Genomic DNA, 225,245 nt, shown 5'->3' on the forward strand with positions numbered 1-225,245 from the left:
ACGCCGATGTCGGTCTACCACCCGACGTACCTGGTGCTGACCGCCGGCGTCTGCAACGCGTTCCTCTCCGGTGACCTGTTCAACCTCTACGTCGGCTTCGAGATCCTGCTGGTCGCCAGCTACGTGCTGCTGACCCTGGGCAGCACCGAGACCCGGATCCGGGCGGGTACCACGTACGTGGTGGTGAGCCTGCTCTCCTCGCTGATCTTCCTGATCGCGATCGGCCTGGTCTACGCCTCGACCGGCACGCTGAACCTCGCCCAGCTCGTGGACCGGCTCGACGCACTGCCGGACAACCTGCGTCTGCTGCTGCAGGGCATGCTGCTGCTCGCCTTCGGCATCAAGGCGGCGGTCTTCCCGCTGTCGGCCTGGCTGCCGGACAGCTACCCGACCGCGCCGGCCCCGGTCACCGCCGTCTTCGCCGGCCTGCTGACCAAGGTCGGCGTGTACGCGATCATCCGGACCGAGACGCTGCTCTTCCCCGGTGGGCGCACCGCCACCCTGCTGCTGGTCGTGGCCGGGTTGACCATGATCGTCGGCATCCTCGGCGCGGTCGCCCAGTCCGACATCAAACGACTGTTGTCGTTCACCCTGATCAGCCACATCGGGTACATGCTGTTCGGGGTGGGGCTCACCACCCAGCTCGGGCTCTCCGCCGCGATCTTCTACGTGGTGCACCACATCACCATCCAGACCACCCTGTTCCTCGCCGCCGGTCTGGTGGAACGCCGGGGCGGCAGCACCGCCCTGGACCGGCTGGGCGGCCTGGCCCGGCTCTCCCCGCTGCTCGGCGTGCTGTTCTTCATCCCCGCGCTCAACCTGGCCGGCATCCCACCGTTCTCCGGGTTCCTGGGCAAGCTCGGCCTGGTGCAGGCCGGGGTGGACGACGGCGGGCCGCTGGCCTGGACGCTGGTCGCCGGTGGTCTGCTGACCAGCCTGCTCACCCTCTACGCCACCGCGCGGGTGTGGAACCTGGCCTTCTGGCGGGCGCCGCACCCGGACATGCCCGGCCCGCAGGACACGCACACCACCCGCTCGGCCGGCGCCCTCGAGCCGTACGAGGAGCCGGACAAGGGGTACTCGGGGGCGATGCTGCCCCGGCTGATGGTCGCGCCGACCATCGCGCTGGTGGTGCTCGGGCTGGCGCTGACCGTGGTGGCCGGTCCGCTCTTCGAGATCAGCACCGACGCCGCCGACGACCTGATGCGGCGGGCACCGTACGTGGAAGCCGTCTACCCGGGTGGTACGCCGTGAGCGCCGAGTCGACCGTGACGCAGGAGACGATCGAGCAGCCGAACCCGCCGCTGACCCCGCGCGACCGGCGGCGCAACAAGGTCACCGCGGTGATCGGCCTGATCGTCGTCTGGGTGCTGCTCTGGGGCACCCTGAGCTGGGCCAACATCCTCAGCGGCCTGGTCGTGGCGCTGATCGTGCTGGCGGTCTTCCCGCTGCCGCCGGTGAAGTTCTCCGGCCGGGTCCGGCTGCTGCCGTCGCTGCGGTTCGTGCTGCGGTTCTTCTACGACCTGGTGGTGGCCAGCGCGGAGATCGCCTGGTTGGCGCTGCGCTTCGGGCACACCCCGCGCAGCGCGATCATCGCCGTGCCGCTGCGGGTCACCTCGGACCTCAACCTCACCCTGACCGCCGAGGCGCTGTCGCTGGTCCCCGGCAGCCTCATCCTGGAGGTGGACCGGAGCACCGGCACCCTCTACGTGCACGTGATCAACGTGCGGAGCCGGGAGGAGGTGGAGCGGTTCCGCCGCAGCGTGCTGGAGCTGGAGGCGCGGATCGTGAACGCCATCGGCTCACCGGAGGAGCGCCGCCGGCTGGCCGAGCCCGCCCCGCACACCCCGTCCACCGCCGCCGACGTGGAAGGAGCCGCGAGATGACCGTGGTCGCCGTGATCGTCACCGCCCTGCTCGCCGTGGCCGGCGGGCTCACCATGGTCCGGCTGATGCGCGGGCCGTCCACCCTCGACCGCGCGGTCGCCACCGACGTGCTGCTGGCGGTCATGGTCGCCGGCATCGCCACCGAGGCCGCGTACAGCCGGGACACGACCGCCCTGCCGGTGCTGGTGGTCCTCGCCATCCTCGGGTTCATCGGCTCGGTCAGCGTGGCCCGGTTCGCCGCGCGGAAGAGCAACAGCCGATGAGCGTGGACACCGTGCTGGACATCGTCGCCGCCGGCTGCCTCATCGCCGGCGCGCTGCTCTGCCTCGCCGCCGGGGTCGCCCTCGTGCGCTTCCCCGACCTGCTCTCGCGGATGCACGCCTCGGCCAAGCCGCAGGTCCTCGGCCTGCTGCTGGTGCTGGTCGGTTGCGGCCTGCGGCTGCGGACCGGGGTGGACATCACCACGCTGGTCCTGGTCGGGCTCTTCCAGCTCGCCACCGCCCCGGTGGCGGCGCACATGGTCGGCCGGGCCGCGTACCCGGACGAGCAGATCCGCACCGACCTGCTGCTCACCGACGAACTCGCCGCCCACATCGACCGGATCACCCAGGACCGTCAGCGCGGCGCCGCGCCGAGCTGACCCGCCCACCGGTCCCTGCACCCACCCACCCACCCGGACCGTCGCCCGCCGGCTGCGCGCGGCGACGGTTCGTTCTGCCCCGAATTGCCCGGTGAGGAATTACCTACTTATCCTGTAGGGATTGCGCAGAATTGGGGCTGCGGGTTAGATTCGATTCCCAGCCGCCGATGCGCCAGGCGAGGAGGATCATGAGCATCGACCAGGTCGAGACCGGTGCGTTCGCCCGGGAGTGGGCGCAGTGGCACCGCCGGCACGAGACCGCCCTCGCCGACCCGCACGGGTTCCTCGCCGTCACCGGGCTCTACTGGCTGTCCGCGACGCCCCGGCGCTTCCCGGACGCCCCCGGGCAGTGGCGGACCGGCCCGCAGGGGGTGGTGGTGACCCTCGCGGAGGGGGAGGTGCTGCTCGTCGACGGGGTGCCGGTCGAGCGGGCGCACACCTTCGGCGTGCTGGCCGAGCGCACCGAGGTCACCGCCGCCTTCGGTGACGCCGTGGTCGAGGTGGCCCGGCGGGGCGGGCGGGACATCCTGCGCCCCCGCCATCCCGACAACCCGCTGCGGGTCGACTACCGGGGCACCCCGGCGTTCGAGCCGGATCCGCGCTGGGTGCGCACGGGCCGGTACGTCGCCTTCCCCGAGCCCCGCCCGACCACCGTGGGCGCCGCCGTGGCGGGGCTCAGCCACGTCTACGACGCCCCCGGCCGGATCGAGTTCACCGTGGACGGCACGCCGCTGACGCTGACCGCCTTCAACGGCCGGACGCCGGGCAGCCTCACCGTGTTGTTCACCGACGCCACCTCCGGCGTCACCACGTACGCCGCGAACCGGTCCCTCCAGGTCGACCCTCCGGACCCCGACGGCGGGGTGGTGCTGGACTTCAACCGGGCGGTGAACCTGCCCTGCGCGTACACCGACCACGCCACCTGTCCGCTGCCCCCGGCGGAGAACCGGCTCCCGGTCGCCGTGACGGCCGGCGAACGGATCCCGTACGAGCGCGGCTGAGCGCCGACTCTTCCCTCACCCGCCGCGCCGGCGGGGTCACCGCCACCGGGAGGACCGTGATGACCTTGTCCCTCGACCCGCACTCCGCCACACCCGTCGACGCCGACGCCGACTCGCTGCGCACCCTGCTGCGGCACCAGGCCAGCACCGTCACGGTGGTGACCGCCCCCGGCACGCCCCCGGTCGGCTTCACCGCCACCTCGTTCACGTCGGTGTCGCTCGATCCGCCGCTGGTGTCGTTCTGCCTCGACCTCGGCTCGTCGAGCTGGCCGACCGTGGCCGGCTCCCGGCACGTGGCGGTGCACCTGCTCTCCCACCGCCAGCAGGCTCTCGCCAGCCGCTTCGCCACCAGCGGCGTCGACCGCTTCGCCGGGACCCGCTGGCAGCCGGGGCCGCAGGACGTGCCCATCCTCGACGACACCCTGGCCTGGCTGCTCTGCCGGGTGGTGGAGCGGGTCGTCGCCGGGGACCACGCGATCGTGCTGGCCGAGCCGGAGCTGGTTCGGCACGCCGGCTCCGGCTCGCCCCTGCTGTATCATCGGGGTCGGTACGCCGGGCTCGGCCCGACGGCCGCACCCCGGCCTGCCCGGCCGTAGCCTGACCGTTCGGCGACCCCGACCGCCCGGCTCGCCCATGTTCCACCACCGGCTCCGCGCCGGTGTGCTGTGCCCCGAAACGCCGCTCGCCCGCTGTCCCGGCCCGGCTGTGCCCTGCCGTCCGGCGCACCTCACGCGCCCACCCCGCACATCCGCACCGCCCCGCACCTCGGCTCCGCCCGGCACGTTTCGCTCCACCCTGGCACGTCCACTCCGGCACCACCACCTTGGTCCGTCCGCGTCACCCCGGCACGTCTGCTCCCGTCCCGTACGTCCGCCCGGAACGCGCCGTAGCCCGGCACCGTCGCCCGGCGCGGGCCGCACCGCCCCGCACCGGTGTGGTTCCCGCCTGCGCTCCGGACCCGTACGTCGTCACCGGTGGGGCTCAGCGTCGAGCAGCCCACCGTCGCCTCCTCCGGCCCGCCGTACACCGCCCGGTACCCGGTGCGGTCCCTGGCGGCCATCACCCCTGCCCGACAGGAGCATCCACGCATGCCCGCTGATCGCCCGCGTCGACTCGCCGTCGCCGCGCTCGTACCCCTGCTCGTCCTCACCGCCGCCTGCTCGACCGGCTCGGCCGCCCCCACCGACGCCGGCCAGCCCCGCAGCGGCGGCTCGCTCACCTGGGCGGTGGAGACCGAGCCGATCACCCTCAATCCGCACCAGTACGCGCAGGCCAAGGCGCGCCTGCTGGTGTGGAACAGCTTCGAGTCGCTGCTCACCTACGACCGTGAGGGAAGGGTCGTGCCCTGGCTGGCCACCGGCTACCAGGTCTCGCCCGACGGGCTGACGTACACCATCGGGCTGCGCGACGGGATCCGGTTCACCGACGGGGAGACCTTCGACGCCGCCACCGTCAAGGCCAATCTGGACAAGCTCCGCGAGCCGGAGTACAACCCGGCCGTCTCCGCCGTGCAACTGCGTAACCTCAAGACCGTCGAGGTGGTCGACCCGCGCACGGTCCGGCTCGTGCTCAGCACCCCGGACGTGCTGATCCTCGACTTCCTCGCCTCCCCGCAGGGCGCCCAGGTGTCGCCGAAGTCGCTGCGGGAGGCCAAGAACCTCAAGGCCGGCGGGGTGGACGTGGCCGGCACCGGGCCGTTCGTGCTGGAGGCCTACGTCCCCGGGCAGGAGCTGCGGTACCGGCGCAACCCCGACTACGCCACGCCGCCGCCGCACGCCACGCACACCGGGCCGGCCCACCTGGAGTCCATCACGTACCGGTTCCTGAAGGAGTCCGCGGTCCGCGTCGGCGCGCTCACCTCCGGGCAGGTGCAGCTCATCGAGGGGGTGCCCGCCACCGACCAGCCCCTGATCACCGGGAACCCCGCGCTGCGGCTGACCCGCGAGGTCAACTCCGGCTCGTCGTACGGCTACTACCTCAACACCTCCCGGCCGCCCTTCGACGACATCCGGGTCCGCCAGGCGTTCCAGGAGGCGGTCGACGTCGAGGCCGTGCTCAAGGCGGTCTACCAGGGCACCGCCACCCGGGCGTGGAGCGTCGTCAACCCCTCCAGCAGGCTGTACGACAAGCGCCTGGAGGGCGGCTACAGCGGGGACGTCGCGCGGGCCAACCGGCTGCTCGACGAGGCCGGCTGGACCGCGCGGGACGCCGAGGGCTTCCGGACCAAGGCCGGCAAGCGGCTCACCGTCCGGCTGCTCCAGGCCGCGCCGTACCTGCGGGACCGCCGCGACGTGCTGGCCCAGGCGGTGCAGGCGGCGGTGAAGCAGAGCGCCGGCATCGACCTCGACGTCGCCCAGGTCGACCTGGGCAGTTGGAACCAGGCGTTCGCCGACAACGAGTACGAGGTCTTCGACAACTCCCGCGCCGACACCGACGCCGGGCTGTCGCTGAACCTGCTGCTGCACACCGAGGGCACGGTGAACCGGACCAAAATCAACGACGCGCGCCTCGACGACCTCCTCGAAGCCGGCCAGGCCGCCGGCGACCCGGCCCGGCGGGCCACGATCTACGCCGACATCCAGCAGCGGACCGTACGGGAGCTGGCCCTGGTCCTGCCGCTGTACGCCCCGGCCGACCAGATCGCCGCCAGCGTCGCCGTCGGGGGTGTGACGTTCGAACCCACGGCCGGCGTGCCGGCCAGCGCGTACGACCTGTGGCTCGGGAAGTGACGTGAGCGGCGCGACCCTGCGCCCGGTGCTCCGCCGGGTGGCGGCCGGCCTGCTGGTGCTCTGGATCGCCGCCACGGCGGCGTACCTGGCCCTGCTGGCCGCCCCCGGCGACATCGTGGACAGCATCGTCGGCGAGGGCCCGGACACCCCGGAGATCCGCGCCGAGATCATGCGGGAGTGGGGGCTGGACCGGCCCGCCCTGGTGCAGTACCTCGACTACCTGTGGCGGCTCGCCGGCGGCGACCTCGGCCGGTCGTACCTGTTGCAGCGGCCGGTCGCCGAGGTCATCGGCGAGCAGGTCGGCCCCACCTTCACGCTGGCCGCTGCCGCCGCCGCGCTGGGGGTGCTGCTCGCCCTGCTCGCCGCGCTGACCACCGCCGGACCGCGCCGCCCCTGGCTGCGCCGGGGCGTCTCCACGGTGGAGCTGGTGCTGGTCTCCACCCCGGCGTTCCTGATCGGCATCGTGCTGCTCAGCGTGCTGTCGTTCCGGTTCGGACTGTTCCCGGTCTCCAGCGACCAGGGACTGGCCGCCCTGGTGCTGCCGGCGGTCACCCTGGCCCTGCCGATCGCCGGCCTGCTCGCCCAGGTGCTGCGCGACAGCCTGGACCGGGCCCTGGAGGAGCCGTTCGTGCTCACCGCCCGGGCCCGGGGGGTGGCCGAACGGGTGGTCCTGCTGCGGCACGTGCTCCGGCACGCCCTGCTGCCGGTGGTCACCCTGGCCGGCTGGCAGTTCAGCCTGCTCATCGGCTCGACCATCATCGTCGAGCAGGTCTTCGGCCGGCCCGGCCTCGGCCAGGTCGTGCTGAACGCGGTGACCGCCGGGGACATGCCGGTGGTGCTGGCCGTGGTGACCCTCTCCGCTGCCGTCTACGTGGCCGTCAACACCCTCGCCGACCTGGCGTACCTGCTCGTCGACCCGCGCCTGAGAAGGAGCTGACGATGACCGTCACCCTGCCCGAGTCGCCCGGCCTGCTCGCCCCGGCGCTGACCACCACCACACCGGCGCGGCCGACCCGTCGGCGCGGCGTCCGGCCCGGTCTCGTCGTCGCCGGGGCGTACCTGGCCCTGGTGCTGCTCGCGGCGGCCTGGCCGGGGCTGCTCGCGCCGGGCGACCCGCTCGCCGCCGACCCGCTGCGGGTGCTCGCCCCACCCGACGCGACACACTGGTTCGGCACCGACCACCTCGGCCGGGACGTGTGGACCCGGGTGGTGCACGGCGCCCGCCACTCGCTGGCCATCGGCGCCGTCGCGACCGGCATCGCGGTCACCGCCGGGGTGCTGGTCGGGCTGCTCGCCGGCCTGGCCCACCGGCTCGCCGACGAGGCGCTCAGCCGCAGCTTCGACGCGCTGTCGGCGTTCCCGATGCTGTTGCTGGCCCTGCTGTTCATCGCGATCGTCGGCCCCGGCACGGCCAGCCTGACCATCGCCATCGGCATCGCCCTGCTGCCGCACCTGGCCCGGGTGGTCCGCGCCCAGACCCTGGTGGTGCGCCGGGCCGGGTACGTCGAGCAGGCCGTCGCCTTCGGCCTGTCCCGGCCCCGCCTGGTGCTGCGGCACGTGCTGCCCAACGTCGTCGGCCCGATCCCGGTGCTCGCCGTGATCGGGCTGGGCGACGCGATCCTCGCCGCCTCCGGGCTCAGCTTCCTCGGCATGGGCCCGCAACCGCCGTCCCCCGAGTGGGGCGCGATGCTCTCCGAGGGGCGCAACTACCTGCGGGTGGCCTGGTGGGGCACCATCCTGCCGGGCGTCGCGGTCACCCTGACGGTGATCTCGCTGACCGTCCTCGGTCGCCGGTTGCAGCGCCGCTTCGACGGACGGGAGGGCTGATGGCCGGCCCGTTGGTCGACGTGGCGGACCTGCGCGTCGACTTCGTCGCCCCGGGTGGGCGGACGGTGGCGGCGGTGCGCGGGGTCGACCTCACCGTCGAGGCCGGGGAGTGCGTGGCGATCGTGGGGGAGTCCGGGTCGGGCAAGAGCGTCACCGCCCGGACCCTGGTCGGGCTCGCCGGCCCGACCGCCACGGTCCGCGCCGCCCGCCTCGAACTGGCCGGCGCCGACGTGCGCGGGCACCGGCCCCGGGACTGGCGGCGGGTCCGTGGCCGGGTCGCCGGCCTGGTCCTCCAGGACGCCCTGGTCTCGCTGGACCCGCTGCGCACGGTCGGCGCGGAGATCGACGAGGTGCTGCGCACCCACGACATCGTCAGCCGGCGGGAGCGGCCCGCCCGGGTCACCCGGCTGCTCACCGAGGTGCACGTGCCGGAGCCGGAACTCCGGGCCCGGCAGTACCCGCACCAGCTCTCCGGCGGGCTGCGCCAGCGGGCGCTGATCGCCTCGGCCATCGCCGGCGAGCCGCCGCTGCTGATCGCCGACGAGCCGACCACCGCGCTCGACGTGACCGTGCAGGCGCAGGTGCTGCGGCTGCTCGCCGAACGCCGGGCGGCCGGCGCGGCGCTGCTGCTGATCAGCCACGACCTGGCGGTGGTCGCCCGACTCGCCGACCGGGTGCTGGTGATGCGCGCCGGGGAGGTGGTCGAGCAGGGCCCGCCCCGGCAGTTGCTCAACGCGCCCCGGCACCCGTACACCCGGCAGTTGCTCGACGCGGTGCCGTCGGCCACCTCCCGGGGGCGCCGGCTCGCCACCCCGGCCCGGCTCAGCGTGGAGTGCACGGTGCCGGCGCTGCGCCGGGTCGCCCTGCCGACCCGGACCGCCGCTGCCGGCGACCCGGTGATCGAGGCGGAGGGCCTGGTCAAACGGTACGGCTCCCGGGAGGTGGTGCGGGGCGTGTCGCTCACCGTCGGCCGGGGGGAGACCGTCGGGCTGGTGGGCGAGTCCGGCTCCGGCAAGACCACCGTCGCGCAACTGCTCTTCGGTCTCCTGCCCGCCGACGCCGGCACGGTCCGGTTCGCCGGGCAGCCCTGGTCCGGCGTACCGGAGCGCCGCCGCCGGCCGCTGCGGCGCCGGCTGCAACTGATCTCCCAGGACCCGCTCGGCTCCTTCGACCCGCGGTACCGGGTGGAACGCATCGTCGCCGAGAACCTGGACCGGCCGGCGGGCCGGGCGCAGCGCCGCGACCGGGTGGCGGAACTGCTGGACCGGGTCGGCCTCGGCCCGGACGTGCTGGACCGCCACCCCCGCCAGCTCTCCGGGGGGCAGCGGCAGCGGGTGGCGATCGCCCGCGCCATCGCCTGCCGACCGTCCCTGATCATCTGCGACGAGCCGGTCTCCGCCCTCGACGTCTCGGTCCAGGCCCAGGTCCTCGACCTGCTCGCCGACATCCAGGCCGCCGACGGCACCGCCCTGCTGTTCATCTCCCACGACCTCGGCGTGGTCCACCACCTCAGCGACCGGGTGCTGGTCATGCACGACGGCGCGGTGGTGGAGCAGGGCCCGGTCGGTGACGTCTTCACCCATCCCTGCCACGACTACACCAGGAGCCTGCTCGCCGCGCTGCCCACGCTCGCCGTCGTCGGCTGACCGCCAGGAGGAGAACCATGTCCCGACCGCACCCGCTGCTCGCCGTGGCCCTCGACGGCCTCGGCTGGCACCCCGCCGCGTGGCGGCTCTCGACCGCCCCCGCCGACGCCCCGTTCACCCCCGGCTACTGGGTCGGGCTGGTCACCGAGGCCGAACGGGGCACCCTGGACCTGGTCACCGTCGAGGACTCCCTCGCGCCGCAGTCGACCCGCCCCGACGGCCCGGACGGGCGTACCGACCAGGTCCGGGGGCGGCTCGACGCGGTACTGGTCGCCGCCCGGGTCGCCCCGCTGACCCGGCACATCGGGCTGGTCCCGGTCGCCGGGACCACACACAGCGAACCGTTCCACGTCTCCACCGCGATCGCCACCCTCGACCACGTCAGCCAGGGGCGGGCCGGCTGGCAGCCCCGGGTCTCCTTCCGGCGCAGCGAGGCCCGGCTCTTCGGCCGGCGGGAGGTGCCCGAGCTGCGGCCCGACCAACTCGACACCCCGGCCGGTGCCGCCCTCCTCGCCGACCTGTTCGCCGAGGCGGCCGACGTGGTCGAGGTGGTCCGGCGGCTCTGGGACAGCTGGCAGGACGACGCGGTGATCCGGGACGTCGCCACCGGCCGGTTCATCGACCGGGACCGGCTGCACTACGTCGACTTCGCCGGTCGCTGGTTCGACGTCAAGGGACCGTCCATCGTGCCCCGGCCCCCGCAGGGGCAGCCGGTCGTCGCCGCGCTGGCGCACGACACGGTGCCGTACGCCTTCGCCGCCGGCAGCGCCGACCTGGTCTTCGTCACCCCCGCCGACGCCGGGCACGCCGCCGTCGTCGTCGCCGAGGTCCGCGCCGCCGAGCGGGCCGCCGGCCGGACCGGCCCGCCGCTGCGGATCCTCGCCGACCTGGTCGTCGTCCTCGGTGACACCCCGTCGGCCGCCCGGCACCGCCGGGACCGGCTCGACACCCTCGACGGCGCCCCGCTCACCAGCGACGCGGCGGTCGTCACCGGCACCCCCGGACAGCTCGCCGACCTGATCGCCGAGTGGCACCGGGCCGGGGTGGACGGCGTCCGGCTGCGCCCCGCCGTCCTGCCCGACGACCTGACCACCATCACCCGGGCGGTGGTGCCGGCGCTGCGGGACCGGGGGCTGTACCACGACCGCTACCCCGGCGGCACCCTGCGCGACCTGCTCGGCCTGCCCCGACCGGTCAACCGGTACGTCCCGGTGTCCGCCTGACGTGGAGGAGACGACCGTGCCCAAGCAGATCATCCTCGCCGCCCACTTCCCCGGCGTGAACAACCAGACCGTCTGGAGCGACCCGGCCGCCGGCAGCCAGATCGACTTCGCCTCCTTCACGCACCTGGCGCGGACCGCCGAGCGGGGGACGTTCGACTTCTTCTTCCTCGCCGAGGGGCTGCGGCTGCGCGAGCAGCGCGGCCGGATCCACGACCTGGACGTGGTGGGCCGGCCGGACACCCTCACCGTGCTGGCCGCCCTGGCGTCGGTCACCACCCACCTGGGGCTGGCCGGCACCCTCAACGCCACCTTCCGGGAGCCGTACGAGCTGGCCCGGCAGCTGGCCACCCTGGACCACCTCAGCGGCGGCCGGTCGGCGTGGAACGTGGTCACCTCCTCCGACGCGTTCACCGGGGAGAACTTCCGCCGGGGCGGGTACCTCGACCACGCGCTGCGGTACGAGCGGGCCGGCGAGTTCGTCCGGACCGCCCGCGAGCTGTGGGACTCCTGGGCGTCGGACGCGGTGTCCGGCGACCGTGCCACCGGGCGGTACCTGGCCGAGGCGGATCCGGGCGGGTTCACCCACGCCGGCGAGCAGTTCGACATCAGCGGGCACTTCACCGTGCCGCGCAGCCCGCAGGGCCACCCGGTGGTCATCCAGGCCGGCGACTCGCCGGACGGGCGGGACTTCGCCGCCGCCCACGCCGACCTGATCTTCTCCCGGCACGGCACGCTGGAGGCCGGGCAGGCGTTCCACGCCGACGTCCGGGCCCGGGTGGTCCGCAACGGACGCGCGCCCGACGCGGTGAAGATCCTGCCCGGGGCCACCGTCGTGCTCGGCGACACCGACGCCGAGGCGCAGGAACGCGCCCACCACATCCGCCGCCAGCAGGTCAGCCCGCAGACCGCGATCCTGCTGCTGGAGCAGCTCTGGAACCGGGACCTGTCCGGGTACGACCCGGAGGGGCCGCTGCCGGCGCAGGATCCGGACGTCTCCGCCGACACCATCAGCCAGGGACGGACCCGGTTCTCCCGCGACCCGGTCGCCACCGCCCGGCAGTGGCGGGCCCTGGCGCAGGAGAAGGGCCTGGGCATCCGTGACCTGGTCATCGAGGTCACCGGGCGGCAGTCGTTCATCGGCACCCCCGCCAGCGTCGCCGAGCAGATGAACCACGCCGTCCAGTCCGACGCCGCCGACGGCTTCATCCTGGTGCCGCACCTGACTCCCGGCGGGCTGGACGAGTTCGTCGACCGGGTGGTCCCGCTGTTGCGCGAGCGCGGCGTGTTCCGCACCGGGTACACCGGGACCACCCTGCGCGAGCACCTCGGCCTGGCGGTGCCCGCGCCGGCCGGGAGGGGGCCGGTGCCGGCGTGAGGTTCCTGCTGATCACCCTGATCACCCACCTGCCGGATCCGGTGACCGGTCACCGGCCGACCACCACCGACCGGTTCCGCGAGGTGGTCGACAACGCGGTGCTCGCCGAGGAGCTCGGCTACGACGGGTACGGCGTGGGCGAGCGGCACGAGTACCCCTTCGTCTCCTCCTCGCCGCCGGTGGTGCTCAGCCACATCGCCGCGCGGACCCGGACCATCCGCCTCTTCACCGCGGTCACCACGCTCAGCCTGCTCGACCCGGTCCGCGCCTACGAGGACTACGCCACGCTGGACCACCTCTCCGGCGGCCGGCTCGAACTGATCATCGGCAAGGGCAACGGGGCAGCCCAGGCCGAACTCTTCCACGTCACCGCCGCCGACCAGTGGGACCGCAACCGGGAGGGCTACGAGCTGTTCCGCCGGCTCTGGCGGGAGGAGAAGGTCACCTGGTCCGGCCGGTTCCGCCCGCCGCTGCACGAGGCCCGGGTGTGGCCCCGCCCGTTGCAGCGGCCGGTCCGGGTCTGGCACGGCAGCGCCACCAGCCGGGAGTCCGTGGAACTGGCCGCCCGCTGGGGCGACCCGCTCTTCTCCGCCAACGTGACCAACCCGATCGAGCCGTACGCCGAGCTGGTCCGCCACTACCGGGACCGCTGGGCGCACCACGGGCACGACCCCGCCGACGCCCTGGTCGGCGCCGGCACCGCCGGCTTCCACACCGCGCCCACCTCGCAGGAGGCGGTCGAGCGTTACCGGCCGATCTTCGACGCCCGGCTCGCCGCGTTCCGCCGGGCCGGGGTGGACCCGGTCTTCGCGACCCTGGAGGACGCCGTCGAGCGCAGCTCGATGCTGGTCGGCAGCCCTCAGCAGATCGTCGAGAAGGTACTGCGCCAGCACGAGCGGCTCGGCCACGAGGTGATCCACCTCAACGCCGACCGGGACGGGCTGACCGACGACCAGCACCGGCGCAGCCTGGAGCTGTTCCAGGCCGAGGTCGCCCCGGTGCTGCGCCGCGAGATCCCCAGCCGCCCGCTGCACCGCGCCGGGACGCCGCTGTCCGCCCCTGCCTGACCCGAACGGGAGGAAACCCATGTCACCGACGCCGCTGTCCGTGCTCGACCTGTCGCCGGTCCCCACCGGGGGCGGGGTCGCCGACGCCCTGCGCCACACCATCGACCTGGCCCGCCGGGCCGAACAGGTCGGGTACCACCGGTACTGGCTCGCCGAGCACCATCTCGCCCGGGGGGTGGCCAGCTCCGCCCCGGCCGTGCTGATCGGCCAGGTGGCGGCGGCCACCGGCCACATCCGGGTCGGGTCGGCGGCGGTGCAGCTCGGCCACCGTACGGCGCTGTCCGTGGTGGAGGAGTTCGGCACCCTCGCCGCCCTCTACCCGGGCCGCGTCGACCTGGGACTGGGCCGCTCCGGCCAACGCCGGGACCTGACCGCGCCGGAACCGCCCGCCGAGTCACCGGCCCCGGCGCCGTACCGGGTGGTCGACGGGCTGCTGATCCCGCCGCCGTTCTCCTTCGCCAAGCTGCTCGCCTCGCCCCGGTTCGCGTTGCACAACGCGCTGCTGCACCCGCCCGGCGCCGAGTCACCCGACTTCCCCCGGCAGGTCGCCGACATCCTGGCCCTGCTGCGCGGCGACTACACCGACGCCACCGGCCTGGACGCGCACGCCGTGCCGGGGGAGGGCGCGGAGCTGACCGTCTGGCTGCTCGGCAGCAGCGGCGGGGAGAGCGCCCACCTGGCCGGCGCGCTGGGCCTGCCGTTCGCGGCCAACTACCACGTCGCGCCCGCCGCCGTGCTGGACGCGGTGCGGGCGTACCGGGCGGCGTTCCGCCCCTCGGCGTGGCTGGCCGAGCCGTACGTGGTGGTCTCCGCCGACGTCGTGGTGGCCCCGGACGACGACGCCGCCCGCCGGCTGGCCGCCCCGTACGGACTCTGGGTGCGCAGCATCCGCAGCGGCGACGGGGCGATCCCGTACCCCACCCCGGAGGAGGCCGCCGCGCAGCCCTGGACCGAGGAGGACCGGCTCATGGTGGCCGACCGGGTGGACACCCAGTTCTTCGGCGCCCCGGAGGTGGTGGCCGAGCGGCTGCGGACCCTGCGCGACGCCACCGGGGCCGACGAGCTGCTGATCACCACCATCACCCACGACCACCGGGACCGGGTCGCCTCGTACGAGCTGCTCGCCAAGGAGTGGGCGCAGGGCGGCTGACCCGGGACGCGCCGCCGCCACCCCGCGCCCCGGGTCGGGCCCGGCCCCGCGTCAGGCGCGCAGCAGGGTCACCAGTCCGGCGGCCACCAGCACCCCGGCCCAGAGCCGGTCCACGTTGAACCAGGCCCGGCGCAGCACCCCCACCCCGAGCACCTCGTAGACCAGCACGGCGACGAGCAGCGCGGTACCGAACATGGCGACGGTGTGCACCCCGGCCGCCGCCAGGCCGGGCAGCGCCCCCACCGCGGCGTCGCCGACCGGTCCGCCCGCCGACTGACCTGCCGGGTGCCCGGCGTGCCCGCCGGTGCCGCCCACCGGGTCGGTGAGCAGCACCGGCAGCAGCATCAGCCCGGCGCCGTGCGCCGAGGACATCAGGAACGACCAGCCGGCGAGCTGCGCCGCCGACAGCCGCATCCCGGCCCAGCGGAAGTGGCGTGTGGCGAGCAGCCGCCACAGGCCGAACCCGACCAGCAGCAGCCCGCCGACGACCGTCACCACCGTGCTCGTGGTGACCGACCGGGTGGCGCTGACCAGCGCGGCGACCACCGCGACGGAGGCCAGGTGGCCCAGGGCGACCGGGGGCAGCGAGCCCAGCAGCGCCGCCCGGCTGCGCTCCTGCAACCCCCGGGCCACCGCGAAGAGCCACCCCATCGCGGGGTTGAGGCCGTGGAACGCGCCGAGGGCGACCAGCGTCGCCCACGCCGCCCCGGTCACGGGAAGCAGTACGAGTCGGAGGAGGCGTCCCCGCCCTGCAACCGGGTCTGGTGCACGCGCAGCCCCCGGAACTCCTCCCCGCGCGGGAAGAACCGCAGGTCCGCAACGAGCCCGCCGTCGTCGGTGGGGACGTCGAACTTGGCCAGCCAGGCCCCCACCCCGTCCGGGTAGAACTGGTCGTCCCAGGAGCCGTAGAGGGAGTTCGAGACGTACACCCGCCGGCCGTCCCGGCTCACCTCGACCATCTGCGGGCCACCGGCCAGCGGCTCGTCCGGCGCGGCCGGGTGGGCGGTGCGCGCGACGATGCCGCCCAGGCGCACCGACCCGGTGAGCACCGGGTGGAACGGGTCGCTGACGTCGTACTGGCGCAGCTCGCCGGTGCCCCAGCAGGAGACGTAGAGGAACCGGTCGTCCACCGACAGGTCGATGTCGGTGACCAGCGGCGGTACCGCCCCGAAGGGCGTGAGCAGGTCCGGCAGGTCGGCCGGGTCGGCCGGCTCGGCGGGGATGTCGATGACCCGGGTGACCGCCCAGCCGTCCCCGCCGGCCTCCCGGTGCCACAGCCAGACCGAGGCGGACAGGTCCTCGACGTTGACCACCACCCCGACGAAGCCGTACGTCCGGGTCGGGTCGTGCGCGGGGCGCAGTTCCAGCGGCATCTGGTACTGGTCGCCGAGGTCGACCCGCTGCACGTGCCGCCGGGTCGCCAGGTCCCAGAAGTGGATCGCGTGGCCGTACCGCCGGCCGAGCAGCAGGTCGCCGACGATGCCGTCCTCGATCATCGACGGGGTGCCCCACTCGCTGGTGACCAGCACGTCGTGGTTGAGGTGCCACCAGAAGTCGTACGCCAGGTGCTGTGGCCCCCGGTCGGCCTCCCACCGGCCGCGCACGTCGAAGGTGGTGTGGTCGAGCACCGCGATGCCGCCGGGGCCGTCCCGCCCGTCGGCGCCGCCGAGCGCGGAGAGGTAGATCCCGTCCGGTCCGCAGTGGACGGTGTGCGGCCGGGAGTAGCCGGCCCGGCCGGCCAGCTCCGCCGCCTCGATCACCTTGGTCAGCCGGGGCCGGCGCGGGTCGGGCTGGGTGTCGAGGACGTGCACCCGGGACGAGCGCAGGCCGGGCACGATCAGGTAGCGCCGCTCCACGTGCGGGTGCGGGGCGGTCGGGCAGAGCGCGCTGCTGCACGCGTTCCAGCCGAAGTGGTGCAGCTCGTCGCCGGTGTGCGGCAGGTCGGTCCAGCCGACCACCCGGCCGTAGTCGGGGGAGTCGGGGTCGGTGTCGAGCACCACGATCGCGTCGGGCCGCCGCGCCGAGCGGTCGAACGCCGCCACGTACGCCAGTTTCTCCGGCGGCGCGGTCGCGGCCTGGCCGGGGGAGGGGTAGAAGGTGGGGTCGGGGGTCCAGCGGGTCATCGAAGCCTCCGTTCGGTCAGGGGGTGGGGACGCCGAGGCGGTCGAGCAGGCGGCGGCGCAGCGCGCCGAAGGCCGGGTCGTCCGGGGTACGGGTGGGTCCGAGCGGCACGGGCAGTTCCTCGGCGATCACCCCGCCGTCGAGGACCAGCGCCCGGTCGGCGAGCAGCAGCGCCTCCTCCACGTCGTGGGTGACCAGCAGGGCGGCGAAGCCGTGCTCGGCGCGCAGCCGACGCAGCAGGCCCTGCATCCGCAGCCGGGTGAGCGCGTCGAGCGCGCCGAACGGCTCGTCGAGCAGCAGCAGGTCGGGGGCGCGGACCAGGGCGCGGGCCACGGCGACCCGCTGCGCCTGGCCGCCGGAGAGTTCGGCGGGCCAGGCCCGCTGCCGGTCGGCGAGCCCGACCTCGGCCAGCGCCCGGTCCACCCGCCCGGCCACGTCCGGCCCGGTGAGGCCGAGGGCCACGTTGTGCGCCACCCGCTTCCACGGCAGCAGCCGGTGTTCCTGGAACACCACGGCGGCGGTGCCGTGCACCGTGGTCTCGCCGGTCGCCTCGCGGTCGAGGCCGGCGAGGATCCGCAGCAGGGTGCTCTTGCCGGAGCCGCTGCCGCCGAGCAGCGCGACCACCTCGCCGCCGGCGATGTCCAGGTCCACCCCGGCCAGCACGGTGGTCGGCCCGAACGCCCGGCGTACCGCCCGCGCGGTGAGCACCGGCGGGGCCGGGGTCAGCTCGCGCGCAGTCCGCGTCGCCACGTCAGTGTCCTCCTCTCCGCCACCCGCAGGGCGAGGTCGGACAGCAGCCCCAGCAGGGCGTAGACGACCAGGCCGAGCACCACGACGTCGGTCTGGCTGAACTCGCGGGCCTCCATCATCAGGAACCCGATGCCGGTCTGGGCGTTGACCTGCTCGCCGACCACCAGGCTCAGCCAGGCCGCCCCGATGGCCAGCCGCAGCCCGAGGAAGAGCGCCGGCAGCGCGCCGGGGAGCACCACGTGCCGCAGCCGGGCGAGCAGCCCCAGCCCGCAGGTCCGGGCCGCCTCGACCAGCCGTTCGTCGATGTCCCGGATGCCGGCGTAGGTGTTGAAGTAGATCGGGAAGAAGGCGCCGAGCGCGACCAGGCTGATCTTGAGCGACTCGCCGATCCCGACCCAGATGATGAGCAGCGGGACGAGGCCCAGGTGGGGCAGCATCCGGGCCATCTGCACCGGCGGGTCGACCAGGTCGTCACCGAGGCGCAGCAGCCCGGCCACGGCGCCCAGCAGGAGGGCGAGACCGCCGCCGATCAGCAGGCCGAGGCCGGCCCGGGTGAACGAGTCGAGCAGGTGGGTGGCGAGGGTGCCGTCGCGGGACAGCCGCCAGCCGGTCGCCAGCACCGCGCTCGGCGCGGGCAGCTTCTCCGGCGACAGCAGCCCGGACCGGGCGGCGGCCTCCCAGACGGCGACCAGCAGGACCGGGCTGGCGGCGCGCCGCCACCGCCCACCCGGCCGGTACCGCCGGCCGGGGCGGACCGGCGCGGGCCGGGCGGCCCGCTCCGGCGCCTCGGCCAGGACCGTGCCGCTCACCGCAGGACCTCGCTGTACCGCTCGTCGATGCGGGAGCGGATGTCGACCGGACCGGGTACGAGGTCCAGGGCGACGAAGCCGTCGGCGATGGCCTGGAGTTCGTCGCCGATGGCCGGGGTGACCGGGGCGAGCGGCTGGGCGCTGCGCGCGAGGGCCCGGTGCGCGGTCTCCTCGGGGATCTTCAGCTCGGGGGCGAGGATCCGGGTCCGCTCGTCGGGGTTGGCGATGCCCCAGTCGGTGACCTCGCGGAACGTCCGCAGGAACGCGCCCAGCTCGGCCGACCTGCTCGCCAGCACCTCGGGGGAGGCGAGCAGGTACTGACGGTTGCTGGCCAGGCCGGTGGCGTCGGCGAGGATCCGCACGTCGGGCCGCTCGGTGAGGGCGAAGTACGGGTCCCAGATGATCCAGGCGTCGACCTGCCCGTTGTCGAAGGCGGGTCGCCCCTCGGCCGGCTTGAGGTACCGGACCTCGAGGTCGGCGAGGGTCATCCGGTTCGCCTCGAGGAGCTTGACCAGCAGCCAGTGCACGTTGGAGCCCTTGTTGAGGGCGACGGTCCGGCCCTTCAGGTCGGCGAAGGTGCGGTACGGGCTGTCCGCCTTGACCAGCACCGCCTCGCCCTGCGGGACCGGCGCGGAGGTGCCGACCACGGAGAAGGGGATCTTGCCGGCGGCGGCGAAGACCGGGGGGGCCTCGCCGACCTCGCCGAGGTCGATCGAGCCGGCCTTGAGCGCCTCGGTCAGCGCCGGCCCGCTCTCGAACAGCGACCACTGCGCGTCCGGGGCCGCGCCCCGCGCCTTGACCAGGCTCAGCCCGCCGAAGCGCTGGTAGCCGATGCGCAGCGGGCCGGGGTCGCCGTCGCTGGCCCCGGCGTCGTCGCCGCAGCCGGCCGCCCCGCCGACCGCGACCAGCGTCACGGCGGTGAGCAGGGCCGTGCCGAGGCGGCGCCGGGAGATCGGGTGGGACCAGGGCGGGGTACGCATACGGACTCCTCAACGGTCTGTCGGTATCGATGTCGGTGTCGGCGCCGGATCGACGGGCGTCGGGGCGGATCAGTAGCCTACTAATCCGGTAGGTTTTATCGATAGTCTGTTCGGGTGGTCGTCCCGGCCATCAGGAACGCCCGCCCGTCGACCGCACCCCGACCCCACCCGCTCATCCGGAGGAGCCCCCGATGTCGCTCACCTTCCACTGGTTCCTGCCCACCTCCGGCGACAGCCGGGGCGTCGTCGGTGGTGGACACGGCGTACCGGTCGGCGCCGCCGGCGCGGTCCGGCCGGCGAGCGTCGCCTACCTCGGGCAGATCGCCCGCTCCGCCGAGCAGCTCGGCTTCGTCGGCGTGCTCACCCCGACCGGCGCCTGGTGCGAGGACGCCTGGCTGACCACGGCGATGCTGACCGAGGTCACCGAACGGCTGAAGTTCCTGGTCGCCTTCCGCCCCGGGCTGCTCTCCCCGACCCTGGCCGCCCAGATGGCCGCCACGTACCAGCGCCTCTCCGGCGGTCGGCTGCTGCTCAACGTGGTCACCGGCGGCGAGTCGGCCGAGCAGCGCGGGTACGGCGACTTCCTCGACAAGGACGCCCGGTACGCCCGTACCGACGAGTTCCTGCACGTGGTGCGCTCGCTGTGGCGCGGTGGGACGGTCGACCACGACGGGCCCCACCTGCGGGTCGAGGGGGCCCGGCTGAGCCGCACGCCCGACCCGGTCCCGCCGGTCTACTTCGGCGGGTCGTCGGCCGCCGCCGGCCCGGTTGCGGCCCGGCACAGCGACGTCTACCTGACCTGGGGGGAGCCGCCCGCCCAGGTGGCCGGCAAGCTCGACTGGATCCGGTCCCTGGCCGCCGAGGCCGGTCGCCGGCTGCGCTTCGGCATCCGGCTGCACGTCATCGCGCGGGACACCGCCGACGAGGCCTGGGCGCAGGCCCGCCGGCTGCTCGACGGCATCGACGAGGCCGACGTCCGGGCCGTCCAGGCCGGACTGCGGCGCAGCGAGTCCGAGGGGCAGCGCCGGATGCTCGACCTGCACCACGGCTCCCGGGACGACCTGGTGGTCGCGCCCAACCTGTGGGCCGGCGTCGGCCTGGTCCGGGGTGGCGCGGGCACCGCCCTGGTGGGCAGCCACGCCGAGATCGCCGATCGGATCGCCGAGTACCACGCGCTCGGCATCGAGGAGTTCGTCCTCTCCGGCTACCCGCACCTGGAGGAGGCGTACTGGTTCGGCGAGGGCGTCCTGCCCATCCTGCGGGCCCGAGGCCTCTGGCACCCACCCACCGACACCCCCACCCCCACCCCCGCCCCCACCATCCCCTTCGCCCCCACCCCCACCCCCACCCCCACCCCCACCTCCTAACCCCCGCCTCCCCGCCCCAGCCCGGTTGCGTGATCATGGGGTTAGCGTCGGTCCGAGCTCCGGCATCTCACGCAAACTCCATGATCAAGCCAGGAGAGGGTGGGGGGCGGGGAGGGGAGGGGGAGCGGGGGGAGGGGGGAGCGGGGGGAGGGGGGTTATGCGGGTTGTTGGAATGTGCGGGGGAGGTGGGTGAGGGCGGCGCGGGCGTACCGGTGGTCTCCCTCGTCGAGGCCGAAGGCCAGGTCCTCGACGAGCGCGCACCGGGCGTGGAAGGCGGCCCGGGACAACGCTCCGTCGTCGAGCAGGCCGGTGAGCGCGTCGCGGATGCGGGCCGCCGGCCCCGGACCGAGGTCCCGGTAGAGGCGGCCGAGGTCGCGGGCCGGGTCGGTGCCTGCCGCGTCCGACCAGTCGAGCACCCCGGTCAGCCGGGTCCGCGTCGGCTCGGCCAGCAGGTGCTCGGCGCCCAGGTCGGCGTGGCAGAACAGCCGGATCGTCGGCTCCGGTGGGGGCGTGGTGGCCAGGAACTCCTCCACCAGGGCGCGCTGCCCGGCGTCGAGCACCGGCGCGATCCGGGCCACCGCCTCGGCGGCCTCGGCCAGGTACCCGGACAGGGGATGGTCGTCCGGCTCGACCAGGTCCGCCGGGAGCGCGTACACGGCGGCGAGGAAACCGGCCACCTGCTCGACCAGCCGGTCGGGGTCGGGGCACGGCTCGGCCAGCAGGGACGTGCCGGGCAGCCGGCGGAGCACCAGCAGCCCCTGCTCGGGCGCGGCGGCGACGACCGTCGGCACCGGGATCGGGGAGACCCGGGCCACCGCCTCGAGGACCCGGACCTCCCGCTCCACCGCCGCCGGTCCGTCGTCGTCCTCCACCGGCCGGCGTCGCCGCACCACGAACACGCCGTCGAGGTCGTACGCGTCGTGGTCGGTGCCCGCCCCGAGCGGGGTGAGCGAACCGATCTCGTACCCGCCGAGCAGGCGTCGGACGGCCCCGATCAGCCCGTCCACGGGGCACCCCCCGGGTCGGCGGCGCCGGTGTGCCGGGACGGGTGGACGCTTCGCTGCGAGATCACCGGACGGACGGTAGCACCGGTGTCGCCGGTCAGCCCGAACGGCCCGGGAACCGTCCGCCCGTGGCCGACGACCAATGGGCGGTGCCAGCGGTACGCGAAAGGTGGGACCAGTGACCCGACCAGAACCGGCGGACGAGATCACCGGGTACGCGTTCGCCGCGGGCCGGGGCGACAGCGCCGCCGCGGCGGCGTTCGTCCGCGCCACCCAGCACGACGTACGGCGTTTCCTCGTGCACCTGTCCGGGGCACGCGAGGTCGACGACCTGGTCCAGGAGACGTACCTGCGGGCCTGGCGCAGCCTGCCCGGCTTCGCCGGCCGCTCCTCCGCGCGGACCTGGCTGTTCGCCATCGCCCGGCGGGTGGCCGTCGACCACGTCCGGGCGGCCGTGGCCCGTCCCCGGACCACCGGCGTCGCCGACTGGTACCGGTTCGCCGACGCGGCCGGCGCGCCGGCCGCGTCCGCCCCGGACGGCGAGGTCACCCTCTGGGGCCTGGTCGACGATCTGGTCCCGGAGCGCCGGGAGGCCTTCGTCGCCACCCAGGTCCTCGGCCTGTCCTACGCCGAGGCGGCACGGGTGTGCGGTTGCCCGATCGGCACGATCCGCTCCCGGGTCGCCCGCGCCCGGGAGGACCTCGTCGCCGCGCTGGCCGCCCCGGCCGCCGGCCCCGCACCGCAGCGTCAGCGCGGCGTCGGCTGACCGGGGCGCGACGTCGGCCGCCGGGGCCGGTTCGCCAGGTCCCCGGCGACCCGTCGGTCGAACCCGCCCGGCGCGGCAGCGGCCCGACGCCCCACCGGTCAGCCCACGGCGGGGCGGCGGTGGTCAGCGCCGGCCGGGGCGCGGTAGCGGTCGGGCGCGGGCGCCCCGACCGGCCGGAGCAGCGCCTCAGGCGGCGCGGCGGTCGGTGCGGGCCTGCGCGGAGTGGGGTGGGAGCAGCCGCAGCGGGGCCGGCGGCGGTGGGGCGTCGTCGGCCTGCAACCGCCACCGGGACCGCGACGGCCGCCGTTGCTCGGGCGGCGACCCGCCGGAGCGCAGTCCCGGCCGGGACAGCAGCACGGTGATCAGGTAGCCGCCCACCAGGAAGCCGTGGCTGGCCAGCCGGGGCATCGCCACCTGCGCGGTGAGCAGGTCGTTCACCGACAGCAGCAGCAGGGTCGCCACGAACGCGCTGAGCATGGGCAGCAGCCCGGCCGGGGGAGTCCGGCGCAGCGCGACGAAGACGAAGCCCGCGCCGACCGCGACGTTCCACGCCGCCGCCTCGTGCCACAGGTGCTGGCCGTTGAGGTGCACGTGGTCGGTCCCGCCCCGCCCGACCTGGACCAGGCCGAGGACCAGTTGCACCGCCCCGAGCAGGCCGAGCGCGGCGCGCAGCCCCGCCACGGCGCCGGTCCGCCACCGGGGCCACCCCCCGTCCGGCAGCAGCCGGCCCCACCGCGCCGCCGGGCGCCACCCGGACCGGGCCGGCGGCGGCGCGGCGGCGAGGATCGCGTCGGTCAGGTCGGGCACCGTCGGCGCCAGCCGGGTCCGGGACCGCCGGGTGACCCCGGCCGCCAGGTCCAGCCAGGTCCGGCAGCCCGCGCAGGTGTCCAGGTGCCCCTGCGCGGCGGCCCGCTCGGTGGGCGTCTCCTCACCGTCCAACTGTGCCGACAGGATCTCCCGCCACTGCTCGCACCCCATGTTCCGATAGTCGCTCATCAGGGCTCCCCGGTTCCCGCCGGGCGGCCCGGACGCGCCGGTGGATCGTCGTGACCGTGGCCACCGGCGGTGTGCCCCGGGACGGCGGACCGGCGATGGTCGCCCGCCCACCCGGGGGTCGGTGACCGCTGGTGACCCGCCGACTACGGGCCGAACGCGGTCAGGAACCGGTCCCGGAAGGCGTCCATCCGCCACACCGGGGCCTGCGGACCGGGCCGCAGCCCCTCCGTCCAGCCCCAGCCCGCGATCCGGTCGAGCACCGCCCGGTCCCGGGTGACCAGGGTGACCGGCACGTCCCGGCTGGCGTTCGGGCCGGTGATCACGGGGGCGGGCTGGTGGTCGCCGAGGACGACCAGCACCAGGTCGTCGTCACCGTGCCGCTGCACGTACGAGACCAGGGTGCGCAGCGAGTACTCGATCGAGCGCCGGTAGTCGGCGCGCATCCCGGTGGTGGTGCGGGTGACGTCCTCGGCGCCGCCCTCGGTGGCCCGGTGGTAGACCGAGCCGTCACCCACCTCGGCCCAGTCCACCGGCCGGGGTCGGGGGGTCCACGGGGAGTGACTGGAGACCAGGGCGATCTCCGCCATCAGCGGTCCCCGGTCGGCCCGGGACCGCTCCAGCCGCTCGAACGCCGACAGCGTGTACTGGTCCGGCACCGGGGCGTAGCTGAACGTCGGGCCCCGGTACCCGAGGGTCCGCGAGTCGTGGAACCGGTCGTAGCCGTAGAACCGCCCCTCCGGCCAGGCCCGGGTCACCGCCGGCATCACGCCGACCGTGGTCCACCCGGCCCGCTGGAACGCCCGGTTGAGGGTCATCCGGTCGCTGGCCAGCAGGCTGCGGTGCCGCTGCTCGTTGTCGATCCACAGCCCGGACAACGTCGTGGCGTGCGCCAGCCAGCTCCCGCCGCCGGTGGTCGAGGAGGTGAGGAACCCGCTGCGCGCGCCGTACCCGGCGGCGGCCAACCGGCGGTCACCGTCGGCCAGCACCGCGCCGACGCCCCCGGCCAGCTCGGGGTCCTGCACCGCGTCGCGGCCGTAGCTCTCGACGAACGCCAGGATCACGTCCTTGCCCCGCAGGGCGGTCAGCAGCTCCTCGCCCGGCGTGTCGGCGAACGGGTCGTCGGTCACCTCCGCGCCGAAGGTCTCCCGGTCCCGCAGCCCGGCGCGTACCTGGGCGGCGTGCGCGCCGACCAGCCGGGTGGTGCTCCGGTCGGCGACCGGTACGGCCGGCACGATCCGTACCCCGAACGCCGCGACGACCACCCAGACCACGGCGAGGGCCGCGACGGTCCGGACCGCCGGCCCCCGGTGCCGGACCGCGAGCCGGGTCAGCCGCAGCGCGGCGAGCGTGCAGGCCACGAGGAGCACGAGCCCGAGCAGCACCGCCGCGACGACGGCGGCGGTCGCGCCGCCCCGGCCCACGGAGTCGGCGAGGAAGGCCACCGCGTCGTCGAGCAGGGTCCAGTCCAGGACCGGGTCGAACGGCCGGGCGAGGGTGGCGAAGAACCCCATGTCCATGACCTTCAGGACGCCGAGCAGGCCGAGGGTGAGCCCGACCAGCCCGGCCAGCACCCGCCGGGCGACCGGCCGGGCCCCGAGCGCGAGCAGCACGGCGGCGGCGACGATCGGCTCCACCGGCAGCCGCAGGAACGCCCAGGGCGAGGAGCCGCCCGGGTGGTTCGGCGCGAGCAGCACGCCCAGCAGCAGCAGGCCGGCCAGTCCGGTGGTGACCCGGCCGGCCAGGGTCCGCCACCGGCCCCGCCCGGCCCCGGCACGGTCCGGGCCACGGCTGCCGCCCGCCGGCCGGGACGGCTCGGGGGCGGTCGGGCTGCGCAGGGGACGGATCAGGAACGACACACCGGGTCCTCTCGTGGGCGCCGGGATCCACCGGCGGATGTCGGGCGGGCCGGGGCGGTCCCGGATGGACCGTCCACCCGGGACGGTACGGACGGGGCGGCGGCGGTGCCGGCCGCCCGGGTCAGGTGGGACGCGACACCGGGACCGCGCCGGCCGCCGGCCGGGCCGACCGGACGGCCACGGCGGCCGGCCCGGCAATCACCGGGCGGGCTGCCCGGGGGACCACGGCGCGGGCGGGCTGGACGACCACGGTGCGGGTCGGGCCGGCGGTCACCGGGCGGGCTGCCCGGGTGACCACCGTGCCGGCCGGGCCGGCCGGGGCCGCCGCCGGTCCGCCGGCCGGGCGGCGGCGCCACAGCCAGTGCACGTCCCGGCCGAACGACTCGACCAGCACCGCCAGCGCCAGCGCCACCGCGCCGACGGTCACCGGGGCCGGCAGCACGTCGGCCGTCGCCACCGCCAGCACCACGCCCTGCACCGCCGCGACCACCTTGCGCCACGTCCGGGGTGGCAGCGACCCGCGCAGCCACGGCAGCGGCCAGGCCGCCGCGACGAAGGCGTACCGCATCAGGCCGATGGCCAGCACCCAGCCGCCCGCCGACGGTGCGACGTGGACGCTGAGCACCAGGATGAGGAACGCGTCGACCTCCATGTCGAACCGGGCGCCGAGCGCGCTGGCCGTGCCGGTCCGCCGGGCGACCTGACCGTCCACCGCGTCCAGCGCGAGCGCGACGGCGGTCAGCGGCACCAGGACCGCGAGCGGTGCCACCGCGACGACCGGGTCCAGCACCAGCGCGGTCACGCCGCCGACCAGGACGGCCCGGCCCAGCGTCACCCGGTCGGCAGGGCCGAGACGCCGGCTGCCCTGACGGCGCAGCCCGTGACTGAGCGTCAGGCAGGTGACCACCGCGTACCCGACCCCGGCGGACCACCCCACCGGGCCGAGGCCGACGGTCGCGGCGAGCCCCGCCAGCAGGACGAGCTGGGCGATCAGTCCGAGTACCGGACCTGTTCGAACCGTTGGCACCGTTCCTCCGTGGCTATGATCGAAAGTTCGCTGACAGGGAACACGGGAGATTCGACCGAATGGTTCGCTGTGGATGCGGATCGGCGCCGCGGATGAGGAGAGGCCGATGACGCGCGAGGCGTACGCCTGCTGGCTGCGGTCGCCCGGGGTGGGCGAGATCCGCCCGGTGTCGGTGCCCGCCCCGGGCCCGGACGAGGTCCTGGTCCGGACCCGGTACACCGGGGTCAGCCGGGGCACCGAGACGCTGGTCTTCACCGGCCGCGTCCCACCCGACCAGTACGCCGCGATGCGCGCCCCGTTCCAGGAGGGCGACTTCCCCGCCCCGGTCAAGTACGGCTACCTCAACGTCGGGGTGGTCGAGCAGGGTCGGGCCGACCTGGTCGGGCGGACGGTCTTCTGCCTCTACCCGCACCAGAGCGCGTACGTCGTCCCCGCCGACGCGGTGGTGCCGGTGCCCGACGGGGTGCCCGCCTCCCGGGCGGTGCTGGCCGGCACGGTGGAGACCGCCGTCAACGCGCTCTGGGACGCCCCGCCGCTGGTCGGCGACCGGGTCACCGTGGTCGGCGCCGGGATGGTCGGCGCTTGCGTCGCGGCGCTGCTGGCCCGCTTCCCCGGCGTCCGGGTCCAACTGGTCGACACCGACCCCGGCCGGGCCGCGACCGCCGCCGCGCTCGGTGTCGACTTCGCCCACCCGGCGGACGCGGCCACCGGCCGGGACCTGGTGGTGCACGCCAGCGCCAGCGCCGAGGGCCTGCAACGCGGCCTGGACCTGCTCGCCCGGGAGGGCACCCTGCTCGAACTGAGCTGGTACGGCGACCGCCCGGTGACCCTGGCCCTCGGCGGGGCGTTCCACTCCGGCCGGTTGACCGTACGCAGCAGCCAGGTCGGCGCGGTCGCCCCGGCCCGGCGGGGCAGCCGGAGCTACCGCGACCGGTTGGCGCTGGCCCTGGACCTGCTCGCCGACCCGGTGTTCGACGCCCTGCTCACCGGCCGGTCGCCCTTCGCCGACCTGCCCGACGTGCTCGCCCGGTTGTCCTCCGGGCGGCTGCCCGCCCTCTGCCACCTGATCAGCTACGACGGGGAGTGACCTGTGTTCAGCGTGACCGTCCGGGACCACATCATGATCGCGCACAGTTTCCGGGGTGAGGTGTTCGGTCCCGCCCAACGGCTGCACGGCGCGACGTTCGTCGTCGACGCCACCTTCCGCCGGCCCGACCTGGACGCCGACGGCATCGTGGTCGACATCGGCCGGGCCACCGACGAACTGCGCGCCGTCCTCGGCGGCCTCACCTACCGCAACCTCGACGAGGAGCCCGACTTCGCCGGGGTGAACACCACCACCGAGGTGCTGGCCCGCACCATCGCCGACCGGCTCGCCGACCGGGTCCACGCCGGCGCGTTCGGCGACGGGGCGCGGGCGCTGACCGGCATCACGGTCACCCTGCACGAGTCGCACGTCGCCTGGGCCAGCTACGAACGGCCGTTGTAGCGCGTGCGACCCCACGGACCGGCCGGTCCCGCGCCGGCCGGCGACACCGCCCCGACCGCGCCCGCCGGCCCCGACCCGACCGTGGTGACCGCGACCGGCCGGGCGGTGCACGTGGTGCTGCCCAACGACATCGACGACCCGGCCACCCCCAGCGGCGGCAACCACTACGACCGGCGGGTCTGCGCCGGGCTCGCCGACGCCGGCTGGCGGGTGCACGAGCACCCCGTCCGGGGGACCTGGCCCGCGCCCGACGCCCCGGCCCGCGCCGCCGTCGACCGGGTCCTCACGGCGGTACCCGACGGGGCGGTGGTCCTGGCCGACGGCCTGGTCGCCTCGGCGGTGCCGGAGGTGCTGACGCGGCACGCCGACCGGGTCCGGCTGGTCGTGCTGGTGCACCTGCCGCTGGAGCACGAGGCCGAGGCGCGGGCGCTGGCCGCCGCAGCCGCCGTCGTCACCACCAGCGGGTGGACCCGCCGCCGGCTGCTCGACCGGTACGGGCTGCCCGCCGACCGGGTCGTGGTGGCCCACCCCGGGGTGGACGCCGCCCCGGTGACCGCTGGCGACGGGGCCGGCCCGGCGCTGCTCTGCGTCGCCGCCGTCAACCCGTACAAGGGACAGGACGTGCTGGTGGACGCCCTGGCGACGGTCACCGGCCGCCGGTGGCACTGCACCCTGGTCGGGTCGGTGACCGTGGACCCGGACTTCGCCGGCCGGGTCGCCGCCCGGATCCGGGCGCACCACCTCACCGACCGGGTCCACCTGGCCGGCTCCCGGACCGGGGCCGGGCTCGCCGCCGCGTACGCCGCCGCCGACCTGCTGGTGCTGGCCTCCCGCACGGAGACGTACGGGATGGTCGTCACCGAGGCCCTCGCCCGGGGCCTGCCGGTGCTGGCCACCGCCACCGGCGGGGTGCCCGAGGCACTGGGTCGGGCACCCGACGGCAGCCGGCCGGGGCTGCTGGTGCCCCCCGACGATCCGGCGGCGCTGGCCGCCGCGCTGCGCCGCTGGCTCGACGACGGCGACCTGCGGCGTGCGCTGCGCCGCGCCGCCCGCGCCCGGCGCGCCACCCTCACCGGCTGGCCGGCCACCTCGGCCCGCGTCGCCCAGGTCCTGGAAGGAACGACCGCATGACCGAGGAACTCGCCTTCGCGGACTGGCTGCGGCTGCGGGAGGAGGCCGACGGGGCGGCCCGCGCCGTGGACCTGGTCGAGCAGGTCCACCGCCGGCTGCCCGGTGCCGGTGCCACCGTGATCCACGACCTGGGCGCCGGCACCGGGTCGATGGGGCGCTGGCTGGCCCCCCGGCTGCCCGGCCCGCAACGCTGGGTCCTGCACGAGCGTGACGACGACCTGCTGGCCTCGGCCGTCGCCGGGCTGACCGGCGTCCACGCCGCCGACGGCACGCCGGTGACCGTCGAGACCCGTCGGGGTGACCTCACCCGGCTCGCCCCCGCCGACCTGGACGGCGCCGCCCTGGTCACCGCCTCCGCCCTGCTGGACATGCTGACCGTCGACGAGGTGGAGCGGACGGTGGCGGCGCTGGTCGGGGCCGGCTGCCCGGCGCTGTTGATGATCTCGGTGGTCGGCCGGGTCCGGCTCACCCCGGCCGACCCGCTCGACGCCGACCTCACCGCCGCCTTCAACGACCACCAGCGGCGGACGGTCGCCGGCCGTACCCTGCTCGGCCCGGACGCGCCGGCCGCCTGCGTCGCGGCGTTCACCCGGCACGGGGTGACCGTGCGGACCCGCCCCAGCCCCTGGGTGCTCGGCGCGGACCGGGCGGCGCTGGCCCTGGCGTGGCTCGCCGGCTGGCTGGCCGCCGCCGTCGAGCAGCGGCCGGACCTGGCCGCCCCGGCCGCCGGGTACGCCCACCGCCGCCGCGCCGACGTCGCCGCCGGCCGGCTGACCGTGGTGGTCGACCACGTCGACCTGCTCGCCGGGTGCGGATGAGCGCCGGGTCCGGGGGTACCGGTCACCGATCGCGGTGAACCCTTCGGCCCCGGGACGCGTACCAGCAGGCAGACGTTCGTGATCTTCGGAGGGGGTTCCGGGTGGGAAGCGGTACCGGGGCCCGGTCCCGGTGGGCCTGGCTGCGCGCGGCCGCCGGGGTGGCGGTGCTCGGGCTGCTGCTGTGGCAGGTGGGCACCGGCCCGGTCCTGGCCGGGCTGCGCCTGATCGACGGCCCGGCCCTGGCGGCGGCGCTCGGCATCGGCGTGCTGACCACGGTCTGCTGCGCCTGGCGCTGGTGGCTGGTCGCCGGCGGGCTCGGCGTCGGGCTGCCGATGCCCGCGGCGGTGGCGCACACCTACCGGGCGGTCTTCCTCAACGCCACCCTGCCCGGCGGGGTGCTCGGCGACGTGCACCGCGCGGTCCGGCACGGCCGGGACGTCGGCGACGTCGGCCGGGGGATCCGGGCGGTGGTGTGGGAACGGGCCGCCGGGCAGGCGGTCCAGGTGCTGGTGGCGGTGGTGCTGCTGCTGGCGCTGCCCTCGCCGGTGCAGCGGTTCCTGCCGGTGGTGACCGTGGTGGCGGTGTCGGTCCTGCTGGGGCTCGCCCTGGTGGCCCGGCTGCTGCCCCGCCGGGGGTCGTCCCGCTGGGCGCGGGCGGTCCGGGCGACCGTGGCCGACGTGCGCGCCGGGCTGCTGGGCCGCCGGGTCTGGCTGGGGGTCCTGGCCGCCTCGGTGGTGGCGGTCGCCGGGCACCTGGCCACCTTCCTCGTCGCCGCCCGGACCGCCGGTGCCGACGCCCCGCTGACCCGGCTGCTCCCGCTGACCCTGTTGGCGCTGCTCGCCATGGGGCTGCCGCTGAACGTGGCCGGGTTCGGCCCGCGCGAGGGCGTGGCCGCGTGGGCGTTCGCCGCCGCCGGCCTGACCGCCGCCCAGGGCGTCGCCACCGCGATGGTGTACGGCGCGCTGGTCCTGGTGGCCAGCCTGCCCGGCGCGGCGGTGCTGCTCGCCCGGCGGATCGATCCGTCTGCCGACGGGCGGGGTGGCGCGGTGGGTGGTTGAGTGTCCGTACACCGGTACGAAGGTGTCGGCCTGGCCGGCAGCGTCCGACGGAGGAGCCACATGTACCAAGCACTGCCTGTCGCCACGATCCGTACCCAGGTCACCGTGCCGCTGCGGTTCCCCGACGGGTACGCCACCACCGCCCGGGTGTTCACCTTCGACGGGCTGGTGGACGGTCGGGAGCACCTCGCGCTGGGGCTGGGCGACTGGCCGGCGGCGGTCGAACGGCAGGCGGCCGGTGGTCCCGCCGCGCTGGTACGCCCGCACAGCGAGTGCCTGACCGGTGACGTGCTGGGCAGCGAGCGCTGCGACTGCGGGCCGCAGTTGCGCGAGGCGGTGGAACGGATCACCGACGCCGGTGGGCTGCTGCTCTACCTGCGCCAGGAGGGCCGGGGCATCGGCCTGTACGCCAAACTCGACGCGTACGCCCTGCAGGACGCCGGGCTGGACACGTACGAGGCCAACGTGGCGCTCGGGCGCGGCGAGGACGAACGGGACTACACCGTCGCCGCGCAGATGCTGACCGCTCTCGGGGTGTCCCGTATCGCCCTGCTCAGCAACAACCCGGACAAGGCGGAGCAGCTCAACCGGCTCGGCACCACGGTCGCCGAGATCGTGCCGACCGGGGTCTTCCTCTCCCCGGCCAACGCCGGGTACCTGGCCGCGAAGGCGGGTCGCGCCCGTACCGCCGACCTGCCCTTCGTCGGGTGAGCCCGGCGGCGTCCGGCGGCGCGCCGGGCCACCGTCGGGCAGGCACCGACGGTGGCGGCGGGAAGGGGCCGGTGGGGCCGGCCGAGGCAGATCGGGCCGGTGCGGTCCGGCAGCGACGCACAGGGGGAGCCGAGCCGGTGAGTGAGCGACCGTACGTACTGCTCAGTTGCGCCACCTCCATCGACGGGTACATCGACGACGCCACCGACGAGCGGCTGGTGCTGTCCAACGACGAGGACCTGGACCGGATCGACGCGGTACGGGCCGGCTGCGACGCGATCCTGGTCGGCGCGGGTACGGTGCGCCGGGACGACCCCCGGCTGCTGGTGCGGTCGGCCGGGCGGCGGCAGGCCCGCCTCGCGCGGGGGCGGCCGGCCTCACCGGTCAAGGTGACCGTCACCGGCAGCGCCGACCTGGACCCGACGGCGCGGTTCTTCACCACCGGCGAGGGCGACAAGCTCGTCTACTGCGCGTCGGGGTCGGTGGAGAAGGCCCGGGAACGCCTCGGCCACCTGGCCACCGTGGTGGACACCGGCGACCCGGTCGACCTGGAGCGCACGCTGGCCGACCTTGCCACCCGGGGGGTGCGCCGGCTGATGGTGGAGGGCGGCGGGACCGTGCACGCGCAGTTCCTCACCGCCGGCCTCGCCGACGAACTGCACCTGGTGGTCGCCCCGTTCTTCGTCGGGGACTGCCGCGCCCCCCGGTTCGTCCAGGAGGGCCGGTTCCCGTGGCACTCCGGCCGCCGGGCGCGGGTGGCGGAGGTCCGCCAGGTGGGGGACGTGGTGCTGGCCCGCTACGCCCTCTCCGAGCGGTTCGGTGAGCCCTGACCGTGGCCCGTGCGCGCTCGCGGCGGCGGGCCGGTGACCCCGCTGACCGGCCGTTGCGCCGCCGGTCGGACGGCATCTGTACGGACTGCTGCCCGCATCTGGCAAGGGTGTAGCCTGAGGCGCCCCGCTCGTCAGCCGACGGCGTTCGGCGGTCCGTCGCGGCCTCCCTCCGGGTGGCCATCCCGCAACCGATACGGAGGTCGCCGGCACAGTGGCCGTACGCGGTAGCGAGTACAGTCGCCGGTCCTGTGTCTACTGGCCGCTGGACCGCGGCGCGCGGGTCCCGGAGCTGGTCGGGGCCGAGTTCGCCTGCCTGAGCGGGCTCGTCGACGACGTACCGGTGCCGACGGCCTTCTGCGTGACCGCCCTCTCGCCGCACGACCTGTTGCCGGCCGAGACCGACGACCTGTGGTCGCTGCTCGACGCCGCGCACACCCGGATGCAGAAGATCACCGGGGAGGTCGAGCCGCGGCTGGTGGTCCGCCGTGGTGGGGGTGGCCCGCTGCCGCAGGTCAGCGACCCGCCCACCATTCTCGACGCGATCGGGCTGGACGGGCTCGCCGAGGCCGTCCACGAGGTGCTCACCTGGCCGGCGGCGACCCGGGTCACCGATCCCCGCCTGCCCCCGGAGGCGCTCGGCGGTCGGGGCCGCTCCGCCGTCCTGGTGCAGGCCCTGCTGCCGGCCGAGGTGAGCGCGCGGGTCGGCCTGCACCGGTCCGCATCGTCCACCGGCCGGTCCGGGCCGGACGCGCCGGTGCCGGGCCGACCCGACCCGGACGCCCTGATCGGGGTACGGGCCGCCTGGGGGTTGGGCGAAGGGCTCGGCGACGAGGAGACCCCCGCCGACACGTACCTGTTCACCGAGAACCTGCGGCTGATCCAGCAGCGGATCGCGCGCAAGGACCGGATGACGATCTTTTCCGACGGCGCGGTGCTCAAGGCCCAGGTCCCGGCGCGGCAGCGGCTGGTGACCTGCCTCGACGAGCAGCAGGCCCGCCGGGTCAGCGCCCTCTACCTGCACGTGCGCCAGCGGTTGCGCCACGACGTGCGGATGAGCGTGGTCAGCGTGGCCGGCGATCTGGTCGCGGTCTCCTGCACCCCCGCCGGCTGACCGGTCACCCGCACCGCGAGACCCGTCCGGCTCCGCACCGCCGACCATCGTGGCCGGACGCGGCGGCGGTTTGACATCAAGTGCGGTTGAGGTCGGAGGCTGGGTCGGCCGGGGGACGCCCCCGGCCGTGCCGACCCCGGCGGGTACGGGGGGTCGGGGCCGGCACGTCGACCGACCGGAGGAGCGGGCATGCCGCAGCTCGACGCCCAGGTGCTCTGGCTGACGCCGGGGCAGGTGGCGCAGCGCGCCGGGGTGGCCATCTCGGCGCTGCACTACTACGAACGGGTCGGCCTGATCCGCAGCCGCCGGACCAGCACCAACCGCCGCGAGTACCGCCGGGACACCCTGCGCGTCATCGCGTTCATCCGGACCGCGCAGCGGCTGGGCCTGTCGCTGCGTCGGGTGAAGGAGTCCCTCGACCAGTTCCCCGAGGGGGAGGTGCCCACCGCCCGGGACTGGGCCCGCATCTCCCGCCAGTGGCGCGACGAACTGACCGGCCGGATCGAGGAACTGACCGCGTTGCGGGACAACTTCTCCGACTGTATCGGCTGTGGCTGCCTGTCGCTGACCTCGTGCCCGTACTCCAATACGGACGACGTCCTCGGCCGGGAGGGGGCCGGTCCCCGGTGTTTCCCCGACACCACCCCGGCCGCCCGCCGGGCCCGCGCCGCCGACCATCCGGCCGAGCCGGTCGACGTCCTGCCGGCCGGCGCAGCCGCCTGCGTGCCGGTCGAGCCGGTCGCCTGTGTGCCGGTCGACCCCGTCGCGTGTGTACCGGCCGACCCCGCCGTCGGTGTGCCGGCCGGGTCGGTGTCGGGGCCCGGCGCGGGTCGGCGGTGAGCGGATCCGGTGGGGAGGTTTCGCCGCCGGGGACGCCGGGGCATTGAGGGCGGGTGACGCGCCGCCGACCCGCGCCCCGTGGGGCGTGGGTGGCGGGCCGGCGGGCCGGGACCGACGCCCACCGGGTACGACAATTTGATCTCTTTCGTTGACATTGCCCCACTTGCACACCAGAATCGCTGTCTTCACCGCCCGGCGACGGAGGGACCGAGTCCGTGACCAGATCCAGAGTGGCCGCCGCGGTCGTGGCGCTCTCCCTCGTCGGGCTCGCCGGCTGTAGCGCGGGGGAGAGCGTCGACGTCGACGGGGGCGGGTCCACCGCCGGCAGCGGCGGGATCCTCGTCGCCGCCATCGGCGGTGAGCCGGACCAGCTCGACCCGCACCGCACCTCCGCCTACCACAGCTTCCAGGTGCTGGAGAACGTCTACGACACGCTCGTCGAGCCGGACGCCGACCTGACGATGGGGCCGGCCCTGGCCACCTCGTGGACCACCAGCGACGACCAGCTCACCTGGACCTTCACCCTCCGCGAGGGGGTGAAGTTCTCCGACGGCTCGCCGTTGACCGCCGAGGACGTCGTCTACTCCTACGACCGGATCGTCGACGAGAAGCTCAACGCGGCCTACAAGTTCGAGACCGTCGAGTCGGTGGCCGCCCCCGACCCGGGCACGGTGGTGGTCACCCTCTCCGCGCCCACCCCGAACCTGCTGGCCAACCTCGGCGGCTTCAAGGGCGTGGCGATCGTCAAGAAGGCCAACGTGGACTCCGGTGAGATCACCACCAGGCCGATCGGCACCGGACCGTTCGCGGTGGCGAGCTACACCTCCGGCGACAGCATCAAGCTGGTCCGCAACGAGCACTACTGGGCCGGCACGCCCAAACTGGACGGGGTCACCTTCACCTTCGTCTCCGACCCCACGGTGGCCCTGCAGAACCTGCGCGGCGGCGAGGTCCAGTGGACCGACAACCTGCCGCCGCAGCAGGTGCCGCAGCTCACCGGGAGCGGGGACCTGACGGTCAGCTCCGCCGCCTCGACCGACTACTGGTACCTCGCGCTCAACCAGGCCCGTGCGCCCTACGGCAACCCGGCGGTGCGCCGGGCGGTCGCGTTCGCCCTGGACCGGGAGGCGATCACCAAGGCGGCCAAGTTCGGCCAGGCCACGGTGAACCAGACCGCCATCCCCAGCGGCAGCAACTGGCACTACGAGTACGCGCCGTACCGGCACGACGTGAACCAGGCCCGGCAACTGCTCGACCAGGCCGGCGTCAGCGACCTGACCCTGGACCTGATGGTGACCAGCGAGTACCCGGAGACGGTCACCGCCGCCCAGGTCATCGCGTCCCAGCTCGGCGAGGTCGGCATCGACGTCACGATCCGGACGCTGGACTTCGCGCAGTGGCTCGACGAGCAGGGCAAGGGCACCTTCGACGCGTTCATGCTGGGCTGGCTCGGCAACATCGACCCGGACGAGTTCTACTACGCCCAGCACCGCACCGGAGGGCCGTTCAACTTCCACAAGTACAGCAACCCGGCCGTGGACCGGCTGCTCGACCAGGGGCGTACCCAGACCGACGAGGCAGCCCGCAAGCAGACGTACGAGCAGGCGGCCAAGCAGATCGTCGACGACGCCAGCTACATCTACCTCTACAACCCGGACGTGGTGCAGGGCTGGTCGAAGCAGGTCACCGGGTACCAGGTCCGGACCGACCGGGCGATCCGGTTCCGCGACGTGGGCCTCGCCCGCTGAGGCCGGCGGGGAGGACAGGTGCTTCGGTTCGTCCTGCGGCGGCTGCTCCAGTCCGCCGTCGTCTTGCTCGGGGTGACGCTCGTCGTCTTCCTGCTGCTGCAACTGGTCCCCGGTGACCCGGTCCGGGTGGCCCTGGGCACCCGCTTCGACCAGGAGACGTACGACGCGCTGCGGGAGCGGTCCGGGCTGGACCGACCGCTGCTGGCGCAGTACCTCAGCTACGTGGGGCACGCGCTCACCGGTGACCTGGGGGTCAGCTTCCGCTCCGGCCAGCCGGTCACCACGATCGTGCTGGAACGGCTGCCCGCGACGCTCTCCCTGGCGGTGACCGCGGTGCTGCTGGCCCTGCTGGTCGCCGTCCCGCTCGGCATCGTCTCGGCCGTGCGCAGCGGCTCGCTGGTCGACCACGCCGCCCGGGTGTTCAGCCAGTTCGGGGTCTCGGTTCCGGACTTCTGGATGGGGATCATGGCGATCCTGCTCTTCGCCGGGGTGCTGGGCTGGCTGCCCCCGTCGGGGTACGTGGCGTTGACCGAGGACCCGGCCCGCTGGGCCTCGCACGTGATCCTGCCGGCCGCGGCGGTGGGGCTGGTCACCGCCTCGATCCTGACCCGGTTCATCCGTTCGTCGGTGCTGGAGGTGCTCGCCGAGGACTACGTCCGTACCGCCGAGGCCAAGGGGCTGCGCGGCCGGGTGGTGGTGCTGCGGCACGTGCTGCGCAACGCCCTGATCCCGGTGGTGACCGTGGTCGCGGTGCAGGTGGCGAGCCTGATCGGTGGGGTGATCGTGATCGAGGTGCTGTTCGCCTGGCCGGGGATCGGCCGGCTCACCTACGACGCCGTCCAGGCCCGGGACTACCCGGTGCTGCAGGGCGCGGTGCTCTTCGTGGCCAGCCTCTTCCTGCTGGTGAACCTGCTGGTGGACATCCTCTACGCCCGCCTCGACCCGAGGATCACGGTCCGATGAGCCGCCGCGAGCCGGGCGGGACGCCGGCCGAGGTGCGGACGGCACCCGACACCGGGGCGGAGCCGGTCGTGCCGGGCGGGGACGACGGCAGCCTGCGGCGGGCCCTGGCGGCGCTGTGGCGGGACCCGCCCGCGGTCGCCGGCACGGGGGTGCTGCTCCTGCTGGTGGTGGTCGGGGTGGCCGGGTCGTGGCTGGCCCCGGCCGGCATCAACGACGTCGACGTCGACCGGATGCTCCAGCCGCCGAGTTGGGAGCACCCCTTCGGCACCGACGAACTGGGCCGGGACGTGCTCAGCCGGGTGCTGGTCGCCGCCCGGGTCTCGTTGCAGGTGGGGCTGGTCAGCGTGGGCATCGCCCTGGCCGTCGGGGTGAGCGTCGGCCTGCTCGCCGGCTACTACCGGGGCTGGGCGGACAGCGTGCTGATGCGCGCCATGGACGTGCTCTTCGCGTTCCCGGTGCTGCTGCTGGCCGTGGCGATCGTGGCGGTGCTCGGCCCCGGGCTGCTCACCGCCATGGTGGCGATCGGTGTGGTCTACACCCCGATCTTCGCCCGGGTGACCCGGGCCGGCGTGCTCTCCGTCCGGGAACAGGTCTTCGTCCGGGCGGCGATCTCCATCGGCGCCTCGGACCTGCGGATCATGCGCCGGCACGTGCTGCCGAACATCGCCGCCCCGCTGATCGTGCAGACCTCGCTCTCCCTGGCGTTCGCCATCCTCTCCGAGGCGGCGCTGTCCTTCCTCGGCCTCGGCGTCCAGCCACCCGCCCCGGCCTGGGGGCGGATGCTCTACGACGGGCGGGGGTTCGTCACCGACGCCTGGTGGCTGGGGTTCTTCCCGGGCGCGGCGATCTTCCTCACCGTGCTCGCCTTCAACCTGGTCGGCGACGCCCTGCGGGACGTGCTGGACCCGCGTCAACTCACCGTCAGCGAAGCGCGAAGGAGCACGTCGTGACCCGGGAGGTGCTCGCCATCGAGGAGCTGACGGTGACCCTGGGCACCCGCCGGGGCGCGGCCCGCGCGGTCGCCGGGGTGGACTGGTCGGTGGCGGCGGGACAGACCTTCGCCCTGGTCGGCGAGTCCGGCAGCGGCAAGAGCATGAGTGTGCTGGCCGCGACCGGCCTGGCCCCCCGCACGGCCCGGGTCACCGGCCGGGTCCGGCTGCTCGGTGAGGAGTTGACCGCGGTGCCGCCGCAGCGGCGTCGGCGACTGCGCGGCCGGCACGTCGGTTTCGTCTTCCAGGACCCGATGACCTCGCTGAACCCGGTGCTGACCGTCGGCCGGCAGGTCGCCGAGGGCTGCGAGGAGCACCTGGGGATGACCCGCCGGCAGGCCCGGGACCGGGCGGTGGAACTGCTCGACCTGGTCGGCATCCCGTCACCGGCGCAGCGGGTCGACGCCTACCCGCACCAGTTCTCCGGCGGGATGCGGCAGCGGGCGGTGATCGCCATGGCGCTGGCCTGCGAGCCGGACCTGCTGATCGCCGACGAGCCGACCACCGCGCTGGACGTCACCACCCAGGCGCAGATCGTCGAACTCGTCGCCGACCTGCAACGCCGCCTCGGGACGGCGGTCGTCTGGATCACCCACGACCTCGGCGTGGTCGCCGGGGTCGCCGACACGGTGGCGGTGATGTACGGCGGGCGGATCGTCGAGCAGGGGCCGGTGGACGCGGTCTTCGCCGCGCCGGGGCACCCGTACACCCGGGCGTTGCTGGCGGCCCGCCCCCACCCGGCGCACGCCGGCGGCGACCTGCCCGCCATCGACGGCTCGCCGCCCAACCCGTTGGACCTCCCCGCCGGCTGCGCCTTCTGGCCGCGCTGCCCGGTGCGCGGTGACGCCCGCTGCGCCGACGAGCTGCCCCCGCTGACCGAGGTGGCCCCGGGGCACCGGGTGCGGACCTTCTACCCGGCCCGGGAGGCACGATGACCGGCGGCGATGCGATGACCGGCGGCGCCACCCGGCCGGGCGCGACGACGCAACCCCCGGCCGGGGCGGCGGCCACCGTCGCCGAACTCGACGACCTGCGGGTGTGGTTCCCGGCCCGGGGCGGCCCGCCGGTGCGTGCCGTCGACGGGGTCTCCCTGACCGTCCGGCGCGGGGAGACCCTCGGCCTGGTCGGCGAGTCCGGCAGCGGCAAGTCCACCACCGGGCTGGCCCTGCTGCGCCTGGTCGACCCGACCGGCGGCACGATCCGGGTGGCCGGCGAGGACGTCACCGGCTGGTCCCGCCGCCGGCTGCGGGCCCTGCGCCGGCGGGTGGCGATGGTCTTCCAGGACCCGCAGGCCTCCCTGGACCCCCGGCTGACGGTCGGGGCGAGCATCGCCGAGCCGCTGGTCGTGCACGGGTTGGTCGACTCCGCGCCGGCCCGTCGCCGCCGGGTCGCGGAGCTGCTCGACCTGGTCGGCCTGCGGGCCGAGACGGCCGGGCGGCACCCGCACGAGCTCTCCGGCGGGCAACGCCAGCGGGTCGGCATCGCCCGCGCCCTGGCCGGCGAGCCGGACCTGATCGTCCTCGACGAGCCGATCGCCTCACTGGACCTGAGCGTCCAGGCGCAGATCATGAACCTGCTGCGCCGGCTCCAGCGGGAACTGACCCTGACGTACCTGTTCATCGCGCACGACCTGGCCGCCGTCGAGCACATGAGCGACCGGGTCGCGGTGATGTACCTGGGCCGGATCGTGGAGACCGGCACCCCCGCCCAGCTCTACCGGGAGCCGGCGCACCCGTACACGGCCGCGTTGCTGTCGGCGATCCCGGTGGCCGATCCGGCCGTGGAGCGCCACCGGCGGCGGATCATCCTCGGCGGCGACGTGCCCAGCCCGGCCGATCCGCCCAGCGGCTGCCGGTTCCGCACCCGCTGCCCCCAGGCCCGACCGGACTGCGCCGGGCAGGACCCGGTGCCGGTCGAGGTCGGCCCCGGTCACCTCGCCGCCTGCCGGTACGTGGGCGAGGCAGTCCCGGCGATGCGCGCCGACCTGCCCGCCCCCCGCCCGGCCGAGCCGGGACCGCACCCCGCCGGTACCTGAGCCACCGGTCCGGCCCGCGCGGGGCGCCGGTGTCCCGGCACGGTCCGGGACGAGGCCGGTGTCCCGGCACCCGGCCGCCGGGGCGATGGGCCGGTGTCCCGGCACCCGGCCGCCGGGGCGAGTGGTCACGGCACCGGGCCGCCCGCGGCGAGGTCGTCCCGCACGCCGGGTGGGTCGGCTCCGGCGTCGGGGCGACCCGGCAGCAGCGCGACGGTGGCCAGGACCATCAGGTTCATGGCGGCCACGCACCAGAAGACGCGGTGCAGCCCGGCCAGCGGGTCCGGGGCGGTCTGCGCGAGCAGCGCGACGAGGGCGACCCCGAACGCCGCGCCCACCTGGTTGAGCATGTAGAGCACGGAGCTGCCCTGGGCGACCAGCGCGGCCGGCAGGGTGCGGTAGAGGGTGCCCATGGTCGGCGCGCTGAACAGGCCCATGCCCAGCCCGACGGCGAAGGAGGCCGCGACGGTCCACGGCTCGCCGGTGCCGGTGGCGACCCGGGTGAAGGCCAACCCGCTGGCCACCGCCAGCACCGCGCCACCGGCGGCCAGCGGCCGGGCGTCGACCCGGTCGGCGAGCCGGCCGGCCAGGGGCATGGCGACGGCGGCACCGAGGCCGGTCGGTGCCATCAGCAGCCCGGCGGCGAGCGCGCCGTGACCGCGTACCTCGCTGTGGTAGAGCGGCACCGCGAAGAGGGTGGCGAAGGTGGCCAGGCCGCCCAGCCCCATGACGGTGACGCTGGCGGTGAAGCCGCGGTTGGCGAACAGGCGCAGGTCGATCAGGGGTGGGGTGGGTCCTGCCCGGCGCGCGTGCCGGGCGTAGCCGAGCAGCAGGAGGGCGCCGAGGGCCAGCGGGAGCAGCGCCTGCCACGCGGTCCCGGAGACCTGCTCGGCGGCCTGGGAGAAAGCCAGGGCGATGCTGGCGAAGCCGGGCGCGAGCAGGGCCAGGCCGAGCACGTCGAGGCCGACGCGGGGCTGGTCGCCGGCGGTCGGGTCGGCCGGCAGCACCCGGCGGGCGAGCAGGAGGGCCAGCACGCCGACCGGGACGCTGAGCAGGAACATCCACCGCCAGGACAGGGTGGCGAGGACGGCGCCGCCGGTGACCGGGCCGAGCACCGGGCCGAGGGACAGGACCACGCCCATCAGCCCCATCACCCGGCCCGCCCGGTGCGGTCCGGCGGCACGGGCGAGCAGGATCAGCACCAGCGGATCCAGCAGGCCGGCGCCGACGCCCTGGATGACCCGGAAGGCGACGAGGCTGCCCACGTTCCAGGCCAGCCCGCTGGCCAGCGCGGCGGTGGTGAACAGCAGCAGGCCGACCAGCCAGAGCCGCTTCGCGCCGAACCGGTCGACGGCCCAGGTGGTGAACGGGATGGTGGCGGTCACCGCCAGCAGGAAACCGGTGGACGCCCAGCCGACGGTGCTCAGCGAGGTGTCGAAGGTGGCGGCCAGCGTGCCGGTCGCGACGGCGGCCATCGTGCTGTTGAGGATGCCGAGCAGGCCGCCGAGGAGCACCACGGCGATCAGTCGGCGGAGCGGCGGGTCGAGTCGAAGTGAACTCACGGGTTCAATCTAGGTGCCCTCATGGTCAGGTTCAACCACGATAGGCACGTTATCTGAACCGGCGGGTAAAGTGGGCGTGTGAACGGAGGTCGGGGGCGAATCGACAAGCGGCAGGCGATCCTGGCCGGGGCGTTCGACGTCTTCGCCCGCCGGGGCTACGCGCACGCCGGGGTGCAGGAGATCGCCGACGAGGCCGGGGTGGCCAAGCCCACCGTCTACAACCACCTGGTCGACAAACCGACGCTGTTCCGGCAGGCGATCGGTGCGGCCGCGCAGGCGGCGCTGGTGGAGCGGCTGGCGGCGCTGGAGCCGCTGCACGAGCGGGCCGGGGACCTGCGCGCGACGATGGAGACGGTCGCCCGGCGGCTGGTCCGGTCGCACTGCGACGCCCGCTCGTGCGCGCTGCGGCGGCTGCTCTACTCGGAGATCGCCACCTTCCCCGACGCCCTCGACATCGTGCGCGAGCACGGGCCGCACCGGCTCAACCAGGCGCTCGCCGACCGGTTCGCCCGGCTGATGCTCGCCGGCCGGCTGCGCCACGGCGACCCGGCCCAGGCCGCCGAGCAGTTCACCGCGCTGCTGGTCGGCCCGCTGGAGGCGCGTTCCGAGATGGGCACCCGGGAGGTGGGCGACGAGGAGTTGGACCAGGTCGCCCTCGGCGCGGTGCGGACCTTCCTGCTCGCGCACGGCGACCCCGGGCCGGGCTGAGCCGCTCCGGCGGCGGCTCGGCCCGGTGCTCCCGTCCGGCGTGCCGGGTGGGAGCGGGGGCGGTGACGGCGGGACCGTGCCGGCCGGTCACGACCGGTGCGGTGGTGCCCGGCCGGCGGGCCGGCGGGGGCACCGGGCAGGATGGGGCCATGCCCGGTGACCGCAGACCCAGCGTCGACCCGGCCCGCAGCCTGGCGCTGCTGTGGCGGACCCGGGAGCCGGTCAGCCGGGGTGGCGGCCCCGCCCTGAGCGTCGACCGGATCGTCCGGCAGGGCATCGAGATCGCCGACGCCGAGGGGATCGACGCGCTCACCATGCGGCGGGTGAGCGAGGCGCTCGGGGTGGCCACGATGTCCGTCTACACCTACGTCCCCGGCAAGACCGAACTGCTCACCGTCATGATCGACACGGTGTACGGGGAGACCGCCCGGCCGGCGGACCTGACCGGCTGGCGGGCCCGGCTGGAGCAGGTCGCCCGGGAGAACTGGGCGCTGTACCGCCGGCACCCGTGGCTGCTGCGGGCCGAGACGAGCCGTCCCGTGCTCGGCCCCAACCTGCTGGCCAAGTACGACTACGAACTCGGCGCGGTCGACGGCATCGGCCTGACCGACCTGGAGATGGACAGCGTCCTCACCCTCGTGCTCGGCCACGTCAAGAGCGCCGCCCGCGCCGCCCTGGACCAGGTCGACCTGGAACGGGACACCGGGCTGACCGAGGACCAGTGGTGGCGGGCGCACGCCCCCTGGCTGGAACTGTTCGCCACCGGGGGCAGCTTCCCGACGGCCGCCCGGGTCGGCACCGCCGCCGGACAGGCCCACGGCGCGGCCTACCACCCGGCGCACGCCTTCGAGTTCGGCCTCCAGCGGGTGCTCGACGGGATCGCGGTGGTGATCGCCGAACGGGCCGCCGGCACGCCCTGACAGCCCATGGACCGGCACCGCCACGCCGCTCCGCCTGCCGGGCCCGGTGGCGCTGGCGGGTGACCGGCGTCGCCGCTCAGGCGAGGAAGTGCGGGTTCCCGGCGGTCAGCCGCAGCGTGAACGCGCCCGCCGCCCGCTGCATGGTCACGTGGCTGCAGGACTGGTGGGTGATCCACAGACCAAGCCCACCGGGCGTGTCCCCGGCGGGCGGCACCAGCCCGGCGAACGGGTCGGCTGGCCCGCTGCCGCCGTCGCTGACCGTCACCACGATGCGGTCGACACCCAGCCAGAGCCGCAGGCACACCGGTGGCCGCCCGTGCCGCAGCGCGTTGGTCACCGCCTCGCTGACCGCCACCACCAGGTCCTCGACGGCGTTGACCGGGAGCCGACCGTCGTCGGCGGCGGAGACCGCCGCGCGGGCCTGCACCGGCGTCGGATCGAGCAGCTCGACCACCGGCGGGGTGAGCTGCAACGGGTCGACCGGTGCCAGCCGGGGCTCGGCGAGGTACTCCACCGGGTCGCGGTAGCCGGGACTCGGCACCCGCCGCCCGCCGCCGGTGACCAGCCGGGGATGGGTCCGGGCCACGTCCGCCAGCACCGCCGCCGGGGTGGCGCGCAGGTCGTACGCGCACACGCTCCACAACGGATACTCGTCGTACACGCGGTTCATCGCCGCCTCGTACCGGGCCCACCAGTCCCAGGTGGCGCCGAAGGCCATCGGGTGCAGCTCCCCGAGGACCCGGATCTGCCGGGCGCCGTCGGCCACGAGCGTGTCGAGGATCCGCCGGTAGGCGCGGATCGCGACGGTGGGCCGGGTGTCCGGGGCGACCGGGGCGAGGAAGCTCACCGGCGCGTTCCCGGGCAGGACGGCCCGGACCAGCGCGGCGGTGCGCTCGCCCAGGGCGACCATCGTCGGCTCGCCCGCGCTCACCCCGTCGAGCAGGAACGGCCGCACGACGGCGAGCAGCTCCTCGTCCGAGCCGTAGCAGACCGCCTCGTGGTAGCAACCCTGGTGCCCCGCCGCCGCACCCGTCCTCATCGGGCCCCCGCCACCCGGACCCGGGACAGCCCCAGCAGCTCGACCAGGTGCGCGGCGGCCGTCCCGGCGGTCCGCAGCTCCACGGTCAGCCCGTGCCGGCGGGCATGGTCGTCGAGGTGGAGCAGGCAGCGGTGGTCGATGTAGCGCAACCCGGCGGCCCGCAGCACCAACCGGCCGTCCGGCCCCGGCGGGTCGACCCGGGACAACGCCTGGCGGAACAGCTCGTGGTTGGACGGGTCCAGCTCGCCGGTGAGCGCGTAGGCCCGGCCCGGGTCGGCGGCGAACAACCGGAACAGCACCGGCGCGTTGGTCTCGGGGTGCAGGCAGGCCAGCTCGGCCACGGCCCGGTCACCGAGCTTCCGGCGGTCGTAGGCGCACAGGGCGGACATCGGCCGGGCCCGCATGTACCGGTCGACCAGGTGCTCGTACCGGGCGAAGGCGTCGAGCTGGGCGGGGGTCCGCACCAGCGGGGTCACGTCGGCGACCACCCGCAGCCCGGTGTACCCGGCGGCCAGCGCCGCCTCCGTCACCGACGCGTACGCGTCCACCTGGGCGGACGGGTCGACCCGGGCGCCGCCGCGGTACGTCTGCGCCAGCGCGACCACCTGCACCGCCCCGGGCGGCGCGTCCGCCGGCAGGCCGGCGAGCGGCCGGCGCGGGGCGGCCCGTCCCGTCGGGTCACCGGCGGTGACGTACCAGACCCGCTCCCCGGCGGCCAGGCCCTCGTCGACGAACTGCCGGGCCCGCGAGTCGAAGGCCGCCGGATCGTCGTACGACCAGCACACGTGCCCGTACGCCTGGTCTGCCCGTGCCTGGTCGATCACACCCGCCCTCCCACGCCGGACAGTGTAAGCCGGTTCCCGGCACCGGCGACGCTCGCGGGTGTCGCCGGTCACGGTCCGTGAACCCGTCCCGGCGGACGCCCCGGGTCGGCCGTCGTCCCACCGGCGCGTCCACTGTCGACGGCCGGCCGGTGGGCCGACGGTGGTGCGGGGCGGAACCGGGGCGGCGTGATGGGTACGGTGGACCGGCCGTCCCACCCGACGAGGCAGGTGCCGTGGAACCCGTCGTCCGTCCCTACGCCCCGACCGACCTGGCCGCGGTCTACGACATCTGCGTCCGGACCGCCGACGCCGGTGGTGACGCCCGCGGCCGGTACGCCTCCGACCTGCTCATGGGCGACGTGTACGCCGCCCCGTACGTGACGCTGGAGCCGGAGCACGCCCACATCCTCGACGACGGCACCGGCCGCGCCGTCGGGTACGTCGTCGGCACCGCGGACACCCCCACCTTCGTCCGTCGGTACCGGGCGGAGTGGATCCCCCGGCTGGCCGGGCGGTACCCGCCACCGGCTGACCCGCCGGTCACCCCGGACGACGTGCTGCTCGCCGTGCACCACCACCCGGAGGGCATGCTGGTGCCGGCGCTCGCCGCGTACCCGGCGCACCTGCACATCGACCTGCTGCCCGACTGGCAGGGCCGGGGCCTCGGCCGCCGGTTGATGGCCCGGTTCCTCGCCGGGCTGCGCGCCGCCGGGGTGCCCGCCGTGCACCTCGGGATGGCCGCCGGCAACACCGGTGCCCGCCGGTTCTACGAGCGGCTCGGCTTCACCGAGGCGCCCCTTTCCGCCGGCGACCCGCTACCCGCCAGCGACCCCCTGCCCGAGGGCGGCCCGCTGCTCGCCGGCGACCCGCTGCCCGGCCCGGACCGCTCGACGCTCTACCTGGTCCGCTCCACCGCGCCGCTCGCCCCGTAGCCGGGTGGGGCCGGTCAGCGGGCGGCGCGGACCAGCCGGAGCTGACCGATCTCGGCGGCGTTCTTCATCAGCTCCGCGGTCACCCAGGCCAGCGTGTGCGCGACGGTCAGGTCGGTGGGCTCGGGCCACGGGAACGGTGCGGGGGCGTCCAGGTCGGCGTCGGTCAGGCCGTCGAGCAGGGCCAGCCACTGCCCGCGCAGGTCGCGCAGCCACGCCACCGCCGGCGCCCCGTCACCGGGCCAGCCGACCTCGGTACGCCCGCGCGGCGGACGCCGCCGCAGGTGGTCCTGGGTGACGCCCCACCACCAGCCGATGTGCCAGGTCAGCCAGGCGACGGTGGGCACCGGCACCGGGTCCGGCTCGGTGTCCGCCCAGTCCGGCGCCCAGCCACCGTCCGGGGTCGGCCGCAGCGTCCAGCAGTGGGGGACCGGTTCCCAGCGGAAGTCCTCCGCCGTCAACCGGTCCAGGTGGTACTCGAACAGCGACCAGGTCAGGTCGAACTGCCAGCGCAGCAGGGCGAGTCGGGTGTCGGGCACCGGGCGACCATGCCACGCCCGCCGCGTACTGTCAGCCCGTTTTCGGCCGGCGGCCCCGGTGCCGCCACGGGCGGCGCGCCGACCGGATCGTGCCGGTCACCGGCCGCTCCGGGCGCTGGTCCGGCACGGCTGACCCTTGGCTAAGGTACGGGTCATGTGGCACCGGAACCTCTCGCCGCCCGCCCGGTAGCGGGCGGCCGACTCTGACGACACCGACCCGGCGGGGATGACCCCCTCCGGGCGATGGATGCCGCCCGCCGTCTCGCGGACCAGCTTCCTTCCGGCTTCCATCACGGAGTTGTCACATGGTTGTGCGTACCCGCGCGCCGCACCGGCGCGATCTTCTGCTCGTCTCGGCCGCCGCCCTCGCCTGGGGCGTCGGCGGCGCCGTCGCGGCGGCCCTGTTCCGCTCCGGCGGCCTCGGCCCGATGGCCGTGTCGTTCTGGCGGATGGTGATCGCCACCGCCCTGCTCACCGCCGTCCAGGCCGTCCGCCCGCTCGCCGGCCCGGCCACCGCGTCCCGGCGGTCGGCGGTGACCACGGGGATCGGGATGGCCGTCTACTACGGCGCGTACTACGTCGCGGTGGACCGGGCCGGCCTGGCCCTGAGCACCCTGATCACGCTCGGGGCCGGCCCGGTGTTCGTCGCCGTCGGCGCCGGTCTGCTGCTCGGTGAACGGCTCGACCGGCGCGGCGGGCTCGCCCTCGCCGTCGCGTTCGCCGGGCTCGGTCTGCTCGTCGGCGACCCGGTCGGCGCGGGCGCCGTCGACCCGGTCGGCGTCGCGGCGGCGCTGGTGTCCGCCCTGGGGTACAGCGCGGTCACCCTGTACGGCCGGACCAGCGGGGGCGGGGGTGGCGGCACCCTGCCGTCCTTCTGCGCCGGGTTGCTGGTGCTGGCACCGTTCGCCCTCGTCGAGGGGGTCCGGCCGCAGACCGGCGACCTCGTCCCGGTGCTCGGCTGGCTGCTCTTCCTCGGCGTGGTGCCGACCCTGCTGGCCTACCGGTGGTACTTCGCCGGGCTGCGGACCGTCCCGGCGGCCACCGCCGCCGTGATCGTGCTGCTCGAACCGGTGGTGGCGACGCTGCTCGGGGTGGCCCTGTTCGGCGAGGCGCTGAGCACCGGGGTGGCCGTCGGGGCGGCGTTGCTGCTGGCCGCGGTGGCCCTGCTGATCCGGCCCTGATCCCGGCCCCGGCCCTGATCCCGGTCCTGGCTCCGTCGCCGGCGCGGACCAGGCGCGGGGCCAGGGCCGGGGTCGGGTGGCGGGTCACCACCCGTGCCGCCGGGCGTCAGCCGATCGCGGTGGGGGAGGGCTCGGCGCTGCCGCCCTGCGGCGCGGTGCCGGCCATCAACCGGACAATCTCGGCCTGGTCGGCCGCCGACGGCAGGCCCCACTCCGGGCGGTAGCCGTACACCTCCCGCAGCGGGGTGGCCGAGGTCCGGCCGTCGAGCACCTCCACCGCGTCCGTGCCGATCAGGCCGGGGTGCTCCACCCCGCACGCCTCGGCGACCCTGACCAGGTCCCGGCGCAGGGTCCGCAGGTAGTTCGCCGCCCGGACCGCCTTCGACGCCGGGTCCAGCCCCCGGACCAGCCAGCGGTTCTGGGTGGCCACCCCGGTCGGGCAGGTGTCGGCGTGGCACTGCTGGGCCTGGATGCAGCCGATCGCCAGCATCGCCTCCCGGCCGACGGAGACCATGTCGCAGCCGAGCGCGAAGGCGACCACCGCGTTGTCCGGCAGGCCCAGCTTGCCGGAGCCGACGAAGACCACGTCCTCGTGCAGCCCCCGCTCGGCGAAGGTCCGGTACACCCGGGCGAAGCCCTGCTGGAACGGCAGCGACACCGAGTCGGAGAAGATCAACGGCGCGGCGCCGGTACCGCCCTCGCCACCGTCGACCGTCACGAAGTCCACGCCCCGGCCGGTGTCGCGCATCAGGTCGGCCAGCTCCGTCCAGAAGCCCAGGTCCCCGACGGCGGACTTGATCCCCACCGGCAGCCCGGTCTCGGCGGCGAGCAGTTCCACCCAGTCCAGCAGGCTGTCGCAGTCGGAGAACTCGGCGTGCCGCGACGGGCTGACACAGTCCCGCCCCACCGGGATGCCCCGGGTCTCGGCGATCTCCGCCGACACCTTCGAGCCCGGCAGCAGCCCACCGAGGCTGGGCTTGGCGCCCTGGCTCAGCTTCACCTCCAGCGCCCGGACCGGGGCGCCGGCCACCACCTCCTTGAGCCGGTCCAGGCTGAACCGCCCCCGCTCGTCGCGGCATCCGAAGTAGGCGGTACCGAGTTGGAAGACCAACTCCCCGCCCCGCCGGTGGTACGGCGACAGGCCGCCCTCGCCGGTGTTGTGCAGGCAGTCCGCCAGCGCCGCGCCCCGGTTGAGCGCCGCCACCGCCGGCCCGGAGAGCGAGCCGAAACTCATCCCGGCGATGTTCACCACCGAGGCGGGCCGGAACGCGCGGGCCCGGCCCCGCGCCGCACCGAGCACCTTGGCGCAGGGCAGCCGCACGTCCTGACCGGCCGACGGCGCGGACGGCGGCACCGTCCGGCCGAACGTCTTGTGCAGGATGACCGGGTACCCGGAGGTGTGCTCGACGTCGTTGTCGGTGCCGAAACCGAAGTAGTTGTTCTCCTGTTTGGCCGAGGCGTACACCCAGCGCCGCTGGTCCCGGGTGAACGGTCGTTCCTCGTCGTTGCCGGCGACGATGTACTGCCGCAGCTCCGGCCCGATCGACTCCAGTAGGTACCGGGCCCGGCCGATCACCGGATAGGTGCGCAGCAGGGCCCGGTCCCGTTGGAGCAGGTCACGGGCGGCGAGCCCGGCCAGAGCGGCGACGGCGACGGGGATGGCACGGTTGACCCACTTCATGCCGGCCATCCTCCCTGGGATTCCCGTGACCTGCACGGGTGGCGTCGCCGACCGCCCAGCTCACGGCCCCTGCCCCGGGCTGCGGCCCACCGGCTCGGGGCACCCGGACCGGGGGTTCCCCCCGCCGGTCCGCGGGGCGGCGGAACGGCCGGTGCCAGGACGTATCGACGGTGGTGCCGCTGAAATGTCGTACCCCCGGCGCACCATGGGCTCATGGTTGCCCCCGCCCTACCCCACGACGCCGGTCAGCCACGCGCCCTGCCGCTGCGGGAGGCCCGCACCCGGCTGACCCAACTCGTCGCCATGGCCGAGTTGACCGACACCGTCACCGTCGTCACCCGCGACCGGGACACCCGCCCGGTGGCCGCGATCGTCCCGGCCGGTGCCGCGCGCAGCCTGGCCCAGGCCCGCGCCGACGCCGAGCGGATCGCCACGGTCACCGCCGGCTGGGCCCGCCGCCTGGACGCCGCGCACCAGCAGAGCGCCCGCCGGCACGCCGCCGAGCTACGGGCGGTCACCGACGCCCTCGCCGCAGCCTGGGCCGAGCTGGACCGCCGATCCGCCCCGGGTGCCGACCCGGCGCTGGACCGGCTCCGCGCCGCCCACGCCGACCTGCTCCGGGACTGACCCGTCCGGCCTCCCGAGGACCCGGTCGATGGCGGGTGACCCACTGGTGTGACCCACCGTCGTGCCGGGGCGGCAGAGTCGTGCCGTGCCCTCGGGCGGCCCGTGCCGGTGCCGTCGGGCGGGCCGTGCCGGCCCGTGCCGTTGCCGTCGGGCGGGCCGCTGGTGCCGCTCGGGGCGCGGTGGGTGGTTCAGGCGGGGACCGGCCGGTGGGTGGTGTCCCGGCCGGCTCGCGCCGCGTCGCCGAGACTCACCGCCGCCGCCAGGACGGTCAGCAGACCCCCGGCGAGGAGGGCGGTCCGTGGCCCCCCAGCCGGCAGGGCCGCCCCGCCGAGCAGGGCGCCGGCCGCGATGCCCACGTTGAACGTCGCCGAGTTCGCGGCGAACCCCAGCTCGGTCCGGCCCGGCGTGACGTGCAGGATCCGGGCCTGGGTGGCCAGGAAGACCGGGACGGCGGTGGCGCCGAGCAGCGCCAACAGGCCGACCACCACCGGCCGCTCGGTGGCGAACCGCCAGAGCCCGAGCAGGGCCACCGCCTGCCCGGCGACGGTGCACACCAGCGTGCCCCGGGGGAACCGGTCGAGGAGGTGCCCGACCACGGCCACACCCACCAGGCCGGCCGCGCCGAAGACGAAGAGCAGCCCGCCGACCGTGCCGGCGGCGAAGCCCGCGACCTGGGTGAGAAACTCGGCCACGTAGGTGAAACCGGTGAACATGCCGGTCACCGAGACCGCCGTCACGAGCAGCACGGCGGCGAACCGGCCGGCGTGCGGGGCGGTGGCGCGGGTACCGTGGCTCTGCTCCGGCGCCGAGGTGGGCAGCAGCGTGGCGACCAGCACCAGCACGACGAGCGCCAGCACCGCCAACCCGAGGAACGGGGCCCGCCAGCCGGCCTGCTCGCCCAGCCAGGTGCCGGCCGGTACGCCGAGCACGGTGGCCAGCGACCCGCCGACCGACATCACCGCGACCACCCGGCCCCGGACCGCCGGCCGGAACAGGCCGACCGCGACGGGCGCGGTGACCGCCCAGAACAGGGCCTGGGCCAGCGCGGTGGCGACCCGGGCGGCGAGCAGCACCGGGTACGACGTGGTGGCGACCGACAGCGCGGTGGCCAGTACGAGCACCGCCAGCACCCCGGTGAGCAGGTACCGCCGGGGTACGTTCCGGGTGACGTGGGCCAGCGGCAGCGAGACCAGGGCGACGGTCAGCCCGTACCCGCCCACCAACAGGCCGACCGCCGGCACGGTGACCGCCAGGTCGGCGGCGATCAGGGGGAGCAGGCCGATCGGCAGGTTCTCGGTGGTGTTGAAGGCGAACGCGGACGCCGCCAACGCCACCAGCACCACCAGCCGCCGTCCGCCGTCACCGGACCACCACATGATCGATCCCTCCTCTGTGGGCCGAGCGGGCCGAGCCGGTCAGTGGCCGCCGCGGTGCGCGGCGAGGAACTCGGCGAGGACCCGGGTGTGGGTGGAGAAGGCCAGTTCGGTCGGCTCGGTGACCACCAGCCACTCGGTGGCCTCCTCCGTCGGCGCGGAGGGCGGCAGCTCGGCGGCGGGCCGCTCGGGCAACGTACCGAAGATCATGATGGTGCCGCCGGCCGGCGCGCCGTGCACCGCGAACAGGTGTGCCTGCTCGGCGGGGGCGACCAGCCCGGTCTCCTCCCGCAGCTCGCGGACCAGCGCCGCCGACCACTCCTCGCCGTACTCGATGAAGCCGCCGGGCAGGGCGAGCAGACCCCGGGCCGGCTCGATGTCCCGGCGCACCACCACCACGCCGAGCCCGGCGTCGGTGCGCACCGGCAGCACGGCCACCGCGACCGGCAACGGGTTGCGCCACACTGTCTCCCCGCAGCCCGCGCAGACCCGGGGCCAGCCGGCCTCCGTCGGGTAGCTGATGCCACAGTACGAACAGTGCGAGTGCAGTACGCCGGCCACGCCGCGCACCCTACCCGCTCGCTCCCCGTCACGGGCACCCGCGCACGCCCGTCCGGTCCCGCCCCTGCCCGCCCCGATCTCGGCGTTCGCCTGCTCCCGGCGGTGGCGGTTTTTCGACGCGACACGCCGGTGGCGGCGTCGGTTTCTGCCCGACGCTCGGGGGCCGCCCGAGACACGGCCGCCGTACAGGTGGTTCCGCAGGTGCTCCAGCGCGCCTGCCGCAGCGGCCAGCTGATCCGGGTGCTCCCCACCGTCTACCTCGACCCGACCCGCATGCCCCTGACCGGCCTCGACCCCGTCGCCGCGCACGCCGGGGCCGGCGGGACGCTCACCCGGTTGCCGCCGGAGACGGCGTGGCGGGGCGTGACGGCGTACGCCGGAGGTCGGGGCGCGTTGGGTGGACCGACCGCCCTCGCCGTGTGGGGCCTGCGCCGGCAACCGGCCGGCGAGCCGTTGCACCTGGACGTGCCGGCGGGGTCCGGCGTCCGTGGCCGCCCCGGCCTGCGGGTCCACCGGCGACGGGACCTCGTCCTGGGCGCGCCGGACGTGGTACGCCGGTCCGGTCTGCCGGTGGTGCGGATCGAGCGCGCCCTCGTGGACGCCTGGCCGCTGGTGCCGGCGTCGGACCGTCCGGGGCCGTTGATCCGGGCGGTCGGCGACCGGCGGACCACCCCGGGGCGGGTCGCGGCGGCGCTGGGCACGGCGCCTGCCCTGCCGCACCGGGCACAGGTGCGGACCCTGCCGGACCGGCTCGCCGACGGCTGCCACAGTCCGTTGGAGATCTGGGGGCACGAGCACGTCTTCCGTGGCCCGGACATGCCGGCGTTCCGGGTCAGGTCCGGGTCAGGCTCGGTGCCCGCAGCGTCTACCTCGACGTCTACGCCGAGCGGGAACAGGTCGACGTCGAGTTGGACGGTGCCACGACGCACGGCGACCCGCGCCAGCGGGAGGTCGACCTGCGTCGGGACGCCCTGCTGGCCACGCGGGGGATCCTGGTGGTCCGGTTCGCCCGTCGGCGGCTGGTGCACGAGGTGACCCAGGTACGCCGGGAGATCCTCGCCATCCTGGCCAGCCGGCGCGGGTGACCACGGGCCGAGGGCGGCCGGCTTCGGGCAGGGCGACGTGCCACAGCGGAGGGTTGGGCGGGGAACGGTTCGGGGGCGGGGCGCGTCACAGGGGCATGACAACTCTCTCAGGCGTACGCGCGGCGGCGGTGGTCCTGCCGCTGCTCCTGCTCACGGCGGCCTGCGCCCAGCAGAACGAGTCGACCGGCGACACCGGCTCGGGTGAGACCTCGTACCCGGCCGACGCCGTGGTGCTCCGCGTCGACCACACCGGTGGGTTCGTGACCCCGGCGATGCTGGCCGGCCGGCTGCCCACCGTCAGCGTCTACGGCGACGGCCGGGTGATCACCCAGGGGCCGGTGACCATGATCTATCCCGGCCCGGCCCTGCCCAACCTCCAGGTGGCGACCCTCAGCGCCGAGGAGGTGGCGAAACTGGTGGAGCGGGCCCGCGCGGCCGGCGTGGGCAGCGCCGGGGACCTCGGCCAACCGCCGGTGGCGGACGCCCCCTCGACCCGGTTCACCCTGCGGGGCGCCACCGGCACCGAGGAGACCGAGGTCTACGCCCTCGCCGAGGCGGCCGACGCGGGCACCGGGTTGACCGCCGACCAGCGGGCGGCCCGCGACAAGCTGCGCGGCTTCGCCGAGTCGCTGGGCGTCCCGACGGCGGTGACCGACCAGGCGGCGGCCCCGGCCACCAAGCCGTACACGCCGACGGCCGTCGCCGCCATCGTCGAGCCCTGGGTCGACCCGGGCGACGGCATGAAGCAGCCCGAGGTGGCCTGGCCCGGCCCCGCCCTGCCCGGCGCGGCCCTCGGCGCCGTCGAGAACCTGACCTGCGTGACGGTCACCGGGACGGCGGTGCAGCAGGTGCTGGACGTGGCCGCGAGCGCGTCCCAGGCCACCCCGTGGACCTCCGGCGGCAAGAGCTGGACGGTCCACCTGCGCCCGTTGCTGCCCGACGAGACCGACTGCGGCGACCTGGCCTCCGCCCGCTGATCCGGGCCGGACGGATTCCGCCGGTCCAGGCCGGACCACTCCGGAACGGCCCGTCGACACGTGTCGGGCCGTTCCGGAGCAGCGTCACGTCCATAGCTGATCGTCACCGGGGACACCTCAGCTCCTTGTCCCCGCGCGGGCCGGTCGAGCCGACGTCGCGGGCGGGGTACCGGTGGCCCGACGGCGGGTGACCCGGGCCGGGGGCGGGGGTGGCGGCAGGGCCGGTCGCAGGCCGGCGAGTTGGACGAAGATCTCGCGTTTCGCGGTGGCCAGGCCACGCCGGTCGACGACGTATCCGGTGAGCCAGATCCAGCCGTGGTAGGTCGGGTAGTCGGAGACCGACACGACGCGGAGGGTGAGGGCGCGGGCCCCGGCGAACTGCACCGAGGCCCGCCCGTCGACGGTCAGCAGGTCGCCCGGGGAGGGGCGGTGGGTCACCAGTGGCCCCGGTTCGGCGGGGTGGACTCCTCCGGCGGGCGGCACTCGCGGGCGTGCATGATCTGCCAGTCGCGCAGGGCCCGCCCCAGCCGGTCGTTCTCCTGGTGGAGCAGGCGTACCTCCTCGTGCAGGATGGTCAACTCGTCGGCCACCCTGGTCTGGAACCGGCGTACCTGATCGGCGTCGACCCCGCGCCGACGCGGGTCGAACTGCCAGGTCCGCACCTCGTGCGGGGTCAGGTGGTGCGGATGACCGGCCCCGTGGGGCTGGCCCGAGCGGTACACCTGGGTCACGACGATCCTTTCCGCAGCAGGGGGAAGCGCGCAGGTGGGAGTGGGGTGGAGGCGGGGCCGTCCGCCGCCGGCTGCGGGCGGCCCCGCCGGCTCCGTCGTCGCAGCCCATCCGGCGGTACGACCACGAAGCCAGCCCTGACGACCGGGACGGGCACACACCCGCCCCGACCAGCGGGGTACGAGTCGAACCCGTTGCCACGCGAGGACGACTCTCCGTCAACATAACTAGTGAAGTTGGGGAAGTCAAAGAACATTGTGGAGATGTTTGGGCTGTGGTCGAATCGGGTTGCCACGCGAGGAGTGACATGCCCGAATCAGCCGGATATCTCCGCATCGCCGACGACGTCATAGCTGACGTGAAGGCCGGCAGGCTAAAGCCCGGTGATCGCCTGCCGTCGGTTACCGAGACCCGTGAGGACTACCGGGTCAGCTACGGAACCGTGCAGTTGGCCTACGTCCGGCTCGAAGCGTTGCGGGTGATCCGGCGGCACCAGGGCAAGGGGGTGTTCGTGAACGACCCTCGGCTGTGGATGCGCGAGCCCTGACAGGGGCTTGGCGGGTAGCTCGACAGGTATGCCCGTCGGCCCTGCTCACCGGGCTCCTCACCGCGGTGTGGTCGGTCCACGGCCGGGCCGGCTGCGGCCAGGACCAATCTCCACGAGCCCCTTTCGAGCTGCCCCATCCGTGAGAGCACGTCCACGCCCGTCAGCACGCCGCTGCCGCCCCTACCCGGCACCGGACAGGGGATCTTTGGGTACGGCCTTCGGTGTGGACGCGCGAACCCTGACCTCCGATGTGGCACCGACGCGCCGGGAGTCGCCCAGCCGGTCAGGTGCCTCCGTCGATGCGCTGCGGGTTGTCGCGGGGTGGCAGGCTGATCGCCGTGAGTGTTCTCCTTGCACAACTGCCCGCGTTGATCGGTGTGATGGTCGGGACGCTCGGCACGATTCTCGCGACCTCGCTGGCCGACCGGAGTCGATGGCGTCGTAGTCAACGCGTCCGCTGGGACGAGCGGCGGCTGGAGGTCTGTGTCGAGTTCAGCCGGGTGGTCAAGGAGATCCACGCCGTGTCGCTGCGGATGATCGCGGCGGAGCGGCCGGCGTCCCGGGGGCACCGCATCGACCGGGAGGAGGGGCTGACCCGGCTCGCCGACGCGGACGTGCGGCACACCCTGGCCTGGGAGAGCCTGCTGTTGCTGGGCGACGCCGCCACGGTGTCGGCCGCGCGTACCTGGCGGGACGCGGTGTGGGAGATCGAACGGGTCGCCCGGGGACTGTCCGGCCCGCCCGTCGCCGTCGCCGACCTGGTGCGCCGGGCCGACCAGGGGCGGGACGCGTTCTACCAGGCGGCCCGGGGTGACCTCGGGGTGCGGGGTGGCTCGGTCACGCAGTCCGACTGGCTGGCGGACCGGCGCCACGGCTGGCTCGACGCGCCCGGGACGTCGTCGGTGCCGACGGAGGCCGTCGAGGGTGCGTCGGCGGGGGCGGCGGATCCGGCGATGCCGGGACGGTGACGGGGATCGGGCGCGATGATGGGGGGCAGTCGGCGTCCGGGAGGGGTGACATGCCCGAGGATCTGCGGTCGCGGTCGGCGGCCGAGGTGTTCCAGGAGCATCTGCGGCTGTCCACCGAGCACCGGTTCGCCGAGGACATCGAGCGTAACCTCTCCCCGGAGTGCGTGATCCTGGAGCGCCGGGGTGTGTTCCGGGGCCGGGCCGGGGCACAGGAGTTGGCCCGCTGGCTGGGGGAGGAACTGCCCGGCGGCCGGTTCACGTACACGAAGGTCCTGGTCGAGGGGCGGTTCGCGTTCCTGGAGTGGACGGCGGAGGCCGACGGGGCGCGGGTCCGTGACGGGGCCGACTCGTTCGTCATCGAGGACGGCTGGATCGTGGCGCAGACCATCCACTACACGGTGGAGTCGACCCCGGCGGGGTGAGCCGCCGTCTCAGAAGTGTCTCACAACTGTCTCAGAAGCCGTCTCACTGGTCGTCGAGGTGCCGGTAGACGGTGGCCCGGGAGACCCCGAGCGTGGCGGCGATGGTCTCCACCGAGTGCGAGCCGGCGGCGTACATCCGGCGGGCCGTGGCGATCTGCTCGGTGCTCATCGCCCGGGGTCGCCCACTGCGCCGCCGACCCGCCGCCGACACCGCCGGTGCCACCGCGGCTGCCGGTGCGGGTGTCGCTGCCGGCGGGGTCGGGTCCGGTGCGGTCCCGCCGGTGGGGGCGGCGAAGAGCCGGCGCGGGCCGTCGAGCATGTCGGCCCGCAGCACCTCGTCCGACACGTCGGCGAAGAAGAGGATCGGGTCGCTGCACATGGCGATCGTCTGCACCGCCCGGACCTGGTCGCGCCGGCTGGCGTTCGGGCCGGCGACGAGTTCGTTGGCGCGCATCGCGATCCGGATCAGCCGGTGGAAGGTGGGGCCGTGGCTGAACATGTTGATGTCGTGGAAGAGCATGCCGAGCGACCGGCGGTGCCGCAGGATGGTGTCGATCCACCCCTCGACCAGGGTCCACCGGGCCTGCTCCGGCGCGCGTCCCCCGGCGGTGTCCAACAGGGTCTCCAGGTCGACCAGCAGGGGCTCGACCAGGTCGAGCGCCAGGTGTTCCTTGGTCGGGAAGTGGTACAGGATCGCGGCCTTGGTCAGCCGTAGCCGTTCGGCGATCTGCCGCAGCGAGGTGCGCTGGTACCCCTGTTCGGCGAAGAGTTCCAGCGCCGCCCGCAGGATCCGGGTGCGGGTGTCGTCGGGTGGGGCGAGTTCCACCCCACCAGCGTAGTCCGGTCCCTGACCGAGGGCCGGGGGGTGCTTGAATCCCCTGACCGACGGTCAGTACAGTGACGGGGGTCTGGTCCGTGACGACGGGGAGTTCCGATGGGCGTGATCTCGGTCAGCGAGTTGGTGAAGACATTCGGTGGCACCCGGGCCCTGGACGGGCTCGACCTGCGGGTCGAGGCGGGGGAGGTGCACGGCTTCCTCGGCCCGAACGGCGCCGGCAAGTCGACCACCATCCGGATCCTGCTCGGCCTGCTGCGCCACGACTCCGGGACGGTACGCCTGTTCGACGCCGACCCGTGGCGGGACGCGGTGTCCCTGCACCGCCGGCTGGCGTACGTCCCCGGGGACGTGAACCTGTGGCCGAACCTCTCCGGCGGCGAGGCCATCGACCTGTTCGGCGCGCTGCGCGGCGGGCTGGACCGCAGCCGCCGCGACGCGTTGCTGCGCCGCTTCGAGCTGGATCCGACCAAGAAGTGCCGGGCGTACTCCAAGGGGAACCGGCAGAAGGTGGCGATCGTCGCGGCGTTCGCCGCCGACGTGGACCTGCTCGTGCTCGACGAGCCGACCTCCGGGCTCGACCCGCTGATGGAGTCGGTGTTCCAGGACGAGGTGCGCCGGTTCAGCCGGGCCGGCGGCACCGTGCTGCTCTCCAGCCACGTGCTGGCCGAGGTGGAGGCGCTCTGCGACCGGGTCAGCATCATCCGTGAGGGTCGCACCGTCGAGTCCGGCACCCTCACCGAGCTGCGGCACCTCACCCGGACCTCGGTGACCGTCGAGACAGAGCGCCCGCTGACCGGGCTGGACCGGCTGCCGGGGGTGAACCCGGTCGACGTCGGGGACCACCACGCCCACCTGGAGGTGGAGCCGCAGCACCTCGCCGCGCTCCTGGCCCACCTGCTCTCCTTCGGGGTGCGGGCGCTCACCAGCACCCCGCCCACCCTGGAGGAGCTGTTCCTGCGCCACTACGGCCCCGGGCCCGACCTGGCCGCGACCCCCACGCCGGTCGGCGTCGCGGCCCCCGCCGGGGCGGCCGGAACGACGACGCAGCGGCGGGGTGACCGGTGAGCGCCCTCACCGGCACCGGCAGCCTGACCCGGCTGGTGCTGCGCCGGGACCGGGTCACGCTCGGCCTCTGGCTGCTCGGCCTGCCGCTGCTGGCCGCCTCGCTGGCCGTCAGCATGGCCGACCTCTACTCCGGTGACCAGGAGCGGACCGGGTACGCCACCACCGCCACCAGCAGCCTGGTGGCCCGGGTCTTCAACGGGCCGGTCCACGGCACCAGCCTCGGCGCGGTGGTCGCCACCGAGTCGTTCCTCACCCTGGCCGTGCTCACCGCGCTGCTGAGCACCTTCGCCGTGGTCCGGCACACCCGGCAGAACGAGGAGACCGGCCGGGCCGAGCTGCTCGGCTCCTCCGTCCTGGGCCGGCACGCGCTGCTCACCGCCGCGCTGCTGGTCGTCGTCGGGGCGAACCTGCTCGCCGCCGTGGGGTTGGCGGTGGCGCTGGTCGCGGCGGGCCTGCCGGTCACCGGCTCGGTCGCCGCGGCGGCGGCCATCGGCGCGATCGGCGTCTCCTTCACCGCCGTCGCGGCGGTCACCGCCCAACTCGCCGGCACCTCCCGGGGCGCGAACGCGCTCGCCGCGGCGGCCCTCGGGGCGGCCTTCGCGCTGCGGGCGCTCGGGGACGTGCTCGGCGACGCGAACCCCGACGGGATCGGGTTCACCAGCGCCTGGCCGTCGTGGCTGTCCCCGATGGGGTGGAGCGGCCAACTGCGTGCCTTCGGCGACGAGCGGTGGTGGGTGCTGCTGCTGCCCGCCGGGCTGCTGGCGGTCGCGGTCACGGTCGCGTACCGGCTCACCGACCGGCGGGACCTCGGGGCCGGGCTGCTCGCCGAGCGCCGGGGCCCGGCCGTCGCGGCGACACGGATGCTCAGCCCGGTCGGCCTGGCCTGGCACCTGCACCGCGGCACCCTGCTCGGCTGGGTGGTCGGCATCGGGCTGGTCGGCTTCGCGATGGGCGTGGCGGTGGACGAGTTCGACGACCTGATCGCGGAGAACGCGGCGGCGGCCGAGATGATCAACCAGTTCGGCGGCGGCGACGTCCTGGTCGACGCGTACCTGTCGGCGATGCTGGCGATCTTCGCGTTGACCGTCGGCGCGTACGTGGTGCAGGCGCTGCTGCGGGCCCGCACCGAGGAGACCGACGGCATCCTGGAGGCGGTCCTGGCCACCTCGGTCAACCGGATCACCTGGCTGGGCGCCCACCTGCTCACCACCGTGCTCGGCGCGACCGGGCTGGTCCTGGTCGGCGGGCTCAGCACCGGGCTCGGCGAGGGCCTGGCCACCGGGGACCCGGTGGGCCGGACGCTCGCGCTGGCCGGCGCGGCCCTGGTGCGGCTGCCCGCCCTGCTGGTCCTGGCCGGGGTCGTGGTGCTGCTGATCGGGCTGCTGCCCCGCGCGGCGGTCCCGCTGTCCTGGGCGGCCCTGCTGCTGTTCCTGCTGCTGGGACAGCTCGGGACGGTGCTGGACCTGCCCCAGCAGGTGCTGGACCTGTCGCCGTTCACGCACGTGCCGGCGGTCCCGGCGACCGAGGTGACCGCACTGCCGCTGGTCGTGCTCACCACGGTCGCGGCGGTGCTGGTCACCGCCGGCCTGGCCGGCTACCGGCGGCGTGACCTCACCACCTGAGGGCGGCGGGGCCGACGCCGGTGCGGGGGGTCAGTGCGGGTGGACGGGCTGGTCCAGGATCGCGCTGAACCGTTCCTCGGCCAGGTCGAGCTGGTCGAAGATGTGCTGCTTCACCGGCGGCGACAACGGAGTGTCCGCCCGCGCGACGAGGTCCCGCAGCACCGGCACCAGCGGGCGGTACTTCGCCGCCCAGTAGGCGACCCGGGGCCCCACCGCGTGGATCACCCCCACCCCGTTGTCGGTGAAGTCGGAGACCTTGATGACCCGGGCCCACGGCTCGGCGTCCAGGCTGGTGGCGATGTGCTCGCGGTACTGGACGGCACGGTCGCGGTCCGGGTCGTAGAGCGGGTTGGTGACCGCGGCCACCAGCCGGGCGACCCGGGGGCCGAACCGGCGGGCCAGCACCGCGAGCGCCGCCGTCCGGGCCTCCGCCTCCGCCTGGGCCAGCGGGTCGGCGACGAGCGGCGACCCGCTGGCGACGCCGGCCCCCGCACCGGAACCGGCGTCGCCCACCACTGCCGCCCGGCCGCCCGCCCCCGGACCGGTCGCCGCTCCCCGGTCGGTGGCGGCCAGCTCCGCCGGGTGGTCCTCCACCGCGTCGTGCAGCAGGCCCGCGACGATCACGTCCACGTCGCGGACCTGGTAGTGGTGCATCATCCGGATGGCGACCCGCAGCAGGTGGTTGAGGTACGGCTCGCGGACCCGCCGGTCCTCCCGGTGCAGGTCGGCGGCGAGGTCCAGCGCCTCGGTGAGGCGGTGCCGGGCGGCCGGGTCGAACGCGGCGATCTCCAGCCGGAACCGGGCCAGCAGGCCGGGCTCGCCGTGGATCTCGGTGATCGCGTGCATCGGCATGGAGGCCAGGTACGGCGGGAAGTCCATCTGTCACTTATAGCGGATCTTCGTCCGACCCGGGTGACCCCGGTCGCCGACCCGACCCCCGCCCAGGGTCCGTCGCCGGCCGGTGGGTGGCGGTGGGGCCGCTCAGCGGGCGACCGGATAGTCGGAGACCGTCAGCGGCCCGGTGGAGAGCGAACCGTCGGCCCGGGGCACCCCGAGCCGGCGGCTGTCGTGCAGGAACGACACCAGGTCGACGTCCGGCCGGGCGGTCAGCGTGCAGACCACCTGGCCGAAGGCCAGCATCTCGTCGGTCCGGCCGGTGCCGGCCAACCCGTCGGCGACGTCGACCAGCGCCTCCCGTCCGGTGATCCGGACGCCGGTGATCCGGCTCGCGCCGGTCAGCGCGGTGGCCAGGCCGGCGTCCCGGTCCCCGGCGGTGGGCCCCTCGACCAGGTACCGGATCTGGGTGTCCGGGGTCGACGGGCTCGGCACCCGCCGGTCCACCCGGACCAGCCGCTCGTCGCGGACGAAGCAGAGCGTCTCGGTCAACTGGCCGGTGGGCTCGGCCGGCGGGGTGGTCACCATCGGGTGCGGCCCGCCGGGCGGCTCGATGACCCGGGGCCGGTCCTCGGCCGAGACCCCGCACCCGGCCAGCAGGGCCAGGGCGGCGGCGAGGACGGCCCAGCGGTGGCCGGCCCGGCGCGGCCGGCGACCGGGTCGAGGTGTCCCGGTGCCGGTCATGTGTCCCGCCGGGGCAGGTGGACGTAAAACCGCGCGCCGCCCCCGGGCCGGTCGGTCACGCCGGCCCGCCCGCCGTGCGCCGCCGCGTGCTGCGCCACCAGGGCGAGGCCCAGCCCGGTGCCGTCGCCCGCGCCCCGCACGTGCGCGGCCCGCCCCCGGACGAACCGGTCGAAGATCACCTCGCGGTCCTCGGGTCGGATGCCCGGACCCTCGTCCTCGACGGTCAGCAGGTACCCGTCCGGGTCGGTGCCGAGCCGGACCGCGCTCGGTCCGCCGCCGTGCCGCTGGGCGTTCTCGATCAGGTTGGACAGCAGCTGGGTGACCCGGCGGCGGTCGACCAGCCAGGTCCGCTCGGTGCCCTCCTCGACCGTGACCAGCTCCGGAGGCACCCCGTGGGTCCGGCACACCTGCCGGGCGAGGTCCGGCACGTCGACCGGGGACCGCTCGGCCGGCTGGTCGCTGCGGGCCAACTCGATCAGGTCGTTGACCAGCGCCTGGAACCGGGCGACCTCGGCGTTGACCAGGTCCACGGCGGTGGCGCTGCGCTCGTCGAGCCGGTCCCGGCGACGGGCCAGCACACTGGCCGCCGCCTCCAGGGTCTGCAGCGGCGACCGCAGCTCGTGGCTGACGTCGGCGGCGAACCGGCGGTCCCGCTGCATCCGGGCGGAGAGCTGGTCGACCATGCCGTTGAACGAGGTGGTGAGCCGGGCCAGGTCCGGTTCGGCGGCCGGGTCGAGCCGGGCGGTCAGGTTGCCGTCGGTGATCTCCTGCGCCGCGTCGGTGACCCGGCGCAGCGGGCGCAGCACGTACCCGGTGGCGTGCCGGCCCAGCGCGGCGGCGGCCACGGCGGTGCTCAGCGCCACCAGGGTCAGCACGATGGCCAGCACCCGCAGCGTGTTCTGCAGCTCGATCAGCGAGTCCACCTCGTAGAAGGTGGTACCGGGAGCGAGCGGCACCCCGATCACCAGGGCCGGCTGCCCACCGGCGCGGACCCGCTGCACCACCGGCTCACCGGCGTGGGCGAGCTGCTGCAACGCGGGCGGGATGGCGGAGGTGACACCCGCGTCGAGGTTGCGGGCGTACCACTCGCCGTCGCGGTGCAGCACCGCCCGCCGGTTCCCGCCGGTGTCCAGCGACCGCAGGATCTCCAGGATGTCCGGCCGGTCGGCGGCCAGCCCGGACTGCACCACGGTCGCGTCCAGGTACGCCGCCCGGACGGCGGTGCGTTCCCGCTCGGCCAGCAGCGAACTGCGGGCCACCTGGTAGCTGACCAGCGCGATGGAGGTGGACAGCGCCAGCGCGCCGGCGGTGAAGCCGGCCGTCACCCGGGTCCGCAGACCGGCGGTCACCCGGGGCCGCAGAGCGGCGCGGCACACCGCCGCCGCCCGGCGTACCGCCGCGATCCGGCTCATCGTTGCAGTTTGTAGCCGAGGCCGCGGACGGTGAGCAGGTGCCGCGGCTTCGCCGTGTCCGGCTCGATCTTCTGCCGCAGCCGGCCCACGTGCACGTCGACCAGCCGCTCGTCGCCGACCGTGTGGTCCCAGACCCGTTGCAGCAACTGCTGGCGGGACAGGATCCGGCCCGGGTGCTGGGCCAGCTCGCAGAGCAGCCGGAACTCCGTGCGGGTGACCGCGACCGGCGCACCGCGCAGCCGTACCTCGCCGGCGTCGGGGACGATCTCCAGGTCGCCGAAGACCAGCGTCGGCATGTCGGCGGCCGGCTCGGCCGCCCGGGCCCGGCGGCGCAGGGCCCGCAGCCGGGCCGACAGTTCCTTGATCGCGACCGGCTTGACCAGGTAGTCGTCCGCGCCGGCCTCCAGCGCGGCGACGATGTCGTGGGTGTCGTCGCGGGCGCTGACCACGACGATGGGCACCCCGTCGTGGCGGCGCAGCCGGCGGATGCACTCGAACCCGTCCACCCCGGGCAGCATCAGGTCGACCAGGACCGTCTCCGCCGGTCTGCTGCGCTGCTCGACCAACCCCTCCTCGGCCGTGGCGACGCCCCGCGCCTCGTACCCCTCGTCCTCCAGGGCGAGCACCAGCGACAGGCGGATCCGGTCATCGTCCTCGATCACCAGCACTCCGGTCATGCAGGCCATCATCCGGGGCGTCGCGGGCCGGGCCAAATCCACCCCCCGGGTTCCTCCGCCGGGGGTGTTGTCATGGAACCGTCATATTTCCGCGTGACCGCCGCCACATGCCTGCCGCAAGCTCGGCGGAGCCGACGGGCGGAGCCGAGCGTGGGAGGTGCGATGTCCGGCAGGTACGAGGCCGGCGGGCCTCCGGCGCAGCCGCCCGCGACCGAGCTGGTGGAGGTGGCGCTCACCGAGCCGCTGGACCGGGTCGCCGTGGCCGAACTCGGCGCGGTGCTGGACCGGGTGCTCGGGCTGCGTCCGGCGCGGCTGGTCATCGACCTGGCCGGGTGCGGACACGTCGACGCGGCCGGCATCGCCCTGCTGCTCGACGCGCACCGGCGGATGTGGTCGTTCGGCGGCCGGCTGGTCCTGCGGTCCCCCTCGCCACGGTTGCGCCGGCTGTTCCAGGTCGCCCGCGTCGACCAGGTCCTGTACGTCGTACCGGCGCAGCCGGTGCCGGGCGACGCGTGCGGCGTCGCGGACCCCGGCACCGTGGTCGGGTCGCGGGCGGAGAGTCACGGTTGACCGCGCGCGGCGGTTCGCGAGCCGAGCCCGGTGGGGACGGTTCCGGTTCGGGCCGTCCCCACGCGCCCATCGTCCACCCGGGCCGGTGGACGTCACGCCTCACGGGAGGTGCCACATGACTGTCGTTCCCGGTCTGCGTCCGGGTACCGTGCAGCTCATCTGCGACGGGTGCGGGGAGATCCGCACCGAGGTCACCAGCCAGTTGCGAGAACCGGACGTGGTCTGGCCGGTGATCGCCGAGTACGCCTGGAGCGGGTCGGCGTTCGCCACCGGGCCGCACCGGTGTCCGCGCTGCCCCACCGGCCCGATCGACGTGCCGGTCGTACCGCCCGCCGGGCCGGTCGAGTCGGCGGCCTGGCACGTGGCGATCGACTCGCTGCCGGACGCGGTGGTGGTCCGGCCCAGCGGCGACATCGACCTGGCCGTGGCCGAGCCGCTGCGGGCGGCGCTGGCCGAGGCGGTCGCGGTCGGCCGGCCGGTCGTGCTCGACCTGTCCCAGGTCGAGCTGATCGACTCGACCGGGCTCGGCATCCTCGTCCGGGCGCACAACGACGCCCGGCAGCGCGGCCTGACGCTCTGTCTGGTGGCGCCGTCCCGCTTCGTGCTGACCGTGCTGCACACCATGCGGCTGGCCGGCGTCTTCCTCACCTTCGACGAGCGGCACCAGGCGTTGACCTGCCTGGCCGCCGCACGCGCCGACTGACCCCATCCGGGCGCGGGATCGCACCGTCCCGCACCCGGTCCGGCGGCCCGCCGCCATCCGCCCCGGCCCCGGGCTCGCACCAGCCCACCCGGACCGCGGGTGGCGGCCGGGTCGCCGCCACCGGCGTACCGGGCCGACCCTAGGCGGTCGCCCCGGTACGCCGGTCGGCCGGTGCAAGGAAGGGCCCCTTGTTAACGCATACGGTAGAGAGAGGTACCCCTCTCACCGGGCGGGTGTTAAGAAGGGGCCCTTCCTTCGCGGCAGTCGGTCGGTCAGAGTTGGTCAGAGTTGATCAGAGGGGGAGGCGGTTGGCGCCGGCGAGCGCCTGCACGGTCAGCGGCACCAGGGGCGCCGGCAGCACCGGGCCGGTACGCAGGGTCGGGGTCCAGCCGGCGTCCGGGCTCAGGTCCGGGTCGTGCTGGGCGTTGTACGCGGCCACCAGGTCGACCCCGCGCGGGAGCCGGCCGGCCTCGTGCACCCAGTTGCCCCGGGTGGTGATGGCGGTGCCGCTCCAGTCGTAGAGCAGGTCGGCGGCGGTGATGCCGGAGCCGAGGGTGAAGTAGTTGTTCTGCGCGTACACCGCCGACTGGACGCCGACCCCGATGGCGTACTCGAAGCCCTCGCCGGAGAGCCGGTAGTAGTTGTTGTAGATGTCGACCTGGCCGAAGCGGACCCGGGGCAGCCGCTGGAGCACACCGTCGAAGACGTTGTGGTGCAGGGTCACGTTCAGCCGGCCGACGTCCGGGCCGACGGTGTTCGAGGAGCCGATCAGCATCAGCTTGTCCCGCCCGACGAACCGGTTGAACGAGGCGGTGACCAGGCTGGCGGTGTGGGTGACGTCCAGCGACCCGTCGTGCACCTGGTACGGGCGGCCGAAGTGGACCGGCTGGGCGCTGTCCGGGTTGTCGCCGTCGGTGAAGGTGTTGTGGTCGACCCAGACGTTCTCGCTGCGCCGCACCGAGACCTGGTCGTACTGGGAGTTCCAGTTGCCGGACTCGCCGTCGGTGGGGGACCAGGCCGGGAAGCAGTCCCGGGCGTCGTCGAAGGTGACGTTGCGGACGATCACGTTGTCCGCGCTGTCGATCATCAGGGTGAGACCGGTGAGGGTCGCCCCGCGCAGCCCGACGATGGTGGTGTTCGGGCCCACGTTGATCTGGGTGTGCCGGGTCTGGTTGGTCACCGACCGGACCCGGGCGGCCTCCACCGGGCCGCTGGGCGCCACCCGCCCCCACACCGCCGGGTCGTACGCGGCCAGGTACGCCTCCAGGGTGTACCCCGGGTCGGCGAGGTCGGCGCAGCTCAGCAGGGCGCCGTCGGCGCCCTCGAAGCCGTCGATGGTGCCGTCGACGTAGATCAGCTTCGGGGTGTCGTTGGTGCGGTTGGTGGCGTTGTCGCCGCCGAGGGCCTGGACCAGCTCGGCCCGGGTCCGGACCACGTGGACCTGGTCGTCGGCGGCGGTCGAGCCGCCGGTGGTGCCCGGCCCGGCCGCGGCCCAGCCGTCGTTGGCGGGCAGGGCCTGGCGGCCGATCAGCCGGGCGGTGAGGGGAAGCTTCCGTTCGGCCGGGGCGACCGCGCCCCGGGCGGGGTCGGCGGCCGGGGCGGGGGAGGCGACGGCGGGGACGGGGCCGATCAGAAGCAGGGTCGCGACCAGGGCCGCGCTGGTGATGGTTCGACGCATGGGCACTCTCCGAACATGTCGGTCAGATGTCGGGGCGGTGGTGCGGAGCCCCGATGACCCTCGACGGTAAGTAAGGCGGATTAAGAGAGTCAATGCATGCGATGTGCAGGTATTTTGCAGTAAAAGAGGACAGGAGTTATTTGCCCGACTGCTGACGGTGCAGAACGCGGGCATCGTGTCGCATTTGTCGGTGGGTCGGCACTCCCGTCGTTTGCCGCGCGTTCTCCGCGTCCGGTGGCTCAGCCGTCGCGGGCGGCCCCCCTCCGCGCGTCGAGGTCCACCACGTGCGGGGCGACCGCCCACGGCACCGCCAACTCGGACAGCAACCGTCCACCCCCGGCACAGGCCCGCAGCGCCGCGTTGACCCCCCGGATGGTGAGCACCCGGTCGGCCCCGTCACCGGTGCCGACCAGCAGCTCCGGGTCGATCCGGGTCGGCTCGGGGGCGCCGGCGACCACCTCCAGCACCGCCGTGAACGGCGCGGTCCGCGCCAGCGGGGCGATCAGCGGTACGCGCGGGTCGGCCCGGTGGTCGAGCAGGTTCTCCAGCAGGCCGCGCCGGCCCGCGACGGTACGCGGCTCGGCGTCGCCGGGCAGCAGCAGCCGGTCGGTCGGGTACTCCAGCACCGCCCGCCCGGCGGTGCCGGTGACGATCACCTCGCCCGGGACGAAGTCCTCCCCGGCCAGCGTCACCGCCACCACGATCGGCGGCCCGGCGGTCGGCACCACCCGCAGCGCGGCGGTGTCGTCCACCTCGATCGGGCGGACCCGGTACCGCTCCAGCTCGATGCGGGCCGGGGCGACCGGGGCCCCGGCGGCCACCTCGGCGACCGCCAGGGACTGCATCACCGCGTGCGCGAGCGGGTTGACCAGCGCGCCGTCGAGCACCGGCCGCCCGTCCAGGCTGCGCCGCCCGGCCCAGGGGGACCGGGCGTAGTAGCCGTCGGAGCGCTGCCAGGAGGCCACCGTCGCGATCCCGGTGACCGTGCCGAGCCGGCCGGCCGCCACCGCCTGGGCCAGCTCGGCCAGCGCGGCCGAGCCGAGCGCCTGGAACCCGACCTGGCAGGCCCGCCCGGTGGCGGCCAGCGCCCCGGCCAGCGTGTCGTGCTCGGCCATGGAGAGCACCGGCGGCTTCTCCATCAGCAGGTCCGCCCCGGCGGCCAGCACGTCCAGCGCGATCGGCAGGTGGGTGTGCGGCGGGGTGCAGAGCACCACCACGTCCGGCCGGGCCTGCGCCAGCATCGCCCGGTGGTCGGTGCCGACCAGCGCGTCGGCCGGTACCGGCGCCTCCGGCTCGTCCTCGACCGGGTGCAGGTCGACCAGGGCGACCAGACGGACCCGGCCGGTGGCGTGCAGGCCGGCGATGACCCGGCGGTGCCACCGCCCGTGCCCGTTCGCCCCGATCAGCGCGACCCGGGGCGCCACGACCCCGGACGGGCTGCCGGCGACGCCGGTCACGCCGCACCGGCCAGGGTCGCCGCGACGCCGTGCCGGCCCAGCGCGGTCAGCCACGCCGCGACGTCGGCGCGGAACTCGTCGTCGGCGGCCACCTCGGCGGGGAAGACCTCGTCGAGGGCGAGCACCGCGTCCACGGTGGCCGCCGGGTCGCCGCCGCCGCTGCCCAGCGCGGCCCGGATCCGCCCGGCCAGCGGGTCGTCCAGCGGCAGCGCGCTGCCGTCGTCGGCCTGCCCGGCGGCGAAGCGCAGCCACGCCGCCACCACCAGCGCCGCCCAGCGGGCGGAGCGGCCGGCGGCGCGCAGGTCGGCGACGGTGTGCAGGATCCGCTGCGGCAGCTTCTGCGAGCCGTCCATCGCCACCTGGAGGGTGCGGTGCCGGATCGCCGGGTTGGCGAAGCGGGACAGCACCTCGTCGCCGTACCCGGTGACCGCGACCCCCTCGGGCGGGGTGAAGCTGACCGCGACCTCCTCGGCGATCAGCCGCCGCAGCACCGTGCTCAGGTGCGGCATGGCCAGCGCGTCGGCGATGGTCTCGTACCCGGCCAGCGCGCCGAGGTACGCGGTGGCCGAGTGCACCCCGTTGAGGGTGCGCAGCTTCAGCCGTTCCCACGCCCCGGCGTCGGTGGTGAGCACCGCCCCGGCCCGTTCCCAGGCCGGCCGGCCGCCGGGGAAGTCGTCCTCGACCACCCACTGCCGGTACGGCTCGGCGTCCACCGCGGCCAGGTCGCTCACGCCGAGCGCCCGCCGCGCCACCGCCAGGGTGTCCGGGGTGCTGGCCGGCACGATCCGGTCCACCATCGTCCCCGGGAAGGTGACCTGGTCGGCGACCCAGTCCAGCAGCCCGTCGGGCACCCGGGCCTGGCGCAGCGCCTGGTGCACCAGGCCGCGCAGCCGGGTGCCGTTGGCCGGCAGGTTGTCGCAGCTCACCAGGGCGACCGGCCCGGCGCCGGCCGCCGCCCGCGCGGCCAGGCCGCGCAGCAGCAGCCCCGGCACCGTGGTCGGCGGCCGGTCGGTGGCCAGGTCGGCGGCGACCTCCGGGTCGGCCCGCAGCTTCCCGGTGACCGGGTCGAGCTGGTACGCCTTCTCGGTCACCGTCAGGGTGACCACCCGCACGGCCGGGTCGGCGAGCAGGTCGACCACGGCCTGCGGGTCGCTGGCGGCGTGCCGGACCCCGGCGAGGGCCCCCACCACGCGGGTGGTGCTGCCCTCCCCGGAGAGGGTGGTCACGCTGAACAGGCAGTCCTGCTCGGCGAGCGGCTCGATGACGGCGCGGCTGCGCGGCGCGACGCCGACGATGCCCCAGTCCCCGCCGGCCACCCCGATCGCCTCTTCGGTGTAGACCGCCTGGTGGGCCCGGTGGAACGCGCCGAGCCCCAGGTGGACGATGCCGACCGGGACGCTTCCGGGGCGCACCAGCGGCCGGCTCTCCGCCGGCACCTGACGCAGCGTGCCCAGGCCGAGCCGGGACACGCCGACGGTCACCGCCATACCGGCCCGTCCGGGAAGCGGTACTCGGCGATCGACTCTGGCTTCATCGTGGTGCTGTACCCGGGCTGGGTGGGCAGCAGGTACCGCCCGCCCCGGGTCCGGACCGGGTCGACGAAGTGCTCGTGCAGGTGGTCGACGTACTCGACCATCCGGCCGTCCAGGCTGGTGCCCACCCGCAGGTAGTCGAAGATCGCCAGGTGCTGCACGTACTCGCAGAGGCCGACGCCACCGGAGTGCGGGCAGATCGGCACCCCGAACTTGGCCGCCATCACGATCTCCGACAGCACCTCGTTGACCCCGCCGACCCGGCAGGCGTCGATCTGCATCACGCCGATCGCCTCGGCCTGGAGCAGCTGCTTGAAGATGACCCGGTTGGCGGCCACCTCGCCGGTGGCGACCCGGCACCGGCCGCCGGTCAGCTCGGTGACCGCGCGGGCGATGCGGGCGTGGCCGAGGATGTCGTCGGCGTGCGTCGGCTCCTCGATCCAGTACGGGTCGCTCTCGGCCAGCGCCGCCATGTTCGAGATCGCCTCGTCGACGTCCCACACCTGGTTGGCGTCCATCATCAGCAGCGCGTCCGGGCCGATCTCCTCCCGGATGATCCGGGCCCGGCGCACGTCGTCGTCGAGCGGGCCGCCGACCTTCATCTTCATCGCCCGCCACCCCTGGGCGTACGCCTCGCGGGTCAGCGCCCGGACCTTGTCGTCGGGGTACCCGAGCCAGCCCACCGAGGTGGTGTACGAGGGGAAGCCGTCACGCTCCAGCTCGGCCAGCCGGTCGGCCATCCCGTCGCGTCCCTTGTCCAGGATCGCGGCGGCCTCGTCCGGGGTGAGCGCGTCGGTGATGTGGTGGAAGTCGATGCTGGCCACCAGCTCCTCGGTGGGGGCCTCGGCGAGGAACCGCCACATCGGCTTGCCGGCCAGCTTCGCGCGCAGGTCCCACACGGCGTTGACGATCGCGCCGGTGGCCATGTGGATGACGCCCTTCTCCGGGCCCAGCCAGCGCAACTGCACGTCGGCGCTGAGCGAGCGCCAGAAGGCCACCGGCTCGGCGGCGATCTCCTCGACGGTCTTGCCCCGGACGTGGTGGGCGAGGGCCTCGACGGCGGCGCAGGTGATCTCGTTGCCCCGGCCGTTGGTGAAGGTGAACCCGGCCCCGGTCGGGCCGGCGTCGGTGGACAGCTCGACGTACGTCGCCGAGTAGTCCCCCTTGTTGATGGCGTCGGAACCGTCGCCGGCCGCCGCGGTGGGGAACCGCACGTCGTGGACGTCGACGGAGGTGATGGTGACGGTCACAGGTGGGACTCTCCGATCTTGAAAACCTTCCGGGGCAGCCGGTACGCCAGGTCGACGATGGTTTCGGCGGCCTCGTCCTCGGTGAGGCGGTGCTCGGCGACCAGGCGGGCCAGGAAGCCGGCGTCGATGCGGCGGGCCACGTCGTGGCGCACCGGGATGGAGCAGAACGCGCGGGTGTCGTCGACGAACCCGGCGGTGTTGTAGAAGCCGGCGGTCTCGGTGACCGACTCGCGGAACCGGCGCAGCACCTCGGGGGAGTCCAGGAACCACCAGGGCGCGCCGAGGTAGAGCGCGGCGTACCCACCGGCGAGGGGGGCCAGCTCCCGGGTGAAGGTGTACTCGTCGAGGGTGTAGACCACCACCCGCAGCCGGGGGTCGTTGCCGTACGCGTCCAGCAGCGGGGTGAGCGCGTGCAGGTACTCGGTGGCCTGCGGGATGTCCCCGCCGACGTCGCGGCCGTGGGTGGCGTACAGCCAGCGGTTGTGGTTGCGCACCGAACCGGGGTGCAGTTGCAGCACCAGGCCGTCGTCGAGCGACATCCGGGCGAACTCCACCAGCATGTGCGCCCGGAACGCCTCGGCGTCGGCCGCGTCGGCCTCGCCCCGGCGGCCCTTGTCGTACAGCGCCGCCGCCTCGGCCTCGCTCAGCGCCAGGGTCCGGGCGGTCGGGTGGCCGTGGTCCGACGAGGTGGCCCCGGCGGCGATGAACGCCTCCCGCCGCCGGCGCAGCGCCCGCAGGTACCCGGCGTAGGTGCCGGTGTCCTCCCCGGAGACCTCGGCGAGCTGGTCGACGTTGGCCGCCCAGTGGTCGAACTCCATGTCGACCACGTTGTCCGGGCGGAACGTGGTGATCACCTTCCCGCCCGGCCCGCCCCAGCCGTCGGCGGCGAGCTTGGCGTGCCGGCCCAGGTCGTCCAGGGGCGACTCGGTGGTGGCCAACACCTCGATGCGGAACCGGTCGAACAGCGCCCGGGGCCGGAACGCCGGCTCGGCCAGCCGGGCGGCGATCGCGTCGTAGACCTCGTCGGCGGTGGCCGGGGAGAGCGCGGTGGTCACCCCGAAGACGTCCCGGAAGGTCTCCTCCAGCCACAGCCGCGACGGGGTGCCCCGGAACAGGTGCCAGTGCGCGGCGAAGAGCCGCCAGATGGCCCGGCCGTCGGTCTCCACCGGGCTGCCGTCCACGCTCGGCACCCCGAGCCGGGACGGCGGGACGCCCTGGCTGAGCAGCATCCGGGTGACGTAGTGGTCGGGCACGATGAGCAGTTGCGCCGGGTCCGGGAACGGCCGGTCCTCGGCCAGGATGGCCGGGTCGACGTGGCCGTGCGGCGAGATGATCGGCTGCTCGGCCGCCAGCGCGTGCAGCCGGCGGGCCAGGGCCCGCACGCCGGGATCGGCGGGTAACAGCAGATCGGATCGGGGATCGGACACGGTGTGTGGCTCCTTGCGCATCAGGGGAGGGTGAGCAGGTCGGAGACCCGGACGGCCTGGCCGGTCTCGAAGGACCGGTTGGCGGCCAGGCCGGTGAGCAGGGCGAGCGCGCCGTCGCGGGCGGTCGCGGCGCGGCCGAGCGGATCGGTCGCCCCGCCGAAGAGCACCGCGGTCATCCGGGCGTCGGCGCCGCCGTGGCCCTCCCGGGTGTACCCGTCGACCGTGATCGGCCGGGGCGGCTCCCAGTACGGGCGCAGGGTCAGCGTCGCCGACCCGCCCTCGGCGGCGGCCTCGTTGCCGTGCAGGGCGGCGCCCTTGAGCGCGCCGGCCGCGGCGGGGCTGACGAACTCGCTCTCCACGACCTCCAGCTCCAGCCGCCCCCGGCTGCCGTTGACCATGACCCGGTAGCCCTCCCAGGGGGCGTAAGCGGTCAGGTGGTAGGTCATGGTCGCGCCGGTGGAGTACTTCGCCAGCACCGCCATGTCGTCCTCGATGGTGACGCCGGGGGCGAAGACGTTGCGGTCGCGGTGGTACCCGTCCTCGCCCTCGGCGTCGAGGTAGAGCTCGCGCAGCCGGGGATGGTCGGCCATCCGCAGCGCGAACGGGTCGTCGGCGGCGGCGGGGGAGCCGTGCACCCGGTCGTAGTCGCGGGCATACCCGTGCCGCTGGCCGGGCTCGCCGTAGAAGAAGAGCCGCCCGGCCGCGTACACCTCGACCGGGGTGGCGTCGAGCCACCAGTTGACCAGGTCGAAGTGGTGGCTGGCCTTGTGCACCATCAGCCCGCCGGAGTTGGCCTTCTCCCGGTGCCAGCGGCGGAAGTAGTCGGCGCCGTGGCGCACGTCGAGCAGCCACTCGAAGTGCACCGAGCCGACCTCGCCGACCGCGCCGTCGGCGATCAGCCGGCGGAGCTGCTCGTGCAAAGGGTTGTAGCGGTAGTTGAAGGCCACCGAAACCTTCCGGCCGGTCTCCGCCACCGCGTTCAGGATCCGCTGGCAGCGGGGCGCGTCGACGGTCATCGGCTTCTCGGTGACCACGTCGCAGCCGGCGCGCAGCGCGGCCACGATGTACTCGTCGTGGGTGACGTCGGTGGTGGTCACCAGGACCACGTCGACCCGCTCCTTGTCGAGCATGAGCGTGAAGTCGGCGGCGGGGTAGGTCGGCACCGGCGGGTGGCCCAGCTCGGTGAGCCACCGGTTGTGCGCCTCCATCCGGGCCTGGTTGACGTCGGCGAAGGCGACCAGCTCCGCGGTGGTGGAGTGGTCGCGGACCAGGGCGCGGACGAACATCTCCGCCCGTGCCCCGGTGCCGATCACCGCGTACCGGACCCGCCCCTGCTTGATCGATGACATCCCGACGGCCTCCCAGTGCTGCAAAGGTTTGCAGTGAAGTAACCATGCTCGATGACGCCGAGTCAACGATGTAACGGAATCCTGTGTCATTTGCCGGAGTTTGCCCGAGTAAGGGGGCATGGTGGGAGCGCCACCGAAACACATCTGTAACCATCCGCCGTTGACACTGGAGCAACCGTTTGCATTAATTGTCGGCACTTGAGTGACCGCAGCCACACCGGACGAAGGGGCCGCCGTGCCAGTCACCATCCGCGACGTCGCACGGGCCTCCGGTGTGCACATCTCCACCGTCTCGCGCACCTTCTCCGCGCCGCACCTGGTCAACCCGGAGACCCGGGTCCGGGTGCTGGCCTGCGCGGAGGACCTGGGCTACCGGCCCAACCGGGCCGCCCGAGCCCTGATCACCGGGCGGACCCACAACATCGGCCTGATCATCGCCGACATCGCCAACCCGTTCTTCCCGCCGCTGATCAAGGCGGCGGAGAGCCAGGCACGGCACCGCGACTACCACGTCTTCGTGGCCGAGACCAACGAGGACCCGTCGGCCGAGGAGGAGCTGGTCCACGCCCTCGCCAAGCAGGTCGACGGGGTGCTGCTGTGCAGCCCCCGGATGAGCAACAGCCTCATCGAGCAGCTCAGCCGCGAGGTGCCCCTGGTGGTGATAAACCGTCAGGTCGCCGGCCTGCCCTGCGTCATGATGGACGTCGGTCAGGGCGCCCGGTCGGCCGTGGAACACCTGACCGGCCTCGGGCACCGGCGGATCGGCCTGCTCGGCGGTCCCCGGGGCTCCTGGACCAACCGTGAGATCCGCCGCTCCGCCGGCGCGGCGGCGCGCGCCGGCGGAGCGGAACTCACCCTGTTCGGGCCCAACCCGCCCACCGTGGCCGGTGGCGGCGGCCAGGCCGAACAGGTCCGCCGCAGCGGCGTCACCGCCGTGCTCGCCTACAACGACCTGATGGCGATCGGCCTCATCGAGGGGCTGGACAGCCTCGGGGTCCGGGTCCCACAGGACGTCAGCGTCGTCGGCATCGACGACATCGCCCTGAGCCGGCTCACCCGGCCCAAGTTGACGACGGTGGCCACCCCCACGGGGGCCGCCGGCCGGTCGGCCGTCGACATGCTGCTGCAACAGGACACCGAGGCCCCACGCCGGGGCCTCGGTCGGAGCACGGCATCCGGCGACCGACGTACCACCGCACAGTTAATGCTCCAGACCGAACTGGTCATCCGCGACTCGACCGGCCCCGTACCACCCACCGGTCGCACCCGAGTCGGCGCCGCCAGCGAAGGCCCGGGCCCGCAACGCCCTGCGGACCCGGGCTGCCCGAGGGCGGCCACCGGCGAGGTAGTCGCCTCCTAACGCCAAGGAGTGAGCGCACATGCACCCCGCAACGCCCCCCACCGCCGGCGCGCCCGCCCGGCAGGCCCACCGTACCCCGGTCACCCGCCGGGGATTCCTCCGCCGCTTCCTCGCCACGGCCGTCACCGTGCCGCTGCTCCTCGGCGGTGCCGTGGCCTGCGGCAGCGACGACGAGGCCGGTTCCGACGGCAAGGTCGAGCTCTCCATCTTCTGGTGGGGCGGTGACGCCCGCGCCCAGCTCACCGAGCAGGCGCTGGAGCTGTACACCAAGAAGAACCCGAACGTCACGTTCAAGAAGACGTGGCAGGCCAACCAGGGCTACTTCGACAAGCTCGCCACCCTCACCGCCGGCGGCAGCCCGCCGGACATCTTCCAGATCGACGACAACTTCCTCACCGAGTACGCCGCCCGCAACACCACGCTCGACCTGAACGAGTACAAGGACAACGGCAAGCTCGACGTCTCCAAGTTCCCGGAGAGCCTCTGGCAGTACGGCGTGGTCGACGGCAAGCTCGCCGGCCTGGCCGCCGGGGAGAACACCCAGGGCCTCGTCTACAACAAGTCCCTGCTGACCAAGAACGGCCTCCCCGAGCCGACCACCGGCCAGAGCTGGGAGGAGCACATCGCCTGGGCCGAGGAGGTCAGCAAGAAGGCCAAGGTCCCCGGCACGATGGACGCCAGCGCCGTGGACAAGGCGTTCTGGGTGTGGCTGCGCCAGCAGGGCAAGGACCTGTACAAGGGCAACGACCTCGGCTTCACCGTCGAGGACGTGACCAAGTGGTTCGAGCTGTGGAAGGGTGCCCGGGACCGGGGCGCCACCCCGACCCCGGACGTGATCCACGAGGGCAACGCCACCGACATCACCAAGCAGCTCGTGGTCACCGGCAAGGCCGCCACCTCCTGGGTCTGGGTCAACCAGATGCCGGAGCTGAAGAAGAACACCAACGACGACCTGGGTGTGGTCGCCTACCCGGGTGACCCGAGCGCCCAGTGGGCCCGGGCCGCGATGTACTGGTCGGTCTTCCGCGGCAGCAAGCACAAGGACGTCGCCGTCGACGTGCTGAACTTCCTGGTCAACGACCAGGAGGTGGTCAAGCTGCTCGGCACCGACCGGGGTCTGCCCTCCAACCTCGACCTGCGTCGGGTGGTCAGCGACGACGTCACCGACCCGGCGATGAAGCTGTCCATCGAGGTGGAGACCAAGCTCGCCGAGACCTTCGGCCCGGCGCCGCAGGTGCCGATCAAGGGCCACAGCAAGGTCCGCGCCGAGCTGACCAAGGCCGCCGAGGAAGCCCAGTACGGCCGGCTCACCCCGGCCCAGGCGGCAGAGCAGTTCTACGCCGCCTGCAAGTCCGCGATCGCCTGAACCACCGAGGTTCGGAGAGGAGCCGGCTCGTGGCCCTGACCACGGCGCCCGGACCGACCCGACGTGGCAACGGTTCCGTCCGACCCCGCGCGAACCGCGGGGCCGGACGGAACCGGCACGGCGAAGGTCTGGCCGGATACGTTTTCCTGTCGCCCTGGCTGCTCGGCCTGATGGCCGTCACGGCGATTCCCATGCTGTTGTCGCTGTACCTCAGCTTCACCAACTACGACATCCTGACCCCGCTGTCCGAGGTCGAGTGGGTGGGGCTGGCCAACTACGAGCGGATGTTCACCAGCGACCCGTCGTACTGGCACGCGGTCCAGGTGACGCTGAAGTTCGCGCTGATCGCCGTACCGCTGAAGCTCGCCGCCGCGCTCGGCGTGGCCCTGCTGCTCAACCGGGCCTGGCGCGGTGTCGGCCTGTTCCGCAGCCTGTTCTACCTGCCCTCGCTGCTCGGTGGCAGCGTCGCCCTGGCCATCGTCTGGGTGAACATGTTCAACCGCGACGGTGCCTTCAACTCCTTCCTGGCGCTGTTCGGCATCGAGGGCAAGCCCTGGGTCAACGACCCGGACTGGGCCCTGCAGACCCTGATGGTGCTGGCCATCTGGCAGTTCGGCGCGCCGATGGTGATCTTCCTGGCCGGTCTCAAGCAGGTCCCCACCGAGCTGTACGAGGCCGCCTCGGTGGACGGGGCCAGCAAGTTCAGCCAGTTCTGGAACGTCACCCTGCCGATGCTCTCGCCGGTGATCTTCTTCAACCTGGTGCTGGAGACCATCAACGGCTTCCAGGGCTTCACCGCGGCCTTCGTGCTGAGCAACGGCACCGGCGGGCCGGTCGACTCCACCCTGATGTACACGCTGAACCTCTACATCTCCGGCTTCACCAACCTGGAGATGGGCTACGCCTCCGCGATGGCCTGGGTCTTCCTGCTCGCCATCGCGCTGATCACGGTGATCTTCTTCAGCACCGGACGGTTCTGGGTGCACTACTCGGACGGGGAGCGGTGATGGTGGCGGTGACCTCGACGGTGGCCCGCAGGGGCAACCGCAAGCCGGGCGGCGGGCGCCAGGCGGTGCGCCTGGCCATCCTGATCGCGATCGTCGCCGTGGTGCTGTACCCGTTGATCTGGATGATCGGCACCTCGTTCAAGTCGCAGGCGGAGATCGTCAACAACATCGGGCTGCTGCCGGAGGAGTTCACCCCCGGCAACTACACCGACGGATGGGCCAACTTCGACTTCAGCTTCGGGCGGTTCTTCCTCAACAGCGCGATGGTCAGCCTGCTGACCGTGGTCGGCAACGCGATCTCCTGCCTGCTGGCCGCGTACGCGTTCGCCCGGCTGAAGTTCCGGTTCCGGGGGATGTGGTTCGCCGTGATGATCGGCACCCTGCTGCTCCCCGGGCACGTGCTGATCATTCCGCAGTACATCCTGTTCCGCAGCCTGGGCCTGGTCGGCGGGGACTGGCCGTACCTGCCGCTGCTGATCCCCCAGTTCCTGGCCACCGAGGCGTTCTTCGTCTTCCTGATGGTGCAGTTCATGCGGGGCATCCCGCGCGAGCTGGACGAGGCCGCCAAGATCGACGGGGCCAGCTCGTTCGGCATCTTCCGGCACGTCATCCTGCCGCTGAGCCGACCGGCGCTGGTCACCACCGCGATCTTCTCGTTCATCTGGACCTGGAACGACTTCTTCCGGCAACTGGTGTTCCTCTCCGACCTGAAGGACTACACCGTGCCGGTGGCGCTGACCCTGTTCATCGACTCCACCAGCGCGAGCGCGGTCGGGCCGATGTTCGCCATGTCGGTGCTGTCGCTGCTGCCGGTGTTCCTGTTCTTCCTGGCCTTCCAGCGGATGCTCGTCGAGGGCATCAACACCAGCGGTCTGAAGGGGTGAGGTGATCCGGCGATGAGCGCCACGGGTGTGGAGGCCGTCCCGGCCGCCCGGGACTGGCGGGACGTCCTGCGCGACGCCACCGACCTGGCCCTGGTCGGGATCACGGTGGTGCTGGCCTCGGTGCCGGTGCTGACCGCCGGCGCGGCGGTCGGCACGGCCAGCGCCGCCGTGCACGACTGGGCGGAGACCGGGACCTGGCCGCCCGCCCGGCGCATCCTGGCCCGGTTCGGCCGGGCCCTGCTGCCCGGCGCGGCGGTGACCGTCCTCGCGGTGCTGGTCACCGGGCTGCTCGTGGCCGACCTGCTGGCGCTGGCCGCCGGCCGGGTGCCGGGCGGCACCCCGGCGCTGCTGGTCACCGTCGCGGTGGCGGTGGCCCTGGTCGGGTACGCCGGGCTGGTGGTGGTCGAGGTGGGCCGGGCCGGGGGCGCCGGCTGGCGGGCCGCGGCCCGGTCCGCCGCCGGCACCTGCCTGGCCCGCCCCGGCCTCTGGGCGGCGCTGAGCGGGGTGACCCTGCTGACCGGGTTCCTCGCCGTGCTGGTCCACCCGGTGGCGGTGACCCTCCTGGCGGGGTACGCGATCGCCGCCCTGCACGCGGTGACCCGCCGCGCGGCGGCCCCGAGGGCGGCGGCATGACCGACGAGCACCACCTGGTGGTGGACGGCACGCCGGTGGCCACGTACGTGGTCGACCCGGACCTGGACGCCAAGCACGGCCCCCGGCCGTACCTGCACCCGGTGCGGACCCTCGCCGGCACCCCGGTCACCGACGCCCTTCCCGCCGACCACGTCTGGCACCTCGGGGCCTCCCTGACCGTGCAGGACGTCTCCGGCACCAACCTGTGGGGTGGGCGCACCTACGTCCGGGACGCCGGCTACACCTGGCTCGACGACCACGGGCGGATCGCCCACACCGGGTGGACCGAGCGGGCCCCCGACCGGCTGGCGCACCGGCTCCAGTGGCGTGACCGGGCCGGCGGGGTGCTGCTCATTGAGGAACGGCGGCTCGCCGCCACCCGGGTCGACGGCCCGGCCGCCGCCTGGCGGCTGGACCTGGACTACACCCTCACCGCCCCGGCCGACGCCGACGTGCATCTGGGCAGCCCGGCCACCAACGGCCGCCCCGGCGGGGCCGGCTACGGCGGGTTCTTCTGGCGGGGCGCCCCGACCGCTGACGCGGTGACCTTCACCGCCGACGCCGAGGGGGAGGAGAAGGTCAACGGCAGCGACGCGCCGTGGCTGGCCTTCGGTGGCACCGGGCCGGGCGGCGCGGCGTACACCCTGGTCTTCACCGGCCTCGGGCCGGGGGACCGGTGGTTCGTCCGGACCGCGATGTACCCGGGGGTGTGCGTGGCGTTCGCCTTCGAGCAGCCGGCCGTGGTGGCCGCCGGGACCAGCCGGCCGGGCCGGCACCGGGTCACCGTGGTCGACGGGCTGGTCGGCCGCGACGAGGCGGCGGCGCTCGCCGCCGCCGCGGGACCGGTGACCCGGTGACCGGACCCGAGGTGGTCACTGTCGGCGAGACCATGGTGGTGCTCAGCCCCGATCCGGTCGGCCCGCTCGAGCGGGCCGACCGGGTGGCCCTCGGCGTCGGCGGCGCCGAGTCCAACGTGGCCATGGGGCTGGCCACCCTCGGGCACCGGGCGGCCTGGCTGAGCCGGGTCGGCGACGACCCGTTCGGCCGGTTGGTGGTCGGGCGGGTCGCCGCCGCCGGGGTCGACGTCGACCTGGTCGCCGTCGACCCCGGCGCGCCGACCGGCCTGTACGCCAAGGATCCCGGCCCGGCCGGCACGGCGGTGCACTACTACCGGGCCGGCTCGGCGGCGTCCCGGCTCGGCCCGGCGGTGCTCGACGACCCCCGGCTGGCCGGGGCGCGGCTGGTGCACCTGACCGGGATCACCCCGGCGCTGTCGGCGAGTTGCCGCGCCCTGGTCGAACGGGCGCTCACCGCCCGTGCGGTGCCCGGCGCGCTGGTCAGCTTCGACGTCAACCACCGGGCCCGGCTCTGGCCGGCCCGGCACGCCGCCGACCTGCTGCGCCGGCTCGCCGACGCCGCCGACCTGGTCCTCGTCGGGCTCGACGAGGCGCAGACATTGTGGCAGACCCCGGACGCCGAGGCGGTCCGGAAACTGCTGCCCGGCCCGCGCATGGTGGTCGTCAAGGACGGCGGGGTCGGCGCGACCGCGCTGCCCCGGACCGGCCCGGCCACCGTCGTGCCGGCATTGCGGGTACCGGTCCTCGAGCCGGTCGGCGCCGGGGACGCCTTCGCCGCCGGTTACCTCTCCGGGGTGCTGCGCGGGTGGGAGCCGCGGGCCGCGCTGCGCCTGGGGCACCTCTGCGCGGCCCGGACCCTCACCGTCGCCGGGGACACCGCCCCGCCGCCGGAGCGGGCGCTCTGCGACGACCTCGTGGCGCTGCCCGACGAGGGGTGGGCGGCGCTCGACCCGACGTGGCTCGACGGGCCGTACCGGGTGGGCGGTGCCGGGTCGGCCGGCGGTGCGCCGGGTTGACCGGGGTACGGGGCGATGGGGGAGGCGGGGTCAGTCCGGCGGCGCGGCACCGACGCTGTCGCGGCGCACCAGCTCGGCCGGGAGGACCTCCACCCGGGCCCGGTCGCCGGCCCGCTCCAGGGCCAGCGTCATCGCCCGGCTGCCCAGCTCGACCAGGGGCAGCCGGACGGTGGTCAGCGTCGGGGTGACGTCCCCGGCGATCGGCATGTCGTCGAAGCCGGCCACGGAGACCCGTCCGGGGACGGCGACGCGGCGCCGGCGCAGCTCGGCCAGCGCCCCCACCGCCATCGAGTCGTTCAGCGCCACGATGGCGGTCAGGTCCGGGGCGGCGTCGAGCAGCTCGGCGGTCGCCGCCGCCCCGCCGTCCCGGTCGAACCCGGCGTACCGGATCCGGTCGTCGTGCAGCGGGCAGCCGTGCTCGGCCAGCGCCCGCCGCAGGCCGCCGAGCCGGTCGGTGGTGGTGGTGAGCACGCGGGGGCCGGCGATCACCCCGATCCGCCGGTGCCCGAGCCGGACCAGCTCCTCGCCGAGCAGTTGCGCCCCGGTCTCGTTGGCCGGCATCACCGCGTCACCGGCGTGGTCGTGCCGGCCGATCACCGCCACCCGGCCGCCGGTCGCCTCGTACGCGGCCAGCTTCTCGTTGAGCCGCTGGGTGAAGCCGTCGTCGTGGTACCCGGAGCCGGCGAGGATCAGCGCGGCCACCTGCTGGGCGCGCAGCAGCTCGACGTACTCCAGCTCCCGCTCGGGGTCCCGGTAGCTGTTGCAGATGATCAGCAGCCGGCCGTGTTCGGTGGCGACCCGTTGCAGCCCCCGGGTGACCTCGGCGAAGTACGGGTCGGAGACGTCGTGCACGATCACCCCGACCACGCTGCGCTGCGGCCGGGCCAGCAACTGGGCGTGGGCGTTGGGCACGTACCGCAGGTCGGCGACGGCCCGCAGGACCCGCTCGCGCAGCTCCTCGGCGACGGGCTTGCTACTGCCGTTGATCACCCGCGACGCCGTGGCGGGGGAGACCCCCGCGCGGCGGGCGACGTCGGCGAGCGTCGCCATGCAGCACCCCCGAAACCGTTTCGCGGTCGCGCCGCCCGCGACCGGACGTCAGGCTACCGCAGAGCGGTGCGCCTGATCACGCCCCGCGATCCCGGCCCGGCCCGGGTGGGCCTTGCCGGGGGAGCGGGGCGGCATCTAGTCTCCAGGAAAGCGCTTACCTGTGCCGGTGGTCGTCACCACCGCAGGTGTCGGAGGGAAGGACAACCATGACCCGCAGGCCGATCGGCATCATCGTCAACGGCGTCACCGGCCGGATGGGCTACCGCCAGCATCTCGTTCGGTCGCTGCTGGCCATTCGCGAGCAGGGCGGTGTCGCCCTGCCGGACGGCACCCGGATCTGGCCGGAACTGGTCCTGGTCGGACGCAACGAGGACAAGTTGCGGGAGATCGCGCAGCGGCACGGCCTCACCGACTGGACCACGGACCTCAGCGCCGCGCTGGCCCGCGAGGACGTCGAGATCTACTTCGACGCCCAGGTCACCCAGCAGCGGGAGAAGGCGATCCGGCAGGCCATCGAGGCCGGCAAGCACATCTACACCGAGAAGCCGCTGGCCGAGGAGACCGAGGCCGCCCTGGACCTGGCCCGGGTCGCCGACGCCGCCGGGGTCCGCACCGGCGTGGTCCAGGACAAGCTCTTCCTGCCCGGCCTGCGCAAGCTCAAGCGACTCATCGACGGCGGCTTCTTCGGCCGGATCCTGTCGGTGCGCGGCGAGTTCGGCTACTGGGTCTTCGAGGGCGACTGGCAGCCCGCCCAGCGCCCGTCGTGGAACTACCGGTCCGAGGACGGCGGCGGCATCGTCGTCGACATGTTCCCGCACTGGCACTACGTGCTGGAGGAGCTGTTCGGCCCGGTCCAGGCGGTCAGCACGGTCATCGCCACGCACGTCCCCGAGCGGGTCGACGAGGCCGGCCGCGCCTACCCGGCCACCGCCGACGACGCCGCGTACGGCATCTTCGAGCTGGCCGGCGGCGTCATCGCCCAGCTCAACTCCTCCTGGTGCGTCCGGGTCAACCGCGACGAGCTGGTCGAGTTCCAGGTCGACGGCACCGAGGGCAGCGCCGTCGCCGGGCTGCGCAACTGCAAGATCCAGCACCGGGCGGTCACCCCGAAGCCGGTGTGGAACCCGGACCTGCCGGTCACCGAGAACTTCCGGGCCCAGTGGACCGACGTGCCGGACAACGAGGAGTTCGACAACGGCTTCAAGGTCCAGTGGGAGGCGTACCTGCGCCACGTGGTGGCGGGCGAGCCGTTCCGCTGGGACTTCCTCGCCGGCGCCCGGGGCGTGCAGCTCGCCGAGCTGGGCCTGCTCTCCGCCCGCGAGGGTCGCCGCGTGGAGATCCCGGAGCTGAGCCGATGAGCGCCGAGGTCCGCCTCCCCGACGGCAGCCGGCACCGGCTGCGCGGCGGCGCCGGCTTCCCCCGGCCCGCCGCCCCGGCCGCCTCCCGGATCGCGTACGCCGCCGCGCACGTCGTCGCCGACCCCACCGCCGAGAACGTCCCGGGCACCCCGGCCGCCGTCGACTGGGACCGCACCCTCGCCTTCCGCCACCACCTCTGGTCGTACGGGCTGGGCGTGGCCGAGGCGATGGACACCGCCCAGCGCGGCATGGGCCTGGACTACCCGGCCGTCCGGGAGCTGATCCGGCGCAGCGCCGCCGAGGCCCGTACCGTCGGCGGGAAGATCGTCGCCGGGGTCGCCACCGACCAGTTGCCCCCCGGCCCGGCCACCCTGGACGACATCGCGCGGGCGTACCACGAGCAGCTCGCCGACACCCTCGCCGCCGGGGCCCGGCCGGTGCTGATGTGCAGCCGGCACCTGGCCGCCACCGCCACCGGCCCCGACGACTACCTGCGGGTCTACGGCGACCTGCTGGCCACCACCGACCAGCCGGTGGTGCTGCACTGGCTCGGCGACATGTTCGACCCGGCGCTGGCCGGCTACTGGGGCGCGGCCGACCTGGACCTGGCCACCGCCACCGTGCTCCAGCTCATCAAGGACCACGCGGAGAAGGTCGACGGGATCAAGGTGTCCCTGCTCGACGCCGACCGCGAGGTGGCGTTGCGCCGTGCGCTGCCCGCCGGGGTACGCCTCTACACCGGCGACGACTTCAACTACCCGGAGCTGATCCGGGGCGACGAGCAGGGTCACTCGGACGCCCTGCTCGGGGTCTTCGCCGCGATCGCGCCGGCCGCCTCGGCGGCCCTGGCCGCCCTCGACCGGGGCGACCTGGCGACCTACGACGAGGTCTTCGCCCCCACCCTGCCGCTGGCCCGGCACCTGTTCGCCGCGCCGACCTGGTTCTACAAGACCGGGATCGTCTTCCTGGCCTGGCTGGCCGGCCACCAGGAGCACTTCGTCATGGTCGGCGGCCAGCAGTCCGGCCGCTCCCCGGCCCACCTGGCCCGGCTGCTGGTCCTCGCCGACGCCGCCGGCCTGCTCCCCGACGCCGACCTGGCGGCGGCCCGGGCGCGGGCGTACTTCACCGTGGCCGGGGTTGACCAGTGAGCGCGAGGAGTGCAGCGCAGCGGAGCCCCGCAGTCGCGAACGAAGGTGGCGCAGTGAGCGCGAGGAGTGCAGCGCAGCGGAGCCCCGCAGTCGCGAACGAAGGTGGCGCAGTGAGCGCGAGGAGTGCAGCGCAGCGGAGCCCCGCAGTCGCGAACGAAGGTGGCGCAGTGAGCGCGAGGAGTGCAGCGCAGCGGAGCCCCGCAGTCGCGAACGAAGGTGGCGCAGTGAGCGCGAGGAGTGCAGCGCAGCGGAGCCCCGCAGTCGCGAACGAAGGTGGCGCAGTGAGCGCGAGGAGTGCAGCGCAGCGGAGCCCCGCAGTCGCGAACGAAGGAAATCCAGTGAGCGGGTTGGAGCGGTTCTCGTTCAACCAGGCGACGGCGAAGCACTGGCCGCTGGAGGACGTGGTGGCCGGCTGCGTCGACGCCGGGGTGCCGGGCATCGGGCTGTGGCGCGAGCCGGTCCAGGAGTACGGCCTGGCGAAGGCGGCCACCCTGGTCCGGGACGCCGGGCTGGCGGTCACCTCGCTGTGCCGGGGCGGGTTCTTCACCGCCGACGGGTGGCGCGACGAGAACCGGCGGGCCATCGAGGAGGCCGCCACCCTGGGCACCTCCGTGCTGGTCCTGGTCTCCGGCGGGCTGCCCGAGGGGAGCCGGGACGTCGACGGGGCGCGGCGGATGGTCGCCGACGCCATCGCCGAGCTGGCCCCGGAGGCCGCCGCCGCCGGGGTGACCCTGGCCATCGAGCCGCTGCACCCGATGTTCTGCTCCGACCGGTGCGTCGTGGCGACCCTCGGGCAGGCCCTCGACATCGCCGAGCAGTTCGAGCCGGGCACGGTCGGGGTGGTGGTCGACGCGTACCACGTGTGGTGGGACGACACCGTCTACCAGCAGATCGCCCGCGCCGGCGCGCGGATCGCCGCGTACCAGGTCGCCGACTGGATCACCCCGCTGCCGGAGGGGGTGCTGCTGGGCCGGGGCCTGCCCGGCGACGGCTGCGTGGAGCTGCGCCGGCTGCGCGAGGCGGTCGACGCGGCCGGGTACACCGGGCCGGTGGAGGTCGAGGTCTTCAACGCCGAGGTCTGGGCCCGACCGGGCCGGGCCGTGCTCGACGCGTCCGTGGCGGGGTACCTGCGGCACGTCGTCTGAGACCCGCGCCGGGTCGGCCAGTGCTGTCCGACCCGGCGCGTCCCCCTCGCCCCGCCCCCGGCGGTGACACCCCACGGTGTCCTCCGTCGCACCCCCACCGCCCTGCCCGCGTCGGCCCGCACCGCTGAGCGCACCATGTGAGCCGGGAACAGGGGCGACGAGGGGGCGGGAGGTGCGTGGGCGTGGCGACGGTCCGGTGGAGGTGGTTCCGGGAGGCCGCCGGTCGGGTCCGGGTGGGCTGGCTCCAGGTGGTCGAGGGCACCCTCGCGGCGACCGTCGCCTGGGTGCTGGCCACCGCCCTGGTCGGCCACCCGCAGCCGTTCTTCGCCCCCGCCGCCGCGTTGATCGTCCTCGGGCAGGCCCGGGGGCAGCGCACCGCCCGCGCGGTGGAGGTGGTGCTCGGGGTGGCCGCCGGGGTGCTCGTCGCCGACGTGGTGGTGCAGGCCCTCGGCCCCCGGAGCACCTGGACCGTGTTCACGGTGATCCTGCTCACCATCGTCGGGGCGGTGGCGATCGGCGCGGGCGGCGTCTCCGTGGTGCAGGCCGCCGTCTCCGCCCTCTACCTGGTGGTGATCTCCCCGCCGACGGAGTCGCTGATCCCGTTCCGCTTCGTCGACGCGCTGATCGGCGGCGTGGTGGCCCTCGCCGCCAGCCAGCTCGGCTCCGCCCGGCATCCGCTCGCCCCGCTCGTCGCCGAGTTCCGGCTCACCTTCGAGGAGCTGGCCGGGGTGCTGCGGACGGTGGCCGAGGCGCTCGACGCCCGCGACGAGAGCGTCGCCCGGACCGCGCTGGAGCGGGCGCGCGGGATGGACGCCGCCGTGGAGCGGCTGCGGACCGGGGTGCTCGCCGCCGGGGAGGCGCTCACCCTGCACCTGCGGCGCCGCCGGCACCTCGGACGGCTCCGCGCGGTCGACCCCTCGATCGGGCAGATCGACTACGCCGTCCGTAACGTCCGGGTGCTGGCCCGCGCCGGGGTGACCCTGACCCGCCTGCCCACCCCGGTCCCGCCCGACCTCGCCGTCGCCGTCCGGCTGCTGGCCGACGCGGTGCACGCCGTGGGGGAGACGATCGCGGCCGACCTGGACGGCCGGGCGGAGGCCGCCGAGGAGTGCTGCGTCCGTGCCGAGACCGCCGCGCTGGCGGCGGTCCGGGTCGCCGGGCGACTCTTCACCGCCGGGCAGACGCTGCCCCTGGCGATGATCGTCGGGCAGGTCCGGGCCACCGCGATCGACCTGCTGCGCAGTGTGGCCGCCGACGACGACGCGACAGTCCTGGCCCGGGTCGACGAGGCGCTCGGCCTGCCGGCGGTGTGAGCACCGGCGACGCCCCGCCCGTCCGGGTCGGCCGTGACGGTGCCGGTGCGGACCCGGATCGCGGTGCGGGCCGGGGGTGCTGCCCACCGCTGTCGGTCCACGGTGTCCAATGATCGGTCGACGTCTCATCGTGTCGTCCAGGAGGTCACCCGTGAGCAGCACCGACGCTTCGACCGTCGGCACCGGTGCCGGCCCGTCCGGCGTACCCGCCCCGGTGCTGGCCGCCCGCAACGCCGTGGCCGTCGTCTTCGCCCTCAACGGTCTCGCGATCGCCACCTGGTTCTCCCGGGTGCCGGCGGTGCGGGAGGCGCTCTCGCTCAGCGCGGGGCGGCTCGGTCTGCTGCTGCTGGCCATGTCCGCCGGGTCGATGCTGGCGCTGTCCACCGCCGGGCTGGCCACCCAGCGCTTCGGCCCGGCCCGGACGGTCGGTGGCGCGGTGCTGCTGGTCGCCGGCGGGTTGGCCGGAGCCGGGGTGGCCGCCGGCGCGGCCGGCTCGCTGCCGGGCGTGGCCGTCGGGCTCTTCGCGCTCGGCTACGGGGCGGGCGTCTGCGAGGTGGCGATGAACGTCGAGGGGGCGGCCGTGGAGCGCCGGCTGCGCCGGACCGTGCTGCCCCGGTTCCACGCCGCCTGGAGCCTCGGCTCGGTGGCCGGCGCCGGGCTGGGCGCGGGAGCCGCCGCGATCGGCCTGCCGGTCGCCGGGCACCTGGCCGTCCTGGCGGTGGTGGTGCTGGTCGGCACCCTGCTGGCGGTCCGCGCGTTCCTGCCGGTGCCGGGCACCGGCCCGGCGGTGGCCGGTGCGGCGGAACAGCCGACGCCGCGTCGCGGCGGGCTGCTGGCCGCCTGGCGGGAGCCGCGTACCCTGCTCATCGGCCTGCTGGTGCTCGCGGCGGCGTTCACCGAGGGCAGCGCCAACGACTGGCTCGCGGTGGCGTTCGTCGACGGGTACGGGTTCAGTGAGGCGGCCGGCGCGGCGGTCTTCGCCGTCTTCGTGGTCGGCATGACACTCGGCCGGACCGCCGGCACGGTGGCGATCGACCGGTGGGGTCGGGTACCGGTGCTGCTGACCACCATCGTGCTGGCCGGCGTGGGGGCGCTGCTCGCCGTGCTGGCCGGCAGCGGGCCGGTGGCGATCGTCGGGGTGGCGCTCTGGGGGCTCGGCGCGTCGCTCGGCTTCCCGGTCGGGATGAGCGCCGCCGCCGACGAGGAGGACCACGCCGCCGCCCGGGTCAGCGTGGTGGCCGCCATCGGGTACACCGCGTTCCTGGCCGGCCCGCCGCTGCTGGGGCTGCTCGGCGACCGGGTGGGCACCCTGCGGTCGCTGCTGGTCGTGCCGCTGGTGCTGCTGCCCACCCTGGCCCTGCTGCCGGCCCTGCGCCCACCGGCCGGCTCGTCCGGCCCGAAGGTCCCGCCCCCGCCCGCACCGGCCCCGTGACCCGGTGGGCGCAACTGCCGGCCGCGTAGCACCTCAACTGGCTCATCCTGTGGGTGCCGCTGAACAAGGCGATGGCGTACCCCCTCGACGAGCCCGTCCATCCGCCGCACGAGCTGGACCGCTTCGCCGACGAGGGGGTGCGCGTCTTCCTCGCCGCGTACGGCCGGCCCCGCTGCGCCGGCATCGGCCCCGTGCCGGTGTCGGCGTCGGTGCCCAGGAGGCTCCCACCCGGCTCGCAGGGAGCTGACAGGTCAGCGTGCTGCACTCCAGGGGAGCCCCGAGGAGAGGAGTCGAGATGGCCTGGTGGAACCGACGGTCCCGGTCCGACGGGACGGTCCCGACCAAGCTCGACCGCGAGGCGACCCGGGAGGACCTGGCCGCGCTGGAGGAGTTCGTGACCAGCCGGCGGGGCGTGGAGTTCTACCTGGAGCCGGAGACCACGGCCACCGACACGACGGTGATGGCGATCGCCTTCGACGGTGAGTGGATCCGCCGCCGGACCGGATCTCCGCAGGTGGCGGCGAAGATCGCGCACCGGCACGCGGTGCCGCTGTACGAGGCGGCCCGCACCGGGTACCCGGAGCGGATGCGTTCCTGGAACCGGGCCCACCCGGAGCGCCGGCTGCGCTGAACCCGCACAACCGGGATGTGCCGCAGGGGCCGGGGCGGGGTGGGCGGCGGAATCCCGTTGACCCGGCCCGCGCCGGCGGCCAGGGTGGGTCGGTGCAGCAGACGGACCAGATCGTCGTCACCGGCGCCTCCGGCGCCCTCGGCCGCCTCGTCGTCGACCAGCTTCTCCGCCGCGTCCCGGCCGAGCGGTTGGTCGCGGTGACCCGTGTCCCGGCCACGCTCACCGAGCTCACCGGTCGGGGGTCACCGTGCGGCACGGCGACTACGACGACCCGGTCAGCCTCCGGTCGGCGTTCCGCGGGGCGTCCCGGCTGCTGCTGGTCTCCTCGCCGGAACTGGACCCGGCCCGCCGGAGCGCGCAGCACCGCGCGGCGGTCGACGCGGCCCGGCGCGTCGCCGTCGGCGCGGTCGCCTACACCAGCTTCCTCGGTGCCGACACCGACGCCACCGGCCTCACCGAGGCGCACCACGCCACCGAGCGGGCGATCGAGGCCAGCGGGCTGCCGTACACCCTGCTGCGCCACCCGTTCTACAGTGACGCCTTCCTCGACGCGGGCGGCCTGCGCGCGGCGGTCGCCGCCGGGGAGGTGACCAGCAGCACCGGCGGGGAGGGCCTGAACACGGCGCTGCGGCGGGACCTCGCCGAAGCCGCCGCCGTCGTGCTCACCGGGCCCGGACACCTCGGCCGGGGCTACGACCTCACCGGGCCACTGTGGACCTATCCGGACCTCGCCGCCGTCCTCACCGCCCTCACCGGCACCCCGGTCGGACACCGCGAGGTGCCCGCGCAGCCCGGCGCGATGGGCTGGCTGCACGGCCTGGCCCGGGCGGGCGCCCTGTGCCGGCAGACCGGCGACCTGGCGGGCCTGCTGGGCCGAGCGCCGGTCCCGCTGCGGCAGGCGGTCGCCGAGGCGCTGGCCCACCCCGGCCGGTGAAACCGGCGCTGACCGGTCAGCCGGCCAGCGCGCGGGCCAGGGCGTAGCCGGCCCAGGCCGCGCCGAGCCCGGCGACCACGCTGCCGACGACGTTGACCAGCGCGAGCGGTCGGGCGCCGGCCCGAGCCAGGCGTACCGTCTCGTAGCCGCAGGTGGACCAGGTGGTCAGGGCGCCGCAGAGACCGGTACCGAGCAGCGCGGCGACCGCCGGGCCGACGGGTACCCCGACCAGCGCGCCGAGCAGGAACGAGCCGGCGACGTTGACGGTCAGGGTGCCGAACGGGAACCGCCCCCGGTGCCGGGCCTGCACCGCCCGGTCGACCAGGTACCGCAGGGGCGCGCCGACCGCCGCGCCCACCGCGACCAGCAGCACGGTCACCGGGCGGCCCGCCGGTCCAGCAGCGCCGTCGTCACGGCCTCGCCCACCCACACCGCCGTCAGCGCGCCGGCCACGGTCGCCACCAGGTACGTCCCGGCGGTGGCGAGGGCGCCGGCCTGCACCGCCCGCTGCACCTCCACCACGTACGTGGAGAAGGTGGTGAACCCGCCCAGCACACCGACCCCGAGGAACGGACGGACCAGCGGGCCGGGACGGCCGCGGTCGACCAGCACCATCAGGACTCCGATCAGCAGGCAACCGAGCACGTTGACGCCGAAGGTGGCCCACGGGAACCCGGCCGGCGGATGGGGCGCCGCCGCCTGCGCCCCGGCCCGGGCCAACGCGCCCAGCATCCCACCGGCGGCGATCACGCCGAGCACCGCCACCGGCCGGGCGACGACCTCCGCCCGGTCGCCGGGCACCCGCAGGTCGACGTCCGGGTCGATCCGGCGGTCGGGGGATGGGGTCACGGCCTCTCCGTCCGGTCACGACCGACGCCGGCCGGGACAGCCGCGACCGGCTCCGGCCAGCATAGATCCGTCCGGACGGGCGCCCGCCGGGGGCGCTGTACCGGGCCGAGGCGGGATGAAGTCCTACCGCGCGGCCCGTCGGTCGGCGGTCGGGTACCGGTCGCCCCGGTCGTCCGCCGCACCGGCCGGGCCGGGCACCGCCGGCCGGGGACCGGGGTCGGGGGCCGGTGCGGCCGGGCGGGCCGCCAGCCCGCCGAGCACGGCACCGACGATCGCGCTGAGGGTGACGGTCCCGGTGGCCACCTCCGGCGTCCACCGCACCCCGTCGGCCAGCGCCAGGCCGACCAGGTGCCCGGACCAGACCAGCCCGGTGAAGGTCGCCCCGGCCAGCGGCAACCGCAGCGCGGCGGCCCGGCCACGGACCGCGTCGAGCCGGTGCAGCACCCCGTCGGCGACGGCCGCGCCGCCGACCGCGCCCACGGCGGCCACGGTCTGCGACGCCGGGAACTCGTACATGCCGAGGGTGAACAGGGCCACCCCGGCGACCACCGCCGTACCGGCCCCCGGGGCGGCCCGCCGCCGGTGCAGCAGCAGGAACGGCACCACCAGCAGGACGGTGGTGACCAGGTACGCGTCCACGCCGAGCAGCGCCGCCTGCTGCTCGGCCGGCGGCCCGACCGGGTGGGTCGGCGCGGTGCCGAGCAGCGCCGACGAGTGGCTGAGCAGGATCGTCGGGGTCATCGCGCCGAGCGTCGCCGCGCCGATCCCGGTGACCGTCCGCAGCCCGCCCTCCCCGGTGTGCCACCAGGACCGCAGCGGGCTGGTGACCAGCAGCAGCGCGCCACCGTCCAGCAGCAGGTGGCTCGGGCTGAACGAGGCGTCCAGGCCGACCTCCACCCCGAGGGTCTCGTGCCAGGTGAGGTCGGCCAGCGCCGCCGCCGCGAAGACGACCACGCCGAGCGCGCCGACCCGGTACCCGGCCGGCCACCCGTCGCGCCACCAGCGCGGGGCGTGTGCCCGGCGCCGGTACGCCAACCAGAACGTCCACGCCGCCGTCCCGGTGAATCCGGCGTAGAGCAGGCCGTGCCACGGGGTGAAGAAGCCCTCGATGGTCTCGATCACGTTGGTGTGCGCCCACCCGTCGGCGAGCGCGCCGCCGATCAGGCAGGTCGCCAGCAGGAGGGTGACCAGGTCCTCCCGCCGACTGGCCGGCGGCACGAGCCGGCCGACCGGCGGGAACGGACCGCCCCCGGCGGCTGGTACCGCTCCGACGTCACTGCGCGTCACCGCCGTCTCCCTTCCGCACGGGCCGGCGTCGACTGACGAAGCCGATTCCGTCGCTGGTCAGAGCATCGACAGCGGCGCTGGCGCCCCGCCCCGGCATGCTCTGCGTCATTGTGCCGTGCCACTGCGTCACGGCGGTGATGCCGCGCGGGGTCGCGGTGGTGATGCCGCGCGGGCGGGTACCGGCCGGCGGGGCGAGGGGGCGGGCGTACCGTACCCGGACGACGACCCGGCCGTGGACGGCCGCGACCGGGCCGCCGTGGCGTGGTGACGGTGGCCCCGGCGTGGCACGGCCCGGCAGGGGCGGGAGGGAGAGCCCGGTGCGTGTGGGTGGAACCGGCGGCCCGCCGCCGACGGACGGGCGCCCGGCGGGGCCCGGCGGCGGCTCCGGCACGCCGCCGGGGCGCACCGCCGCGCACGACATGTTCGACGCCGACGTCGCCTCGCGCGGGCTCGGCATCGAACTGGTGTCGGCCGGGGAGGGCGTCGCGGTGGCCCGGATGCGGGTGGCCGCGACGATGCTCAACGGTCACGCCATCGCCCACGGCGGTTTCGTGTTCCTGCTCGCCGACACCGCCTTCGCCCTGGCCTGCAACAGCCGGGGACCGGTCACCGTCGCCGCCGGTGCCGAGATCAGCTTCGTCCGGCCGGTACGCGCCGGTGACCTGCTGGTGGCCCGCGCCGCCGAGCGGACCCGGTACGGGCGCAGCGGCATCTACGACGTCACGGTCACCCGGGACGACGAGGTGGTCGCGGAGTTCCGGGGACGCAGCCGCGCCCTGCCCCGGCCCGGGGGTCCGTCGGCTGGTTGACCCCGCGCCGGTCGCGGGGCGTCCGCGTCGGCCGGCCCGGCGTACCCGAGGTTGTCGGTGCCGTCGGGCACGATGGCCGGATGAGCGAGATCCTGCTGTTCCACTCCGTCCTCGGGCTGCGGCCGGCCGTGACGGCCGCCGCGCAGCGGCTGCGGGCGGCCGGGCACCGGGTGCACACCCCGGACCTGTACGGCCAGCCGGCGGTCGACACCGTCGACGAGGGGTTCGCCCTGCTCGCCCGCGTCGGGCAGGACGTGGTGCTGGAGCGGGCCCGCGCCGCGCTGGGTGGGCTGACCACCGATCCGGTGCTCGCCGGCATGTCGATGGGCGCCGGCATCGCGGGTGCGCTGCTCGCCGACCGGCCCGGTACGCCCGCGCTGCTGCTCCTGCACGGCACCGGAGGCGCTCCGGAGGAGGTTCGTCCGGGTCTGCCGGTGCGGCTGCACATCGCCGACCCCGACGAGTACGACCCGCCGGCCGAGGTGACCGACTGGCACCGGTCGATGGTCGCGGCCGGTGCGGACGTGTCGGTGTGCCGCTACCCCGGGGTCGGGCACCTCTACACCGATCCGGGGACGCCTGAGTACGATCCGGCGAGCGCCGAGCTGACCTGGGAACGGTCCCTGGCCTTCCTGGCCGGGCTGCCCTCGCGCGTCGACGGGTAGCCCGCGACGCCGTCGCGCACCGGCGCGGGGCGTGTCCACCCACCCGGTGTGTCGTGTCGGGTCGTGCGGGGTCAGGCGGCCAGGGTTGGTCGGCCGGCTGGTCGGCCGGCCGCAGACGGGAGGCGGTCCACCCGGCGGGCGGTGCCGGGTGGCAGGGGCGCGTCGTCGCGCGCCGTGGCAGTCGGGTCGACGGGGTCGGCCCCGGTGAATCGCCCGACCCGCCGGCCGGCGGCTCCGATGGGGACGACGGCGGCCCAGGTCCGCGCGTCCGCCGGCCGCGTCCGGCCCGCCCCGGGCCTGCCGGCGCCCTGCCGGGCGACGATCTCCGCCCGTGACGTGCTGCCCATGCGGTCGTCGCCGGCCATGCGGCCCCTCGGCTGGCGCCCCCGCGCCGCCGCGCCGTCGGCCCGGTCGGCGGGGATCGCCACGCCCACGGGTCGGTCGACGGCGCCGACCGGCCGGTCGCCGACGATCGTCAGGACCGCTGGCCGGGCGACGGCGCTGGCCCTCCCGGTGGAGCTGGGCCTCACGGCAGGACCGGGCCTCACGGCCGCACCGGGCCTTACGGCCGCACCGGGGGTCACGGCGGCGCCGGGCCTAGCGGCGCTGACCGTCCGGTCGGCGGTGGCTCCGGTGTCGGCGGCTCCGGCGCTGGTGGCTCCGACGGCGGTGGCCCTGGTGCTGGCGGCTTCGACGGTGCCGCTGGTGGCGCTGGTGGCGGTGGCGCTGGTGGCGGTGGCCCCGGTGGCGGTGACCGCCGTGCCGGCCCGTGCGACGGGCGACGCCCCGCCCGCCGGGCCGGCGACCCGCGTCGTCGCACGGGTCGCGGAGCGGTCGGACTGCCGGGTCTGCGGCCGGGCCGGGGACGTCGTGGCGGCGGTGGGCGCGCGGTGTGCCGTCGGCGCACCGGCGTCCGGAGCCGGCCCGGCCGCCGCCATGACCGGCCGGATGCCGGCGGGCCGGGCGGTGCCGGCGGCGACCGGCTGGATGCCGGTGACCTCGAACGACCTGGCGGTGTCCAGCGACGTGGCAGCGTCGCGGGACTCGGTGGTGTCGCAGGGCCCGGCGGTGTCGCGGGACCCGGCAATGTCGACCGACCGGGTGGTGTCGACCGCTCGGGTGGTGGCGGTGACAGCGGGCCCGGTGGTGGTGGGCCCGGTGGTGGTGGGCCTGGTGACAGCGGGCCTGGTGACAGCGGGCCTGGTGACGGCGGTGTCGAGGGCGACCGGGGCGGCGGCCGGGACCGGCGGTGCCGGCCGGTCGCCGACGCCGGGACGGCCGGCCGCCCGCCACGCGGCGGCCCGCCGCGCGAACTCGGCCCGGACCGCCCGGGGCAGCCGGCCGGTCGCGACGCGGCGCAGGGTGGGCTCGACGACGGCGTACCCGGCGGCCTGCCGGACCAGCAGCCCCCGGGCGGCCAGCTCGTGCAGCACCGGAGCGCTGTGCCCCGGCGCCCACCCGAGCAGCCGGTCCACGGCGGTCGCCACGATGCCGGTGTCGAGGCTGGCGCTCGCCATCAGCACCGCACGCTGCACGCCGTCGAGCAGGTCGAGGCGGGCCTCCACGCTGCGGCGTACCGCCTCGGGCAGCGGCAGGTCGGTCGCCGCCGGGTCGTACCCGCCCTCGGTGACCAGTTCGACGTAGGCGGTGGCGTACCCCGGGTTGCCGCCGACCAGGGGCAGCAGCCGGTCGACGCGGGTGCCCGCCTGGCCGGCGCGCACCAGCAGCCGGCGCAGCAGCCGCCCGGTGTCGACCGCGCCGAGCGGACCCAGCGCGACCGTGTGCCGGCGGGCGGGGCCGGGCAGCACGTCGGCCCAGCGGGGCCGGTGGGTGACCACGACGGCCAGCGGCAGCCCCCGGTCGGTGGCCGCGCCGAAGACCTGCCGCAGGAAGGTGGCCACCCGCAGGTCGGCCCGGTCCAGGTCGTCGACCGCGACGACGACCGGTTGCCGGGCGGCCAGGCCGAGCAGCACCTGCCCCCAGGCGGTGGCGCCCTCGGCCGCGGCGGCGGATCCGTCCGGGGTGCGCAGCAGCCCGGTCAGCGCCCGTACCGCCGAGGGGAGCCGCCGCGCCGGCAGCAGGCCGGCGAGCGCGGTGGCCAGCCGGCTGCGGACCTCCGCCGGCTGGTCGGTCTCCCGGACCCCGGCGTACGCCCGGACCATCGCGGCCACCGGGGCGAGCGCGTCGCCCGGGTGGGGCGCGCACCGGGCGACGCACCACCGCACCGCCGTGCCGTCGACGCTGGGCAGCGTACGGGCGAGTTCGTGCAGCAGGCGGCTGCGGCCGGTGCCGACCGGTCCGGTCAGCGCGACCCAGCACGGGCTGCCCTCGCGCAGGGCCCGGCCGAGCTGGTCGCGGGCGTCGGCCAGTTCGCGGCGACGGCCCACCAACGGCGCGCGGTGCGGCTCCGGCGTCGTCGGAACGGGCTCCTCGGCGAGCCAGAGGTCGAGGGGCGCGGCCTTGCCGGCGACCGTCACCGGTGGCAGCCGCCGCTGCCCGATCAGCCCGGTGGTGGCCCGGTGGGTGGCCGCGCAGAGCACCACCGCGCCCGGCGGGGCGTACGCCTGGAGACGGGCGGCGGTGGTGATCACCGCGCCGCTGGCCATCCCGTGTGCACCGTCGTGGCTGCCCGGCACGTCCACCACCACCTCACCGGTGGCCACCCCCACCCGGATCCGCACGGCGGTCCCCGCCACCAGTGGCTTGCGGTCCACCGCCCGCTGGATCTCCAGCCCGGCCCGCACCGCCCGGTACGCGTCGAAGCCGTCGGAGCGGCGTGCCCCGAAGATGGCCATCACCGCGTCACCGACGTACTTCTCGACCACGCCGTCGAAACGCCGCAGGACCCGGGCCACGGTGGTGAAGTACGCCTGTTGCAGGGCGCGGACGTCCTCGGGGTCCAACCGGTCGACCAGCGCGGTGGATCCGACGATGTCGGCGAAGAGGACGGTGACGATCCGCCGCTCCTCCGGGATCGGCCAGCCCGGCGGCACCGGCGTGACCTCAGTGACGATTGTTGATGTTGACATCGCAACCACCTCTCCCCCGCGTGGTTTCACACGACTTCAGGAGATTCCCACTCCTGGACCGACAGGGGATCGGCAAAACGACGTATGTCGGCCCAGCGCAACCTTTGGTCGTAATGTCGACGCGAGGAGTACCACAAGGGCGATAAGGCCGTAGAGCGGTGAGCTGACCGTTGACTAGGCTGCCCTGCATGGCCAGCGATGTGGACACCGCACCGCTCGTCGGCCGGGCCGACCAGCTGGCGATGCTGCGCGCCGCGCTCCTCGACGACGTCGCCCAGGGGCACACCGCCGCCGTCTTCGTGACCGGTGAGAGCGGGGTCGGGAAGACCCGGCTGTTGCGGGAGACGGCGGCTCGACTGCGTGCCCGGGGGGCCGTGGTGTTGACCGGCGCGTGCCTGGACATCGGCGACGCCTCGCCGCTGCACCCGTTGTTGCAGGCGTTGCGGCGGCTGGATGGCGACATCGCCGCGTCGCGCGCCCGGACCACCTCCGCGGTGCGGGGGCTGTTGCAGATGTTCGCCGAGGAGAAGGCGGGCCCGGACGGCGCGGGCGCGCTGCTGGAGCGGGTCTCCCGGGGGTTGCACCTGATCGCCGAGGGGCGTCCGCTGGTGCTCGTCCTGGACGACCTCCAGTGGGTGGACCGCACCACCCGCCAGTTGCTGCTCTACCTGCTCGCCGGCCTCGGTGACCTGCAACTGTCCGTGCTGGCGGCGGTGCGGGCCGAGTCGTTGCAGGGGGCGCACCCGCTGCGGCGGGTGCTAACCGAGCTGCGGCGGCTGCGGTCGGTGCGGGTGCTGGACCTGGCGCCGCTGGATCGGGCCGGCACCGAGCAGCTCGCCGCCGCGGTGGTGGGCCGGCCGCTGGGTCCGGAGGCGGCGGATCTGGTGTGGCAGCGCAGCGGCGGCAACCCGTTCGTGGTCGAGGAGCTGGCCCGGGACCTGCGGGACGGCCGGGACGGGTTGTCCGACACGTTGCGGGAGATCTTCCTGGACCGGGTGGACGCGTTGCCGCAGCACGCGCACCAGGTGGTGCACGCGGTGGCGGCCGGTGTGGAGCCGGTGGAGCACTGGTTGCTGGCGAAGGTGGTGCGGCTGCCGGAGGGTGAGCTGATCGAGGCGGTCCGGGCGGCGGTGGCGCACCGGCTGCTGGTGAGCGCGGACGACGGGTACCGGTTGCGGCACCGGTTGGTGGCCGAGGTGCTGGCGCACGAGTTGCTGCCGGCGGAGCGGTCGGTGCTGCACCGGCGGTACGCGGAGGCGTTGACCGCGGCCCCGGCGGAGCTGCACCAGGCGCGGTTGGCGCACCACTGGCGGTTGGCCGGGGAGCCCGCGCGGGCGCTGCCGGCGGCGGTGGCCGCCGCGCAGGAGGCGCAGCGACTGCACGGGTACGCCGAGGCGCACCGGCACTGGTCGGTGGCGGTACAGTTGGCCGACGGGGCGGCCGGCCCCGGCGCGTTGGACGTGGACCGGGGCGCCCTGCTCGGGCACGCGGCCGAGGCGGCGCACCACTGCGGTGAGCACGCCCGCGCGCTGGCCCTGCTGGAGGAGTTGGCGACCGGCGCCGGTGGCCTGCTGTCCTGTTCGCTGCGGATCCGGCGGGCCCGGTACCTGGCCTCGGCGGGCCGGTCGGCACCGGCCGAGGAGGAGTACCGGCTGGTCCTGGAGGACCCGGCGTGCACGCCGGGGGAGCGGGCCACCGCCGCGGCGTACCTGGCGGAGCTGCTGGTCCAGATGGGCCGGTACGCCGACGCCGGGCAGCGGGCGCGGGAGGCGTTGCAGCTCTGCTCGGCGGTGGAGGGGTCCGTCTCGGAGGTGGTGCGGGCCAGCGCGGCGCTGGGGTTCAGCGAGGCGTACCTGGAGGATCCGGACGCCGGGTTGGCGGTGATGCGGGAGGCGTTGACCGTCGCGGAGCGCTCCGGCCGCCCGGACGACATCGCCTGCGCGTACCTGCACCTGGCGGAGCTGCTGACCGGGCCGTTGAACGTCATCGAGGAGGGGGTGGTGGTGGCCCGCCGGGGTGCCGAGCGGGTCGCCGACCTGGGGCTGGGGCGCACGTACGAGACCCGGCTGCTGGCCATCGCCACCAACGGGCTGTTCCGGGTGGGGCAGTGGGCCGAGGCGGAGAAGGTGGTCGCGGCGGCGTTGCGGCACCGGCCGTCCGGGGCCGACGCGGTGGAGTTGCTGCTGGCCCGGTGCCGGTTGTCGGTCGGGTACGGCGAGGAGGAGGCCGCCGACCGGGACCTGGACGCGGTGGCCACCGTGCTCGCCGGTGGTGGGGCCCGGCACGTGCTGCCGATGCTGACCCTGCGGGCCGGGCTGGCGATGTGGCAGGGCCGGCACGACGTGGCCCGGCAGGCGGTGCAGCGGGGCCTGACCGAGAGCCGCTCCGACGACGTGGCGATCCTCGCCGCGCTGGTCTGGCACGGGTTGCGGGCCGAGGCGGAGGCGTTGGCCAGCCGCACCGTCGAGGTGGACCGCACGGCGGTGCGCCGGTTGCGGGAGGCGATGGAGCGGGTGGCGACGCGCAGCGCCAGCGCGGCCCGGCAGGTCCGCAGTGTCGTCGACGGGTTCCTGGCCCTGTGCGCGGCGGAGTTGAGCCGGATCGACGGGCGCAGCGACCCGCAGTTGTGGGCCCGGTCGGCCCTCGAGTGGGACCGGGGCAACCACCCGTACCCGGCGGCGTACTCGCGGGTGCGGCAGGCCGAGGCGCTGCTGGCCCGGCGCAGCCGCACCGTGACCGCCGCGAAGCTGCTCCGGCAGGCGTACGAGGTGACGCAGGGGTTGGGCGCGGTGCCGATGACCGACGAGATCCGGGCGCTCGCCGGGCGGGCCCGGATCGACCTGCAGGACCGGACGGCGGAGCCGCCCGGTCGGCCGGGCACGGTGGCCGAGCCGACCAGTGACGAGTTGGCGATGCTGACCGCGCGGGAGCGCGAGGTGCTCGCCGCCGTGGCCGAGGGGCTGACCAACAAGGAGATCGGTCAGCGGCTGTTCATCAGCGAACGGACCATCGGCGTGCACGTGTCGCACATCTTCGACAAGCTCCAGGTCCGGACCCGGGTGCAGGCCAGCGCCATCTTCCTGCGCCAATCCTCCTGAGTGACCGGTCGGTCACCGGGCGGGGTCGTGGTGCGTCGCTGGTAATACGTCATTCTACTGATCCCGCCTGACGTGCCGCCTGCGACGCTGTCCCCCGTCGATGGCAACACGGGGTGCCTCGGGGACTGGACGTGGAGGAGAAATGACCGAACCGGTGTGGGGGCCCGTGCATCGGGACATCGTCGACCTGCTCGCCGACCACCCGGCCGACGTGCCCGCGGTCGTCGACCACCTCACCAAGCTCCAGGACATGCTCGTCCGGCTGCCTCCGCTGGAGGCGAGCAACCCGTTGGCCGACTTCAACCGGCTGTACCTGGTGATCACCGAGAGCGTGCTGGACGGGCTCTACGACGGCCGGTTCGCCGACCCGGTGTTCCTGTCCCGGCTGGACGTCGAGTTCGCCGCCCGGTACTTCGACGCGTTGCGGATGTGGACCGAGTCCAGCCCCGGCACGCCGAAGGCCTGGACCTGCCTGTTCGAGCGGATGCGGGGGCCGGACGCCCGGCCGTTGCCGTCGGCCGCCGCCGGGGTCAACGCGCACATCAACTTCGACCTGCCGTTCGCCCTGGTGACCACCTTCGACCACCTGGAGTCCGAGCCGGTCGACAGCAGCGAGCAGCACGCCGACTACCTGGAGATCAACGCGATCTTCGCCGACAAGATCCCGTCGTTGCGGCGCGGCTACCTGGAGCGGTGGCAGCTCATCATCGACACGCTCAACGGCGACATCGACGACTGGTACCAGGGCGAACTGGTGGAGTACACCCGGGACGTCGCCTGGCGCAACGCCCAGAAGATCTGGCGGTGCCGGCACGACCCGGAGGCCCGGGAGAGTGAGCGGGCGCGGCTGGACCGGACCGCCGCGGCGCTCGGTCGGCTGCTGCTCTCGCCCCTCGGGGCGCTGTTGCAGTAGGTCGGGACGGGGGGTCCCCGCGTTCCGTCCGCCGGACGGGGCGCGGGGACGTCGACGGCGTCCCGCCGAGGGGGGACCGGCGGGAGCGTGGGGGGACCGGATCGGCCACCGGGGGGTTCGGGTGGGCGGTCCAGGGGCTGGGGTGGGCCGGTCGACCAGGGGGGTGTCGACCGGCCCGCGCCGGTGTGCGCGGACCGGGCCGCCCCGGGCGGGCCCGCGCCGGTCCACACCGGCACCGGGTCACTGCGAGTGCTGGGTCACTGCGAGGGCTGGGGAAGTTCGCAGTCGACCTTCGGGTTGGCGCCGACGTAGTTCAGCGGACCCGCCACGATGGTCACCAGGATGGTGCCCGCCTCGGCACAGTTGGTCTCGTCGTCACCGCTGAAGTAGCCCCGCTGACCGGCGGCGACGGCACCGATGACGAGCCAGATCACGAGGATGATTCCCAAAAACGACGGGCCACGACGCATGGCTGCCTCCCGGATTTCGCTGGTGGTCGAGTGCGGCGGGATGTACCCAGTCGCGCCCGACGGCTAACGGCACCCGGTGCGGCGGATGGCCGTTTCCGGTCAGTGCGGGGGGACCGGCTCCTCCAGGGGGCGGTTCCAACTGCGCGACATGTCGTACCCGGCCACGCCGGTGAGCACCAGCGCCGCGAGCCCGGCGACCGCCAGCGGCGGGAGGACCAGCGCGGGTGGCACGGCGGCGGCCAGGGCGAGCAGCCCGCCGAGGCGGGACCAGGAGACCCGGCTGTACACCTCGTACTCGAAGGCGGACCGGCCGAACAGGAACAGCGCCGGGCCGCCGAGGATGAGCGCCACCCAACCGACGGGGGTGGTCCCGGTGGGTTGCTTGAGGAACAGGTCGAAACCGGCCGCGCTGGTCACGATGCCGGCGACCATGACCAGATGCGTGTACGGGGCCGTCTGGAGGTAGCGGCCCGGCGCGCGGGCGGCGGAGATGGCCACGGCGAGCAGTTCGCCGGAGCGGTGTACGTAGATCCGCCAGAGCAGCAGGGTGCTGCTGAACGCGATGGTGAAGGCGGCCAGGTTCCCCGCCTCCGAGCCACCCGCGCTGAAGATCGTCCCGATGACGAGGATCGCGTCCCCCAGCGCGATGATGACGAACTGCTGGTACCGCTCGGCCAGGTGGTCCGGGGTGACGGCGAGCACCGTGTGCGGGAGCCGGCCGCGTCGCGGCACCGGGTACGCCAGCCACAGGCCGAGGTAGTCGATGGTCAGGGCGACCAGCCACAGCGCCTCCCGGGCCGGCCCGGTGCAGATCCCGCCGGCCACCCAGAAGACCGAGGAGACCAGGAACCAGGCCGCGAAGTGCCTCGGCCGGCGCCGCAACCTGGGTTCGTGGCGCATGTTGACCGCGAGCACCACGCCCCGGCCCAGGTGCAGACCGGCGTACGCGACGGCGAAGACGATCCCCCGCTCCTCGAACGCCTGGGGGATGGCGGTGGTCATCAGCAGCGCGGCGAACATGACCACGACGAGCAGCAGTTTCATCGCCGGCCGTTCCGGGTCGTACACCTGGGTGGCCATCGTGGTGATCACCCAGGTCCACCAGACCGCCATCAGCAGGATCAGCGCCCGCAGCGCCTGGTGCCAGCTCACGTCGGAGAACAGTTCCCGCGAGATCAACGCGAGGGCGGCGACGTAGACCAGGTCGAAGAAGAGTTCGAGGAGGGTGACCCGCCGGCTGGAGTCGGCGTCACGAGCCAGCGAGCGCCGGCGCCCCGGTGCCGGTTCCGGGGCTGCGTCCTGCACACCTTGCTCCCGTGGTACCCGAGTCGGTGGGGGCCGTCCGACCCCTGCCCCGAGGGTATCGGCAGGACGTGTGCCTTATGTCTGATTCGTGGACATCGTCGGGTGAGGGGTGCGGCCCGGCGGCCGGTCCCCGGACCGGCCGCCGGGCCGACGCGCTCAGGACCGTTCGGCGGGCCCCACCGGCAGCACCTCGGCCGCCTCCACGGGCGCCCCGGCCAGCACCGCCGCCTGTTGCGACCAGGTGGCCAGGCCGGGCGCGGAGCGCACCCCGGCGCCACGCAGGGTCTCCCGCAGGGCCGCCTCGTCCAGGTCGGCGAGCTGCCGGTACGTGCGGATGCCGGCGGCCTGCAACGCCGCCGCCAGCTTCGGCCCGATGCCCTGGATCCGGCGGAAGTCGTCGGCCGCCGCCGGTTCACCGTCTGCGACGACGGCAGCGGCGCTCTCGTGCTGCATGGCAGCCGGGCTGCTCCCGTGCTGCGGCGCGACCGGCTCGGCGACCGGCTCGGCGACCGGCTCTGGCCCGGCGGTGTCCGGCTGCGCGGGTGCCGGCGCGGACACCTCGGCCGGCGTGGCCACGGTGGCCTCCGCCCCGGCGTCGCTGTCGCTGTCGGCCACCGGGGCGCTGGTCCCGCTCTTCCCCGGGGCGTTGTCGGTCCCCGCCGGGGTGCTGTCGGTTCCCGCCGGAGCGCGGTCGGTTCCCGCCGGGGTGCTGTCGGTCTCCGGGGTGCTGTCGGTCTCCGGGGCGCTGGCCCCGGTCACCGGCACCGTGCCGCTGGCCACCGGCGTGGTCGGGTCGGCGACCGGGATCACGTCAGGGGTCGGGTTCACGTCGGCGGCCGGGGTCACGGCGGCGGTCGCGGCGTCGGGCAGGTCGCTCTCCGGCGTGGCCGGGCCGGTCTCGGCCGTGGGCAGGTCGGCCACCGGCTGGGGCAGGTCGGCCACCGGCGTGGGCCGGTCCGTGCCGGGCGCGGTCGCCTCGACGGTGGCCGGGGGGATCTCGTCCTCCGGGGACCGCTGCGCGGGCACCGTGGGCGATGCCGGGGCCGTGACGTCGTCCTCGGGCTCCGGCGCGACGACGGACGCGGTCGGGGTCGGGGTGCTGGTCGGGGTGGAGTCGGCGTCGAGGCCGGAGGCGTCGACCGGGGCGGGGTCGGTGCCGGCCGGCGTGGTGGCGGCCACCGGGGTCGGGTCGTTGCTGTCGATGGTGGCCGTGCCGGCCGTGCTCTCGACGGCGGCGACCGGGGCCGGGTCGATCACGGCCGCGGGCGGGTCGGCGTCGATCGTGGCCCGCTGTCGGGGCGCGTCGACGACGGCGACGGGCTGGTCGACGGCGACGGTGGCGGCCGGCTCCTCGACGACCGGAGCGGGGGGCGGCGTGGCGACCGGCTCCTCGGTGGCCGGCGCGGGCGGCGGCGTGGTGGCGGCGACCGGTACCGGCCCGGCGACGGTGGCGGCCGGGTCACCGGCCACGGTGGAGCCACCGGCCGGCGTGCCCTGCCGGCCGCGCACTATCCAGCCGCCAACCGCACCGACCGCCAGCGCCAGGATCACTACCAGGAAGTGCCCAAAGGTCCACGACACGGGAGAACCGCCCTCTCACCTCGGTCGAAAAGTCGCGAAGAAAACTCGGGGCAGCTTCGCACACCGACGACGTGGGCGACCGCGCGGCTCACCGCCTTCCGTATCTGGAGAAATGCCATGTGTCGGAACGGTTTCCGGCTCGCGACCGACGGTGACCGCCGGGGCGGTGCGGCGCCGGTGGTGCCGGCGGCCGGGGTCAGTCGTCCTCGCCCCGGTAGGTGTAGAAGTCGTCGACGAACTTGCGCCGCAGTGCCGGTACCCGGCTCGTGACGCGGAAGTACCCCCGCGCGCCGAGCAGCGCCAGCCGGCCGAGGAAAGGCCGGTAGAGGCGGTCCCCGCCGTTGGTGCCGTTGCGGGACAACGAGTCGGCGACCCGGGCGAAGCCGTACGGGAGCATCGCCGCCTCGTAGTCGGCCACCGCCTGCAGCAGCGTCTTCTCCCCGGCGGCGGCCCGGACGAGCTGCCGGCACAGCAGCGCGGCGTCCCGCAGTGCGGTGTTCGCCCCCACGCCCCGCCCCGGGGTCATCGAGTGGATGGCGTCGCCGAGCAGGGTGACCGTACTGCTCTTCCACGGCGGCACCGGATCCGAGGTGGCGACCCGGATCGGCATCGCGGTGCCCGGGTCGGCCCGTGCCAGCAGCTCGCGCAGGTGCGGATGCCAGCCCCGGGTCAGGTCGAGGGCGAGGCTGATCAGCTCCCGGCCACGCAGCCGCATCACGTCCGCCGGGAAGGTCCGGGCGGTGCTCCACAGCACGATGTTGACGTAGTCGCGGGTGGTGTCGTGGCGCAGGCCGGGCCACCGGGCGAGCAGCGCCGCGTCGGCCTCGGACAGGCCGGGCCGCAGCCGGCCCTCCCGGTCCCACTTGAACTCCATCACGTGCAGCACGCCCATGATCCCGCCGGTGGCGAAGATCAGCGAGATGCCCCGGCGGACCCGTTCGGGCAGCACGGACCGGGTGTGCTCGGTCAACGGGATCTTCACCGCGATGTTGACCGTGCCGGCGTCCCGGATCACCGCGTGCGGCAGGTACTGGCGGCGGACCGCCGAGTGGGTGCCGTCGGCGGCGACCAGCAGGTCGCCCACCGCGCTGCCGCCGTCGGCGAAGTGCGCGGTGACCGTACCGTCGTCGTGCTGCTCGTACCGGGTGAAGGTCCGGTCGAAGTGGACCACGTCCTCCATCCCGGTGAGCAGCACCTGGCGCAGGGTCATCCGGGCCACCGAGCGTTCCGTCTCCACCGGGTCGGTGTCCGGCCGCAGCTCGAAGGAGGCGGTCTCGTGCAGCCGCTCGGTGATGACGGTGAAGTACCCGGGGGACCGGGCGCAGGTGGCGACGAAGACGTCGAACAGCTCCGGTGGCAGGCACTCCCGCAGCGCCTTGCTGCCGGTCGGTCCGATGCCGATCCGGTAGCCGAGCAGACCGTCGGCGCGGGTGCGGTGCCGCTCGTAGACCGCGACGTCGATGCCGGCCCGGCGCAGCCCGTGCGCCAGGCACATCCCGCCGGTGCCGGCGCCGACGACCAGCACCCGTGGTGTGGTTCCCACGTCCGGACCCGCCCCGCTCAGCCGGCGGCGCCGGTGACGGTCACCGCGTCGCTGGCGTTCCAGTTGTAGAAGCACCCGGCGATGGCGTCCCGGGGGGAGCGCCAGGTCGGCAGGTACGGCGAGGTGTGGGCCGAGAGCCGTTCGTTGACCTCGAGGAACAGCGGGTGGTTGCGGGCCGCGGCCAGTTCGTCCGGGTCGACGTCGGCGGTCTCCATCAGGTGGACGCACACGTCGTGCAGGGAGTACAGGGACCGGTGCCGGACCCCGGTGAGGCCGGGCAACTCCGTCGCGTCGGACTCGCTGAAGATCTGGGCCACCCGGCCCTCCGAGCCCGGGATGATCCGGCTGACGATCAGTAGACGACTCATGGGACCCCTTTCGCCGGTGGCGCGGTCGACCTCGGGGTCGCCGGCGCCACGGGACACCTGTGCCGCCACCATGACCGTCGGCCAGTCACCGTGTCGTCACGCCTGCCGGGCGGGTGGTGACGGCGGACCGCGCGACGGGGCGGGGTCGAGCGGCGGTCGTGGTGCCGTCAGCGGGGGCGGGGGGTGCCCCGGTCGGCCGGGCCCGGCCGGGGCCGGGCGGCACCGGCCGGGCTGGCGGGGCTGGCGGGGCTGGCAGGGCTGGCAGGGCCGGCAGGGCCGGCAGGGCCGGCAGGGCCGGCGGGGCCGGCGGCACCGGCGGGGCTGGCCCGGCGGATCGGCGCCAGGGTGTCGGCGAGCAGCGCGGACATCGCCGCCGACGGCTCCAGGCGCAGTTCGCGCAGGAGCAGGTCGCGGTAGACGTAGAAGGCGTGCACCGCCTCGAAGGCGTTGCCCTCGGCGAGGTGGATGCGGACCACCAGCCGGTGCGGGGTCTCGCGCAGCGGCTCGGCCGCCATCGCCTCCAGGGCGGCCTCCAGCGCCTCGCCGTGCCGGCCGGCCGCGAGGTGGTGCCCGGCGACCTGCTCCAGCATGTGCAGCCGTAACTGGCGCAGCCGTTCCCGGTCCAGCAGCACCCAGTCGTCGTACCAGCCGGGGAGCAGGTCGTGCCGGCCGGCGGCCAGCGCCCCCTCGACCAGCCCGGGGTCGTCGCCGTCGCGGATCCGGGTGGCGGTGTCGACCAGGTCGTCGACGTCGAGGTGGACCAGCGGGTCCAGCCGGACGGTGTCGCCGGTGACGGCCAGCGGGCAGCAGGGATCCTGCCGCAGCCGCCACAGCGCGGTGCGCAGCGACGACAACGCCCGCTCCTCGGCCGCCTCGGGCCAGAGCAGCCCGGCGAGGTTGCTGCGGGTCGCGTCGGGGCGGAGCCCGATCAGGGCGATGACGCGCTGGAGCCCACGGGGCACCACCACCGGTGCCCCGTCGCGCAGCAGCCGGAACCCGCCGAGCAGGTGCAGGGACACCGAGGGGTGCTGCGCCCGGGCGGGCGTGCGCGGATCAGCGGTCACGGGCGGCACCCCCTGCAGTGGAACCGGAGTCCCGGCTTTCCGTCACCGGCGCGGCTGTTCGGCGACGCCGCTGTCGAGGTCGCGCCGCGCGGCGGGTGACGCGCGACCGCCGGGCTGGCCGTGCCGAACACTAACAACCGCAGTTACGCTGAGTCAACGCACGGGTCGAGATTGTGACCTTCGGCTTCGGTGGGTGCACCCCCTCTGATCAGCGAAAAAGTGTCAGCCTCTGGGTGGCGTCCACAGCGGGGGCTGGGATTGTTCACAGCTTCCGTCAACGGAACGTCACCGAATGTGGTGTCCGGTGGGCGGCGCGCGGTGACGGTGCCGTGACGGCGTACCCCGCATCGTGTCCACACCCGTCCGACGTGGCCGCCGGCCACCCGTCGATGTGCCGTGGGGGTGGCAGTTCATGGACCGTTCGCTGATCATCGCGAAGGTGGTGCCGACCGCCGAGCAGCAGGTGGCCGAGATCTTCGCCGACTCCGACGCGACGGAGTTGCCGGGTCTGGTCGGGGTACGCCACCGGTCGCTGTACCGGTTGGGCGACCTCTACGTCCACCTGCTGGAGACCGAGTCGCCGGCCGGTGACTCGGTGGAGGCGGTCCGGGATCACCCGGAGTTCACCCGGGTCAGCGACCGGCTGCGCCCGTACATCTCGCCGTACCTGCCGACCTGGCGGTCACCCCGGGACGCGATGGCGCACCGCTTCTACCACTGGGACGCGACCCCCGGGCGGCGGCCGTGACCGCCACCGCGCCCCCGGGCGGGCAGCTCTGGTCCCGCTGCGGGGGCTGCGCGACCCTGCTGTACCGCAAGCGGCTCTCCCGCAACCTCGACGTCTGCCCGGAGTGCGGCACGCACGCCCGCCTCGGGGCGCCGGAGCGGCTGCGGCAACTGGTCGATCCCGGCTCCTTCGTCCCGCTGCCCGACCGGCCGGCCGACGTGGACCCGATCGACTTCGTGGACCTGCTGCCGTACCCGCACCGGCTCTCCGCGGCCCGCGCGGCGACCGGGCTGGCCGAGGCGGTGCTCTGCGGTACCGCCACGGTCGGCGGGCACCGGGCCGCGCTGGCGGTGATGGACTTCCGGTTCCTCGGTGGCAGCCTCGGCGCGGCGGTCGGCGAGCTGATCACCCGTACCGCCGAGCGGGCCCTCGACGAGCGCGTCCCGCTGGTCCTGGTGACCGCCTCCGGCGGCGCCCGGATGCAGGAGGGCGCGCTGTCGCTGATGCAGATGGCCACGGTCAGCCAGGCGGTGGCCGCCCTGCGCGAGGCGGGCGTGCTGACGGTCAGCATCCTCACCGACCCGACGTACGGCGGGGTGGCCGCCTCCTTCGCCACCAACACCGACCTGGTGCTCGCCGAGGCCGGCGCGCGGATGGGCTTCGCCGGCCCCCGGGTGATCCGGCAGGTTACCGGGCGGGCCCTGCCGGAGGGGTTCCAGACCGCCGACTTCCTGCTGCGCCACGGCCAGGTCGACATGGTGGTACCCCGCCGGGTCCTGCGGGGCCGGCTGGCGTCGGTGCTCGCCGCGGCCCGCGCCGGCCGCCCCCCGGCGGCACCGCCCGGCCCGGCCTCCCCGCCGGCCGGCGGGCCGGCCCGCCGTACCGTGCCCGGCGGCCCGGCGGCCCCCGGTGCGGCGGACGTCGCGGGCGGCTCGGGTGACCGGGCGGCGGGGGGCCGGGATCCCTGGGAGACCGTCCGGACGGCCCGGAACCCGGGGCGACCCACCACCCTCGACTACCTGGACAGCGCCTTCGACGGCTTCGTGGAGCTGCACGGCGACCGGCTCGGCGCGGACTGCCCGGCGGTGGTCGGCGGCCTGGCCCGGCTCGACGGCCGGCACCTGATGGTGATCGGACACCAGAAGGGACACAGCACCGCCGAGTTGGTGGCCCGCAACTTCGGCATGGCGAGCCCGGCCGGGCACCGCAAGGCGCTGCGGCTGATGCGGCTCGCCGCCCGGCTGGGCCTGCCGGTGGTCACGCTGGTCGACACCCCCGGCGCCGACCCCGGCGTCGGCGCCGAGGAGCACGGCCAGGCCGCCGCCATCGCGGAGAACATCCTCACCATGAGCTGCCTGCCGACGCCGGTGGTCGCGGTGGTCACCGGGGAGGGCGGCAGCGGTGGCGCGCTGGCCCTGGCGGTCGCCGACCGGGTCCTCATGCTGGAGCACGCGGTGTACTCGGTGATCAGCCCCGAGGGGTGCGCGGCGATCCTCTGGCCGGACCGGTCCGCCGCCCCGCAGGCCGCCCGCGCGCTGCGGCTCACCGCGCCGGACCTGTGCCGGCTCGGCATCGTCGACGAGGTGGTGCCCGAGCCGGCGCCGGCCGCCCAGGCCGACCCCACCGGAGCCGCCGAGCTGCTGCGCACGGCGGTGACGGCGAACCTGCTTCCGCTGCTGGACGTACCGCCCGCGACGTTGGTCCGTCGGCGTCGGGAACGGTTCCGCCGCTACGGCGCCCGGGGCCCGCAGGCGGGTACCCGATGAGCGCCCCGACCGACGACGACGCCGTGCTGGCCGGGCTGCGCCGGCACGCCCGGCACCTGGTGGCCGAACTGGCCGGGCCGGTGCGCCGGGTCCGGCTGCGCAGCGGGCACACGGCGCTGGAGGTGGAGTGGCACGGCGCGGCACCGGCGCCACCGGCGCCCCGGACCGCCCCCGCCGACGTCCCCTCCGCACCCGCCGCCGTTCCCACCGTCCCCGCGCCGGTCCCCACGGCCACCGTGCCGCCGGCCGGCGAGCGGGTCGCGGTCCGGGCCCCGATCGTCGGCACCTTCTACCGCGCCCCGGAACCGGGGGCCGCGCCCTTCGTCGCGGTCGGTGACCTGGTCCGGGCCGGCCAGGTGGTCGGCATCGTCGAGGCGATGAAGCTGATGAACGAGGTGGTCGCCGACCGGGCCGGCCGGGTGGTGGAGCTCCCGGTCGCCGACGGCCAGCCCGTCGAGTACGACCAGCCGCTGGTCGTCGTGGAACCGGTCTGAGGGCGCCGGGGTGGTGTGCTGATGTTCGACAAGGTGCTGATCGCCAACCGGGGCGAGATCGCGCTGCGGGTGCTGCGGGCCTGCCGGGAACTGGGCGTGCGGACGGTGGTGGCGTACTCCAGCGCGGACGCCGACTCGCTCCCCGTGCGACTGGCCGACGAGGCGGTGCGGATCGGCCCGGCGGCCAGCCGGCGCAGCTACCTCAACGCGGCGGCGATCGTGGAGGCGGCCCGGCAGACCGGGGCCCAGGCGGTGCACCCCGGCTACGGGTTCCTCTCCGAGGACGCCGACTTCGCCGAGATCTGCGCGGACAACGGGCTGACCTTCGTCGGCCCGCCCCCGCACGTGATGGCCGCCCTGGCCGACAAGTCCTCGGCGCGGGCACTGATGCAGCGGGCCGGGCTGCCGCTGCCACCGGGCAGTGTGCAGACCGTGCCGACGCTGGCCGGGGCGGTCGAGGTGGCCGACGGGATCGGGTACCCGGTGATCGTCAAGGCGGCGGCCGGCGGGGGCGGCCGGGGGATGACCGTGGTCCACCACGCCGCCGACCTGCCCCGGGCGTACGCCCGCACCCGGGCCGCCGCGCTGGCGGTCTTCGGCGACGACCGGGTGTACGTGGAGCGCTTCCTGACCGAGGCGCGGCACGTCGAGGTGCAGGTGCTCTGCGACGCGCACGGCAACGGCGTGCACCTGGGCACCCGGGACTGCTCGGTGCAGCGGCGGCACCAGAAGCTGGTCGAGGAGGCGCCCGCGCCCGGTCTGTCGGAGCGGACCCGGGAGGCCATCGCGGCGGCGGCGCTGCGCGGCGTGCTCGACGTCGGGTTCACCGGGGCCGGCACGGTGGAGTTCCTGGTCGACGCCGCCGGCGAGTTCCACTTCCTGGAGATCAACTCACGGATCCAGGTGGAACACCCGGTGACCGAGATGATCACCGGGATCGACCTGGTGCACGAGCAGCTGCACATCGCCGCCGGTACGCCCCTGCGCTGCCGCCAGGCCGACGTCCGTCCGACCGGGGTCGCGGTGGAGTGCCGGGTCAACGTCGAGGACCCGGACCGGGACTTCGTCCCGACCCCCGGCCGGCTGGACCGGTTCCGCCCGCCGGGCGGCCCGTTCACCCGGGTCGACACCCACGGCCATCCCGGCTACCTGGTCGGGCCGCACTACGACTCGCTGCTGGCCAAGGTGGTGGTCTGGGCCCCGGACCGGGACCTGGCGCTGTGCCGGCTGGACCGGGCGCTGACCGAGTTCGACGTCGCCGGGCCGGGGATGCGCACCACCATCCCGTTCGTCCGGCGGGTCCTCGACGACGCCGCCTTCCGCGCCGGCCGGTACACCACCGGCCTGGTCGACCGGCTGCTCCGGGTGACCCCACCCGGACCGGAACCCGCCGCCTGCGCATCCGCACCGACGCCGGACCCCGCCCCGGCGTCCCCGGGCCCCGTTCCCGCCCCGGCGGCCCCGCCGCCGTAGCCGGCACGCCCGCCGCGCTGGCGGGCGTCGCCTCCGGTCCCGGACCCGTCGCGGCCGGCCCCGGACCCACCGACGTCGCCGGGGCCACCGGCGACGCGGCACCGTCGCACCCCGAGCAGAGGAGAGCCTGATGACCGTCACCCGTGGCCGGCCGCTGACCGCGGAGATCACCGACATCCTGGTGGCGCACTGCGGCCTGGACGCCGACGTCGCCGCCCGCACGCCCGACGCCTCCCTGGAGGAGCTGGGCATGGACTCGCTGGCCCTGTTGGAGTTGACCGCCGTGGTCGCCGACCGGTACCGGGTGCAGATCCCCGAACAGGCCAGCCAGCTCAGCATCCCGGCCGTCGCCGACCTGGTCGCCGAGGGTGCGGCGCCGGAGCCGGAACCGGATCCCCCCGGGCACACCGAGAACAGCATCGTCATCGCCGCCCCGCTCTCCCTGGTCTGGGACATCACCAACGACGTGGCGAACTGGCCCGACCTGTTCACCGAGTACGCCTCGGTGCAGATCCTCGAACGCGACGGCCGCACCGTCCGGTTCCGGCTGACCATGCACCCCGACGAGAACGGCGCGGTGTGGAGCTGGGTGAGCGAGCGCACCGCCGACTGGGCCAACCGGGAGGTCCGCGCGCACCGGGTGGAGACCGGGCCGTTCGAGTACATGCGGATCCACTGGCTCTACGCGACCGAGCCGGAGGGCACCCGGATGACCTGGATCCAGGACTTCGCGATGCGCCCCCAGGCGCCGCTGGACAACGCCGGGATGACCGCCCGGATCAACACCAACAGCCTGGTCCAGCTCTCGGTGATCAGGGAACGGATCGAGCGGGTGGCCCGGGAGCGGGCCGGGACGACGGGAGCCGACGATGAGTGAGACCACCGCCCGTACCGTCGCGCTGCGGGACGTGCCGCCGGACCGCCGGCGCGGCGGCGAACTGCGGGTGCTGCTCGGCCCCCGCACCGTCGGCAGCACGTCGGGCTTCCTGGGCGTGGCGACCCTGCAACCCGGGGAGCGCATCGCCGAGCACTACCACCCGTACAGCGAGGAGTTCCTGTACGTGGCGCGCGGCGCGATCACCGTGGACCTGGACGACGAGCCGGTGCCGGTGGGCGCGGGGGAGGGGCTGTTCGTGCCGGTGAACGTGCGGCACCGGCTGCGCAACACCGGCGACGAACCGGCCGAGGTGGTGTTCCACCTCGGACCGCTCGCCCCCCGCCCGGAACTCGGGCACGTCGACACCGAGGTGGCGACGCAGCGGAGCCCGGCGTGACCGCGCCGACGTCGGGCGCGCCGGGGCGGTCCGGGGCGGGGTCGGGGCGACGCACCGTCGTCACCGGCGTCGGGGTGGTCGCCCCGGGCGGGGTCACCCGGGACCGGTTCTGGAAGACGATCACCGAGGGGCGTACCGCCACCCGGCGGATCACCTTCTTCGACCCGTCGCCGTACCGGTCGCAGATCGCCGCCGAGTGCGACTTCGACCCGGACGCCGCCGGGATCACCCTGGCCGAGCGGCGCCGCGCCGACCGGTACGTCCAGTTCGCGCTGGCCTGCTCGGCGGAGGCGCTCGCCGACAGCGGCCTGGACCTCACCGACGCCGACCGGGCGGTCACCGGCGTCGTCCTCGGCACCGCCGTCGGCGGCACCATGGCCCTGGAACAGGAGTACGTGACGGTCAGCGACGCCGGCCGGCACTGGCTGGTCGACCACCGCCTCGGCGGGCCGTACCTGTACCCGGCGCTGGTGCCCAGCAGCCTCGCCGCCGACGTGGCCTGCCGGCACGGCCTGCACGGGCCCGCCCAGGTGATCTCCACCGGCTGCACCTCCGGCATCGACGCCATCGGGTACGCCCACCAGTTGATCGTCGACGGGGAGGCGGAGATCGTCCTCGCCGGGGCGGCGGACTCGCCCATCTCCCCGGTCACCGTCGCCTCGTTCGACGCGATCAAGGCGACCAGCCCGGACAACGACGATCCGGCGCACGCCTCCCGCCCGTTCGACGCCGACCGGCACGGCTTCGTCCTCGCCGAGGGCGCGGCGGTGCTGGTGCTGGAGGAGGCCGAGCACGCCCGCCGCCGGGGCGCGCACGTCTACTGCGAGGTCGCCGGGTACGCCAACCGCAGCAACGGCTACCACATGACCGGCCTGCGCCCGGACGGGGTGGAGATGGGGCTGGCCATCGCCGCCGCGCTGCACCAGGGCCGGCTCGACCCGGGGCAGGTCTCCTACATCAGTGCCCACGGCTCCGGCACGCGGCAGAACGACCGGCACGAGACCGCCGCCTTCAAGTGGGCGCTGGGCCCGGCGGCGTACCGGGTGCCGATCAGCTCGATCAAGTCGATGGTCGGGCACTCGCTCGGCGCGATCGGCTCGATCGAGATGGCGGCCTGCGCGCTGGCCATCGAGTACGGCGTGGTGCCGCCGACGGCCAACTGGAGCACCCGCGACCCGGAGTGCGACCTGGACTACGTGCCGAACGAGGCCCGGGAGGTGCCGGTCGACGTGGCGCTCTCGGTCGGCAGCGGCTTCGGTGGATTCCAGTCCGCGATGATCTTCCGGCGGGTCGGCCGGCCGGCCCGGGGTGGCGACCCGCTGCCGACCTCCCCGGCGGCGGAGCGGGCCGCGTGAGCGCCCGCGCGGTGGTCACCGGCATCGGGGTGGTCGCGCCCAGCGGCATCGGCGCGGACGCGCACTGGCGGACGGTGCTCGACCGCACCCGTCGTACCGGGCCGATCACGCTCTTCGCCGCCGAGGGGTACCCGACCACGGTCGCCGGTGAGGTGGCCGGCTTCACCGCCGGCGAGTACGCCGACACCCGGCAACTGGTGCAGACCGACCGGTGGACCCACCTCGGCTTCGCGGCGACCCGGCTGGCCCTGGCCGACGCCGGGCTGCCCGAGCGGGCCCCCGACCCGTACGGGTACGCGGTGACCCTGGCCAGTTCCTCCGGCGGGAACCTCTTCGGCCAGCGGGAACTGCAACGGCTCTGGGGCGGGCCGTCGCGCACCGTCGGGGCGTACCAGTCGATCGCCTGGTTCTACGCGGCCAGCGTCGGGCAGCTCTCCATCCACCACCAGTTCAAGGGCCCGTGCGGGGTGCTGGTCGCCGAGGCGGCCGGCGGGCTGGACAGCCTGGCGCACGCCGTGCGGACGGTGCGCCGGGGCACCCCGGTGGTGATCGCCGGGGCCACCGAGTGCCCGCTGAGCCCGTACGCGCTCACCTGCCACCTGGCCTCCGGGCTGCTCAGCGGGGTGGCCGACCCGGCCGGGGCGTACCGGCCGTTCGACGCCGCCGCCAGCGGCTACGTCCCGGCCGAGGGGGGCGCGGTCTTCGTGGTGGAGGACCGGGCGCACGCCCTGGACCGGGGCGCCCGGATCTACGGCGAGATCACCGGCTGGGCGGCCACCCACGACGCCACCCACACCACCCCGCCCGGCGGCGTCGCCACCGGCCCCGCCGACCGGCCGGCGGAGGCCACCCCGGCCACCACCGACCCGGCCGGGCCCGCCGACCCGACCTGGTACGCGCGGGCGCTGCGGCTGGCCCTGGACCGGGCCGGTGTCAGCCCCGACGAGGTGGACGTGGTGCTGCCCGACGCGCTCGGGGTGCCCCGGTACGACCGGGCCGAGGCCGCCGCCCTGCGGGCCGTCTTCGCTGACCGGCCGCCACCGGTGACCACCCAGAAGCCGCTGACCGGCCGGGCCCACCAGGGCGGCTCGGCGCTGGACGTGGCCACCGCGCTGCTCGCCTTCCGGCACGACACCCTGCCGGCCTCGGCCGGCCCCGAGGACCCGGCCGACGGCTGCGACCTCGACTTCCTGCGGGAGCACCGCCGCCCGCGCAGCCGGGTCGCGCTGGTCGGCGCCCGGGGCTTCGACGGGTTCAACAGCGCCCTGGTGCTGCGCGGGGCGCCGCCGCCACGACAGGGGGAACGATGAGCGAACACCGGGCCCGGGTGGTCTTCCTGGTACGGGTGCCGCAGGAGCGCACCGGGGACTTCCTGCGGGCGTACGAGGCGGTCCGGCACCTGGTCGCCGAGGGCGTCCCCGGTCACCTGGTCGACCAGGTCTGCCGCTCGGCCACCGACCCGGAGCAGTGGCTGATCACCAGCGAGTGGGCCCGGCTGGCCGACTTCGAGGCGTGGGAACGCAGCCCCGAGCACCGGGACCTGGTCCGGCCGATGCGGGAGTGCTTCACCGACGCCCGGTCGCTGCGCTTCGTCGTGCACGCCCAGACCCCCGAGCCGCTCACCTCGGTCATCCGGGCCGACCCGGCCCCGGTGGTGGTCACCGGCGGCGGGTGAGCGGCGCTGCGGTGACGGACCGCTGTCGGGATGCGGCACGCGGTGACCCGGTGGTTCCCCGGTCCGCTGTGGACGGCGATAATGGACCGATGGTTGCCTGGGAATACGCCTTGCTGGTCCGCCGGTACCAGGGACAGGGCCGCAGTTTCAGCGTCTCGTTCATCTGGTACGGCCCCGACGGTTCGCGCACCGACGTCACCGCGTACGGCGACACCGCCGTCGCCCACCTGAACCGGGTCGGCCGGCAGGGCTGGGAGCTGGTCACCGCCGCCGAGGACGTGAACAACGTCCAGGGCAGCACCGAGGTCCACCGCTACCACCTCAAGCGCCCCCTGGCCTGAGCCCCGCTCCCACCCGCCCGAACGATCAAGGGGTTTGCGGCGCGACCCGCGAGACGCCGGTCGCCGCCGCAAACCCCTTGGTCACCGTCCGTGGCGGTGGAGGAGGTCAGCCGAGGGAGACGGTGGGGTAGAGGGGGAAGCCGGACAGCAGGTCGGTGGCCTGGCGGCTGACCTTGTCGGCGAGGGCCGGGTCCAGGACGTACTTGGCCTTCGAGCCGGTGCCGTCGGCGTTGGCGCCGGGGCTGGTCTGGGCGAGCACGGTGTGGATCAGCTCGGCGGTGGCGTCCATCTCGGCGGTGCCGAGGCCCCGGGTGGTCAGCGCCGGGGTGCCGATCCGGACGCCGGAGGTGTACCAGGCCCCGTTCGGGTCCTGGGGGACCGCGTTGCGGTTGGTGACGATGCCCGAGTCGAGCAGCGCCTGCTCGGCCTGCCGACCGGTCAGCCCGTACCCGGTGACGTCGATGAGGACCAGGTGGTTGTCGGTGCCGCCGGTGACCAGCTTCGCGCCCCGGCGCAGCAGCCCGTCGGCGAGGGCCTGCGCGTTGTCCACGATGCGCTGGGCGTAGTCGGCGAAGGCGGGCTGCCGGGCCTCGGCCAGGGCGACCGCCTTGGCGGCCATCACGTGCGGCAGCGGGCCGCCGAGCACCATCGGGCAGCCCCGGTCGACCTGGTCGGCCAGCTCCGGCCCGCAGAGCACCATGCCGCCGCGCGGGCCGCGCAGCGACTTGTGGGTGGTGGTGGTGACGATGTGCGCGTGCGGCACCGGGTCGAAGTCGCCGGTGAAGACCTTCCCGGCGACCAGGCCGGCGAAGTGGGCCATGTCGACCATGAAGGCGGCGCCGACGGAGTCGGCGATCTCCCGCAGGATCCGGAAGTTGACCTTCCGGGGGTACGCGGAGTAGCCACCGACCAGGATCAGCGGCTTGAACTCGCGGGCCGCCTCGGCCACCCGGTCGTAGTCGATCAGCCCGGTCGCCGGGTCGGTGCCGTAGCTGCGCTGGTCGAACATCTTGCCGGAGATGTTCGGCCGGAACCCGTGGGTCAGGTGGCCGCCCGCGTCCAGCGACATGCCCAGCATCCGCTGGTTGCCCAGCTCCCGGCGCAACGCGTACCAGTCCTGCTCGGTCAGGTCGTTGACGTGCTTGGCCTGGGCCTTGCGCAGGGCCGGGGCCTCCACCCGGTCGGCCAGCACCGCCCAGAACGCGACCAGGTTGGCGTCGATGCCCGAGTGCGGCTGCACGTACGCGTGCGCCGCCCCGAACAGCTCCCGGGCGTGCTCGGCGGCGAGCGCCTCGACGGTGTCGACGTTCTGGCAGCCGGCGTAGAAGCGGCGGCCCACGGTGCCCTCGGCGTACTTGTCGCTGAACCAGTTCCCCATCGCCAGCAGGGTGGCGGGGGAGGCGTAGTTCTCGCTGGCGATCAGCTTGAGCGACTCGCGCTGGTCGGTCAGCTCCGCGCCGATCGCGTCGGCCACCCGGGGCTCGACGGCGCGGATCACCTCAAGCGCGCTGCGGAACGCGGTGGACTCGGCGCTGGACGACGACATGCGACCTCCTCAGGACGTACGGGAAGGCCCAGGCGCTCGGCATGCGTCGCTGATGACGGGACCGCTCCCCGATGGTTCTCCATCTTCACGCGCCAGTCACGGCCCGTGGTGATCCTACCGGGTCCGTCCCGGCCGGTCCGGCACACCTCACGACGGCCGTGGCCCGGCCCGGTCGTCCGGGGGTCGCGGGCGGGGGCTCCATTGCCTAGGATCGCTGGCATGGCGGGGGACCAGGGCGCGCGGTTGCTCGCCATCAGCGATCTGCACATCGGCCACCCGGAGAACCGGGCCATCGTCGAGGCGCTGCACCCGCAGACGCCGGGCGACTGGCTGCTGGTCGCCGGGGACGTCGCCGACACGGTGGCCGACGTCGAGTGGGCACTCGGGCTGCTGGCCGACCGGTTCGCGAAGGTCGTCTGGGCGCCGGGCAACCACGAGCTGTGGACCCCGCCGGGGGATCCCGTCACGCTGCGTGGCGTCGCGCGCTACGAGCACCTGGTGCAGCGGTGCCGGGCCCTGGGCGTCGTCACCCCGGAGGACCCGTACCCGGTCTGGACCGGCGTCGGCGGGCCGGTGCTGGTCGCGCCCCTGTTCCTGCTCTACGACCACAGTTGGCGTCCGGAGGGGCTGGACACCCCGGAGGCGGCGCTGGCCGAGGCGCACCGGGTCGGGGTGGTCTGCACCGACGAGTACCTGCTCCACCCGGACCCGTACCCGAGCCGGTCGGCGTGGTGCGCGGCCCGGCTGGCGCTGACCGAACGCCGGCTGGCCGAGCGGGACGGGGCGCTGCCCACCGTGCTGGTCAACCACTACCCGCTGGTGCGGGAGCCGACCCGGGTGCTGCGGTACCCGATCTTCGCCCAGTGGTGCGGCACCGAGGCCACCGCCGACTGGCACCTGCGCTTCGACGCCGCCGCGGTCGTCTACGGCCACCTGCACATCCCCCGGACCACCTGGCACGACGGTGTCCGGTTCGAGGAGGTGTCGGTCGGTTACCCGAGGGAGTGGCGGCAACGCCCCACCCCGCCGGGCCGGCTCCGCCGCATCCTGCCCCCGCCACCCGCCTGACCGTCGAGCCGCCCCCGTCCCACGTGTCCCCGGGTGTCCGGTTCCCGGGCACCGCGCGGCCAGGGCGGACGAGTGGAGGTGGCGGGGCCGGGTAAGCGCTGGTGGCAGCACAGCCGACACCACAGGGAGGTGCGCCGTGGCGACGATGGTCAGGGAGCCGATCAGCCCGGTGAAGGACAAGAACTACGACCTCATCCACGCGCTGCAACTGTCGCTGGAGCACATCTGGCGGATGGAGACGTACATCGTCGACGCCGAGGAACGCGGCGACACGGAGCTGGCCACCTGGTTCCGTGCGCTCCAGGAGAACAGCCGCGAGGCCGGCGAGCAGGGCAAGCGCATGCTGGCGACGCGGTTGCAGCAGGAGAACGGCTGACCGCCTGGTGGCCGGGCGGCGACGGCCGCCCGGTCACCCCGCGTGTGCGGCACGGCCGCCGACGGTACCGTCCGTCGGTGGCCGTCGCGCACCGGCGCCTGGTCTGGCTCGCCGTGGACACCGCCGACCCGCCCGGTGCGGCGTTCCGCGTCGCCGGGGGCGGCACGCTCGCCACGATCGACGCGGAGCCGTACGCGCTGGCCGACGACGCGGTGGTCGGATCGCCCATCCGCTGCACCTGGGCGACACGGTGCCGGCGACGTGCCGTCCGGTGACTGGCGTCCCGACGGGAAGGTGCGCTTCGGTGATCTCGACCCGCTGGTCGCCTCCGAGGTGCTGCGCGACCTACGGCGTCGACCAGCCGGTGTGGACCCTCCGCTGTGGAGGCGTCGCGCCGGTGTGATCCGTTACGCTGTCCCGGCAATCGTGACGACAGAGGAGTGCTCGTGTCCCAGGCCAGTGGCGTCGACGCCCACCCCACGGCCCCGCGCCCCGATCCCTCGGTGGCGCACAACGCCCGGGTGTGGAACTACTGGCTCGGCGGCAAGGACAACTTCGAGTCGGACCGGGCGGTCGGCGACCGGATCCGGTCGATGTTCCCGGTCATCGGGGAGGTGGCCCGCGCGGACCGGCGCTTCCTGGCCCGGGTGGTCCGGCACCTCGCCGGCGACCTGGGCGTGCGGCAGTTCCTGGACATCGGCACCGGGCTGCCCACCGCCGACAACACCCACCAGCTCGCCCAGGCCGTCGATCCGCGTTCGCGGGTCGTCTACGTGGACAACGACCCGATGGTGCTGGTGCACGCCCGCGCGTTGCTGACCAGTTCGCCGGAGGGCGCCACGGACTACCTCGACGCCGACGTGCACCGCCCCGAGGAGATCCTGGCCGGCGCGGCCCGCACCCTCGACCTCGACCAGCCGGTGGCGGTGATGATGCTGGGCATCCTCAACTTCGTCCAGGACACCGAGGTGGCGGTCGCGATAGTGCGCCGGCTGCTCGACGTGATGCCGTCCGGAAGCTACCTGGCCCTGACCCACCCCACCGTCGAGCTCGGCGGCGAGGCGAACGTGGCGGCGATGGCCTTCTGGAACGCGCACGCCTCCCCGCCGATCCGGGCCCGGACCGGCGCCGAGATCGGCCGCTTCTTCACCGGGCTGGAGCTGGTCGAGCCGGGGCTGGTCTCCTGCGCCCGCTGGCGTCCCGACGACGCCGACGAGGCCATGGTGCCGCAGTACGGCGGGCTGGCCCGCAAGCCCTGACCGGCGGCACCGGCCCGGCCACCCGCCCGCGACCGGTGGCAACCGTCCCCGGCGGTGCCGGTGGGCGTCGTACCGTGGTCGCATGGCGGCAGCCGAGGAACTCCGGGTCGGGCAGCGGACCGTCCGCGTCTCCAACCCCGACCGGCCGTACTTTCCCGAGCGGGGTCTGACCAAGCTGGACGTGGTGCGGTACTTCCTCGCCGTCGGCGACGGCATCCTGCGGGCCCTGCGGGACCGGCCCACCATGCTGGAGCGGTGGCCCCGGGGCGTGCTGCCCGGCGTCCGGATCGGTACCCGGCAGGACAACCGGGGCGACGCCTTCTACCAGAAACGGCTGCCGGCCGGCGCCCCGGACTGGGTCCGCACCGCGCACCTCACCTTCCCAGCGGCCGGACCGCCGACGAGGTCGCCCCGGACGACCTGGCGGTGGTGATCTGGGCGGTGAACCTGGGCACCCTGCGCTTCCACCCCTGGCCGGTGTCGACGGGCGACGTGGACCGTCCCGACCAGCTACGGGTGGACCTCGACCCGCAGCCGGGGGTCGGCTTCGACCAGGTCGTCCCGGTGGCGCACGAGGTCCGGGCGGTCCTCGCCGAGCTGGGGCTGACCGGCTGGCCGAAGACCACCGGCGGCCGGGGCCTGCACGTCTATCTCAGCATCGAGCCCCGGTGGAGCTTCGGCGACTGCCGCCGGGCGGTGCTGGCGCTCGGCCACGAGGTGCGCCGTCGCCGCCCCGACCTGGTCACCACCACCTGGTGGCGGGACCAGCGGGACCGGCCGGTCTTCATCGACTACAACCAGATGGCGCGGGACCACACCATGACCTCGGCGTACTCGATCCGCCCGACGCCGGCGGCGCTGGTCAGCGCGCCGCTGGACTGGGCGGAGCTGAACGACGCCCGGCCGGAGGACTTCGACGTGGTCAGCGTGCCGGCCCGGTTCGCCGACCGGGGCGACCCGCACGCCGGCCTGGACGGGGCGCGGTACTCGCTCCAGCCGCTGCTGGACCTGGCCGACCGCGACGGCCTGCCCGCCCCGCCCGCGCCCCGCTGACCGGCCCACCGTCGACCCGGCGGCCGGCTCCGCGCCGGCCGGGCGGCTCACTCCCAGGGGCTCTGCGCCCCGTCGAACTCCTCGAAGACCAGCCACGTCCGGGTGGACAGCACCCCGGCGATGCTCTGCACCCGGTTGAGCACCACGTCCCGCAGGGCGGCGTTGTCCGGGGCCCGGACCAGCGCCAGGACGTCGTGGTCGCCGCCGATCAGCGCGGCGTGCTCGATGTAGCGCACCCGGGCCAGCTCCGCCGACACCTCCCGCCAGGTGTTCTGCTCGATGGTCAGCGCCACGTACGCCGAGGTGCCCAGCCCGGCCGGCTCCGGGGCGACCTGCGCCCGGAACCCGGTGACCACGCCGTCGCGCAGCAGCCGCTCCAGCCGGGCGTACGCGTTGGTGCGGGAGACGTGCACCTGGTCGGCCAGGGTCCGTACCGACATCCGGCCGTCGCGGGTCAGCTCGGCCAGGATCCGCCGGTCGACCTCGTCCAACGGCCCGGCCGAACGTCCCGGGCCGCCCGTCCCGCCCCCGGGAATGGCGGTCTCCTGGCTCATCCCCACCCCTGTCGTATGCCATTCGTCCCGCCTTGCCGGCGGATCTTGAGTCAATCATCCTCTGCGGGGAGCATAGGCCCACCACACGTCCAGGAGGTCCCCGCCGTGACGACCACACCCCAGGCGGTCCGCAGGGCATCCCCGCGCACCCGCCGCCCGGCGAAGAAGACGGCCACCGCCGTCGATCCGGCCGCCGGTCTGCTCCCCGCCGCCGAACCGGTCCGACTGCTCGACCCCGCCGGCGGCGCGCTGCCACCGCACGCCGATTACCCGGTCCCCGACGCCGGGGTCCTGCGGGAGCTGTACCGGCGGATGGTGGTGGGCCGCCGCTTCGACGCCCAGGCCACCGCGCTGACCAAGCAGGGCCGGCTGGCCGTCTACCCGTCCTCCCGGGGGCAGGAGGCCTGCCAGGTCGCCCCGATGCTCGCGCTGCGCGACACCGACTGGGTCTTCCCCACGTACCGCGAGTCGATGGCGCTGGTCAGCCGGGGCCTGGACCCGGTCGAGGTGCTCACCCTGCTGCGCGGCGACTGGCACTGCGGGTACGACCCGGCGGCCCGCCGGACCGCCCCGCAGTGCACCCCGTTGGCCACCCAGTGCGTGCACGCGGCCGGCGTCGCCCACGGCGAGTCCCTCCAGGGCCGCGACACCGTCGCCTTCGTCTACATCGGCGACGGCGCGACCAGCGAGGGTGACTTCCACGAGGGGCTCAACTTCGCCGCCGTGTTCAAGGCGCCCGTGGTCTACCTGGTGCAGAACAACAAGTACGCGATCAGCGTCCCGCTGTCCCGGCAGACCGCCGCCCCGACCCTGGCCCACAAGGGCGTCGGGTACGGGGTGCCCAGCGAGCAGGTCGACGGCAACGACCCGGCAGCGGTGCTGGCCGTGCTCACCCGGGCCGTCGCGCACGCCCGCGCCGGCCACGGTCCGTACCTGGTCGAGGCGCACACGTACCGGATGGAGCCGCACACCAACGCCGACGACGCCACCCGCTACCGGGACGGGGCCGAGGTCGACGCCTGGCGGGACCGGGACCCGGTCGCCCGGCTGGAGGCGTACCTGCGGGCCACCGACGGGCTCGACGACGCCACCGTCGCGGCGGTCGCCGAGGAGGCCGAGGCGTACGCCGCCCGGCTGCGGGAACGGATGCACGACACCCCGACGGTGGACCCGCTGAGCCTCTTCGAGCACGTCTACGCCGAACCCACCCCGCAGCTCGTCGAGCAGCGTGAGCAGGTCCGCGCCGAACTGGCCGCCGCGGCGGCCGACGACGAGCGGGGGACGCGCTGATGGCCGCCACCACGATGGCGAAGGCGCTCAACGCCGCGCTCGCCGACGCGATGGCCGACGACGAGCGGGTGCTGGTCTTCGGCGAGGACGTCGGGCAGCTCGGCGGCGTCTTCCGGATCACCGACGGACTCCAGGCCCGGTTCGGCGACAAGCGGTGCTTCGACACCCCGCTCGCCGAGGCCGGCATCGTCGGCTTCGCGGTCGGGCTGGCCATGTCCGGGCTGCGGCCGGTGGTCGAGATGCAGTTCGACGCCTTCGCGTACCCGGCCTTCGAGCAGATCGCCTCGCACGTGGCGAAGCTGCGCAACCGTACCCGGGGCGCGCTGAGCGTGCCGATGGTGATCCGGGTGCCGTACGCCGGTGGGATCGGCGGGGTGGAGCACCACTGCGACTCCTCCGAGGCGTACTACGCGCACACCCCCGGGCTGAAGGTGGTCACCCCGGCCACCGTGGACGACGCGTACTCGCTGCTGCGCGCCGCCATCGACGACCCGGACCCGGTGGTGTTCCTGGAGCCGAAGAAGCTCTACTTCTCCAGCGCCGAGGCGGCGCTGCCGGCCCGGACCGAGCCGATCGGCCGGGCGGTGGTCCGCCGGCCCGGCCGCGACGCGACCCTGGTCGCGTACGGCCCGTCGGTGCCGGTGGCGCTGGAGTCCGCCGAGGCGGCCCGGGAGGAGGGCTGGGACCTGGAGGTGGTGGACGTGCGCAGCATCGTGCCGTTCGACGACGCCACCGTCACCGCCTCGGTCCGGCGCACCGGGCGCTGCGTGGTGATCACCGAGGCGCAGGGCTTCGCCGGGGTCGGCGCGGAGATCGCCGCCCGGGTGCAGGAACGCTGCTTCCACGCCCTGCACGCCCCGGTGCTGCGGGTCAGCGGCCTGGACATCCCGTACCCGGCGCCGATGCTGGAGCACACCCACCTGCCGAGCGTGGACCGGGTGCTCGACACGGTGGCCCGGCTCCAGTTCGACGACCAGCCGGACCCGCGCTGGCTCACCGAGGGCGACGCGGCATGAGCGCGCGCAGCGAGCAGGTGTTCCTGCTGCCCGATCTCGGCGAGGGGCTGACCGAGGCGGAGATCGTCGAGTGGCGGGTCGCGGTCGGTGACACGGTGACCGTTGACCAGTCCGTGGTGGAGGTGGAGACGGCCAAGGCGGTCGTCGACGTGCCCTGCCCGTACGCCGGGCGGGTGGTGGCCCTGCACGGGGCGGCCGGGGAGGTCCGCCCGGTCGGCCAGCCGCTGATCACCATCGCGGCGGCCGGGACCGCCGGCGCGGAGCCCGCCGGGCACGCCACCTACCGCGAGGAGGAGCGCGCCGGCTCGGGCAACGTCCTGATCGGGTACGGCACCGGGCACGGCGACGCCGGCCGGCGGCGTCGCCGCGCCCGCCTCGCCGTCGCCCCCGAGGCGCCGGCCCCGGCGGCCCCGCCCGGGCCCGCCGCCGCCGTGCCCGCCGCGCCCGCCCCCGTGCCCGCCGCGCCCGCCCCCGTGCCCGCTGCTCCCGCCGCCGCGCCCGCCGCGCGGCCGGCGGCGGCCCCGGCGGCAGGTGCCGCGACCGCCCCGGCGTCCGGCGCGCCGCGGGTGATCTCGCCGATCGTGCGCCGGCTGGCCCGCGACCGGGGCGTGGACCTGGCCGGGCTGACCGGCACCGGCCCCGGCGGGGTGATCCGGCGCGCCGACGTGGAGGCCGCGCTCGCCGCGTCGGCCGCCGGCCCGGTCCCGGCCGCCACCACCGGTGGTCCGGGCGCCCGGCTGGCGGCGGTGCCCGCCCTGCCGGACCCGGCGGAGCCGGGGGACGACCTGGTCATCCCGCTCACCGGCATCCGGCGGGCGATCGCCGACAAGCTCTCCCGCAGCCGGCGGGAGATCCCCGAGGTGACCATCTGGGTCGACGTGGACGCCACCGGGCTGCTGGCCACCCGGGCGGCGATCAACGCGGCCCGGCCGGAGCAGCCGGTGAGCATCCTGGCCCTGCTGGCCCGGGTCTGCCTCTCCGGTCTGCGGCGCTTCCCGCAGCTCAACGCGCACGTCGACACCGCCGGGCAGCGGATCGTCCAGTCCCGGGGCGTGCACCTGGGCATCGCCACCCAGACCGACCGGGGCCTGGTGGTGCCGGTGCTGCGCGACGCGCAGCGGCTGACCACCGCCGACCTCGCCGCCGACCTGGCCGCGACCACGGCCGCCGCCCGCGCCGGCACGCTGCCGCCGGCCCGGCTCACCGGCGGCACCTTCACCCTGAACAACTACGGGGTGTTCGGGGTCGACGGCTCCACCCCGATCATCAACCACCCGGAGGCGGCGCTGCTCGGCATCGGCCGGATCGTGGACAAGCCGTGGGTGGTCGACGGGAGCCTGGCCGTCCGCAAGGTCACCCAGCTCAGCCTGACCTTCGACCACCGGGTCTGCGACGGCGGCGTGGCGGGCGGCTTCCTGCGGCACGTCGCCGACTGCGTCGAGCAGCCGGCGCTGCTGATCGCCCACACCTGACGGCTCCCGGCCCCGGCCCCCGGCACCGGGGCCGGGTCCGGGAGCGGGCTCGCCGGCACCCCGGCTCCGGCGCGTGGGGTGCCGGCGGCGGTGTTTCCGGACGCCGGCACCGGGAATGCGCCGCCGGACGGGTCCGTACGCCGAAGGGAGCGCCCGTGCCGTTCCAGGCCCTGCCCCCCGCCGTCCGGTACCACCGACCGGCCGTCGCCGGTGCGCCGCTGTACTGCGACGCGCAGGAGTACGGGCTGTGCGGCGACGGGGTGACCAACGACCAGCCGGCGCTGGCCGCGCTGGTGGACCGGCTCGGCGACGGCTACGCCGCCGACGGGCGGGCCCGGGTGATCTACTGCCCGCCGGGCATCTACTCGATCCGGGACGCCGGGACGGTGTGGCGCAGCGGCGTCTCCCTGGTCGGCGCGGGCCCCGGGGCGACCCGCTTCCTGCTCAGCAACGAGGGCAACCGGTCGGACCCGACCCCGCTGGCCTTCTGGACCACCGTGCAGCACGGCGCCGACCGGGACCGGCACATCGCCGACTGCACCTTCGCCGACTTCGAGATCGACGGCTCCGGCGTGGCCATGGCCGAGTACAGCTACCTGGCCAAGGGGCTGGGCCTGCAGTACGTGGTGCGCGGGGCGTTCCGCAACCTGTACATCCACCACACCGCCGCCACCGGCCTGGGCTGCGACTTCCTCCAGGACAGCCTGATCGAGGGGGTGGTGGTGGTCGGCTGCGGCCGGCTGGACAACGGCGAGGAGATGGGCGGGGCGGGGATCGGGATCGGCATCGGCGGGTGGGGCACCGTCGAGCGGCTCACCATCGCCAACTGCACCACCGTGGGCAACGGCACCAACGGCATCTTCCTCGAGTTGCAGAAGGAGGCCTGGCTGCCGCCGCGCGGGTACCGGATCGTCGGCTGCCACAGCCAGGGCAACCGGTTCGGCATCTCCGACTGGGGCGCGGACGGGCTGATCGTCTCCGCCTGCACGATGACCGGCAACCTGGAGGCCGGCTTCGACGTCTCGGCCGAGGGGACCGCCGGGGTCGCCGGCCGGGGCGGGTTGCTGACCGACTGCGTCATCGACGGCAACGTCCGCGACGGGGTCAGCATGGGCAACACCCCGGGGCCGTACACGGTGCGGGGCAACCGGATCACCGGCAACGGGGCGTACGGCTTCCACCAGCACAACCTCGGCCACGGCCGGGGCTACCGGGGCGCGGGGGCCGAGGTCGTGGTCGACAGCAACGACTTCTGGGGCAACGGGCTGGACGCGATCCGGGTCGACCGGCCGATGACCGACGCGGCGGTGCTGAACAACCGGATCCGCAACAACGGCCGGCAGTGCGCCGGGGCGTACCACGGCGGGGGCGAGTCGGTCCGGTACAGCGAGCGGTCGCTGGTGGACCGGGCCGCGGACTGGTTGCCCGACGGGCACCGGGGCAAGGTGCTGCGGGTCGGCGGACGGACCGCCGTGGTGGCCGCCAACACCGGCACCGAGTTGACCCTCGCCCCGGTCCGGCCGGACGCGTTCAGCGCGTGGAGCGGGGACACGCCCCTGCCGGGCAGCCCGTACGAGTTGCCGGCGGCGCCGACGACCCGGGCCGGGATCTCGGTCAACGCGGCCGTCGACGCGGCCACGATCCGGGGCAACCGGATCTGGGACAGCCAGGACGTCCGTACCCAGACCCACGGGCTGTGGATCACCGAGCGGGGCAGTTGTGTGGGGTGCCGGGTGGTCGACAACGACCTGGCCGGCAACGCCGAGGCCGCCACCCGGCTGGACACCCCGCCGGTGGGCGGCCGGTGGGAGCGTAACGACACCGACCACGACTGGGACTGAGCCCGGGGCCGGGGCGCGGGCCCACCCGCACCCCGACGCCCGTCGGTGTGCCCGGCCGGTCGGCGCACGGTCGCGCGTCCCGGCCGGGCGTACCCCGGGGATGTCGGGGAGGTCCGCTCAGCGGCCCGCCTGCCACACCGCCGCCGGTGTCGACGGCGGCGGGTAGAGCGCCACCAGGGCGCTGCCGGTCTGGGCCGGCAGGCCGCCGCTGGGCTCGTCGGTGTACTCGGCGACGAAGACGGCGGCCATGTTGTCCAACCCGGCGTGCCCGTCGTCGAGGAAGGTGCGGATCGCCCCGGTGCAGCCGGTCGTCGACGAGAGCGGGTGGCCGTGCCCGTCGTGCCCGAGGATGTAGGTCACCTTCACCCGCGAGCAGTCCACCGGCATGTCGTCGACCACCGTCACCTCGAACGCCACCGTCTGCCCGAACTCGAAGGGCTGCTCGGCGTCGGGGGTGACGAACTGGACGCCCGGCGCCCGGGGCCCGACCACCAGCGGCAGGTTGGCCGCCGCCGAGCGCCCGGTGCGGTCGGTGACCTTCAGCGTCGGCTGGTACACGCCGTTGCGCCGGTAGGTGAAGGTCGGGTTCAGCTCCGTGGAGTCGACCCGGCCGTCGGAGTCGAAGTCCCACTCGTACCGCAGCCGGTCGCCGTCCGGGTCGACGGTGCCAACGCTGGAGAAGGCGACCCGCAGCGGGGCGTGCCCGCCGAGCACGTCCGCGCTGATCGTCGGGACCGGGGTGTGGTTGCCCCGGACGAAGTCGATCCGGGACAACTGCGCGTCCGGGTTCTCGGCGAAGTACCCGTCGCCGTACTCCAGCACGTAGAGCGCCCCGTCCGGGCCGAACTCCAGGTCCATCGGGTTGTCGGTGACCACGGAGGGGGCCACCGGCCGGATGTCGCGCACCTCGCCCCGCCGGTCCAGGCGGAACTCCTTGAGGTAGTCGCGGGTCCACTCGTAGAACAGCGGCACCCCGTCGTAGGAGGCCGGCCAGCGCACCCGCGAGGTGCTGCGCCGGTCGTACTCGTACGCCGGGCCGCCCATCGGGCCGACGCCGCCCTGGCCCAGCTCCGGGAACTGCTCCGAGAGGGCGGAGGTGTACGACACCTGCGGTGCCGTGACCGGCGGCAGGTGGCGCAGCCCGGTGTTGCGGGGCGAGTCGTTGACCGGCCGGCGGCAGTCGAACGGGGCGCCCGACCGGCCGGTGGCGAAGTCGTGGTCGACGTAGGGCAGGTCCGGCGTGGCGCAGTACGGCCAGCCGTAGTTCGCCGGCTCGTCGATCACCATCCAGCGGCCGTGGCCCACCGGTCCCCGCTGCGGGCTCGGCCGCGCCGCGTCGGGGGAGTAGTCGCCCAGGTAGACGGCGCCGGTGCGGCGGTCCACGGCGAACCGGAACGGGTTGCGCAGCCCCATCGCGTAGATCTCCGGACGGGTCTTCGGCGTGCCCGGCGCGAACAGGTTCCCCTTGGGGATGGTGTACCGGCCGTCCCGGCCGACCTTGATCCGCAGCAGCTTGCCCCGCAGGTCGTTGGTGTTGCCCGAGGTGCGCTGCGCGTCGTACGCCGGGTTGCGGTCGGGCCGCTCGTCGATCGGCGTGTACCCGTCGGAGGCCAGCGGGTTGGTGTCGTCCCCGGTGGACAGGTACAGGTTGCCGGCGCGGTCGAAGTCGATCTGGCCGCCGACGTGACAGCAGGTGCCCCGGTCGGTGGGCACGTCGAGGATCCGCTGCTCGCTGCGCAGGTCCAGGGTCGACCCGGTCAGCGTGAACCGGGACAGCCGCAGCACGCCCCGGTACCGCTTCCAGTCGGCCGCGGTGCCGAACTCCGGGGCGTCGCCCTCGTTGACGTCCGGGGTGTCCGGGTCGTCCGACGGGGTGTTCCCGGGCGGGGAGTAGTACAGGTAGACCCAGCGGTTGCGGGCGAAGTCCGGGTCGACGGCGACGCCCTGCAACCCCTCCTCGTCGTGCAGGTACACCGGGATGTTCGCGGCGATCGTGTTCAGCCCGGTACGCGGGTCGTGGATACGGACCTGGCCGGTCCGGGAGGTGTGCAGCACCCGCAGGTCCGGCAGCACGGCGAGGCTGATCGGCTCGCCGGGGAAGTCGTTGAGGGTGACCTTCTGGAAGCGGTCCCCGTTCGGCGCGGCAGCCTTGTCGGGTGCGGTCGCGCCGGCCGGCGCGACCGGTACCGCGAGACCGGCGGCCACCAGCACGAGGACGGAGAGTGCGGCGATACGGTTCGTCATGGGAGCCCCCCGATGTCGTGGCGTCAGTACCGCAGCGAACTCAGGTACACGAAGCCCTTGCGGGCGGTCTCCAGCGCGTCGGCCGGCTGCCGGGGGGCCTCCCCGGCGTCGTCGCGCTCCACGATGTACTCCTCCACGCCGGCCTCCCCGGCGCGGTCGAAGATCCGGCCGAAGTCGATCATCCCGTCGCCCAGGTCGGCGAAGTTGCCCAGCCAGTCGATGTCCTTGACGTGGAACTGGCGGATCCGGCCCCGGTGGGCCCGGATGACGTCGACCGGGTCCTGCGCGCCGCGCCAGGTCCAGAACAGGTCGAGCTCGAAGTGGACCCGGCGGGGATCGGTCCCGGCGGCGAGGATCTCGAACCCGGTCCGCCCGTCGGTCAGCGGCACGAACTCGAGGTGGTGGTTGTGGTACCCGAACCGCAGGCCGGCCCGCGCGGCCATCCGCCCGGCCTGGTCGAGGTCGCGGGCGAACTGGCGGTACGCCTGCGGGTCGCGCAGCGGGAGCCCGTCGGGACCCATCCCGAACCACGACTGCACGACGTACCGGCAGCCCACGGTGACCGCGTCGGCCAGGGTCCGCTCCCACGCGGCCGGGTCGAACGGCTGCGGGATCTCGACGTGTCCCGAGGTGGCGCGCAGGCCGGCGGTGTCGAGCGCGGCCCGGAACTCGGTCGCCGTCCGGTCGACGAAGCCGGCGTGCTCCACCCGGCGGTAGCCGATGCGCCGCAGCTCCGCCAGGGTGCCGGGCAGGTCGATGGCGAGCTGGTCGCGCAGCGTGTAGAGCTGGATGCTGATCTGGTCGACGGGCACCCGGCGGCGTCCGGCGCGCGGGGCGCGGTCGTCGGCGGCGGTGGCCAGGGCCGGGCCGGCGGTGAGCCCGGCCGTGCCGAGGGCCGCGGCGGAGACGGTGGCCGCGCGCAGGACGGTGCGGCGGGACACGGGGCCCCGGTCCGACCGTCCGGGATGACCGTTGGCGTCGTCCATGGTGGTCCTTCCTGCCGGTCGCCCCCGGCGCCCGGCCCGCTCCGGTGCCGAGAGACGCCCCGCCCGGGCACGCCGCGACGGCCGGAGCGGGGCTCCGGCGGCAGGGTGGCGCGGCGCGCACCGGACCGACCGACCCACGCGGCGCCGGCCGGGCACCCGACGTCGGCCGGGCGCACGACGCTGGCCGTGCACGCGGTGGCGGACACGGATCGCCTTATCGACACGATTCTATGACGAAGGTCACCGTACCCTATCGACTGGAAACTGCAAAGGTCGGCTTGATTGGGTCGAACTTTTGCTCCGATGAGGCAAAAGCGGCCGCTTGTCCGGCTCGTGCCCGGCCGTCCCGGCTCGCGGTCGCGTCGTTTCCGCAGGTGAATGGGGTGGACCGGACGAGCGGGCCGGGATCGGCGGTGCCCGTACGTCGGTGCCGACTCGGCGCGTTCTGTTCGAGGCACCCCGGCGGTGCCGATGGACGGCAAACGGAAATTGGCGCACCTAATCACTGAGGTAAATGTCGGGAAAATGCTTCGGCGTTACCGGCCAGTGGCGACACTGTCGAGGTGAGCAGCGAAGACGGGGGGACGCTATGCGATTGAAACGGCGGTTGGGTCTGCTGACGGTGGCGATCGTGGTCGCACCGTCGACGGTCGCCGGATGCACCGCGGAACGGAAAGCCGTCGAGCGCGCGGCCCAGGCGAAGCCGCCCGAGGTGAGCACCGTGACCCCGGCCGACCGGGCCCGGGACGTGCCGATCAGCGCCGAGGTGGGGGCCACCGTCACCGACGGCCGGGTCACCGGCGTCCGGATCACCGACGACAAGGGCGGACGGGTCGGCGTGGAGCCCCGGGAGGACGGGTCGACCTGGGTGCCGACCGCGCCCCTGAAGCCGGAGCGGACCTACACCGCCGAGGTGACCGCGACCGGGAACTCGGGCCGGACCACCACCCGCACGACGACCTTCACCACCATGGCGGAATCGACCAGACCGGCCGTGACCAGCACACTGTATTTCGCCGGCAACCGGACGTACGGCACCGCGATGCCGGTCACCGTCGCGTTCGACCCGCCCATCGCCAAAGAGGCCAGGGCGGACGTGCAACGACGATTGTTCGTGAAGACCGATCCGCCGCAGCCCGGTGTCTGGTCCTGGGTCGAGGACGGCAGTCAGGTGTACTACCGGGCACCGGACTTCTGGCGTCCGGGTACGAAGATCAGCGTACGGTCCGCCCTCGACGGGTTGCCGATCGGCAAGGACCGGGTCGGCGACGAGGATCGCACCGCCACGTCGACGATCGGCCGGCAGGTCGCGTTGGAGATCGACAATGCCACCAAGCAGATGTCGGTGTTCCAGGACGGCAAGCTCCTGCGCAAGATCCCGGTCAGCCTCGGCAAGCCGAGCACGCCCAGTTCCAGCGGCAAAATGGTGATCATGGAGAAGCACGAGTACGCCACCTTCGACACCCGGGGCGATCCGAACGGCGGGTACGTGGTGGACGTCGAGGACGCGCAGCGGTACACCTGGGGTGGCGAGTTCATCCACGCCGCCCCGTGGTCCGAGGGGGACCAGGGCAACACCAACGTCTCGCACGGCTGCGCCAACGTCTCCTCCACGGCGGCCGACTGGCTGATGGGGGTGACCCAGGTCGGCGACCTGATCACCGTCAAGGGCACCGAGGTCGACCTGGAGCACGGCAACGGGTGGACGGCCTGGAACCTGACCTGGGACGAGTACGTCCGGGGCAGCGCGCTGCCGGTCCCGCCCGGACTGCACGCCGCGCCGAAGCCGCAGGGGCCGGGGAAGCTGAGCGGCGGGTCGCCCGCGCCGGTGCCCTCCGGTCGCGGCGGCTGACCCGGTCGACCCCCGGGGGAGCCGGTCCCGGCTCCCCCGGGGGTCGACCCACCGACCACCCCTGCGGGCCCGCAGGGGGCGGTGTCCTCCCTGGGGAGGACATCCGGGCAGCTCAGGGTCTTACCCTGGGAGGACCCGGATTCGGCCCGTGGACGGGTGGAACTGTCGGTGCCGGGCGGTAGGTTCGAGGGCATGGCAGAGCGCAGTGAGCGGTTCGACGTGCGGATGAGCGTCGGCGAGCACGCGGTGGACATGTGGGCCGTCGGTGAGGTCGACCTGGCCACGGTCGGCACGCTGCGCGGCGCGCTCTGGGCGGCACCGCCCCGGCCGGTGCTGCGGCTCGACCTCTCCGGTGTCCGGCTGCTGGCCGCGACCGGCGTGCGGGCCCTGGTCGCCGCGCACCTGCGGATCCGGGCCCGGGGCGGCGAGCTGGTGCTGGTCGACCCGGATCCGGTCGTGACGCGGGTGCTGCGCGCGACCGGCCTGCACCGGGTCATCCCGATCTGCCGCACGACGCCGACCCGGCCGGAGTGCGACCTGGTGGCCGCCTGACCCGCGCGTCACCCGCCGGCCCCGGGACGGCGAAGCGTCCGGAGCCGGCGGGCCGCGCCGCCCCCGTCGAGCGGATGCGTCCGGCCCACCCGTCGCGCGGTTCGTTCAGCGCGTCGGGCAGGTCGGGTCAGCGCGCGTCGAGCGGGTCAGCGCGCGTCCCGCAGGTGCGCGCGGTGCGGGTCGTTCAGCGGACGTCGAGCAGGTCGACCACGAAGACCAGCGTCTCGCCCGGCTTGATCAGGCCCCCGGCGCCCCGGTTGCCGTAGCCCAGGTGCGGCGGGATGGTCAGCCGCCGCCGGCCGCCGACCCGCATCCCGACGACCCCCTGGTCCCAGCCGGCGATCACCCGGCCGCCGCCCAGCGGGAACTCGAACGGCTGGCCCCGGTTCCACGAGGCGTCGAACTCGCCGCCGGTGGAGTGGGCCACGCCGACGTAGTGCACCCGGGCCGTCTGACCCGGCCGGGCCTCCGCGCCCTCACCCACGGTGATGTCCTCGATCACCAGGTCGGCCGGGGGCGTCCCCTCGATCGGGCCTACCTCGGGCTTCTCCATGTGCGGGCCTCCCATTTCGGTCGTTGTCCTCGTTCCGGTCGATCCTGCCGGATCGCGATCCGCCGATCCCCGTGGACCCCGCCGGACACGCCGACGGTGGGCGTCACCGCAGGTGACGCCCACCGTCGGGGATGGACCGGTCAGCGCAGCCAGGGCAGCCGCCGGACCAGGGGCAGGGCGGCCCAGGCCCGCCCGAGGCCCAGCGTGTCGCCGGCGTTGACCAGGGCCAGCCCGGCGAGGACCGCGGCGTTGATCAGGTGCTCGTCCATGAAGGGGTTGTTCTCCGGGGGCAGCACGGCCGTCCACATCAGCACGTAGAGCAGGCCACCCGCGACCGCCGCGACCCGCATCCCGATGCCGAGCAGCAGCGCCACCCCGATGCCGGCCAGCCCGGCCATGAACAGCCAGTCGGCCCAGGCTGCGCCGGCGATGTCCTGGTACAGGCCCTGGAACGGGCCGGCCGCGCCGAAGGTGAGGAAGCCCCTGGTCGGGCTGCCGCCGTTGAGCCAGGCGTCCTTCGCCTCGGTGGCGAAGCCCAGCCCGAACGTCTTGTCGAGGAAGGCCCAGAGGAACGTCCAGCCCAGGGCGATCCGGACCGCGGCGAAGACGTACCGCGCGGCCCGGCCGCCCCCGACGTGCCCGGTGCCCCGCGCCGCGTCCCGACCGGTGTTGGTGGTGGCGGTGGTCCGCTCGATGGTGGCGGTCATGGTCTCCACGTCCTCTCCTGTGCCTCACACCGCTCGTCCCGGTGGCATCTCCATTGCACGCCGCCGCGCCCCCGGCGGTCAGGGCCGACCGGTCCGGTCCGGCCCGGGACCTTCGACCCCTCCTGGCCCGGGGCGTGCGCCTCTGTCCGGCCCGCCGGTCGGCTCCGTAGCGTCGGCACCGACGGACGGCACAGGAGGTGGCGATGCGGACCTGGCAGGTGGGCGACGTGATGACCGTGGACGTCGTGACGGTGCGGGAGGAGACGCCGTACCGGGCGGTCGTCGACGCGTTGCTGCGGCACGGGATCAGCGCGGTGCCGGTGGTGGACGGGTCCCGCCGGGTGCTCGGGGTGGTCTCCGAGGCGGATCTGCTGCACAAGATCGAACACAGCGGGCAGGCGGACCAGCGGCGGGTCTTCGTCGGCCGGCGTCGCCGGGACGCCCGGGAGAAGGCCGGCGCGCTGCTGGCCCGGGACCTGATGAGCACGCCCGCGGTGACCACGTACGCCCAGGAGTCGCTGCCGGCCGCGGCCCGGCGGCTGGACCGGGAGCGGGTCAAGCGGCTGCCCGTGCTCGACGACCTGGGCCGGCTGGTCGGCATCGTCACCCGCAGCGACCTGCTCCGGGTGCACCTGCGCAGCGACGCCGAGATCCGCGAGGACGTGGTGCAGGAGGTGCTGCGCCGGGTGCTCGCCGTGCAGGACGGTCTGGTCACGGTGCGGGTACGCGACGGCGCGGTGACCCTGGCCGGCCGGCTGGACCGCCGTTCCGACGCCGACCTGGCCGGCCGGCTCGCCGCCCGGGTCAGCGGCGTGGTCGGGGTGACCAACGAGATCGGGTACGACGTGGACGACCGGGCGCCCGCGCCCGATCCGGTGGCCTGAGCGCCGCCTCCCGGGCCCGGCACCCCCGCCGGGCCGGCGGCCGGGTCCGGCACCCCCCTGGCCGGGCCCGGCCCACCCGGGCCGGTCAGCGGCCGGGGGCGGTGACCGGTCGGGCCAACTGCGCGGCGAGCACGGACGGGGCCCGCGCCAGCGACGGGCCGTACCAGGTCAGGTGCCGGCCGGAGAGCAGCGCGCAGGGGGTGCCGGCGAAGGCCTCCGGGCCGCCGTCGGTCAGCGCCCCGCCGTGGCCACGGGGGCCGGCGCGGCGGCGACCGTCGCCACCGGTACCCCCTCCCGCACGGCCCACCGCAGGGCCTCCCGGACATCGGCCACCGGCAGCGGCCGGCGGGCCGTCACCGCGACGACGGTGTGCACGGTGAACGTGACGAAGGGGTAGGAGCTGGCGAGGCCGGCCATCGACTCGTGCACCCGGTGCGCCGCCGCGACCGCCTGCTCCTCGGTCAGCGCCGGCAGGACCAGCAGGAACTCCCGCTCGGCGAGGCGGACGGCCCGGTCGGCGGGGCCGAGCGGGCCGGTCAGCGCGCCGAGGACGGCCTGCGCCTCCCGAACCGCGCCGCGCCGGGCCACGCCACCCGGTGAGCCGGCGCGATCCTCCACCCGGACCCCGATCAACGCCACCGGCAGGACCCCCGAGGCGGTCACCCCGCCCGCCCCGGCCCAGTGGGCCAGGCCCGTCTCGTCGAGCAGCCGGGTCGGCTCGTCGGCCACCTCGGACCGGGCGAGGGCGGCCCGGTACGCCTGTTCGGCCCGCCCGGCCAGCAACCGCATCGCCGCCTCGACGCGGGCCTCGCCCGGCGTGGCCGGCAGGTCCCGCACCCGGCCCACGGTCTCGTCCACGGCGTCCCGGGCCGCCACCGGCAGCCGGCCGGCGAGCCGGTCGCGCAGGCGCAGCACCTCGTGCAACGCCTCGTCGCGGCGGAAGCTCCACCGGCCGTCGAAGAGCCGGCCCGACTCCAGGGTGGTCGCCTCCGGCGCCACCTCGGCCAGGTCCCGGGCCACCAACACCCCGCCGAAGCGGGGGGTCAGCGCCACCACGCTCCACTCCCGGGCAAGTTCCTCGTCCCCGTCCAGCGCCACCCCGTACGCCCCAGGGGGCGGCAGCACCGGGTCGGCCCCGACGAGGCCCACCACGGTGGCCGCCGCCCGCGCCGCGATCCGCTCGTACCGCCGGCGTTCCCGGCCGAAGTACGGCAGCCGCTGGAAGAGCGCGAACACCACCAGCGGGCCGTCCTCGGCGGAGGCCAGCGCGGCCCGTTCGATCGCGTGCGAGACGGTGACGAGGCTGCGCTTGGTCAGCCGTTCACTGACCGGTCCACTGTGCAGCACCACCCCGCGAGCCTAGCCGGACCCGGTGACGCGGTCGCGGCGGCGCAGCCACTGCGCCCGGGTCAGGGCGTACTCCACCTCGCCGTGCTCGGCGCCGGGAATCGGCTCGGCCCAGTGCTGGTGGACGGTCCGGACGTGCCGCAGCCCGCACCGCCGCATGACCCGCCGGGAGGCGGTGTTGACCGCCATGGTGACCGCCGTCACCCGCTGCACGCCCCACTCGGTGAAGCCCCGCTCGATCAGGGCCCGGCCCCCCTCGGTGGCGTGGCCCACGCCCCAGGCGGCGCGCCGCAGCCGGTAGCCGAGCTCCACCTCCCGGGGGTCGCCGTCGCGCGGCGGACGGAACTCGAACCAGCCGAGGAACGCCCCGTCGGCGCGGCGCTCGGCGGCCCACCACCCCAGCCCGGGTGGCCGCCGGTAGTGGGCCAGGATCCGGGGCAGGACCCGCTCCCGGACCGTCTGCGCCGGGGTCGCCTCGCCACCGGTGAGGTACCGCATCACCGCCGGGTCGCTGTCCAGCTCGACCAGCAGGTCCACGTCGGCCGGAGTGAACTCGCGCAGCACCAGGCGGGCGGTGGTGAGCAGGATCGGCACCGGCCCATTGCACCCGGTCGCGCCGCCCGGCCGCAAACCGGAGCCCGCCGCCCGGCCGTAGACCGCAGCGGACCGCCGTGCGGGCGGGCCGGTCGGGGACCGGCCCCGGCCGGCGGCCTAGAATCGGGCCCGGTCGGCGGCTCAGGGACGGATCAGGCGGATGACACGCACCGGTGGTGACGACGGCGTGTGGCTGCGTGCGCTCCCCGCCGACGCGGGACGCGGCCCGGCGCTGCGCCGGGACGGCCACGTCGGGTACCCCGACCGCCGGCTCAGCGACCTGGTGCACCGCCGCCCGCCGGGCATCACCGGGAACCAGTGGAGTTCGGCCCTGCGGGAGAGCCTGGACGTCGTCGTCTGCGCCGCCGACACCGGGCAGCCGGTGTTCGCCGTCGAGATCGGCCCGACGGGGGAGCCGGGCGGCCCGGCCGGGCGGGCGGACCGGATGAAGAGCGCGGTCTGCGCGGCGGTCGGCCTGCCGCTGCTGCTGATCTCCTCGCCGACGTTGCGCGCCGCCGACCACGGCCGCCGGATCGTCGAGTACGTGCTCGACGCGCGCCGCTACGCGGCGGCGACGCAGGCCGGTGCCACGCCGGACGAGCCGGGGACCGAACCGCCGGTGGGCTTCCGGGACATCCTGGGCCGGCTGCCCGACGGGCGGCAGGGGCCCGTCAACGACCTGGGCGCGCTGGCCCGCGCGGCGGCCCTGGAGGCGTACGTGGGTCGGCGGCTGGTCGACCCGATCGTGCGCGGGCTGCACGTGCGGTGGCGCGCCGGGCCGGGCGAGGGGTGGAGCTGGGTCGAGGTGGCGCCCGACCGGTGTCTGGTGGAGCGGGTCTCGGTCCGGGAGCACGGCTTCTCCTGCGGGGTGGACCCGGCCCGCCTGGCCGAGGACCTGGCCGCGGTGGCGATCGGCGACCGGCTGCGGGACCTGACCGGGGTCGAGCCGCACCTGGTGTCCCGGGCGCGGGTGCGGGCGGACATCCTGCGGCTGCGGTCGCACCGCGACGAGTTCGACGACGGATTCGCCTTCGACCACCTCTGCGCCGACTGACCCGCGGGGATTCGGCCGGGCGTCGGCCGAGGCCGGGTACGCCCGGTCGACCGTTTTCTGCTTTCTGCGACGGTGGGATCACCATCCGGAGCCAGCCGGGCACAATGTGCGGCCCGCCCCGTCGCCGACGGAAATCGGTGCCGGGCCGGTCACGCCCCCGGTCGGGGGCCGGCTCGGCCGGCTGCCGCCCGCCCGTGGAATTTCCTCGCACAATCCTCGGAACCGGTTGAACCCCCGCCGCCGTGGCTCCGTACTCATGCGCGAATGGACAAGATCTTCCCCCGCGTCGTGAGGCGTGGGCGACGGTGCGGAAAGGGCATCGTCGGTCATCGACGTGCGACCGGAGGTGTCGCGGTGCTCCCCGACGCGGCGCCGCCACCCGAATTCCGTCGGCCCGCCGGGGGCACGGGTCCACTACCGGATCGAGAAGGAGAACAATTCGATGCGCAGGTCCACACGGGCGCGACGGTCAGCCGGTAACACGCGGCGCAACCGGCTGATCGCCGTGGCCGGTACGCTCGCGGTCTTCGGCGGAATCGTGGCGGTGACCCAGATCTCGTCCGCCCAAGACCGACCGTCGCGTACCCGGACGGTGTCGTCGGAGTGCGTGGCGCCGCCGGCCGGCGCGACCGCCAGGAACGGCACCGGCATCACCGTCAACGAGCAGAACGGCCGCGACGTCCGCAACCACTGGGGCGACGGGCAGATGTCCAAGGCCCAGTGCCAGTCGCTGCGGACCGGCGCCGAGGTCCGGACGATCAGTTGCCCGGATCCCACCGGCAAGCTGCCCCGGGAGATCCCCGCGCGGGCGCAGCGGGAGGTCTCGCGCAACCTCGCCCTGCTCACCACCCAGATCGAGGAGGCCAACCGGCGCCTGGCGGCGGAGGGCCGCAAGGGTCAGGGGTTCATCGACAACGCGATCCTGGCTCCGCTGGCCGCCAAGCGGAAGGCCACCCTGGACCGGATCGCGATCGCCATCGGCCGGGTCGCCGAGCGTCCGCAGGGCCTCGACGAGCTGGTCACCTGCCAGGTCGTCGACGCCAACCCCAACAACGGGAACAACAACGGCGGCAACAACAACGGTGGGAACGACGGCGGGGGCAACAACAACGGCCTCGACGTGCTGGCGCAGAACTGCGACAACAGCCGCCTCCAGCGCCACGACGGCTTCCAGAACGGCAACCGGTGCGTCAGCACCGCGTTCGGCGAGGTCGGCAGCGCCGGCGACAACCCGTCGCTGCTGATCACGGAGTTCCCCGAGCAGGTCCAGGCGAACCAGGCGTTCACCCTGCGGGTGTCGACGCGCAACCTGGTCCGGGACCGCTTCCTCGCCGCCGGCCAGGGCGGCTACTACCTGGAGAGTTCGGTGCTCAACGGGGAGGGGCTGACCCGGGGTCACTTCCACAGCGCCTGCCGGATGCTCGGCAGCACCACCGAGGCACCGGACCCGGCGCCGGCGCCCGCCTTCTTCGTGGCGACCGAGGACGGCGCCGGCGGACGCAACCCGGACGAGGTCGCGATCCAGGTGCCGGGCCTGCCGCAGCAGGGTGTCGCCCAGTGCGCCGTGTGGGCCGGCGACGGCTCCCACCGGGTGCCGATGATGGAACGGGCCAACCAGACCCCGGCCTTCGACGTGGTCCGGATCCAGGTGAACTGAGCCCGTCGCGCGACGAACTGGCAGCCGCCCGGGCAGGTTCCGGGCGGCTGCCGCCGTCGGGCGTGCCGGTGGGCCGTCGGCCCGCTCGCCTCCGCCGTGGACAGGTGGTGCGGTGTGCCGCAGCCCCCGGGGCCGACGCCGCCGGCCCGGCGTGACCCCGGAGTGGCTGGTGGCCGGACCGAGGCGGTCAGCGGTTCTTGTAGGCCTCGACGACCGAGACCGGGATCCGCCCGCGCTCGGAAATCTCGTGGCCGTTCTTGACCGCCCATTCGCGGATCGCCCGGTTCTGCTCGCGGTCCATTCCCGAGATCGGGCGGCTGCCCCGGCGGCCCGGCCGACCGCTCTCGACCGGGCCGCGACCGATCCGGCGCCCGGCATTGATGTACGGGTCGAGGGCCTTGCGCAGCATGCCGGCGTTCTCGTCGGAGACGTCGATCGTGTAGGTCACCCCGTCGAGGCTGAACTCGACCGTACGATCGGCCTTTCCGCCGTCCAGATCGTCGGTGAGAACCGTGATTACTTTCCTTGCCATGGCCGATTACTCCCTGTGTGTGGCGGGTGTGGGTAAAAGTTTGACGTACCGGTGGGCAAAAGCGCAACAATATGCGCCGCCTTCCATTCGGCGGGTCGTGATAGCCGGAGTGTTAAGTCGCGGTCGACCGGTGGAAACGGTGCCCGCCGGCGAGGAAGCGCAATCGGTGAGTAGCCCGGGCGGCCCGGCTCGTGCCAGGGTGCGCCCCGCGCGATAGGCCGGAACGCGGGTAACGACGTCGTCGGCATTCGATTTGCGGGCAGGTCGGCCGCCTCCCGGTGGTCCCGCGCGGGGGGCGCGCGGGGGTGATCGTGTCCTGGGTCACACCCCGGAACAACGGGAACCTTTTGTTACTTGAGCCTGACACGCTCAACTCAACGCGATGGCAGGTGTTCGATGGCAACTCTTCCGGTACTACCCCTGACCGACGCCGTCCTGCTGCCCGGCATGGTCATCCCGGTGACCCTCGACCCGAGCACCCAGGCCGCCGTCGACGCGGCCCGCGCCACCGGCGACGGCCGGCTCCTCGCCGTACCGCGCCTCGACGGCGAGTACGGGCCGGTCGGCGCGGTCGCCACCATCGAGAAGGTCGGCCGGCTGCCCAGCGGCGAACCGGCCGCGGTGATCCGTGGCCTGAGCCGGGCCCGGATCGGCTCAGGCGTCCCCGGCCCCGGGGCCGCCCTCTGGGTCGAGGCGACCGAACTGCCCGAACCCGCCCCCGCCGGTCGGGCCCGCGACCTCGCCCGCGAGTACCGCGCCCTGATGACCTCCGTGCTCCAGCAGCGAGGCGCCTGGCAGGTCATCGACGCGATGGAACGGATGACCGACCTGTCCGAGCTGGCCGACGCGGCCGGCTACGCGCCCTGGCTCAGCCTGGCGCAGAAGACCGAGCTGCTCGCCGCCCCGGACGTCACCGCCCGGCTGGAGCTGCTGGTCGGCTGGGTGAAGGAGCACCTGGCCGAGCAGGAGGTCGCCGAGCGGATCACCACCGACGTCCGGGAGGGGCTGGAGAAGTCCCAGCGGGAGTTCCTGCTGCGCCAGCAGCTCGCCGCCATCCGCAAGGAACTCGGCGAGGACGAGCCGGACGGCTCCGCCGACTACCGGTCCCGGGTGGAGTCCGCCGACCTGCCCGAGCAGGTCCGCGAGGCGGCGCTGCGCGAGGTCGGCAAGCTGGAGCGGGCCAGTGACGCCTCCCCGGAGGCGGGCTGGATCCGGACCTGGCTGGACACGGTGCTGGAGATGCCGTGGAGCACCCGTACCCAGGACAACACCGACCTGGCCGCGGCCCGCGCGGTGCTCGACGCCGACCACGCCGGCCTGGCCGACGTGAAGGACCGCATCCTGGAGTACCTGGCGGTGCGCAACCGCCGCGCCGAGCGCGACCTCGGCGTGGTCGGCGGGCGCGGCTCCGGCGCGGTGCTCGCCCTCGCGGGCCCGCCCGGGGTCGGCAAGACCAGCCTCGGCGAGTCGGTGGCCCGCGCGCTGGGCCGGACCTTCGTCCGGGTCTCCCTCGGCGGGGTCCGCGACGAGGCGGAAATCCGGGGCCACCGGCGCACCTACGTCGGCGCGCTGCCGGGCCGGATCGTCCGGGCGCTGCGCGAGGCCGGCTCGATGAACCCGGTGGTGCTCCTCGACGAGGTGGACAAGCTGGCCGTCGGCTACGCCGGCGACCCGGCCGCCGCCCTGCTGGAGGTGCTCGACCCGGCGCAGAACCACACCTTCCGCGACCACTACCTGGAGGTCGACCTCGACCTGTCCGACGTGCTCTTCCTGGCCACCGCCAACGTGGTGGAGAACGTTCCCGGCCCGCTGCTGGACCGGATGGAACTGGTCACCCTGGACGGGTACACCGAGGACGAGAAGGTGGCGATCGCCCGCGACCACCTGCTGCCCCGGCAGCGGGACCGGGCCGGGCTGACCGCCGACGAGGTCACCGTCGACGACGCCGTGCTGGCCCGGATCGCGGGGGAGCACACCCGGGAGGCCGGGGTACGGCAGCTCGAACGGGCCCTGGCGAAGATCCTGCGCAAGGTCACGGTGAGCCTGGCGACCGACCCGACCCCGGTCCGGGTGGGCACCGACGACCTGGTCCGCTACCTGGGCCGGCCGCGGTTCACGCCGGAGTCGGCCGAGCGCACCGCCGTGCCCGGGGTGGCCACCGGGCTGGCCGTCACCGGCGCCGGCGGGGACGTGCTCTTCGTCGAGGCGACCAGCATGGCGGGCGAGCCGGGGTTGACCCTCACCGGCCAGCTCGGGGACGTGATGAAGGAGTCCGCGCACATCGCCTGGTCGTACCTGCGCTCCAACGGACGCCGACTCGGACTGGACCCGAACGCGCTGGCCGGGCAGCGGATCCACCTGCACGTCCCGGCGGGCGCGGTGCCCAAGGACGGCCCCAGCGCCGGCATCACCATGGTCACCGCCCTCGCGTCCCTGGTCACCGGCCGACCGGTCCGCCCGGAGTTCGGGATGACCGGCGAGGTGACCCTCTCCGGCCGGGTGCTGCCCATCGGCGGGGTGAAGCAGAAGCTGCTCGCCGCGCACCGGGCCGGCCTGACCGAGGTGGTCATCCCGGCCCGCAACGCGCCGGACCTCGACGACCTGCCCGAGGAGGTGCGGTCGGCGTTGACCGTGCACACCCTCGCCGACGTCGCCGACGTGCTCGCCCTGGCGCTGCGCCCGGCCGACGCCGACACCCTCACCGGGCCGGCCCTGACCGCCGCCTGACCCCGGCTGCGGGCCGGGCGGCGCGACACCTCGCGTGTGCGGCCCGCAGCGGGTACGGTCGGCATCCCTTCCCCCGTGGCCGGAGGCGGCGATGACCATCCTGTTGTGGGTACTCCAGATCGGCCTCGCGGCGATCCTCCTCGGCGCCGGCCTCACCAAGGTCAGCCAGCCCACGGAGAAGCTGCGGGACCGGATGAGCTGGGTCGACGGCGTGCCGCCCGGCCAGGTCACGGCGCTGGGCGCGGTCGAGGTGCTGGGCGCGGTCGGGCTGGTCCTGCCGGCGGCGACCGGCATCGCCCCGGTGTTCACCCCGCTGGCCGCCGTCGGCGCGGCGGTGGTGATGCTCGGGGCGGTGGTGATCCACGTGCGCGCCCGGGAGTACCCGGCCGCCGCCCTCACCGGGCTGCTGCTCGTCGCGGCCCTGCTGGTGGCCTGGGGCCGGTTCGGCCCGTACGCCCTCTGACGCCCGGCCCGTACGCCCGGAGCCGGTGCGGCCCGAGCCGGTCGCCCGGCCCGGCTCCGGGCGGGTGAGAAGGGCGCCCCTCTCTACCGGAGGCGTTAAGAGGGGGCCCTTCCTTACCCCTCAGCGGCGGCTGTCGCCATCGCGGTCGCGGCGTACCGTCGCCTTGCGGCCCTTGATGGTGCTGCCGCGCAGCCCGGCGATCACCTCGTCGGCCGCCCCGACCGGCACCTCGACCAGGGAGAACCGGTCGGCGATCTCGATCGAGCCGATCTCCCGGCCGCTCACCCGGGTCTCCCCGGTGATCGCGCCGACCAGATCCTGCGGGCGCACCCCGGCCCGCCGGCCCAGCCCGATGAAGACCTGCGTGGTGCCCGCGCCCCGGGGCCGGGCCGGGCGCCGCTCGGCGCCGCGTCCCTCGCCGCCGGGGCGGTTCTCCCGGGCCGGGCGGACGGCGGCCTGCGGAATTTCCTCGTCCTCGTCGGTGCTGCCGGGCAGGGTCGCCTCGTGGGCCAGCTTCACCGCCGCCAGGGCCACCTCCATCAGGTCGAACTCGTCCGACAGCGACTCGACGATGACCCGGAACGGGGTCAGGTCGTCCTCCAGCAGGCTCTCCCGCAACGCGGCCTGGGTCAGCTCCAGGCGGCGGGTGCGCAGGTCCGCCACGGTGGGGATCTTGTCGATGGTGATCCGCTGGCCGGTGACCCGCTCGATGGTCTTGAGCATCCGGTGTTCCCGGGGCTCGGCCAGGGTGATCGCCACCCCCTCCCGGCCGGCCCGGCCGACCCGCCCGATCCGGTGCACGTACGACTCGGGGGCGGACGGGACGTCGTAGTTGACCACGTGGCTGAGCTGCTCCACGTCCAGCCCCCGGGCGGCCACGTCGGTGGCGACCAGCAGGTCGGCGGTGCCGGCCCGCAGCCGCCCCATCACCCGGTCCCGCTGCTCCTGGCTCATCCCGCCGTGCAGCGCCTCGGCCCGGTACCCGCGCCCGTTCATCGTCTCGGTGAGCCGGTCCACCTCCTCGCGGCTGCGGCAGAACACGATCGCCGCGGTGGGCGACTCGACGTCCAGCACCCGGCCCAGCGCCGCCGGCTTGTGCGCCCGCGCCACGATGTAGGCGCTCTGCCGGACCCGGGGCGCCTCCCCGGCGACCGGCTGCTCCCGGGCGATGAGGATGCGGACCGGGTCGGTGAGGTGCGCCCGCGCCATGCCGTCGATCCGGGCCGGCATGGTGGCCGAGAAGAGCACCGTCTGCCGCTGGTCCGGCGCGTGTTCGAGAATCGCCTCGATGTCCTCGGCGAAGCCCATGTCCAGCATCTCGTCGGCCTCGTCGAGCACCACCGTGGCCAGCGCGCCCAGGCGCAGGGTGCCCCGGGCGATGTGGTCGAGGGCCCGGCCGGGGGTGGCCACCACCACGTCCACCCCGGTGTCGAGGGCCCGCAACTGCCGGCCGATGGGCTGCCCGCCGTAGATCGGCAGGACCCGGGTGCCGAGGTCCTTGCCGTACCGGTGGAACGCCTCGGAGACCTGCACGGCCAGTTCCCGGGTGGGGACCAGCACCAGCGCGACGGGGTCGCCCTCGGTGCGCCCCACGGGCATCCGTTGCAGCAGCGGCAGCGCGAACGCGGCGGTCTTGCCGGTGCCGGTGGCCGCCTGGCCGAGCAGGTCGCGGCCGGTCAGCAGGGGCGGGATCGCCTCCCGCTGGATCGGTGTCGGCTCCTCGTACCCGAGGGTGGCGAGCGCGCCAAGCAGTTCGGCGCGCAGCCCGAGATCCGCGAAGGCGCTCACCTCCTCGGGCACGCAGGGGGTGGTCGGTTCGGTCGGTGCGGGTGCGGAACTCATGGGTAGAGCTTTTCATCACCGCCGTCGGGCCGCGTCGGCGACCGGCCCGACGGCACGCCGCCGGTCGGAACCGGCCGCCACCGCCGGCCCGACCGGCTCCGCTGCGTGCGGTCGGCGTCTCACCCGGTGACGATCGCCAGGATCATGGTCAGCCCCAGGACGAGGTCCAGCACGCCGCACCACTCGGCGTACCCGCGTGGCACCACCCGGCCGACGCGGTGGTGCACCAGGTCCCAGACCCCGTGGCCGAGCCAGCCGAGGGCCACCAGCCACGCGCCGGTGTCACCCCCGACGAGCACCGCCGCCCCGGCCAGTGCCGTGTACCCGGCCAGGCCGATCAGTTCGACGCGGAGCGCGCCCGGGGTGCGCCAGCGGCGACGCACCGTGCCGATCAGCAGGTACCCGGCCGGGAGCACCAGCAGGGTCCACGGCGGCAGCACCGCCGGGGCGAACCAGTTGTCGACGGTCATCAGCAGGGCCAGCCCGGTGGGCCAGCGGTGCAGCATGGTGAGCACCCGGCGGTGCCGCGACGGCGGAGCCGGCGCGGTGGCCGGTACGGTCGGTGAGGATGTCATGGCTCCACGGTGCCGCCGACCGGCGTCCGCCCGACAGCCTCGCGCCGCACGGTTCGGCCGTGCGCGACGCATGCCCGGACCGGCACCGGCGCGGGTGCGGCCGGCGGGGGAACCGCCCTAGGATCGGCGACCATGACGGTGGAGACCGGGCGCGGCGGGCGGGTCCCGTCCGGGGACCGGCGGCTGCGCCGGGCCCGGGTGGTGGCCCTGGTGGCCCTGGTGACCAGCCTCTGGACCAGCTTCCTGCTCCCCGCCGTCGGGCTGCTGCGGGAACCGGACCCGGTCCGGGTCGCCGTCGGCGCGACGGCCGTCGCCGCGTTCACCGCCGCGCACGCCGCCGTGCTGTACGCGGCGGTCACCCCCTGGCTGTCGCCGGTGTGGCGGCGGCGGTGGCACCTCGCCCTGCTCGCCACCGCGGTGGTGAGCGTGCCGGCGCTCGGCCCCGTCGCGGCCGGCTCCTGGCCCACCTGGGCCTGGCTGGGCGCCTCCCTGGTCGGGTTGGCCCCGGTGCTGGCGCGCTGGCCGGTCGCCGTCGTCGCCGGCGGGGCGGCCGTGGCGACCTCGGCCGCGCTGGCCGGGGTGACGGGTGGGTCGATCGGCTCCCACCTGGCCGTCACCGGTGGGGTGGGGCTCGGCGCCGCCCTGGTCAACGCCCTGCAGCTCTGGTTCTGGGACCTGCTCGTCGAGGCCCGGCAGGGTCAGGAGGCCCGCGCCCGGCTGGTCGCCGCGCAGGAGCGGCTCCGTTTCGCCCGGGACGTGCACGACCTGCTCGGGCACGACCTGACGGTGATCGCGTTGAAGGCGGAGCTGGCCGCGCGGCTGGCGACGGTGGACGCCGGCCGGGCCGGCCGGGAGGCCGCGCAGGTGCAGCACCTGGCCGCCTCGGCGTTGCAGCGGGTCCGCGCGGCGGTCCACGGCTACCGGGAGGTCGACCTGGCCGAGCAGCTCACCGCCGTCGCCGACGTGCTGCGCTCGTGCGGTGTCCGGTGCAGCGTGGTGGCGCCGGCCGACCCGCTCCCGCCGGAGCCGGCCGCCCTGCTGGCGGCGGTGCTGCGCGAGGCGAGCACCAACATCCTGCGGCACAGCCGGGCCGGCTGGTGCCGGATCGAGATCACCCGACCGGAGGGGGCGGCCACGATGACGGTCAGCAACGACGGGGCCGGGGCCGCCCGGTCGCCCGACGGGCACAGCCACGGGCTGCGGGGGCTGACCGACCGGCTGGCGCCGGCCGGCGGCACCCTGCGGACCCGGTGCGGGGACGACGGGGTCTTCACCCTCGAGGCGTGGCTGCCGGTGACGCCGTGATCCGGGTCCTGCTCGCCGACGACGAGGACCTGATCCGGGAGGCGCTCGCCGCGCTGCTCGGCCTGGAGGCCGACCTGACGGTGGTGGCCCAGGCCGGCGACGGGCGGGCCGCGCTGGCGGCGGCCCGCGCCCACCGCCCGGACGTCGCGGTGGTCGACCTGGAGATGCCGCCGCCGGCCGGGATCGAGCTGGTCGCCGAGTTCGGCCGGGCGCTGCCCGGCTGCGCGGTGGTCATCCTCACCGGCCACGGCCGCCCCGGACACCTGCGGCAGGCGCTCACCGCCGGGGCCCGGGGCTTCCTGGCCAAGGGGGCGCCGGGCGGGGCGCTGGCGGACGTGATCCGCCGGGTCCACGCCGGCATCCGGTACGTCGACCCGGCGCTGGCCGCCGACGCGCTCACCCTGCCGCCGTGCCCGCTGACCCCTCGGGAGTTGGAGCTGCTGCGGCTGGCCGAGTACGGCACGCCGGTCCCGGTGATCGCCCGCCGGACGCACCTGGCCGCCGGTACGGTCCGCAACCACCTGGCCGCGAGCGTGCAGAAGCTGGGCGCCGCCGACCGGGCCGAGGCGGTCCGGATCGCCCGGGAGGCCGGCTGGCTGTGACCGGGTGGGGCGCGCCACTAGCCTGGCCGGGTGCGTACCGTCGAACTGGTCTGTGACCCGGCGTTGGAGGCCACGGTCCGGGCCGCGTGGGACCGGCTCGCCGCGGTCGGGCTGCCCAGCCTGGCCCGGAACATCCATCCCACCAACCGCCCGCACCTGACCCTCGCCGCGGTCGACGCGTTCCCGCCGGGTGCGCAGGCACGGCTGGCCGCCCTCTGCGCGGCGGCGCTGCCGCTGCCGACGGACCTCGACCGGATCACCGTGCTCGACGGCAGCGCGCCCCTGGTCTGGCTGGTGCGGCCCACCCCGGCGCTGACCGCGCTGCACGCCGGGGTCTGGGCGGTGCTCTCCGCCGCCGAGGGCCGCCGGCCCTGGCACGAGCCGGGCCGGTGGATCCCGCACCTGAGCCTGGCGCTGCGCTTCCGCGACGCCGACCGGCGGCGGGCGCGGGCGGTCGCCGGAGCCGCCCGACCCACCGGCGCCTTCGTCGCGGCGCGCAGCTACGACGGCGAGACCCGGACGGTCACCCCGCTCGGCGGACAGGCGGTCGGCCCGCGGCCGGCGTGACCGCCCTCGGCCTCCCGCTGCGGCGGCCAGGGGCGCACGGAGGCGACGCTCGTCACCGGTCCGTCCCCTTTCGAGACCAAGAGAAGGATTTCTCACTCTTGGTCAGTCTGTGTCCCCTACGGTGAGGTCAGGCTCACCCGGCCCTGCCGGCGGGAGAAGGGACCCCACCATGCGAGTGCCGAGCCGCAGCTCCGGACAGCGGCCCGGCCCGGCCGCGCCCAGCCCCGGCACCTCGACCACCTCGCCCGCCGTGGCCGGGCCGTCGAGATCCGGACCGTCGCGGGGCGGGCCGGCGCTTCCCGACGACGGGCCGGACCTCGCCGCGTACCGGGCGGCCGTGGCGGAACTGCTCGTCGAGATCGGTGCGCTCGCCGATCCGGGCTCGGCCACCGCCCGTCAGGCGCTGGTCGACGACCGGCTCCGGGACCCGGTCGTGGTCGCCGTGCTCGACGCCACCCCGGCCGGCCTCGTCGCCGCCCGGGAGACGCTGTTGCTGGAGCTGGCCCGCTACCAGCCGAGCGGCCGTAGCGCGGTGCGCGACCTCACCGGGCTGGTCCGCTGCTACCTGCTGTCCCGCATCGACCTGATGTGGTGGCGCGACGTCCCCGCCTTCGCCACCGACGCCCAGGTCCGTGACAGCCCCGATCTGGTGGACCTGGAGTGGCTGCGCCGCCGGGACCTGGCCCGCTTCCGCTACCGGGAGGAGCCGACCAGCCGGGTCGGCCGGGCCCTGCGGGCGGCCGACCGGCGGCTGCGACCCTACGCCGCCCCGGACACCGCCGGGGTACGGTCGCGCCGGACCCGGCGGGAGGTGGTGGCGCTGCTCAACGACGTGGCCCGGGAGTTCGCCTCGGCCGCCCCGGCGGGCACCCCGCCGCTCTGGGTGACCAGCCTGGTGCGCAGCGCCGAGGAGCAGTACCGGCGGCGGCGACTCGGGCACCCGGTGCCGCTGCCCGGCGCGCACTGCCTCGGGTGGACCGTCGACGTCGAACTGGACTGGTACCGGCGCTTCGGCGCCCGGGAGGTCCTGGCCGGGATCCTGCGGGACCGGCAGGAGGCCGGCGAGGTCAACGTGGTCGACGCGGGGTCGGTCTGGCACGTCTGCCCCGCCCCGTCCACCCGGGCCCGGCTGCGCCGCGCGTACGAGGTCGAGCTGGGCACCTGACCGAGCGCTGGTCGGCCGGGCGTCAGCGGGTCAGCAGCAACGCCCCGAGCGCGGCCAGGGTGCCGGTGACCGCCAGCACCGCGCTGGTCACCACGAACCGGCGCATCGGCACCCGCACCCCGGCCGCCCGGCACCGCTCGTACCAGAGCAGGGTGGCCAGCGACGCCCACGGCAGCGCCAGCGGGCCGATGTTCGTCCCGATCAGCAGGGCCAGCAGGCGGGTGTGGTCGCCGGTCGGTAGCGCCGCCTCCCCGGCCAGGTACGCCGGGAGGTTGTTGACCGCGTTGGCCAGCAGCGCCCCGGTGCCGCCGGCCCGCAGCACCCCGAGCGGCCCGCCGTCCGGGCCGAGCAGCGCACCGACGAGGTCGTGCAGGCCGGCGCGGCCGAGGGTCTGCACCACCAGGAACAGCCCGGTCACCAGGAGCAGCAGCCGCCAGGGCAGCAGCCGGGGGCGCAGGGTGGCGGGGGAGCGGACGGCGAACCCGGCCACCACCACGGCCGCCGCCACCGTCGAGGCGATCCCGATCTCCACTCCGGCGGCGATGCCGGCCACCAGGAGCAGGCAGCCGGCGACCGCCGTACGGTGCAGCACCGGGTCGGCCGGGACGAGCCGGGGCGGGGCCTCGAACCGGTCCGGCAGCCGGCGCCAGTACAGCAGCCAGAGCAGGCCGGCGGTCACCGCGATCGCGGCCAGTTGCGGCAGCCACATCCGGGCCGCGTACCCGAGCGGGCTCAGCCCCACCCGGTCGGCGGCGAGCAGGTTGGTCAGGTTGGACACCGGCAGCAGCAGGCTGGCGGTGTTCGCCAGCCAGACCGTGGTGACCGCCAGCGGCAGGGCGGCCAGGCCGAGCCGCGCCGCCAGGGCCAGCAGCACCGGGGTGAGCAGCACCGCCGTGGTGTCCAGGTTGAGCAGGATCGTGGTGAGCGCGGCGAAGGCCACGCAGAGCAGGAACAGCCGGCCCCGGCGGCCCCGGGCGGTCACCGCCAGCCGGGTGGCGAGCACGTCGAAGACCCCGGCGGCGGCGGTCAGCTCGGCCAGCACCACCACGGTGCCGAGGAACAGCAGCAGGGGCAGGATGCGGGCGACGGTCGCCGTCGCCTCGGCCCGGGGCAGCAGCCCGGACAGCACGCAGCCGGCACCGGCCACCGCGAGTGCGGTCGCGGCCAGGTCCAGCGGGTGCGGTCGGTGTCGCGTACTGCGGCGGGGCGGGCTGCCGACGGTGTGCTCCACGTCCGCCGATCCTCGCACGCGGCCCGCCGGCGGACACCGACGGGCCGCGTGCGGCGCCCGGTCCCGGGGACCCGGGCCGGTCGCCGGTCAGCCGGCGGGCGGGTACGGGTCGTCGCGGTAGGTGTACTCGGTCTCGATCCGGCCGTCGGCGGTGTGCACGACGAGTTGGCTCGGCTCGTTGCCGTGGGCGACCTGCCGGCCCGCCGCGACGGCGGCCTCCTTCGTGGGGTAGCTGCCGATCGCGTCGCTGCCCTGCTCGACGGCCCAACCGTCACCGTCGGGCACCACGTGGTACTCGTTGCGGCTCATGGTCACGTTCCTCCCCTTCGTCCCGGTCGTGGTACCCGGCCGCCCCGGGGAGGAAACGGGGCCGGGCCCGCCCCGGTCGGGGGCGGACCCGGCCCGTGGGGTCACCAGCTCAGGTAGCTGTGCTGGGTCTGCGCGTTGAACTCGCGGTACTGGACGAGGTGCGCCGTCCAGGTCCGCCAGTCGCGCAGTTCCAGCACGTCCAGGCCCTTCTGGATGTCGCTGGAGTAGATGTGGCCGTTGTAGTAGTACGTCGACCAGGGGCCGCCGGTGATCCGCTGGGTCTCCGACAGCGGGCCCCGCTCCCAGTACCCGATCTCCTGCGGCCGTGGCCGCCGGGCTGCTCATCGGCTCGTCCCGGGTACTGCGCACCCTGCTGGAGCCCGCGTTGGCGTTCTTCCGCGCGCTGCCCTCCCCGGTGCTGCTCCCGGTGCTGCTGGTGGTCGTCGGTGTCGGCGACGCGATGAAGGTCGCCGTGATCGCCTTCGGCTGCCTCTGGCCGGTGCTGCTCAACACCGTCGACGGGGTCCGGGGCACCGACGAGGTCCAACTCGACACCGCCCGGGTGGCCGGGCTGTCCCGGCTGGCCACCTTCCGCCACCTGGTGCTGCCCTCGGCGTCCCCGCAGATCGCCGCCGGGCTCCGCCAGGCCCTCGGCATCGGGCTCATCCTCATGGTCATCAGCGAGATGGTGGTCAGCACCGACGGCCTGGGCCACGCCGTGGTCCGGTTCCAACGCAGCTTCGCCCTGCCCGAGATGTGGAGTGGCATGATCTTCCTGGGCATCCTCGGTTCCCTGCTCGCCACGGCCCTGGAGGTCGTCGAACGCCGGGCCCTGGCCTGGCACCACGGCCTGCGCCGCGCCACCGGGGCGCGCTCGTGACCGCCGCCGGGCCGGCCCGCGAGCCGCTGCTGCGCGTCGACGGCCTGCGCAAGGTGTACCCGTCCGCGCAGCGGCCGGTGGTGGCCATCGACGGGCTCAGCTTCGACGTCGCCGCCGGTGAGTTCGTCTGCGTCGTCGGCCCCTCCGGCGGCGGCAAGTCCACCCTGCTGAAGGTGGTCTCCGGGCTGCTGCCGCCGACCGACGGCCGGGTCCTGCTCGACGGCGCGCCGGTCACCGGCCCGGTACCCGGGCTCGCCGTGGTCTTCCAGGAGTACGGCCGCAGCCTGTACGCCTGGAAGCTGTACGCCTGGAAGACGGTCCGGGACAACGTGGCCCTGCCCCTGCTGGCCCGCCGGGTGCCCCGCGCGTATCGGCACCGCCGGGCCCAGGAGGCGCTCGCCGCGGTCGGCCTGGCCGACGCCGGCCGGGCGTACCCCTGGCAGCTCTCCGGCGGGATGCAGCAGCGGGTGGCGATCGCCCGGGCGATCGTCGGCGAGCCCCGGGTGCTGCTGATGGACGAGCCGTTCGCCGCCGTCGACGCGCAGACCCGCGCGGACCTGGAGGACCTGGTCCGGGCGATCTGGCGGCGACTCGGCATCACCGTCCTGTTCATCACCCACGACATCGACGAGTCGGTCTACCTCGGCGGGCGGGTGCTGGTGCTCAGCCGGGCACCGGCCACCATCCGGGCCGACCTCACCGTCGACCTGCCCGCCGAGCGGGACCAGCTCACCACCCGCGCCGACGCCCGGTTCGCCGCGCTGCGCGCCGAGGTGTTCCGGCTGATCGCCGCCGAGGGGACGGTCCGGACGTGACCGACGAGCCGCTGCCGGTGGTCGACTTCCACAGCCACCACGTCGCCCCGGCGGTGTCCGCCCTCGCCCCGGTCAACGCCACCGACGAGTTGCTGCGGTCGTGGCGGCGGGTGGCCCGGGAGGTCGGCGACGTGGCCGGCACGCTGACCGGGATGGACCGGCTGGGCGTGACGCGCCGGGTGCTCAGCGCCCCACCGTCGATGGTCACCCCCGACGGCGGGTCGATCGCTCCGGGGACCGTCGCGGCGCTCAACGACCACCTGTGTGCGGTGGTCGCCGCGTACCCCGACCGGTTCGCCGGGCTGGCCACGGTCGACGCGTACGCCAGGGAGGCCGGGGCGCGGACCGTCGCCGCCGCCGTCGCGGCCGGGCTGCCCGGGATCGTGGTCGACTGCGCGCACCGGGGGGCGTACCTGGACGCGCCCCGGTGCCGGCCCACCCTGGAGGCCGCCGAGGCCGGGCTGACCGTCTTCGTCCACCCGGTCAGCTGCTCGGCGCGGACCACGTGGCGGCCGGCAGCGACTGGCCGGTGCCCGAGCGCCCAGTCGACCGGGACCGGGTGACCGACGCCCTCACCCGTGCCGGCCTCACCCCCGCCGAGCGGCACCAGGTCGCCCACCGTACCGCCACCACCCTGCTGACCCGCCGCGCCCCGTGACGCCGACCTGACCCACCCCGACCCCTCGCCTGGCCCGGCACCGGCGAGCGGTGTGCGGGTTCCGACGCGGCTGTCGGCGTGTCGCGTCGGAATCCGCACACCGGTTCCGGCGCCCGCCCCGCCCCCGCCACCTGCGGAGGGGGCGGTCGGGGACCTCGTACGCTGGGTGACGATGAGCGCGACGATCCTGCGGACCCGTGCCGTCGTCTTCGACGTGGCCGTGGCCGGCGCGGTGGCCCTGTTCGGGGTGGCGGCGGTGTCCGCCCAGCCCGGCGGCTGGTTCTCCGCCGCGGTCGGGCTGGGCATGGCGGTCGCGCTGCTGTGGCGGCGGGTCCGGCCGGCGGCGGTGACCGCCGTGGTGGCGGCGCTGGCGTTCGTCCAGGTCGCCCTCGGCTGGGGGCCGCTGCCGTACGACGTGGCGGTGCTGATCGCGTTGTACAGCGTGGTCGCGTACGCCGACCGGCTGCGCGCCGGGATCGTCGCCGGGATCGTGGCGGCGCTCGGGGTGGTGCTGGCCGCCGTGCAGACCCCGTCCCAGGTCGCCTGGTACTTCCCGGCCATCTTCTACGGGCTGCTCACCGGGGCGGTGTGGCTGATGGCGCTGAACGTGCGCACCCGGCGGCTGTACGTGCTGAGCCTCGAGGAACGGGCGGCGACCCTGGAGCGGGAACGGGAGGCCGAGGCGCGGGCGGCGGTCGCCGAGGAACGGACCCGGATCGCCCGGGAACTGCACGACGTGGTGGCGCACAGCATGGCCGTCATGATCGTCCAGGCGGACGGCGCCCGGTACATGATCGACCAGAGCCCGGAGACCGCCCGCACCGCGGTCCGGATCGTGGCGGACACCGGCCGGCAGGCCCTGGCGGACATGCGCCGACTGGTCGGCGTCCTGCGGGAACCGGACCCGGCGGAGCCGGCCGCCGAGCCCCCGCCGGCACCCGGGGCCGACGGCGCCGGCGGTGCCGGTGCGCACGACGGCGTGGGAGCCGACCGGGACCGTTCGGCGGGGCTGACCGACGAGCCGACCCACCGGCGACCCTCGGTGACCGAGGTGCCGGCGCTGCTGGACCGGTTCCGCGCCGCCGGGCTGCGGGTGGGGTGGACCGTCACCGGCACCCCCGCGCCGCTGCCGCAGGGGGTGGAGCTGACCGTGTACCGCCTGGTGCAGGAGGCGCTGACCAACGCGCTCAAGCACGCCGGGGTCGGCGCCGGCGTGCAGGTCACCCTGCACCACGCCGCCGACACCGTGCTGCTCGACGTGGTCGACGACGGGCGGGGCCGCGCGGCGGCCACCCCGGCGCCGCCCGGCGGGCACGGCCTGGTCGGCATGCGCGAACGGCTCTCGGTGTACGACGGCAGCCTCACCGCCGGCCCGCGACCGGCCGGGGGGTGGCAGGTCCGGGCCCGGCTGCCGCTACCGTCGACCCCCGCGACGGAGGTGAGCACGGTATGACGGTCCGGGTGGTGATCGTGGACGACCAGGCGCTGGTGCGCGCCGGCTTCCGGATGGTGCTGGACTCCCAGCCCGACCTGGAGGTGGTCGGCGAGGCGATCGACGGGGCGGACGCGCTGCGGGTGCTGTCCCGCGTCGAGGCCGACGTGGTGGTGATGGACGTGCGGATGCCGACCATGGACGGGGTGGAGGCCACCCGGCGGCTCTGCGCCGACCGGCCGGCCGGTCCGCCCCGGGTGCTGGTGCTGACCACCTTCGACACCGAGGCCGACGCGTTCGCCGCGCTGCGCGCCGGGGCGAGCGGCTTCCTGCTCAAGAACGTCCCCCCGGAGGAACTGCTCGCCGCGATCCGGGTGGTCGCCCGGGGTGACTCGGTGGTCGCCCCGCCGATCACCCGGCGGCTGCTCGACCGGTTCGCCGGCCAGCTCGGCCCCGGCCCCGGCGAGGATCCCCGGCTGGCCCAGCTCACCGAGCGGGAACGGGAGATCCTGCTACTGGTCGCGCAGGGCCTGTCCAACGCGGAGATCGCCGCCCGGGTGCACGTCGCCGAGGCGACGGTGAAGACACACGTCGGGCGGATCCTAGCCAAGCTGCGGCTGCGCGACCGGGTGCAGGCGGTGGTGCTGGCGTACGAGAGCGGGCTGGTCACCCCCGGCGGGGAGGGCCGGCGTACGACCTGAGGCGTACGCCGGTGGGCCGGCGCGGGCGACCTGCGGCGTACCCGGGTCGAGCGTCCGGGTTGATCTCGGCGGGTGGGTGCCGGCCATAGCGTCGGAGACGTCCCAGACCCACCATCCGTACGGGGAGTCCCACCGTGTCCGTCGCACCACCCGTCCACGCCACCGCCGGGGTCGCCGTCACCGCCCGGGGCCTGGTCAAGCGGTACGGCAGCGGTCCGTCCGCCGTCGTCGCCCTCGACGGTGTCGACGTCGACGTCGCCGCCGGCCGGTTAACCGCCGTCATGGGGCCGTCCGGCTCCGGCAAGTCGACGCTGATGCACTGCCTGGCCGGGCTGGACCGGCCCACCGCCGGCTCGGTCCGGATCGGCGACGCCGACCTGGGCCGCCTCGACGACCGGCGGCTGACCCTGCTGCGCCGGGACCGGGTCGGGTTCGTGTTCCAGAGGTTCAACCTGCTGCCCGCGCTCAGCGCCGAGGAGAACATCGTGCTGCCGCTGGCCGTCGCCGGCCGGCGCGCCGACCCGGCGTGGCTGCGTCAGGTGGTGACCGCGGTCGGGTTGGGAGACCGGCTGCGGCACCGCCCGGCCGAGCTCTCCGGCGGCCAGCAGCAGCGGGTCGCGGTGGCCCGCGCCCTGATCACCAAGCCGCGGGTGGTCTTCGCCGACGAGCCCACCGGCAACCTGGACTCCCGCGCCGGGGCCGAGGTGCTCCGGCTGCTGCGCGAGGCGGTCGACACCCTCGGACAGTCGGTGGTGATGGTGACCCACGACCCGGTCGCCGCCGCCTGCGCCGACCGGGTGGTCTTCCTGGCCGACGGCCGGTTGGTCCGGGAGCTGACCGCGCCGACCGCCGAGCGGGTCCTGGACGCCCTCGCCCACCTCGACCCGGCCGCCGCTCCGGTGGCGGGGCGGTGACCGGCATGGTCCGCCTGACCCTGCGGTCGCTGCGCGCCGAGGCGGTGCGGATGCTGCTCTCCGCCCTGGCCGTGGTGCTCGGCGTGGCCTTCGTCGCCGGTACGTTGATCTTCATCGACGGGATGCGGGCCGGCACGTACGAGCGGGCCGGCACCTTCGACCGGCACACCGACGTCGGCGTCTACGCCGAGCGGGAACCGATCCCGCCGTCGCTGGTCGAGCGGGTCCGCGCGGTCGACGGGGTGCGCGCCGCCGAGGGGGAGCTGACCGGCACCGCCGGGGTGGTCGGCGCCGACGGCCGTCCGGTGCTCGGCTTCGGCTTCCTCGCCGCCATCCCCACCGACCCGGCCCTGCAGTCGTACGACGTGGTGACCGGGCGGCTGCCGGCCCGCCCCGGCGAGGTGGTGCTCGACGCCGGGACCGTGGCCGACGAGGGCTTCGCCCTCGGCACACCGGTGCGCGTCGGCGGCGACAGCGGGGCGGCCCGCCCGTACACCCTGGTCGGCACGGTCGACGTGGCCGACACCACGCGGGACGTCGGCGGGCCGTTCATCGGCCTGGTCGGCGCCGACGCGCTCGCCCTCACCGGCGGGGACGGCTACGGCCGGATCATGGTGGCCGCCGGGCCGGGGATCTCCGACACCGTGCTCGCCGAGCGGATCGCCGAGGTGGCCGGGGCGGGCACCACCGTGCGGCACCGGCAGGCGATCCTCGACGCCGCGGTCGCCGACGCGGTCCGCGACCTGCGCCAGTTCAACCTGGTGCTGCTGACCTTCGCCGGGGTGGCGGTGGTGGTGGCCGCGTTCGTCATCGCCAACACCTTCACCATCGTGCTCGCCCAGCGCACCCGCCGGACCGCGCTGCTGCGCCTGGTCGGCGCCACCCGGGGGCAGGTGTTCCGGGCGACGCTGCTGGAGTCGGCGGTGGTCGGGCTGGTCGCCTCGGCGCTCGGGGTGCTGGTGGGGGCCGGGCTGGCGGCGGGCCTGACCGCGCTGCTGGGGGCGCTGGCCACCCCGCTGTCCGGGACGCTCACCGTCACCCCGGCGACCGTGGCGGGCTGCCTCGCCGCCGGCACCGTGCTCACCCTCGGCGCGGCCTGCGTCCCGGCCTGGCAGGGCACCCGGGTCGCCCCGGTGGCCGCGTTGACCGACGCGGCCGTGCAGGTCACCCGCCCCGCCGGGCGGGTACGCCTGGTCGCCGGCGCGCTGGTCCTCGCCGCCGGGGTCGCGGCGCTGGCCGGCGCCGCCCCGACCGGTCAGGTCCTGCTGGTCGCCCTCGGCGGGGTGCTGGGCTTCCTCGGCATCGTCCTGTTCGGCCCGGTGCTGGTGCCGGCGCTGGTCCGGGTGCTCGGCGCGCCCGCCCGGTGGCTGGTCGGGGCCACCGCCGGCCTGGCCGTGGCGAACGCGGTCCGCAATCCCCGGCGGGTCGCCGCGACGGCGACCGCGCTGGTGATCGGGATCGGCCTGGTGTCGTCCTTCGTGATCGGCGCGCAGAGCACCAAGGTGGGCATCGAACGCAGCGTGGACGCCCAGGTCGGGGCGGACTTCCTGGTCACCGGGGTCGGTGGCGACCTGCCCGCCGGGGTGGTCGACGACCTCGCCGCACGCCCGGAGCTGGGCGTGGCGCACGAGCAGCGCGGAAAGGTCGTCGACGGGGTCGAGTACCGGGCCGCCCACCCGGCGCTGGTCGGCCGGACCCTGGCCGGGGTGGACTCCGGGACGGTCGAGCGGCTGGGACCGGGCCGGGTGCTGGTGCACCGTGAGCTGGCCCGGTCCCGGGGCTGGTCCACCGGCGACCGGGTCACCCTGCGCGGACGGTCGTTCGAGGTGGCCGCCGTGGTCACCGTCGCGCCGTCGGCGTTCGGCGGGTCGGTGCCGGCCGGGTACCGGGTCGAGCTGGCCGCCGCCGACTTCGACCGGATCTTCCCCGGGCAGCGGGGCCACCTGGCCGAGGTCGACCCCGCCGAGGGGGTGCCGGCCGCCTCGGCGCGGGTCGCGGTCGAGGAGGTGCTGGCCGGGTACCCGACGGTCAACCTGATGGACCAGGCGGCGTACAAGCGGATGCTCACCGGCACGGTGGACATGCTGCTCGCCTTCGTGGTGGCGCTGCTCGGCCTGGCGGTGGTGATCGCCCTGGTCGGGGTGGCCAACACGCTGAGCCTGTCGGTGCTGGAGCGGACCCGGGAGAACGCGGTGCTGCGGGCGGTCGGGCTGACCCGGGGCCGGATGCGGGCGATGCTGGCCGTCGAGGCGGTGCTCACCGCCCTGGTGGGCGCGGTGCTCGGGGTGGCCCTGGGCGTCGGCGTGGGCGCGGGCACGATGGCCCTCCTGGCCGAGCTGGGCGGCGACTTCAGCCTGGTGCTGCCGTGGGGGCAGCTCGCCGGGATCCTCGCCGTCGCGGTGCTGGCGGCGTTGGTCGCCTCGGTCCTGCCGGCCCGGCGGGCGTTGTCCCGGCCGGTGGTGGAGGCGCTGGGCACGCAGTGAGGTGCCGGGGCGGGCGGTGCGGGGGGATCGCCCCGCACCGCCCGCCCCGGTGTCCGGGCGGGGGCGGCTCAGAGCCGTTCGACGGCCGGCCCCCGGCAGCGGTTGCGGGCGTCGAAGACGTACCGGGCGTGCCGGGACACCAGGTCGTAGTCGAAGCAGTCGTGGTCGGTCACCACCACCACGGCGTCGGCGCGGCGCACCTGCGCCTCGGTCAGCTCCACCATGGTCACCCCGTCCGGCAGGTGCTGCGCCTCGGCGTACGGCTCCACCGCGTGCACCTGCGCGCCGAGCCCCCGCAGCAGGTGGGCCACCTCCACGGCGGGCGAGTCCCGCATGTCCCCGGTGTTGCGCTTGTACGCCAGCCCGAGCAGCAGCAACCGGGCGCCGGTGACCGCCCGCCCGGCCCGGTTCAGCCCGGCCATCACCCGCTGGGCGACGTGTTCGGGCATCTCGTGGTTGATGTCGTTGGCCAGTTCGATGAAGCGGAACTGCCGGCCCAGCTTCCGCCGGACCTGCCAGGACAGGTAGCACGGGTCGATCGGCAGGCAGTGCCCGCCCACCCCGGGGCCGGGGCGGAACGGCATGAAGCCGAACGGCTTGGTCTCGGCCGCCTCGATGGCCTGCCACACGTCGATGCCCAGGTGGTGCGAGAGCATCGTCAGCTCGTTGATCAGGCCGATGTTGACCTGGCGGAAGGTGTTCTCGATCAGCTTGGTCAGCTCGGCCACCCGGGTCGAGTCCACCGGGACGGTCCGCTCCACCAGCCGGCGGTAGAACGCGTCGACCCGGTGCAGCGCCGCCTCGTCCAGCCCGGAGACCACCTTCGGGGTGTTCTCCAGCCGCCAGGTCGGGTTGCCCGGGTCGATCCGCTCCGGGCTGTACCCGAGGTGGAAGTCGCCCGGGCTGTGCAGTCCGCTGGCCGACTCGAGCAGCGGGCGCAGCAGCTCGTCGGTGGTGCCCGGGTACGTCGTCGACTCCAGGACCACGGTGGTGCCGCGCCGCACGTACGGGCCGATGCCGGTGCCGGCCTGCTCGACGAAGCTGAGGTCGGGGGTGCCGTCGCGCAGCGGGGTGGGCACCGTGATCACGCAGATGTCGAAGCCGTCGGCGTCGGCGTACTCGGTGCTCGGGTGGTACCGGCCGCTGGCCAGCGCGCGGCCGAGGCGGGCGGTGGTGATGTCCTCGACGAAGGAGTCACCGTGCGCGAGCCGCTTGATCCGGTCGCCGTCGACGTCGAGACCCACCACGTCCAGTCCCGCCTCCACGGCGCGGATGGCCAGGGGCAGGCCGACGTACCCCTGACCGATCACGACCAGCTTCTCCACGTTCACCCGGGCCTCCGCAGCAGGTTGGAAGGTGCCTGCTTATCAGCCTAGAGAGAAATACGCGGTCGTACGTCCGGTTTGGGATTATCGGGGCGCGTGGGGTGCCCCGCCGCCGCTTCCGCCGCCGCCGGTCCCCTCGGTGGTCGGCGGCGGATCCACCGGTGTGGTCGGCTCCGGCTCCGGCTCGGTCGGCGAGGGCGCGCTCGTGGTCGGCGGAACGGAGGTGGCCGGCGGCCGGGACGGGAACCGGGTCGGCGTCGGCTCGGCGCTGGGCGACGGCTCCGGGGTGGGCGAGGGGGTGGCCTCGGCCGAGGGACGGCCCGTCGGGTTGGCCGGGCGGACCGGCCTGTCCCGCTCGACGGGGGGCTCCTCGGCGTCCTCGGTCTGCTCCGGCACCGTGGACGGCACCGTCGCCGGTGCGGTGTCCTGGATCTCCACGCCCTGTTCGCCGTCGCCGGCGGTGCCGGTCGCGCCCAGGGCCGCGCCGAGCGCCCCCAACGCCACCAGGACCGCCACGGCCGCGCCGATCAGCGTGCCCCGGCGCGGCCCGCGCCCGCCGGTGGCGACCCGCGCCCCGACCGGCGGGTCGGTGCGGGTGTGCGGGTCGAGCCCGCCCCGGGGCCGGACCGGGGCGGCGACCATCGCCGTGGCGACGTCGCCGTCGGCCAGCGCGGCCCGCGCCGCCTCGGCCATCTGCGCGCCGGTCGGGAAACGCTCGGCCGGGTCCTTCGCCAGGGCCCGCAGCACCAGCGTCCGGACCGCGACCGGGATCTCGTCGGGCAGCGGCGGCGGCTCGTCGTCCAGGTGCCGCACCGCCACCTGCAACGGGTTGTCGCCGGTGAACGGCGGGGCGCCGGTGAGGCAGCAGTAGGCCACCGCGCCCAGCGCGTAGATGTCCGTCGCGCCGGTCACCGGCCGCCCGGCCGCCTGCTCGGGGGCCATGTAGAGCGCGGTGCCCGGCACCGCGTTGGTGCTCGTGATGCTGGTCACGTTCGTCGAGCGGGCCACCCCGAAGTCGACCAGGACGACCGTGCCGTCGGCCTGGACCAGCAGGTTGCTCGGCTTGACGTCGCGGTGCACGATGCCGCCGCTGTGCGCGGCGTGCAGGGCCTGGGCCGCCTGGGCGACCACCGACATCGTCTCGCCGACGTCGAGGCGGCCGGCGGCCTCGATCCGCTTGGACAGCGGCTGCCCCTCGACGAACTCCATGACCAGGTAGTCGGCGCGCCCGCCGTCGGAGAGCTGGTCCTCGCCGCAGTCGTAGACCTGGACGATGCCGGGGTGACGCAACGCCGCCATGATCCGGGCCTCGGCCCGGAACCGGGCGATGAAGTCCGGGTCGGAGACCAGGGCGGGCAGCAGGACCTTGACCGCGACCTGGCGACCGAGCACCAGGTCCGTCCCCTGCCAGACGTCACCCATGCCGCCGGTGGCGACACGTTCGTCCAAGCGGTAACGCCCGCTGAGTACGACCTCCGAAGACAACACCCGCCTACGGTACCCACTGGGGGCGACGGTGGCGCACCGCGAGGTGGCCGCCCGGCGGGCGGGCGCACGACGTCGCCGCGACCACCCGGAACCCCTGGTGAACGGGTGGACGCGGACGGTCACCCCGGGTTGTGGCGCGGCCGGCCGGGCGCTGGTCACCGTCGGGGCCGTGACCGGCGGGACACCGGTCGTGGCGTCGGGTGGACCCCTGGTGTTACGTTGACTCGCCGCTGAGCCGGCTGAAGAATTGTCACTCTTTTTCGGGGCCGTACCGTCTTGTCCGATCGTCAATCCACTCCTAGCGTTGGCCCGGCCCGGGCCCGCCCAGGTGCCGGTACGGCGACCGGGCCCGCCGGGCGTCCGCCACGTGCCGCTGCGGCCGTCGGCGTGGCCGGCCGGGCCAGGGCAGCGGGGGGCGGATGGTGCGGACGGAGGCCCGGACACCGCGTCGCGCGGTGCGCGGGACGTCGCGGCGGACCGGCACGGCACCGGGCGGCGGGGCGGGGCGCGGATGACCGGTGAGCTGAGGGCGGCCGTCGCCGCGGCCCGCGCCGGCGACGAGCAGGCGTTCCGGTACCTGTACCGCAGCCTGCAACCCGGCCTGCTGCGGTACCTCACCGCGCTGGTCGGCGCGGACGCGGAGGACGTCGCCTCGGAGACCTGGTTGCAGATCTCCCGGGACCTGCCCCGCTTCACCGGCGGGGAGTTCCGGGCCTGGGCGGTGACCATCGCCCGCAACCGGGCCATGGACCACCTGCGCCGGCAACGCCGCCGGCCGGCCCTGCCGGTTCCCGTGCAGGACCTCGCCGACCTGGCCGCGGACACCGACACCGAGCAACGGGCCGGCGAGACCATCAGCACCGAACGGGCCCTGGCACTGATCTCCACCCTGCCGCCCCGGGAGGCCGAGGCGGTGCTGCTGCGGGCCGTCGTCGGCCTGGACGCCGAGACCGCCGGCCGGGTGCTCGGCCGCCGGCCGGGCGCGGTCCGCACCGCCGCCCACCGGGGGTTGCGCCGCCTGGCCACCCTGTTGCAACGAACCGAGCCGGGCTCCCCACCGGCCACCACCGACGGTGTCGTGCCCCGACCGCGCTCCGGGCGTGGGGCGCGGCCGGAGGCGTCGCACGCCGAACCGGCGGATGGCTGACGTGAGGGGAGACTGGATGAACCTGCGCCGGTCCGGTCGCTCCGACCGGCCCGCCGACCGGGCCGAGCTCGACCGTCTGCTCGACACGGCCCGCCCCGGGACCACCCCGCCCGCCGAGGAACCGCTGGCCCGGCTGCTGGCCGCCGCGGCGGCCCCGGCGCGCCCCGACGAACTCGGCGGCGAGGACGCCGCCCTGGCCGCCTTCCGCGCGGCCCGCGCCGACCCGGCCGCCCCGGTGCCACCGCCACCGTCACGCCGCCGGTGGCGCCGCCCCGGGGCGGGCGCGGCCCTGGCCTGGGCCGCCGGCATCGTCGCCGCCGCCACCGCCGGGGTCGCCGTCGCGGCGGCGACCCTCGACGACCACGACGCCGCCCCGCCGCCCCCACCGGCTACCACCGTGCCGGCGCCGGAGCCCGACCACGGCGGCGCGGACTCGCCGTCCCCGGCCGACCCCGAGCCGACCGCCACCGCGTCGATCGCCGCACCCACCCCGGAGTCCGACGCCCCGTCCCGGTCCCCGTCGCCGACCACGGCGTCCGCCAGCCCCACCCACGGCAACGTGCACGGGCTCTGCAACGCCTACCTGTCCAAGAATCCGGGCCAGCGGGAGAAGGCGCTGCGCGCCCCCGGCTTCGCCCGGCTGGTCGCCGCCGCCGGTGGCGCAGACCGGGTCGAGGAGTTCTGTTCGACCCCGACGTCGACCCCGACCGGGAGCGCCGCCCCGGGCCGTGGCGCCACCCGACCGGACACCGGAGGCGCTGACAACGGCTGACCGGCTCCGTCGCTGGTCAGCGCCCGCTCCGTACGGTCGGACGGCGGTTCTCCCACCCCGACGTGAAGAAGCTTTGTTTGAACCGGGCGAGCGAAATTCTTCTGTTAGACAGAGGATGGTGGCGCCGTGACCACCCCGGCCGGCGACGGTCGTGGTGGTGTGACCAGTGCCGGAGGGAGGGCCGTCTCGTGGTGACGTCACCCGAGCTGGACCGAACGACCATCATCCGGGAGGAGCACGTCGCCGCCGGGCACGTGGCCCGGATCTGCTTCAAGACCGGACCGCCGACGTACACCGGTGTCGAGCTGGAATGGACCGTGCACGACGCCGCCGATCCCGCCCGCCCGGTCGACCGGGAGCGGATCCGGGCGGCGCTGGGGCCGTACAGCCCCGTCACCCTCGACCCGACCAGCCCCGCCCAGCAGCTCCGGCACGGCAGTACCGTGACCGTCGAGCCGGGCGGCCAACTCGAAGTCTCCAGCCCGCCGCGCGCCTCGGTCGCCGAGTTGCTCAGCGCGACGGACGCCGACATCGGCCACCTCCGCAGCCTCCTCGCCCCCGCCGGGCTGGCCCTCGGCGAGACCGGCATCGACCCGTACCGGCCACCGGCGCCGGTCGTCGACACCCCCCGGTACCGGGCCATGTGCCGCGTCTTCGACCGGGCCGGCCCGCACGGGCGGACCATGATGTTCAGCACCGCCGGGTTGCAGGTCTGCCTGGACGCCGGCGAGCCCGCCGAGCTGACCGAGCGGTGGGCCACCGCGCACGTGGTGGGCCCGCCGCTGCTGGCCGCCTTCGCCACCGCGGCCCGGCACGCCGGCCACCGGACCGACTGGGCGTCCGCCCGGATGGCGGCCTGGCTCGGCATCGACCCGGCGCGCAGCGGGCCGGCCTGGTCACCGGCGCACGCCGACCGGGACCCGGTCGCCGCCTGGACCGCGTACGTGCTCGCCGCGCCGCTGCTCTGCCTGCGCCAGGACGGGCCGGACTGGACGCCCCCGCCCGGGGTCACCTTCGCCGACTGGATCGCCGGGGCGCTGCCCGAGCCACCCACCACCGACGACCTGGAGTACCACGTCAGCACCCTGTTCCCGCCGGTACGCCCGCGCGGGTACCTGGAGATCCGCTACCTGGACGCCCAGCCGGGCCCGGACTGGGCGCTGCCGACGACCGTGCTGGCCGCGCTCTTCGCCGACCCGGCGACGGTCCGCGCCGCCCGTGCCGTCGGCGAGCCGGTGGCCGACCGGTGGTGCGTCGCCGCCCGGCGCGGCCTGGCCGACCGCGCCCTGGCCCGGGCCGCGGCGGCCCTGTTCGACCTGGCCCTGCTGGCCCTGCCCCGGCTGGACCTGCCCCCGGCCACCCACGAGCGGATGCGACGAGCGATCCAGCGGCGCCACGCCGCCGTGGAGAGGAGCCCTCGGTGAGCGAGACCACGACCACCCCCACCCCGCAGTGGGGTCCGGAGCGACTGCGCAGCCGGATCGCCGCCGAACTGGACCGGACCCGGGCCCGCACGGCGCTGCTCGCCGACGCCGTCGACGACGACGAGCTGATGCGCCAGCACTCGCCGCTGATGTCCCCGCTGGTGTGGGACCTCGCCCACATCGGCAACCAGGAGGAACTCTGGCTGGTGCGCGACGTCGGCGGGCGCGCGCCGGTCCGGTGCGACATCGACGAGCTGTACGACGCCTTCAAGCAGCCCCGCCGGGACCGCCCGGCCCTGCCGCTGCTGCCCCCGGCCGAGGCCCGCCGGTACGTCGCCACCGTCCGGGAGAAGGTGTACGACCTGTTGGACGGGGTCCGGTTCACCGACCGGCCACTGGTCACCGACGGGTTCGCCTTCGGCATGATCGTGCAGCACGAGCAGCAGCACGACGAGACCATGCTCGCCACCCACCAGCTCCGCGCCGGGGCGCCGGCCCTGACCGCGCCGCCCCCGCCGGAGCCCCGGGCCCGGGTGACCGGTGAGGTGCTGGTGCCCGCCGGCCCGTTCACCATGGGCACCTCCACCGACGCGTGGGCGCTGGACAACGAGCGGCCCGCGCACGTGGTCGACCTGCCCGCGTACCTGATCGACGCCGCGCCGGTGACCAACGGGGCGTACCGGGAGTTCGTCGCCGACGGCGGGTACGACGACCCGCGCTGGTGGAGCGGGGCCGGCTGGCGGCACCGCAGCGAGGCGGGGCTGACCGCGCCGCTGCACTGGCGCCGCGACGGCGACGGCTGGGCGTACCGGCGGTTCGGCCGCTGGTCGGCGGTCCGCGACGACGAACCCGTGGTGCACGTCTGCTTCCACGAGGCGCAGGCGTACGCCACCTGGGCCGGCAAGCGGCTGCCGACCGAGGCGGAGTGGGAGAAGGCGGCCCGCTGGGACCCCGTTACCGGCCGGTCCCGCCGCTACCCGTGGGGCGACGGGGACCCCACCGCCGAACACGCCAACCTGGGGCAGCGGCACCTGTGGCCGGCGCCGGTGGGCGCGTACCCGGCGGGAGCGTCCCCGCTCGGCGTGCACCAGCTCGTCGGCGACGTCTGGGAGTGGACCAGCAGCCCCCTGCGGGGGTACCCGGGCTTCACCGCCTTCCCGTACCGGGAGTACTCCGAGGTGTTCTTCGGCGACGACCACCGGGTGCTGCGCGGCGGCTCGTTCGGCACCGACCGGGCGGCCTGCCGGGGCACCTTCCGCAACTGGGACTACCCGATCCGCCGGCAGATCTTCAGCGGGTTCCGTTGTGCCCGCGACGCCACCGTCGAGGAGGCGCGCGGGTGAGCGGCGGTCGCCGCTGATGTGCCGACACCTGGCGTACCTCGGCCCGCCGGTGACCCTGCGGGCGCTGCTCTACGACCCGCCGCACTCGCTGCTGCGACAGTCCTGGGCGCCCCGGGACATGCGCGGCGGCGGAACGATCAACGCCGACGGCTTCGGCGTCGGCTGGTACCCGGACCCGGCCGCCGACGGCAGCGGCGTGCCGGTCCGGTACCGGCGGGCCCAGCCCGTCTGGTCGGACGCCACCCTGCCCGACCTGGCGGCGGTGACCACCACCGGCGCGGCCCTGGCGGCGGTGCGGTCGGCCACCGTCGGGATGCCGGTGCAGGAGAGCGCCGCCGCGCCCTTCACCGAGGGGCCGTGGCTGTTCAGCCACAACGGGGCGGTGCGCGGCTGGCCGGACTCGGTGGTCGGGCCCGCCGCCGACCTGCCGGTGCGGGACCTGCTGACCCTGGACGCGCCGAGCGACGCGGCGCTGCTGTGGGCCCTGGTCCGGCACCGGCTGCGCGGCGGCGCCGCCCCGGCGCGGGCGGTGTCCGACACGGTGACCTCGGTCGCCGCGGCGGCGCCCGGGTCCCGGCTGAACCTGCTGCTGACCGACGGCCGGCAGGTGGTGGCCAGTGTCGCCGGCCACGCCCTGTCGGTCCGGGCCGGCGGGGGCGCGGTGCTGCTGGCCTCCGAACCGACCGACGACGATCCCGGCTGGCACGCGGTGCCGGACGGCAACCTGGTGGTGGCCACCACCGGCGCGGTACGTGTCCATGCCCTGCCACCCGCGTTGACCAGTCGAGCCGGCACCACCGGCACGACGGAAGGGGAACTGTGATGAGCGCCGAGCCGCTGGAGATCTACCTGGAGGAGCAGGACCTCGGCCGGGCCCTGCGCGACGACGTCCGCGCCGGCCTGACCGCGGACCCGAAGTGGCTGCCGCCGAAGTGGTTCTACGACGCCCGGGGCAGTGAGCTCTTCGAGGAGATCACCCGGCTGCCGGAGTACTACCCGACCCGGGCGGAACGGGCGGTGCTGGCCGCCCACGCTCCCGACATCGCCGCGGTGACCGGGGCGAAGACCCTCGTCGAGCTGGGCTCGGGCTCGTCGGAGAAGACCCGGCTGCTGCTGGACGCGTTCACCCGCCGGGGCGGGTTGGGCACCTTCGTGCCGCTGGACGTCTCGGTCAGCGCCCTGCGGCAGTCCACCGACCGGATCGCCGCCGACTACCCGGGCCTGCGGGTCCGGGGCATCGTCGGCGACTTCACCCGGCACCTGGACCGGATGCCCACCGGCGGCCGGCGGCTGGTGGTCTTCCTCGGGGGCACCATCGGCAATCTGCTCCCCGAGGAGCGGGCCGGGTTCCTGGCCGCGATGCGCGCCGGCCTGGAGGCCGGCGACTGGCTGCTGGTCGGCACCGACCTGGTCAAGGACCCCGGGGTGGTGGTACCGGCCTACGACGACGCCGCCGGGGTGACCGCCGAGTTCAACCGCAACGTGCTGCGGGTGGTCAACCGGGAGCTCGGCGCCGACTTCGACCCGGAGGCCTTCGAACACGTGGCGCTCTGGGACCCGGAGCGGGAGTGGATCGAGATGCGGCTGCGGGCCCGCCGGCCGCAGCGGGTACGGGTCCTCGACCTGGTCGTCGACTTCGCGGCGGGGGAGGACCTGCGGACCGAGGTCTCGGCGAAGTTCCGCCCGACCGGCATCGCGGCCGAGCTCACCGGGGCGGGCTTCGTCGCCGAGCACTTCTGGACCGACCCGAAGGGGCTGTTCGGGGTGACCCTGGCGCGGGCGGCCTGAGCGCACCGGCCCGGACGCCCGACGGGTCGTCGGGCGTCCGGGCCGGTGACACTGTTCACCCGGGCTGACCGGCCGGCGCCGCTTCGGCTAGGCTGGGCGGCGCGAAGGGGAGTAGCCCCCAATGTCGTGGTCGACATACTGGCGCGTTCCGCGTCCGGCCACGCGGCCCCGCGTTCAACGGGGCGGGCGAGACCTTCGACTCAGGCTGTCACAGCCGGGTCGAGGTCGCCCCGCGTCTCCTCCCGGCCTGGATCGGGAAGGTGTCATGGAAGGTTTCCTCGTCGCGCTGGCGGTCAGCTTCGGCGTGATTTTCGTGGCCGAGTTGGGCGACAAGTCCCAGCTCATGGCCCTGGCCTTCGCCACCAGGTACAAGCCGGTGCCGGTGCTGATCGGCATCACCATCGCCACCGCCGTGGTGCACCTGGCGTCGGTGGCGATCGGGGTCGGCCTCGGTGCGGCCCTGCCCACCGGCTGGATCTCGCTCGTCGCGGGTCTGGCGTTCCTCGGGTTCGGCGCGTGGACCCTGCGCGGCGACACTCTCACCGAGGCGGAGAAGCGCAAGGCGGAGAAGAACACCAAGTCGGCCATCGTCGCGGTCACGATCGCGTTCTTCCTGGCCGAACTGGGTGACAAGACGATGCTGGCCACCATCACCCTGGCCACCCAGTACGGCTGGTTCGGCACCTGGCTGGGCTCGACCATCGGCATGGTCGCCGCGGACGCGCTGGCCATCCTGGTCGGCCGGCTGCTCGGCAGGAAACTGCCCGAGCGCACCATCAAGTACGGCGCGGCGATCCTCTTCGCCATCTGCGGTCTCTGGCTGATCCTGGAGGCCGTCGCCGAGCTCACCTGAGCCTGAGCGGGCCGGGGCCGGTCGGGCCGGTCGCCCGGGTCGACGGCGGCCCGGTCGCCGGGGTGGGCTCGCCCCACCCCGGCGACCGGGTCAGCGCTCGACCGGTCGGTGCTGGTACACGTCGGGGATCCCGTCGCCGTCGGCGTCGATCCGGTCCCGCTCGGCGATGGCGCGGTAGGCGCGGTTGCGCCGACCCAGCACCACCGCGGCGAGGGTGGCCGAGAGCAGCGACCCGGCCAGCACGGCGGTCTTGACGTGCTCGTCGGCCGTGCTGCCGGTGCCGAACGCCAGTTCCCCGATGAGCAGTGACACCGTGAAGCCGACCCCGGCCAGCAGCGCGACGCCGAGCAGGTCCGGCCAGGTGATGTCGTCGTCGAGCCGGGCCCGGGTGAACCGGGCCAGCAGGTACGTCGAGCCGAAGATGCCGATCGTCTTGCCCAGGACCAGCCCGGCGACGACGCCGAGCACGATCGGGTCGGTGAGCACCGTGCCCAGGTCCGCGCCGCGCAGCGACACCCCGGCGGCGAAGAAGGCGAAGACCGGTACCGCGAAGCCGGCCGAGACCGGCCGCCACCGGTGCTCCAGGTGCTCGGCGAGGCCGGGGTGCGCCCGCTGGCCGGGGCGGCCCCGGGTGCCCCGGGGGTCGCCGAGCACCGGCACGGTGAAGCCGAGCAGCACGCCCGCGACGGTGGCGTGCACCCCGGAGGCGTGCACCAGCGTCCAGGCGGTCACGGCCAGCGGGATCAGCGCCCACCACCAGGTCCGCCGCCGCTGCACCAGGGCGGCGAAGGCGGCGATCGGCAGCAGCGCGGCCAGCAGCGGCACCGGGCTGAAGTCGGCGGTGTAGAAGACCGCGATGATGGTGATCGCCAGCAGGTCGTCGACGACGGCGAGGGTGAGCAGGAAGGCCCGCAGCCCCTGCGGCAGGTGGCTGCCGATCACGGCGAGCACCGCCAGCGCGAACGCGATGTCGGTGGCGGTGGGGATCGCCCAGCCGCGCAGGCCCGCCCCGCCGGCGGCGAGGTTCACCGCCACGTAGATCAGCGCGGGGGCGACCATGCCACCGACCGCGGCCACCACCGGGAGTACCGCCCGGCGGGGGTCGCGCAGCTCACCGGCGACGAACTCGCGCTTGAGCTCCAGGCCGACCACGAAGAAGAAGATCGCCAGCAGGCCGTCCGCCGCCCAGGTGGCCAGCGAGAGGTCCAGGTGCAGCGCGGCCCCGCCGGGCCAGGGCACGTACCCGCCGAGGGCGGTGTAGCTGGCCGACCAGGGGGAGTTCGCCCAGACCAGGGCGGCCAGCGCGCCGAGCAGCAGCAGCCCGCCGCCGACGGTCTCGGTGCGCAGCACGTCGGCCAGGAACCGGGCCTCCGGCCACGAGGTGCGGGTGAGCAGCCGGCGGGGGCCGGGGCGGCGGTCGGGGTGTGGACCACGTGCGCTCAACAACGGGTGCCTCACTGGTCGGACGACGGCTGACACATCGCCGACCAGACTTCCCGGCACACCGCCTCACACCCTACCCACCCACCCACCCCCACCCTCCCCCTCCCTCCCCCACCCCCGCCCGCGTCGATCATGGAGTTGGCGGCACCGGCAGGCACCGGAGCCGCCGTCACCTCCATGATCGACGCGGGCCTCGACGCCGACCGGGTGGGTCAGCGGGGAGTGGGGAGGGTGGTCAGCGGGGACCGCTGTTCGCAGGCGGTGGCCAGTTGCTTGATCAGCTCCTCCGGTTCCCCGTACGGGTCGAGCAGCCGGACCTCCCGGGGGTGCAGGGCGGGTACCCCGACGTGCGAGATGAGCGGGTGGATCGGTCGGCTGTCGGTCTCGTCGGCACCGAAGAGGTCCTCGTGCAGCTTCTCGCCGGGGCGCAGCCCGGTGAAGACGATCTCGGCGCCGGTGGGGGAGTCGTCGGCCAGCCGGCGGGCCACGTCGGCGATGCGGACCGGCTGGCCCATGTCGAGCACGAGCGCCTCGCCGCCGCGTCCGATGGTCGCCGCCTGGAGCACCAGGTGCACCGCCTCCTGCACGGTCATGAAGTACCGGGTGACGTCGGGGTGGGTCACGGTGATCGGCAGGCCGGCCTCGAGCTGACTGCGGAACGCGGTCAGCACCGACCCCCGGCTGCTGAGCACGTTGCCGAACCGGACGCTGAGGTAGCGGCCCCCGGAGCACGCGGCGTGGTGCGCGGTCAGCCGTTCGGTGAGCCGCTTGGAGTAACCCAGCACGCTGATCGGGTTGGCCGCCTTGTCGGTAGAGATGTTGACGAACTCGGCGACGTCGCGGCAGGCCTCCAGCACGTTGAGGGTGCCCAGGATGTTGGTCTTGATCGCCTCGCCGGGATGCCGCTGCAACAGGGTCAGGTGCTTGAGCGCCGCGGCGTGGAAGACGATCTCCGGCTGGCGGTCGGCGACGATCCGGCTGATCTCGGCGGCGTCGCGGATGTCGGCGAGGATCAGCTCCGGCCCGTCGAGCATCGCCCGCCCGTGCAGGGACATCTGGAGCGCGTGCAAAGCCGACTCGTCGCGGTCGAGCATCATCAGCTCGCCCGGTTCGCAGCGGGCGATCTGCCGGCACAGCTCCGAGCCGATGGAGCCGCCGGCGCCGGTGACCAGCACCCGCCGGCCGCGCAGGCCGCTGCCTTCGACGGTCAGGTCGGCCACCCGCTGCGCCCGGCCGAGCAGGTCGGTGAGCTGCATGTCCCGTACGTCGGTCACCGCCACCGGCCGGTCCAGCAGGTCGCGGATCGGCGGCAGCACCTTGAACGCGGCCCCGGCCCGCAGGGTACGGGCCCGCACGTCGCGGATCAGCTCGGCGTCGGTGCCGTCCATGCAGAAGATCACCGTGTCGGCCCGGGTCCGGTGCACGATCTCGCCCACCCGCTCCCGGCCACCGAGCACCCGGACGCCGTCGAGGCGCAGGTCCCGCTCGTCGGGGTCGTCGGCGAGCAGCCCGACCGGCAGGTAGCGGCCGAGCGGGTCGTCGTGCAGGGCCCGGACGAGGCGGGGGGTGGTGGCGTCCACGCCGTAGATGAGCGTCCGGCTCGTCGTCGACGAGGTCGCGCGGCGGCGGTCCCGGTGGTACCGGTAGGCGGCCCGGCCGGAGCCCATGATCAGCAGCGCGATGGCGGCCCCCACCACGGGCGTGGTCGCCGGGACCGGCCGTTCGGGCAGCGGCACGATCACCAGCAGCGCGCAGGTCGCCACCAGCGCGGCGGTGCCGGTCAGGTCGCGGGCCTCGCCGAGGCTGCCCACCGGATGCCGCCCGCGCAGGCTGCGCCGGACCTGCCCGACGGCGGCGTGGACCAGGGCGCAGGCCAGGGCGGTGGCCAGCACCCAGCCGCACTGGTTGACGGTGAGCGTGAACTCGAAGCGGGTCCCGGCGGCGGCCAGGAGGCCCCCGCACCAGGCGAGGGTGTCCAGCGTTAACAGGGGTAGGAGGCCCCGGTGCCGGGCCGGCCGGTGCTCGCTGGTGGAGGCGGACGAGGTCGGTGCTGCGGCGTCCATGCTCTGCCCTCGGGTTCTTGTCGCCGTCTGGGGGATTTACGGCGGATATGGTTTCCGATCGTCTACATTCGGTTGGTCCCGTCCGCGCCGAATGGGGGGGAACTAAATACTGTCATGGGTTTTGTCGAGCTATGGGGAGTTTCGTTGCATTTCTTGTCGGCAGACACGGGGCTGGGAGGGGCGACTCATGGAGGTACGTGACTACCTGCGGGCCGTTCGGCGACACTGGTGGATCGTCCTGGTCACGGTGATGGTGGCGCTGGGCGTGACCACCCTGGTGACCGTCCGCGCACAGCCCCGGTACGCCGCCTCGGTGACCTTCTTCGTCACCACCCCGAACCAGGGCGTCAGCGAGGCGTACCAGGGCAGCATCTTCATGCAGCAGCGGGTCAAGTCCTACGTCGACCTGCTGCAGAGCGACCGGCTGGCGCAGAGCGTGGTGGCCCGGCAGCCGCTGGGCCTGACCGCCGAGGCGGTACGCGGCCGGATCGAGGCGAAGACCGTCCCCGACACGGTGCTGCTGCACGCCACCGTCACCGACACCGACGCCACCCGGGCCCTGCGGCTGACCGAGGCGGTGGCGACCGGCTTCGTGGACCTGGTCAAGCAGGTGGAGACCCCGCCCGAGGGGCGCACCGCCCCGATCAAGGTCGAGGTGATCGGCGGCCCCCGGGTCGGCTCCACCCCGGTCTCCCCGCAGCCGCTGCGCAACTACGGCGTGGGGACGCTGGTCGGGCTGCTGCTCGGGGTGGCACTGGCCATCCTGCGCATCAAGCTGGACACCCGGCTGCGGGACGCGCTCAGCCTCCAGCGCGTCACCGGCAGCCCGCTGCTCGGGGAGATCCCCTTCGACGCCACCGCCCGGACCGAGCCGCTGATCGTCGGCGAGGCGGCCAACTCGCCGCGCGCCGAGGCCATCCGCAAGCTGCGCACCAACCTGCGCTTCGTCGACGTGCACGAGCCCGCCCGGGTCATCGCGGTGACCAGCGCCCTGCAGGGCGAGGGCAAGACCACCACCTCCTGCAACCTCGCCATCGCCCTGGCCGAGGCGGGCTGGCGGGTCGCGCTGGTCGACGCCGACCTGCGCCGGCCCAAGGTCGCCGAGTACCTCAACCTGGAGTCGAGCGTCGGGCTCACCGACGTGCTCGTCGGCGACGTCCAGGTCGGTGACGTGGTGCAGCGGTGGGGCGACAAGTCGCTGCTGGTGCTGCCCAGCGGGTCGACCCCGCCGAACCCCAGCGAGCTGCTCGGCTCCAAGGCGATGGCGGACCTGCTGGTGGTGCTGCGCGAGTCGGCCGACATCGTGGTCATCGACACCGCCCCGCTGGGCAGCGTCACCGACGGGGTGGTGGTCGCGGTCCAGGCCGACGGCGCCCTGCTGGTCAGCCAGCACGGCCGCACCGACCGGGGGCAGGTGAGCGCGGCGGCGCACGCGCTGCAGTCGGTCTCCGTCCGGTTGCTCGGCTGCGTGCTGAACATGGCCAAACTCGGCAAGGCCGACGTCTACCGCTACGAGACCTACAAGATCGAGGTGCCGGCCGCCCGGTCCCGTACCTCGGCCGCCCCGAACAGGGCCTTCCTCGGACCGGACCGGGTCGCCGACCCGACCCAGGAACTCACCCGGCTGCCTCGATGAGCGCCGCGACCGGCAGCACGCACCGCTCGATCTCCCGCGCGCAGCGCTGGAAGTCGGTGAGTTCGCCACCGAGCGGGTCGACCAGGTCGTCGTCGGCGGGGGCGGCGGGCTGCAACCGTCCCCGCGCCTGGGCCGCCGCCCGCACCCCGGCCCGTACCGGCTCGCCGGTCCCCGTCTCGGGCGGCGACGCCAGGTCGGCGAGCCGGCCGAACTGGCGCAGCGTGAACACCCGGTGCAGCGCGGCGGGGGCCAACGAGACGCACCTGCCCCGCTGCTGGCGGCTCGCGGTCAGCACCAGGGCGGCGTCGAGCAGGTGCCGGGTGTCGACCCGGCGGCTGCGGAAGGTCTCCGGGTCACGCCCGGTGCCCGCGGCCACCTCGGCGGCGTACGGGTGCATGGGTCGGCCGTCGACGGCGTGGGTGCCCGCGCTGACCACGGTCACCGGCAGATGGGCGAGCAGGCCGGTGGCGAGGTACTCCGCCATCGGCGAGCGGCACAGGTTGGCGTGGCACACGAACAGGATTCGCTCGGCCATCGGGGCCCCTCTCCACGGTGTCGTCCGGCACGCCGGTAGCCGGGCGGCCGGTGAGGGGCTGCCGGCATCGTACGCGCCGCAGCCGCCCCGGCGGCGTCCCGCCGCGCCGGCCCGGACGGGGGTGGCCCGGTGAGGATCGGCGTGCTGTCGTACCACTTCCCGCCGGAGCCCGCGTTCGTCCCCGGCAGCCTCGCCGAGGAACTGGCCGCGCGGGGCCACGAGGTACGGGTGCTGACCGGCTTCCCCGACTACCCGGGCGGCCACGTGTACCCGGGCTGGCGGCAGCGCTGGCACCACGAGACGCGCGGCGAACGGCTGACCGTGCGCCGGGTGCCCCGGTTCACCGGCGACGGCGCCGGCCCCCGGGGTCGGCTGGCCGCCCAGCTCTCCTTCGCCGCCAGCGCCGCCGCGGCCGGTCGGGGTTTCCTGCGCGGGGTCGACGCGCTCTACGTGTGCCACCGCCCGGCGGGCGCGTTCGCCGCCGCCGCCCTCGGGCGGGTGCTGCCCGGGGTGCCGACCGTCCTGCACGTTCAGGACGTCTGGCCGGGGGAGGAGGTCGACGGCGGCCGGTGGGCGCACCGGATCGCGGCGGCCAGCCGGTCGGCGTACCGGTCGGCCGACCGGATCGCGGTGAGCGCCCCCTCGATGCGCGACCTGGTGGTCGCCGCCGGTGCGCCCGCCGACCGGGTCCGGCTGGTGCTCAACTGGACCGACGAGCGGCTGTTCCGGCCGGTCACCCCGGGTGCCCAGGCGCGCCGGCTGGTCGGCGGCGCGGGCCGGTGCGTGGTGATGCACGCCGGCACCATGGGCGCGCAGCAGGGGCTGGAGACGGCGGTGCGGGCGGCGGCGGCGCTGGAGCACACGATGCACCTGGTCCTGGTCGGCTCCGGCGCGCAGGAACTCCGGCTGCGGGCGTTCACCGCCGACCTGGGCCTGCGCAACGTCCGCTTCGTGCCGCGCCGCTCGGCGTTGGACATGCCCGAGCTGTACGCCGCCGCGGACTACCAGTTGGTGACGGCGCGGGACCTGCCCGAGCTGCGGGGCACCGTGCCGGCGAAGGTGCAGGCGGCCCTGGCCTGCGCGGCGCCGGTGGTCGCCGCGGCCGGGGGCGACACCGCCGAGCTGGTCGAGCGGGTGCGGGCCGGGCTCTCCTGCCCCCCGGAGGACTGGGCGGCGCTGGCGGACCGGCTCTGGCTGGCCGCGGCCATCCCGGCCGCCGCCCGGCTGGAGATGGGCCGCCGGGGGCGGGACGCCTACCTGCGGGAGATGTCGCTGCGGGCCGGTGTGGACCGGATCGAACGGCTGCTGCACGAGGCGATCGACGCCCGGACCGAAAAAAGGCCACCAAACGCCGCGTACGGCGCGTAATTGGCGATAAGCGTCCAGGGTGCCTCCTCGGGCGTGTTAGGAAGTTCCTGAGAGAAATGGCAGCTTGTGTCCGTTTTCGGATCGGAGGGTGGCGTGGCGGAGAGTCCGGCCCCGAGTCGTCGGCGATCCCGCCGTCGCCGGCGGGCACGGCGGCGTCAGGCGCTGCTGGGCGCCCTCGTGGCGCTCTCCCTGCTGCTGCTCGGCACCGGCTGGGTGGGGGTGCGGGGCTGGCAGGCCCGCGCCCACCTGCTCACCGCCGCCGACCTCGCCCAGGACCTGAGCGCCCAGTTGCGGGCCGGGGACACCGGACGCGCCCAGCGGACCCTCGCGGCCCTGCAGGAGCAGACCGGCCAGGCCCGGACCGCGACCGGGGACCCGGCCTGGTGGCTGGCCGGTCACGTGCCGTACGGCGGGGACGACCTCGCCGCGGTCCGCCGGATCGCGGTGGTGATCGACGACCTGGCCCGGCACGCCTTCCCGCCCCTGCTCCAGGTGGACCTCACCGCGCTGCTGCCCACCGGCGGCACCCTCGACCTGATCGGGCTGCGTGCGGCCACCGGGCGGCTGGCGGCCGGCGACGACGCGATCCAACGCAACCGGACGGTGCTGGCGAGCCTGCCCGCCGACGGTCTGCTGCCCCCGGTCCAGGCCGCGCTGACCCGGCTCCGCGACGAGGTGGACGGCCTGGCCCGGCTGACCGCCGTGGCCCGGGAGGGCGCCCGGGTGCTGCCCCCGCTGCTGGGCGCCGACGGTCCCCGGACGTACCTGCTCGCCTCGCAGAACCTGGCCGAGCTGCGGGCCACCGGCGGGATGCTGGGCGCGTACGCGCTGATCCGGGCCGAGGACGGCCGGGTGCGGATCGTCGGGCAGGGCAGCGCCTCCACCGAGTTGCGGCGCTTCGACCCGCCGGTGAAGGTGCTCACCGCCGAGATGCGCCAGCTCTACGCGGACCTGCCCGGGATCTTCCCGGCCGACGTGAACCTCACCCCGCACTTCCCCACGGCGGCGCGGCTGTTCCGCGAGATGGTCCGGCGGCGGACCGGGACCACCGTGGACGGCGTCCTCGCGGTGGACCCGGTCGCGCTCTCCTACCTGCTGACCGCCACCGGCCCGGTGGCGGTGCCGGGCGGCCCGAAGCTCAGCGCGGAAACCGCCGTACGGACCCTGCTCTCGGACGCCTACCTGCGCCTCGACGACTCCGCGCAGGACACGTACTTCGCCTCGGCGGCGGCGGTGGTCTTCGACGCGCTGTTCGGGCCGGACGTCAGTCTTCCGGGTGTTTTGTCGGCTATCAGCCGTTCTGTTGACGAACGCCGGATATTGTTCTGGAGTGCCCGCGCGGAGGAGCAGCAGGTGCTCACCACGAGCCGGCTGGCGGGAGTGCTACCGGAACAGGAGGACGAACCGACCGTCGGCGTGTTCCTCAACGACGGCACCGGCGCGAAGCTGGGCTACTACCTGAAACCGTCGGCGCACCTCACGGTCGGCGAGTGCCGCCCCGACGGCCGGCGCCAGCTCCGGCTGCGACTCTCCCTGCACTCCTCGGCACCGCGCACCGGGCTCACCCCCTCGGTGCTCGGGCCGGGCCGCAACGTCCCGCCCTACACCGTCCGCACGCTGGTCAACGTCTTCAGTCCGGCGGGTGGCACGGTGCTGGGTGGACGGCTCGACGGCCGGCCGGTGTCCCTCGGCAGCGGTGTCGAACGCCGCCGTCAGGTGGTCACCGCGACCGTCGAGCTGGGTCCGGGCACGTCCCGGACCCTCGAGGTCGACCTGCTCACCGCGGTCGGCACCGCGGTCGGCGCCGCCGACCTCTGGCACACCCCCACCGCCACCCCGTGGACCACCCAGATAGATCCCGCACCAGCCTGTAACCAGTAGGAGGGAACCATCATGCGGCTCAACCGCATCATCATGGCGCTCACGATCGGTCTGGCCGTGGCGGCCGTGCCGACCGTGGCGGCCGCGGCCCAGCCGCAGCCCGCGCCCACCGTCACCACACCACCCGCCGACTACCCGCCGCAGCCCCCGGCGCTGACGGTCAACCCGACCACGGTGAACGTGGGCGAGACCGCCCAACTCTCCGGCTTCGGCTTCCTGGCCGGCGAGACCGTCCGGATCGGGATCACCGTCAACCCGGTCCTCCCGTCGCTCACCGTGGTGGCCGGCGGCGACGGCCGGTTCACCGTGTCGTACCGGCCGGAGCTGGAAGGCACGTACACGTTCACCGCGACGGGTCTGGAGTCCGGCCGGACCGCCTCAACGACGCTGCGGGTCCTGCCCAAGCCGCAGCCCTCGCCCAGCAAGAGCAAGGACCCGGGGCACGGTGACAAGCCTCCGCACAAGGGCGGCTGGCTGCCGGTCACCGGCGACGACGCCGGGACGCCGCTGAAGGTCGGCGGCGCGCTGGTCGGCGTCGGCGCGGTCCTGATGCTGCTGACCCTGGCCTGGCGGCGCAACCGCCTCGGCGCCGGGTCGGGCAACTGACGGTACGGCGGCACCGGGCAGCGCCCGGCGTGGCAGCGGGCGGCGTCCGCCGGAACCCTCCGGCGGGCGCCGCCCCGTGTCGTCGACCGGTCCCACCGCGACCGACGGTGAACCGCCAGTGGCGCATCACGCCCCTGACGCCGGCAGCGGCGACCGGGACGTGGCGGCGTGCGGTCAGCGGTGCCGCCGGCCCGGCCGGGCGCGTCCCCGTCCGATGTCGACCAGAGCGGCCACCAGCGCCACCGCGATGATCCCGGCGGCCAGCAGCATCGAGTGCCGGAAGGCGAGCGACCAGTCGCCCCGGGTGCCGAGGGTGGCGAAGAAGAGCGCGCCGACCGCGGCGATGCCGGTCGCGGAGCCGATCCGCTGCCCGGTCTGCAACATGCCCGCGCCGCTGCCGGCCAGCGGCACCGGGACCTCGGCGAGGGTGAGCGTCTGGTTCGGCGCGATCACCAGCCCGCTGCCGAGGCCGGCGAGCAGCAGCGGCGCCGCGAGCAGCAGCGGCACCGGCGCGCCGGCGCCGACCCGCAGCACGAGGACCACCGCGACCAGCCCCACCACCACCGCGCCGAGGCCGAGCGCCACCAGGGGCCGGCCGAAGCGGTTGACGATCCGCCCGCCGAGGGCGGAGGTCGCCGCCGAGCCCAGGGCGAACGGGGTGATGGTCACCCCGGCGACGAGGGCGCTGTAGCCGAGCCCGTCCTGCAGGTAGAGGGTGACGATGAAGAAGATCGCGGTGAAGCCGCCGAAGTAGACCAGCGCGATCACCGCCCCGAGCAGGTACGAGCGGGTCTGGAACAGGCGCAGGTCGAACAGGGGTTCCCGGCGGCGGGCGTACCGTCGTTCCCAGAGCCCGAAGGCGACCAGGGTCGCCAGGCCGAACGGAAGGAGCAGCCACCGCCAGGGGCCGTGCCACTGCTCCCGCTGGACCAGGGGGAGCAGCAGGGCGACCACCCCGACGCCGAGCAGCGCGACGCCGACCGGGTCCAGCCCGCGCCGGTCGGCGTGCGCGGTCGACGGGCGGGCCGGCAGCAGCCGCCAGCCCAGCAGCACCGCGACGATGCCGACCGGCACGTTGACGAAGAACACCCAGCGCCAGCCGTGCTCGGTGCCGCCTAGGTGGATCAGCAGGCCGCCGAGGAGCGGGCCGACCGCGGTGGAGATGCCGATGGTGGCACCGAGCAGACCGAACGGCCGGGCCCGGTCCGGCCCCCGGAAGAGTTCCTGGATCAGCCCGGCCACCTGCGGGTTGACCACTCCGGCGGCGGCGCCCTGCACCAGCCGGGCCAGGACCAGCCACTCGGGGGAGCGGGCCAGCCCGGCCAGCGCGCTGGTCAGGGTGAACAGCGCCACCCCGGCGACGAAGGCGGTCCGTCGGCCGCGCAGGTCACCGAAGCGGCCGGCCGGGACCAGGACCAGGCCGAAGGTGAGCGCGTACCCGGAGAGCACCCACTGCAGGTCGCTCGGGGTGGCCCGCAGCGCCCGGTCGATCGAGGGAATGGCGACGTTGACGATGCTGATGTCGAGCAGCGTCATGAACGCGGCGACCAGGCCGACGCCGAGCGCCGGCCAGCGTCGCGGATCGGCGGTGTCGCGGGCGGGGGCGGTCACGCCATCTGGCGGGCACACCACCGGGGGCCGAAGTCCAGCCCCGCCATCGGGGAGTCCTCCCGGTGCAGCAGGTTCTTCTCGGTGAGCGACCGCAGCGGCGGGTGCACCTGCTCCTCGCCCATGCCGGCCTCCTCGGCGATCAGGTCGGGGTAGGGCACCTGGCCGCGCGCCTCCAGCGCGCCGACCGCCTCGTACACCCGCATCTCGACGTCCGAGAGCTGCACCTCCCGCATGACCGTCCTCCTTCGCATCCGCCGCCCGACGGGCGGTCCGCGTCGCGCGGGTACCCCGTGCTGTGGCGAAGATGCACGTCAACGGGGGTGTCGACCGGTGGCGGGGCCGGCATGGTCCCGCCCCGCCACCGGGCCACGCGGATCCGAGTATTCACCCAGGATCCTAGGATGGCTTAGCGGGTGTGCGCCCCCACGCCCAGCCGCCCCGCACCCCAGCAACGGGAAGCCGGAACGGTCAGCGGGGCCAGGCGGCGAGCCGGTCGCGGAGCTGGGCCACCTGTGCGGAGTCCAGCCCGTACCGGGCGAAACGGCGGTCGGGCAGCCGGTCGAGGTACCGGCCGGCCGCCCGGATGTCCGCCGGGTCCAGGGCGGGGTCGAGCTGCCGGGCCAAATCGAGCAGGTCGGCCACGGGGTAGTGGTCCAGGGCGGCGGCGACGTCGATGTAGTCGCGGACCTCCCGCCGGTTGACCAGCGCGGCGGTCTTGTTGGCGATCAGGTCCCGTAGGTCCATCACCGGGCCGAGGTCCATCACCACCGGGCTGCGGTGCCGGTCGAGCCGGGCCAGGCTGAGCCGGATCTGCCGGCCGTCGCGCCCGACCACGAAGTCCTTCATGTCCCGGTCGAAGCCGGCGAACAGGTCGGCCAGGTCGCTGTCCGGGTCGGCGTCGAGCACCTCGAACCCGGCCCGTTCCAGGGCGGCCCGGACCTCGGTGGCGGCGGCGACCGCCGCCCCCTCCACGTCGGCGACCAGGTCCACGTCCTCGGTGGGCCGGGTGACCATGCCGTGGGCCGCCCAGGCGACCCCACCGCCGAGGACGAACCGGTGCGGGCCGGCGGCGGTGAGCGCCACCCGGGCCACCTCCCGGTAGAACGCATGCAGATGATCTGCGCTGTGCAGGTGACCGCTGCTGCCCAGGTGACCGGCGTTGTCGTCTAGGTGGCCGGCGCTCACGCGGCGCGTAGCCCCCGGTGGCGGGCCTCCCACGCCTGGCGTACCCCGCGCGGCAGGTTCAGCAGCGGCCAGACCCGGCGCAGGGTCCGGCCGTCGATCAGCGTGCGCAGGTCGTCGGCGCGGGTGCTCTCCCGCAGCACGTTCTCGTACATCCAGAGGAGCTGGTCGGGGTCGGCGAGGTCGAAGGTGCGGTCGCTGCTCCACATCAACCGCACCGGCAGTTCCACCACGCCGCGCCGGGGGCCGGCCAGCTCGGTGAGGGTGCGGGTGACCACGGCGGGGCGGCCCGGCCGGGCCAGGAAGGCCACGCCGCCGAGGCGGAGGTGACCGAGGTCGGCGGTCGCGGAGGCACCCTGCATGGTGTCAGGGTAACGCCGGTACCCGGTCCCGGCGTCCACCCCGCCCGGCCGCGCCGGGCCCCGGGGCCGCTCCGACCGCCCCGCCGCCCGCCGCCACCGGGTCAGCGCCGGGGCGGGTGTGGCCCCGGGCGGCCCCGGCGGCGGTCCCGCGCGGTGCGGCTCAGTGCCGAGCTCAGCAGGAACCACCAGAGCAGCGCGATCGGCAGCAGCGGCGGGCCGGGCCCGCCCAGCACCGGGGCGGTGAGCAGCAGCGCCGCGCTGCCCAGCGCGCCGCCGGTGACGGTGCCGCGCCAGGGCGGGGACAGCCGCCGGCCGGCGGCCAGGCCGACCCCGGCGACGCCCGCCCCGAGCGCGCCCAGCAGGACCGGTGCCAGGAGGTCCCGGCCCGGCGCGTCCGGCCGGGCGGCGTCCAGCAGCAGTCCCGCCAGCACCGACACGCCCCCGCATTGCCAGCCGGGGTGGCCGCAAACCCCGGTGCCGTGGGTGGTCGCCGGGGTACGCCGTTCGGCGGGTGTGCCGCGGACGGGTCGCGGGCGGCCTCGGGGTGATCTATGGTCGAGGGGTCGGAGTCGACGGTACGGAAGGGGGCGCCCGGATGGGGCTGCGGACCTTCCTCGCCGGCTGGCCGGTCTACCGGCAGCTCACCGGCACCGATCCGCTGGGCCGGGGCGCGGCGGCGCAGTCGACGCGGTCGGCGGAGCTGGCCCCACGCACCGGGGCCGCCGACCGGGTGGCCCGCTCGGTCTGCCCGTACTGCGCGGTGGGCTGCGGGCAGCGGGTGTTCGTCTCCGACGGTCGGGTCACCCAGATCGAGGGCGACCCGGACAGCCCGATCTCCCGGGGGCGGCTCTGCCCGAAGGGCGCGGCCAGCCGCAGCCTGGTCACCAGTCCGTTGCGGCAGACGAAGGTCCGGTACCGGCGGCCGTACGGCACGCAGTGGGAGGATCTCGACCTCGACGTCGCCCTGGACATGATCGCCGACCGGGTGCTCGCCACCCGGGAGCGGACCTGGGAGGACACCGACCGTTCGGGCCGGCCGCTGAACCGGACGCTGGGCATCTCCAGTCTCGGTGGGGCGACGCTGGACAACGAGGAGAACTACCTCATCAAGAAGTTGTTCACCGCGCTCGGGGCGTTGCAGATCGAGAACCAGGCCCGGATTTGACACTCCGCCACCGTCCCCGGTCTGGGGGCTTCCTTCGGTCGCGGTGGCGCGACGGACTTCCAACAGGACCTGGTCAACGCTGACGTCATCGTCATCCAGGGTTCCAACATGGCCGAGGCGCACCCGGTGGGGTTCCAGTGGGTGATGGAGGCCCGGCGGCGGGGCGCCACGGTGTTCCACGTCGATCCCCGGTTCACCCGTACCAGCGCGGCGGTCGACGAGTACCTGCCGATCCGGGCGGGCACGGACATCGCGTTGCTCGGTGGGGTGGTGCGCCACATCCTGGAGAACGAGCTGGACTTCCGGGAGTACGTGCTGGCGTACACGAACGCGGCGACGATCATCGGTGACGGGTACGTCGACGCGGAGGACGGCGACGGGGTGTTCTCCGGCTTCGACCCGGCGACGCACACGTACCGGCAGGACACCTGGCAGTACGCGGGGCAGGAGGGCGTCCCGAGTGGCGGGTCCACCGCGAAGGAGCGGGACTCGGCGGCCGGGTTGGAGCACGAGTCGCACGGTCCGGGGGTTTCCGGGCCGTCCGAGCGGGACGAGACGTTGCGGCATCCGCGCTGTGTGTACCAGATCCTCAAGCGGCACTTCGCCCGTTACACGCCGGAGATGGTGGAGCGGGTGTGTGGCATCCCGCAGGAGCAGTTCCTGCGGTTGGCGCGGGCGTGGACGGAGAACTCCGGCCGGGAACGCACCGGGGCGCTGGTGTACTCGGTGGGGTGGACGCAGCACAGCGTGGGGGTGCAGTACATCCGGACCGGGGCGATCATCCAGACGCTGCTGGGGAACATGGGTCGGCCCGGTGGCGGGATCATGGCGTTGCGGGGGCACGCCAGCATCCAGGGGTCGACGGACATCCCGACGTTGTTCAACCTGTTGCCGGGGTACCTGCCGATGCCGCACGCGGTCGACCATCCGACCTTCGACGACTGGGTGCACAGCATCGTCAAGCCCGGGCAGAAGGGGTTCTGGGGGGAGGCCCGGTCGTACGCGGCGAGCCTGTTGACGGCGTACTGGGGGGACGCGGCGACGCCGGAGAACGACTTCGGGTACGGGTACCTGCCCCGGATGACCGGTGACCACGGCACGTACCAGCAGGTGTTGAACATGATCGACGGGAAGGTGCAGGGGTACTTCCTGCTCGGTCAGAACCCGGCGGTCGGGTCGGCGCACGGGCGGGCCCAGCGGCTGGGTATGGCCAACCTGGACTGGCTGGTGGTGCGGGACCTGTTCGAGATCGAGTCGGCGACGTTCTGGCGGGACGGTCCGGAGGTGGCGACGGGGGAGATCGTGCCCACCGAGTGCCGGACGGAGGTGTTCTTCCTGCCGGCGGCGTCGCACGTGGAGAAGGAGGGCACCTTCACCCAGACGCAGCGGCTGTTGCAGTGGCGGGAGAAGGCCGTGGAGCCGCCCGGTGACGCCCGTTCCGAGCTGTGGTTCTTCTACCACCTGGGGCGGGTGCTGCGGGCGAAGCTGGCCGGGTCGCCGCATCCGCGCGACCGGGCGCTGCTGGATCTGACCTGGGACTATCCGACGCACGGTCCGCATGCCGAGCCGAGCGCCGAGGCGGTGCTGCGGGAGATCAACGGGTACGAGGTGGCGACCGGCCGGCCGCTGTCGTCGTTCACCGAGGCCCGTGCCGACGGGTCGACGGCGGTCGGGTGCTGGATCTACACGGGGGTGTACGCCGACGGGGTGAACCAGGCGGCCCGGCGTCGGCCGGGGCAGGAGCAGGACTGGGTGGCCGCCGAGTGGGGGTGGGCGTGGCCGGCGAACCGGCGGATGCTGTACAACCGGGCCTCGGCGGATCCGGAGGGCCGGCCGTGGAGCGAGCGCAAGCGGTACGTGTGGTGGGACGCCGGGCGGGGCGAGTGGACGGGGCACGACGTGCCGGACTTCGAGCGGACCAAGCCGCCGTCGTACCGGCCGCCGGAGGGCGCGGCGGGGGTGGCCGGGTTGTCCGGGACCGATCCGTTCGTCATGCAGGCCGACGGGAAGGCGTGGTTGTACGCGCCCAGGGGGGTGCTCGACGGGCCGTTGCCGACACACTACGAGCCGGCCGAGTCGCCGTTGCGCAACCCGTTGTACGGTCAGCAGGCCAACCCGACCCGGAAGGTGTACGACCATCCGGTGAACTCGGTCAACCCGAGCCCGCCGCAGCCGCACAGCGGGGTGTTCCCGTACGTGTTCACGGTCAGTCGGCTCACCGAGCACCACACGGCCGGGGGGATGAGCCGGACGGTGCGGCCGTTGGCGGAGTTGCAGCCGGAGATGTTCGTGGAGGTGTCCCCGGAGTTGGCCGCCGAGGTGGGGGTGGCGCATCTGGGGTGGGCGCACCTGGTCAGCGCCCGTTCGGTGATCGAGGCGCGGGTGCTGGTGACCGACCGGATGGCGCCGTTGCGGATCGAGGGGCGGGTGATCCACCAGGTGTGGCTGCCGTACCACTTCGGCCCGGCCGGGTTGGTCACCGGGGACTCGGCGAACGACCTGTTCGGCATCACCCTGGATCCGAACGTGTTGATCCAAGAGAGCAAGGTGGGCACCTGTGACGTGCGGCCGGGTCGCCGGCCCCGGGGTCCGGCCCTGCTCGACCTGGTCGCCGGGTACCGGCGGCGGGCCGGTCTCGACCCGCCGCACCCGCCGCCGCTGTTGACCACCGCAGTGGTGCCCGCCGAGGGGGAGGACCGTGCTGACACCTGACCCGAACAGCCTCTTCGGGCCGTTGGATCCGGCGCCGGAGGCCGGGTGGACCGACGCGCCGCCCCGGATGGGGTTCTTCACCGACACCAGCGTCTGCATCGGCTGCAAGGCGTGCGAGGTGGCCTGCAAGGAGTGGAACGACGTGCCCGCCTCCGGGTGGGACCTGCTCGGCATGTCGTACGACAACACGGGGGCGTTGACGGCGAACTCGTGGCGGCACGTGGCCTTCGTGGAGCAGTCCCGCCCGGCCGGGCACCGGGCCGCCCCGTTCGGGGCCGCGCCGACCGGTGGGCCGGTGAGCGCCGGGTCGGCGGCGGTGGCCGCCGGCACCACGACCGACACGGGTACGACGCCGGGGTTGCCGCCGGGCGCGTCGGGGGCCGCCGCGCGGATGGCCGCCGGGCCGGAGTTCCTGGGGATGCCGGGGGCGCAGCCGCCGGGGCGGGACACCGGCGTGGCCGGTCGCACCGAGTTCCGGTGGCTGATGATGTCGGACGTGTGCAAGCACTGCACCCACGCCGCGTGTCTGGACGTCTGTCCCACCGGGTCGTTGTTCCGTACCGAGTTCGGCACGGTGGTGGTGCAGGAGGACATCTGCAACGGCTGCGGGTACTGCATCTCCGCCTGCCCGTACGGGGTGATCGACCAGCGTCGGGAGGACGGCCGGGCGTGGAAGTGCACGCTCTGCTACGACCGGCTCGGCGCGGGTCTGACCCCGGCCTGCGCGCAGGCCTGTCCGACGGAGTCCATCCAGTACGGCCGGGTCGACGAGTTGCGGGAGCGGGCGGCGCGGCGGGTGGCGGTGCTGCACGAGCGGGGGGTGCCGGAGGCCCGCCTGTACGGCCACGACCCGACCGACGGGGTCGGTGGCGACGGCGCGTTCTTCCTGCTGCTCGACGAGCCGGAGGTGTACGGGTTGCCGCCGGATCCGGTGGTGACCACCCGGGACCTGCCCCGGATGTGGCGGCGGGCGGGGCTGGCGGCGCTGGCCATGGCGGCGGCGGCGGTCGCCGCGTTCGTCGGGGGTGCGTCGTGAGCCGGCCGGTCCGGGTGGGGGAGCGGTTCCGGCGGTTCCTGCTGCGCCGCACCGGGGGCGGCGCTGCCGTGGCGGGCGGGGTGGATGCCGGCGCCGCCGGGCGGGGCGGGCCGGCGCCGGTGGGTGGTCCGGGCCGCGATCCGCGCGCTGCCGGCGGGCGGGGCCGGCGGGGTGGTCGGCGCGGTGGGGGTGAGCGGCTGGCGGTGCCGCCGGCCGAGTTCACCTCCTACTACGGCCGGCCGATCCTCAAGGCGCCGGTGTGGCGGTGGGACATCGCGGCGTACCTGTTCACCGGCGGGCTGGCCGCCGGGTCGTCGTTGCTGGCCGCGGGCGGGCAGCTCACCGGCCGGCCGGTGCTGCGGCGTGCCGGCCGGGTCACCGCCCTGGCGGCGGTCGGCGCGAGCACGTTCTTCCTGGTCCACGACCTGGGTCGGCCGGCCCGGTTCCACCACATGCTGCGGGTGGCGAAGCTGACCTCGCCGATGTCGGTGGGCACCTGGATCCTCACGGTGTTCGGGCCGGCGGCCGGGGTCGCCGCCGTCGCCGAGGCCGGGCCGTGGCTGCCGGAGCGGGGCGTGCTCGGGGTGGGCCGCCGGCTGCTGGCCCCGGCCGGGTCGGCGGCCGGGTTGGTCGCCGCGGCCACCGCACCGGCGCTGGCCACGTACACGGGGGTGCTGCTGGCGGACACGGCGGTGCCGGCGTGGCACGAGGCGTACCCGGACCTGCCGGTGCTCTTCGCGGGCAGCGCCCTGGCCAGTGGCGCGGGGGTGGGGTTGCTGGCCGCGCCGCCGGCGCAGAGCGGGCCGGCGCGGCGGATGGCGGTGGCCGGCGCGGCCCTGGAGCTGTACGGGGCGCACCGGGTGGAGACCCGCCTCGGTCTGCTCAGCGAGCCCTACCGGACCGGGACGGCGGGGCGGTTACTGCGGGTGGGGCGGGCATTGACCGTCGCCGGGGTGGCCGGCGTGGTGCTGGGTGGCCGGCACCGGGTGGTCGCCGGGCTCTCCGGTGCGGCGTTGCTGGCGGCGTCGCTGGCCACCCGGTTCGGGGTCTTCCACGGCGGTGTCGCCTCCGCCCGGGATCCGAAGTACACGGTGCTGCCGCAGCGGGAGCGGCTGGCCCGTCGGGCGGCCGGGGCGGACTGAAGCGGCGTCGACCGGTTTCGCACCTGGCCGCGCGTGCGGGGCCGGGCTGTGGTTCACTGCTGCCTGGAGGCGTTCAGGCGGCTGGTGCCCCTCCCGGTCTTCAACACCGGTGTGGTCCGGGATCCGGGCCAGGCGGGTTCGATTCCCGTCCGTCTCCGCCACGGGCCGTCGGCTCGCCGGCACCGGACGACCGAAAGTGGAACGGGATGGGCGACCTGCGGCGGCGGGTGCCGGGCACCGACACGCTGCTGGCCGAGCCCCGTCTGGCCGCCGCCGTGGCGACGGTGGGCCGGGACCGGGTCAAGGTCGCGATCGGCCGGGCGCAGGACCGGGCCCGGCGGGGTGAGATCCCTCCGGAGCGGGTCGCCGAGGCGGCGGTGGCCGCGTTGCCGTCCCCGGCTCCCCGCGCGGTGCTCAACGCCACCGGTGTCGTGCTGCACACGAACCTGGGGCGGGCGCCGCTGGGCGCGCCGGCCGTCGCGGCGGTGGTCGCCGCCGCCGGGCACACCGACGTCGAGCTGGATCTGGGTACCGGCCGGCGGGCCCGTCGGGGCCGTGACGCCCTCGACGCGCTCGCCGCCGCCGTCCCCGACGCCGGTGCGGTGCACGTGGTCAACAACGGCGCGGCGGCGTTGGTGCTGGCCGCGACCGCCCTGGCCGCCGGTGGGGAGATCGTGGTCAGCCGGGGCGAGCTGGTGGAGATCGGCGACGGGTTCCGGCTGCCGGACCTGTTGGCCAGCACCGGGGCCCGGCTGCGCGAGGTGGGCACCACCAACCGCAGCACCCTGGCCGACTACGCCGCGGCGATCGGGCCGCGCACCGGTTTCGTGCTCAAGGTCCACCCGTCGAACTTCGTGGTGACCGGCTTCACCCGGGCGGTGCCGGTGCGGGAGTTGGCCACCCTCGGAGTCCCGGTGGTCGCCGACATCGGTTCGGGGTTGTTGGCGGCCGACCCGCTGCTGCCCGACGAGCCGGACGCGGCGAGCACCCTGCGTGCCGGGGCGGCCCTGGTCACCGCCAGCGGCGACAAGCTCCTCGGTGGCCCGCAGGCCGGGCTGCTGCTGGGCGGGGTCGACCTGGTGGAGCGGCTGCGCCGGCATCCGCTCGCGCGGGCGCTGCGGGTGGACAAGTTGACCCTGGCGGCCCTCGCGGCGACCCTCGGCGCTCCGGTCACCCCGGTGCACGCCGCCCTGCACGCCGACCCGTCGGCGCTGCGGGACCGGGTGGAGGGGCTGCGGGTCGCCCTGCACGTGGCCGGCTGCCACGCCGAGACGGTGTCCAGCGTGGCCGTGGTCGGTGGCGGCGGCGCCCCGGGGGTGGAGCTGCCGTCGTGGGCGTTGAGCCTGCCGCAGCGGTACGCCCGGCCGCTGCGGACCGGTCGGCCGCCGGTGTTGGGCCGGGTGGTGCGGGGCCGGCTCCTGCTGGACCTGCGGTGCGTCCCGGTCGAGGCCGACCCGGTGGTGCGCGACGCGGTGCTGGCCGTGCCGGCCGGCGACTGACATGTGGGTGGTGGCGACCGCCGGGCACGTGGACCACGGCAAGTCCACGTTGGTCCGGGCGGTGACCGGGATGGAACCGGACCGGTGGGCCGAGGAACGCCGCCGGGGCATGACCATCGACCTGGGGTTCGCCTGGACGACGTTGCCCTCCGGCGGCACGGTGGCCTTCGTCGACGTCCCGGGGCACGAGCGGTTCGTGCCGAACATGCTCGCCGGGGTCGGTCCGGTGCCGGCCGCGGTGGTGGTGGTCGCCGCGGACGGGGGGTGGATGCCGCAGTCGGCGGAGCACCTGGCCGCGCTGCACGCCCTCGGCGTGTCGCACGGGCTGCTGGTGGTGACCCGCGCGGACCTGGCCGACCCGGGGCCGGCGCTGCGGCGGGCCCGCGCGGAACTCGCCGCCACCGGTCTCGGCGCGGTGGAGGCGGTCGCGGTCAGCGCGGTGACCGGGGCGGGGCTGCCCGAGCTGCGGGCGGCGCTGGACCGGCTGGGTGCCCGGCTGCCGCCGCCGGTGGTGGACGCCCCGGTGCGGCTGTGGGTGGACCGGTCGTTCACGGTGCGGGGCAGCGGCACGGTGGTCACCGGCACCCTGGGCGCGGGTCGGCTGCGGGTCGGGGACACCCTGGCGCTGGCCGACGGCGGGGAGCCGGTGCGGGTGCGGGGGTTGCACGCGCTCGGGGTGGCCCGGGACGAGGTGACGGCGGTGGCGCGGGTGGCGGTGAACCTGCGCGGGGTGTCCCGGGAGCGGCTGGCCCGGGGTGCCGCGTTGCTGACGCCCGGCCGGTTCCACCGCACCGACCTGGTCGACGTGCGGGTGGCCGGGGATCCGGTGGCCGACCTGCCGGCGTCGGTGATGCTGCACGTCGGCGCGGCGGCGGTGCCCGCCCGGGTCCGGCCGTTGGGGGTGGACACCGCCCGGTTGCGGCTGGCCCGTGCGCTGCCGCTGCTGGTCGGGGACCGGGCGGTGCTACGCGACCCGGGTCGCCGGCACGTGGCCGGCGGGGTGCGGGTGCTCGACGTGGACCCGCCGCCGCTGGCCCGCCGGGGTGCGGCGGCGGCCCGCACGGTGGTCCTGACCGGGTTGGACGGGCGGCCGGACCTGGCCGGTGAGCTGCGCCGCCGGGGCCTGGTCCGGGTCGCGGCGCTGACCCGGATGGGGGTGGACCCGGCCGGCGTCCGCCCGGTGGCCGCCGACTGGCTGGCCGACCCGGGGCACTGGCGGCGGCTGCGCAGCGCCCTGGCGGCCGAGGTGACCCGTTACGTCCGGGAGCATCCGCTGGAGCCGGGGGCGCCGGTGGAGGTGTTGCGGCAGCGCCTGGACCTGCCCGACCGGGTGTTGGTGGAGGCGCTGGTCGCGGCGCCGTTGCGGCTGGCCGCCGGCCGGGTCGGGGTGGCCGGTGCCGCCGTGTTGCCCGAGCCGGTGGCGCGGGCGGTGGCCCGGCTGCGGGCCGACCTGGTCGACCGGCCGTTCCGGGCGCCGGAGGCCGAGCGCCTGACCGAGTTGGGGCTCGGCCCCCGGGAGATCGCCGCGGCGGTCCGGGCCGGGGCGTTGCTGCGGCTGGCCGGGTCGGTGGTGCTGCTGCCGGGGGCGGTGGACGAGGCGGCGCGGGTGCTGGCCGCCCTGCCGCAGCCGTTCACGCTCAGCGCGGCCCGGCAGGCGCTGGACACCACCCGCCGGGTGGCGGTGCCCCTGCTGGAGGTGTTGGACGGGCGGGGGGTGACCCGCCGGCACCCCGACGACACCCGTTCCGTCGGTTGACCGGCCCCCGCGCCGGCCGGCGGGTGTTCGGCGGCACCGCCGGTCGGGGGCGGGCCGCTGTCCTAGGGTGGGGGCGTGGACCCTTCGGCGGTCTGGCGGGACCGCAACCACCGGTGGCGCATCGAGGCGTACCGGGCGCCGGACCTGCGGTTCGCCGTCTTCGCCACGAACGGCACCACCGAGTCGGCGCCGTTGTGGCTGTTCGGGATGCCGGCGTTGGCCCGGTGGCTGATGAGCCACGCGATCTCCCTGGACGACCTGGAGACCGACTGATCGGCGGCACCCGGACGGGGGACCGTCCGGGCAACAGGGGGCAGAGCGTCACGGTCGCCGCGTACCGTCCGGCTGGTGAACGACCGAGGATGGCGGACCTTCTTCGCGGTGCTCGCCGGGGTCGCGGTGATCTACTTCGGCACCACCGGGCGGGAGCCGGGGGAGGACGGCGGGGTCTCCGGGGGGCTGATCGTGCTCGCCCTGCTCGCCGCCGCCCTGGTGTGGCACCTGACCCGGCCGGCGGCGAAGTGAGCCCGGCCGGTCAGCGGGCGGTGGCGACGACCTCCCGGGCGCGGTCGCCGTCGAGGGTCACCCGCACCAGCGCCGAGGCGAACCGGCCGAAGTCGGCCCCGCCGACGAGGTCGGCCAGGCGTGCCGTCGAGGTGGGCAGGCCGAGGCGCCGCGCTCCGGCCAGCGCCCGCCGGTCGGCGTAGGGGCGCACGTCCGGCCAGACCGTCTGCGCCTCCCGGAGGAAGATGTCGGCGCCGGTGGGGCCGATGCCGGGGAACGCGGTGAGCAGCCGGCGCAGCGTGCCCGGGTCGCCGTCGGCGTCGTGGTGCAGTCGCCGCAGGTCGCCGCGCCACCGGTCGAGGCAGAGCTGGGCGCCGGTGCCGAGCATGGTGGCGGTGCGTTCGTCGTAGCGGCGGTAGTGGCCCCGGCCGAGCGCGTCGACCCGGTCCTGCCAGCTCGCCGCGGCCATCGCGGCCGGGGTGCGGTAGCCGGCGGCGAAGAGTTCCCGGGCGGCGGCGAGGGCCACCCCGGCGCGGATCCGGGTGCTCAGCAGCGTGGTGAGCACGAGGAGCTGGTACAGCGGGCCCGGCCGGTCGGCCAGCCGGATGCCCGCCTCGTCGGCGTAGGTGCGGCCCTGCCGGTGCAGCAGGGCCCGCACCGTGGTGCGGTCGTCGGCCATGCCCGGGGGTACCCGCCGGGCCGGCGGGTCAGTCGTCCGGGTGTGTCCGTAGCGGGGGCGGGTAAGCCGGCCGGGGTGGTCATCGATGCGCAGGAGGGAGACGACCGTGACGAATCCGCAGCAGCCGGAGTTGCGCCGTAACGCGCGCAACCAGGCGGTGCAGGACGCGAAGGGTCCCGCCCCGGCGAGCGGTCCGCGTGGCCGGGCCGGGTCCCGGGGCGACGAGGGGCGTGCGGTGCCGCAGGGGCAGGTGTCGCCGTACGGCCCGGCGGGTGCGCCGGTGGCCGACGACGACAGCGACGACCGCTGACACAGCACGAGCCGGCCCCGGGGACCCGTGGTTCCCGGGGCCGGCACCCCGTGCACACCAGTGTCCTAGGACGGCTTACCGGTGGCGGCCCGCGCCACCCGCGCGCAACCGCCGCCAGGTGGTGGCGGCGGCCAGGCCGTACGCCAGGTGCGGCACCAGGTCGGCGACCCAGTCGGTCCGTCGCCAGGTCCGCGGATCGGTCACCCCGAGCGCCGTCATCGACCCGTCGGAGAGCGCCATGACGCCGCCGCCGAGCAGCCCCACGGCCACCGGCAGCGGGGTCCGGCGACGGGTGGCGAGCAGGGCGAAGACCGCGCCGGCGGTGATCCCCAGGCCGTACCCGAGGACCGGGCCGAGCCCGGCGCGGCGGTTCGCGGCCCGCTCCGGCGGGCCCAGGTCCATCCCGGTGACGTCGGCGAGGCGGCCGGCGCTCTCCTGCGGGGTGCTGCTCTCCGGGCGGGCCCGGACCACCATGTCGAGGTAGCTGACGACGTTGAGCGCGACGCTGCCCACCGCGCCGGCGATGGCCCCGTCGACGACCGGCGCCGGGCTCACTTCGGGTCACCCGGCTCGCGTTCGCCCTTGGGCCCGTACGTGCGCTCGCCCCGGACCACGCCGCGCTGGCCCCGGTCGTCCTGCAGGATCCGGTTGGCGACGTCGTTGGCCTCGCTGTCCGCTGCCCGCCCGGAGTTCTCGATCAGGTCGCGCAGCCGCGCGCGTTCCTTGTCGTACGCGTTGCTGCCCGGTCGTGGTCCCGGCATGTCGCCTCCCCGCGAGTCGCTGTGCGCTACCGGGGGCGTCTACCCGGCCAGGTCCGGGCCATGCCCGGCGGCCGGGCGGGGTCAGTCGGGGGTGTGGGTCACCGCGACCGGGCAGGCGCTGTGGTGCAGGAGCGCCTGGCTGACCGAGCCGAGCAGCAGCCCGCCGAGGACGCTGCGGCGGTGTCCGCCGACGACGACGAGTTGCGCCTCGCGGGAGGCGTCGACGAGGGCGGTGCGGGCCCGGCCGCGCACGGTGCGGCGGGTGACGGTCAGGTCGGGCCAGTGGTCGGCCAGGCCGGCGAGGGCTTCGGCGGCGACCAGGTCCTCCTCGGTGCGCAGGTCGGCTTCGTCGTGGACGAGGGGTTGCATGTCGCCGGGGCCGGTGGAGGCGGGGTGCCGGTAGGCGTGCAGGGCGACCAGGTGGGTGTCGCGGGTGGTGGCTTCGTGGGCGGCGAACGCGACGGCGTCGCGGGTGCGGGGGGAGTCGTCGACGCCGACGACGACCGGGCCGTCCGGGTGGGGGGTGCCGCGGGTGACCAGGACCGGGCAGGGGGCGTGGGCGGCGACCTGGACGGCGACGGAGCCGACGAGCAGGGCGGTGAACCCGCCGAGGCCCCGGTCGCCGACGACGATCATGGTGGCGGCGGGGGCTTCGCCGAGCAGGACGGCGGCGGCCTCCCCGTCGATGATCTCGCCGGTGACGCGGAGGCCGGGGACGGTGGCCTCGGCGGTGGCGACGGCTTCGGCGACGAGGTGTTCGGCGGCGGGGCGCAGGCCGCCGCCGGGTGGGGCGTCGGGGGGTGGGCCGGTGGCGACGCGCAGCTTGGGCCAGATGAAGCCGTGGACGACGCGCAGGGGTCGGTGGTGGCGGTGGGCCTGTCGGGCGGCGAGGCGGACGGCGTCGAGCGCTTCGGGGGAGCCGTCCACGCCGACCACCACCGCTGCGCCGTCCGCCGTGTTCACCCCGCGCCTCCTGGCTCGTCGGTACGGGGCCAGTATCGCCGGGTGGGGGCTGTCGTCGGGGCGATACCGGGGTATCGGCGGGGTGGGTACCCTGACGTGATCCATGTGGGAGGGAGCGTCGTCGATGGTTGGGGCTGACCTGGTCGAGGCGGAGCAGCCGAGTACGGCTCGGATGATCGATTACTGGTTGGGTGGGGAGCATCACGCGCCGGTGGACGTCGCGGCGGCGACCGCGTTCGAGGGGGCGTACGGGCCGTGTGCGCCGGTGTTCCGGGAGTTGCGGGCGTTCCTGGGGCGGGCGGTGCGGTCGATGGTCGCGGACGGGATGGACAGTTTCCTGGTGTTCGGTGCGGGGGTGCCGACGCGGGGGAACGTGCACGAGGTGGCGGCCGAGGCGTCGGTGTTGTACACGGACGTCGATCCGGTGACGATCCGGTTGGGGCAGCGGATCCTGGCGGGCAGTGACCGGGCGGGGTACGGGTTCGGGGACGCGACCGACATCGGGACGGTGGATCCGGCGCAGTTGCACCGGTTCGTGCCGGGGTGGGGGCGGCGGCCGGTGGGGGTGGTGTTCCTCGGGGTGGCGGCGTTCCTGGACGACGAGACGGTGGTGCGGACGTTGGACGAGGTGTATGCGGCGGCGGCGCCGGGCAGCCGGTTGGCGGTGGACTTCGACGGGACGGATCTGGCGGCGTATCCGCAGGCGTTGGCGATGATGGGGCCGGCGTACCGGATGCGGGAGCCGGCGGTGATGCGGTCGTTGTTGGGGCGGTGGGTGCCGACGGGGGAGGGGATCGTTCCGGTGGCGCGGTGGCGTCCGGAGGGTGAGCCGGCGGCGGTGCCGGACGCGTTCCACGGTGGGGTGGCGGTGCGGGCGGACTGAGCGCGGGGCCGGTGGGTCTCCTTCGTATGATGCTTGCCCTACTGCAAGAATCTTCGGAGGACGAGCATGCCGGATGCGCCCGCGCTGGTGTCACGCGCGTTGCGTGAGGTGCCGCCTGACCGGCTGGCCGAGGCCGCCGACCGGGCGATCCGGTCGGCGTTGGGGGCGCTGCGCACCGACGTGTTCATCGCCGACTACCGGATCAGTGGGCTGTGGCCGGTGTTGGATCCGCAGTTGCCCGATGCCGGGTTCCTCACCTGTCAGGGTGTGGCGCAGCGGTGTTTCAGCAGCCAGCAGCCGGTGTTGGACACCGGTGAGGACGGCCGGTGCCGGGTGTACCTGCCGTTGACGGTGTGGGGGGAGCGGGTGGGGGTGCTGCTGGTGGAGTTGCCGGCGGCGCCGGTGGCGGGGGCCGTGGCGGTGGCGCGGGACGTGGCCGGTGAGGTGGCGGTGGCGTTGCGGGCGGCGGACCGGGGTACGGACCGGTACCAGCGGGTGCGGCGCCGGGAGCGGCTCAGCATGGCGGCGGAGATGCAGTGGGACCTGTTGCCGGGGCGCAGTGTGGACCAGGGCAGTTTCCTGTTGGCCGGGCAGCTCGATCCGGCGTACACGGTGGGTGGTGACCACTTCGACTGGTCGGTGGATGGTGACCGGTTGACGGTGACGGTGCTCAACGGGACGGGCAGTGGGTTGCCGGCGGCGATGTTGACGGCGGTGGCGGTGAACGCGATGCGTAACGCCCGCCGGTCGGGTGGTGGGTTGGTGGAGCAGGCGGAGTTGGCTTCGGACACGCTCTACTACCAGCATCGGGGGGCGCGGCACGTGGCGACGTTGCTGTTGGAGGTGGACACCCGCTCGGGTCGGGTGCGGGCGGTGGACGCGGGGTCGCCGCACGTGCTGCGGGTGCGGGGTGGGGTGGTGACGCCGATCGCGTTGGAGCAGCAGTTGCCGTTGGGGATGTTCGCCGAGACGCGGTACGACGTGCAGGAGTTCGAGTTGTTGCCGGGGGACCGGTTGTTCGTGGTCTCCGACGGGGTGTACGCGGCGGATCCGTCCGGTCAGGAGGCGTACGGGGAGCGGGCGATGGCGCGGGCGATGCGGTCCACACGGCTGCAGCCGGCGACGGAGGCTGTTGGTACGGTGATGCGCGAGCTGCACGCCTATCACGCCGATTCCGATCTGCGCGACGATGCCGTGGTCGTCTGTCTGGACTGGCACGGTGCCCGTGGTCGGGGCGACGGATGGGGGCAGTAGCCGAGGGGGCGGCGGCCGAGTACGGGCGGGACAATCGCAGGGGACAGCGGGTGGAGCGAGCTCCGAACCTTGCCGCGGCGGTGGAGGCGGCAGCCGAGGCGCTGGTCGGTGTGCTCGATGCGGCGGTGTCCCGGCAGAACCTGACGGTGTCGCCGACGCAGTTGCGGGTGCTGGCGTTGGTCGCGGGGCGGCCGGGGTTGAACGTGAACCGGTTGGCGGTGCTGTTGGATGTGGTGCCGTCGTCGGCGAGCCGGTTGTGTGACCGGTTGGAGGCGACGGGGCTGTTGCGGCGGGTGGCCGATCCGCGGGACCGGCGGGAGGTCCGGTTGGTGTTGACGGCGGCGGCGGAGGATCTGCTGCGGGAGGTCAAGGAGCGCCGGTACCGGGCGGTGCAGGTGGTGTTGGACCGGATGCCGGGTCGGGTGCAGCACGAGTTGCTGGGGGCGTTGGTGGCGTTCGGTCAGGCGGCGGTGGCGGAGGCGGCGGAGGCGGCGGACGCGCCGGCCCGGTCGGCCTGAGTCGGCGGGTTCCTCGGCGCGGTGCGGTGAGCCGTGTCACATCGGATCGGGCAAATCGTCTCCGACGGAGCCGTGGAACAGGGCCCGTTATAGTGGCAGCGCAAGTCACCGGCCCGCGATCGGCCGATCGTGGGCCGTATCAGGCGGTCCCGCCCGGGGTGGCGACGGGGTTCGGCGGTGGCACCGCGTTCGTGCGTTCGTGCCGTCCGGTCACGCTCGGGGGTCGGGACGCGCCCGCGGGGGGAGGTACGGTGTCGCGTCGGCCCGCTGGGGCAGAGCCCCGGCCGTCCTCGGGTGACGGGCGGGCGGGTGCGCGGGACCGGGTTCTCACGCTGCCGAATCTGATCAGTTTCGTCCGGTTGCTCGGGGTGCCCCTGTTCCTGTACCTGTTCCTGGCCCTGCGCGCGGATGTCGCCGCGGTGGTGGTGCTGGCCATCGGTGGCACCACGGACTGGGTGGACGGGTGGGTGGCCCGCCGGTTGGGTCAGGTGAGCCGGCTGGGTGAGTTGCTGGATCCGTTCGCCGACCGGTTGTACATCCTGGCCACGTTGATCGCGTTCACCGTGCGTGAGGTGGTGCCGTGGCAGTTCACGGCGGCGTTGTTCGCGCGGGAGGTGTTGCTGCTCGGCTCGCTGGCGGTGTTGCGTCGGTACGGGTACGGGCCGCCGGCGGTGCACTACGTGGGGAAGACGGCGACGTTCCTGTTGCTGGCGGCGTTCCCGATCCTGTTGGTGGCGGCGGCGGTGCCGGGGGCGGCGACGGCCGCGGCGGCGGTCGGCTGGGGGCTGGCCTGGTGGGGTCTGGTGCTCTACTGGGTGGCCGGGGGGATGTACGTGGTGCAGGCGGGTCGGTTGGTGCGGGGCCGGGGGGCGTCGTCGTGAGCGGGGGTTCCGGTGAGCGGCGGGGCCCGGACCGGGTGTACGCGCCGGACTTCCTGACCGAGTTGTTCCGCAACCCGTTGGATCCGGGGTACACGGACGCGGCGGCGCGGCGGGCGGCCGGTGGGTCGTCGGGTCCGGGGTGGCCGGCGCGGTCGGTGAGCCTGGTGGTGCTGGTGGTGCTGGGGTTCCTGTTCGCGGTGGCGTACCGGCAGACGGTGGCGGAGGAGCCGGGGCGCAGTCAGGCGCGGGCCGGGTTGGTGGCGCAGATCCGGGAGCGGGAGCAGCAGTCGGACCAGTTGACGGAGCGGTCGGACGAGTTGCGGGCCGAGGTGAGCCGGTTGCGGGCGTCGGCGTTGACGGGGTCGGCGGCGGCGCGGTTGCGGGATCTGGAGGCGGGCACCGGGGTCGGTCGGGTGCGGGGTGACGGTGTGGTGGTGCGGTTGGCCGACGCGCCGAACAATCCGGACGCGGTGACGGGTTCCAGTGGGCCGTCGCGGGTGATCTACAGCGATCTGCAGCGGGTGGCGAACGCGTTGTGGGGTGCGGGGGCCGAGGCGGTGGCGATCAACGGGCAGCGGTTGACGGCGACGTCGACGATCCGGTCGGCGGGGGACGCGATCCTGGTGGACTTCCGGCCGGTGACGGGGCCGTACGAGGTGTCGGCGATCGGGTCGGGTGAGATGCGGGGCCGGTTCGACGGCAGTGGCGCGGCGGCGTTGATGCGGGAGGTCGCCGCGAAGACCGGTATCTCGTTCGGGGTGCGGCGGGCCGACGACCTCACCCTGCCGGCGGCGGCGGAGCCGCGGCTACGCTACGCGCGGCCGGCGGTCAGTCCGAGTCCGTCGGTGTCGCAGGACCGTTCCGCTGAGCCGTCCGGGTCGCGGGCGGCTCCCAGCCCTTCTGGAGGTGGCCGGTGATCGCGGTGCTGGCGTTGCTCGCGGGTGTGGTGCTCGGGGTGTACCTGGACCCGACCGTTCCGGCGGCGTTGCAGCCGTACCTGCCGATCGCGGTGGTGGCGGCGTTGGACGCGGTGTTCGGTGGGGTGCGGGCGAAGTTGGACCGGATCTTCGACGACAAGCAGTTCGTGGTGTCGTTCATCTCGAACGTGCTGGTGGCGGGTCTGATCGTGTACCTGGGTGACCAGTTGGGGGTGGGTGGGCAGTTGTCCACCGGTGTGGTGGTCGTGCTGGGGGTGCGGATCTTCGGGAACGTGGCGGCGATCCGCCGGCACCTGTTCCGGGCGTAGGTTGGTGGCGTGAGCGAGGAGCACGCGGAGACGGGTACGGGGTGGCCGGCGTCGGGTCGGCCGTCGGGGCCGGTGGGTGAGCCGGATCCGCGGCCGGACGCGCCGGCGGCGGACGAGGTGAGCGGGTTGGCGCCGGCGGGGCCGGCGGAACGGTCCGAGGCGGTGCCGGGCCCGGTCGCCGGTCCGGCCGACCCCGACGCCGGTACGGAGGTGGGGCCGGCCGGGCGGTCGGTGGACGACGACGGCGGGACGACGCTGGACCTGTCGCGGACCCCGGACGCCCCGGACGTGCCGGGTGCCGCCGCGGCGGCGCGGCCGGTGCGACGGTTCGGGTCGGCCGGTGTGGTGATCGCGGTGTTGTTGGCGCTGCTGGGGTTCACCCTGGTGGTGCAGTTGAAGACGACGTCGACGGATCCGTCGTTGGCGGCGGCGCGGCAGGAGGACCTGGTGCGGATCCTGTCGGATCTGGACCAGCGGGAGAACCGGCTGCGGCAGGACATCGCGGCGTTGGAGGAGAGCCAGCGGCAGTTGACCTCGGGTGTGGCGGGGCGGCAGGCGGCGTTGGAGGAGGCGACGCGGCGGGCCGACGAGTTGGGCATCCTGGCGGGGACGTTGCCGGCGTCGGGGCCGGGGTTGTCGGTGCGGTTCGAGTCGGTGTCGAAGCCGTTGGAGGCGTTCCGGGTCCTGGACGCGGTGCAGGAGTTGCGGGGCGCCGGGGCGGAGGCGATGCAGATCGCGGGCGCGGGTGGGGACGCGGTGCGGATCGTGGCGTCGACGTACTTCCTGGACGCGGAGAACGGCGGGTTGCTGGTGGACGGTCGCCGGTTGTCGGGGCCGTACACGATCATGGTGATCGGTGATCCGGACACCATGCGGACGGCGTTGCGGATTCCCGGCGGGGTGGTCGCCGCGGTGGCGCGCGCCGGCGGTAACGTGATCGTCGAGGAGCGTGGGGTCGTCGAGGTTTCGGCGCTGCACGAGCCGACCACGCTGGAACACGCCCGTCCGGTCGAGTGACCGGCGCGGCCGGCACCGGGTTTCCGGTGCACCGATGGATGAAGGACGCGTCTGGTGATTCCTGAGGATCTGCGGTACACCGCCGAGCACGAGTGGGTGGTGGGCGACGGCGGTGGGACCGTGCGGGTGGGTGTCACCCAGTTCGCGCAGGACGCGCTGGGTGACATCGTGTTCGTCCAGTTGCCCGAGGTGGGGGCCGTGGTGGCCGCCGGGGAGTCGCTGGGTGAGATCGAGTCGACCAAGAGTGTGTCGGAGATCTACGCCCCGGTGGGTGGGACGGTGGCGGCGCGCAACGAGGCGTTGGCCGACACCCCTGAGGTGATCAACACTGATCCGTACGGTGACGGGTGGTTGGTGGAGATCACGCCGGACGATCCGGCGGCGGTGGACGGGTTGTTGACCGCCGACGCCTACCGCGAGCTCACCGAGAGTTGAGTCGTGTGCCGGGTCTGTCGTGGAGGGCTTCTCCGCGCGTCCGGTTGCCCTGCATTTCGGCGCTGGCTAGGCTCGCCCAGTCGACCGAGAACCCAATAGTTGAGCGTTGCGGAATTGCCTTCCCTGGCACGGGGAGCCAGCCGCCGGGTGTGCGACTGCCCGGCGGCCAGACCCGGATCCCGACGCGACCGATCAGATCCGTGAGGTGGTCCCATGACGCGCCCAGACGACGAGTTCCCCCCACTCGACGTCACTTCGACGCTCAATCTCGGTTCGCTCGACGAAGTGCTGGAGGGGCCGGACACCGACGTGGTGCCGAGCCGGATGTCCGGTTCGTTGCCGCCGGGGATGGCGCTGCTGGTGGTCCGTCGCGGTCCGAACGCCGGTGCCCGGTTCCTGCTGGACCACGACGTGACGACCAGTGGCCGGCACCCGGACAGTGACATCTTCCTGGATGATGTGACGGTGTCGCGGCGGCACGCGGAGTTCCACCGTGACGGCGGGACGTTCACGGTGCGGGACGTGGGCAGCCTCAACGGCACGTACGTGAATCGCGAGCGGGTGGAGGCGGCCACGTTGAGCAACGGTGACGAGGTGCAGATCGGGAAGTTCCGGGTGGTCTTCATCGCGGGTCCGCGTCCGGAGGAGGAGGCCGGCCGGGGGTGAACGAGCCTGCGGCGTCGACGCCGCCGGGGGCGGCCCGCGCGCACCCGCTGATGAGTATCGGCGAGGTGCTGGCCCAGCTGCGGGTCGAGTTCCCGGACGTCACCATTTCCAAGTTGCGGTTCCTGGAGGCCGAGGGCCTGGTGGAGCCGCAGCGTACGGCTGCCGGTTACCGGAAGTACAGCTGGGACGACGTGGCGCGGTTGCGGTTCGTGCTGACCGCGCAGCGGGACCAGTACCTGCCGTTGCGGGTGATCCGGGAGCAGTTGGCCGGGTGGGACGCGTCGGGTGAGGGGCCGGACCCGCCGCGGCCGACGTTGGTGGCGGTGGGTCCGGGTGGTGAGGTTCCGGGCCGGCCGGAGGCGGACCCGCCGGCGGAGTCGGCGCAGGTGCGCATGGGCCGGGTGGACCTGGTCACGCGCAGCGGGATCGACGAGTCGACGTTGGGCGAGTTGGAGCGGCTCGGGATCGTGGTCTCCGACCCGCCGGGCTGGTACGACGGCGATGCGTTGATCATCGCGCGGGCGGTGGCGGGTCTGGCGGCGTACGGGATCCAGCCGCGGCACCTGCGGGGGTACCGGACGGCGGCGGATCGTGAGGTGGGTCTGTTCGCGCAGCTCGTGGCGCCGTTGGCGCGGCAGAGTGATCCGGCGGCGCGGGCGCGGGCGGCGGAGACGGCGCGGGAGCTGGTGGCGTTGTCGCAGCAGTTGCACGCGGCGTTGGTGCGGGTGGGGTTGCGGTCGACGGTGGGCCGGTGACGGCCGCTGTCGGCGGTGGCCCGCCCGCGCGCCCGGCGGGGTCTGCGTGCCGGTGGTGCGGAGCGTGATGATCTGCTTCCGGTGGGCGTGTCGTAGGCTTGCCGGGGTAACCGCCTTTTCCGGGGCGCGGCGTGTGGGCTGGTAGCGCGTTCCACCGCCGGGTCGCGGTCCGTGTACCGTTCACGGAAGGCACGGTGCGGGCGTAGGGTGACAACGACACGGAGGCGGCGGTGCGCGAGCTGAGCGTGGTCGGAGTTCGGGTGGAGCTGCCCAGCAACCAGCCGATCGTCCTGCTCAGGGAGGTCGAGGGGGACCGCTATCTGCCGATCTGGATCGGTGCGGTCGAGGCGACGGCGATCGCCTACGAGCAGCAGGGGGTCAAGCCGGCCCGGCCGTTGACGCACGACCTGTTGCGGGACGTGCTGGCGGCGTTGCAGGCGCCGTTGCGGGCGGTGGAGATCACCGAGCTGAAGGAGAGCGTCTTCTACGCCGATCTGCTGATCGGTGACGGGGTGCGGGTGTCGGCGCGGCCGAGTGACTCGATCGCCCTGGCGTTGCGGGTGGGCGCCCCGATCCGGTGCGCGGAGCAGGTTCTCAGCGAGGCGGGGATCGTGATTCCCGACGAGCAGGAGGACGAGGTGGAGAAGTTCCGCGAGTTCCTGGAGCAGGTGAGCCCGGAGGATTTCGCGGGCTGAGGCGCCCGGCGTGGGTGTCCCGGGGGCCCGATGGTCCGCTGACGGTTACGGGCGGTGACGGCTCGCCGGGGGCGGGGATTGTGGCTGCGCGGCGTGTCGCGGTGGTTTCTCCACGGTAACTCTTGAAGGTCGCTATAGGGTTGCCGTGTCGAGGGGTGCACGTCCCGCAGGCGACGTGTCACCGCACGGGCGGGGAGGGTGTCGGGATGCAGGAGCCGCGAGATTCCGATCCGGGTGTTCAGCAACGCCAGCCGGGGACGACCCCGCCGGGCGTGATGACTGACGGTGACGATTCGGTGGGGTACCGGGGTGTGACGGCGTGTCACGCGGTGGGTATCAGCTACCGGCAGCTGGACTACTGGGCCCGGACGGCGTTGGTGGTGCCGAGCGTCCGGGACGCGTCGGGGTCGGGCACCCAACGGCTGTACTCGTTCCGCGACCTGGTGGTGCTCAAGGTCGTGAAGCGGCTGCTGGACGCCGGGGTGTCCCTGCAGAACATCCGCCGGGCGATCGAGGCGCTGCGGTCGCGGGGAGTCGCCGACCTGGCCGGCATCACGTTGATCTCGGACGGCACCACGGTGTACGAGTGCCGGTCCCCCGAGGAGGTCGTCGACCTGTTGCAGGGCGGCCAGGGGGTGTTCGGCATCGCGATCGGTGGGGCGTTCAAGGAGATCCAGGGGTCGCTGTCGCACCTGCCGGCGGAGCCGGTGGCGGCGCCGGAGACGTCGCCCTCGCCGCAGCCGACGGCCGGTGACGAGTTGGCGGCCCGGCGGGCCCGCCGGCGGGCGGGCTGATTCCCGCACCCTCACGGGGTTGACAGCGGGCCCGGGTGACCGTCGGTCGCGGCCCGCCGCCCCGACGCCCGGCGTCCCGAATGGACCGCAGGTTCCCGTCGCGGTGGTGGTGGGCACGGCGTCCCCGGTTCCACGGTGGACGGCGGCCCGACCCGTCGCCCCGCCTCCCCTGTCACGGTGAGTGACCGGGGTGTCGGGATTCCGATAGGGCGGCGGTGACGCGGCGAGGCCGGCACGCTATCGTCCGTCATCGGTCCGCTTCCGCACGAAGTCCGTCGGGCACGGCGGCGAGGCGCGTACGCGGTCCGCTGCCCCTCGTCCCCTCCACCGGCGGAAGGATCGGCCGTGACGGCTACCGTGTCCGAAGAGTCCACCCCCCGCACCCCCTTCGAGCGGATCGGCGGCGCCGGCGCGGTCACCGCCGCCGTCGAGGCGTTCTACGACCGGGTCCTGGCCGACCCCGCGCTCGCCGGGTACTTCACCGGCATCGACATGTCAGGTCAGCGCCGGCACCTGGCGGCGATGCTGACCGTGGTGCTCGGCGGCCCGGACACCTACGCCGGCCGGGGCCTGGCCGAGGCGCACCACCCGCTGGGCATCCCCGGCGACCACTACGCGCTGGTGGGCGCGCACCTGACCGCGACGCTGACCGGGTTGGGCGTGCCGGCCGACGTGCTGGCGCACGTCGACGCCGTGCTGGCCCAGGTGCGCGACCAGGTGGTGGCCCCCGGGACCGGTCCGGACGCCTGAGCCGTGGACGCGGCCCGGCTCACGCGGAGCTGGAACCTGGTCGCCGCGCACGGCGACCAGGTTCCGCTGTACTTCTACTCGACGTTGTTCCTGTCCCACCCGGAGATCCGGCAGATGTTCCCCACGAACATGGCCGGGCAGCGGGACCGGCTGGTGACCGCGCTGGGGCACATCGTGTCCCAGGTGGACCAGACGGACCGGTTGGCGGGGTTCCTCCGGGACCTGGGGGCCGACCACCGCAAGTTCGCGGTACGCGCGGAGCACTACCCGGCGGTGGGCGAGGCGCTGCTGGCGACGGTACGGCACTTCCTGGCCGACCAGTGGACCGACGACCTGGCCCGGGACTGGGCCACGGCGTACGGGCTGGTCGCCCGGGTGATGACCGAGGCGGCGCAGGCGGCCGGGGAGGTGTCCCCGCCGTGGTGGGTGGCGGAGATCGTCGCGCACGACCGGCGGGGCTTCGACGTGGCGGTGCTGACGCTGCGCCCGCAGTACCTGCTGCCGTTCACCGCCGGCCAGTCGATCGGGGTGTCCCATCCGGCGGTGCGCTCCTGGCGGTACTACTCGCCGGCGAACGCGCCCCGCGCCGACGGCACCATCGAGGTGCACGTGCGGGCCGCGCCGGGCGGGGCGGTGTCGTCGCGGCTGGTGTACGGGTGCGCGGCCGGCGACCAGGTGCACCTGGCGGCCCCGGTGGGGGACCGGTTGACGTTGCGGCCGGCCGGGTCGGCGGACCTGCTGCTGCTGGCCGCCGGCACCGGGTGGGCGCCGGTGAAGGCGCTGGTGGAGCAGGTCGCCGGGGAAGGCTCCGGCCGGCGGGTCGCGTTGTACGTGGGCGCCCGCTCGCGCAGCGAGTTCTACGACGTCGACGCGATCGACAAGCTGGCGTCGGCGTGTCCGTGGCTGACGGTCAGCTACGTGGTGGGGGTGGACCTGGCCCGGCCGGGGGAGTTCGTGCACCCGGTGGACCGGGCGCTGGCCGACGGTGACTGGCGGTCCCGGCAGGTGTACGTGTGCGGGTCGGACGCGGCGGTGTCGCACGCGGTGGCGGCGTTGACCCGGGCCGGCTACCACGCCGGGCAGGTCCACCACGAGGGGTCCGGCGCGCAGTGGTACGGGTCGGCGTGGCGGACGGCGGTGCGGGCGGGCACGGCCCCTGACGGTTCCGGAGGTGTCCGGTGAGTGCGACCTCGATCGACAGGTACGACGGTGGTCAGGTGTCCGGGGGTGGGCAGGTGCGGATGACGGCGGACCGGGTCCGCCGCTGGGAGTTCGGGTCGGCGTCGTTCACCCGGCGCGGCTACGACCACGCGGACGTGGACCGGTTCCGGGTGCAGGTGGCCGACGAGTTGGACCTGCTGGCCACGCAGCTCGCGACGGTGCGGGCGGAGAACGAACGGCTCAACGACCACGTGGAGCTGCACCGGCACGGGGTGATCCCGAGCGCGGGCGCGACCCCGGCGACGTCGTCGGGCCCACCCGCGCCGGCGGCGACGGAGGTGAACCTGCTGTCGGCGGCGCAGCGGGAGGCCGAGCAGATCATCGCGCAGGCCCACGACCACGCCCGGCGGGTCGCCGAGTACGCGCGCACGCAGTACGACAGCTACCTGCGGGCGGCGGCGGAGGAGGCGCGGGCCGAGGCGGAACGGGCGGTGCAGGAGTACCGGTCGTCGGCCGGGGCGGGTGTCGACGACGCGGTGGCCACCCGGGAGGCGCTGCGCATCTTCGGCGAGATGATGATCTCGCACATGCAGGCGGCGTCGCGGCACCTCGACGACGGCAGTCAGCAGTTGGCGCGCACGATGGACCGGTTGACCCGGGAGGCCGGCGCCGTAACGCCGGCGCCGGCCGGGCAACCCCGGGTGGCGTCGCCCCGACAACAGCCGCCGCGGGGATAGCCGCGTCCCCCGGCGGGGCGCGGCACGCCACGCCCGCCGGGAACACGGACGGGGGCCGCAGGACTGCCCGTGGGGGCCTGTCCGGCGGTACGCGACGTGGGTTAGGCAGGTACCCCTGTCACCCTTCGCGGATCGGAGCCGACCATGCACGCCCGGGACGAACCAGAGCGGAACACCCTCGGCCCGCCGCGACCACGGCGGGCCGTCGGGTCGGCCGGCCACGCCCCCGAAGCCACCGCGACCCCGGGGGACCTGTCGCCGCGGGCGCTGCTGGCGCTGCAACGCAGCACCGGCAACGCCGCCGTGGGCCGGCTGCTGGCCGGCCGGCGGCCCGGTGCCGGCGCCGTGCAGCGGGCGCCGGCGACCACCACCACGCCCGCGCCGGCCCTGGACGCCGTGCTCCTGACCGGGTTGAACGAGGAGGGGGTCTGCGGGAACTTCTCCCGTCGCCGGGAATGGGCGGTCAGCAACCCGCAGCGGGGCGTGATCATCCAGCGGGTGACCCGGGAGTTCGACGTGGAGCGGCACACCCCGCAGGGGTGGACGTCGATCAGCGGTGCGGCACTGGACGCGTACGTGGCGCCCAGCGGCGGCAGCGCCGACGCGACGGTGCTGGAGTACTGGGAGTTGTGGCTGGTCGACGAGGACGGCACCGTCAGCGACGGCGGTGACGACACCTTCGGGCTGACCGCCCTGATCGGCGACACCGGGCAGTACCACGACACCACCCGGGGGTCGTACACCATCCGTGGTGAGGCGGCCTTCTACCCCACCGGGCAGGACCCGGCGGCGCTGGGTTTCCAACGCAACGCGGTGACCACCGCCGGTGGCCTGTTCAGCTCCACCACCGCCCCGCAGGTGTCCTCGCTCGGGCTGACCCGCAGCGGCGGTCCGGTCCGGTACGGCGTGCGCGCGACCTGGGACAGCACCGACAAGCGCAGCAGGTCGGCGCAGGCGAAACCCCGGGCCGCGACCGCCGGCCCGTACACGCCGCGGGCGGCGTGGAGCACCGTCGTGGAGCTCTGAGCGGCCGCCGCGTGCGGTGCGGCGGCACGGGCCGGGTGGCCGCCGGGGTCAGCGGGTCAGGGCGGTGACCGCCTCGGCGACGCCGGTGTCGCCGCCGACGAGTTCGGCGCGCACCCCGGCGGTGCGGGGCTCGTCGAGCAGGGCGAGCAGCACGGCCGCGACGTCGGCGCGGGGCACCGCCCCGGACCCGACGTGCGGGGCGAGGGCGACCCGCCCGGTGGGCGGGTCGTCGGTGAGCCGGCCGGGCCGCAGCACCGTCCAGTCGAGGTCCCGGCCGGTGAGGTCGTCCTCGGCGGCCTTCTTGGCCCGCAGGTAGGCGACGAAGACGTCGTCGGTGCCGGCGGGCGGGTCGCGGTCCACGCCCATCGAGGAGACCAGCAGGTAGCGGCGCACCCCGGCGGTCTGGGCGGCGTCGGCGAGCAGGCCGGCGGCGGCCCGGTCGACGGTGTCCTTGCGGGCGGCGCCGCTGCCGGGGCCCGCGCCGGCGGCGAAGACCACCGCGTCGGCGCCGGCCAGGTGCGCGGCGACCGTGTCGACGTCGGTGTGTTCCAGGTCGCACCGCACCGGGTGGGCGCCGAGGGCGGTGAGCGCCGCCGCGTGGTCGGGGTTGCGGATCAGGCCCACGGGGGTGTCGCCCCGGCGGGCGAGGTCCTGTCCGAGCAGTCGGGCGATCTTGCCGTGGCCTCCGGCGATGACGACACGCATACCCGTCACCGTAGCCGCCGACCGGCCCGACGCCCGGCGGTGCTCGCGGTCGCGGCGGCGGCTGAGGCAGCATGGACGGGTGACGGACACGTTCGAGGCGGTGGCCGGGCTGGTCGCCGCCGGTCAGGTGGTGGTGCTCAGCGGCGCGGGCCTGTCCACCGAGTCGGGTATCCCGGACTACCGGGGGCCCTCCGGGGTGGCCCACCGGCACACCCCGATGACGTACCAGACGTTCACCGGGGACCCGGCGGCCCGGCGGCGGTACTGGGCGCGCAGCCACCTGGGGTGGCGGCTGGTGGCCCGGTCGGCGCCGAACGCCGGGCACCAGGCGGTGGCCCGGTTGCAGCGCGCCGGACTGGTCACCGGGATCATCACGCAGAACGTCGACGGTCTGCACGGCGCGGCGGGCAGCGACCGGGTGGTGGAGCTGCACGGCCGCCTCGACCGGGTGGTCTGCCTGGACTGCGGTGACCGGACCGGCCGCGACGACCTGGACCGGCGGCTGCGCGCGGCCAACCCGGGGTTCGTGGCGCGGGCCGGGGCGGTCAACCCCGACGGGGACGTGGAGTTGGGCGACGCGCAGGTGGCGGAGTTCCGGACGGTGGACTGCGGGGCGTGCGGGACGGGCATGCTGAAACCGGACGTGGTGTTCTTCGGCGAGACGGTGCCGGCGCCGCGGGTGGCGTCGTGTTTCGACCTGGTGGGGCGGGCCCGCGCGGTGCTGGTGCTGGGGTCGTCGCTGACCGTGATGTCGGGGCGGCGGTTCGTGATCCGGGCGGCGAAGCTGGGCATCCCGGTGGGGATCGTCAACCAGGGGCCGACCCGGGGCGACGGGTACGCCCACGCCCGCCTGGACGCCCCGTTGGGGGTGGCGCTGCCGGCGCTGGCCGACCGGGTCACCGCCGCCGTGCCGGCGGCGGCCGCCCGCCCGGTGGAGGTGCCGGCCGCCGGGTGACCCCCGGCCCCGGGGCGGGGGACGACATGCCCCGGAAACACCGACGCTGGTAGCGTTGACCATGCCGGTACCACCCACGGGGGAGAGACCGCCCGACCCACCGGCGGCGCCGAAGGGGCATATCCTCCCCGGAACCTCTCAGGCAAAAGGACCTCGTGGGCAGGCACTGTGGAGCGCCCGCGTCGCCGTGGGTGCGACTCAGGGGGAGGCCGACCTGTCGACCTCACCCCCGGGAGCGCCCCCATGACCACCGCACCGTTCGCCGACCGGCACATCGGCCCGGACGCCGACGACGAACGCCGGATGTTGGAGGTCGTCGGGTACGGCTCGGTCGACGAGCTGATGGACGCGGCGATCCCCGAGGTGATCCGCTGGCACGGCACCCTGGACCTGCCGGCGCCGGCCAGCGAGGCCGAGACCATCGCCGAGCTGCGCGCCCTGGCGGCCCGCAACACCGTCGCCGTGTCCATGATCGGGCTGGGCTACCACGGCACGCACACCCCGGCGGTGATCCGCCGCAACGTCCTGGAGAACCCGGCCTGGTACACCGCCTACACCCCGTACCAGCCGGAGATCAGCCAGGGCCGGCTGGAGGCGTTGCTGAACTTCCAGACGATGGTGTGCGACCTGACCGGCCTGACGACGGCCAACGCGTCGATGCTCGACGAGGCCACCGCGGCGGCGGAGGCCATGACCCTGGCCCGCCGGGCGTCGAGGTCCCGCAGCCCGGTGTACGTGGTCGACGCGGACACCCTGCCGCAGACCGTGGCGGTGCTCACCGGCCGGGCGGAGCCGCTCGGCATCGAGGTGCGGGTGGTGGACCTGACCGCCGGGGACCTGCCGGCGGAGTTCTTCGGCCTGCACCTGCAGTACCCGGGGGCGTCCGGGGCGGTCCGCGACCACGCCCCGCTGGTGGCGGCGGCGCACGCGGTGGGGGCGCTGGTGTGTGTGGCGGCGGACCTGCTGGCCATGACGCTGCTGCGCCCGCCGGGGGAGATCGGCGCGGACATCGCCGCCGGCACCACCCAGCGGTTCGGGGTGCCGATGGGCTTCGGCGGGCCGCACGCCGGGTACCTGGCGGTGCGCTCCGGCCTGGAGCGGATGCTGCCCGGCCGGCTGGTCGGGGTGTCCCGGGACGCGGCCGGGGACCGGGCGTACCGGTTGGCGTTGCAGACCCGGGAGCAGCACATCCGGCGGGAGAAGGCGACCAGCAACATCTGCACCGCGCAGGTGCTGCTGGCGGTGATGGCCGGCATGTACGCCGTCCACCACGGCCCGGACGGGTTGCGGGCGATCGCCCGGCACGCCCACGGCGCGGCGGTGCGGTTGGCCGGCGCGTTGGACGCCGTGGCCGGGGCGCGGGTGGTGCACGGGGCGTTCTTCGACACGCTGCTGGTGGCGGTGCCGGGCCGGGCGGCGGCGGTGCTCGCCGAGGCCGCCGCACGGGGGGTGAACCTGCGGCTGGTCGACGACGACCACGTCGGGGTGGCCTGCGACGAGACGACCACCACCGCGCACCTGACGGCGGTCCGCGACGCGGTCGCCGCCGCGCTGGGCGTGCCGGCCGGGCCGGCGGTCCCGGCGGAGCCGGCCCATCCGCTGCTGCCGGACGAGCCGACGGGTTCGGTGTTGCCGGCGGAGCCGGTCGGGCCGGCGTGGCCGGCGGGGCTGGCCCGCACCTCCGAGTTCCTCACCCACCCGGTGTTCGGCGCCCACCGCTCGGAGACGGCGATGCTGCGGTACCTGCGCCGCCTCGCCGACCTGGACTTCGCCCTGGACCGGGGCATGATCCCGCTGGGCTCGTGCACGATGAAACTCAACGCCACCACCGAGATGGAGGCGATCACCTGGCCCGAGTTCGCCGACGTGCACCCCCTCGCCCCGGCCGGGCAGACCGCCGGGTACCGGGAGCTGATCGGCCAACTGGAGGGGTGGCTGGCGGAGATCACCGGGTACGACGCGGTCAGCGTGCAGCCCAACGCCGGGTCGCAGGGGGAGCTGGCGGGGCTGCTGGCGATCCGGGCGTACCACACCGAGCGGGGCGAGGGGCACCGCACGGTGTGCCTGATCCCGTCGTCGGCGCACGGCACGAACGCCGCCAGCGCGGTGATGGCCGGGATGCGGGTCGTCGTGGTCGGCTGCGACCCCGACGGCGACGTCGACCTGGTCGACCTGGACGCGAAGATCGACGCGCACCGGGACACCCTGGCGGCGATCATGGTGACGTACCCGTCGACCCACGGGGTGTACGAGACCGGCATCGCCCAGTTGTGCGCGAAGGTCCACGACGCCGGCGGGCAGGTGTACGTCGACGGGGCGAACCTCAACGCCCTGGTCGGGTACGCCCGGCCGGGCCGGTTCGGGGCGGACGTGTCGCACCTGAACCTGCACAAGACGTTCTGCATCCCGCACGGCGGCGGCGGGCCGGGGGTGGGGCCGGTGGCGGTGCGCGCCCACCTGGCGCCGTTCCTGCCCGGCGACCCGGCCGGGGCGTACGGGGCGGGCCGGCCGGCGATCTCGGCGGCCCGGTACGGGTCGGCGGGGATCCTGCCGATCCCGTGGGCGTACCTGCGGATGATGGGCGCGGCGGGGCTGACCCGGGCGACCGGGGTGGCGGTGCTGGCGGCGAACTACGTGGCGGCCCGGCTGCGGGCCCACTACCCGGTGCTGTACGCCGGCAACAAGGGCCTGGTCGCGCACGAGTGCATCCTGGACCTGCGTCCGCTGACGAAGGCGACCGGGGTCAGCGTGGACGACGTGGCGAAGCGGCTGATGGACTACGGCTTCCACGCGCCGACGATGTCGTTCCCGGTGGCGGGGACGTTGATGGTGGAGCCCACCGAGAGTGAGGACCTGGCCGAGCTGGACCGGTTCTGTGACGCGCTGGTCGCGATCCGGGCGGAGATCGACGCCGTCGCGGCGGGCCGGTGGCCGGCGGGGGACAACCCGCTGGGCAACGCCCCGCACACCGCGGCGATGGTCGCCGCCGACGAGTGGCCGCACCCGTACCCCCGGTCGGTGGGCGCGTACCCGGGCACGGTGGCGCGGGTGGGGAAGTACTGGCCGCCGGTGCGGCGCATCGACGGCGCGTTCGGTGACCGCAACCTCGTCTGTTCCTGCCCCTCGCCGGAGGCGTTCGAGGACTGACGTACGCTGCGCCGGGACGCCTCGACCGGGGCGTCCCGGGTGGATACCGGCCGGACCGCGCCGAGGTCAAGACCGGTTACCGTGGGTGATCGGTCAGGCGACGAGGGCGTGCCGGGCGGGTCCCCGGTGCGGGGCGATGCTGCTGCCGTCGGGAAGCAGCTCGCCGGTGTCCTCGAAAAAGATGACCCCGTTGCAGAGCAGGCTCCAGCCCTGCTCGGGGAAGCAGGCGATGGCCCGGGCGGCTTCCCGGTCCGTCGCGTCAGCAGAGGGGCAGGTGGGCTGGTGCTGGCACATCGGGTTCTCCGGACTGTGGGGGCACTGTGTCATGGTTCACATGACCAGTGACGCACAGTACCAAGTCGAGGCGCGTTGCATCGAGCGGCTTTCACCGTGGCGCGGAGGAAATCCACTGAACGGACGAGGAAGATAGGGCCGAGTGGCGTGGAAACGCTCCCACACCGAGTGATTGACGTCCCCGCCGCCCCACCCGGGTGCCGGCACCGACTCACCGAACGCGCCCGCCTGCACTGGCGCACCAGCGACGGCGGCGACCCCGCCGCCACCGTCCAGGCGTTCCTCACCGCCCACGGACTCCCCGTGACCGACCTCGCCGACCCCACCACCGGCCACCACCCCGACGACCGGACCTGCGGCGCCGCCCTGTACGTCTCCGCCGCCGCCGGCGCCCACCTCGCCGGCGCCCCCACCGGCCCGCCCAGCCCCGCCCCCGCCCTGCCCGACCTCGTCGCCGTCGTCTACGACCACACCGACACCCCCACCGGCCCCACCGGCCGCCACCCCACCCCCTGGTGGGTCGGCCCCTGGCAACCGAGCTGGACCCCCCACGCCCACGCCGCCGCCGTCCGGGCCGTCCACGCCGCCATCGGCCGCGGCGACGTCTACCAGGTCAACCTCGTCGGCCACGCCGCCGCCCGCTACACCGGCGACCCGCTGCCCGCCCTGAGCCGACTCGCCGCCCTGCCCGGCGCCCGCTACGGCGGCACCCTCACCGGCGACGGCTGGGCCATCGGCTGCGCCTCCCCGGAAACCCTCGTCGAGGTCACCGCCGGCCGGGTGCTCACCCGCCCCATCAAAGGCACCCGCCCCGCCACCGCCGCCGGCCGCCGCGACCTGCTCGCCTCCGCCAAGGAACGCGCCGAACACATCATGATCGTCGACCTGGAACGCCACGACCTGGCCCACCTCGCCCGCACCGGCACCGTCACCGTCGACGAGCTGTACGCCGTCCGCCGCTGGTGCGACCTGTGGCAGGCCGAGTCGACCGTCTCCGCCACCCTCGCCGACGGCCTCGGCCTGGCCGACCTGCTGCGCGCCGTCTGCCCCGGCGGTTCCGTCACCGGCGCCCCGAAACTCGCCGCCCTGCACCACATCGCCGCCCTGGAGCCCGCCGGCCGGGGCGCCAGCATGGGCGCGCTCGGCTGGGTCGCCCCCGGCCACCTCGACCTCGGCCTCACCATCCGCACCGTCGCCGCCGAGCCCGACCGGCTGCACCTGTGGGCCGGCGGCGGCATCACCTGGGACAGCGACCCCGACGCCGAGGTCGCCGAAGCCGCCGCCAAGGCCGCCCCGCTGCGCGCCCTGCTGACCACCGGCTGACCCACCGGACGCGACCCGTCCCCGGACACCCGCGGCGACTACCCTGCCAGCCATGACCATGCGGCCCATCCGGATCCTCGGCGACCCCGTCCTGCGCACCCCCTGCCCCCCGGTGACCACCTTCGACGCCGACCTGCGCGCCCTCGTCACCGACCTGATGGACACCCTGCTCGGCGAACCCGGCCGCGCCGGCGTCGCCGCCCCCCAGATCGGCGTCAGCGCCCAGGTCTTCGTCTACGACGCCGACGGCCACCGCGGCCACGTGGTCAACCCCACCCTGGAGGTCTCCGAGAGCACCGAGACCGACGACGAGGGCTGCCTGTCCATCCCCGGCCTGTACTTCCCGACCCGCCGGGCCCTGCACGCCACCGTCCACGGCGTCGACCAACACGGCGAGCCGCTCACCGTCACCGGCACCGGCTTCCTCGCCCGCGCCCTGCAACACGAGACCGACCACCTCACCGGCCGCCTCTACGTCGACACCCTCACCGGCGACGTCCGCCGCCGCGCGCTGCGCGAGATCCGCGCCGGCCGCTTCGACCGGCCCCGGCAGCGCTGATCAGCGTCCCGCCGGCGGGCCGGCGGTCAGCTCGTACTCGGTGAAGTCGGCGACCCGGGTGAACCCCACCCGCTCGTACAGCCGCACCGCCGCCGTGTTGTCCGCCCGCACGTTCAACGCCACGTGGTCCACGCTGCCGCGCAGCCGCCGGCACACCGCCGCCACCACCGCGGCGGCCAACCCCCGCCGCCGCGCCTCGGGCCGGGTGGTGACGTTGCCCAGCGCCGCCACCCGGTACGCCGGGGACCACACGTGCACCCCCGCCACCGCGACCAGCCGCCCACCCTCCCGCACACCCACGTACTGGCCCGTGTGCAGCATCCGCGGGTCGAACCAGTTGCCGGGGTACGCCGCCGCGTACAGGGCCCGTAGCTGCGGCAGGTCGGCCGGGGTCAACACCTCACCGGCCACCGGTACCGCCGCCAGCCGCCCCGGGTCGGTCAGCGCCATCCGCACGTGCGGGTGGGCCGTCACCACCCGGAACCGCCCGGTCAAAGCACCGGCCAGGCCGGGGGAGAGGTGCGCCACGACGGCCCCCGGCAGCACCGGCGCCAGCTCGGCCAGCAGCGCCCCCGCCCCGGCGACGTCCCGCCCGTCGGCGAACGCCAGCAGCGTCGCCGGGCGGGACGCCGTGTAGAGCAGCACCACCTGCTCGCCGCGCCGCCACCACGACGTGTGCGGCCAGAAGAAGTCGTCCAGGTCACCCAGCTCGTAGGCGTGCAGGACCGGATCCCGGCGCAGCAGACCCGCCAACACGTCCCGGTCACGTTCCACCCGCACGGCGCCCATGATCACACGCCCGACGCCGGCCGCCGACCTCAGCCGGGCAGGTTCTCGTCCGCCCAGGTGGCCAGCGCGTCCAGGGCGGGCAGCAGCGCACAGCCCCGCTCGGTGAGCTGGTAGCTGACCCCCACCGGAGGGCCCTCGCGGACGGTACGGCTGACCAGCCCCACCCGGGACAGCTCGCCGAGCCGGTCGGACAACATCGACTCGCTGATCCCCGGCAGCGCCCTGGCCAGCTCGGCGAAGCCGGCCGGCCCGTGCGCCAGGGTGCCGAGGATCACGCCGTTCCACCGCTTGCCGAGGAAGGCGAAGGCACGGGCGAGACCGCCGGCGCAGGCCCGGGGCGTGTGCCCGGTGGTCTCAGGCGCGGTCATGACACCCAGGATACGTGTTCCCCACAACACACAAGAGACTACTAAAAAACTAGCTGCTACCTTTGCCCGAGCGCCGACCGGCGCACCCCACCACGCCCCGAACCCCCGAAGGAACCACCATGACCGACGTCCTGCCCCAACACCTCATCACCCTGCACCCCGACGCCCAGGCCCAACTCTTCACCGCCGCCCACACCGCCAACACCTTCACCGACCAACCCGTCACCGACGAGCAACTCCACGCCATCCACGACCTCGTCAAGTACCCACCCACCGCGATGAACACCCAACCCCTGCGCGTCCTCTACACCCGCCCCGGCCCCGCCCGCGACCGCCTCCTCACCCACCTCGCCGACGGCAACCGCGCCAAGACCGCCACCGCCCCCGTCGTCGCCGTCCTCGCCGCCGACACCACCTTCCACGACCACCTGCCCACCACCTTCCCCATCCGCCCCGGCCTGCGCGACCACTTCGCCACCGACGACACCGCCCGCGAACACACCGCCCGCTTCAACGCCACCATCCAGATCGGCTACTACCTCCTCGGCGTCCGCGCCGCCGGCCTCGCCGTCGGCCCCATGGGCGGCTTCGACCCCGCCGGCGTCGACCGCGACTTCTTCACCGACACCGGCTGGACCTCCCTGCTCGTGGTCAACATCGGCCACCCCGGCCCCGACGCCCACTTCCCCCGACTGCCCCGCCTCGACCACACCGACACCATCCGCCACGCCTGACCCCCACCCCGCAAACCACAACGGGGCGGGCCCGGCCCACCCGGCCGCCCCGCCCCACCAGTCGGCCCCCACCCGACCCCACCTCACCTCACCCGGCGCGCCACTGGTCCCACCCCAACCGCGCCACCAACGCCACCACCACGACCAACAACACCACCCGCACGAACCCGGCACCCCGACGCACCGCCATCCGCGCCCCCACCACCGCCCCCACGATGTTGCACACCGCCATCCCCGCACCCACCAACCACCACACGTGCCCGGTCACCCCGAACACCACCAACGCCCCCAGATTCGTCCCCGCGTTCACCACCTTCGCCATCGCCGACGCGTGCAGAAAATCCGCACCCACCAACGCCGCGAACGCCAACACCAGAAACGTCCCCGTACCCGGACCCACCAACCCGTCGTACAGCGCCACACCCACCCCGGCGACCCCCACCGCCGCCGCCATCCGCCACCGCGTCCGCCGCTGCGGCAACGCCACCACCCCCAACCGGGGCCGCGCCACCACCAACACCGCCACCACCACCAACACCACCAACACCACCGGCCGGTACGCCGACCCCGGCACCGCACCCGCCAACGCCGCACCCAACCCCGCGCACAGCACCGCCAACCCCGCCGCCGGACCCGCCACCGCCCAGTCCAACTTCGTCCGCCGCGCGTACGTCACCGCCGCCGTCGACGTCCCCGCGATCGCCGCCAGCTTGTTCGTCCCCAACGCCGTCGCCACCGGCAAACCCGGCGCCGCCACCATCAACGCCGGCAACAGCACCAACCCGCCCCCACCGACCACCGCATCCACCCACCCCGCCAGGGCAGCAGCCAGCAACAACGAGGTCAACGACACCGCATCGAGTTCCACGGGCCGCCATTCTGCCCACCACCACACCCCACCCGGGCACCCCTGTGGGCAGCCTCACCGCCCCCGACGCCCCCGCAGCCACACCCCCCACGCCGCCACCGCCACGAACACCAACACCGAACACACCAACACCCGCGCCATCCGGCCACTGTCCCACGACCGCATAAGGTCCACAGGGTGCGCCTGGCCACCTTCAACCTTCTCCACGGCCGATCCCTCACCGACGGCCTCGTCGACCCCGACCGCCTCGCGGCCACCATCACCGCCCTCGACGCCGACATCCTCGCCCTCCAGGAAGTCGACCGCGACCAGACCCGCAGCGGCCTACACGACCTCACCGCCATCGCCGCCCGCGCCCTCGACGCCCCCCACCACCGCTTCGCCGCCGCCGTCGTCGGCACCCCCGGCACCCACACCCGCCCCCTGCGCCACGACGACGACGGACACGGCGAACCCTGCTACGGCATCGGCCTGGTCACCCGCCACCCCGTCCGCACCTGGCACGTCACCCGACTCCGCCCCGCCCCCGTCCGCGCCCCGATACACATCCCCGGCGGCGGACTCACCCTCCTGCGCGACGAACCCCGCGTCGTCCTCGCCGCCGTCCTCGACACCCCCCACGGCCCCCTCACCGTCGCCGCCACCCACCTGTCCTTCGTCCCCGGCTGGAACGCCCACCAACTCCGCCGGACCATCCGCGCCCTGCGCACCCTCCCCGCACCCCGCCTGCTCCTCGGCGACCTGAACCTCCCCGCCGGCCCCGCCCGCCTCGTCAGCGGCTGGCACCCCCTCGCCCGCCGCCCCACCTACCCCGCCCACCACCCCCGCGTCCAACTCGACCACGTCCTCGCCGACCCCGACGGCCTGCACCACCTACCACCCGTCACCGCGACCGCCACCCCCGCCGCCACCATCTCCGACCACCGCCCCCTCGTCGTCGACCTCGGCTGACACCCACACCAGCCCTCGCCGCCACCGGATGACCCACCCGCACCCAACCCCGGGGTACGCCACCGGACCCGGGCGAGGTCGAAGGCCGGCCTTCCGGCCGCGCGCATCCCCGGCGGCTACCCGGCCGGCGGCGCCCCCACCAACCCCGACAACACCCGGTGCGTCCGGTTCGACCGCACCGCCGCCCGCTGCTGACCCGCCGTCACCTCGATGTACGTCTGCGACGACGCCAACGACGCGTGCCCCAGCAACCGCATGATCTCCGCCGCGCTCGCACCGTCCTCGGCCAACCGCGTCGCGAACGTGTGCCGCAACGCGTGCAACCGCGCGCCACTCGGCACCCGGTCCCCGATACCCGCCCGCCGGAAACAGGAGTCCACCAGGTACTGCAGACCACCCCGCCGCAACGGCTCACCCCGCCGGTCCACCAGCAACGGCGCATCCGGCCGGACACTGCGCGACCCGAACCGCCGCGCACGACTGTCCAGGTAGGCCACCACCACCCGGTCCAGCTCCGGCTCCACCGGCACCACCCGGGGCCGGCCACCCTTGCCCGCCACCTCCACCCGGCGCTCACCGGCCCGGCCGGTCACCGACGACACCCGCAACGCCAGCAGCTCCGACAGCCGCAGCCCCGCGCAGAGCGCCAACGCCAGCACCGCCACGTCCCGCTCCGGCCAGGGATCGCGCTGCCGGCCGTCCTCCCGCGCCACCGACGCCAGCAACTCCTCGGGGGTGTCGTCGCCCCGTAGCGGCTTGGGCTGGGGGAGCGGGGCGCGGGGTCGGCCCACCGCCGGCATCGGGTTGCCGGCCACCACGGCCTCCGCCACCAGGAAGGTGAAGAACGCGTTCCAGCTCGACCAGGCCCGGTGCACCGACGCCGCCGCCCGGGGCGCGGCGAACCGGGCGAACGCCGCCCGCAGCAGCCGGGGGGAGAGGTCGGCGATCATGAGCCGGTCGAGGGGGAGGGGAGGGGTGCTCGCCTCCCCGGCCAGCGTGGCCACGCTCCGCAGGTCCCGCCGGTACGCCGCCAGGGTGTGCGGGGAGGGTTTCCGGGTGGCGCGGGCGGTCAGGAACTCCTCGATGAGCCGCTCGACCGGACTGTCCGACATTTCCTGCATAAGGGATATTATGCAGGATTCTCATGTGGACGGAAGGGGTCCGGCCCTGGCCTCCCGGCGGGGGACCGGAACCTGACACTTCGGGGTACCGCGTCACCGGCGGAAATCGCGGAGCGTGGCCACGCTGAGCCGAGTGGGACGCTACCGCCCGCATCGCCGCCGCCCGCGCGGCCACGCCCGATGGGCGCCGCCGGGTCGCGCGTCCGTCGGCAGGGAGTGTGCGGTTGGTGGGGCCGCGCGACGGAGTCGTTCGGTGGCGTGGGGCCGGTGGGTGCCCGATCCGGCTGCGGGGGACGCCCCGGATCCGGGCTACTTGACATAATGTACATTATCGAATCAGTGCCGGGGGCGGGCGGGACGGCGTTGTCGGGGCCCGTTGCCGCGCTCCCGACCTGCCCGAAGAGGCGCTCTGGTCCAGGACGTCGAGTGCGTGGCGCTGTTCCTACGCCGGAAACCGGTCCGCCCGGTGTGCGCCGGCCCGTTCGTCGGCACCACCGGGTCGGTGCGCCTGGCGGCGCGGTGCGGATTCCCCCTGTCGGCCAGGTACGGCACGGCGAGGATGAGCGGTGGGTGACCTGGGCGGCGTCTCCACGCCACGTGGTCTGATCACTCTGAGTAACCCACCACTCCCCTGGCGTGCCGCTCCGGGGCGGTCGGAGCGGCCGACCCGCACCCGATCGATCGGACGATGGCGGGTGGTGGCCGGCCGGCGGGGCCGCTGGTCACCCGCCTGCGGCGGCGCGCTCCAGGATCTCCCGGGCGCTGCGGGCGACCGCCGCGTCGATCATCCGACCGTCGGCGGTGACCGCCACGCCCGAGCCGAGCCGTTCGGCGTCGGCCAGCCGGTCGACGACGTCGCGGGCCGCCGCCACCTCCTGGTCCGTCGGCGAGAACACCCGGTTGACCACGGGTACCTGGGCGGGGTGGATCGCGGTGCGGCCCCGGAAGCCCTGGCGCAGCAGCAGCCGACTGGTCGCCTCCAGGCGGTCGGGGTCACGCAGGGCGGTCTCGGTCGGGCCCACCGGTGGGGTGAGTCCGGCCGCCGCGCAGGCGAGCACGGCGCGGGAGCGCAGCGGCCACAGTTCCGCCTTGTCGGGGCCCGGTTGCAGGCACAGGTCGGCGGCGAGGTCCGCCTCCCCCAGGCCGACCCGGACGACGCGGGGGGCGGCGGCGACGGCGTCGGCGCGCAGCACCCCGCCGGCGGTCTCCAGCAGGGCGAAGATGGCCAGGGAGCCGGGCGGGAGGTCGTGGTCGTGTTCCGCGTCGCCGAGCAGCCGGTGGACCTCGGCGAGCAGGTCGACGTCGGCCTTGGGGACGACCACGCCGGTGAGGTGGGGGCCGGCCACCGCGGTGATGTCGGCGGCCGGGGTGTCCGCGTTGAGGCGTACCCACCATTGGGGGCCCGTCGTGGCGTCGGTGAGGAAGGCGCCGACGGTGGCGCGGGCGGTGGGTTTGTTCGCGGGGGCGACGGCGTCCTCCAGGTCGAGGATGCAGGCGTCGGCGCCCCGGGCCGCGGCGCGGGCCACCTTGTCGGGTTGGTCCCCCGGCACGTACAGGTAGCTGCGGGCGGGGGCCGGGGGTGTGCCGGCGGCGGTCACGGGCGGGTGGGGCGGGTGAGGTACCGGCCGCGTGGCTGCCCGACCACGGTGCCGTCGCGCAGGATCTGCCCGCCGCGCAGGAAGGTGTCGGTGACGCGGGCGGTCAGTTCCATGCCCTCGAAGGGGGTGTACTCCTGTGTCGAGAGGGAGTCCTCGGCGCGGACCGTCCAGGTGTGGTCGGTGTCGACGAGGCAGAAGTCGGCGTCGAGTCCTTCGGCGATGGCGCCCTTGGTGGCCAGGCCGAAGCGGCGGGCCGGTGCCCACGAGGTCAGTTCGGCGACGCGGGCGTAGGACAGGCCGCGTTTGGTGCCTTCGCTGATCAGGCCGGGTAGCAGGTACTCGGCGCCGCCGAAGCCGGACTTGGCGACGAAGATGTCGTCGTCGGGCTGGCCGAACTTGACCTCGGCGCGGCAGCAGGCGTGGTCGCTGACGACCCAGTCGAGTTGGCCGTCGAGCAGGTGGCGCCAGAGGGCTTCGACGTCCTCGCGGGGGCGCAGTGGTGGGTTGACCTTGCCGCCGAGGCCGTAGGCGGTGTCGATGTCGGCGAGCAGGTGGCCGATGGTGACCTCGCGGCGGAAGTCGACGTGCGGGAAGGCCTGGGCCATGCGGATCGCCGCGTCGACGGCCTTGGCCGAGGAGAGGTGCAGCAGGTTGATGGTGGGCAGGCCGGTCTCGTGGGCGAGGTAGGCGGCGATGCTGACCGCGAGTCCCTCGGAGTGGGGTGGGCGGGAGGCGCTGTAGGCGGCGAGTCCGGTCAGTGTGCCGTTTTCTTCGACGAGGCGGGTGTAGGCGGACATGATTTCGGCTGTCTCGCAGTGCAGGGACAGGGAGATCTCGTCGGCGAGGTCGGGGAACTGTTCGCGGGCGGCTTGGACGCCGCGCATGACGAATTCGAAGTGGGCGTAGTCGTAGCGGGCGTCGGGGGGGATCATGAGGAAGGAGCTCTGGTCGGCGGAGCGTCCGTGCAGGCCGTGGCCGCCGTAGAACATGAAGATCTTGAACGAGGTGATCCCGTGGTCGCGGATCAGGTCGGGGATCTCGTTGATGTGTTCGGTGGTCATGGGCGCGACGTGGAAGGCGTAGTCGACGTAGGAGCGGTGGTCGGTGGCGGCGCGGACCTCGGGGAAGAAGTCGCGGTACGGTCCGCCCCGGTTGAGGTAGTACTGGCCGGTGCGGATGTAGTTGATGGCGGAGGTGACGCCGCCCTGGGCGCAGGCGCGGCTCTCGGTGGCGGTGTCCTCGGTGAGGGGGTGGTAGATGCCCCAGTGCTGGTGGGCGTCGACGACGCCGGGGAAGGCGAGTCGGCCGCCGCCGTCGACGACGGTGGCCGCGTCGGTGGGGTCGATGGTGGGGGCGAGGTGGGCGATCCGGCCGTCGCGGACGCCGATGTCCAGCGCTGTGGGTTCGGCCTGGTCGTGGCGCACGACTCGGACGTTGCGGACGACGAGATCGAAGGGTTGCATGGTGTGCTCCTGGGGTTGGCGGGCGACGGGTGGCGGGGGCGGGTCAGTCGGTGTCGGTCCGCAGGTGGGTCAGCGGGCGTAGCAGGTCGCCGACGTCGGTGACGTCGGCGAGGCCGAGGACCGTGGCGACCACCTGGTCGGCGGTGTGGGGGTCGACCCGTCCGGCGACGTTGTCGCGGAACTTCATGGCGAGTTCGGTGTCGGTCAGGGGTCGTTGGGGGCCGCCCCGGTTGGTGAGGATCTCCTCGCGCCAGGTCTGTCCGTCGTCGGTGCGGACGGTCACGATGGCCGGGAACTGGTGGGGGAAGATCCTGTCGCACTCGTCGTCGGGGACGACGTCGACGAGGGCCATCAGGGCCCGGCGTCGTGGGTCGCGGGCCAGGTCGTCGGTGAAGTCGCCCAGTCCGAGGCCCAGTCCCCCGCCGCCGAGGAGGCCGGCGACGACCGCGTAGGGGCCGCTGAACTGGGCCTGGTAGCCGGTGTCCGGGGCGCGTTTGGTGTCGATCGGTTGTCCGATGGTGCGGATGACCGCGGCGGGTACCCGTAGTTCGATGTGGTCGATGCGGTCCACGGGTATGTTGCGGGCGCGTAGGGCGAGGCCGGCGTCGATGGCGGCGTGGGTGAAGTGGTTGGCGGGGTACGGCTTGAAGAAGATGTCGGGTACGGCCCAGCGGTGGCCGAGTCCGTCGGTGATCTGGTCGTGGTCGGCTTCGCCGCGCAGGAAGGCGGTGAAGAAGCCGAATCGGCCTTCCAGGATGGTGGGTGGTCCGGTGAAGCCGCGTCGGACGAGGTCGGCGGCGGTGACGGCGCTGTGTGCGGCCCAGCCGCAGTGCAGCCGTTTGACGGTGCCGCCGGTGCGGTTGGCTTCGATCACGCCGGCGGCCATGGAGGCGGTCACGCCGAGGACGTCCAGCAGTGCGTTCTCGTCGAGGCCGGCGAGCATGCCGGCGGCGACGGCGGCGCCCATCGCGCCGCAGATGGAGGTGGCGTGTTGGCCGTGTTCGAAGAAGACCGAGTTGTTGAGTGTGGGGTCGTAGCCGGCCATGCCGAGGCGGACGGTGACCTCGATGCCGACGGCGACGGCGGTGGTGAGGGCGGGGCCGTCGGCGCCGGCGGCCTGGGCGGCGGCCAGGGCCGCCGGGACGACGGCGGCGCTGGGGTGCAGCACCGAGGGCAGGTGGGTGTCGTCGTAGTCGAGGGAGTGGGCGAGGACGCCGTTGCCGAAGGCGGCCTGCGCGGCGGGTACCGGGTCGGGTAGGCCGACGACGTGGGCTTGGCCGCGTCCGCCCTGGTCGGCGACGTGGTCGAGGGCGGCGTGGCTGGTGGGTAGCCGGTGGGCGGCGACGCAGAGCCCGAGGATGTCGAGGACCCGTTGGCGGACGCTGGTGACGACGGGTTCGGGTAGGGGTGTGGTGCGTGCGGCGGCGGCGAAGGCGGCGAGGTGTCGGGCGAGTGTCTGGTCACTCATCGACGACCACCGCCAGGGGGCGGACCGGGGAGCCGGTGGCGCCGAAGATGGCCAGGGGTGAGAGGACGAACAGGAACTCGTGGACGCCGTCGGCGGCGAGTTCCTCCAGCGCCATCGTTTCGATGATGTAGACGCCGCGGTCGACCAGCAGGACGCGGTGGGCGGGTAGGGCGCTGTGTCCGGCGCCGGGGCGTAGGCGCTCGAAGGCGATGGTGTCTGCGCCGGCGGCGTGGATGCCCTGGTCGGCGAGCCAGGTGGCGCCGGCTTCGCCGACGCCGGGTACGCCGGTGGTGTGGCCGACGTAGCGGGTGCGGTCCTCGTGGCCGAAGAGGCGGCCCCAGCCGCTGCGGATCAGCACGACGTCGCCGGGTTGGACGGGGGTGGCCTGCTGGTCGGCGGTGGTGGACAGGTCTTCGGCGGTGATCTCGTATCCGGGGGCGCAGCCGTCGGGGGTGCCGAGTGCGGTCGGGACGTCGAGGAGGACGCCGCGGCGGAGCATCGGGGCGATGGTGTGGGCGCCGAGGTCGGTGAAGCGTCCGCCGCGTCCGGCGGTGGTGGCGTCGGTGCCGTCGAGGAGTCGGCCGTCGTGGGAGACGTGGGAGAAGGCGTCGATGTGGGTGCCGACGTGGGTGCCCATGGTGATGATGTCGTTGGCGGCGGAGCCGCCGTCGGCCCGTACGGCGTCGCCGTGGCGGCGGGGCAGGGCGTGCCAGAACGGTGGGTGGTTGGGTGACTGGGGCATGCCGATGGTGAGCCGGCGGCCGAGGTCGTACACCCGGGTTCCGGTGCGGACGGCGGCCAGCAGTGCCTCGGTGCCGGTGGCCGGGTTGGCTGCGGCGGTGGTGCTCAGTGTGGTCACGACAATCCTTACCTTCGGTGGTGGCGGCCGTCAGGCCACGATCTCCCGGGAGCGAAGTTCGGCGACGGTGTCGGGTGTGCAGCCGAGTTCGTTGACGAGGAGGTCGTCGGTGTCGGCTCCGAGGGGTCGGCCGGTGAAGCGGATCCGGCCGGGGGTTTCGGACATCCGCCACAGGACGTTGTGCATGAGGAGCGGGCCGAGGTCGGGGTCGGGGACCTCGACCACCATTGCGGCGGCCCGGACGTGCTCGTCGGTGACGATGTCGCGGGCGTCGTAGACGGGGGCGACGGCGGCGCCGGCCGCTTCGAATTCGCGCATGACCTCGTCGCGGGTGCGTTCGGCGATCCATGCGCCGACGTAGTCGTCGAGCAGGTCGGCGTGCGCGGCGCGTTGCCGTCCGGAGGCGAACCAGGGTTCGTCGATGACCTCGGGGTGGCCGACGAGGCGGAGGACCCGTTCGGCGATGGACTGGGCGCTGGTGGAGATGGCGACCCAGTCGCCGTCCTTGGTGCGGTAGGTGTTGCGGGGGGCGTTGTTGGTGGACCGGTTGCCGTGCCGGTGTCCGATGACGCCGAGTTGGTCGTAGACGGTGGGGCCGGGGCCGACGGCCATCATGATCGGTTCGAGGAGGCTGAGGTCGACGACCTGGCCGGTGCCGCCGTTGCGGTCGCGGGCCCACAGGGCCACCATCGTGGCGGAGGAGGCGGCGATGCCGCAGATGCTGTCGGCCAGGCCGAACGCCGGCAGTGTCGGTGGGCCGTCGGCGTCGCCGGTG

General features: G+C 74.9%; 215 protein-coding genes, 1 tRNA gene, 6 pseudogenes and 2 riboswitches (2 of these 224 running past the window's edge). Of the genes and pseudogenes, 142 read left to right on the forward strand and 80 right to left on the reverse strand.

Going from position 1 to position 225,245, the window contains the following annotated elements; genetic code table 11:
- The 14 genes from ACQUFX_RS07150 to ACQUFX_RS07215 all read left to right on the forward strand — a co-directional run.
- Nucleotides 1–1,254, forward strand: the 3' portion of a protein-coding gene (locus ACQUFX_RS07150) for a Na+/H+ antiporter subunit D (protein WP_067364814.1). 321 nt of this gene lie to the left of the window's left edge; 1,254 of the gene's 1,575 nt are visible here — the last part of the coding sequence; its start codon lies beyond the left edge, outside the window; it ends in the stop codon at nt 1,252–1,254.
- Nucleotides 1,251–1,886: a Na+/H+ antiporter subunit E gene (locus ACQUFX_RS07155; protein WP_428965242.1), complete on the forward strand. Its 636-nt coding sequence runs from the start codon at nt 1,251–1,253 to the stop codon at nt 1,884–1,886. The genes ACQUFX_RS07150 and ACQUFX_RS07155 overlap by 4 nt, the downstream gene beginning before the upstream one ends.
- Nucleotides 1,883–2,149, forward strand: coding sequence for a monovalent cation/H+ antiporter complex subunit F (locus ACQUFX_RS07160; RefSeq protein WP_428965243.1), 267 nt, complete (start codon nt 1,883–1,885; stop codon nt 2,147–2,149). The genes ACQUFX_RS07155 and ACQUFX_RS07160 overlap by 4 nt, the downstream gene beginning before the upstream one ends.
- Nucleotides 2,146–2,526 (forward strand): monovalent cation/H(+) antiporter subunit G, encoded by a 381-nt coding sequence (gene mnhG, locus ACQUFX_RS07165; protein ID WP_428965244.1) that lies wholly within the window; start codon nt 2,146–2,148, stop codon nt 2,524–2,526. The genes ACQUFX_RS07160 and mnhG overlap by 4 nt, the downstream gene beginning before the upstream one ends.
- Nucleotides 2,527–2,714: 188 nt before the next feature.
- On the forward strand, nt 2,715–3,527 hold the full coding sequence (locus ACQUFX_RS07170) for a DUF1684 domain-containing protein (protein ID WP_428965245.1): 813 nt from the start codon (nt 2,715–2,717) through the stop codon (nt 3,525–3,527).
- A 59-nt stretch (nt 3,528–3,586) separates the two neighbouring features.
- Entirely contained in the window at nt 3,587–4,123 is a 537-nt protein-coding gene (locus ACQUFX_RS07175; RefSeq protein WP_428965246.1) for a flavin reductase family protein, read from the forward strand.
- Between the two features lie 492 nt (nt 4,124–4,615).
- Complete coding sequence (locus ACQUFX_RS07180) at nt 4,616–6,256, forward strand: ABC transporter substrate-binding protein (RefSeq protein WP_428965247.1); 1,641 nt, start codon at nt 4,616–4,618, stop codon at nt 6,254–6,256.
- 1 nt (nt 6,257) lies between these two features.
- The gene (locus tag ACQUFX_RS07185; RefSeq protein WP_428965248.1) at nt 6,258–7,193 is read left to right on the forward strand and encodes an ABC transporter permease; all 936 of its coding nucleotides are present in this window, start codon (nt 6,258–6,260) and stop codon (nt 7,191–7,193) included.
- Between the two features lie 2 nt (nt 7,194–7,195).
- Entirely contained in the window at nt 7,196–8,083 is an 888-nt protein-coding gene (locus tag ACQUFX_RS07190) for an ABC transporter permease (protein WP_428965249.1), read from the forward strand.
- Nucleotides 8,083–9,729: a dipeptide ABC transporter ATP-binding protein gene (locus tag ACQUFX_RS07195; RefSeq protein WP_428965250.1), complete on the forward strand. Its 1,647-nt coding sequence runs from the start codon at nt 8,083–8,085 to the stop codon at nt 9,727–9,729. The genes ACQUFX_RS07190 and ACQUFX_RS07195 overlap by 1 nt, the downstream gene beginning before the upstream one ends.
- A 17-nt stretch (nt 9,730–9,746) precedes the next feature.
- The gene (locus ACQUFX_RS07200) at nt 9,747–10,952 is read left to right on the forward strand and encodes an LLM class flavin-dependent oxidoreductase (protein ID WP_428965251.1); all 1,206 of its coding nucleotides are present in this window, start codon (nt 9,747–9,749) and stop codon (nt 10,950–10,952) included.
- Between the two features lie 16 nt (nt 10,953–10,968).
- Entirely contained in the window at nt 10,969–12,327 is a 1,359-nt protein-coding gene (locus ACQUFX_RS07205; protein WP_428965252.1) for an NtaA/DmoA family FMN-dependent monooxygenase, read from the forward strand.
- On the forward strand, nt 12,324–13,394 hold the full coding sequence (locus ACQUFX_RS07210; protein WP_428965253.1) for an LLM class flavin-dependent oxidoreductase: 1,071 nt from the start codon (nt 12,324–12,326) through the stop codon (nt 13,392–13,394). The genes ACQUFX_RS07205 and ACQUFX_RS07210 overlap by 4 nt, the downstream gene beginning before the upstream one ends.
- A 19-nt stretch (nt 13,395–13,413) precedes the next feature.
- Nucleotides 13,414–14,544, forward strand: a complete 1,131-nt coding sequence (locus tag ACQUFX_RS07215; protein WP_428965254.1) for an LLM class flavin-dependent oxidoreductase — start codon at nt 13,414–13,416, stop codon at nt 14,542–14,544.
- Between the two features lie 51 nt (nt 14,545–14,595).
- Here ACQUFX_RS07215 and ACQUFX_RS07220 read toward each other — a convergent pair whose 3' ends face one another.
- From ACQUFX_RS07220 to ACQUFX_RS07240, 5 genes are read right to left on the reverse strand one after another with little or no spacing between them, the layout of a single operon-like run.
- Entirely contained in the window at nt 14,596–15,258 is a 663-nt protein-coding gene (locus tag ACQUFX_RS07220) for a hypothetical protein (protein WP_428965255.1), read from the reverse strand.
- A complete protein-coding gene (locus tag ACQUFX_RS07225) occupies nt 15,255–16,667 on the reverse strand; it encodes a selenium-binding family protein (protein ID WP_428965256.1) in 1,413 nt (470 codons plus the stop codon). Before ACQUFX_RS07225 ends, ACQUFX_RS07220 begins: the two co-directional genes overlap by 4 nt.
- 16 nt (nt 16,668–16,683) lie before the next feature.
- Nucleotides 16,684–17,415 carry an ABC transporter ATP-binding protein gene (locus ACQUFX_RS07230; RefSeq protein WP_428965257.1) on the reverse strand — a complete coding sequence of 244 codons (732 nt, stop codon included), beginning with the start codon at nt 17,413–17,415 and terminating at the stop codon, nt 16,684–16,686.
- Nucleotides 17,388–18,224, reverse strand: a complete 837-nt coding sequence (locus ACQUFX_RS07235) for an ABC transporter permease (RefSeq protein ID WP_428965258.1) — start codon at nt 18,222–18,224, stop codon at nt 17,388–17,390. The genes ACQUFX_RS07230 and ACQUFX_RS07235 overlap by 28 nt, the downstream gene beginning before the upstream one ends.
- Nucleotides 18,221–19,204 (reverse strand): aliphatic sulfonate ABC transporter substrate-binding protein, encoded by a 984-nt coding sequence (locus tag ACQUFX_RS07240; RefSeq protein ID WP_428965259.1) that lies wholly within the window; start codon nt 19,202–19,204, stop codon nt 18,221–18,223. The genes ACQUFX_RS07235 and ACQUFX_RS07240 overlap by 4 nt, the downstream gene beginning before the upstream one ends.
- A 191-nt stretch (nt 19,205–19,395) precedes the next feature.
- Between ACQUFX_RS07240 and ACQUFX_RS07245 the strand changes: the two genes are divergently transcribed.
- Nucleotides 19,396–20,571 carry an LLM class flavin-dependent oxidoreductase gene (locus ACQUFX_RS07245; protein WP_428965260.1) on the forward strand — a complete coding sequence of 392 codons (1,176 nt, stop codon included), beginning with the start codon at nt 19,396–19,398 and terminating at the stop codon, nt 20,569–20,571.
- A 155-nt stretch (nt 20,572–20,726) separates the two neighbouring features.
- On the opposite strand, the gene ACQUFX_RS07250 is transcribed toward ACQUFX_RS07245, so the two are convergent.
- Nucleotides 20,727–21,578: a phosphotransferase family protein gene (locus ACQUFX_RS07250; RefSeq protein WP_428965261.1), complete on the reverse strand. Its 852-nt coding sequence runs from the start codon at nt 21,576–21,578 to the stop codon at nt 20,727–20,729.
- A 175-nt stretch (nt 21,579–21,753) separates the two neighbouring features.
- On the opposite strand from ACQUFX_RS07250, the gene ACQUFX_RS07255 reads away from it, so the two are divergent.
- Complete coding sequence (locus ACQUFX_RS07255) at nt 21,754–22,341, forward strand: sigma-70 family RNA polymerase sigma factor (RefSeq protein WP_428965262.1); 588 nt, start codon at nt 21,754–21,756, stop codon at nt 22,339–22,341.
- A gap of 186 nt (nt 22,342–22,527) precedes the next feature.
- Here ACQUFX_RS07255 and ACQUFX_RS07260 read toward each other — a convergent pair whose 3' ends face one another.
- The 3 genes and pseudogenes from ACQUFX_RS07260 to ACQUFX_RS07270 all read right to left on the reverse strand — a co-directional run bounded on the left by ACQUFX_RS07260 (nt 22,528) and on the right by ACQUFX_RS07270 (nt 26,220).
- Complete coding sequence (locus tag ACQUFX_RS07260) at nt 22,528–23,319, reverse strand: zf-HC2 domain-containing protein (RefSeq protein ID WP_428966882.1); 792 nt, start codon at nt 23,317–23,319, stop codon at nt 22,528–22,530.
- Nucleotides 23,320–23,480: 161 nt separating this feature from the next.
- A pseudogene (locus tag ACQUFX_RS07265) lies at nt 23,481–25,178 on the reverse strand (sulfatase); the annotation flags it as partial.
- A 136-nt stretch (nt 25,179–25,314) separates the two neighbouring features.
- A complete protein-coding gene (locus tag ACQUFX_RS07270; protein WP_428965263.1) occupies nt 25,315–26,220 on the reverse strand; it encodes a CDP-alcohol phosphatidyltransferase family protein in 906 nt (301 codons plus the stop codon).
- 106 nt (nt 26,221–26,326) lie between these two features.
- Here ACQUFX_RS07270 and ACQUFX_RS07275 point away from each other — a divergent pair, with 106 nt between their 5' ends.
- The 14 genes and pseudogenes from ACQUFX_RS07275 (at nt 26,327) to ACQUFX_RS07340 (ending at nt 39,943) form a co-directional block, all read left to right on the forward strand.
- A complete protein-coding gene (locus tag ACQUFX_RS07275; protein WP_428965264.1) occupies nt 26,327–27,307 on the forward strand; it encodes a zinc-dependent alcohol dehydrogenase in 981 nt (326 codons plus the stop codon).
- A 3-nt stretch (nt 27,308–27,310) separates the two neighbouring features.
- The gene (locus ACQUFX_RS07280; RefSeq protein ID WP_428965265.1) at nt 27,311–27,709 is read left to right on the forward strand and encodes a 6-pyruvoyl trahydropterin synthase family protein; all 399 of its coding nucleotides are present in this window, start codon (nt 27,311–27,313) and stop codon (nt 27,707–27,709) included.
- 84 nt (nt 27,710–27,793) lie between these two features.
- The gene (locus tag ACQUFX_RS07285; RefSeq protein ID WP_428966883.1) at nt 27,794–28,840 is read left to right on the forward strand and encodes a glycosyltransferase family 4 protein; all 1,047 of its coding nucleotides are present in this window, start codon (nt 27,794–27,796) and stop codon (nt 28,838–28,840) included.
- Nucleotides 28,837–29,658 carry an SAM-dependent methyltransferase gene (locus tag ACQUFX_RS07290; RefSeq protein WP_428965266.1) on the forward strand — a complete coding sequence of 274 codons (822 nt, stop codon included), beginning with the start codon at nt 28,837–28,839 and terminating at the stop codon, nt 29,656–29,658. Before ACQUFX_RS07285 ends, ACQUFX_RS07290 begins: the two co-directional genes overlap by 4 nt.
- 101 nt (nt 29,659–29,759) lie before the next feature.
- The gene (locus tag ACQUFX_RS07295) at nt 29,760–30,716 is read left to right on the forward strand and encodes a lysylphosphatidylglycerol synthase domain-containing protein (RefSeq protein WP_428965267.1); all 957 of its coding nucleotides are present in this window, start codon (nt 29,760–29,762) and stop codon (nt 30,714–30,716) included.
- A 60-nt stretch (nt 30,717–30,776) separates the two neighbouring features.
- Nucleotides 30,777–31,427 (forward strand): GTP cyclohydrolase II, encoded by a 651-nt coding sequence (locus tag ACQUFX_RS07300; RefSeq protein ID WP_428965268.1) that lies wholly within the window; start codon nt 30,777–30,779, stop codon nt 31,425–31,427.
- A gap of 137 nt (nt 31,428–31,564) precedes the next feature.
- Complete coding sequence (locus ACQUFX_RS07305) at nt 31,565–32,257, forward strand: RibD family protein (protein WP_428965269.1); 693 nt, start codon at nt 31,565–31,567, stop codon at nt 32,255–32,257.
- A 211-nt stretch (nt 32,258–32,468) separates the two neighbouring features.
- Entirely contained in the window at nt 32,469–33,368 is a 900-nt protein-coding gene (locus ACQUFX_RS07310) for a PEP/pyruvate-binding domain-containing protein (RefSeq protein ID WP_428965270.1), read from the forward strand.
- Nucleotides 33,369–33,557: 189 nt separating this feature from the next.
- Nucleotides 33,558–33,995 (forward strand): annotated as a pseudogene (gene soxR / locus ACQUFX_RS07315) (redox-sensitive transcriptional activator SoxR); the annotation flags it as partial.
- A 428-nt stretch (nt 33,996–34,423) separates the two neighbouring features.
- A complete protein-coding gene (locus tag ACQUFX_RS07320; RefSeq protein ID WP_428965271.1) occupies nt 34,424–35,956 on the forward strand; it encodes an ABC transporter substrate-binding protein in 1,533 nt (510 codons plus the stop codon).
- Between the two features lie 18 nt (nt 35,957–35,974).
- Nucleotides 35,975–36,919, forward strand: a complete 945-nt coding sequence (locus ACQUFX_RS07325) for an ABC transporter permease (protein ID WP_428965272.1) — start codon at nt 35,975–35,977, stop codon at nt 36,917–36,919.
- A gap of 68 nt (nt 36,920–36,987) precedes the next feature.
- Nucleotides 36,988–37,869, forward strand: a complete 882-nt coding sequence (locus ACQUFX_RS07330; protein WP_428966884.1) for an ABC transporter permease — start codon at nt 36,988–36,990, stop codon at nt 37,867–37,869.
- Nucleotides 37,866–38,843 (forward strand): ABC transporter ATP-binding protein, encoded by a 978-nt coding sequence (locus tag ACQUFX_RS07335; protein ID WP_428965273.1) that lies wholly within the window; start codon nt 37,866–37,868, stop codon nt 38,841–38,843. The genes ACQUFX_RS07330 and ACQUFX_RS07335 overlap by 4 nt, the downstream gene beginning before the upstream one ends.
- A 14-nt stretch (nt 38,844–38,857) precedes the next feature.
- Entirely contained in the window at nt 38,858–39,943 is a 1,086-nt protein-coding gene (locus ACQUFX_RS07340; protein WP_428966885.1) for an ABC transporter ATP-binding protein, read from the forward strand.
- A gap of 125 nt (nt 39,944–40,068) precedes the next feature.
- Here the strand turns inward: ACQUFX_RS07340 and ACQUFX_RS07345 are convergent, their stop codons facing one another.
- Complete coding sequence (locus tag ACQUFX_RS07345) at nt 40,069–41,502, reverse strand: DHA2 family efflux MFS transporter permease subunit (protein WP_428965274.1); 1,434 nt, start codon at nt 41,500–41,502, stop codon at nt 40,069–40,071.
- A gap of 78 nt (nt 41,503–41,580) precedes the next feature.
- On the opposite strand from ACQUFX_RS07345, the gene ACQUFX_RS07350 reads away from it, so the two are divergent.
- Both ACQUFX_RS07350 and ACQUFX_RS07355 read left to right on the forward strand, forming a co-directional pair.
- Nucleotides 41,581–42,210 (forward strand): TetR/AcrR family transcriptional regulator, encoded by a 630-nt coding sequence (locus ACQUFX_RS07350; protein WP_428965275.1) that lies wholly within the window; start codon nt 41,581–41,583, stop codon nt 42,208–42,210.
- A 149-nt stretch (nt 42,211–42,359) separates the two neighbouring features.
- Entirely contained in the window at nt 42,360–43,130 is a 771-nt protein-coding gene (locus ACQUFX_RS07355) for a TetR/AcrR family transcriptional regulator (RefSeq protein WP_428965276.1), read from the forward strand.
- 76 nt (nt 43,131–43,206) lie between these two features.
- Here the strand turns inward: ACQUFX_RS07355 and ACQUFX_RS07360 are convergent, their stop codons facing one another.
- Together ACQUFX_RS07360 and ACQUFX_RS07365 are read right to left on the reverse strand one after the other, a co-directional pair.
- Nucleotides 43,207–44,169 (reverse strand): anti-sigma factor RsbA family regulatory protein, encoded by a 963-nt coding sequence (locus ACQUFX_RS07360; RefSeq protein ID WP_428965277.1) that lies wholly within the window; start codon nt 44,167–44,169, stop codon nt 43,207–43,209.
- Nucleotides 44,166–44,993, reverse strand: a complete 828-nt coding sequence (locus ACQUFX_RS07365; protein WP_428965278.1) for an MEDS domain-containing protein — start codon at nt 44,991–44,993, stop codon at nt 44,166–44,168. Before ACQUFX_RS07365 ends, ACQUFX_RS07360 begins: the two co-directional genes overlap by 4 nt.
- A gap of 233 nt (nt 44,994–45,226) precedes the next feature.
- On the opposite strand from ACQUFX_RS07365, the gene ACQUFX_RS07370 reads away from it, so the two are divergent.
- Nucleotides 45,227–45,925, forward strand: coding sequence for a GNAT family N-acetyltransferase (locus tag ACQUFX_RS07370; RefSeq protein WP_428965279.1), 699 nt, complete (start codon nt 45,227–45,229; stop codon nt 45,923–45,925).
- A 14-nt stretch (nt 45,926–45,939) separates the two neighbouring features.
- Here the strand turns inward: ACQUFX_RS07370 and ACQUFX_RS07375 are convergent, their stop codons facing one another.
- Nucleotides 45,940–46,461 carry a DinB family protein gene (locus tag ACQUFX_RS07375; RefSeq protein ID WP_428965280.1) on the reverse strand — a complete coding sequence of 174 codons (522 nt, stop codon included), beginning with the start codon at nt 46,459–46,461 and terminating at the stop codon, nt 45,940–45,942.
- Between the two features lie 305 nt (nt 46,462–46,766).
- Between ACQUFX_RS07375 and ACQUFX_RS07380 the strand changes: the two genes are divergently transcribed.
- Nucleotides 46,767–47,642: a DMT family transporter gene (locus ACQUFX_RS07380; protein ID WP_428965281.1), complete on the forward strand. Its 876-nt coding sequence runs from the start codon at nt 46,767–46,769 to the stop codon at nt 47,640–47,642.
- A 106-nt stretch (nt 47,643–47,748) separates the two neighbouring features.
- Here the strand turns inward: ACQUFX_RS07380 and ACQUFX_RS07385 are convergent, their stop codons facing one another.
- Nucleotides 47,749–49,323 (reverse strand): glutamate synthase-related protein, encoded by a 1,575-nt coding sequence (locus ACQUFX_RS07385; RefSeq protein WP_428965282.1) that lies wholly within the window; start codon nt 49,321–49,323, stop codon nt 47,749–47,751.
- Nucleotides 49,324–49,536: 213 nt separating this feature from the next.
- Here ACQUFX_RS07385 and ACQUFX_RS07390 point away from each other — a divergent pair, with 213 nt between their 5' ends.
- Nucleotides 49,537–49,950: a hypothetical protein gene (locus ACQUFX_RS07390; RefSeq protein WP_067371070.1), complete on the forward strand. Its 414-nt coding sequence runs from the start codon at nt 49,537–49,539 to the stop codon at nt 49,948–49,950.
- Nucleotides 49,951–50,138: 188 nt separating this feature from the next.
- On the opposite strand, the gene ACQUFX_RS07395 is transcribed toward ACQUFX_RS07390, so the two are convergent.
- Nucleotides 50,139–51,326 carry an MFS transporter gene (locus ACQUFX_RS07395; protein WP_428965283.1) on the reverse strand — a complete coding sequence of 396 codons (1,188 nt, stop codon included), beginning with the start codon at nt 51,324–51,326 and terminating at the stop codon, nt 50,139–50,141.
- A 39-nt stretch (nt 51,327–51,365) separates the two neighbouring features.
- Nucleotides 51,366–51,884, reverse strand: coding sequence for an NUDIX domain-containing protein (locus tag ACQUFX_RS07400; RefSeq protein WP_428965284.1), 519 nt, complete (start codon nt 51,882–51,884; stop codon nt 51,366–51,368).
- Nucleotides 51,885–52,303: 419 nt separating this feature from the next.
- Between ACQUFX_RS07400 and ACQUFX_RS07405 the strand changes: the two genes are divergently transcribed.
- Together ACQUFX_RS07405 and ACQUFX_RS07410 are read left to right on the forward strand one after the other, a co-directional pair.
- Nucleotides 52,304–52,969, forward strand: coding sequence for a DUF559 domain-containing protein (locus ACQUFX_RS07405; RefSeq protein ID WP_428965285.1), 666 nt, complete (start codon nt 52,304–52,306; stop codon nt 52,967–52,969).
- A 95-nt stretch (nt 52,970–53,064) separates the two neighbouring features.
- Entirely contained in the window at nt 53,065–53,946 is an 882-nt protein-coding gene (locus ACQUFX_RS07410; protein ID WP_428965286.1) for a hypothetical protein, read from the forward strand.
- A gap of 117 nt (nt 53,947–54,063) precedes the next feature.
- On the opposite strand, the gene ACQUFX_RS07415 is transcribed toward ACQUFX_RS07410, so the two are convergent.
- Together ACQUFX_RS07415 and ACQUFX_RS07420 are read right to left on the reverse strand one after the other, a co-directional pair.
- Nucleotides 54,064–54,384: a hypothetical protein gene (locus ACQUFX_RS07415; protein ID WP_428965287.1), complete on the reverse strand. Its 321-nt coding sequence runs from the start codon at nt 54,382–54,384 to the stop codon at nt 54,064–54,066.
- Nucleotides 54,381–54,677, reverse strand: a complete 297-nt coding sequence (locus ACQUFX_RS07420) for a DivIVA domain-containing protein (protein WP_428965288.1) — start codon at nt 54,675–54,677, stop codon at nt 54,381–54,383. The genes ACQUFX_RS07415 and ACQUFX_RS07420 overlap by 4 nt, the downstream gene beginning before the upstream one ends.
- A 305-nt stretch (nt 54,678–54,982) precedes the next feature.
- Here ACQUFX_RS07420 and ACQUFX_RS07425 point away from each other — a divergent pair, with 305 nt between their 5' ends.
- From ACQUFX_RS07425 to ACQUFX_RS07435, 3 genes are all read left to right on the forward strand, one after another.
- Nucleotides 54,983–55,222 (forward strand): winged helix-turn-helix domain-containing protein, encoded by a 240-nt coding sequence (locus ACQUFX_RS07425; protein ID WP_428965289.1) that lies wholly within the window; start codon nt 54,983–54,985, stop codon nt 55,220–55,222.
- A gap of 338 nt (nt 55,223–55,560) precedes the next feature.
- Nucleotides 55,561–56,190, forward strand: a complete 630-nt coding sequence (locus ACQUFX_RS07430) for a hypothetical protein (protein WP_428965290.1) — start codon at nt 55,561–55,563, stop codon at nt 56,188–56,190.
- 50 nt (nt 56,191–56,240) lie between these two features.
- Entirely contained in the window at nt 56,241–56,612 is a 372-nt protein-coding gene (locus tag ACQUFX_RS07435; RefSeq protein ID WP_428965291.1) for a nuclear transport factor 2 family protein, read from the forward strand.
- Between the two features lie 43 nt (nt 56,613–56,655).
- Here the strand turns inward: ACQUFX_RS07435 and ACQUFX_RS07440 are convergent, their stop codons facing one another.
- On the reverse strand, nt 56,656–57,132 hold the full coding sequence (locus ACQUFX_RS07440) for a helix-turn-helix domain-containing protein (RefSeq protein ID WP_428966886.1): 477 nt from the start codon (nt 57,130–57,132) through the stop codon (nt 56,656–56,658).
- A gap of 149 nt (nt 57,133–57,281) precedes the next feature.
- A pseudogene (locus ACQUFX_RS07445) lies at nt 57,282–57,438 on the reverse strand (helix-turn-helix domain-containing protein); the annotation flags it as partial.
- Nucleotides 57,439–57,546: 108 nt separating this feature from the next.
- Here ACQUFX_RS07445 and ACQUFX_RS07450 point away from each other — a divergent pair.
- Nucleotides 57,547–58,515, forward strand: a complete 969-nt coding sequence (locus ACQUFX_RS07450; RefSeq protein WP_428965292.1) for an ABC transporter ATP-binding protein — start codon at nt 57,547–57,549, stop codon at nt 58,513–58,515.
- On the forward strand, nt 58,512–60,137 hold the full coding sequence (locus tag ACQUFX_RS07455; RefSeq protein WP_428965293.1) for an ABC transporter permease: 1,626 nt from the start codon (nt 58,512–58,514) through the stop codon (nt 60,135–60,137). Before ACQUFX_RS07450 ends, ACQUFX_RS07455 begins: the two co-directional genes overlap by 4 nt.
- Before the next feature lie 30 nt (nt 60,138–60,167).
- Here ACQUFX_RS07455 and ACQUFX_RS07460 read toward each other — a convergent pair whose 3' ends face one another.
- The 4 genes from ACQUFX_RS07460 to ACQUFX_RS07475 all read right to left on the reverse strand — a co-directional run bounded on the left by ACQUFX_RS07460 (nt 60,168) and on the right by ACQUFX_RS07475 (nt 63,804).
- Nucleotides 60,168–61,016 (reverse strand): HD domain-containing protein, encoded by an 849-nt coding sequence (locus tag ACQUFX_RS07460; RefSeq protein ID WP_428965294.1) that lies wholly within the window; start codon nt 61,014–61,016, stop codon nt 60,168–60,170.
- 102 nt (nt 61,017–61,118) lie between these two features.
- Nucleotides 61,119–61,715: a GerMN domain-containing protein gene (locus tag ACQUFX_RS07465; RefSeq protein ID WP_428965295.1), complete on the reverse strand. Its 597-nt coding sequence runs from the start codon at nt 61,713–61,715 to the stop codon at nt 61,119–61,121.
- Nucleotides 61,712–63,040 carry a sensor histidine kinase gene (locus tag ACQUFX_RS07470; protein ID WP_428966887.1) on the reverse strand — a complete coding sequence of 443 codons (1,329 nt, stop codon included), beginning with the start codon at nt 63,038–63,040 and terminating at the stop codon, nt 61,712–61,714. The genes ACQUFX_RS07465 and ACQUFX_RS07470 overlap by 4 nt, the downstream gene beginning before the upstream one ends.
- 83 nt (nt 63,041–63,123) lie before the next feature.
- Nucleotides 63,124–63,804: a response regulator transcription factor gene (locus ACQUFX_RS07475; protein ID WP_428965296.1), complete on the reverse strand. Its 681-nt coding sequence runs from the start codon at nt 63,802–63,804 to the stop codon at nt 63,124–63,126.
- A 162-nt stretch (nt 63,805–63,966) separates the two neighbouring features.
- Here ACQUFX_RS07475 and ACQUFX_RS07480 point away from each other — a divergent pair, with 162 nt between their 5' ends.
- Together ACQUFX_RS07480 and ACQUFX_RS07485 are read left to right on the forward strand one after the other, a co-directional pair.
- Nucleotides 63,967–64,374: an STAS domain-containing protein gene (locus tag ACQUFX_RS07480; RefSeq protein WP_428965297.1), complete on the forward strand. Its 408-nt coding sequence runs from the start codon at nt 63,967–63,969 to the stop codon at nt 64,372–64,374.
- Between the two features lie 115 nt (nt 64,375–64,489).
- Nucleotides 64,490–65,077 (forward strand): STAS domain-containing protein, encoded by a 588-nt coding sequence (locus ACQUFX_RS07485; protein WP_428965298.1) that lies wholly within the window; start codon nt 64,490–64,492, stop codon nt 65,075–65,077.
- 292 nt (nt 65,078–65,369) lie between these two features.
- On the opposite strand, the gene ACQUFX_RS07490 is transcribed toward ACQUFX_RS07485, so the two are convergent.
- From ACQUFX_RS07490 to ACQUFX_RS07515, 6 genes are all read right to left on the reverse strand, one after another.
- Nucleotides 65,370–66,755, reverse strand: a complete 1,386-nt coding sequence (locus ACQUFX_RS07490; protein WP_428965299.1) for a pectate lyase family protein — start codon at nt 66,753–66,755, stop codon at nt 65,370–65,372.
- A gap of 239 nt (nt 66,756–66,994) precedes the next feature.
- Nucleotides 66,995–68,212 (reverse strand): Gfo/Idh/MocA family protein, encoded by a 1,218-nt coding sequence (locus ACQUFX_RS07495; RefSeq protein ID WP_428965300.1) that lies wholly within the window; start codon nt 68,210–68,212, stop codon nt 66,995–66,997.
- Entirely contained in the window at nt 68,209–69,699 is a 1,491-nt protein-coding gene (locus tag ACQUFX_RS07500; RefSeq protein ID WP_428965301.1) for a mannitol dehydrogenase family protein, read from the reverse strand. Before ACQUFX_RS07500 ends, ACQUFX_RS07495 begins: the two co-directional genes overlap by 4 nt.
- Nucleotides 69,690–70,994 carry an enolase C-terminal domain-like protein gene (locus tag ACQUFX_RS07505; protein ID WP_428965302.1) on the reverse strand — a complete coding sequence of 435 codons (1,305 nt, stop codon included), beginning with the start codon at nt 70,992–70,994 and terminating at the stop codon, nt 69,690–69,692. Before ACQUFX_RS07505 ends, ACQUFX_RS07500 begins: the two co-directional genes overlap by 10 nt.
- Nucleotides 70,991–72,442, reverse strand: a complete 1,452-nt coding sequence (gene uxaC / locus ACQUFX_RS07510) for a glucuronate isomerase (protein WP_428965303.1) — start codon at nt 72,440–72,442, stop codon at nt 70,991–70,993. The genes ACQUFX_RS07505 and uxaC overlap by 4 nt, the downstream gene beginning before the upstream one ends.
- On the reverse strand, nt 72,442–73,770 hold the full coding sequence (locus tag ACQUFX_RS07515; RefSeq protein ID WP_428965304.1) for a Gfo/Idh/MocA family protein: 1,329 nt from the start codon (nt 73,768–73,770) through the stop codon (nt 72,442–72,444). Before ACQUFX_RS07515 ends, uxaC begins: the two co-directional genes overlap by 1 nt.
- A 235-nt stretch (nt 73,771–74,005) precedes the next feature.
- Between ACQUFX_RS07515 and ACQUFX_RS07520 the strand changes: the two genes are divergently transcribed.
- Genes ACQUFX_RS07520 through ACQUFX_RS07550 form a run of 7 tightly spaced genes read left to right on the forward strand, consistent with a single transcriptional unit; the run spans nt 74,006 to nt 80,893 of the window.
- A complete protein-coding gene (locus ACQUFX_RS07520) occupies nt 74,006–75,130 on the forward strand; it encodes a LacI family DNA-binding transcriptional regulator (RefSeq protein ID WP_428965305.1) in 1,125 nt (374 codons plus the stop codon).
- Between the two features lie 19 nt (nt 75,131–75,149).
- A complete protein-coding gene (locus tag ACQUFX_RS07525; RefSeq protein WP_428965306.1) occupies nt 75,150–76,496 on the forward strand; it encodes an ABC transporter substrate-binding protein in 1,347 nt (448 codons plus the stop codon).
- A 29-nt stretch (nt 76,497–76,525) separates the two neighbouring features.
- The gene (locus tag ACQUFX_RS07530; RefSeq protein WP_428965307.1) at nt 76,526–77,503 is read left to right on the forward strand and encodes a carbohydrate ABC transporter permease; all 978 of its coding nucleotides are present in this window, start codon (nt 76,526–76,528) and stop codon (nt 77,501–77,503) included.
- Nucleotides 77,503–78,387: a carbohydrate ABC transporter permease gene (locus ACQUFX_RS07535; RefSeq protein WP_428965308.1), complete on the forward strand. Its 885-nt coding sequence runs from the start codon at nt 77,503–77,505 to the stop codon at nt 78,385–78,387. The genes ACQUFX_RS07530 and ACQUFX_RS07535 overlap by 1 nt, the downstream gene beginning before the upstream one ends.
- Nucleotides 78,388–78,399: 12 nt before the next feature.
- Complete coding sequence (locus tag ACQUFX_RS07540) at nt 78,400–79,020, forward strand: hypothetical protein (RefSeq protein ID WP_428965309.1); 621 nt, start codon at nt 78,400–78,402, stop codon at nt 79,018–79,020.
- Complete coding sequence (locus ACQUFX_RS07545) at nt 79,017–79,877, forward strand: DUF6807 domain-containing protein (protein WP_428965310.1); 861 nt, start codon at nt 79,017–79,019, stop codon at nt 79,875–79,877. The genes ACQUFX_RS07540 and ACQUFX_RS07545 overlap by 4 nt, the downstream gene beginning before the upstream one ends.
- Nucleotides 79,874–80,893: a sugar kinase gene (locus ACQUFX_RS07550; protein WP_428965311.1), complete on the forward strand. Its 1,020-nt coding sequence runs from the start codon at nt 79,874–79,876 to the stop codon at nt 80,891–80,893. Before ACQUFX_RS07545 ends, ACQUFX_RS07550 begins: the two co-directional genes overlap by 4 nt.
- A 30-nt stretch (nt 80,894–80,923) precedes the next feature.
- On the opposite strand, the gene ACQUFX_RS07555 is transcribed toward ACQUFX_RS07550, so the two are convergent.
- Nucleotides 80,924–81,943, reverse strand: coding sequence for a LacI family DNA-binding transcriptional regulator (locus ACQUFX_RS07555; RefSeq protein ID WP_428965312.1), 1,020 nt, complete (start codon nt 81,941–81,943; stop codon nt 80,924–80,926).
- A gap of 206 nt (nt 81,944–82,149) precedes the next feature.
- Here ACQUFX_RS07555 and ACQUFX_RS07560 point away from each other — a divergent pair, with 206 nt between their 5' ends.
- The 7 genes and pseudogenes from ACQUFX_RS07560 to ACQUFX_RS07590 form a co-directional block, all read left to right on the forward strand.
- Nucleotides 82,150–83,301 carry a Gfo/Idh/MocA family protein gene (locus ACQUFX_RS07560; RefSeq protein WP_428965313.1) on the forward strand — a complete coding sequence of 384 codons (1,152 nt, stop codon included), beginning with the start codon at nt 82,150–82,152 and terminating at the stop codon, nt 83,299–83,301.
- Nucleotides 83,298–84,449 (forward strand): dihydrodipicolinate synthase family protein, encoded by a 1,152-nt coding sequence (locus tag ACQUFX_RS07565; RefSeq protein WP_428965314.1) that lies wholly within the window; start codon nt 83,298–83,300, stop codon nt 84,447–84,449. The genes ACQUFX_RS07560 and ACQUFX_RS07565 overlap by 4 nt, the downstream gene beginning before the upstream one ends.
- A 347-nt stretch (nt 84,450–84,796) precedes the next feature.
- Nucleotides 84,797–85,594, forward strand: coding sequence for a sugar phosphate isomerase/epimerase family protein (locus tag ACQUFX_RS07570; protein WP_428966888.1), 798 nt, complete (start codon nt 84,797–84,799; stop codon nt 85,592–85,594).
- 182 nt (nt 85,595–85,776) lie between these two features.
- Nucleotides 85,777–86,907 (forward strand): FUSC family protein, encoded by a 1,131-nt coding sequence (locus ACQUFX_RS07575; RefSeq protein ID WP_428965315.1) that lies wholly within the window; start codon nt 85,777–85,779, stop codon nt 86,905–86,907.
- Between the two features lie 109 nt (nt 86,908–87,016).
- Nucleotides 87,017–88,339 carry an MFS transporter gene (locus ACQUFX_RS07580; RefSeq protein WP_428965316.1) on the forward strand — a complete coding sequence of 441 codons (1,323 nt, stop codon included), beginning with the start codon at nt 87,017–87,019 and terminating at the stop codon, nt 88,337–88,339.
- Nucleotides 88,340–88,634: 295 nt separating this feature from the next.
- Nucleotides 88,635–88,970 (forward strand): hypothetical protein, encoded by a 336-nt coding sequence (locus ACQUFX_RS07585; RefSeq protein WP_428965317.1) that lies wholly within the window; start codon nt 88,635–88,637, stop codon nt 88,968–88,970.
- A 241-nt stretch (nt 88,971–89,211) separates the two neighbouring features.
- Nucleotides 89,212–89,904 (forward strand): annotated as a pseudogene (locus ACQUFX_RS07590) (NAD(P)H-binding protein); the annotation flags it as partial.
- Between the two features lie 16 nt (nt 89,905–89,920).
- Here ACQUFX_RS07590 and crcB read toward each other — a convergent pair.
- The 3 genes from crcB to ACQUFX_RS07605 form a co-directional block, all read right to left on the reverse strand.
- The gene (gene crcB, locus ACQUFX_RS07595) at nt 89,921–90,283 is read right to left on the reverse strand and encodes a fluoride efflux transporter CrcB (protein ID WP_428965318.1); all 363 of its coding nucleotides are present in this window, start codon (nt 90,281–90,283) and stop codon (nt 89,921–89,923) included.
- Complete coding sequence (locus tag ACQUFX_RS07600; protein ID WP_428965319.1) at nt 90,280–90,753, reverse strand: FluC/FEX family fluoride channel; 474 nt, start codon at nt 90,751–90,753, stop codon at nt 90,280–90,282. Before ACQUFX_RS07600 ends, crcB begins: the two co-directional genes overlap by 4 nt.
- Before the next feature lie 123 nt (nt 90,754–90,876).
- Nucleotides 90,877–92,040 (reverse strand): hypothetical protein, encoded by a 1,164-nt coding sequence (locus tag ACQUFX_RS07605; RefSeq protein ID WP_428965320.1) that lies wholly within the window; start codon nt 92,038–92,040, stop codon nt 90,877–90,879.
- A 419-nt stretch (nt 92,041–92,459) separates the two neighbouring features.
- Between ACQUFX_RS07605 and paaI the strand changes: the two genes are divergently transcribed.
- The gene (paaI, locus tag ACQUFX_RS07610; RefSeq protein ID WP_428966889.1) at nt 92,460–92,849 is read left to right on the forward strand and encodes a hydroxyphenylacetyl-CoA thioesterase PaaI; all 390 of its coding nucleotides are present in this window, start codon (nt 92,460–92,462) and stop codon (nt 92,847–92,849) included.
- Between the two features lie 80 nt (nt 92,850–92,929).
- Nucleotides 92,930–93,514, forward strand: coding sequence for a dienelactone hydrolase family protein (locus ACQUFX_RS07615; protein ID WP_428965321.1), 585 nt, complete (start codon nt 92,930–92,932; stop codon nt 93,512–93,514).
- Between the two features lie 71 nt (nt 93,515–93,585).
- Here ACQUFX_RS07615 and ACQUFX_RS07620 read toward each other — a convergent pair whose 3' ends face one another.
- Nucleotides 93,586–96,543 (reverse strand): adenylate/guanylate cyclase domain-containing protein, encoded by a 2,958-nt coding sequence (locus ACQUFX_RS07620; RefSeq protein WP_428965322.1) that lies wholly within the window; start codon nt 96,541–96,543, stop codon nt 93,586–93,588.
- Nucleotides 96,544–96,731: 188 nt separating this feature from the next.
- Between ACQUFX_RS07620 and ACQUFX_RS07625 the strand changes: the two genes are divergently transcribed.
- Both ACQUFX_RS07625 and ACQUFX_RS07630 read left to right on the forward strand, forming a co-directional pair.
- Nucleotides 96,732–99,641 (forward strand): helix-turn-helix transcriptional regulator, encoded by a 2,910-nt coding sequence (locus ACQUFX_RS07625; protein ID WP_428965323.1) that lies wholly within the window; start codon nt 96,732–96,734, stop codon nt 99,639–99,641.
- A gap of 142 nt (nt 99,642–99,783) precedes the next feature.
- Nucleotides 99,784–100,554 (forward strand): DUF5995 family protein, encoded by a 771-nt coding sequence (locus ACQUFX_RS07630; protein WP_428965324.1) that lies wholly within the window; start codon nt 99,784–99,786, stop codon nt 100,552–100,554.
- Nucleotides 100,555–100,811: 257 nt separating this feature from the next.
- On the opposite strand, the gene ACQUFX_RS07635 is transcribed toward ACQUFX_RS07630, so the two are convergent.
- From ACQUFX_RS07635 to ACQUFX_RS07660, 6 genes are all read right to left on the reverse strand, one after another.
- Nucleotides 100,812–101,024, reverse strand: coding sequence for a hypothetical protein (locus ACQUFX_RS07635; RefSeq protein WP_428965325.1), 213 nt, complete (start codon nt 101,022–101,024; stop codon nt 100,812–100,814).
- Between the two features lie 99 nt (nt 101,025–101,123).
- Nucleotides 101,124–102,329: a low temperature requirement protein A gene (locus ACQUFX_RS07640; protein ID WP_428965326.1), complete on the reverse strand. Its 1,206-nt coding sequence runs from the start codon at nt 102,327–102,329 to the stop codon at nt 101,124–101,126.
- A gap of 156 nt (nt 102,330–102,485) precedes the next feature.
- Nucleotides 102,486–103,250, reverse strand: coding sequence for a helix-hairpin-helix domain-containing protein (locus ACQUFX_RS07645; protein ID WP_428966890.1), 765 nt, complete (start codon nt 103,248–103,250; stop codon nt 102,486–102,488).
- 856 nt (nt 103,251–104,106) lie between these two features.
- A complete protein-coding gene (locus tag ACQUFX_RS07650; RefSeq protein WP_428965327.1) occupies nt 104,107–105,453 on the reverse strand; it encodes an FAD-dependent oxidoreductase in 1,347 nt (448 codons plus the stop codon).
- Between the two features lie 17 nt (nt 105,454–105,470).
- Nucleotides 105,471–105,821 (reverse strand): TcmI family type II polyketide cyclase, encoded by a 351-nt coding sequence (locus tag ACQUFX_RS07655; RefSeq protein WP_428965328.1) that lies wholly within the window; start codon nt 105,819–105,821, stop codon nt 105,471–105,473.
- A 167-nt stretch (nt 105,822–105,988) separates the two neighbouring features.
- Nucleotides 105,989–106,885: an AfsR/SARP family transcriptional regulator gene (locus ACQUFX_RS07660; protein WP_428965329.1), complete on the reverse strand. Its 897-nt coding sequence runs from the start codon at nt 106,883–106,885 to the stop codon at nt 105,989–105,991.
- Nucleotides 106,886–107,297: 412 nt separating this feature from the next.
- On the opposite strand from ACQUFX_RS07660, the gene ACQUFX_RS07665 reads away from it, so the two are divergent.
- From ACQUFX_RS07665 to ACQUFX_RS07710, 10 genes are all read left to right on the forward strand, one after another.
- Nucleotides 107,298–107,633 carry a TcmI family type II polyketide cyclase gene (locus ACQUFX_RS07665; RefSeq protein ID WP_428965330.1) on the forward strand — a complete coding sequence of 112 codons (336 nt, stop codon included), beginning with the start codon at nt 107,298–107,300 and terminating at the stop codon, nt 107,631–107,633.
- Nucleotides 107,630–109,378 (forward strand): acetyl-CoA carboxylase carboxyltransferase subunit alpha, encoded by a 1,749-nt coding sequence (locus ACQUFX_RS07670; protein WP_428965331.1) that lies wholly within the window; start codon nt 107,630–107,632, stop codon nt 109,376–109,378. Before ACQUFX_RS07665 ends, ACQUFX_RS07670 begins: the two co-directional genes overlap by 4 nt.
- Nucleotides 109,375–109,872 carry an acetyl-CoA carboxylase biotin carboxyl carrier protein gene (accB, locus tag ACQUFX_RS07675; RefSeq protein WP_428965332.1) on the forward strand — a complete coding sequence of 166 codons (498 nt, stop codon included), beginning with the start codon at nt 109,375–109,377 and terminating at the stop codon, nt 109,870–109,872. The genes ACQUFX_RS07670 and accB overlap by 4 nt, the downstream gene beginning before the upstream one ends.
- A gap of 21 nt (nt 109,873–109,893) precedes the next feature.
- A complete protein-coding gene (locus ACQUFX_RS07680; protein ID WP_428965333.1) occupies nt 109,894–111,345 on the forward strand; it encodes an acetyl-CoA carboxylase biotin carboxylase subunit in 1,452 nt (483 codons plus the stop codon).
- Between the two features lie 130 nt (nt 111,346–111,475).
- Nucleotides 111,476–112,222 carry an SRPBCC family protein gene (locus ACQUFX_RS07685; RefSeq protein ID WP_428965334.1) on the forward strand — a complete coding sequence of 249 codons (747 nt, stop codon included), beginning with the start codon at nt 111,476–111,478 and terminating at the stop codon, nt 112,220–112,222.
- Complete coding sequence (locus tag ACQUFX_RS07690; protein ID WP_428965335.1) at nt 112,215–112,619, forward strand: cupin domain-containing protein; 405 nt, start codon at nt 112,215–112,217, stop codon at nt 112,617–112,619. Before ACQUFX_RS07685 ends, ACQUFX_RS07690 begins: the two co-directional genes overlap by 8 nt.
- Complete coding sequence (locus tag ACQUFX_RS07695; protein WP_428965336.1) at nt 112,616–113,974, forward strand: beta-ketoacyl-[acyl-carrier-protein] synthase family protein; 1,359 nt, start codon at nt 112,616–112,618, stop codon at nt 113,972–113,974. The genes ACQUFX_RS07690 and ACQUFX_RS07695 overlap by 4 nt, the downstream gene beginning before the upstream one ends.
- Entirely contained in the window at nt 113,971–115,284 is a 1,314-nt protein-coding gene (locus ACQUFX_RS07700; RefSeq protein ID WP_428965337.1) for a beta-ketoacyl synthase N-terminal-like domain-containing protein, read from the forward strand. The genes ACQUFX_RS07695 and ACQUFX_RS07700 overlap by 4 nt, the downstream gene beginning before the upstream one ends.
- The gene (locus ACQUFX_RS07705; protein WP_428965339.1) at nt 115,281–115,649 is read left to right on the forward strand and encodes an antibiotic biosynthesis monooxygenase family protein; all 369 of its coding nucleotides are present in this window, start codon (nt 115,281–115,283) and stop codon (nt 115,647–115,649) included. The genes ACQUFX_RS07700 and ACQUFX_RS07705 overlap by 4 nt, the downstream gene beginning before the upstream one ends.
- An 89-nt stretch (nt 115,650–115,738) precedes the next feature.
- Complete coding sequence (locus tag ACQUFX_RS07710; RefSeq protein ID WP_067372604.1) at nt 115,739–115,990, forward strand: hypothetical protein; 252 nt, start codon at nt 115,739–115,741, stop codon at nt 115,988–115,990.
- Between the two features lie 106 nt (nt 115,991–116,096).
- Here ACQUFX_RS07710 and ACQUFX_RS07715 read toward each other — a convergent pair whose 3' ends face one another.
- Nucleotides 116,097–117,536: a glycine hydroxymethyltransferase gene (locus ACQUFX_RS07715; RefSeq protein WP_428965340.1), complete on the reverse strand. Its 1,440-nt coding sequence runs from the start codon at nt 117,534–117,536 to the stop codon at nt 116,097–116,099.
- A gap of 19 nt (nt 117,537–117,555) precedes the next feature.
- A riboswitch (ZMP/ZTP riboswitch) is annotated at nt 117,556–117,646 on the reverse strand.
- A 109-nt stretch (nt 117,647–117,755) separates the two neighbouring features.
- On the opposite strand from ACQUFX_RS07715, the gene ACQUFX_RS07720 reads away from it, so the two are divergent.
- The 6 genes and pseudogenes from ACQUFX_RS07720 (at nt 117,756) to ACQUFX_RS07745 (ending at nt 121,292) form a co-directional block, all read left to right on the forward strand.
- Complete coding sequence (locus ACQUFX_RS07720) at nt 117,756–118,604, forward strand: metallophosphoesterase family protein (protein WP_428965341.1); 849 nt, start codon at nt 117,756–117,758, stop codon at nt 118,602–118,604.
- A gap of 145 nt (nt 118,605–118,749) precedes the next feature.
- Nucleotides 118,750–118,980: a hypothetical protein gene (locus ACQUFX_RS07725; RefSeq protein ID WP_428966891.1), complete on the forward strand. Its 231-nt coding sequence runs from the start codon at nt 118,750–118,752 to the stop codon at nt 118,978–118,980.
- 77 nt (nt 118,981–119,057) lie between these two features.
- Nucleotides 119,058–119,255, forward strand: coding sequence for a hypothetical protein (locus tag ACQUFX_RS07730; protein WP_428965342.1), 198 nt, complete (start codon nt 119,058–119,060; stop codon nt 119,253–119,255).
- Nucleotides 119,256–119,426: 171 nt separating this feature from the next.
- On the forward strand, nt 119,427–120,239 hold the full coding sequence (locus ACQUFX_RS07735; RefSeq protein ID WP_428965343.1) for an SAM-dependent methyltransferase: 813 nt from the start codon (nt 119,427–119,429) through the stop codon (nt 120,237–120,239).
- Between the two features lie 82 nt (nt 120,240–120,321).
- Nucleotides 120,322–120,453 (forward strand): annotated as a pseudogene (locus ACQUFX_RS07740) (ATP-dependent DNA ligase); the annotation flags it as partial.
- A 41-nt stretch (nt 120,454–120,494) separates the two neighbouring features.
- Entirely contained in the window at nt 120,495–121,292 is a 798-nt protein-coding gene (locus tag ACQUFX_RS07745; RefSeq protein ID WP_428965344.1) for a DNA polymerase domain-containing protein, read from the forward strand.
- 47 nt (nt 121,293–121,339) lie between these two features.
- Here ACQUFX_RS07745 and ACQUFX_RS07750 read toward each other — a convergent pair whose 3' ends face one another.
- Nucleotides 121,340–121,846 carry an Lrp/AsnC family transcriptional regulator gene (locus ACQUFX_RS07750; RefSeq protein ID WP_428965345.1) on the reverse strand — a complete coding sequence of 169 codons (507 nt, stop codon included), beginning with the start codon at nt 121,844–121,846 and terminating at the stop codon, nt 121,340–121,342.
- A 72-nt stretch (nt 121,847–121,918) separates the two neighbouring features.
- On the opposite strand from ACQUFX_RS07750, the gene pdhA reads away from it, so the two are divergent.
- The 4 genes from pdhA (at nt 121,919) to ACQUFX_RS07770 (ending at nt 127,465) form a co-directional block, all read left to right on the forward strand.
- Entirely contained in the window at nt 121,919–123,136 is a 1,218-nt protein-coding gene (gene pdhA, locus ACQUFX_RS07755) for a pyruvate dehydrogenase (acetyl-transferring) E1 component subunit alpha (protein WP_428966892.1), read from the forward strand.
- The gene (locus tag ACQUFX_RS07760) at nt 123,136–124,152 is read left to right on the forward strand and encodes an alpha-ketoacid dehydrogenase subunit beta (protein ID WP_067372585.1); all 1,017 of its coding nucleotides are present in this window, start codon (nt 123,136–123,138) and stop codon (nt 124,150–124,152) included. Before pdhA ends, ACQUFX_RS07760 begins: the two co-directional genes overlap by 1 nt.
- Nucleotides 124,149–125,624: a dihydrolipoamide acetyltransferase family protein gene (locus ACQUFX_RS07765; RefSeq protein WP_428965346.1), complete on the forward strand. Its 1,476-nt coding sequence runs from the start codon at nt 124,149–124,151 to the stop codon at nt 125,622–125,624. The genes ACQUFX_RS07760 and ACQUFX_RS07765 overlap by 4 nt, the downstream gene beginning before the upstream one ends.
- 155 nt (nt 125,625–125,779) lie before the next feature.
- Nucleotides 125,780–127,465: a right-handed parallel beta-helix repeat-containing protein gene (locus tag ACQUFX_RS07770; RefSeq protein ID WP_428965348.1), complete on the forward strand. Its 1,686-nt coding sequence runs from the start codon at nt 125,780–125,782 to the stop codon at nt 127,463–127,465.
- A 117-nt stretch (nt 127,466–127,582) separates the two neighbouring features.
- On the opposite strand, the gene ACQUFX_RS07775 is transcribed toward ACQUFX_RS07770, so the two are convergent.
- On the reverse strand, nt 127,583–129,709 hold the full coding sequence (locus ACQUFX_RS07775) for a PQQ-dependent sugar dehydrogenase (protein ID WP_428965349.1): 2,127 nt from the start codon (nt 129,707–129,709) through the stop codon (nt 127,583–127,585).
- Nucleotides 129,710–129,732: 23 nt separating this feature from the next.
- Nucleotides 129,733–130,695, reverse strand: coding sequence for a sugar phosphate isomerase/epimerase family protein (locus ACQUFX_RS07780; protein WP_428965350.1), 963 nt, complete (start codon nt 130,693–130,695; stop codon nt 129,733–129,735).
- Nucleotides 130,696–131,302: 607 nt separating this feature from the next.
- Between ACQUFX_RS07780 and ACQUFX_RS07785 the strand changes: the two genes are divergently transcribed.
- A complete protein-coding gene (locus tag ACQUFX_RS07785) occupies nt 131,303–132,547 on the forward strand; it encodes a L,D-transpeptidase (RefSeq protein ID WP_428966893.1) in 1,245 nt (414 codons plus the stop codon).
- 192 nt (nt 132,548–132,739) lie between these two features.
- Complete coding sequence (locus ACQUFX_RS07790; protein WP_428965351.1) at nt 132,740–133,099, forward strand: STAS domain-containing protein; 360 nt, start codon at nt 132,740–132,742, stop codon at nt 133,097–133,099.
- Nucleotides 133,100–133,283: 184 nt separating this feature from the next.
- Here the strand turns inward: ACQUFX_RS07790 and ACQUFX_RS07795 are convergent, their stop codons facing one another.
- Complete coding sequence (locus ACQUFX_RS07795; protein WP_428965352.1) at nt 133,284–133,652, reverse strand: FKBP-type peptidyl-prolyl cis-trans isomerase; 369 nt, start codon at nt 133,650–133,652, stop codon at nt 133,284–133,286.
- A 140-nt stretch (nt 133,653–133,792) separates the two neighbouring features.
- The gene (locus ACQUFX_RS07800) at nt 133,793–134,368 is read right to left on the reverse strand and encodes a hypothetical protein (protein ID WP_428965353.1); all 576 of its coding nucleotides are present in this window, start codon (nt 134,366–134,368) and stop codon (nt 133,793–133,795) included.
- Nucleotides 134,369–134,562: 194 nt separating this feature from the next.
- On the opposite strand from ACQUFX_RS07800, the gene ACQUFX_RS07805 reads away from it, so the two are divergent.
- Nucleotides 134,563–135,243: a CBS domain-containing protein gene (locus ACQUFX_RS07805; RefSeq protein WP_428965354.1), complete on the forward strand. Its 681-nt coding sequence runs from the start codon at nt 134,563–134,565 to the stop codon at nt 135,241–135,243.
- An 85-nt stretch (nt 135,244–135,328) separates the two neighbouring features.
- Here the strand turns inward: ACQUFX_RS07805 and ACQUFX_RS07810 are convergent.
- The 3 genes and pseudogenes from ACQUFX_RS07810 to ACQUFX_RS07820 all read right to left on the reverse strand — a co-directional run.
- Nucleotides 135,329–135,466, reverse strand: a pseudogene (locus ACQUFX_RS07810) (helical backbone metal receptor); the annotation flags it as partial.
- An 8-nt stretch (nt 135,467–135,474) separates the two neighbouring features.
- Nucleotides 135,475–136,593 (reverse strand): DICT sensory domain-containing protein, encoded by a 1,119-nt coding sequence (locus ACQUFX_RS07815; RefSeq protein WP_428965355.1) that lies wholly within the window; start codon nt 136,591–136,593, stop codon nt 135,475–135,477.
- Between the two features lie 9 nt (nt 136,594–136,602).
- The gene (locus ACQUFX_RS07820) at nt 136,603–137,184 is read right to left on the reverse strand and encodes a GNAT family N-acetyltransferase (RefSeq protein ID WP_428965356.1); all 582 of its coding nucleotides are present in this window, start codon (nt 137,182–137,184) and stop codon (nt 136,603–136,605) included.
- A gap of 160 nt (nt 137,185–137,344) precedes the next feature.
- Between ACQUFX_RS07820 and ACQUFX_RS07825 the strand changes: the two genes are divergently transcribed.
- Together ACQUFX_RS07825 and ACQUFX_RS07830 are read left to right on the forward strand one after the other, a co-directional pair.
- Nucleotides 137,345–138,238 (forward strand): PDDEXK family nuclease, encoded by an 894-nt coding sequence (locus tag ACQUFX_RS07825; RefSeq protein WP_428965357.1) that lies wholly within the window; start codon nt 137,345–137,347, stop codon nt 138,236–138,238.
- Between the two features lie 442 nt (nt 138,239–138,680).
- Nucleotides 138,681–139,895 carry a hypothetical protein gene (locus ACQUFX_RS07830; RefSeq protein WP_428965358.1) on the forward strand — a complete coding sequence of 405 codons (1,215 nt, stop codon included), beginning with the start codon at nt 138,681–138,683 and terminating at the stop codon, nt 139,893–139,895.
- A gap of 187 nt (nt 139,896–140,082) precedes the next feature.
- Here the strand turns inward: ACQUFX_RS07830 and ACQUFX_RS07835 are convergent, their stop codons facing one another.
- Nucleotides 140,083–140,427, reverse strand: a complete 345-nt coding sequence (locus ACQUFX_RS07835) for a histone-like nucleoid-structuring protein Lsr2 (protein ID WP_067368520.1) — start codon at nt 140,425–140,427, stop codon at nt 140,083–140,085.
- Between the two features lie 396 nt (nt 140,428–140,823).
- Here ACQUFX_RS07835 and lon point away from each other — a divergent pair, with 396 nt between their 5' ends.
- Entirely contained in the window at nt 140,824–143,154 is a 2,331-nt protein-coding gene (lon, locus tag ACQUFX_RS07840; protein WP_428965359.1) for an endopeptidase La, read from the forward strand.
- Between the two features lie 91 nt (nt 143,155–143,245).
- Nucleotides 143,246–143,617, forward strand: coding sequence for a DoxX family protein (locus ACQUFX_RS07845; protein ID WP_428965360.1), 372 nt, complete (start codon nt 143,246–143,248; stop codon nt 143,615–143,617).
- A 120-nt stretch (nt 143,618–143,737) separates the two neighbouring features.
- Here the strand turns inward: ACQUFX_RS07845 and ACQUFX_RS07850 are convergent, their stop codons facing one another.
- Both ACQUFX_RS07850 and ACQUFX_RS07855 read right to left on the reverse strand, forming a co-directional pair.
- Nucleotides 143,738–145,459: a DEAD/DEAH box helicase gene (locus tag ACQUFX_RS07850; protein WP_428965361.1), complete on the reverse strand. Its 1,722-nt coding sequence runs from the start codon at nt 145,457–145,459 to the stop codon at nt 143,738–143,740.
- A gap of 119 nt (nt 145,460–145,578) precedes the next feature.
- Nucleotides 145,579–146,034 carry a hypothetical protein gene (locus ACQUFX_RS07855; RefSeq protein ID WP_428965362.1) on the reverse strand — a complete coding sequence of 152 codons (456 nt, stop codon included), beginning with the start codon at nt 146,032–146,034 and terminating at the stop codon, nt 145,579–145,581.
- Between the two features lie 132 nt (nt 146,035–146,166).
- Here ACQUFX_RS07855 and ACQUFX_RS07860 point away from each other — a divergent pair, with 132 nt between their 5' ends.
- The 4 genes from ACQUFX_RS07860 (at nt 146,167) to ACQUFX_RS07875 (ending at nt 149,673) form a co-directional block, all read left to right on the forward strand.
- On the forward strand, nt 146,167–147,339 hold the full coding sequence (locus ACQUFX_RS07860) for a sensor histidine kinase (protein ID WP_428965363.1): 1,173 nt from the start codon (nt 146,167–146,169) through the stop codon (nt 147,337–147,339).
- Nucleotides 147,336–147,941, forward strand: a complete 606-nt coding sequence (locus tag ACQUFX_RS07865) for a response regulator (protein ID WP_428966894.1) — start codon at nt 147,336–147,338, stop codon at nt 147,939–147,941. The genes ACQUFX_RS07860 and ACQUFX_RS07865 overlap by 4 nt, the downstream gene beginning before the upstream one ends.
- A 30-nt stretch (nt 147,942–147,971) precedes the next feature.
- Nucleotides 147,972–148,508: a 2'-5' RNA ligase family protein gene (locus ACQUFX_RS07870; protein ID WP_428965364.1), complete on the forward strand. Its 537-nt coding sequence runs from the start codon at nt 147,972–147,974 to the stop codon at nt 148,506–148,508.
- Nucleotides 148,509–148,677: 169 nt separating this feature from the next.
- Entirely contained in the window at nt 148,678–149,673 is a 996-nt protein-coding gene (locus ACQUFX_RS07875; RefSeq protein ID WP_428965365.1) for a hypothetical protein, read from the forward strand.
- A 22-nt stretch (nt 149,674–149,695) separates the two neighbouring features.
- Here ACQUFX_RS07875 and ACQUFX_RS07880 read toward each other — a convergent pair whose 3' ends face one another.
- Both ACQUFX_RS07880 and ACQUFX_RS07885 read right to left on the reverse strand, forming a co-directional pair.
- A complete protein-coding gene (locus tag ACQUFX_RS07880) occupies nt 149,696–150,904 on the reverse strand; it encodes an SLC13 family permease (protein WP_428965366.1) in 1,209 nt (402 codons plus the stop codon).
- 87 nt (nt 150,905–150,991) lie between these two features.
- Nucleotides 150,992–151,213, reverse strand: a complete 222-nt coding sequence (locus tag ACQUFX_RS07885; protein ID WP_428965367.1) for a DUF2188 domain-containing protein — start codon at nt 151,211–151,213, stop codon at nt 150,992–150,994.
- Between the two features lie 325 nt (nt 151,214–151,538).
- Between ACQUFX_RS07885 and ACQUFX_RS07890 the strand changes: the two genes are divergently transcribed.
- From ACQUFX_RS07890 to ACQUFX_RS07920, 7 genes are all read left to right on the forward strand, one after another.
- Nucleotides 151,539–152,093: an ABC transporter permease gene (locus ACQUFX_RS07890; protein WP_428965368.1), complete on the forward strand. Its 555-nt coding sequence runs from the start codon at nt 151,539–151,541 to the stop codon at nt 152,091–152,093.
- Nucleotides 152,090–152,908: an ABC transporter ATP-binding protein gene (locus ACQUFX_RS07895; RefSeq protein WP_428965370.1), complete on the forward strand. Its 819-nt coding sequence runs from the start codon at nt 152,090–152,092 to the stop codon at nt 152,906–152,908. The genes ACQUFX_RS07890 and ACQUFX_RS07895 overlap by 4 nt, the downstream gene beginning before the upstream one ends.
- Entirely contained in the window at nt 152,905–153,471 is a 567-nt protein-coding gene (locus ACQUFX_RS07900) for an amidohydrolase family protein (RefSeq protein ID WP_428965371.1), read from the forward strand. The genes ACQUFX_RS07895 and ACQUFX_RS07900 overlap by 4 nt, the downstream gene beginning before the upstream one ends.
- A 267-nt stretch (nt 153,472–153,738) precedes the next feature.
- Nucleotides 153,739–155,019: a sensor histidine kinase gene (locus tag ACQUFX_RS07905; RefSeq protein ID WP_428965372.1), complete on the forward strand. Its 1,281-nt coding sequence runs from the start codon at nt 153,739–153,741 to the stop codon at nt 155,017–155,019.
- Complete coding sequence (locus ACQUFX_RS07910) at nt 155,016–155,699, forward strand: response regulator (RefSeq protein ID WP_428965373.1); 684 nt, start codon at nt 155,016–155,018, stop codon at nt 155,697–155,699. The genes ACQUFX_RS07905 and ACQUFX_RS07910 overlap by 4 nt, the downstream gene beginning before the upstream one ends.
- Nucleotides 155,700–155,833: 134 nt before the next feature.
- Nucleotides 155,834–156,613: an ABC transporter ATP-binding protein gene (locus tag ACQUFX_RS07915; RefSeq protein ID WP_428965374.1), complete on the forward strand. Its 780-nt coding sequence runs from the start codon at nt 155,834–155,836 to the stop codon at nt 156,611–156,613.
- A gap of 5 nt (nt 156,614–156,618) precedes the next feature.
- The gene (locus tag ACQUFX_RS07920; protein ID WP_428965375.1) at nt 156,619–159,096 is read left to right on the forward strand and encodes an ABC transporter permease; all 2,478 of its coding nucleotides are present in this window, start codon (nt 156,619–156,621) and stop codon (nt 159,094–159,096) included.
- Nucleotides 159,097–159,164: 68 nt separating this feature from the next.
- On the opposite strand, the gene ACQUFX_RS07925 is transcribed toward ACQUFX_RS07920, so the two are convergent.
- Together ACQUFX_RS07925 and ACQUFX_RS07930 are read right to left on the reverse strand one after the other, a co-directional pair.
- A complete protein-coding gene (locus ACQUFX_RS07925; RefSeq protein ID WP_428965376.1) occupies nt 159,165–160,427 on the reverse strand; it encodes a nucleotide sugar dehydrogenase in 1,263 nt (420 codons plus the stop codon).
- A 78-nt stretch (nt 160,428–160,505) separates the two neighbouring features.
- The gene (locus ACQUFX_RS07930; protein WP_428965377.1) at nt 160,506–161,909 is read right to left on the reverse strand and encodes a serine/threonine-protein kinase; all 1,404 of its coding nucleotides are present in this window, start codon (nt 161,907–161,909) and stop codon (nt 160,506–160,508) included.
- 511 nt (nt 161,910–162,420) lie between these two features.
- Here ACQUFX_RS07930 and ACQUFX_RS07935 point away from each other — a divergent pair.
- The 7 genes from ACQUFX_RS07935 to ACQUFX_RS07965 all read left to right on the forward strand — a co-directional run bounded on the left by ACQUFX_RS07935 (nt 162,421) and on the right by ACQUFX_RS07965 (nt 169,236).
- Nucleotides 162,421–163,056, forward strand: a complete 636-nt coding sequence (locus ACQUFX_RS07935) for an RNA polymerase sigma factor (RefSeq protein WP_428965378.1) — start codon at nt 162,421–162,423, stop codon at nt 163,054–163,056.
- A 16-nt stretch (nt 163,057–163,072) separates the two neighbouring features.
- On the forward strand, nt 163,073–163,828 hold the full coding sequence (locus ACQUFX_RS07940; RefSeq protein ID WP_428965379.1) for a hypothetical protein: 756 nt from the start codon (nt 163,073–163,075) through the stop codon (nt 163,826–163,828).
- A gap of 188 nt (nt 163,829–164,016) precedes the next feature.
- Nucleotides 164,017–165,252, forward strand: a complete 1,236-nt coding sequence (egtA, locus tag ACQUFX_RS07945) for an ergothioneine biosynthesis glutamate--cysteine ligase EgtA (protein WP_428965380.1) — start codon at nt 164,017–164,019, stop codon at nt 165,250–165,252.
- A complete protein-coding gene (egtB, locus tag ACQUFX_RS07950; protein WP_428965381.1) occupies nt 165,249–166,595 on the forward strand; it encodes an ergothioneine biosynthesis protein EgtB in 1,347 nt (448 codons plus the stop codon). The genes egtA and egtB overlap by 4 nt, the downstream gene beginning before the upstream one ends.
- A 16-nt stretch (nt 166,596–166,611) precedes the next feature.
- The gene (egtC, locus tag ACQUFX_RS07955) at nt 166,612–167,418 is read left to right on the forward strand and encodes an ergothioneine biosynthesis protein EgtC (RefSeq protein WP_428965382.1); all 807 of its coding nucleotides are present in this window, start codon (nt 166,612–166,614) and stop codon (nt 167,416–167,418) included.
- Complete coding sequence (gene egtD, locus ACQUFX_RS07960; protein ID WP_428965383.1) at nt 167,418–168,383, forward strand: L-histidine N(alpha)-methyltransferase; 966 nt, start codon at nt 167,418–167,420, stop codon at nt 168,381–168,383. Before egtC ends, egtD begins: the two co-directional genes overlap by 1 nt.
- Nucleotides 168,384–168,648: 265 nt before the next feature.
- Complete coding sequence (locus ACQUFX_RS07965) at nt 168,649–169,236, forward strand: TMEM165/GDT1 family protein (RefSeq protein ID WP_067373863.1); 588 nt, start codon at nt 168,649–168,651, stop codon at nt 169,234–169,236.
- A gap of 90 nt (nt 169,237–169,326) precedes the next feature.
- Here the strand turns inward: ACQUFX_RS07965 and nhaA are convergent, their stop codons facing one another.
- Entirely contained in the window at nt 169,327–170,679 is a 1,353-nt protein-coding gene (nhaA, locus tag ACQUFX_RS07970) for a Na+/H+ antiporter NhaA (RefSeq protein ID WP_428965384.1), read from the reverse strand.
- Between the two features lie 212 nt (nt 170,680–170,891).
- Nucleotides 170,892–172,742, reverse strand: coding sequence for a polysaccharide biosynthesis protein (locus ACQUFX_RS07975; RefSeq protein WP_428965385.1), 1,851 nt, complete (start codon nt 172,740–172,742; stop codon nt 170,892–170,894).
- Between the two features lie 187 nt (nt 172,743–172,929).
- On the opposite strand from ACQUFX_RS07975, the gene ACQUFX_RS07980 reads away from it, so the two are divergent.
- On the forward strand, nt 172,930–174,378 hold the full coding sequence (locus ACQUFX_RS07980) for a tyrosine-protein kinase domain-containing protein (protein WP_428965386.1): 1,449 nt from the start codon (nt 172,930–172,932) through the stop codon (nt 174,376–174,378).
- Here the strand turns inward: ACQUFX_RS07980 and ACQUFX_RS07985 are convergent.
- The gene (locus tag ACQUFX_RS07985) at nt 174,359–174,913 is read right to left on the reverse strand and encodes an arsenate reductase/protein-tyrosine-phosphatase family protein (RefSeq protein WP_428965387.1); all 555 of its coding nucleotides are present in this window, start codon (nt 174,911–174,913) and stop codon (nt 174,359–174,361) included. The two genes, ACQUFX_RS07980 and ACQUFX_RS07985, sit on opposite strands and share 20 nt — an antisense overlap.
- Before the next feature lie 129 nt (nt 174,914–175,042).
- On the opposite strand from ACQUFX_RS07985, the gene ACQUFX_RS07990 reads away from it, so the two are divergent.
- From ACQUFX_RS07990 to ACQUFX_RS08000, 3 genes are all read left to right on the forward strand, one after another.
- Nucleotides 175,043–176,281 carry a glycosyltransferase family 4 protein gene (locus ACQUFX_RS07990; protein WP_428965388.1) on the forward strand — a complete coding sequence of 413 codons (1,239 nt, stop codon included), beginning with the start codon at nt 175,043–175,045 and terminating at the stop codon, nt 176,279–176,281.
- Between the two features lie 93 nt (nt 176,282–176,374).
- A complete protein-coding gene (locus ACQUFX_RS07995; protein WP_428965389.1) occupies nt 176,375–178,162 on the forward strand; it encodes a DUF4012 domain-containing protein in 1,788 nt (595 codons plus the stop codon).
- A gap of 12 nt (nt 178,163–178,174) precedes the next feature.
- Complete coding sequence (locus ACQUFX_RS08000; RefSeq protein WP_428965390.1) at nt 178,175–178,768, forward strand: hypothetical protein; 594 nt, start codon at nt 178,175–178,177, stop codon at nt 178,766–178,768.
- A 174-nt stretch (nt 178,769–178,942) separates the two neighbouring features.
- Here ACQUFX_RS08000 and ACQUFX_RS08005 read toward each other — a convergent pair whose 3' ends face one another.
- The 5 genes from ACQUFX_RS08005 to ACQUFX_RS08025 form a co-directional block, all read right to left on the reverse strand.
- On the reverse strand, nt 178,943–180,400 hold the full coding sequence (locus ACQUFX_RS08005) for an MFS transporter (RefSeq protein ID WP_428965391.1): 1,458 nt from the start codon (nt 180,398–180,400) through the stop codon (nt 178,943–178,945).
- Nucleotides 180,376–180,612 (reverse strand): hypothetical protein, encoded by a 237-nt coding sequence (locus ACQUFX_RS08010; RefSeq protein WP_428965392.1) that lies wholly within the window; start codon nt 180,610–180,612, stop codon nt 180,376–180,378. Before ACQUFX_RS08010 ends, ACQUFX_RS08005 begins: the two co-directional genes overlap by 25 nt.
- Before the next feature lie 235 nt (nt 180,613–180,847).
- Nucleotides 180,848–181,510: a nucleotidyl transferase AbiEii/AbiGii toxin family protein gene (locus tag ACQUFX_RS08015; RefSeq protein ID WP_428966895.1), complete on the reverse strand. Its 663-nt coding sequence runs from the start codon at nt 181,508–181,510 to the stop codon at nt 180,848–180,850.
- A 50-nt stretch (nt 181,511–181,560) separates the two neighbouring features.
- Entirely contained in the window at nt 181,561–181,923 is a 363-nt protein-coding gene (locus ACQUFX_RS08020) for a hypothetical protein (protein WP_428965393.1), read from the reverse strand.
- A 101-nt stretch (nt 181,924–182,024) separates the two neighbouring features.
- Entirely contained in the window at nt 182,025–182,360 is a 336-nt protein-coding gene (locus tag ACQUFX_RS08025; protein WP_396890354.1) for a hypothetical protein, read from the reverse strand.
- 158 nt (nt 182,361–182,518) lie between these two features.
- Here ACQUFX_RS08025 and fdh point away from each other — a divergent pair, with 158 nt between their 5' ends.
- The 8 genes from fdh (at nt 182,519) to ACQUFX_RS08065 (ending at nt 191,758) form a co-directional block, all read left to right on the forward strand.
- Complete coding sequence (gene fdh, locus ACQUFX_RS08030) at nt 182,519–185,800, forward strand: formate dehydrogenase (RefSeq protein WP_428965394.1); 3,282 nt, start codon at nt 182,519–182,521, stop codon at nt 185,798–185,800.
- The gene (locus tag ACQUFX_RS08035) at nt 185,790–186,836 is read left to right on the forward strand and encodes a 4Fe-4S dicluster domain-containing protein (protein ID WP_428966896.1); all 1,047 of its coding nucleotides are present in this window, start codon (nt 185,790–185,792) and stop codon (nt 186,834–186,836) included. The genes fdh and ACQUFX_RS08035 overlap by 11 nt, the downstream gene beginning before the upstream one ends.
- Nucleotides 186,833–187,978 (forward strand): NrfD/PsrC family molybdoenzyme membrane anchor subunit, encoded by a 1,146-nt coding sequence (gene nrfD / locus ACQUFX_RS08040; protein ID WP_428965395.1) that lies wholly within the window; start codon nt 186,833–186,835, stop codon nt 187,976–187,978. Before ACQUFX_RS08035 ends, nrfD begins: the two co-directional genes overlap by 4 nt.
- 65 nt (nt 187,979–188,043) lie before the next feature.
- Nucleotides 188,044–188,139: transfer RNA gene (locus ACQUFX_RS08045), tRNA-Sec, on the forward strand.
- 45 nt (nt 188,140–188,184) lie between these two features.
- A complete protein-coding gene (gene selA, locus ACQUFX_RS08050) occupies nt 188,185–189,477 on the forward strand; it encodes an L-seryl-tRNA(Sec) selenium transferase (RefSeq protein WP_428965396.1) in 1,293 nt (430 codons plus the stop codon).
- Nucleotide 189,478: 1 nt separating this feature from the next.
- Entirely contained in the window at nt 189,479–191,233 is a 1,755-nt protein-coding gene (gene selB, locus ACQUFX_RS08055; protein ID WP_428965397.1) for a selenocysteine-specific translation elongation factor, read from the forward strand.
- Between the two features lie 75 nt (nt 191,234–191,308).
- Complete coding sequence (locus ACQUFX_RS08060) at nt 191,309–191,506, forward strand: hypothetical protein (protein WP_428965398.1); 198 nt, start codon at nt 191,309–191,311, stop codon at nt 191,504–191,506.
- 75 nt (nt 191,507–191,581) lie between these two features.
- On the forward strand, nt 191,582–191,758 hold the full coding sequence (locus tag ACQUFX_RS08065; RefSeq protein WP_428965399.1) for a hypothetical protein: 177 nt from the start codon (nt 191,582–191,584) through the stop codon (nt 191,756–191,758).
- A gap of 10 nt (nt 191,759–191,768) precedes the next feature.
- On the opposite strand, the gene ACQUFX_RS08070 is transcribed toward ACQUFX_RS08065, so the two are convergent.
- Nucleotides 191,769–192,416: an HhH-GDP family DNA glycosylase gene (locus tag ACQUFX_RS08070; RefSeq protein WP_428965400.1), complete on the reverse strand. Its 648-nt coding sequence runs from the start codon at nt 192,414–192,416 to the stop codon at nt 191,769–191,771.
- A gap of 106 nt (nt 192,417–192,522) precedes the next feature.
- On the opposite strand from ACQUFX_RS08070, the gene ACQUFX_RS08075 reads away from it, so the two are divergent.
- Nucleotides 192,523–192,726 carry a hypothetical protein gene (locus ACQUFX_RS08075; protein ID WP_428965401.1) on the forward strand — a complete coding sequence of 68 codons (204 nt, stop codon included), beginning with the start codon at nt 192,523–192,525 and terminating at the stop codon, nt 192,724–192,726.
- Nucleotides 192,727–192,801: 75 nt separating this feature from the next.
- Here ACQUFX_RS08075 and ACQUFX_RS08080 read toward each other — a convergent pair whose 3' ends face one another.
- The 3 genes from ACQUFX_RS08080 to ACQUFX_RS08090 all read right to left on the reverse strand — a co-directional run bounded on the left by ACQUFX_RS08080 (nt 192,802) and on the right by ACQUFX_RS08090 (nt 194,450).
- Nucleotides 192,802–193,281 carry a hypothetical protein gene (locus ACQUFX_RS08080; RefSeq protein WP_428965402.1) on the reverse strand — a complete coding sequence of 160 codons (480 nt, stop codon included), beginning with the start codon at nt 193,279–193,281 and terminating at the stop codon, nt 192,802–192,804.
- On the reverse strand, nt 193,278–193,487 hold the full coding sequence (locus ACQUFX_RS08085; protein ID WP_067371600.1) for a phosphatidylethanolamine-binding protein: 210 nt from the start codon (nt 193,485–193,487) through the stop codon (nt 193,278–193,280). The genes ACQUFX_RS08080 and ACQUFX_RS08085 overlap by 4 nt, the downstream gene beginning before the upstream one ends.
- A gap of 81 nt (nt 193,488–193,568) precedes the next feature.
- Nucleotides 193,569–194,450 carry a universal stress protein gene (locus ACQUFX_RS08090; protein WP_428965403.1) on the reverse strand — a complete coding sequence of 294 codons (882 nt, stop codon included), beginning with the start codon at nt 194,448–194,450 and terminating at the stop codon, nt 193,569–193,571.
- A 124-nt stretch (nt 194,451–194,574) separates the two neighbouring features.
- On the opposite strand from ACQUFX_RS08090, the gene ACQUFX_RS08095 reads away from it, so the two are divergent.
- The 16 genes from ACQUFX_RS08095 (at nt 194,575) to ACQUFX_RS08170 (ending at nt 207,268) form a co-directional block, all read left to right on the forward strand.
- Nucleotides 194,575–195,333, forward strand: a complete 759-nt coding sequence (locus ACQUFX_RS08095) for an SAM-dependent methyltransferase (RefSeq protein ID WP_428965404.1) — start codon at nt 194,575–194,577, stop codon at nt 195,331–195,333.
- A 66-nt stretch (nt 195,334–195,399) separates the two neighbouring features.
- Complete coding sequence (locus ACQUFX_RS08100; protein ID WP_428965405.1) at nt 195,400–196,587, forward strand: PP2C family protein-serine/threonine phosphatase; 1,188 nt, start codon at nt 195,400–195,402, stop codon at nt 196,585–196,587.
- A gap of 50 nt (nt 196,588–196,637) precedes the next feature.
- Nucleotides 196,638–197,105 carry a MarR family transcriptional regulator gene (locus ACQUFX_RS08105; protein ID WP_428965406.1) on the forward strand — a complete coding sequence of 156 codons (468 nt, stop codon included), beginning with the start codon at nt 196,638–196,640 and terminating at the stop codon, nt 197,103–197,105.
- 251 nt (nt 197,106–197,356) lie between these two features.
- Nucleotides 197,357–197,986: a CDP-alcohol phosphatidyltransferase family protein gene (locus ACQUFX_RS08110; protein WP_428965407.1), complete on the forward strand. Its 630-nt coding sequence runs from the start codon at nt 197,357–197,359 to the stop codon at nt 197,984–197,986.
- Nucleotides 197,983–198,903, forward strand: coding sequence for a DUF881 domain-containing protein (locus ACQUFX_RS08115; RefSeq protein WP_428965408.1), 921 nt, complete (start codon nt 197,983–197,985; stop codon nt 198,901–198,903). Before ACQUFX_RS08110 ends, ACQUFX_RS08115 begins: the two co-directional genes overlap by 4 nt.
- On the forward strand, nt 198,900–199,232 hold the full coding sequence (locus tag ACQUFX_RS08120) for a small basic family protein (RefSeq protein ID WP_007071104.1): 333 nt from the start codon (nt 198,900–198,902) through the stop codon (nt 199,230–199,232). The genes ACQUFX_RS08115 and ACQUFX_RS08120 overlap by 4 nt, the downstream gene beginning before the upstream one ends.
- 9 nt (nt 199,233–199,241) lie before the next feature.
- The gene (locus ACQUFX_RS08125; protein ID WP_428965409.1) at nt 199,242–200,249 is read left to right on the forward strand and encodes a DUF881 domain-containing protein; all 1,008 of its coding nucleotides are present in this window, start codon (nt 199,242–199,244) and stop codon (nt 200,247–200,249) included.
- A gap of 54 nt (nt 200,250–200,303) precedes the next feature.
- A complete protein-coding gene (gcvH, locus tag ACQUFX_RS08130) occupies nt 200,304–200,684 on the forward strand; it encodes a glycine cleavage system protein GcvH (protein ID WP_428965410.1) in 381 nt (126 codons plus the stop codon).
- 213 nt (nt 200,685–200,897) lie between these two features.
- Nucleotides 200,898–201,350, forward strand: a complete 453-nt coding sequence (odhI, locus tag ACQUFX_RS08135; RefSeq protein WP_007071101.1) for an oxoglutarate dehydrogenase inhibitor Odhl — start codon at nt 200,898–200,900, stop codon at nt 201,348–201,350.
- 50 nt (nt 201,351–201,400) lie between these two features.
- The gene (locus tag ACQUFX_RS08140) at nt 201,401–202,105 is read left to right on the forward strand and encodes a transcriptional regulator FtsR (protein ID WP_211272108.1); all 705 of its coding nucleotides are present in this window, start codon (nt 201,401–201,403) and stop codon (nt 202,103–202,105) included.
- 230 nt (nt 202,106–202,335) lie between these two features.
- A complete protein-coding gene (locus ACQUFX_RS08145; protein ID WP_067371626.1) occupies nt 202,336–202,800 on the forward strand; it encodes a bifunctional nuclease family protein in 465 nt (154 codons plus the stop codon).
- Nucleotides 202,801–203,006: 206 nt separating this feature from the next.
- Nucleotides 203,007–203,594, forward strand: a complete 588-nt coding sequence (locus ACQUFX_RS08150) for a MerR family transcriptional regulator (RefSeq protein WP_428965411.1) — start codon at nt 203,007–203,009, stop codon at nt 203,592–203,594.
- A 345-nt stretch (nt 203,595–203,939) separates the two neighbouring features.
- Entirely contained in the window at nt 203,940–204,344 is a 405-nt protein-coding gene (locus ACQUFX_RS08155; protein ID WP_428965412.1) for a group I truncated hemoglobin, read from the forward strand.
- 3 nt (nt 204,345–204,347) lie between these two features.
- Nucleotides 204,348–205,526 (forward strand): globin domain-containing protein, encoded by a 1,179-nt coding sequence (locus tag ACQUFX_RS08160; RefSeq protein ID WP_428965413.1) that lies wholly within the window; start codon nt 204,348–204,350, stop codon nt 205,524–205,526.
- The gene (locus tag ACQUFX_RS08165) at nt 205,523–206,242 is read left to right on the forward strand and encodes a DivIVA domain-containing protein (protein ID WP_428965414.1); all 720 of its coding nucleotides are present in this window, start codon (nt 205,523–205,525) and stop codon (nt 206,240–206,242) included. Before ACQUFX_RS08160 ends, ACQUFX_RS08165 begins: the two co-directional genes overlap by 4 nt.
- A gap of 144 nt (nt 206,243–206,386) precedes the next feature.
- The gene (locus ACQUFX_RS08170) at nt 206,387–207,268 is read left to right on the forward strand and encodes a hypothetical protein (protein WP_428965415.1); all 882 of its coding nucleotides are present in this window, start codon (nt 206,387–206,389) and stop codon (nt 207,266–207,268) included.
- A 48-nt stretch (nt 207,269–207,316) separates the two neighbouring features.
- Here the strand turns inward: ACQUFX_RS08170 and ACQUFX_RS08175 are convergent, their stop codons facing one another.
- Nucleotides 207,317–207,973, reverse strand: coding sequence for an SDR family oxidoreductase (locus ACQUFX_RS08175; RefSeq protein ID WP_428965416.1), 657 nt, complete (start codon nt 207,971–207,973; stop codon nt 207,317–207,319).
- Between the two features lie 79 nt (nt 207,974–208,052).
- Here ACQUFX_RS08175 and ACQUFX_RS08180 point away from each other — a divergent pair, with 79 nt between their 5' ends.
- Both ACQUFX_RS08180 and gcvP read left to right on the forward strand, forming a co-directional pair.
- Nucleotides 208,053–208,928 carry an NAD-dependent protein deacetylase gene (locus ACQUFX_RS08180; protein WP_428965417.1) on the forward strand — a complete coding sequence of 292 codons (876 nt, stop codon included), beginning with the start codon at nt 208,053–208,055 and terminating at the stop codon, nt 208,926–208,928.
- A gap of 69 nt (nt 208,929–208,997) precedes the next feature.
- Nucleotides 208,998–209,092, forward strand: a riboswitch (glycine riboswitch).
- A 79-nt stretch (nt 209,093–209,171) separates the two neighbouring features.
- A complete protein-coding gene (gene gcvP, locus ACQUFX_RS08185; RefSeq protein WP_428965418.1) occupies nt 209,172–212,075 on the forward strand; it encodes an aminomethyl-transferring glycine dehydrogenase in 2,904 nt (967 codons plus the stop codon).
- 93 nt (nt 212,076–212,168) lie between these two features.
- Here the strand turns inward: gcvP and ACQUFX_RS08190 are convergent, their stop codons facing one another.
- Nucleotides 212,169–212,369 (reverse strand): DUF5999 family protein, encoded by a 201-nt coding sequence (locus ACQUFX_RS08190; protein WP_067374059.1) that lies wholly within the window; start codon nt 212,367–212,369, stop codon nt 212,169–212,171.
- A 96-nt stretch (nt 212,370–212,465) separates the two neighbouring features.
- On the opposite strand from ACQUFX_RS08190, the gene ACQUFX_RS08195 reads away from it, so the two are divergent.
- Both ACQUFX_RS08195 and ACQUFX_RS08200 read left to right on the forward strand, forming a co-directional pair.
- Nucleotides 212,466–213,692 carry a chorismate-binding protein gene (locus ACQUFX_RS08195; RefSeq protein WP_428965419.1) on the forward strand — a complete coding sequence of 409 codons (1,227 nt, stop codon included), beginning with the start codon at nt 212,466–212,468 and terminating at the stop codon, nt 213,690–213,692.
- 52 nt (nt 213,693–213,744) lie between these two features.
- Nucleotides 213,745–214,251 (forward strand): peptide deformylase, encoded by a 507-nt coding sequence (locus tag ACQUFX_RS08200; protein ID WP_428965420.1) that lies wholly within the window; start codon nt 213,745–213,747, stop codon nt 214,249–214,251.
- On the opposite strand, the gene ACQUFX_RS08205 is transcribed toward ACQUFX_RS08200, so the two are convergent.
- Together ACQUFX_RS08205 and ACQUFX_RS08210 are read right to left on the reverse strand one after the other, a co-directional pair.
- A complete protein-coding gene (locus ACQUFX_RS08205) occupies nt 214,252–215,040 on the reverse strand; it encodes a GNAT family N-acetyltransferase (RefSeq protein ID WP_428965421.1) in 789 nt (262 codons plus the stop codon). It abuts the gene before it with no gap.
- A gap of 29 nt (nt 215,041–215,069) precedes the next feature.
- On the reverse strand, nt 215,070–215,408 hold the full coding sequence (locus tag ACQUFX_RS08210; RefSeq protein WP_428965422.1) for a winged helix-turn-helix transcriptional regulator: 339 nt from the start codon (nt 215,406–215,408) through the stop codon (nt 215,070–215,072).
- A 119-nt stretch (nt 215,409–215,527) separates the two neighbouring features.
- Here ACQUFX_RS08210 and ACQUFX_RS08215 point away from each other — a divergent pair, with 119 nt between their 5' ends.
- Entirely contained in the window at nt 215,528–216,142 is a 615-nt protein-coding gene (locus ACQUFX_RS08215; RefSeq protein ID WP_428965423.1) for a malonic semialdehyde reductase, read from the forward strand.
- Nucleotides 216,143–216,230: 88 nt separating this feature from the next.
- On the opposite strand, the gene ACQUFX_RS08220 is transcribed toward ACQUFX_RS08215, so the two are convergent.
- A complete protein-coding gene (locus tag ACQUFX_RS08220; RefSeq protein ID WP_428965424.1) occupies nt 216,231–217,010 on the reverse strand; it encodes a sulfite exporter TauE/SafE family protein in 780 nt (259 codons plus the stop codon).
- 177 nt (nt 217,011–217,187) lie between these two features.
- On the opposite strand from ACQUFX_RS08220, the gene ACQUFX_RS08225 reads away from it, so the two are divergent.
- The gene (locus ACQUFX_RS08225) at nt 217,188–217,961 is read left to right on the forward strand and encodes an endonuclease/exonuclease/phosphatase family protein (protein WP_428965425.1); all 774 of its coding nucleotides are present in this window, start codon (nt 217,188–217,190) and stop codon (nt 217,959–217,961) included.
- Between the two features lie 116 nt (nt 217,962–218,077).
- On the opposite strand, the gene ACQUFX_RS08230 is transcribed toward ACQUFX_RS08225, so the two are convergent.
- From ACQUFX_RS08230 to ACQUFX_RS08255, 6 genes are all read right to left on the reverse strand, one after another.
- Nucleotides 218,078–219,082 carry a tyrosine-type recombinase/integrase gene (locus ACQUFX_RS08230; RefSeq protein ID WP_428965426.1) on the reverse strand — a complete coding sequence of 335 codons (1,005 nt, stop codon included), beginning with the start codon at nt 219,080–219,082 and terminating at the stop codon, nt 218,078–218,080.
- A gap of 722 nt (nt 219,083–219,804) precedes the next feature.
- Nucleotides 219,805–220,680 (reverse strand): HpcH/HpaI aldolase/citrate lyase family protein, encoded by an 876-nt coding sequence (locus ACQUFX_RS08235; RefSeq protein WP_428965427.1) that lies wholly within the window; start codon nt 220,678–220,680, stop codon nt 219,805–219,807.
- On the reverse strand, nt 220,677–222,143 hold the full coding sequence (locus ACQUFX_RS08240) for a dihydroorotase (protein ID WP_428965428.1): 1,467 nt from the start codon (nt 222,141–222,143) through the stop codon (nt 220,677–220,679). Before ACQUFX_RS08240 ends, ACQUFX_RS08235 begins: the two co-directional genes overlap by 4 nt.
- A gap of 43 nt (nt 222,144–222,186) precedes the next feature.
- Nucleotides 222,187–223,611, reverse strand: coding sequence for an MmgE/PrpD family protein (locus ACQUFX_RS08245; RefSeq protein ID WP_428965429.1), 1,425 nt, complete (start codon nt 223,609–223,611; stop codon nt 222,187–222,189).
- On the reverse strand, nt 223,604–224,470 hold the full coding sequence (locus tag ACQUFX_RS08250; protein ID WP_428965430.1) for a cyclase family protein: 867 nt from the start codon (nt 224,468–224,470) through the stop codon (nt 223,604–223,606). Before ACQUFX_RS08250 ends, ACQUFX_RS08245 begins: the two co-directional genes overlap by 8 nt.
- A gap of 30 nt (nt 224,471–224,500) precedes the next feature.
- Nucleotides 224,501–225,245, reverse strand: the 3' portion of a protein-coding gene (locus tag ACQUFX_RS08255) for a CaiB/BaiF CoA transferase family protein (RefSeq protein ID WP_428965431.1). It continues 455 nt past the right edge of the window; only the last 745 of its 1,200 coding nucleotides appear in the window; its start codon lies off the right edge, out of view; it ends in the stop codon at nt 224,501–224,503.

The sequence above is a fragment of the Micromonospora fluostatini genome (genome assembly GCF_050410825.1).
In the GTDB taxonomy this organism is placed as follows: Bacteria; Actinomycetota; Actinomycetes; order Mycobacteriales; family Micromonosporaceae; genus Micromonospora; species Micromonospora rosaria.

Excerpts from the sequence above, each read along its gene's own strand:
- ACQUFX_RS07630 (WP_428965324.1), top strand. The coding sequence starts at position 99,784 with ATGACCGAACCGGTGTGGGGGCCCGTGCATCGGGACATCGTCGACCTG.
- ACQUFX_RS07440 (WP_428966886.1), bottom strand. The coding sequence starts at position 57,132 with ATGCTCTTCCACGACATCAACATGTTCAGCCACGGCCCCACCTTCCAC.
- ACQUFX_RS07490 (WP_428965299.1), bottom strand. The coding sequence starts at position 66,755 with ATGCGTCGAACCATCACCAGCGCGGCCCTGGTCGCGACCCTGCTTCTG.
- ACQUFX_RS07290 (WP_428965266.1), top strand. The coding sequence starts at position 28,837 with ATGACCGAGGAACTCGCCTTCGCGGACTGGCTGCGGCTGCGGGAGGAG.
- ACQUFX_RS07910 (WP_428965373.1), top strand. The coding sequence starts at position 155,016 with ATGACGGTCCGGGTGGTGATCGTGGACGACCAGGCGCTGGTGCGCGCC.
- ACQUFX_RS07680 (WP_428965333.1), top strand. The coding sequence starts at position 109,894 with ATGTTCGACAAGGTGCTGATCGCCAACCGGGGCGAGATCGCGCTGCGG.
- ACQUFX_RS07545 (WP_428965310.1), top strand. The coding sequence starts at position 79,017 with ATGACCGACGAGCACCACCTGGTGGTGGACGGCACGCCGGTGGCCACG.
- ACQUFX_RS07855 (WP_428965362.1), bottom strand. The coding sequence starts at position 146,034 with ATGACATCCTCACCGACCGTACCGGCCACCGCGCCGGCTCCGCCGTCG.
- ACQUFX_RS08245 (WP_428965429.1), bottom strand. The coding sequence starts at position 223,611 with ATGAGTGACCAGACACTCGCCCGACACCTCGCCGCCTTCGCCGCCGCC.
- ACQUFX_RS07460 (WP_428965294.1), bottom strand. The coding sequence starts at position 61,016 with ATGGACTTCCCGCCGTACCTGGCCTCCATGCCGATGCACGCGATCACC.
- ACQUFX_RS08000 (WP_428965390.1), top strand. The coding sequence starts at position 178,175 with ATGCGGCTCAACCGCATCATCATGGCGCTCACGATCGGTCTGGCCGTG.
- accB (WP_428965332.1), top strand. The coding sequence starts at position 109,375 with ATGAGCGCCCCGACCGACGACGACGCCGTGCTGGCCGGGCTGCGCCGG.
- ACQUFX_RS07875 (WP_428965365.1), top strand. The coding sequence starts at position 148,678 with ATGCGAGTGCCGAGCCGCAGCTCCGGACAGCGGCCCGGCCCGGCCGCG.
- ACQUFX_RS08170 (WP_428965415.1), top strand. The coding sequence starts at position 206,387 with ATGCACGCCCGGGACGAACCAGAGCGGAACACCCTCGGCCCGCCGCGA.
- ACQUFX_RS08215 (WP_428965423.1), top strand. The coding sequence starts at position 215,528 with ATGACCGACGTCCTGCCCCAACACCTCATCACCCTGCACCCCGACGCC.
- ACQUFX_RS07905 (WP_428965372.1), top strand. The coding sequence starts at position 153,739 with ATGAGCGCGACGATCCTGCGGACCCGTGCCGTCGTCTTCGACGTGGCC.
- ACQUFX_RS07620 (WP_428965322.1), bottom strand. The coding sequence starts at position 96,543 with ATGTCAACATCAACAATCGTCACTGAGGTCACGCCGGTGCCGCCGGGC.
- ACQUFX_RS07775 (WP_428965349.1), bottom strand. The coding sequence starts at position 129,709 with ATGACGAACCGTATCGCCGCACTCTCCGTCCTCGTGCTGGTGGCCGCC.
- selA (WP_428965396.1), top strand. The coding sequence starts at position 188,185 with ATGGGCGACCTGCGGCGGCGGGTGCCGGGCACCGACACGCTGCTGGCC.
- ACQUFX_RS07560 (WP_428965313.1), top strand. The coding sequence starts at position 82,150 with ATGACCCGCAGGCCGATCGGCATCATCGTCAACGGCGTCACCGGCCGG.
- ACQUFX_RS07340 (WP_428966885.1), top strand. The coding sequence starts at position 38,858 with ATGACCGGCGGCGCCACCCGGCCGGGCGCGACGACGCAACCCCCGGCC.
- ACQUFX_RS07175 (WP_428965246.1), top strand. The coding sequence starts at position 3,587 with ATGACCTTGTCCCTCGACCCGCACTCCGCCACACCCGTCGACGCCGAC.
- ACQUFX_RS08200 (WP_428965420.1), top strand. The coding sequence starts at position 213,745 with ATGACCATGCGGCCCATCCGGATCCTCGGCGACCCCGTCCTGCGCACC.
- lon (WP_428965359.1), top strand. The coding sequence starts at position 140,824 with ATGGCAACTCTTCCGGTACTACCCCTGACCGACGCCGTCCTGCTGCCC.
- ACQUFX_RS07465 (WP_428965295.1), bottom strand. The coding sequence starts at position 61,715 with ATGACCGGCACCGGGACACCTCGACCCGGTCGCCGGCCGCGCCGGGCC.
- ACQUFX_RS07410 (WP_428965286.1), top strand. The coding sequence starts at position 53,065 with ATGACAACTCTCTCAGGCGTACGCGCGGCGGCGGTGGTCCTGCCGCTG.
- ACQUFX_RS07980 (WP_428965386.1), top strand. The coding sequence starts at position 172,930 with ATGGAGGTACGTGACTACCTGCGGGCCGTTCGGCGACACTGGTGGATC.
- mnhG (WP_428965244.1), top strand. The coding sequence starts at position 2,146 with ATGAGCGTGGACACCGTGCTGGACATCGTCGCCGCCGGCTGCCTCATC.
- ACQUFX_RS07715 (WP_428965340.1), bottom strand. The coding sequence starts at position 117,536 with ATGTCGTCGTCCAGCGCCGAGTCCACCGCGTTCCGCAGCGCGCTTGAG.
- ACQUFX_RS07830 (WP_428965358.1), top strand. The coding sequence starts at position 138,681 with ATGCGCAGGTCCACACGGGCGCGACGGTCAGCCGGTAACACGCGGCGC.
- ACQUFX_RS07705 (WP_428965339.1), top strand. The coding sequence starts at position 115,281 with ATGAGCGAACACCGGGCCCGGGTGGTCTTCCTGGTACGGGTGCCGCAG.
- ACQUFX_RS07965 (WP_067373863.1), top strand. The coding sequence starts at position 168,649 with ATGGAAGGTTTCCTCGTCGCGCTGGCGGTCAGCTTCGGCGTGATTTTC.
- ACQUFX_RS08230 (WP_428965426.1), bottom strand. The coding sequence starts at position 219,082 with ATGCAGGAAATGTCGGACAGTCCGGTCGAGCGGCTCATCGAGGAGTTC.
- ACQUFX_RS07805 (WP_428965354.1), top strand. The coding sequence starts at position 134,563 with ATGCGGACCTGGCAGGTGGGCGACGTGATGACCGTGGACGTCGTGACG.
- ACQUFX_RS07515 (WP_428965304.1), bottom strand. The coding sequence starts at position 73,770 with ATGTCATCGATCAAGCAGGGGCGGGTCCGGTACGCGGTGATCGGCACC.
- ACQUFX_RS07355 (WP_428965276.1), top strand. The coding sequence starts at position 42,360 with ATGCCCGGTGACCGCAGACCCAGCGTCGACCCGGCCCGCAGCCTGGCG.
- ACQUFX_RS07885 (WP_428965367.1), bottom strand. The coding sequence starts at position 151,213 with ATGAGCCGCAACGAGTACCACGTGGTGCCCGACGGTGACGGTTGGGCC.
- ACQUFX_RS07160 (WP_428965243.1), top strand. The coding sequence starts at position 1,883 with ATGACCGTGGTCGCCGTGATCGTCACCGCCCTGCTCGCCGTGGCCGGC.
- ACQUFX_RS08100 (WP_428965405.1), top strand. The coding sequence starts at position 195,400 with ATGCCGGATGCGCCCGCGCTGGTGTCACGCGCGTTGCGTGAGGTGCCG.
- ACQUFX_RS08070 (WP_428965400.1), bottom strand. The coding sequence starts at position 192,416 with ATGGCCGACGACCGCACCACGGTGCGGGCCCTGCTGCACCGGCAGGGC.
- ACQUFX_RS08095 (WP_428965404.1), top strand. The coding sequence starts at position 194,575 with ATGGTTGGGGCTGACCTGGTCGAGGCGGAGCAGCCGAGTACGGCTCGG.
- ACQUFX_RS08150 (WP_428965411.1), top strand. The coding sequence starts at position 203,007 with ATGCAGGAGCCGCGAGATTCCGATCCGGGTGTTCAGCAACGCCAGCCG.
- ACQUFX_RS08190 (WP_067374059.1), bottom strand. The coding sequence starts at position 212,369 with ATGTGCCAGCACCAGCCCACCTGCCCCTCTGCTGACGCGACGGACCGG.
- ACQUFX_RS07525 (WP_428965306.1), top strand. The coding sequence starts at position 75,150 with ATGCACCCCGCAACGCCCCCCACCGCCGGCGCGCCCGCCCGGCAGGCC.
- ACQUFX_RS07625 (WP_428965323.1), top strand. The coding sequence starts at position 96,732 with ATGGCCAGCGATGTGGACACCGCACCGCTCGTCGGCCGGGCCGACCAG.
- ACQUFX_RS07975 (WP_428965385.1), bottom strand. The coding sequence starts at position 172,742 with ATGGACGCCGCAGCACCGACCTCGTCCGCCTCCACCAGCGAGCACCGG.
- ACQUFX_RS07360 (WP_428965277.1), bottom strand. The coding sequence starts at position 44,169 with ATGAGGACGGGTGCGGCGGCGGGGCACCAGGGTTGCTACCACGAGGCG.
- ACQUFX_RS07710 (WP_067372604.1), top strand. The coding sequence starts at position 115,739 with ATGGTTGCCTGGGAATACGCCTTGCTGGTCCGCCGGTACCAGGGACAG.
- odhI (WP_007071101.1), top strand. The coding sequence starts at position 200,898 with ATGACGCGCCCAGACGACGAGTTCCCCCCACTCGACGTCACTTCGACG.
- ACQUFX_RS07860 (WP_428965363.1), top strand. The coding sequence starts at position 146,167 with ATGACGGTGGAGACCGGGCGCGGCGGGCGGGTCCCGTCCGGGGACCGG.
- ACQUFX_RS08010 (WP_428965392.1), bottom strand. The coding sequence starts at position 180,612 with ATGCGGGAGGTGCAGCTCTCGGACGTCGAGATGCGGGTGTACGAGGCG.
- ACQUFX_RS07795 (WP_428965352.1), bottom strand. The coding sequence starts at position 133,652 with ATGGAGAAGCCCGAGGTAGGCCCGATCGAGGGGACGCCCCCGGCCGAC.
- ACQUFX_RS07655 (WP_428965328.1), bottom strand. The coding sequence starts at position 105,821 with ATGAGTCGTCTACTGATCGTCAGCCGGATCATCCCGGGCTCGGAGGGC.
- ACQUFX_RS08205 (WP_428965421.1), bottom strand. The coding sequence starts at position 215,040 with ATGGGCGCCGTGCGGGTGGAACGTGACCGGGACGTGTTGGCGGGTCTG.
- ACQUFX_RS07540 (WP_428965309.1), top strand. The coding sequence starts at position 78,400 with ATGAGCGCCACGGGTGTGGAGGCCGTCCCGGCCGCCCGGGACTGGCGG.
- ACQUFX_RS07790 (WP_428965351.1), top strand. The coding sequence starts at position 132,740 with ATGGCAGAGCGCAGTGAGCGGTTCGACGTGCGGATGAGCGTCGGCGAG.
- ACQUFX_RS07635 (WP_428965325.1), bottom strand. The coding sequence starts at position 101,024 with ATGCGTCGTGGCCCGTCGTTTTTGGGAATCATCCTCGTGATCTGGCTC.
- ACQUFX_RS07920 (WP_428965375.1), top strand. The coding sequence starts at position 156,619 with ATGGTCCGCCTGACCCTGCGGTCGCTGCGCGCCGAGGCGGTGCGGATG.
- ACQUFX_RS07835 (WP_067368520.1), bottom strand. The coding sequence starts at position 140,427 with ATGGCAAGGAAAGTAATCACGGTTCTCACCGACGATCTGGACGGCGGA.
- ACQUFX_RS08085 (WP_067371600.1), bottom strand. The coding sequence starts at position 193,487 with ATGCCGGGACCACGACCGGGCAGCAACGCGTACGACAAGGAACGCGCG.
- ACQUFX_RS07200 (WP_428965251.1), top strand. The coding sequence starts at position 9,747 with ATGTCCCGACCGCACCCGCTGCTCGCCGTGGCCCTCGACGGCCTCGGC.
- ACQUFX_RS07825 (WP_428965357.1), top strand. The coding sequence starts at position 137,345 with ATGACACGCACCGGTGGTGACGACGGCGTGTGGCTGCGTGCGCTCCCC.
- gcvP (WP_428965418.1), top strand. The coding sequence starts at position 209,172 with ATGACCACCGCACCGTTCGCCGACCGGCACATCGGCCCGGACGCCGAC.
- ACQUFX_RS07225 (WP_428965256.1), bottom strand. The coding sequence starts at position 16,667 with ATGACCCGCTGGACCCCCGACCCCACCTTCTACCCCTCCCCCGGCCAG.
- ACQUFX_RS07720 (WP_428965341.1), top strand. The coding sequence starts at position 117,756 with ATGGCGGGGGACCAGGGCGCGCGGTTGCTCGCCATCAGCGATCTGCAC.
- ACQUFX_RS07215 (WP_428965254.1), top strand. The coding sequence starts at position 13,414 with ATGTCACCGACGCCGCTGTCCGTGCTCGACCTGTCGCCGGTCCCCACC.
- ACQUFX_RS07580 (WP_428965316.1), top strand. The coding sequence starts at position 87,017 with ATGATCGGTCGACGTCTCATCGTGTCGTCCAGGAGGTCACCCGTGAGC.
- ACQUFX_RS07380 (WP_428965281.1), top strand. The coding sequence starts at position 46,767 with ATGGTTGTGCGTACCCGCGCGCCGCACCGGCGCGATCTTCTGCTCGTC.
- ACQUFX_RS08240 (WP_428965428.1), bottom strand. The coding sequence starts at position 222,143 with ATGCAACCCTTCGATCTCGTCGTCCGCAACGTCCGAGTCGTGCGCCAC.
- ACQUFX_RS08175 (WP_428965416.1), bottom strand. The coding sequence starts at position 207,973 with ATGCGTGTCGTCATCGCCGGAGGCCACGGCAAGATCGCCCGACTGCTC.
- egtC (WP_428965382.1), top strand. The coding sequence starts at position 166,612 with ATGTGCCGACACCTGGCGTACCTCGGCCCGCCGGTGACCCTGCGGGCG.
- ACQUFX_RS07850 (WP_428965361.1), bottom strand. The coding sequence starts at position 145,459 with ATGAGTTCCGCACCCGCACCGACCGAACCGACCACCCCCTGCGTGCCC.
- ACQUFX_RS07395 (WP_428965283.1), bottom strand. The coding sequence starts at position 51,326 with ATGTGGTGGTCCGGTGACGGCGGACGGCGGCTGGTGGTGCTGGTGGCG.
- ACQUFX_RS07425 (WP_428965289.1), top strand. The coding sequence starts at position 54,983 with ATGCCCGAATCAGCCGGATATCTCCGCATCGCCGACGACGTCATAGCT.
- ACQUFX_RS07690 (WP_428965335.1), top strand. The coding sequence starts at position 112,215 with ATGAGTGAGACCACCGCCCGTACCGTCGCGCTGCGGGACGTGCCGCCG.
- ACQUFX_RS07245 (WP_428965260.1), top strand. The coding sequence starts at position 19,396 with ATGTCGCTCACCTTCCACTGGTTCCTGCCCACCTCCGGCGACAGCCGG.
- egtD (WP_428965383.1), top strand. The coding sequence starts at position 167,418 with ATGAGCGCCGAGCCGCTGGAGATCTACCTGGAGGAGCAGGACCTCGGC.
- ACQUFX_RS07480 (WP_428965297.1), top strand. The coding sequence starts at position 63,967 with ATGTCCGGCAGGTACGAGGCCGGCGGGCCTCCGGCGCAGCCGCCCGCG.
- ACQUFX_RS07190 (WP_428965249.1), top strand. The coding sequence starts at position 7,196 with ATGACCGTCACCCTGCCCGAGTCGCCCGGCCTGCTCGCCCCGGCGCTG.
- ACQUFX_RS07565 (WP_428965314.1), top strand. The coding sequence starts at position 83,298 with ATGAGCGCCGAGGTCCGCCTCCCCGACGGCAGCCGGCACCGGCTGCGC.
- ACQUFX_RS07300 (WP_428965268.1), top strand. The coding sequence starts at position 30,777 with ATGTACCAAGCACTGCCTGTCGCCACGATCCGTACCCAGGTCACCGTG.
- ACQUFX_RS07780 (WP_428965350.1), bottom strand. The coding sequence starts at position 130,695 with ATGGACGACGCCAACGGTCATCCCGGACGGTCGGACCGGGGCCCCGTG.
- ACQUFX_RS07725 (WP_428966891.1), top strand. The coding sequence starts at position 118,750 with ATGGTCAGGGAGCCGATCAGCCCGGTGAAGGACAAGAACTACGACCTC.
- ACQUFX_RS08140 (WP_211272108.1), top strand. The coding sequence starts at position 201,401 with ATGAGTATCGGCGAGGTGCTGGCCCAGCTGCGGGTCGAGTTCCCGGAC.
- ACQUFX_RS08020 (WP_428965393.1), bottom strand. The coding sequence starts at position 181,923 with ATGCAGGGTGCCTCCGCGACCGCCGACCTCGGTCACCTCCGCCTCGGC.
- ACQUFX_RS07935 (WP_428965378.1), top strand. The coding sequence starts at position 162,421 with ATGACCGGTGAGCTGAGGGCGGCCGTCGCCGCGGCCCGCGCCGGCGAC.
- ACQUFX_RS07760 (WP_067372585.1), top strand. The coding sequence starts at position 123,136 with ATGGCCGCCACCACGATGGCGAAGGCGCTCAACGCCGCGCTCGCCGAC.
- ACQUFX_RS07685 (WP_428965334.1), top strand. The coding sequence starts at position 111,476 with ATGACCGTCACCCGTGGCCGGCCGCTGACCGCGGAGATCACCGACATC.
- ACQUFX_RS07845 (WP_428965360.1), top strand. The coding sequence starts at position 143,246 with ATGACCATCCTGTTGTGGGTACTCCAGATCGGCCTCGCGGCGATCCTC.
- ACQUFX_RS07750 (WP_428965345.1), bottom strand. The coding sequence starts at position 121,846 with ATGAGCCAGGAGACCGCCATTCCCGGGGGCGGGACGGGCGGCCCGGGA.
- ACQUFX_RS07450 (WP_428965292.1), top strand. The coding sequence starts at position 57,547 with ATGGGCGTGATCTCGGTCAGCGAGTTGGTGAAGACATTCGGTGGCACC.
- ACQUFX_RS07615 (WP_428965321.1), top strand. The coding sequence starts at position 92,930 with ATGAGCGAGATCCTGCTGTTCCACTCCGTCCTCGGGCTGCGGCCGGCC.
- ACQUFX_RS07275 (WP_428965264.1), top strand. The coding sequence starts at position 26,327 with ATGACGCGCGAGGCGTACGCCTGCTGGCTGCGGTCGCCCGGGGTGGGC.
- ACQUFX_RS07435 (WP_428965291.1), top strand. The coding sequence starts at position 56,241 with ATGCCCGAGGATCTGCGGTCGCGGTCGGCGGCCGAGGTGTTCCAGGAG.
- ACQUFX_RS07475 (WP_428965296.1), bottom strand. The coding sequence starts at position 63,804 with ATGACCGGAGTGCTGGTGATCGAGGACGATGACCGGATCCGCCTGTCG.
- selB (WP_428965397.1), top strand. The coding sequence starts at position 189,479 with ATGTGGGTGGTGGCGACCGCCGGGCACGTGGACCACGGCAAGTCCACG.
- ACQUFX_RS07240 (WP_428965259.1), bottom strand. The coding sequence starts at position 19,204 with ATGCGTACCCCGCCCTGGTCCCACCCGATCTCCCGGCGCCGCCTCGGC.
- ACQUFX_RS07500 (WP_428965301.1), bottom strand. The coding sequence starts at position 69,699 with ATGGCGGTGACCGTCGGCGTGTCCCGGCTCGGCCTGGGCACGCTGCGT.
- ACQUFX_RS07940 (WP_428965379.1), top strand. The coding sequence starts at position 163,073 with ATGAACCTGCGCCGGTCCGGTCGCTCCGACCGGCCCGCCGACCGGGCC.
- ACQUFX_RS07555 (WP_428965312.1), bottom strand. The coding sequence starts at position 81,943 with ATGGCGACGCTCGCCGACGTCGCCCGCCGCGCGGGGGTCTCCCCCGCC.
- ACQUFX_RS07765 (WP_428965346.1), top strand. The coding sequence starts at position 124,149 with ATGAGCGCGCGCAGCGAGCAGGTGTTCCTGCTGCCCGATCTCGGCGAG.
- ACQUFX_RS07390 (WP_067371070.1), top strand. The coding sequence starts at position 49,537 with ATGGTTGCCCCCGCCCTACCCCACGACGCCGGTCAGCCACGCGCCCTG.
- ACQUFX_RS07535 (WP_428965308.1), top strand. The coding sequence starts at position 77,503 with ATGGTGGCGGTGACCTCGACGGTGGCCCGCAGGGGCAACCGCAAGCCG.
- ACQUFX_RS07985 (WP_428965387.1), bottom strand. The coding sequence starts at position 174,913 with ATGGCCGAGCGAATCCTGTTCGTGTGCCACGCCAACCTGTGCCGCTCG.
- uxaC (WP_428965303.1), bottom strand. The coding sequence starts at position 72,442 with ATGCGCAAGGAGCCACACACCGTGTCCGATCCCCGATCCGATCTGCTG.
- ACQUFX_RS07260 (WP_428966882.1), bottom strand. The coding sequence starts at position 23,319 with ATGGGGTGCGAGCAGTGGCGGGAGATCCTGTCGGCACAGTTGGACGGT.
- paaI (WP_428966889.1), top strand. The coding sequence starts at position 92,460 with ATGTTCGACGCCGACGTCGCCTCGCGCGGGCTCGGCATCGAACTGGTG.
- ACQUFX_RS07180 (WP_428965247.1), top strand. The coding sequence starts at position 4,616 with ATGCCCGCTGATCGCCCGCGTCGACTCGCCGTCGCCGCGCTCGTACCC.
- ACQUFX_RS07485 (WP_428965298.1), top strand. The coding sequence starts at position 64,490 with ATGACTGTCGTTCCCGGTCTGCGTCCGGGTACCGTGCAGCTCATCTGC.
- ACQUFX_RS07585 (WP_428965317.1), top strand. The coding sequence starts at position 88,635 with ATGGCCTGGTGGAACCGACGGTCCCGGTCCGACGGGACGGTCCCGACC.
- ACQUFX_RS07385 (WP_428965282.1), bottom strand. The coding sequence starts at position 49,323 with ATGAAGTGGGTCAACCGTGCCATCCCCGTCGCCGTCGCCGCTCTGGCC.
- ACQUFX_RS07170 (WP_428965245.1), top strand. The coding sequence starts at position 2,715 with ATGAGCATCGACCAGGTCGAGACCGGTGCGTTCGCCCGGGAGTGGGCG.
- ACQUFX_RS08210 (WP_428965422.1), bottom strand. The coding sequence starts at position 215,408 with ATGACCGCGCCTGAGACCACCGGGCACACGCCCCGGGCCTGCGCCGGC.
- ACQUFX_RS07195 (WP_428965250.1), top strand. The coding sequence starts at position 8,083 with ATGGCCGGCCCGTTGGTCGACGTGGCGGACCTGCGCGTCGACTTCGTC.
- ACQUFX_RS07665 (WP_428965330.1), top strand. The coding sequence starts at position 107,298 with ATGGACCGTTCGCTGATCATCGCGAAGGTGGTGCCGACCGCCGAGCAG.